Source organism: Mycolicibacter sp. MU0083, from assembly GCF_963378075.1.
Lineage (GTDB): Bacteria > Actinomycetota > Actinomycetes > Mycobacteriales > Mycobacteriaceae > Mycobacterium > Mycobacterium kokjensenii.
This window is the reverse complement of sequence record NZ_OY726394.1, coordinates 1950459-2176679: the sequence shown is the minus strand read 5'-3', so window position 1 is coordinate 2176679 and position 226221 is coordinate 1950459. Positions and strand designations below refer to the sequence as shown.

Below are 226221 nucleotides of genomic sequence, written 5' to 3'. Positions count from 1 at the left end.
GATCAGCCGCCGAGACACCACCTTGGCCGGGACCGGCTAAGAGCAGAGCCACGGTGGTCCCCGCCGGCAATATGCCGTCGAGCACGGTCTGCAGCCCCGACATCAGGTCTTTGAGCAGGCGAGACTGCGGCCGAGGCCCGATCGGTATGCGGTCGTAGATTTTGAGAAAGCACCGTTCGGGGCCGATGAAGCAGCACCAGAGCGCTCGTTCGCCGAATCCCAGTGGCCCCATCAATGCCCGCCATCGTTGCCGAAGATCAGAAAGCGAGTGAATCGGGTCGTTGGCGGTTTCGATCCTCGGGATCGCCTCGCAGTGTCGATGGTCCATGTCCAGCATCATCGCGGTGTTGTGCCGTCGCCGTATTCGACCATCCACAGGCTCGCCGATGCCCCTGCTGGCCGACGATCATGTCGTCCGCACGTTCCAGCAGCACCCCGGGCAGCTCGGCGAACAACTCCGCGGCAGCGGTGCCCCCCGACCAGCTCCGACCGGTCAATCGATCGGACCACTGCCCCTCGGGAAGGATGAGTTCGGTTGTACCCCAACCGGTTTGGCCCAACCGCACCGTCCAGCGGGCCACCGCCACCAGGACGTCGTCGCCACGCCGGAACGCCACCACGTGCTCGGCCGCCGGACCCGCCGCCCACACCGGCCGATAGTCACCGCGCAAGAACGTCTTTGGGCGGTCCCAGCGCAGTTGCAGTGCGGTGTGCACGATCCGCATCTTGGGGTGTCGCAGTGCGCTCAGCGCGGCACGGCGGGCGGCGAAGTCGACCGGTCGGCGGTTGTCGGGGTCGGTGAGGCTGTCCTCCCAAAATTCGGAGCCCTGATACACGTCGGGCACGCCGGGTACGGTCAGCGCCAGCAGCTTCTGGGCCAGCGCATCACTGCGGGCATGCGGTTCCGCGATGCCGGCCAAGTCGGTCAGCTCTTGGGCGATCGGGCCGTCGAACACAGCATCGAGCCAATCGGCGACGGCCTGTTCGAAGACCGTGTCGGGATCGTGCCAGGAGGTATGGCGGCCCGCCTCGCGGATCGCCTTGCGGGTGTAGGCGTGTAGCCGATGCCGCAGCGTCGCGGTGACGGGTCCGTCCGCGGGCCATATCCCGAAGATGTTCTGCCACAGGAATAATCCGGTAGCCGGATCGGGGCAGGGCAGCCGCTCCTGCCAGCTTCGCATGGCCTCGGACCACCGATCGGCGAGCTGCGAGAGCACTGCGATCCGGGCCCGGACATCCTCGCCGCGCAGGGTGTCGTGGGTGGACAGCGTGGTCATCGCATGCGGGTGATGTCGCACCCGGGTACCGGACCAGGCGTGGAATTCCGCGACCGTGCATCCAAAGCGGCCGGGCTCACCGCCGAACTCGTTCAACGACACCAGCCGGGGGTCCCGATGGAACAGCCGGGCTTCGGCGGCCCCGGCGACCACCGTCACGCACAGCTGCTGAAGCCGTATTGCGGCGTCGCCACCGTCGGCCACCGCCGCCCCGATGGCGTCCAGGGCGGTGGCGAGTTCCGGTTCGGCCGCCGCGGTCTCGACGATGGCCTGCGCCAGGATCGGCTCGGTCGGGGTGTAGTCGCAGCGGTACACGCCGATCCGGCTCAACAGCGCGGCCAAAGCCTCGGCGAGGCGGGCATGTCCGGACCCGGTAGCCGCCGTGACGGCGCGCAGCACGCGGTCCATGTCGTTGTGCAGTGCCGCTGCGGTAGCCCTGCGCAGTGCGGAGATCGGCTCCACCGCGGCCGGGGCGGCGGACTCGGTCAGCGCCGACTGCCCGGCGGGATCGACGAACACCCCGCCGATCAACCGCAGCGCGTCGTAGCCGGTGGTTCCGGCGACCGGCAGCACCGGATCCAGGGCTTCACCGGCCGCCAGGTTCTTCTCGACCACGATCCAGGGCTCCGGCCCGACCAGCCGCCGAAGCCGACGCAGGTAGCCGACCGGGTCCGCCAAGCCGTCGAGGTGATCGATCCGGAGCCCGTCGACCAGGCCTTCGGTGCACCAGCGGGCCACCTCGCGGTGCGTCACCGCGAAGACCTCGGCGTCCTCCTGGCGCAACGCGGCCAGGGAGTTGATCGTCAGGAACCGACGGTAACCGCAGGCGCCACTGCGCCAGTCCACCAACCGGTAGTGCTGGCGGGCCAGCACCTCGGTGGGCGTTCCCGCCCCGGTCCCCGGAGCTATCGGCAGCACCAACCCGCCCAGTGCCAGGGTGTCGCCGTCGCACACCAGCGCAGCGAGATCCTGCCCGGAATCCAGGACCGGCAACACGATTCGCCCGGCATCGAAGTCCCAGTCGATGTCGAAGTAGTGCGCGAAAGGCGAGGAGGCGCCGTGCCGCAGCACATCCCACCACCAACGGTTCTGCGCGGGAACCTCGACACCGACATGGTTGGGCACGATGTCGACGATCAGGCCCATCCCTCGCGTGCGTGCCGCCGCCGCCAGCCGCGCCAGCCCCTCGGTCCCGCCCAGGTCGTCGGCGACCGTCGTCGGATCGGTGACGTCGTAGCCGTGACCGGATCCGGCGACCGCGGTCAGGATCGGGGACAGGTAGAGGTGTGAGATGCCCAGTGCGTCGAAGTAGCCCAGCAGTCTCTCGACGTCGTCGAACGTGCGTACGGCACCGCCGGGACCGCGCAACTGCAGCCGATAGGTCGACAACACCGGTGCCACGCTCGCAGCCATCAGCTCACCGACTCTTGCACAGCACGGTCAGCGAGCGCGGTGCCACGGTTACGGTCCGCCCGGCGTCGACCACCAGATCGGTGCCGCCGATGGGGTCGGCGGTATCGATCACCGCGGTCCAGACCTGCGCGTGGTCGCCGTCGGGCGTGACGAAGTCGACCGGGGTGTCGCCGGCGTTGAAGCACAGCAGGAAGGAATCGTCGACGATGCGCCGACCGCGGGCATCGGGTTCCGGCAGTGCGTCGCCGTTGAGGAAAACCATGATGCACCGGCCGAACTCACTGCCCCAGTCCTGTTGGGTCATCTCGTGACCGGCGGGGGTGAGCCAGGCGATGTCGTGGACCTCGTCGTCGCCGCAGATCGATCGGCCCTCGAAGAACCGGCGCCGTCGGAACACCGGGTGCGCGGCGCGCAGGGCGGTCATCCTCCGGGTGAATTCCAGTCGGTCGGCGTTGCGCTCGAGCAGCGACCAGTCCATCCAGGACAGCTCGGAGTCCTGGCAATAGACGTTGTTGTTGCCGTGTTGGGTACGGCCCATCTCGTCGCCGTGGGCGATCATCGGGGTGCCCTGGCTGATCAGCAGGGTGGCCATGATGTTGCGGATCTGGTGCTCACGCAAGGCCAGTACGGCGGGGTCGTCGGTGGGGCCTTCGACTCCACAGTTCCACGACCGGTTGTGCCGCTCGCCGTCGCGGTTGTCCTCGCCGTTGGCCTCGTTGTGTTTCTCGTTGTAGGACACCAGGTCCGCCAACGTGAACCCGTCGTGGCAGGTCACGAAGTTGATGCTCGCACTGGGCCGGCGTCCGGTCGCCTCGTACAGGTCCGAGGATCCGGTCAGCCGGGAGGCGAACTCCCCGAGGGTCTCCGGCTCGCCGCGCCAGTAATCGCGCACGGTGTCGCGGTACTTGCCGTTCCATTCGGTCCACAGGCCGGGGAAGTTGCCCACCTGGTAGCCGCCCTCGCCCACGTCCCAGGGTTCGGCGATCAGCTTCACCTGGCTGACCACCGGATCTTGTTGCACCAGGTCGAAGAACGCCGACAACCGGTCGACGTCGTGCAGTTCCCGGGCCAACGTGGCGGCCAGGTCGAAGCGGAACCCGTCGACGTGCATCTCGGTCACCCAGTAGCGCAGCGAATCCATGATCAGCTGCAGGGTGTGCGGATGCCGGGCGTTGAGACTGTTGCCGGTACCGGTGTAGTCGGTATAGCGGCGTCGATCGCCCTCGTCGAGACGGTAGTAGGCGGCGTTGTCGATACCCCGGAAGTTCAGTGTGGGACCGAGGTGGTCGCCTTCGGCGGTGTGGTTGTAGACCACGTCGAGGATCACTTCGATACCGGCCCGGTGAAACGCCTGCACCATGGACTTGAACTCGGCGACCGCCCCACCGGCCCGCCGGTCGGACGCGTACTCGTTGTGCGGGGCGAAGAATCCGAAGGTGTTGTACCCCCAGTAGTTTCGCAAACCCAGCTCCAGCAGGCGCTGATCGTGCAGGAACTGGTGGACCGGCATCAACTCGATCGCGGTCACGTTGAGCGACTGCAGGTGTTCGATGATCGCCGGGTGGGCCAAGCCGGCGTAGGTGCCGCGCAGGTCGGCCGGGATCCCCGGATGCGTCTGGGTCATGCCTTTGACGTGCGCCTCGTAGATGATCGTCTCGTGGTAGGGGGTCCGCGGTGACCGGTCGCCGGCCCAGTCGAAGCGGGGGTCGATCACCACGCTGGTCATGGTGTGCCCCAACGAATCGAGCGCCGGGGGAGCGGTTTCGCGATCCGGATCTGCCGGATCGAAGGAGAACAATTCCGGCCCGAAGTCGAAGTCGCCGTCGAAGGCCTTGCCGTAGGGATCCAGCAACAGCTTGCCGGGATCGCAGCGCCGGCCCGTCGCCGGGTCGAAGGGTCCGTGCACCCGGAATCCGTAGTGCTGTCCGGGCCCGACGCCGGGCAGATAGGCGTGCCAGACGTATCCGTCGACCTCGTCGAGGTCGATACGGGTCTCGGTTCGGCCGTCGTCGTCGATCAGGCAGAGTTCCACGTGCTCGGCGACTTCGGAGAAGACCGCGAAGTTCGTTCCGGCGTCGTCGTAGACCGCGCCGAGCGGGTAGGGGGTGCCGGGCCAGGCCCTGGGCGACTCAGCAGGCGACACCGCTCGACTTTAACCGCACCCGCAGCCTCGGCCGATGTGCGCGCCGCGGCTCACCACCAGCCGGTGGCCTGCCCCATCTGCCGGCCCAGCTCCCCGGTCATGGTGCGCATGTAGGTGGCCGACAGGTGGTGGGAATCGTGATAGACCAGCACGTTGCCCTCCACGGCCCGGCAGATCTCCTTGTCGCAGACGGCATCGGAGAGATCCAGCGGCTTGAGCAGCGGGAACCGCTCGGTGAAGTCCAGGGTGGGGTTGCGCTCGACCAGCGCCTGCGACCGCTTCATTCCGCACGAGTCGGCGTCGCCGCCCGAGGCCAGACAGTCGGCCGGCTTGAACGGGGTGCCGTCCTCACGGAGCAACCACGGGGTGTCACGCACTCCGAGGATCGGGATGTTGTTGTCCGACAGTTGCTTCCAGATCCCGATGTAGGTTCCCGGCATGACGTCGCCGGGTTTGATGTTCCAGGGCCGGGTGGCGGTGGTGAAGACATAGTCGGGGTGATCGGCGATCAGGGTCTTCATGGTGTTCTCTACCCAGGTGCGGCATTGCGGGTAGGGGGCGTTGCTGCCCATGACGATCGGGGCCTCTTCGGTCGACAGCGGGCAGCCCATCTTGAGGTAGGTCACCACCTTGAAGTGGTGGCGTTGACCGAGGATGTCCAGGGCGGGCAGCCAGTGCTCGGCATGCGAGCCGCCGGCCAGCGCGACGGTCCGGGTCGCCTCTTTGTCGCCGTATTCGCAGTTGACCAGATCCGGGTTGGTGAAATTGGAGATGCAGCCGTCCCGGGTGGAGCGCGGCAGGTCCTTCTTGGCCTCCAAGATGGTGGGCCGCATCCGGAGCTTGGGCACCCGCTTGTGCTTGAGCAGCGCGCGGGCGCCCGGATAGTCGTCCTTGCTCAGCTTGACCAGTTCGGTGCCGCTGGCGCGCTGGACGGTGACGTGCTCGCGCCAGGAGAACGAAGTCGCGGTCAGCGCCACTCCCAGCAGCACCACCGTCGAGCCCGCCACCATGGTCGGCCGTCGCCACCAGCCGGGCGCGGGCCGGCGCCAGCGCGGCCGAACCGCCGTCGCCGCGGTTGCCGCCGGCGCGCGGTAGCGCAGCGGATCCTCGACGAACCGCAGGGTCAGGTAGGCCAGGACACCGGAGAGCAGCAGGATCACCGCGCCGGCGAGCACCCCGGCGTCACGGTGGCCGGTGTGCGACAGCCAGAAGATCAGCAACGGCCAGTGCCACAGGTACAGCGAGTAGGCCATCGAGCCCAGCGTCACCAGTGGGCGCGCCGCGAGCCAACGATTGGGCCACGGCAACCGGCCGCTGGTGCTCGGGCGCGCCTGGCGGTTGGCCCCGGCGAGGATGAACGCCACGGTGGCGCCGACCGGCACCAGCGCCCACGGGCCCGGGAACTCCCGCACGCCCTCGATCAGCGCGCCACAACTCAGGATCGCCGCCAGCGCCAGCGTGGCGACGGTGTTGCGCAGCCACATCGGCCAGCGGATATAGGGGATCAATGCGCCGGCCAGCGCACCGAGCAGCAGCTCCCACGCCCGGGCGAAACTGTTGTAGTAGGCCAGGGATTGGTTCTCCTGGTGCGCGACGATCGCATACCAGAAGGAGGCGGCCGTCAGCGCCACCAGCAGCACCACGAAGGCGGTCCGCAGGTGACTGCGCAGGGCCCGCCGGAACAAGTACGCGAAGCCGAAGATCAGCAGCAGGAAGCTGAGGTAGAACTGGCCCTGCACCGACATCGACCAGATGTGCTGGAGCGGACTGACCGCCTCACCGGCCTGGAGATAGTCGGCAGCGCTGCGGGCCAGCTCCCAGTTCTGGTAGTAGCCCAGGCTGGCCAGGCTTTGATCGGCGAAGGTCTCCCAGCGGGTCTGCGGCTGGATCAGCACGGTCAGCACTGCGCAGCCGGCCAGCACCACGACCAGCGCCGGCAGTAGTCGGCGGACCAGCCGGATCAGATCCGGGACCGGCGACAACGACGATCCCGGTTTCAGCGCGACCCGCAACAGTTTGCCGCCGAAGAAGAAACCCGACAGCGCCAGGAACACGTCCACTCCGCCGGATACCCGTCCGAACCAGACGTGGAACACCGCCACCAAGGCGATTGCGATGCCGCGCAGGCCATCGAGATCGTGGCGGTAGAAACCCTCTTTGCGGGTACCCATCACGGGGGCCGGCTGCAGGACCGCAGCGGGCCCCGAATCGGATCCCACAACAGGTGTTACCGCCCGTCGCGGCGGGGAGAGGGCAATCATGATCGCCCGACAATCTACCTAACCGGCCTGCAGAAACCGCATTCCAAGCGGTGTGATGTCGCCCGGGACGGCTACTAGCCGAGCACCCGGGTCAGATAGGGAACCATGTTCGAGGTACGGGCGGGCGAGACCGCGACCGCCGGGCTGGTGCCCTCGATCATCTGGTTGTTGCCCAGATACAGCGCGACGCTCTGGCTGCCACCGGGTCCGTAGCAGAGCAGATCGCCGGGGAGGGCCTGTGCGGGCGGCACCTTGCGTCCGACGCTGCACTGTTCGCCGGAGGTCCGGGGCATCTTGATGCCGGCACCGGCGAACGCGTACTGGATCAGGCCGGACGCGTCGAAGCCGACGGTGGTGGTATCGGGGAACTCGTCGGTCGACCCGGTGGCGACGCCCGGCAGGCCCGCGGCGGTGTTGCCGGCGGCCGGGGGAACGCCCGGGACGACGCTGCGGCCCGCCAGATCGGTGAGCGAACTGCGGGTGGTCGCGGCGCGGGCCCGCGCACTGTTGGTGGGCCCGTTGACGTCGCCGCCGCCGTAGACGAACGGCACCCCGCGCTGCGACAGCGCACGCTGCAGCACCCGCTCGATCAGCTGGTTCTGGCTGGTGGTCTGGGACAGCGGGTCGGCGTGCACGGGGGTGGCGCCGAGCACGGGGGCCAAAGCCGCCGCTACGGCGATCGCGGTAGCGCTTACGCGTTTCATGGGTTCAGCCCCTTTCTCCACCGATAGTCACGGCGGCATCACTGGTCACTTCTGTCACAGAGCGTACCGGCGCTTACGCGCCCCGGACCGCCTCGCGCAGAGAAATTGGGCAACCTGTGACCCAACGGTTACGGCGCCGGCCATTACTGTCGTCAGGCATGTCCGCGTTGAGCCCCGAGCAGATCAGCGCCATCGACACCGCACACCTGTGGCACCCCTACAGCACCATCGGCGCCGAGAACCCGGTGCCGACGGTGGCGCTGGCCGCCGACGGCGCATACCTGACCCTGTCGGTGGGCGGTGCCCCGGTCGACGTGTTGGACGCGATGAGCTCGTGGTGGACCGCGATCCACGGCCACGGGCACCCCGAACTCGATGCCGCGGTCACCGCCCAGCTGGCCACCATGAGCCACGTGATGTTCGGCGGTCTCACCCACGAACCCGCCGCCCGGCTGGCGCAGTTACTGGTCGACATCACCCCGGTCGGGCTGGACACCGTCTTCTTCTCCGATTCGGGGTCGGTGTCGGTCGAGGTCGCGGTGAAGATGGCGCTGCAGTACTGGCGGGCCCGCGGCCGGCCCGCCAAACACCGGTTGATGACCTGGCGCGGCGGCTACCACGGTGACACCTTCACGCCGATGAGCATCTGCGATCCCGGCGGCGGCATGCACTCGTTGTGGCGGGACGTGCTGGTGGCACAGCTGTTCGCCCCGCAGGTGCCCCGCGACTACGACCCCGCCTACAGCGCGGCGTTCGAGGCGCAGCTGGAGCAGCACCGTGACGAGGTGGCGGCGGTGATCGTCGAGCCGGTGGTCCAGGGCGCCGGGGGGATGCGCTTCCACGACCCGCGCTACCTGGCCGACCTGCGCGACGCCTGCACCCGGCACGGGGTACTGCTGATCTTCGATGAGATCGCCACCGGATTCGGCCGCACCGGCGAGCTGTTCGCCGCCGACCACGCCCGCGTCAGCCCCGACATCATGTGCGTCGGAAAGGCCCTCACCGGCGGATACCTCAGCCTCGCGGCGACGCTGTGCAGTACCGAGATCGCCCACACCATCAGCGGGGGCGAAGCCGGCGCCCTGATGCACGGCCCCACCTTCATGGCCAACCCGCTGGCCTGCGCGGTCTCGGTGGCCAGCACCGAACTGCTGCTGGGCCAGGACTGGCGGACGGCGGTGTCCGGGATCGCGAGCGGCCTGACGGCGGCACTGGAACCCGCCCGCGACCTGCCCGGCGTCGCCGAGGTGCGGGTCTGCGGTGCGATCGGGGTCATCGAGTGCCGGGAGCCGGTGGATCTGGCGTTGGCCACCCCGGTCGCCGTGGCCAACGGGGTGTGGCTGCGCCCGTTCCGGAACCTGGTGTATGCGATGCCGCCCTACATCTGCACCCCCGGGGAGGTGGCCCGGATCGGTGCCGCGATGGTCGACGTGGTCCATGCCTTAACCTGAACGGTGTTCAAGTCGTCGCGAGACAGCACAGGGAGCGCCGCGTGACCCGCACGGATCTGTCGCCACTGGCCTGGTTGGCCGAGGTGGAACAGCAGCGCCGGCGAGACGGCCTGCGGCGGTCGCTGCGGGTCCGGCCCGCGGTGGCGCCCGAACTGGACCTGGCCTCCAACGACTATCTCGGTCTGGCGACCCATCCGGCCGTCATCGCCGGCGGCATCGACGCATTGCAGACCTGGGGTGGCGGAGCCGGGGGTTCGCGACTGGTGACCGGCAACACCGAACTGCACCAGCGGTTCGAACAGCGGTTGGCCGATTTCGTCGGCGCACCGGCCGGCCTGGTGTTCTCGTCGGGCTACACCGCCAATATCGGCGCGGTGGTCGCACTGTCCGGGCCGGGGTCGCTGGTGGTCTCCGACGCCTACTGTCACGCATCGCTGGTGGACGCCTGCCGACTGTCCCGAGCCAGGGTGGTGGTCACCGGGCATCGCGACGTGGCTGCGGTGGCCGCCGCGCTGGCCGCCCGCACCGAGGAACGCGCGGTGGTACTGACCGAGTCGGTGTACAGCACCGACGGGGCCCTGGCGCCGTTGCGGGCACTGCACGAGGTCTGCGGCCGCTACGGCGCCGTGCTGATCGTCGACGAGGCGCACGCCCTGGGTGTGCGCGGCGACGGCGGCCGGGGACTGGTCCACGAGGTCGGGCTGGCCGGGGCACCCGACATCGTGCTGACGACCACGTTGTCCAAGGCACTGGGCAGTCAGGGTGGCGCGGTGCTGGGCCCGGTCGCGGTCCGCGATCACCTGATCGACGCCGCCCGCACGTTCATCTTCGACACCGGACTGGCACCGGCGGCGCTCGGCGCCGCGTCGGCCGCCCTCGACGTGCTGATCGCCGAACCGTCCCGCGCCACCGACGTGCTGCGGCATGCCGGTGTGCTCGCCGAGATCTGCGGGGTGGCCGAGACACCGGAATCCGCGGTGGTGTCGGTGATCATCGGTGCCGCGGAACCGGCGGTGGCCGCGGCGGCCGCCTGTTCCGACGCCGGTGTGCGGGTGGGCTGTTTCCGGCCGCCCACCGTCCCGGCCGGTACGTCGCGGTTGCGGTTGACGGCCCGGGCCTCCCTGACCGACGAGGACCTGGCGTTGGCGCGCCGGGTGCTGACGTCGGTGCTGCGCGAACACACCACGCCGTCGTCATGACCGTCCTGGTCGTCACCGGCACCGGGACCGGGGTGGGTAAGACCATCGCCACCGCCGCACTGGCCGCCGCCGCGCGACAGTCGGGTCTGGAAGTCACGGTGTGCAAACCGGTGCAGACCGGTACCGCCGACGGCGACGACGATCTGGCCGAAGTCGGCCGACTCTCCGGCGTGCGGGCACTGATCGGCGGGGCCCGCTACCCGGAGCCGCTGGCACCGGTCGCCGCCGCGGAGCGGGCCGGGAGCCCGTTGCCCACCCGGGCGGAGCTGGTGGCGGCGATCCGGGCCGCCGATCATCCGGACCGACTGACCCTGGTGGAGGGTGCGGGGGGCCTGCTGGTGGAACTGGCCGCCGACGGCGTGACCCTGCGTGATCTGGCCGTCGACCTCGGTGCCGCCGTGCTGGTTGTGGTCGGGGCCGGTCTGGGCACCCTCAACCACACCGCATTGACTCTGGAAGCCCTTGCCGGACAGGGATTGTCGTGTGCCGGTCTGGTGATCGGGAGCTGGCCCGCACAGCCCGACGCAGCCGCCGCGGACAACCGCGGGGCATTGGCACGGCTGGCACCGGTGCGCGCCGCACTGCCGGAGGGGGCGGCGGGGCTGGACGCCGGGGCCTTCGCCGCGATGAGTGCCGACGCATTCGACTCCGGCTGGGTGCGCACCCTGGCGGGCTGAGGCATGGTCCACTCGATCGAGCTGGTCTTCGACGACGAGACCGAGACCACCGTCCGGCGGATCTGGTCGGACCTGGCCGCCGCCGGGCTACCCGGCCAGGCGGCCGCAGCCCGGCCGCACGTCACCCTCGCGGTAGCCCAGCGCATCGATCCTCGGGTCGACGACGTGCTGGCCGAGTTCGCCGATCGGCTTCCCCTCGCCTGCACACTGGGCGCGACTCTGATCTTCGGCCGTTCCCACGGTGTCCTCGCGCGCCTGGTGGTGCCGAATCTGGCGCTGCTGGAACTGCACCGGGAGACCTACCGACGCGGTCTGCCGTATCTCGCCCCGGCACCGCTGGCCCACGTGGCGCCCGGCCAGTGGACCGCACACGTCACGCTGGCCCGTCGGATGGGGACGGACCTGTTGGGACGGGCTCAACGCATCGCCGGCAGCGCGGATATCGCGGGCCGATTCGCCGGGCTGCGGCGGTGGGACGGTGACACCCGTACCCAATACCCGATCACCGGGGCTTAGCCGACGCCGGCTGCCGCCCGCAACGCCAGCCCGTCGATCAGCAGCCCGAGCCCGAAGGTGAATGCGCTACCGGGATCCGCCTCGGGGGTGATCTCGGCGGCCCCGGCCGCATCCCACTGCAGCCGGGACTGCTCATCGGCGGTGAACCCCAGGACGTAGTACACGACGGTTCGGGCGACCTGACCGGCCTGATCGGGGTGTACTCCGGCGGCCGTCGCCGCATCGGCCAGGAGTGCCACGATGCGGATCGCCGCCTCGGATTGGCCGGCGGCCAGGCTCGCCGAGACCAGTTCCGCGCCGTCGGTGTAGGACAGCAGCGCATCCCGCAGACGCCTGCCCACCGTCTGGATCCGCCACTGCCAGCTTCCCGGTCCGGGATCCTCGCAGGCGGGCCTCAGCACGCGGTCGGCCACCGCACCGAGCAACTGCTGCTTGTTCTCGAAGTGCCAATACAGCGCGCTGGGGCTGACGTTGAGTTCGCGCGCCAGCCGGCGCATCGACAGATCGGCGATGCCGTAGTCGTCCAGGATGGTGGCCGCCGCGGCGACCACGTCAGGTTTGTGCAGCTGCACCCCGCTAGCCTAACCTGAACACCGTTCAAGTTCTTGAGGGGAGCACGCGTGACCGACGACATCCTGGCACTGGCCCGGGAACAGGTGCTGGAGCGCGGTGAGGCGTTGCGGCGGGAGCAGGTTCTCGAAGTACTGCAACTGCCCGACGACCGGCTCGAGGAGCTGCTGGCCCTGGCCCACGAGGTGCGGATGCGCTGGTGCGGTCCCGAGGTCGAGGTCGAGGGCATCATCAGCCTCAAGACCGGCGGATGCCCCGAAGACTGTCACTTCTGCTCGCAGTCCGGATTGTTCTCCTCGCCGGTGCGCAGCGCGTGGCTGGACATTCCCAGCCTGGTCGAGGCCGCCAAGCAGACCGCCAAATCCGGCGCCACCGAGTTCTGCATCGTGGCCGCCGTGCGCGGACCCGATGAGCGACTGCTGGCGCAGGTCGCGGCCGGCATCGAGGCCATCCGCAACGAGGTCGACATCCAGATCGCCTGCTCGCTGGGCATGCTGACCCAGGAACAGGTGGACCAGCTGGCCGCCATGGGCGTGCACCGCTACAACCACAACCTGGAGACCGCCCGCTCGCATTTCACCAACGTCGTCACCACGCACACCTGGGAAGAGCGCTGGGAGACGCTGCGCATGGTCGGCGAAGCCGGCATGGAGGTGTGCTGCGGCGGCATCCTGGGCATGGGGGAGACGCTGGAGCAGCGTGCCGAATTCGCCGCCGACCTGGCCGAACTGGACCCCGACGAGGTACCGCTGAACTTCCTCAACCCGCGCCCGGGTACCCCGTTCGGGGACCTGGAGGTGCTGCCCGCCGCCGACGCGCTGCGTGCCGTCGCAGCCTTCCGGCTCGCGCTGCCGCGCACCATGCTGCGGTTCGCCGGCGGACGGGAGATCACCCTGGGTGACCTCGGCGCCAAACAGGGCATCCTGGGCGGCATCAACGCCGTCATCGTCGGCAACTACCTGACCACGCTGGGTCGGCCGGCCGAATCGGATCTGGAACTGCTCAACGATCTGCAGATGCCGATCAAGGCACTCAACGCGACCCTGTGATGGTGCGTGATCTGCCCGCTCCGCTGGGTGCGGGGGGTTACAACGTCTATACCGGCGTGCAGGTCGACGATCCCGCCGGCGCCGCCGTGCCCACGGCCGCCCAGCTGGGCCTGGAGCCACCCCGGTTCTGCGCCGCCTGCGGCCGCCGGATGATGGTCCAGGTACGCCCGGACGGCTGGTGGGCCAAGTGCTCTCGGCACGGGCTGGTGGACTCCACCGACCTGGAATCCCAGCGGTAACCGGGGCGCCCGATCAGGCTGCTTCGGGGGCGGTCCGCTCCGATCGGCCCGGTAGGGTTGGACGACCGTTGCAGCGGAAGGTGGGTGCAGGTGGTGCAGGAGTCACCGGTCGGCGAGGTCGCCCCGCGAATGTCTCGGCTGCGCGCCTGCTTACTGCTCGCTCTCGGCCTGGCTTTGACCGGCGGGCCGATCGGTGCGTTCTGGGCGTCGTTCGCGCCACCCGTCCACGGCGTGGTCGCGCTGGCGCGCAACGGGGAACGGGTGCAGGCCGCGCTGGGTAGCGAGGCCGAAAACCTTTTCATCGCACCGATTCTGCTGCTCGGATTGTTGACCATGTTGGCGGTGGTGGCGGGCACGGCCGCCTGGCAGTGGCGGGCCCACCGCGGCCCGGCGATGGTCGTCGGCCTGTCGGCCGGACTGACCGCCGCGGCCGTGTCGGCCGCGCTGGCCGGCCGCGCGCTGGTGCACCGTCGCTACGGTGTGATCGATGTCGAGGGCGCGCCGGTGAGCCCCGAACACCGGGTGCACTACGTGGTCGACGGCCCGCCGGTGTTCCTCGGGAACACCCCGGCACAGTTGGCCATCACACTGTTGTTGCCGGCGGCGACCGCGGTGCTGTTGTACGGCTTTTGCACACTGTGGTGTGCCCGCGACGACCTCGGGGCCTATCCGGCTCAGCCGGTGCCGCGCCGAGTGCCGCCGCCGCCCGCGGTCAGAGCCGAAGACGGCGTAGCACCCCTCCGGTGACCACCCGGACGGTCACCGCGCCCAGACTCGCCAATCCGAGGTAGGTCTTGGGGTTCAGCAGCACCGGCAGCCCGGTGTGCACCGCCGCCGGCGGCAGCGGCCGGTCGGCGAAGCGGTCGCGCAGCCACCCCAGCACCATCGGCGCCGACAACGGATGCAGTGTCACGTGCTCGCTGAGCAGGTCGCGGTAGTAGGTCACCCGGGAGCCGCCGGCGGTGTACGCCTTCGCGAGGGTGTCGATGTCGTCGACGGAGATGACCTGGTCGTGGATCGCCTGCAGCATCAGCACCGGCGGTACCGGCGCCGCGCCACCCAACCGGGTGTCGTCGAACACATGCTGGACCACGGGGGTCGCCAGCAGTTGTTCCAGCGGCTGGTCGATGTAGGAGTCCAGCGACCGGTGATGCAGCCGCAGCACCGCCGCGGCGGTGGTGGTCGACTCCAGGGAACGAAGCAGTGCCCGTCCCTCGGTGGTCGTGTGTTCCTCGATGAGGTCGTCGAGGTCGGGGTAGACCCGGGCCAGCGCCGCGATCATCAAGGCGGGCAGGCCGGACCAGAACGAGCCGTTCAGTCGTTGCAGCGTGTTGCCGAGGTCGCCGACCGGCGAGCCGAGCGCGATACCGGCGATGTCGAGTTCGGGCGCGTAGTCGTTGCCGACCTGGGCCGCCCATGCGGTGGACAGTCCGCCCCCGGAGTAGCCCCACAATCCGACCCTGGTTTGCGGCGGCAGGCCCACCCGCTCGGTGGACAGCGCGGCCCGTACCCCGTCGAGGATGTAGTAGCCGGGCGTGTACGGCGCACCCCAGTGGCCGTCGCGGCCTTCGTGATCGGGGACCGACACCGCCCAGCCCTGGGCGAGCAGGGCGGCGATCAGCACGAATTCCAGTTGAGTGAACGACCCGTGGCCTTTGGCGTGCCGGCGCAGCGCGTAGGAGGGGAAGCAGCGGCCGTCGACCGCGTCGATCGCGCACTGGTAGGACACGATCGGGCAGGGGCGGGACCGCTCACGATCGGCGGGCAGCAGCACCGTCGTCACGGCGGCCTGCGCGACGTCGTTGCGGTCGGTGGTCCGGTACAGCAACTGGACGGCGTGGATGCGCTGGGGAATCAGGCCGAAAAACGCCAGCTCGACATCACGGGAGCGCAGCACGGTGCCCGGTGCCGCGTGCTGGAAGCCCGCCGGTGGCTCGTAGAACGGATCTTCACCGGCCAGCAGGGGCCGCGCACCGGGGCTTAACGCCTGGTGCGGGGCCTGCCCGATCCACTCGACAGAATTTTCGCGGGCCAAGCTGTCGAAATCCACCCGGACATTGTCCCTTAAGAAGGCATTAAGAATCCAGTCCGACTCACGCCGGGGGTCGCAGCGCCGCGAATTCGTCGGTGACCCGCAGTTCGGAGTCGGCGAACCGATAGCGGGCCGCGGGCCGACCGCCGCTGCGGCCGGACCGGGCGGTGGTGCCGGTGCGGGTGATCACGCCGCGACGCACCAGCACCCGCTGCAGGTTGGTGGCGTCGACTTGGTAGCCCAATACGACGCCGTAGATGTCCCGCAACGTCGATAAAATGAATTCCGTTGGGGCCAAGCCGAACCCGATGTTCGTGTAGGACATCTTGGCGACCAGACGGCTGTGCGCGTGCGCCACCATCGGGGCGTGGTCGAAGGCCATCGGCGGGAGATCGTCGACCGGATGCCAATGGGTGTCGGCGGGTAGTTCGGGGTCGGCGGGGGAGGGCACCAGCCCCAAGAACGTCGAGGCGATGGTGCGCGGTCCGGGCACCCGGTGCGGATCGGAGAACACCGCCAACTGCTCGAGGTGGGCGATCTCACGTAGATCGACCTTTTCGGCCAGTTGTCGGCGCGCCGAGGCGGTCACGTCCTCGTCGTTGCGCAGCAGGCCACCGGGCAGCGACCACCTGCCCACCTGCGGTTCCAGTGCGCGTTGCCACAGCAGCACGTTGAGCCGCGGCCGACGGTCGTCGAGGCCGCCAACCTGGAAGACCACGGTGAGCACTTCATGCGCGGTGTTAGTATGAACCATGTTTTCGATTGTAAGTCGAAAACCCGTTTTGAGAAGGAGTCACCCATGACCACCCTCACCGGCGCCGGCGTCCGGGCGAGCAGCCTGGCCGACCGCATTGTTGATTCGCCCGCCGGCTACAGCGGTATCGAGGCTGATGAGGAGTGGATCGCCGAGATCCAGCGGCTGAAAAAAGAGCGCAACGCGACGATCCTCGCGCACAACTACCAACTGCCGGCGATCCAGGACATCGCCGACCACGTGGGGGACTCGCTGGCACTCGCCCGGATCGCGGCGACCGCGGACGAAGACACCATCGTCTTCTGCGGCGTGCACTTCATGGCCGAGACGGCCAAGATTCTGTCCCCGGACAAGACGGTGTTGCTGCCGGATGTGCGGGCGGGGTGCTCGCTGGCGGATTCCATCACCGCCGAGGAACTGCAGGCCTGGAAGGACGAGTATCCCGACGCGGTGGTGGTCTCCTACGTCAACACCACGGCGGCGGTCAAAGCGCTGACCGACTACTGCTGCACCTCGTCGAACGCCGTCGACGTGGTCAACGCGATCGATCCCGACCGCGAGGTGCTGTTCCTTCCCGATCAGTTCCTGGGGCAGCACGTCAAACGGGTCACCGGGCGTCAGAATCTGCACATCTGGGCCGGTGAATGCCATGTGCACGCCGCCATCAACGGCGACGAACTCGAGGAGAAGGCGCGGGCCAACCCGGACGCAGAATTGTTCGTGCACCCCGAATGTGGTTGTGCGACATCGTCGTTGTACTTGGTCGGCGAAGGGCATTTCCCCGAGGACCAGGTCAAGATCCTCTCCACCGGAGGCATGCTCGAGGAGGCCGGGCGCACCGGGGCACGCAAGGTGCTGGTCGCCACCGAGGTCGGCATGATCTACCAGTTGCGCAAAGCCGCGCCGCAGGTCGATTTCGAAGCGGTCAACCGAAAAGCCGCCTGCAAGTTCATGAAGATGATCACCCCGGCGGCCCTGCTGCGGTGCCTGACCGTGGGCGCCGACGAGATCCACGTCGACCCCGAGACCGCGCAGCGGGCCGCGCGCAGCGTGCAGCGGATGATCTCGATCGGACACTCCGTGCCGGTCAGCCAGTGAGCTCTGCTCCCGGCTGGCAACAGCGGGCGGACGTCGTCGTCATCGGAACCGGTGTCGGAGGACTGGCCGCGGCCTTGGCCGCACAGCGTGCCGGACGCGATGCGCTGGTACTGAGCAAATCGGCTGCCGGTTCGGCCTCGACCGCGACGCACTTCGCCCAGGGCGGCATCGCGGTGGTCCTGCCCGGCACCGGTGATTCGGTCGAGGCGCACGTCGCCGACACCATGGCCGCCGGCGGTGGGCTGTGTGACCGCGCCGCGGTGACCTCGATCGTGGCCGACGGCTATCGGGCCGTCCGAGATCTCGCCGACGCCGGGGCACGATTCGATCTGGGCCCGGACGGGAACTGGGCGCTGACCCGTGAGGGTGGGCACGCACGGCGCCGCATCATTCACGCCGGGGGCGATGCCACCGGAGCCGAGGTGCAACGCGCGTTGAACCGTGCCGCGAGCGCACTCGATGTCCGGGGCGGCCACGCGGTGCTGCAGATCCTGCACGACGGCGGTGGCGTCACCGGTGTACTGGTGGCCAACGCCGACGGGATCGGGGTGATCCACACCCCGACGGTGGTGCTGGCCACCGGCGGGCTGGGGCACCTCTACCGGGCCACCACCAACCCCGGCGGCGCCACCGCCGACGGGGTGGCCCTGGCGTTGTGGGCGGGCGTCGAGGTGAGCGACCTGGAATTCATCCAATTCCACCCGACCATGCTGTTCGGCGGTGCCGCCGGCGGGCGCCGGCCGTTGATCACCGAGGCGGTCCGCGGGGAGGGCGCCAAACTGATCGACGCCCGCGGGGCATCGATCACCGACGGGGTACACCCGATGGGGGACCTGGCGCCGCGTGATGTGGTGGCCGGCGCCATCGACGCCCGATTACGCGAAAGCGGCGACGACTGCGCATTTCTCGACGCGCGGGGGATCGACGCCTTCGCCGACCGTTTCCCGACCGTCACCGCGGCCTGTCGAGAAGCCGGCATCGACCCGGTCTCCCAACCGATTCCGGTGGTTCCGGGCGCGCATTACAGCTGCGGGGGAGTCGTCACCGACGTCACCGGGCGTACCGCACTGCCCGGACTGTTCGCCGCCGGTGAGGTGGCGCGCACCGGCATGCACGGAGCGAACCGACTCGCCTCCAACAGTCTGCTGGAGGGCTTGGTGGTCGGCGGCCGAGCCGGGACCGCAGCAGCCGCGCACGCCGCAGCGGCGGGCCGCACCCGAGCCGCGCTGCCGGAGGCGGTCACCCGACCCGCGCTGGACCGGTCGATCCTGCAGGCGGCGATGTCCCGCGATGCTTCCGTCGTGCGCGATGCATCGGGGCTGGCACGGCTGAGCGAGCTGCTGTCGGGCGCCGGCAGGCGACCCGTCGACGATCGGGCGGGGGCCGAGGCCGCCGCGCTGACCCTGGCCGCCGGGGTGGTCGCCGCCGCCGCCACCGCACGTACCGAGAGCCGCGGCTGTCACCACCGGGCCGAGTACCCGGCGGCCGCCGCCCGGCAGGCCAGCAGTTCGACAGTTCGGTTACGCGACGGGGCCGTCGCGCTGGAGACACCCGCGGAGGTCGCATCGTGAAGCTTTCCCCGACCGAGCTCGACGAGGCGCGTCGGGTCGTCGCTCGCGCCCTGGACGAGGATCTGCGGTACGGGCCCGACGTCACCACCGCCGCCACGGTTCCCGCCGATGCGGTCGCCGAGGCCGCCATGGTGCCCCGGGTACCGGGAGTGCTCGCCGGGATGGACATCGCGCGGCTGGTGCTCGACGAGGTACTGGGTGCCGACGGGTACCGGGTGCTCGAGCAGGTGGCCGACGGTACCCGGGTGGCGGCCGGTCAGCCGGTGCTGCGGCTGCAGGCCGACACCCGCGGTCTGCTCACCGCCGAACGCACCATGCTCAACCTGGTCTGCCATCTGTCGGGGATCGCCACCGCCACCGCGGCCTGGGTGGACGCCGTGGACGGTACCTCGGCACGTATCCGGGACACCCGCAAAACCCTTCCGGGCCTTCGGGTATTGCAGAAGTACGCGGTGCGGGTCGGCGGCGGGGTGAATCACCGGATGGGGCTCGGTGACGCCGCCCTGATCAAGGACAACCACGTCGCCGCGGCGGGCTCGGTGGCCGCCGCACTGCGGGCGGTCCGGGCCGCCGCGCCCGAGGTGCCCTGCGAGGTGGAGGTGGACTCACTCGAGCAGTTCGACGAGGTGCTCGCCGAGAACCCCGAACTGGTGCTGCTGGACAACTTCGAGGTCTGGCAGACCCAGATGGCGGTGCAGCGCCGCGATTCCCGGGCTCCGGAAGTGCTGCTGGAGTCCTCCGGCGGCTTGACGCTGGACAGCGCGGGCGCCTATGCCGCCACCGGAGTCGACTACCTCGCGGTGGGAGCACTCACGCATTCGGTGCGGGTGCTCGACATCGGCCTGGATATGTAGGACGGGCGGCGGGCTCAGCCGATATCGGTGACCAGCACCGCGACCTTGCGGTTCTGCAGCCGTAGTGCGAACGGCAGCGAACGGTCATCGGAACCGGCCGGCACGATGCGCGGATTGGTCAGGTGCAGTTCGCGGCGGAACAACCGGATGTCGGCCTCCCCGGCGGCCAGCACGTTCTTGACCCAGTCGGTTCTGCCGTGGCCGAGCGCGATCGCCAGCATGTCGCCCTTGCGGTAGCTGGTCACCACGGTCGAATAGACCTTGCCGGACTTACGCCCCCGGTGGCTGATCACCGACGCCCCGGGAATGAACTTCGACAGCGGCTTGACCACCGGATTCATGTACTTGATCTGCAGCCGGTCCATCCAAGCGGGGAACACCGCAGGCAGGGTGGACGAGTTCTCGGCGCCTTTGTCACTGGCCATGGCTCCAGGCTAGTCCCGGCGGGTCATCCCGGCGCTGCGAAATCGACTTGAAGCTCTCTGGGAGAATGGACGACGTGAGCAACCCCCCGCTGCTGTCGCGCATCGATCTGCGCGGCGCGAACCACTCCAGCGCCCGACTGCGCGCCGTCCTGCCGCGTGGCGGGGTGGACGTGGAGTCGGTGCTGCCGAAGGTGCGCCCGATCGTCGAAGCGGTGGCCGGGCGCGGGGCCGCGGCGGCCCTGGAATACGGGGAGTCCTTCGACGGTGTCCGGCCGGCCGCGGTGCGGGTGCCGGGCACGGCGCTGGAGTCCGCGCTGGCCGACTTGGACCCCGCGGTACGCGCCGCACTGGAGGTGGCCATCGCCCGGGCGCGCGCGGTGCACACCGACCAACGCCGCACCGACACCACCACCACACTGGCACCGGGCGCCACCGTCACCGAACGCTGGCTTCCGGTCGAGCGGGTGGGCCTCTATGTTCCCGGCGGCAACGCGGTTTATCCGTCCAGCGTGGTGATGAACGTCGTACCGGCCCAGATCGCCGGAGTCGATTCCCTGGTCATCGCCAGCCCGCCGCAGGCCGCCTTCGACGGCCTGCCGCACCCGACGATCCTGGCCGCGGCCCGGTTGCTGGGGGTGACCGAGGTCTGGGCGGTCGGCGGCGCGCAGGCGGTGGCGCTGCTGGCTTATGGCGGCACCGATACCGACGGCGCCGAGTTGGCTCCGGTGGACATGATCACCGGGCCCGGCAACATCTATGTGACCGCCGCCAAACGACTGTGCCGTTCGCAGGTGGGCATCGACGCCGAAGCCGGCCCCACCGAGATCGCCATCCTGGCCGACCACACCGCGCACCCCGCCCACGTGGCCGCCGACCTGATCAGTCAGGCCGAGCACGACGAGATGGCGGCCAGCGTGCTGGTCACCACCAGCCCGGAACTGGCCGATGCCACCGACCGGCAGGTGGCGGCCCAATTGGAGACCACGGTGCACCGGGAGCGGGTGGAGACCGCGCTGGCGGGTCCGCAGTCGGCGATCGTACTGGTCGACGACATCGAGGCCGGCATCCGGGTCGTCAATGCCTACGCGGCCGAACACCTGGAGATCCAGACCGCCGACGCCGCCACCGTGGCGGGACGAATCCGTTCCGCGGGAGCGATTTTCGTCGGCTCCTACGCACCGGTCAGCCTGGGCGACTATTGCGCGGGTTCCAACCACGTGCTCCCGACCGCCGGCAGCGCCCGATACTCCAGCGGCCTGTCGGTGCAGACCTTCCTGCGCGGCGTCCACGTCGTCGACTACAGCGAGGCCGCACTCAAAGACGTCAGCGGGCACGTGATCGCACTGGCCCAAGCCGAGGACCTGCCCTCACACGGCGAGGCGGTCCGGAGGAGGTTCGAACAGTGACCGGTACCGACACCCGGCCGGGCGCTGAGATCAGCTTGGCGGATCTTCCGCTGCGCGATGACCTCCGCGGCAAATCACCTTATGGCGCACCGCAACTGGAGGTTCCGGTGCGGTTGAACACCAACGAGAATCCACATCCGCCCAGTGCTGCACTCATCGACGACGTGGCTCATTCGGTACGCGAGGTCGCCGCGGAGTTGCACCGCTACCCCGATCGCGACGCGGTGGCGCTGCGCGCCGATCTGGCCCGCTATCTGACGGGGCAGACCGGGGTCGAGGTGAGCACCGACAACGTGTGGGCGGCCAACGGGTCCAACGAGATCCTTCAGCAACTGCTGCAGGCGTTCGGCGGACCGGGCCGCAGCGCCCTCGGATTCGTCCCGTCGTACTCGATGCACCCGATCATCTCCGACGGCACCCAGACCCGCTGGCTGGCGGCCAACCGGGCCACCGACTTCGGCCTCGACGTCGAGGTGGCCGGCGCCGCCATCGCCGAGCACCACCCCGATGTGGTGTTCGTGGCGTCCCCGAACAACCCGTCCGGGCAGAGCATCGCGTTGGCCGAACTGCGCCGCCTACTCGACGTGGCGCCCGGGATCGTGATCGTCGACGAGGCCTACGGGGAATTCTCCTCGCAGCCCAGCGCGATCGCCCTGATCGCCGACTACCCGACGAAGCTGATCGTCACCCGCACCATGAGCAAGGCGTTCGCGTTCGCCGGTGGCCGACTCGGCTACCTGATCGCCGCGCCCGCGGTGATCGACGCGATGCTGCTGGTGCGCCTGCCCTATCACCTGTCGGTGGTGACCCAGGCCGCCGCTCGAGCGGCGCTGCGCCACGCCGACGACACCCTCGGCAGTGTCGCGCAGTTGATCGCCGAACGCGACCGGGTCTCGGCGGCGTTGTCGGGGATGGGTTTTCACGTCATCCCCAGCGACGCCAATTTCGTGCTGTTCGGCCGGTTCGCCGACGCGCCGACAACCTGGCAGCGTTACCTCGACGCCGGCATCCTGATCCGCGATGTCGGCATCCCCGGATATTTACGGGCCACCACCGGGCTGCCGGAGGAGAACGACGCGCTGTTGACCGCCAGTCGACGACTCGCGGCCACCGAACTGGCCGACCAGAAGCAACAAGGAGCCTCATGACTCGCCGTGCCCGGGTGCAACGCGCCACCCGTGAATCCGACATCACCGTCGAGCTCGACCTGGACGGCACCGGGATCGTCGACATCGATACCGGGGTGCCGTTCTTCGATCACATGCTGACCGCCCTGGGCAGCCACGCCAGCTTCGACCTGACGGTGCGCGCCAAAGGCGACGTCGAGATCGAAGCCCACCACACCGTCGAGGACACCGCGATCGTGCTCGGCCAGGCACTCGGCGAGGCCCTCGGCGACAAGAAGGGCATCCGTCGTTTCGGCGATGCCTTCATCCCGATGGACGAGACGCTGGCGCACGCCGCGGTGGATGTGTCCGGGCGACCCTACTGCGTACACACCGGCGAACCGGACCACCTGGTGCACACCACGATCGCCGGGTCCCAGGTGCCCTATCACACCGTCATCAACCGGCACGTGTTCGAGACGCTGGCATCGAACGCGCGCATCGCCCTGCACGTGCGGGTGCTCTACGGGCGCGACCCGCACCACATCACCGAGGCCCAGTACAAGGCGGTGGCCCGGGCGTTGCGGCAGGCCGTCGAACCCGATCCCCGCGTCTCCGGGGTGCCGTCCACCAAGGGCGCCCTGTGAGCGGTGCGGCCAAGCGTCGGGTGGTGATCCTGGACTACGGCTCCGGGAACCTGCGCTCCGCTCAGCGGGCACTGCAGCGGGTGGGCGCCCAGGTCGAGGTGACCTCCGACGCCGAAGCCGCTGTGGCCGCCGACGGCCTGCTGGTTCCCGGCGTCGGGGCCTATGCGGCGTGCATGGCCGGTCTGCGCCGGGTCGACGGCGACCAGATCATCGCCGAGCGGGTGCGGGCCGGTGCGCCGGTGCTCGGGGTCTGCGTGGGTATGCAGATCCTGTTCGCCCACGGGGTCGAGTTCGGGGTGGACACCGCCGGCTGCGCCCAGTGGCCGGGCGCGGTCACCCGGTTGGACGCCCCGGTGATCCCGCACATGGGCTGGAACGTCGTGGACGCCGCGGCCGGCAGCACCCTGTTCGCCGGCCTCGACGCCGACACCCGGTTCTACTTCGTGCACTCCTACGCCGCGCAGAGCTGGGAGGGCAGCCCGCAGGCTTTGGTGACTTGGGCGACCCATCGGGTACCGTTCCTGGCGGCTGTCGAGGATGGGCCGTTGGCCGCCACCCAGTTTCACCCCGAAAAGAGTGGGGATGCCGGGGCGACACTGTTGAGTAACTGGGTGGAGGCACTGTGAGTACGTCCGTGAACAAGGCACTGGTTCTGTTGCCCGCCGTCGATGTGGTCGACGGGCGTGCGGTACGTCTGGTCCAGGGCAAGGCCGGCAGCGAGACCGAGTACGGCTCGGCGCTGGACGCCGCACTGGGCTGGCAGCGGGACGGCGCGGAATGGATCCACCTGGTGGACCTCGACGCCGCCTTCGGTCGCGGCTCGAACCGGGAACTGCTGGCCGACGTGGTCGGGCGTCTCGACGTGAAGGTGGAGCTGTCCGGCGGTATCCGCGACGACGAGTCGCTGGCGGCGGCGCTGGCCACCGGTTGCGCGCGGGTGAATCTGGGCACGGCCGCGCTGGAGAACCCGCAGTGGTGTGCGCGCGCGATCGCCGAACACGGCGAGAAGGTCGCCGTCGGCCTGGACGTCCAGATCGACCCGAACCACCCGGACGGCATCCACCGGCTGCGCGGCCGCGGCTGGGAGACCGACGGCGGTGACCTGTGGCCGGTGCTGGAACGCCTGGACCGCGAGGGCTGCTCGCGCTACGTGGTCACCGACGTCACCAAGGACGGGACGCTGGGCGGCCCCAACCTGGAGTTGCTCGGTGCGGTCGCCGATCGCACCGACGCACCGGTGATCGCCTCCGGCGGGGTGTCCAGCCTCGACGACCTGCGCGCGATCGCCACCCTGGTGGGTCGCGGCGTGGAAGGTGCGATCGTCGGCAAGGCGCTGTACGCCGGCCGGTTCACCCTGCCCGAGGCGCTGTCGTCGGTGCGGAAGTAGGCCGACATGGCACTGGACACCGCGGATCTGGACGCCCTGGTCACCACGGCGTCCAAGGTCCTCGATGTCGCGGCCGAGCCCTTCCTGGCCGGTCACCGTGCGGACTCGGCGGTTCGTAAGGGCAACAACGATTTCGCCACCGAGGTGGATCTGGCCCTGGAGCGCCAGATCACCGAAGCCCTGGTGGCCGAGACCGGGATCGGCGTGCACGGCGAGGAATTCGGCGGTCCGCCCATCGATTCACCGTTGGTGTGGGTGTTGGACCCCATCGACGGAACCTTCAACTACGCCGCCGGATCGCCCATGGCGGCCATGTTGTTGGGTCTGCTGCGCGACGGCGAGCCGGTTGCGGGACTGACCTGGCTGCCGTTCGCCGACCAGCGTTACACCGCGGTGGCGGGCGGCCCGCTGCTCCGCAACGGGGTGGCACAGCCGCAGTTGAAGCCGGCTGATCTGGCCGATTCCCTGGTCGGCATCGGCACGTTCAACGTCGACTGGCGGGGTCGGTTCCCCGGGCGCTATCGGATGGCGGTGCTCGATCGGCTCAGCCGAGTGACCTCACGGCCCAGGATGCACGGCGCCACCGGAATCGATCTGGCCTACGTCGCGGACGGGACGCTGGGCGGCGCAATCAGTTTCGGACACCACATCTGGGACCACGCCGCCGGTGTCGCGATGATCCGCGCGGCGGGTGGCATCGTCACCGATCTGGCCGGTGCGGCCTGGACGGCGCACTCGGATTCGGCGATGGCCGCCGCGCCCGGGGTGCACGCGCAGATCCTCGACATCCTCGAACAAGCCGGCCCACCGGGAGACTACTGAGATGGATCGACACAGCGGTTCAGCGAGGCTCGACGCAGGAGAGGCGAAGCCGGGACCGATGCATGAGCACAGCGGTTCAGCGAGTCTCGACGCAGGAGAGGCGAAGCTGGGACCGATGCATAAGCGCAATGACGTGGCCGTACGGGTCATTCCCTGTCTCGACGTCGACGGCGGCCGGGTCGTCAAGGGCGTCAACTTCGCCAATCTGCGCGACGCCGGCGACCCGGTCGAGTTGGCGGCGGCCTACGACGCCGAAGGCGCCGATGAACTGACCTTCCTCGATGTCACCGCATCCTCGTCGGGCCGGGCAACCATGCTCGAGGTCGTCGAGCGCACCGCGGAACAGGTGTTCATCCCGCTGACCGTCGGCGGCGGCGTGCGCACCGTTGCCGACGTCGACGTGCTGCTACGCGCCGGGGCGGACAAGGTCTCGGTCAACACCGCCGCCATCGCCCGCCCGGAACTGCTGGCCGAACTGTCCCGCCAATTCGGCTCGCAGTGCATCGTGCTGTCGGTCGATGCCCGCACCGTCCCGGCGGATTCCGCACCCACGGCGTCCGGTTGGGAGGTCACCACCCACGGTGGACGCCGGGGTACCGGGATCGACGCCGTCGAGTGGGCCGTCCGCGGGGTGGAACTCGGGGTCGGTGAGATCCTGCTGAACTCGATGGACGCCGACGGGACCAAAGCCGGTTTCGACTTGGCGATGCTGCGGGCGGTGCGGGCGGCGGTGAACGTCCCGGTGATCGCCAGCGGGGGAGCGGGTGCGGTCGAGCATTTCGCGCCCGCGGTCGCGGCGGGCGCCGATGCGGTGCTGGCCGCCAGCGTGTTCCACTTCGGCGAATTGACCATCGGACAGGTCAAGGCGGCGATGGCCGCCGAAGGGATCGTGGTCCGATGACGGCCGGCCTGGATCCCGCGATCGCGGCCCGGCTCAAGCGCAACGCCGAGGGACTGATCGCCGCGGTGGTCCAGGAACGCGGCAGCGGCGATCTGCTGATGGTCGCCTGGATGGACGACGCCGCACTGGCACGCACCCTGGCGACCCGCGAGGCGACCTACTTCTCGCGTTCCCGCAACGAACAGTGGATCAAGGGCGCGACGTCGGGCAACACCCAGTACGTCCATTCGGTGCGGTTGGACTGTGACGGCGATGCCGTGCTGCTTCAGGTGGATCAGACCGGCGGAGCCTGCCACACCGGCGATCACAGTTGTTTCGATGCCGACGTGTTGCTCGGTCCCGCAGATTGATTCGTCGTCTTCGGCTGAGCGGTATGCTGGCCGACTGTGAACTCCGACGAGCCTGAGGACTGGTCCGGGTTGGAACACGACCGACCGGCCAAAGGCGTGCAGTTGGAGCGCCTGTCGCGGGGGATCGACTCCCACTACGCCCAGGGCACGGTCAGCGACATCGAAGCGCATATGCCCCGAGATGGATCGCGGATCGTCGCACTGACCAACCAATTGAGTCAGTCGCAGGCGAATCTGGAGTCGGCGTCGGCTCAGTTCAACGAGTTGGCGTCGGCGATCCCGGGAGACATCGTCGATCTAAGTGATCGGCTGTCCGGAATCCTCAACGGCGCGGTCGCCGAGGCGGACGATAGCCGTGCGGCGGCGCATCGCTTCGCCGACGAACTGCGCACCACCGCCCAGCACGAGGCCGCGGCGATTCTCGCCGACGCCGAGGCGCAGCGCCGCGAGGCCGCCGAGTTGCGGGCCGAGTTGGAGACCGAGCACAAGAATCTGCGGGCTCAGGCGTCGCACCTGCGTCGACAGGCGGTGCTCAGCGCGGCGGAGATCATGCGCGAAGCCGAGGACCATGCCTCGGCGATCCTGACCGAGATGAACCATGCGATCTCCACGCACGTCACCGACGCACAGCGGCGACTTGCGGAGCTGATCGATGCGCGCGCAAAAATCGTCGACCAGATCGAGCGTTCGACGTCGGAAGTTAATCGCCAAAAACATGTTAATGACGGCGATTCGGCCAAGGATTCACTACAGGTCGCTCGTGAATCGGCATTGTCGGCCAGGGAAAGCTGGTTTCGCGAAAATCATCCGCGCTGAACCGCGCGGCGGCCATTCCGATTGGCCGGTGACACCTGCTGGTGCATCTGCTACGCTTCCACGCGCAGCGGCGGCTTCTATAGGCTGACTTGCTTTTAATGGCAATATTTTTCGGCCGGGAGCTCCCTGTCGGCCGGCCGGCGGCCAATGCCTTTTCGGGAGAAGGGATCGGTAGTCGATGCTGAATATTCCTGAATTCGAAACGCAGCTACGCGGTTTCGATCGCGACGAGGTCGCGGATTATGTTGACCGCCTGCAACGCAAATTCGAATTTCTGCAGCAGCGCACGAAATCACTCGACGCGACCGAGCGGCAGGCCCGATCCGACTGCGAACGACTCGCCGCCGAGGTGGCCAGACTGAAGAACGACATCGCGGTGCGGGCCGCCGACGCCGAGGCGCAGCGCCGGGAACTGATCGCCGAGATGACGTATCTGCACAGTCAGGTCGAACAGGTCTCGGAACCGGCCGAATCCGTCGAGGGGATGTCCGATCGCATTGCGAGGATGATGCGTATCGCCTCCGAAGAGGCCCGGCGTACCAAGGAATTGGCCCGCCAGGAGGCGGAGGCACTGACCGGCGAGCTGCGCGAGAAGTTGACGGCGGCCAGGTACGACCGTGCGGCCGCCAACCGGGAGCTGTCCGAATTGCAGGCCTCCGCCGAGGCGCGGCGGGCGAAAATTCTGGAGATCGCGACTGCGGAGGCGGACGAGATTCTGCGCCTGGCGCAGGAGGAGCGCGACCGCATCGTGCAGGAGGCCGAAGCGGGCGCGGCGAGTCGTCGCGCGGTGTATCAGCGGCTGGCCGAGGAGGAAGAGCGCAATCGTCTGGCCGCGCAAGAAGTGCTCGATGAACAGATGAAGGCCGCTTGGGAGGAGGACGAGCGTCATCGCGGGGAAGCGCAACGGCGGCTGGATCAGCGGCTGAAGGCGGCTTGGGAGCAGGCCGACGCCGCCATCGTCGAGCTGGACAAACGGGCGCATTGGGAGGCCGCGACGTTGGTCGCCAACGCCCAGCATGAGGCCAGAGCGCTCGACGAGCGTGCGCAGTCCGAGGTGGCGGTGTTGGAGCAGGAGCGGGCGGAGTTGGTGGCCGACCTCAAACTGATCAAGAACTGGATCAACACCGCCGGTTAAGTGGCCCGATTCGGCGACCGAAGCCCGGAGTCTTCGATAATCGGATTCGTCGGTAAAAGAGTCCTCGTTCGGCGAAAATCGTCCGTGTTATAACGGTGTTTTCCCACGTAGCGGGCGGTGACAGGCCTTGCCGGGGTCTGATACGCTCCGTCGCACGGTGGGTATGCATGCCCATTTGGCCTCGCGCACAAGCCAACTCGCTTGGACGCCGGTTGCCCATCGAACCGAAGACCGAATCCGTCAGGTGCTTAGGAGTACACCGGTGGCCCTAGAGATTCCCGAATTCGAAACGCAGATGCGCGGTTTCGATCGCCATGAGGTCTCTGACTACATCACGCGTCTTCACCACGAGATCGAAATGCTGCAGGACCGCAGCAAATCCCTCGAAGCGGCGAAGTCACAGACCATCGTCGACCGCGACCAACTCGTCGCCGAGGTCAACCGACTGCAGAACGACCTCGTGCGGATGACTGCCGATGCGGACTCGGAGCGCCAGCGCTTGGTCGCCGAGTTGACCCAACTGCGTTCCCAGTTCGAACAGGTCAGTGGACCGGTCGACTCCGTCGAAGGCATGTCGGATCGGATCGCGCGGATGATGCGGATCGCCTCCGAGGAGGCCCGGCGCACCAAGGAGCTTGCCCGTCAGGACGCCGAGGCGCTGACCGCCGAATTGCGTGAGCAGTTGGAGGCCGCCACCCACGACCGTGCGGCCGCCGGTGAAGCGCTGGCCGAGTTTCAGGAATCCACGAACGCACGACGCGCGAAGATCCTGGAGGCGGCGACCCAGGAGGCCGAGGAGATCCTGCGGATCGCGCATGAAGAGCGCAGCCGGATCTCGCGGGAGATCGAGGAGGCCGAGCGTGCGCGCCGCGAGCTGTATCAGCGTCTGGCCGAGGAGGACGAGCGCAACCGTCGCGCGGCGCAGGAATCGCTCGACGAACAGATCAAGCTGGCCTGGGAAGAGGACGAGCGCAATCGTCGGGAAGCCCAGCACCGGCTGGATCAGAAGATGAAGGCGGCCTGGGAGCAGGCCGAGGCGACGATCGCCCAGCTGGACAAGGAAGCCCGGCTCGAAGCGTCGGCGCTGATCTCCACCACCAAGCGGGAAGCCAAAGTGCTCACCGAACGCACGCAGGCCGAAGTGGACCTGTTGAAGCGGGAGCGCGCCGGGATCATCACCCATCTCGGCGAGATCAGGAACTGGATCGACTCCTCGGTGGGGGACCGGCTGGGCCCGCCCGGCCCCGGAGAGTTCGGCGATGACGCCCCTGCCGACGGCCGCGAACCCGCGGAGGCCGCAGCGGGCGGACAGGATCCGGCCCGCGACGGCGAGCAGGCCGGCTGACCTGCTGACCGGCTAGGCCGAACCCCGCGCCCGCAAGACCTCCAGCGCCTTGTCGGCGTGGGTGTCCATGGAGAATTCGCTGGCGATCACGTCCAGCACTCTCCGATCGGTGTCGATGACGAACGTGGTCCGCTTGACCGGGATCAACCGGCCCAGCATGCCGCGCTTGACGCCGAACTGAGCGGCCACCGTTCCCGCGGTGTCGGACAGCAACGGGTAGTCGAAGCCCTGCTGGTCGGCGAACTTGGCCTGCTTGTCCACCGCGTCGGCACTGATGCCCACCCGGGTGGCTCCGACGGCGGCGAATTCCCCGGCCAGATCACGGAAATGACAGGCTTCCTTGGTGCAGCCGGGCGTCATGGCCGCGGGATAGAAGAACAGCACCACCGGGCCGTCGGCCAGGAGTGCACTGAGTTTGCGCGGCGCCCCGGTCTGGTCGGGGAGCTCGAAATCGGCCACGATGTCACCAGGTTTCATGGCCGCCAGGCTACGCCGGGGTCCGGCGACCCGATACCGGTATCGACCCTATGCGCCGGGCATCGCGGCGCCTACGGGAAGATGGGCGGGTGCAAACCACGAGCACTCCCAGTGCGGGCGACATGTCCCGAGCGGACTTCCGGGCGCTGGCAGCCGAGCACCGCGTGGTCCCGGTGACCCGCAAGTTGTTGGCCGACGCCGAAACACCGCTGTCGGCCTACCGCAAGCTGGCCGCCAACCGCCCGGGCACCTTCCTGCTGGAGTCGGCGGAGAACGGTCGGTCGTGGTCGCGCTGGTCGTTCATCGGCGCCGGATCGGCGTCGGCTCTGACCGTGCGCGACGGCGACGCGGTGTGGCTGGGTAGCGCGCCGCAGGGAGCGCCCACCGGCGGCGACCCGCTGCAGGCGCTGCGCGAGACGCTGGCGCTGCTGGAGACCGCCGCCATCCCCGGGCTTCCGCCGCTGTCGAGCGGACTGGTGGGCTTCTTCGCCTACGACATGGTGCGCCGGCTCGAGCGGCTGCCCGAACTGGCCGTCGACGATCTGCGGTTGCCCGACATGCTGCTGCTGCTGGCCACCGACATGGCCGCGGTCGACCACCACGAGGGCACCATCACGTTGATCGCCAACGCGGTGAACTGGAACGGCACCGACGAGCGAGTCGACGAGGCCTACGACGACGCCGTGGCCCGCCTCGACGTGATGACCGCGGCACTGCGGCAGCCCCTGGAGTCCAGCGTCGCGGCCTTCCAGCGGCCCGATCCGGTCTACCGTCGGCAGCGCACCCCCGAGGAGTACGGGGCGATCGTCGACCGGTTGGTCGGCGAGATCGAGGCCGGCGAAGCCTTCCAGGTAGTCCCGTCGCAGCGTTTCGAGATGGACACCGATGTGGCCGCCATCGACGTCTACCGGATGCTGCGGGTGTCCAACCCGAGCCCCTACATGTATCTGCTGCAGGTGCCCGACGAGAACGGGGGACTGGCGTTCTCCATCGTCGGCTCCAGCCCGGAGGCTTTGGTGACCGTTCAGGAGGGCCGGGCCACCACACACCCGATCGCCGGAACCCGGTGGCGCGGGGCGACCGAGGAGGAAGACCAGCTGCTGGCCAAGGAGTTGTTGGCCGACGACAAGGAACGCGCCGAACATCTGATGCTGGTCGACCTCGGCCGCAATGATCTCGGCCGGGTCTGTGTTCCCGGCACGGTGCGGGTGTCCGACTACAGCCACATCGAGCGCTACAGCCACGTCATGCACCTGGTGTCCACCGTGACCGGGATCCTGGCCGAGGACCGGACCGCGCTGGATGCGGTGACCGCATGCTTCCCGGCGGGAACCCTCTCCGGCGCCCCGAAGGTGCGCGCGATGGAGCTGATCGAGGAGGTCGAGAAGACCCGGCGCGGCCTCTACGGCGGCGTGGTCGGCTACCTGGACTTCGCCGGCAATGCCGATTTCGCCATCGCGATCCGTACCGCCCTGCTCTCCGGCGGCACCGCCTATGTGCAGGCCGGCGGCGGCGTGGTCGCAGACTCCAACGGCCCCTATGAGTACACCGAGGCCTCGAACAAGGCCAGAGCGGTGCTGGCGGCGATCGCGGCCGCCGAAACACTGGCGGTGCCGAGCGCCGATGGCTGAGGAACCCGCCCGCGGCGGTGCCCGTGTGCTGCGCGCCGCACAACTGCTGCTGGTGCTGGCGGCCGGAGCGCTGTGGGGCGCGTCGCGGCTGCCCTGGGTGGTGCTCGGCCTGGCCGACGGTCTCGGGCAACCTCGGGAGCTCACCGTGACCGGGGCAGCCTGGTCGAAGGCACTCGTGCCGCTGGCGTTGCTGTGCTTGGCCGCCGCGGCCGCGGGGGCGGCCATGCGCGGGTGGCAACTGCGCCTGCTGGCTCTGGTGGCGGGCACGGTGAGCCTGGCTTGCGGCTACCTGGCCGCCGGGATGTGGGCGGCTCGTGACATCACGCTGCGGGCCCTGAGCATCGCCGAGGTGCCGCTGACCGCGCTGCGCAGTACCGATCGCCGGTACGCCGGCGCCGTGCTGTGTCTGATCGCCGCGGTCTGCGTGCTGACCGCGGCCGCGCTGCTGATGCGCGCGGCGGTGCGCAGCAGCGGAAGTCGCGACACGAAGTACGCCGCACCGGCGGTCCGTCGCGCCGTTGCCCGGGACGCCGGCACCGGTGCATCGACCGGGCCCGGCGCACCGGAGATCTCCGAACGCGTGCTGTGGGATGCGCTCGACGAGGGCCGCGACCCCACCGACGATCGCGGCGGACCGGGGCCCGGCGGCGCCGGTGAGGGCCGGTGACACAGCGGGCGGTGACGGTGGATAGGCTTCGCACAAGGTCTTCGAAGGAAGAACTATCGGACGCGGGAGGGAAGCGGCAGCCATGAGTTCGGCATCCGTGCTCGACTCCATCATCGAGGGAGTCTGTGCTGACCTTGCCGCCCGGGAAGCCGCAGTGCCCCTGGCGGAAGTCAAGGCGGCAGCCGAGGCCATGCCCCCGCCGCGGGACGTGATGGCCGCGCTCCGCGAGCCCGGTATCGCGGTCATCGCCGAGGTGAAGCGGGCGAGCCCGTCCAAGGGGCAACTGGCACCCATCGCCGACCCGGCGGAGCTGGCCCGGATCTACGCCGACGGCGGTGCTCGGGCGGTCAGCGTGCTGACCGAAGAGCGCCGGTTCAACGGTTCGTTGGCGGATCTGGACGCGGTGCGTGCCGCGGTATCCATTCCGGTGCTGCGCAAAGATTTCATCGTCCGGCCCTACCAGATCCACGAGGCCCGGGCGCACGGCGCGGACATGCTGTTGCTGATCGTGGCCGCGCTCGAACAGCAGGCCCTGGTCTCGCTGCTCGACCGCACCGAGTCACTGGGCATGACCGCCCTGGTCGAGGTGCACACCGAGGAGGAGGCCGACCGCGCGCTGACCGCGGGCGCGAAGGTGATCGGCGTCAACGCACGCGACCTGACCACCTTGGAGGTCGACCGCGACTGTTTCGCGCGGATCGCGCCGGGACTGCCCACCGAGGTGGTCAAGATCGCCGAATCCGGCGTGCGCGGTACCGCCGACCTGCTGGCCTACGCCGGTGCCGGCGCGGACGCGGTACTGGTCGGCGAGGGATTGGTCACCAGCGGTGACCCGCGAGCCGCAGTCGCCGATTTGGTCAGTGCGGGTAAGCATCCGTCCTGCCCGAAGCCGGCCCGCTAGATGTCAGACAACCCGACGGTGAACTTTCCGCGCGCCAGCGCCGGAATCGCCGAATCCACTCGCCACGACCCGGACGCCCGCGGACACTTCGGTGTCTACGGCGGCCGCTACGTCGCCGAGGCGCTGATGGCCGTGATCGAAGAGGTCACCGCCGCCTACGACAAGGTGCGCAACGATCGCGAGTTCCTCGACACCCTCGATGATCTTCAGACGCACTACACCGGTCGGCCCTCGCCGTTGTACGAAGCCGAACGCCTGACCGCGCATGTCGGCGGTGCCCGCATCTTCTTGAAGCGGGAAGACTTGAACCACACCGGTTCCCACAAGATCAACAATGTGCTCGGCCAGGCACTGCTGGCCCGCTACATGGGGAAGACCCGGGTGATCGCCGAGACCGGGGCCGGCCAGCACGGGGTGGCCACCGCCACCGCCTGCGCGCTGCTGGGCCTGGAATGTGTGATCTACATGGGCGCGGTCGACACCCGTCGTCAGGCCCTCAACGTGGCCCGGATGCGTCTGCTCGGGGCGAAGGTGGTCTCGGTCGAAACGGGTTCGCAGACCCTCAAGGACGCGATCAACGAGGCGTTCCGGGACTGGGTCACCAACGCCGACCGCACCTACTACTGCTTCGGTACGGCCGCCGGTCCGCACCCCTTCCCGACCATGGTGCGCGACTTCCAGCGGATCGTCGGCATGGAAGCGCGCGTGCAGATTCAGCAGATGGCCGGCCGGCTGCCCGATGCCGTGGCCGCATGCGTGGGCGGCGGATCGAACGCCATCGGCATCTTCCACGCCTTCCTCGACGACCCGGCGGTCCGCCTGGTCGGGTTCGAAGCCGGCGGCGACGGAGTGGAAACCGGTCGCCATGCCGCGACGTTCACCGGGGGAACGCCGGGGGCCTTCCAGGGCTCGTACTCCTACCTGCTGCAGGACGACGACGGCCAGACCATCGAGTCGCATTCGATCTCCGCGGGCCTCGACTACCCGGGTGTTGGTCCCGAGCACGCCTGGCTGCGCGAGACCGGCCGTGCCGAGTATCGGCCCATCACCGACACCGAGGCGATGGATGCTTTCGGAATCCTTTGCCGTACTGAAGGAATCATCCCGGCCATCGAGTCCGCGCACGCGATCGCCGGTGCGCTCAAGCTGGCCGCCGAGCTCGGGCCCGGCAAGGTGGTGGTGGTCAACGTCTCCGGTCGCGGCGACAAGGATGTGGAGACCGCAGCGAAGTGGTTCGGGCTGCTCGACGAGACGGGGAGCGATTCGTGAGCGACCACAGCGGTGATCGGCTGGCCGCGATGTTCGCCGCGTGCCGGGCCGAGGAACGCGCCGCACTGATCGGCTATCTGCCCACCGGCTATCCCGACGTGCCGGGATCCATCGCCGCGATGACGGCGTTGGTCGAATCCGGTTGTGATCTGGTCGAAGTCGGGGTTCCGTACTCCGATCCCGGAATGGACGGCCCGACGATCGCCCGGGCCACCGAGACGGCGTTGCAGGGCGGCGTACGGGTGCGCGACACCTTGACCGCGGTCGAGGCGATCGCCGGTGCCGGTGGACGTGCGGTAGTGATGACCTACTGGAATCCGGTGTTGCGTTATGGCGTCGACGCGTTCGCGCGCGATCTCGCCGCGGCCGGCGGACTCGGGCTGATCACCCCCGATCTGATCGTCGATGAAGCCGACGACTGGATGGCGGCGTCCGAGCAGCACGGCCTGGACCGGATCTTCCTGGTGGCGCCCTCTTCGACTCCGCAGCGCCTCGCCGAGACCGTCGCCGCGACTCGTGGATTCGTCTACGCGGCCTCCACCATGGGTGTCACGGGCGTGCGTAACACGGTGTCCAACGCCGCTCCGGAACTGGTGGCCCGGGTGCGCGAGGTCTCCGATATCCCGGTGGGCGTCGGCCTGGGTGTGCGTTCGGGTGCTCAGGCCGCCGAGATCGGCGCCTACACCGATGGGGTGATCGTGGGGTCGGCATTGGTCACCGCGCTGACGGACGGTCTCGACGCATTGCGGACGCTGACGCGCGAACTGGTTTCCGGAGTGCGTCAAGGGGTTGCCCAGCGATGACGTTGGATTGGCTCACGTACTTCCCGAGCCCTGCGCGCGGGGTATGGCATCTTGGGCCGATTCCGATCCGGGCCTATGCGCTGTGCATCATCGTCGGCATCGTCAGCGCATTGTTGATCGGTGACCGCAGGTGGCGCGCCCGTGGCGGCGAACCGGGTGTCATCTATGACATCGCGTTGTGGGCGGTGCCGTTCGGCCTGATCGGCGGGCGGCTGTATCACCTGTTGACCGACTGGCGCACGTACTTCGGCGAGGGCGGCGTCGGATGGGAAGCGACACCACGGATCTGGGACGGCGGACTGGGCATCTGGGGCGCGGTGGCGCTCGGCGGGGTCGGCGCGTGGATCGGCTGTCGCCGGCGGGGGATTCCGTTGCCCGCTTTCGGCGATGCCGTGGCGCCCGGCATCGTGTTGGCGCAGGCCCTCGGGCGTATCGGTAACTACTTCAACCAGGAGCTATACGGCAGGGAGACGACGCTGCCGTGGGGTCTGGAGATCTTCTGGCGGGAAGACGCTGCGGGCGTGCGTGATCCGCACCTGCTCGACGGCGTTTCCACCGGTGAGCTGTACAAGATCGTTCAGCCGACGTTCCTGTACGAGTTGTTGTGGAACCTCGTGGTGTTCGCGGTGTTGATCTATGCCGACCGCCGGTTCCGGATGGGGCACGGCCGACTGTTCGCGCTCTACATCGCGGGGTACTGCATCGGCCGGTTCGGTATCGAACTGCTGCGGGATGATGCGGCGACCCACATCGCCGGGATCCGGGTCAATTCGTTCACGTCGACGTTCGTGTTGATCGGCGCGGTGGTCTACATCCTGGTCGCGACCAAGGGCCGGGAGGATCCCGAGGCCATCCGGCGGGTCTGGCAGCCCCCGGAGGTCGAACCGGCCGACGCCACACCCGAAGCGGAGGTGGAACCCGAAGCCGGACCGGATGTCGAGCAGGAGCCGGAATTGGTGGCGGCCGCGACCGCCAACGGCGTGGGCTCGGTGGTCCGGATACCGAAAAGACTTTCCGGTGAGTCGGATTCGGACATCGGTGACAGTGCGGACGGCCCCGCTGGCGAGGACGGCGGGGACGACGGGGTCGCTGAAGAAGACGTGGCGGCCGAAGATCCCGACGAGGACGGTGTCGCAGCCGATCTCGCCGAATCCACGGACGCGGTATCCGAGGACGTGGAACCCGAAATCGCGGTATCCGAGGACGTGGAACCCGAGGCCGCGGTGTCCGAGGGCGACGAGACCGCCGATGCCGATGTGGCGGAGGCCGTCGACGCGGCTGACGAGGCCGACGAATCCGATACGGCCGACGCGGTGGAAGAGGACATCGCCGAAGATGCCGTGAGCGAACCGGACGAGGACCTCGACGCGGCATCGGACGAGTCGGGCGACACCGACGAGGCCGCCGACGAGGCCGCCGACGAGGTCGCAGACGAAGTCGAAGCCGATGACGCCGAACCGGACGGCGCCGAGCCCGATGAGGCCGAACCGGGGGAAGTCGAAGCCGACGACGCGGAAGCCTCCGACCAGCCCGAAGAGTAGCCACGGCGGCGTTTTCGGAAATTCTGGCATGCTGCAGTCATGTCCGATCCGCAGTGGCACCACCGGCCGCAAGTCCCCGGTCCGCTGCCGCCGTACCCGTACCTGTGGGCGCCCTACGGCCGGGATCCGGTGTCCGGACGGCCCTACTCGGACAAGTCGAAGGTCATCGCGGCCCTGCTGCAATTGCTCGGTCTTTTCGGATTGCTCGGGTTCGGGCGGATATATCTGGGCCACGTCGGGCTGGGCATCGCGCAATTGGTGATCGGCTTGCTGGCGACCGTCGCGACGTACGGGTTCGGCATCTTCGTTCCCTTCACCTGGGGCCTGGTCGAAGCGATTCTGATCATGAGTGGTCGGGTGTACGACAAGCAGTACCGGCCGCTACGCGGAATCGCCTGAGCGGTGCGGCTCGACGGGTTTTCCGTTGGCGCCGAACGTTCCCGACGAGCCGGGTGAAGCGGTTCCGACTATGCTGGCCTTGTGAATAGACGCGGGAAGATCGTCTGCACTCTTGGTCCGGCGACCCACTCCGCGGAGATGGTCCGGGCATTGGTCGATGCGGGTATGGATGTGGCCCGCCTGAACTTCAGCCACGGTGCTCATGCCGATCACCAGGCCTCCTACGAGTGGGTCCGCGCCGCATCCGATGCGACCGGGCGAGCGGTCGGTGTCCTCGCCGATCTGCAGGGGCCCAAGATCCGGCTCGGGCGTTTCGCCGACGGCCCCACCTACTGGGGGGCCGGGGAAACGGTGCGCATCACCGTCGACGACTGTCCCGGCGATCACGACCGGGTGTCCACCACCTACAAGCAGCTGGCCGCGGATGCGGCGCCCGGAGACCGTGTGCTCGTCGACGACGGCAAGGTGGGGCTGATCGTCGAACACATCGACGGCAACGATGTGGTGTGCACCGTGACCGACGGTGGACCGGTCAGCAACCACAAGGGCATGTCGTTGCCCGGTATGAACGTGTCCGCGCCGGCGCTGTCCACCAAGGACGTCGCCGATCTCGAGTTCGCACTCGAGCTGGGCGTCGACATCGTCGCGCTGTCGTTCGTACGCTCGCCGTCCGATGTGGAACTGGTGCACGAGGTGATGGACCGGGTCGGACGGCGGGTCCCGGTTGTCGCGAAACTGGAGAAGCCGGAAGCCATCGAGAATCTCGAAGCCGTGGTGCTGGCGTTCGACGCGGTCATGGTGGCGCGCGGTGACCTCGGAGTGGAGCTGGCACTCGAAGAGGTGCCGCTGGTGCAGAAGCGTGCCATTCAGGTGGCCCGCGAGAACGCCCGTCCGGTGATCGTGGCGACCCAGATGCTGGAGTCGATGATCGAGAACTTCCGGCCCACCCGGGCGGAGGCCTCCGACGTCGCCAACGCGGTACTCGACGGGGCGGACGCGGTGATGCTGTCCGGGGAGACCGCGGTGGGTAAGCACGCGCTGGAGGCGGTGCGGACCATGAGCCGCATCGTGTGTGCGGTGGAGCAGAACTCTACGGCCGCACCGCCGTTGACGCATGTTCCGCGCACCAAGCGGGGCGTGATCTCCTACGCGGCCCGCGAGATCGGTGAGCGCCTCGACGCCAAGGCGCTGGTCGCCTTCACCCAGTCCGGTGATACCGTGCGCCGGCTGGCGCGGCTGCACACTCCGTTGCCGCTGTTGGCGTTCACCGCGTTGCCCGAGATTCGCAGTCAGTTGGCGATGACTTGGGGCACAGAGACATTCATCGTCGCGCAGGAGCACTCGACCGACGGGATGATCCGTCAGGTGGACAAGGCGCTGCTCGATCTGGGCCGCTACCAGCGTGGCGACCAGGTGGTGATCGTCGCGGGTGCGCCGCCGGGAACCTCGGGGTCGACCAACATGATCCACGTGCACCGGATCGGGGAGGACGACGTCTAGTGCCGGCCGAGTCGAACAACGACCTCGCGGAGCTACTGGCCGTACTGGATCTCAAGGTCGCCGGCGACGACGTCTTCGTCGGGTCGCATCCCAGCAAGACTCCGTTGCGGACCTTCGGCGGGCAGTTGATGGCGCAGTCGTTCGTGGCGGCGGGCCGGACCGTGGCCGACCACCTGCCGCCCGGCGCACTGTCGGTGCATTTCATCAACGGCGGCGACCCGGCCCGCGATATCGAATTCCGGGTGCATCGACTGCGTGACGAGCGCCGGTTCGCCAATCGCCGGGTGGATGCCGTGCAGGGCGACACGCTGGTCGCCACCTCGATGGTCTCCTACATGTCGGGCGGCAGCGGGCTGGAGCACCATGTCGAGGCGCCCACGGTCGCCGAACCGGAATCGGTTCCGCCGTTGCAGGAGTATCTCAAGGGCTATGAGACCGTCGTTCCGGGTTTCGTGAACGCACCGCATCCGATCGAGTGGCGCTACACCAACGATCCCGCCTGGGTGATGCGTGACAAGGGCGAGCGACTCGGACACAACCGGGTGTGGCTCAAGACCGATGGGGATCTGCCCGAGGATCCGATCCTGCACACCGCGATGTTGGTCTATTCATCGGACACCACCGTTTTGGACTCGATCATCACCACCCACGGGTTGTCGTGGGGTTTCGACCGGATCTTCGCGGCCAGCGCCAACCACACCGTCTGGTTTCACCGGCCCGTGCGGTTCGACGACTGGGTGTTGTATGCGACGTCGTCGCCGGTGGCCGCGGACTCGCGGGGGCTGGGTACCGGGCACTTCTTCGACCGGTCCGGGCAGGTCATCGCCAGCGTCACCCAGGAGGGTGTGCTGAAGTACTTCCCGAGCGCTAAAGGCCGGTCACCGAACTAGGCGGGCAGCAGGTCCGAGTCGGACTCTTCTTGGACCATGGGGGCGTCGCCGCCGAAGCTGTTCTCCAGGTGTTTGCGGATCCGGTCGTTGCACTCCTGCTGGGCACCGGTGTCGGATCCGGCTTTGGCCATGCAGTTCACGAAGTCCTCGCCGCCGGCCGAGCGCCAGATGCCGATGTAGATGGCGATGCAGCCGATACCCGCGACCATCGCCAGGGCACCCAGCACGATCCCGGCCAGCGCGACGCCGCCGTTGTCGGCTTCCCCACGCTTTACCCGTCCCCGGCCGATGATGCCGAGCACCACCGCGGTCAGCCCCAGAACCACGCCGCCGATCACCGACAGTGCCGTCACGATACCGGCGATCGCGACCACCAGAGCCGCGATGCTCACCCCGTTCTTCGGCGCATTGCGCGGGCTCAGCGGGGTGTAACCGGGGTAGTGGCCGGGGGCCGGGTACGGGTACTCCGCGGGGCCGGGCGTAGGCCAGAACTGAGACTCAGGCGCCAAGGATGACGTACCGGACTCGGGCATTGCGCAGACTCCACATCAGAGGATCAGACAGGTGTCAAGACGGATCGGGGACCAGCCTACCCGGGATGGGGCCGAAACGGCGGTCGACCGCCAAGCCCGGCCGATCCGCGCTAGCCGTGCGAGACCGCGCCGGCGATCGCCCGCGACGCCGAGCGGACTTTGAGCGCGGTCACGATCTCGACGATGCCGATCACGATCAGCCAGCTGCCGACCACCAGCGCCAGCACCACCAGTGAGGCGAACGGCGAGGCCAGCGTCACCAGACCGGCCAGCAGGCTCACCGCACCCATGAAGATCTGCCAGCCGCGGCCCGGCAGCGCGGGATCGCTGATGCCCGCCACGGCGGTGGCCACACCGCGGAAGATGAACCCGATCGCGATCCAGACCGCGAGCAGGAGTACGCCCAGGGCTTCCTCGTCGGAGTTGAAGTGGCGGAAACACAGTACGGCCAGAATCACCGACGCCGTGCCGCTGAGGAAGAGCAGCACCCGTCCGCCGGCGGACATGACCGGGAGGCTGAACGCGAAGATCAGCTGGGTGATCCCGGTGATCACCAGGTAGACACCGAACAGCACCGCGGCGACCAGGATGGACTCGCCCGGGCGGGCCAACACCACCGCACCCAGGACGAGGGCCAGGACGCCGGAGACCAGCGTCGTCTTCCACAGATTCGGCAGCAAGCTCGATACGGGGGTTTCCATGGCCGCAGTGTGACACAGCTGAGAGATTTCGGCCGGGTTATCAGCAACCGGTCGGCGCGTTCACGCTGCCGGTCGGGACCGCTTCGCGTAGATCTCGGCGAGGAACTGCTCGACGGCCGTCGCGGTGTGCGCGGCGCGGGCCGAACCGAAGATGTCGAAGGCGTGTTGCGCCAGGGGCATCTCGGCGTAGACCACCGGATTCGCGCTGACCGCTTGTAGGGCGGCGGCGAACGCGCGGCCCTGTTCGACCGGCACCAGGGTGTCGTTGTTGCCGTGCAGCACGAAAAACGGCGGGGCGTCTTCGGTGATGTAGGTCATCGGTGAGGCGTCGCGGTAGACGTCGGGGGAGCGACGTCGGCTCTGCTTGAACACATAGGCGCCCAGCATGGGGGTCTGCAACGGGTGCAACGCGGTCTCACCGGTGAAGTCGTAGACCCCGTAGAAGGGCACGGCCGCCTGGACGCTGGTGTCGGCGCCGGTGAATCCCGGCTGGAAACGCGAGTCGCCGGCGGTCAGGGCGGTCAGTGCGGTCAGGTGACCACCCGCCGAGCCTCCGGTGATCGCAACCCAATCCGGGTCGCCGCCGTAGTCGGCGATGTGCGCCTTGGTCCAGGCCAGCGCGCGCTTGACGTCGATGATGTGGTCCGGCCAGGTCGACCGGGGACTGAGACGGTAGTTGATCGAGACGCATACCCAGCCCCGTTCCACCAGGTGAGCCATCAGCGGGTGCGCCTGGCCGCGCTTGCTGCCCGTCATCCACGCACCGCCGGGCACCTGCAGTAGGACCGGTGCGCGGCCGTCCCGGGGCAGGTCCCGGTGCCGCCACACGTCGAGGGTGTTGCGGCTGCCGTACTCGCCGTAGGGGATGTCGGAATCGGTGGCGTAGTCGCGGTAGGCCAACAGGGTGCGCACCACGCCTGGGGCTTTGGCGATGTTCTCCACCAGCGGGTCCGGCCGCTTCCACAGGTCGTTGCCGTCGGTACGCCGGCCGGTACCGAACTCGGCGTCCAGTGCGGCGTTGAGCGGCTTGTCCGCGGTGCGTCCGGCATATTCGAGCCCCGCCAGCCCCAGCCACGAGAGCCCCGAGATCAGCCAACTCAGTCGACGGGCGCGCGGCGACAGCCACCGGGAGACGGCCGCCAGTACCGTCGCCTGGCCCGCGATGAGCGGCAGCGGCAACTCCGAGGCGAAGACCCCGAACGCGAACGCCCCCAGCGACGGATAGCCGCGTTTGGTCAGCGGCCGATAGCCGTTGGTGGTGTTCGCGAGTCCGGCCAGCGAGCCGAGCACGGCGAAAAGCCTTGTCATCGCACTCCTCAATCACTGTGAGACGGGCTGATTCGCCGAAAACCCTACGGCACCCGATCACTGTGGGCGGGAGGCCGGTAGCGGCCGCATCTCCTTGTTGTGCGCCGTTCGCGGATGTTCACCCACCAGGAACCAGGTGGGCATGGGGCCCTTGCCCTTGACGTCGACCTCGCCGCGTTCTTCGAAGACGAAATCGTCTTTGAGCCGCTCGTAGACCGATTGGGGCACCTGGATGCGGTCCTGGCATCCGGTGGACTCCATCCGGGCCGCGAGGTTGACCGCGTCGCCCCATACGTCGTAGAAGAACCGGAGCTTGCCGACCACCCCGGCCACCACCGGCCCGGCCGCCATTCCGATGCGCAGCGACACCGGCCGGCCTCGAGGGTCACGCAGTTCGGCGACGTTCTTGGCGATGTCGAGCGCCAGACGGGCCAGGGCCTGCAGATGGTCCGGGTTGGGATCGGGCACTCCGCTGACCACCATATAGGAATCGCCGCTGGTTTTGATCTTCTCCAACCCGTGTTTGTCGACGAGCCGGTCCAGTCCGGTGTAGAGCTGGTTGAGGAAACCGACCAGACGTCGCGGGTCGACTTGGCTGGCACGTCGCGTGAAACCGCCGATGTCGGCGAACAGCACCGAGGCATCCGGATAGCTGTCGGCGATCACGTCTACCGCCGGATCCTTCAACCGCGCGGCGATGGCCGCGGGCAGGATGTTGGCCAGCAACGCCTCGGACCGGTCGTACTCGGCTTCCATCGCCACCTCGGCGCGGCGCATCTCATGCAGCGCGAACCACACGGTCGCCACCACCATGGCGCATGCCGAGACCACCACCATCGCGAACATCAGGTGGTGCAGCCAGACCGGCTGGTCCAGTTTGTCGCCCGGCGATAGGAAGCTCAGGGCGATGGCCAGTGCCGCACCGAGCCCGGCGACCGCCGAGGCCAGCACGATCCGGTCCGCGCCCAGGATCAGCACGCTGATCGATGCCGCGGCCAGGAAGTAGAACTGGGCACCCGAACCGGTGCCCGCCACCCAGCACACGACGGCGGTGATGAAGTAGGCGATCCCGATGAACGTCAGCGGAGCGACCAGTTCTCCGTAGCGGTAAAGCCGAGGCGTCAACGTCCACGAGGCGGCTACCGCCAGGTTGAGTACACCGATCCACCAATAGTTGGGCGCGGCCCAGATCTCGAGGAGCCCGAAGCAGACACAGATGGGCACCGCGAGTGCCACCGACATCTTGAGGATGCGCAGTCGTTGCGTCGACTGGGCGGCACGGTGCTGCGTCCGGGCCGGCACACGGTGTGAGTGCAGGTAGGGCGCTTTCGCCGCGGATGCGCTGAACCGATCGACTGGCACCGGACCAGCCTAATCGGGCAAACAGTAAGGCCGGCGGTTTCGCCGAGTCCGCCCCTGCGCCTAAGGTCGGCCGGCATGGTGATGCGTTCGATAGCGCTGTTCGTGCTGGCTGCCATCGCGGAGATCGGTGGGGCGTGGCTGGTCTGGCAGGGGGTGCGCGAGCATCGCGGGCTGCTGTGGGCCGGTGCCGGAGTGATTGCGCTGGGGTTGTACGGCTTCGCGGCGACACTGCAGCCCGACGCCGCGTTCGGTCGCATCCTGGCCGCCTACGGCGGGGTGTTCGTCGCCGGATCGCTGGCCTGGGGGATGGCGTTCGACGGATTCCGGCCGGACCGCGCCGATGTCATCGGCGCGCTGATCTGCCTGGCCGGGGTGGGCGTGATCATGTATGCGCCGCGCTGACCTGCACCAGGGGTGGCCGCATAGGCCCCGGCAAGACCGCCGGAACCGCTGTGTGTCGGCGCGGTCTGATAGTCAACTGCCCATGAGAATCACCGCCATAGTGGCCACGCTGGGCGTCATCGCTGCAGTACCCGCGCTGTGCCTCACGACCGCGGCTCCCGCCGGTGCAGGCTGCCAGGCCACTTACTTCGGTTGGAACAACGGACGCACCATCTGCGACGACCCCAAGAACCCCGATGGCAGTTGGGGCCGATGCCTGTATGCGGGCGGGGGTGATTCCGGTGGCGGCTTCACCAATTGCTATGTCGTGTTGCCGGACGCCATCCCGCTCAATCAGCCGGACTGGATCCCGGGCCCGAACATGGCCCCACTCGGTCCCGGCCCAGCACCTCGCTATGGCGGGTTCTGACGCCTAGCGCCGGTGGGGACCTTCTGACCTGCGTGGATAGTGGTGGTACCTGTGGTGCCCTCGGTGAGATTCGAACTCACACTGTACGGGTTTTGAATCCGTTTCCTCTGCCAGTTGGGATACGAGGGCCCGACGCTGGCGCGCGGAGTCCTACCTTAGACGATGCCCCTCGCGGTTGATCCAGGCGGCGGCCACGACACAATGGGGAGCATGACCGAGCCGACATCCGACAGCAGCCCACGCCCGGCCCGGCGGGTCCTGATCGCCGAGGATGAGGCGCTGATCCGGCTGGACCTCGCCGAAATGCTGCGCGAAGAGGGCTACGAGGTGGTGGGTGAGGCGGGCGACGGCCAGGAAGCCGTCGAACTGGCCGAATCGCTGCGCCCGGACCTGGTCATTCTCGACGTGAAGATGCCGCGCCGCGACGGGATCGACGCAGCATCGGAGATCGCCGGCAAGCGCATCGCGCCGGTGGTCATCCTCACCGCGTTCAGCCAGCGGGAACTGGTCGAACGCGCCCGTGACGCCGGGGCGATGGCCTATCTGGTCAAACCCTTCACCTCCGGCGACCTGGTACCGGCGATCGAGTTGGCGCTGAGCCGCTCCGAGGAGATCAGCGCGCTGGAGCGTGAAGTCGGTTCACTGTCGGAGCAACTGGCCACCCGCAAGCTCGTCGAGCGCGCCAAGGGCGTGCTGCAGAGCACCCAGGGACTCAGTGAGCCCGAGGCGTTCAAATGGATCCAGCGGGCGGCGATGGACAAGCGCACCACCATGCGTCAGGTGGCCGAAGTCGTGCTGGACAACCTCGACACCGCGGCCGATCCGCCGGCCTGATCGCCACGCCAGCGGCCCGGCAGAGCCCCGCCGCGCTGGTCCAGCCAGTACGCTCGATCACGTGCAGCGCAGAATCATGGGTATCGAGACCGAGTTCGGTGTCACCTGCACCTTCCACGGTCATCGGCGGTTGTCGCCCGACGAGGTGGCCCGCTACCTGTTCCGTCGGGTGGTGTCGTGGGGGCGCAGCTCGAACGTGTTCCTGCGCAACGGTGCTCGCCTGTACCTGGATGTCGGCAGTCATCCGGAGTATGCAACCGCCGAATGCGACGACCTGATTCAGCTGGTCACCCATGACCGGGCCGGCGAACGGGTGCTCGAGGATCTGCTCATCGACGCCGAGCAGCGGCTCGCCGACGAGGGGATCGGCGGCGACATCTACCTGTTCAAGAACAACACCGATTCGGCGGGCAACTCCTACGGCTGCCACGAGAACTACCTGATCGTGCGGGCCGGCGAGTTCTCCCGGATCTCCGATGTGTTGCTGCCCTTCCTGGTGACCCGGCAACTGATCTGCGGTGCCGGAAAGATCCTGCAGACCCCCAAAGCCGCCACGTTCTGCCTGTCGCAGCGTGCCGAGCACATCTGGGAGGGCGTCTCCAGCGCCACCACGCGGTCTCGGCCCATCATCAACACCCGCGACGAACCCCACGCCGACGCCGAGAAGTACCGGCGCCTGCACGTGATCGTCGGCGACTCCAACATGTCCGAGACCACCACCCTGCTCAAGGTGGGCAGCGCCGCGCTGGTCCTGGAGATGATCGAGGCCGGGGTGTCCTTCCGGGACTTCTCGCTGGACAACCCGATCCGGGCGATCCGCGAGGTCAGCCACGACGTGACGGGCCGGCGCCCGGTGCGGTTGGCCGGTGGACGCCAGGCCGGTGCTCTGGACATCCAGCGCGAGTACTACGCCCGTGCGGTGGAGTACGTGCAGACCCGCGCGGCGCGCACGCCGCAACTCGATCAGGTCATCGACCTGTGGGGGCGCCAGCTCGACGCCGTCGAGAGCCAGGATTTCGCCAAGGTCGACACCGAGATCGACTGGGTGATCAAGCGAAAGCTGTTCCAGCGCTACCAGGATCGCTACGACATGGAACTGTCGGATCCGAAGATCGCCCAACTGGATCTGGCGTATCACGACATCAAGCGAGGTCGGGGAGTCTTCGATCTGCTGCAGCGCAAGGGGCTGGCCGCCCGGGTCACCACCGACGACGAGGTCGACGCCGCCGTCGACACCCCGCCGCAGACCACCCGGGCCAAGCTGCGCGGCGAATTCATCAGTGCCGCACAGGCGGCCGGTCGCGACTTCACCGTCGACTGGGTGCACCTCAAGCTCAACGACCAGGCGCAACGCACCGTGCTGTGCAAGGACCCGTTCCGGTCGGTCGACGAGCGGGTCAATCGCTTGATCGCCAGCATGTAGTACACGGAAGCGCACCACTTGTCGCCTATCCTCTTCTCTCATGGCGACCGCCAAAGTCGAACGACTCCTCAATCTGGTCATCGCGTTGCTGGCCACCCGCAGCTACCTCACCGCCGAGAAGATCCGGGCGACCGTGATCGGCTACGGCGACAGCTCCAGCGATGAAGCGTTCTCGCGGATGTTCGAGCGGGACAAGAGCGAACTGCGCGATCTGGGCATTCCGCTGGAGACCGGGAAGAACTCGGGGTTCGACACCGTCGAGGGGTACCGGATCAACCCGGAGACCTACGCGCTGCCGCCCATCGACCTAACCCGTGACGAGGCGGCCGCGGTTGCGGTCGCCGTCCAGTTGTGGCAGTCACCGGAGCTGCGTGCCAACGCCGCGGGCGCGATGGCCAAACTGCAGGCCGCCGGCGTCGACGTGGATCCCGATCGTGCTGATGTGCTGGTGGCACCGCCCGCAGCGCTGCCGGGGATTCACCGGGCCGAACCGGCGCTGCATGCTCTGATGCTGGCGGCAGAGGCCGGTCAGGCCGTGCAGTTCGACCACCGCCCATCGCCACTGGAGCCCGATGTGACACGCACCGTCGAGCCCTGGGGCATCGTTACCCACGCCGGGCGTTGGTATCTGGTGGGCCATGACCGCGACCGTGACGCGGTGCGCACCTTCCGGATATCACGGATCGCACCCGACGTTCGCACCATCGGGCCCACCGGAGCCGTCCGCCGCCCCGAGGACGCCGATCTGCGCCAGATCGTCGCCAAGGCCGTCGGCGAGGCACCCACCGGTCAGGTGGCCCGCATCTGGGTCGCCGACGGGCGTGCCGTGGCGCTGCGCCGGGTCGGCACGGTGCTGGAGCGCCAGACCCGGGCCGGACGTGACGGTGACATCATCGGCGTCGATATCGGCACCCACGACCGCCTGGCTCGAGAGATCGCCGGATGCGGTGCCGACGCGGTCGTGCTGGATCCGCCGGCACTGCGCAACGACGTGCTGACCCGTTTGCGGGCCTGTGCCGGGGAGGTATCGGCGTGAACCAGCTGTCGACGCGTCTCGCGCGCCTGTTGAACATGGTGCCGTACCTGAAGACTCGTCCGGGCATCACCAAGGTGCAGGCGGCCGCCGAGCTCGGTGTGACGCCCAAGCAACTGCACGCCGACCTGGTGCAGTTGGCGATGTGCGGCCTGCCCGGCTACGGGCCCGGCGACCTGATCGATGTGACGTTCTATGACGACCGGCTCGACGTCCACGAGGACGCCGGCGTCACACGGCCACTACGCTTGCGGTCGCGTGAGGCAGCGGCATTGCTGATGGCGTTGCGAGCCCTGGCCGAGATGCCCGGCATCGTCGATCCGCGGGCGGCTCTCAGCGCGATCGCCAAGATCGAGAATGCGGCAGGCACCGCGGCACATCCGGTTCCGGCGTCCACCGGTACCGAGAACGCGACCGCCGAGGTCGTCCGCGATGCGGTGCACCGCCAACGGGCGCTGGCCATCGACTACTACGCCGCCTCCCGCGACAGCATGTCGCATCGCGTCGTCGACCCGATCCGGGTGGTGTTGATCTCCGCACACACCTACCTGGAGGGGTGGTGCCGCGAATCCGAAGGCGTTCGCCTGTTCAGGTTCGACCGCATCGACGCCGCACAGTTGCTCGACGAGCCGGCATCGCCGCCCGCGCCGGCCCGGCGGGCCGAAACCGACACCTCCCTGTTCGATGCCGATCCGTCGTTGCCGACCGCGATCGTGCGGGTAGAGCCGAGCGCGGCATGGATGTTCGAGTATTACCCGATGCGACTGCTCCGAGAGCTGCCCGGCGGGGGATATGAGGCGGAGATGACCTACGCCTCGGATGAGTGGTTGACCCGGCTGCTGTTGGGCATGGGCGACGAGGTTCAGATCGTGGAGCCCACTTCGCTGGCCGCCGGGCTGCGCGATGCCGCGGCGGCGGCATTGGCGGCATACCGGGCCCAATGACGACGTAGGGTCAGGCCCGACCCGGCAGCTGAACCGCGGGCACCCATCCGCGGGGTGCACCGCGGCACCGGTGAGCTGCGGTAGCATCGTGGCGACGTCTGGAGGTATCCGAAGTGGGCAGTCTCAGTCCGTGGCACTGGGCGATCCTGTTGGTCGTGTTCGTGGTGCTGTTCGGCGCCAAGCGGCTTCCCGACGCGGCGCGCTCGCTCGGCAAGTCACTGCGAATCTTCAAATCCGAGGTTCGCGAGTTGCAGAACGACACCCAGCAGGCGCCGTCGAACACCACGGTGCAGTCCGAACGCGTCGAGCCGCCGGCTGACCCGCGGTCGAGCTAGCCCGCCGTCACAGCAGCGCCCGAACGCCTTGTAATGGTGCGTGCCACCAGCTTCCTCAAGCGGCTTGATCCACGTCAGCGGCGTAGCCGTACCAATCCCGACGGGACGATGTCGCTGGTCGACCACATCCGGGAACTCCGTACCCGGCTGTTGCTGTCGCTGGCCGCGATCGCGCTGACCACCGCCCTGGGCTTCGCCTGGTACGGCCACGGCGTCCTGGGGCTGGAAAGCCTCGGGGAGTGGTTGCGCCAGCCGTACTGTTCGCTGCCCGAGTCGGCGCGGGCGCAGCTCGCCGCCAACGGCGACTGCCGGCTGTTGGCCACCGGCCCGTTCGATCAGTTCATGCTGCGGCTCAAGGTGGGCTTGGCGGCCGGGGTGGTGCTGGCCTGCCCGGTCTGGTTCTACCAACTATGGGCTTTCATCACCCCCGGGCTCTACCGGAAGGAACGTCGCTTCGCGGTGGTGTTCGTGGTGTCGGCGGCGGTGCTGTTCGTCGCGGGGGCGGTATTGGCCTATGTGGTGCTGTCCAAGGCGTTGGGGTTCCTGCTGACCGTGGGCAGCGACGTGCAGGTGACGGCGCTCTCCGGTGACCGCTACTTCGGATTTCTGATCAACCTGCTGCTGGTCTTCGGGATCAGCTTCGAATTCCCGCTGCTGATCGTGATGCTCAACCAGGTCGGCGTCCTCAGTTATGCGCGGTTGGCGGCGTGGCGCCGGGGATTGATCTTCGCCGTCTTCGCGTTCGCCGCGGTGGCCACGCCGGGCTCGGATCCGTTCTCGATGACCGCCCTCGGGCTGGCGTTGACCCTGTTGTTGGAGTTCGCCATTCAAGTCGCTCGCCTGCACGACAAGCGCAAGGCCAAACGGGAGTCCGCCGCCGACCTCGCCGACCACGAGGCCTCGCCCATCGAGTCGCCCGCACCCGTCAGCGCACCGCCGGACTAGCGCCCCGATATGACTGAGCTGAGCCGCTTCGCCGCGGATCTACCCTTCGGGCTCGACGGTTTCCAGCGCCGGGCGTGCGAGGCGCTGCAGGACGGACGCGGAGTGCTGGTGTGTGCCCCCACCGGCGCGGGCAAGACCGTCGTCGGCGAGTTCGCGGTGCACCTTGCGCTGGCCGGCGGTGGGAAGTGCTTCTACACCACACCGATCAAGGCGCTGAGCAATCAGAAGCACACCGATCTGGTGGCCCGCTACGGTAAAGACCGCGTCGGTCTGCTGACCGGGGATCTGTCGATCAATGCGAGTGCGCCCGTGGTGGTGATGACCACCGAAGTGCTGCGCAACATGCTGTACGCGAATTCTCCGGCCCTGCAAGGGCTTTCTCATGTCGTGATGGACGAGGTTCATTTCCTGGCGGACCGGATGCGCGGCGCGGTCTGGGAGGAGGTGATCCTGCACCTGGCCGAGGAGGTGCGGCTGGTCAGCCTGTCGGCCACGGTCAGCAACGCCGAGGAATTCGGCGGGTGGATCCAGACGGTGCGCGGCGACACCACCGTCGTGGTCGACGAGCACCGCCCGGTGCCGTTGTGGCAGCACATGCTGGTCGGCAAGCGACTGTTCGATCTGTTCGAATCGCGCCCCGAGGGGCAGGGGCCGGCGCGCAGCCGCCCGCGGGTCGACCCCCAACTGCTGCGCCACATCGCGCACCGCCGGGAAGCCGACCGTCTCACCGCGGATTGGGGTGGCCCGCGCCGTCCCCGCCACGGCGGCCACGACCGGGGCGGCCGGCCCAGCTATCGGCCGCCGATGCGCCCCGATGTGATCGCGGTGCTGAATTCGGCGGGTCTGCTGCCGGTCATCACCTTCGTGTTCTCCCGGGTCGGCTGTGACGCCGCCGTCAAGCAATGTCTGCGCTCGCCGCTGCGGCTGACCACCGAAGAGGAGCGGGCCCGCATCGCCGAGGTGATCGACCACCGTTGCGGCGACCTCGCCGACGACGACCTGGAGGTGCTCGGCTACTACGAATGGCGGGAGGGACTGCTGCGGGGTCTGGCCGGTCACCACGCCGGGCTGTTGCCGGTGTTCCGCCACACCGTGGAGGAGTTGTTCGCCGCGGGCCTGGTCAAAGCGGTGTTCGCCACCGAGACCCTGGCGTTGGGCATCAACATGCCGGCCCGCACCGTGGTGCTCGAGCGGCTAGTCAAGTACAACGGCGAGCAGCATGCCGCGCTGACACCGGGCGAGTACACCCAGTTGACCGGGCGGGCCGGCCGGCGCGGCATCGACGTCGAGGGCCACGCCGTGGTGTTGTGGCATCCCGGCGAGGCCACCGCCGACCCCGAGCAGGTCGCCGGCCTGGCGTCGACGCGTACCTTCCCGCTGCGCAGCTCGTTCGCGCCGTCGTACAACATGACGATCAACCTGGTTCAGCACATGGGGCCCGAGCAGGCCCACCGGTTGCTGGAGCAGTCGTTCGCCCAGTTCCAGGCGGACCGGTCCGTCGTCGGGCTGGTCCGCGGCGCAGAGCGCGGTGAACGCACCCTCGACGAGATTGCAGCGGAGTTCGGCGGCCGCGAATCAGCGGTGCTGGACTACACCCGGCTGCGCGCCAAGATCTCCGAACGCGAACGCGCCCGGGCCAGGGCATCCCGGTTGCAGCGTCGCCGGGCAGCCGGTGATGCGCTGTCGGCATTGCGCCGCGGGGACATCATCACCCTCAACCGCGGCCGTCGCGGTGGTCTGGCGGTGGTGTTGCAGGCCGACCGCGAGTCCGACGAACCCCGGCCGCTGGTGCTGACCGAACATCGCTGGGCCGGCCGGATCTCCGCTGCGGACTACTCCGGCGCCACCCCGCCGCTCGGCACCATGAGCCTGCCCAAACGGGTGGAGCACCGTCAGCCGCGGGTCCGCCGCGACCTCGCCTCGGCGCTGCGATCGGCGGCCGCCGGCCTGGTGGCGCCGGAGGCGGGTAGGCGTCGCGGTGCTTCCGATGACGCCCCGGTCGATCCGGAACTGGCGGCGCTGCGCCAACGCTTGCAGGACCATCCCGTCCACCACGAGCCGGATCGCGAGGTGCGGGTGCGGATCGCCGAACGTTACCTGCGGGTGGAGGCCGACAACGCCCAGCTGCGCAAGAAGGTCGAAGCCGCCACCAACTCGTTGGCCCGCACCTTCGATCGGATCGTCGGCCTACTGTCCGAGCGTGGCTTCATCCAAGCCGGTGACGCGTCGTCCGATCGGGATCCGCAGGTGACCGACGACGGCCGGATGCTGGCCCGGATCTACAGCGAAAGCGATCTGCTGGTCGCCGAATGTCTGCGGACCGGGGCCTGGAACGGTCTCAAACCCGCCGAACTGGCCGCGGTGGTCTCCGCGGTGCTCTACGAGACGCGCGGTGCGGACGGGTCCGGCGGCGCGTCCGCCCTGCAGGCGCCCACCGAATCGGTGCGCCGCGCCCTGCAGCAGACCCGCAAGCTGTCGGCGTCGTTGCGGGCCGACGAACGCCGGCACGGGATCACCACCACCCGCGAGCCCGACGACGGGTTCGTCGCCGCGGTCTACCGCTGGGCGCGCACCGGTGATCTGGCCTCGGCGCTGGCGGCCGCGGATGAGGCCGGCGGCGGCACACAGCTATCGGCGGGGGACTTCGTGCGCTGGTGCCGGCAGGTCCTTGATCTGTTGGATCAGCTGCGCAATGCCGCACCCGAGCCGGAACTGCGGGCCACCGCAAAACAGGCGATCGACACGGTTTTGCGCGGCGTCGTCGCCGTTGACGCCGGGTAGGCTGATCCGAGCGCTACGGTGGAGAGCCGGCGGTGATCAGCACCCGCTAGGGGAGAGGACTCGAGGAACAACGATGACCGGACCGCAGGGATACGACCCGACGCAGCCGTGGCAGCCTCAGCAGCCCACTCAGTCGGATGACCAGTCGGGCGCCGGGCAGGGTCCCGCAACGGGTGGCGACCAGGCTTGGCAGCCGCCCGCCTACACGCCGTCGCAGTATCCGCCGCAGACGTCGTACCCGCCGGTGGGGCAGCAGTACCCCGCCTATCCGCAGGCCGAGCAGTACGGCCAGACCGGGCAGTACGGCCAGACCGGGCAGTACGGGCAGCCCGAGCCGTATGGACAGACCGCCCCGTACGGGCAGGCGGCCCCCTATGGGCAGACCGCGCCCTACGGCCAGCCCGGTCAGTACGGCCAGACCGCGCCCTATGGGCAGCCCGGCCAGTACGGTCAACCCGGTCAGTACGGGCAGTACCCGCCGCAGCCCGGTCAGTTCCCCCAGCCCGGCACCGCCGGCAAGCGGCCGTCGGGGATGGTCAGCACCGTGCTGGCCGCATGCGCCGGCATCGCGGTCCTGGTGGTCTTGGTGTTGGGCTTCTGGAAGCCCGGGTTCTTCGTCACCACCAAGCTCGACGTGGAGAAGGCGCAGGAAGGCGTCCAGCAGATCCTGGCCGACCAGACCAATGGGTACGGCGCCAAGAACGTCAAGGACGTCCGCTGCAACAACGGGCAGAGCCCGGTGGTCAAGCAGGGCGACACCTTCAACTGCGAGGTCAGCATCGACGGGACCAAGCGCCAGGTGACCGTCACCTTCCAGGACAACTCCGGCACCTACGAGGTCGGCCGGCCCAAGTAGTCGTCGGGGCCGCCGGCTAATCCGGTAGTGCGTCCAGCGCCCGCTGCAACCGGGCGATCGAGGATCCGACCCCGAAGCGTTCCGCCAGCTCGGCGACGCGTGCGGGGTCGATGGCCGTGCGCGGCAACACATCCGACGGCCTGGACAGCACCACCGGTGCGTCGGTGACCACCCGTACCACCGGTTCGGCGGCCGCGATGTAGTCCTGTGTGGCCAGCAGTTTCGCGCGCACCCCTTTGGCCATCCCGGAGTCGGGGTCGGCGGCGGCGGCCAACACCGCCGCCAGCGAGCCGTGCTGCGTCAGCAGCGCCGCCGCGGTCTTCTCCCCGATGCCGGCCACCCCCGGCAACCCGTCGGAGGGGTCACCGCGCAGCAACGCCATCTCGGCGTAGGCGGCACCGGCCCGCTCGGTGGGCAGGCCGTATTGGCCGGCCACCTCGGTCGGGCCGAAGAGTGTCGCCTTCGCCAGGCCGCGGCCCAGGTAGAGCACGGACACCTCGACGGGCCCATCGGTGACCACCTGCAGCAGATCGCGGTCACCGCTGACCACGATCACCGGGTCACGGCGTTCGGTAGCGGCCAGCGTGCCCAGCACGTCGTCGGCTTCGAAGTCGGGAGCACCGCCGGTGACGATCCCGAACGCATCGAGTAGCTCGGCGATCATCTCCACCTGGGGGCTCAGATCGTCGGGTATCTCTTCGAGGTCGGGCCCGGAGTCTTCGCCGCCGGGGTCGGCCGGGGCGGGCTCGATGACCCGATGCGCCTTGTAGGAGGGCACCAGATCCACCCGCCATTGCGGTCGCCAGTCCAGATCCAGGCAGACCACCAATCGAGCCGGCTGATACCGGGTGATGAGGGTGGCGACCGAATCGAGGAAACCGCGGACCGCGTTCACCGGTCGGCCGTCCGGCCCGGTGATCGAGGACGGCACACCGAAGTAGGACCGGAACCACATACTGGCACCGTCGAGCAACAGCACGGGAGCGGGCGCGGGAGCGGGCATGGGTGCCAGCCTATTTGCCGGCCGTTAGCCTGATGTGCGTGACTTCCCGGTTCGACAGCAGTGTCTATGCCCACCGCCTGGCTGCCGCGGCCGGCGCCGCCGAAGCCGCCGGCCTAGCCGGCCTGGTGATCACGCCCGGCTATGACCTTCGGTACCTGATCGGGTCGCGCGCCCAGACGTTCGAGCGGCTCACCGCCCTGGTTCTGCCCGCCTCGGGTACGCCCACCATGGTGGTGCCCCGACTGGAACTCGCCGCGCTGCGCGAGTCGGCGGTGGACGACCTGGGCGTGCAGGTGCGGGACTGGGTCGATGGCGAGAACCCCTATCAGATGGTCGGCGATGCACTGGGAACGGCGGCGTCGGCGAAGACGGCGGTCACCGACTCGATGCCCGCACTGCATCTGCTACCGCTGGCCGACGTGCTGGGCACCACCCCGGTCCTGGCCACCGAGGTGCTCCGTGATCTCCGAATGATCAAGGATGCCAGCGAGATCGATGCCCTCCGCCGGGCCGGTGCGGCGATCGACCGGGTGCACGCTCGGGTGCCGGAGTTTCTGGTGCCCGGACGCACCGAGGCCGAAGTCGCCGCCGATATCGCCGACGCCATCGTGGCCGAGGGTCATTCCGGCGTGGCGTTCATCATCGTGGGTTCCGGCCCGCATGGCGCCGATCCCCACCACGAGTGCTCCGACCGGGTCTTGCAGGCCGGTGACATCGTGGTCGTCGACATCGGTGGGCCGGTGGAACCCGGATACCATTCGGACTGCACCCGGACGTACAGCATCGGCGAGCCCGATGTCGAGGTGGCGCAACGGTATTCGATACTGCAGCAGGCGCAACGGGCGGCCGTTGCCGGCGTTCGCCCGGGTGTCACCGCCCAGCAGGTCGACGCGGCCGCGCGCGACGTGCTGGCCGACGCCGGCCTGGCGGAGTTCTTCGTCCACCGCACCGGGCACGGGATCGGCCTTTCGGTGCATGAAGAGCCCTACATCGTGGCCGGCAACGACATCCCGCTTCGCCCGGGAATGGCCTTCTCAGTCGAACCCGGGATCTATTTCCCGGGTAAGTGGGGCGCCCGAATCGAAGACATCGTGATCGTCACCGCTCACGGGTGTGAATCGCTCAACCAGCGACCACACGAGTTGGTCGTGGTGCCGGTCGACCGCAACGACTGACTAGCGGGTACCGCGGTCGAGCAGGTCGGCCGAACCGAGTACCCGCTCCACCTGAACCTCGATGACCACGCGCTGCGGGTTGACCCGCGGCGTGCGGTACCGCTGGGCGTAACGCAACTCGGCGTCGCGTACCGCCGCACCGGCATCGTTGACGGTGGCACTGCCTTCCAGCGACAGCCAGCGAGCACCGTCGACTTGGCTGAGCACCGCGACGCCGGCCCGTTCGGCGTTGACCGCCTTCTGGGAACCGCCGGTGGTGATCACCCGTGCGATGTGGGTCTTGGGATCGAAGGTGAATCCCACCGCGACCACGTGCGGCGAGTTATCCGCCCGCAGGGTGGTCAGCATTGCCAGGTGACGTTCGGTGAGGAACGCCAACGCGTCACTGTTGAGTCGAGTCGTCGCGTTCGCCATCACCGCTCACGCTAGCGCAGGCGATAATCTTCACCGTGAACGACACGGTTGAGGGACCGGTGGTGATTTTCGGTGGGCGCAGCGAGATAGGTCTTGAACTCGCGTTGCGACTGGCGCCGGGAGCAACGGTGGTGTTGGCCGCGCGATCCGCCGATCGGTTGACGGCCGAGGCGGACGCCGTCCGCGCAGCGGGTGCCTCGGCCGTGCATACGGTCGAGTTCGATGCCGACGATCTGACCGGACATGCTCCACTGGTGGCGACGCTCATCGCTGAACACGGTCCGATCGGGACCGCCGTACTGGCGTTCGGCGTGCTGGGCGATCAGGCCCGGGCCGAGTCGGATGCCGCACACGCCGTGGGCATCGTGCACACCGACTTCGTCGCACAGGTCAATCTGCTCACGATCCTGGCCGCCGCGATGCGTGCCGCCGGGCGCGGCCGGATGGTGGTGTTCTCCTCAGTCGCCGGGATCCGGGTACGGCGGGCCAACTACGTCTACGGTTCGGCCAAGGCCGGCCTCGAGGGGTTCGCCGGGGGACTCGCCGACGCGCTGCACGGCACCGGTGTGCGCCTGTTGATCGTGCGGCCCGGGTTCGTGGTGGGCCGGATGACGGCCGGAATGTCTCCGGCGCCGCTGTCGAGCACCCCGCCACAGGTGGCGGCGGCCGCCGCCCGGGCGTTGAAGAAGGGCCGCCGCTCGGTGTGGGTGCCCTGGGCGCTGCGCCCGCTGTTCGCCGGGTTGCGACTTCTGCCGCAGGCGGTCTGGCGCCGGATGCCGCGGTGAGTCGCGCTTTCGCGGCGTGACCTGGCACGTCGTAACTTACGGGTGATAGCACGCGGCGCGACATGTGCCGGTTATGGGAAAAATCGGAGATTTTCGGTATGGTTTTCTGGCTGATTCCCTATTGACAGGACTAGAGTGTAAAAGTATGGACGATCGGAAGAAGGATCCATCGGTCGTACTGCCTTATCTCGTCGGCAGACCGCTTCCCGCGACCGAAGTCTACGAAGCCTTCGGCTACCGCAAGTCTGCCTACTACAAGGCGGCACACGAAGGACGTTTGATCACCGCCGACAACCTGATCCGGGTTGCCAAGCACTTCGGCTTGAATGCTGTGGATCTGCTGGTCCGCTATGGCCTGATCACGCTCGACGCGGTCACCGACTACGTGGATGCCGAGCAGCCCAAGGCGGCCCTGCCCAAGCTCGCCGACTTGCACCCCATCGCGAGTCGCCCGCCTTTGTAGTTCTTCCCCGTTTCACCCGCAGCGGTGTCGGCCCCTCGGCCGGGCCGCGGTTTCGCTGTGCCTACAGGAACCGACGTCCGGAAGGGTAGGTTCGCGGTCATGGCCCCAACCTTCGCCGAGATCGCCAAGTCCGATTACCTGTTGCTGACCACGTTCACCAAAGATGGTCGGCCCAAGCCGACTCCGGTGTGGGCCGCAGCCGATGGGGACAGACTGTTGGTGATCACCCAGGAGTCGTCGTGGAAGGTCAAACGGATCCGTAACACGCCGCGGGTCACGCTGGCGGTCTGCGATATGCGGGGGCGCCCGAAGGGTGAAGCGATCGAAGCCGTCGCGACCGTGTTGGACAAGTCCGAGAACGGCGCCGTGTATGCGGCGATCGGCAAGCGCTACAAGTTGATGGGCTCGGTGTTCAACTTCTTCAGCAAACTGCGTGGCGGCATGCGCACCAACGTCGGGTTGGCGTTGACGCCGGCCGGCCGATAGTCGCCGACTGCGTCACATATAGTGGATTATGTTCATTTAAATAATCATTGTTGGATCGGTACCCCGACACACTAGGAGTCGTCATGGCCGCCTTCTCGTCCGATCAGATTCTCGGTGACATCGTCACAATCGATCCAGCCACCACTCGCATCCTCAGCCGGTTCGGGATCGATTTCTGCTGCCACGGACAACGGTCCCTCGCGCAGGCCTGCGCCGCCGACGGCGTGGACCCGCAGGAGGTGGTGGCAGCACTCAACGCCGCCGAACCGGGAGGACCGGCGGACTGGGCGGACTACGACGACGTCGCTCTGATCGCCCACATCGTCAGCACCCACCACCGTTTCCTGTGGGACGAGTTCCCCCGGTTGGCCGAACTGGTCGACAAGGTGGCGCGGGTGCACGGCCCCAACCACGCCGAATTGGTCCGGGTCCGCGACGTCTTCCATCAACTGCGGGCCGGGATGGAACCGCATCTGCGCACCGAGGAGACCCTGCTGTTCCCGGAGATCAGCCTGCACGCCGGACGGCCGGATCGTGCACTGCCGGAGCAGATGCACGCCCAACTGGCCGAGAACCAGCAGGAGCACGACCGGGCCGGCCATCTGCTGGCCGAACTGCGTGACCTCACCGACGGTTACCGGGTTCCCCAAGACGCCTGTGCGAGCTACACCGCGATGTTGGCCGGCCTGGCGGATCTCGAGTCCGACATTCACCTGCATGTGCACAAGGAGAACAACGTGCTCTTCCCGCGGGTCTTGGCCGCGGCCGGCCAGACCGCCTGACCCCGGATCAGCCGGTCGGGCCGAGGTGCTCGCCGAAGAACCCGAAGACCCGCTCCCACGCGTCGGCGCTGGCCGCTTCGTCATAGCCGAATCCGGCCACCCGCAGCAGTGGCTGGCCCGGCAGTCGGTTGGCGAAGCTGTGCCCCACGCCCGGGTAGACCTTGATGTCGTGCGGGATCCGTCGATCCTCGGCAAGCCCGCGCAGCCGATCGGCGGCGCCGCGCCCGATCGGATCACGGGCCCCGAAGCTGGCGACGATCGGGCAGTTCGCGTCGAGGGTCTGTTCCAGGTGGCGGGGCAGCGGTACCCCGTAGAACGGGGCGGCAGCACCGAATCCCTTGGGCCCCAACAATAAAGCGAACTGGCCGCCCATGCAGAATCCGGCGATCGCTACCGCGCCCGAGCACTCGGGCATGCCCAGCAGATGTTCGCGGGCGGCCATGATGTCATCGAGGGCGCGGCCGCGCTGGGTGAGCAGCTCGCGGAACACGCGGGTGATGCAGCGGGCCCGGCCGCCCCGGGAATACAGATTCGGCGACAGCGCCAGATATCCGGCGCCGGCGACCCGTTCGGAGATCGCCCGCATGTCCCGCGCGGCACCGATCGCGTCGTGAACGATCACCACCGCGGGCCACGGCCCGGGCCCGTCCGGAACGTCCAGCAGTGCGTCGATGGGGCCTGCGGCGGTACCGACTTCGATGGTGGCCATTGCATCAGTATCACCGCCCGGGGGACAGTGGTCCCGATCCGGTGGAACCAGAACACCGCGCAGAACGTTGGGATGACATGGCGAGTGCTGTGCTACGAGTCTTCGGGCTCTACGTCGTGGTCGAGTTGGCGGCTGTTGCGACGCTGATCTGGGCGATCGGGTTCGGCTGGACGACACTGCTGGTGTTGGGCATCTTCCTGGCGGGAGTGTTGCTGGCGAGCGGCCAGATCAAGCGCCAGTTCCGTCGGGTCCGCACCCGCGCCGGCGGTGGTGCACTGGCCGACGGCGGACTGGTGGCGGCGGGGACCGTGTTGGTGTTGGTGCCGGGCCCGGTGACCACGCTGGCCGGTCTTCTGCTGTTGGCGCCGCCGACCCGCGCGGCCGCCCGGCCGGTGTTGGCCGCCCTCGCAGCCACCACGCTGGGCAGGCACACACCGCTGGTCGCTGCGGCGACCATCGGTCACCAGTGGTACAACTCCCGCCGCGGAGCCGGGCACCGTGCCGACTACATCGACGCCGAATGGCTCGACGTCACCGACGTGACCGGCCACCCGCAGCGGGCGCTGTCGGTCGGGCGCTCCGCCGCCGGCGGCAACCCGTAAGTTTCTACGTCGTGACCGTTGTGACCGGCAGCCCCACGTCCCTGCTGCTCGGCGGGCGAATCCACAGTCCGAGCCATCCGGATGCCACCGCGATGGCCGTCCGCGACGGTGTGGTCGCCTGGCTGGGCAGTGACTCCGTCGGTGTCGAACAGTTCCCGCACGCCGAGGTGCTGGACCTCGACGGCGCCCTGGTGACGCCCGCCTTCGTGGACAGTCACGTCCACCTCACCGAGACCGGCCTGTGCCATACCGGCTTGGACCTGCGGCCCGCCACTTCAGCGCGGCATTGCCTGCAGCTGATCGCCGACTACGCAGCGGCCCATCCCAGCGGCCCGCTGCGGGGCCACGGTTGGGACGACTCCGGGTGGCTCGACGGCTCGGCGCTGGCCACCGCGGCGATCGACGCCATCGTGGGGGACCGGCCGGTGTATCTGTCCCGTGCCGATGTGCACTCGGCAGTGGCCTCCACCGCGCTGCGGAAACTGGTGCCCGGCCTTCCGGCCGGACCGGATGCCGATGCGCCCCTGACCGGCGACGCCCACCACCTGGTTCGTGCCGCGGCCGGGTCTCTGCTGACCGCCGAGGAACGGTCTCGGGCCCGTACCGCGGCCCTGGACGCCGCCGCGGCGGCGGGCATCGTCGCGGTGCACGAATGCGCCGGCGCCGAGATCGGTGGCCTCGACGACTGGCTGGAACTACGGGCGCTGGGCCGGGACGGCGCCGGTGTGGAGGTCGTCGGCTATTGGGGTGAAGCCGTCACCAGTGCCGCCCGGGCCCGCGACCTGATCGCCGAGACCGGCGCCCACGGACTCGGCGGCGACCTGTTCGTCGACGGAGCCCTGGGTTCGCACACCGCATGGCTGCACCGGCCCTACGCCGATGAGCCCGCCTGCACCGGCGTCTGCCACCTCGACCTCGATGCGGTCACCGCTCATCTGGCGGCCTGTACCGAGGCGGGGGTGACCGCGGGCTTCCACGTCATCGGTGACGCCGCGGTGACCACCGTGGTGACCGCGCTGGAACGCGTCGTCGAGAAGTTCGGAGTACCGGCGGTGGCACGGTGCGGGCACCGCCTCGAGCACCTGGAGATGGTGGATGCCCAGCAGGCCGCGAAGCTCGGCGCCTGGGGGGTGATCGCCAGCATGCAGCCGGTTTTCGACGCCCTGTGGGGCGGCGACGACGGCATGTACGCCCGACGATTGGGTGCCGAGCGAGCCGCCGGGATGAACCCGTTCGCGCTGTTAGCATCGCAAGGCGTGCCCCTCGCGTTCGGTTCCGACAGCCCGGTGACCGCGCTGGATCCGTGGGCCGGTGTCCGGGCGGCCGCACACCACCGCACACCGGGCAGCGCTATCTCCATGCGTGCCGCGTTCGCGGCGGCGACTCGGGGCGGCTGGCGGGCTGCGGGTATCAACGACGGCATCACCGGAACCCTGGTGGCCGGCGCACCGGCGTCCTATGCGGTGTGGGAGACCGACCGGCTGGCCGTGGAGGCGCCCCGCGACACCGTTCAGCGGTGGTCGACCGATCCGCGGGCCCGGGTGCCCGCGCTGCCGGTCCTGGATTCCGGTGTCAGCCCCCGATGCCGTCGCACCGTGCACCGCGGCGTGGTCCTGCATGGCTGAGACCACCACCCCCACCGACCCGGCGGATGACGTCGCCGGCGACTCGGCGCGGGTCGGTCCGAATCGGTGGGAGCGGTTGGGTGTCGCCGCGGCGGATCGCTGGGCTCAGTTGGCCGCGACGGTCACCGCTGGAATGCTGTTGCGCAGTAGCTTCGCCCCCCTGAACTGGTGGTGGGCGGCGATCATCGCCTTTGCCCTGCTGAGTTCGGTGTTGGTGTACCGGCGGACGACCGTCGTCGGTGGATTCGGCTACGGTCTGCTTTTCGGCCTCGCGTTCTATCTGCCGCTGCTGCCCTGGGTGGGGGGACTGGTCGGTCCGGTGCCCTGGCTGATGCTCGCCCTGATGTGCGCGCTGTTTCCCGCGCTGTTCGGATCCGCTGCGGTCGTGGTGCGCGCGGTGCCCGGCTGGCCGGTCTGGTTCGCCGTGTTGTGGGCGGCGCAGGAGTGGGCGAAATCGGTTTTTCCGTTCGGCGGATTCCCTTGGGGCATCGTGGGATACGGGCAGACCTCCGGGCCGCTGCTGCCGCTGGTCGCCCTCGGCGGGGTACCGCTGCTGTCGACGGCCGTGGTGCTGCTGGGCTGCTCCGGCACCGCACTGGCCCTGGAGATCGTGCGCTGGATGCGGGACACCCCAGGGCCCGCAGCGGATTCGCGACCGCCTGCGGTGCTGATTCCGGGATTGTGCATCTGTCTGGTGCTGCTCTCCGCGGTCGTGGTGTGGCCCGGAGTTCGCCGCTCCGGTGTCGGCGCCGGCGACGACCCGTCCATCACGGTGGCCGCCGTGCAGGGCAACGTGCCGCGCCTCGGCTTGGATTTCAATGCGCAGCGCCGTGAGGTGCTCGACAACCACGTCCGCGAAACGCTGCGGTTGGCCGACGACGTCACGGCCGGGCGGGCACCGCAGCCCCGGTTCGTGATCTGGCCGGAGAACGCCTCGGACATCGACCCGATGATGAACGCCGATGCCGCGCAACAGATCACCACCGCGGCGCAGGCGATCGACGCACCGATCCTGGTGGGCACCGTGCAGGCCGCGCCGGGTTGGACCCGGGAGAACCCGGCGGCATCCAATTCGGTGCTGGTGTGGGATCCGCATACCGGACCGGGGGAGAGTCACGACAAACGGATCGTGCAACCGTTCGGTGAGTACCTGCCCTGGCGCGGGTTCTTCCGCCACCTCTCCGGCTACGCCGACCGCGCGGGGTATTTCGTCCCGGGTCACGGCGACGGTGTGCTGCACGTCGCCGGTGTTCCGGTCGGCGTGACCACCTGCTGGGAGGTGATCTTCGACCGGGCACCCCGTGAATCGGTGCTCGCCGGCGCCCAGATCCTGGCCGTGCCCACGAACAACGCCACGTTCGACGAGACGATGAGCGAGCAGCAGTTGGCGTTCGCCAAGGTGCGCGCCGTCGAGCACGACCGCTACGTCGTCGTCGCCGGGACCACCGGGATCAGCGCGATGATCGCCCCCGACGGTCGCGTACTTGCCCGCACCGGGTTCTTCGAGCCCGCCCACCTCGATGGGAACCTGCGGTTGAAGACGTCGTTGACGGCGGCGACCCGGTGGGCGCCGATGCTGCAATGGGTGCTGCTGGGTGCGGCCGTTGCGGCTTTGATCGCCGGCATACGGCAAAATGGAAACTTCATGCGCGGTCGGTTCAAGGGGCGCGATTTCAAACGGCGCCGCACCGGCGTCGAAGCGGAGAACGGGAGGAACGGCGCCGATGAGTGAGCGTCCCAGCCTGCACACGCTGGTGGTCATACCCACCTACAACGAGTTGGAGAACCTGCCGCTCATCCTCGATCGGCTGCAGCAGTCCCGCCCGGACGTCCACGTCCTGGTCGTCGACGACGGTAGCCCCGACGGCACCGGGAAACTCGCCGACGAACGCGCCGCCGCCGACCCCGCCCGCATCCACGTGATGCACCGGACCTCTAAAGCCGGGTTGGGTGCGGCCTATTTGGCCGGGTTCGCATGGGGCCTGGAACGCGATTACGAGGTGATCGTGGAGATGGACGCCGACGGCAGCCACGCGCCCGAACAGCTCTACCGCCTGTTGGACGCCATCGACTCCGGTGCTGATCTGGCGATCGGCTCCCGGTACGTCGACGGGGGGACGGTCCGTAACTGGCCGCTGCGCCGCCTGGTGCTGTCCAAGACCGCGAACACCTACGCCCGCCTGCTGCTCGGGGTCGGAATTCACGACATCACCGCCGGTTACCGCGCCTACCGCCGCGGTGTGCTGGAGAAGATCGGACTCGATGCGGTCGAGTCCAAGGGGTACTGCTTCCAGGTGGATCTCACCTGGCGGGCCGTCAACGAGGGCTTCACCATCACCGAGGTGCCCATCACCTTCACCGAGCGTGAGCTGGGGGTATCGAAGATGAGCGGGTCCAATATCCGCGAGGCGATGGTGAAGGTCGCCCGGTGGGGGATCGGCGGCCGGGTGAATCGCCTCCGGGGCGCTCGTACCTGAAAACAAAACACCGCGGCGTCTCCGGTGAGACGCCGCGGTGCGGTACGGCCCGCGCTGCTAGCCGCGCCGCTTGGTCTTGATCAGGTCGAGGCGCTCTTTGAGTAGTTCTTCGAGTTCCTCGATCGAGCGGCGCTCCAGCAGCATGTCCCAGTGGGTGCGCGGCGGCTTGACCTTCTTGGGCTCGGGCAGGTCGCCTTCGAGCAGGGTGCCTTCCAAACCGTTGCGGCACATCCAGGTGCCGGGGATCTCCGCATCGTCGGCGAAGGGCACCTCGAACTCTTCGCCGTTGTCCGTGCGATACCGGGCCATGCGGCGCGGCGCCAGGTCATGGTTACGGTCGGTCTCGTAGCTCACGGCTCCCAGCCGACTGCCCCGCAGAACACGATCAGCCATCGACCCACTCTCCTTAAACCTGTATGTCGTGAAAACTTCTACCGCATTGACAACGCGAACGGACCCCGTGGAGTTCCCGGCGCGCGCGGCACGAACCTCCATGATACCGGGATCATCGGGGTCACGAGACTAAGGTGTTCAGGCGTGCCTCGCAGCCCCCGCCCGCAACCCTGCCGTTGGTGCGGCCGTGATGTGGGCGATGCCGGTATCGGACGGCGCCGACAATACTGCCGGCAGTCCTGTCGCCAGCGCGCCTACGAACAGCGGGCCCTGATCAGCAGTGGTAAAGCCACCGCACTGGCACCCGACGCCGTGGTGCTCTCCGCGGAGGAGGCCACCGCCCTGTCCGACCGGGTGTATCAGGTGCGGTGTGCGGCGGAGGACATCGCGACCGCACTGGCCGAGGACGCCCCTCGCGATGAGCTGCGGCAACTCTGCGACACCCTGCTCCAGGCGGTGGAGACCGCCGACCGCTGGCGCTGACGCCGTTCAGCAGCTGAAGCGCTCACCGGCTCCCTCTGCCTGCGGTACGGGGTGCAGGCAGCCGAACGTCGCGATGCCCGCAGTGCTCAACCGCACCGCCGTACGGTGCGCATAGTTCACACAGAACACCTCGGATCCCTGCGCACGACACCGGAAATCGCCGAACGACAGGGTGCTGCCGGTGGCCAGGTCGGGGCCGTCCCCGTTATGGAACGGGCCGGGGTCGCCGTGTGCGGAACCGACCTGCACGGTTTCGCCGTCGAAGTCGACCCACCCGCCCTTCCATTGCCCGTAGATCTCCGTCGGCGCGGCAGGCGGCTTGGCCAGGTCGACCAAACAACTCAGTGCATCGGAACGACGTGCGCGATCGGTCATACACACGGTGGCGCGACGATCGGTGCCGGGCACCCGGAAGGCGACGTCCTCGCCGAGACCGGTGGTGGTCCCGTCCCGAGTCGCGACGTGGTAGCCGGCCGCATCGGCCGGCCGGCCGGCCTCGATCCAGGAGATGACCTCGGAGATCGGCGCGCCGTCGGCCGGAACACCGGCCGGCTTGGTCGTCGACGGCGCCGTAGTCCGAGCCGACGACGACGGTGCAGTCGAGGTGATCGACGTCAGCGGCCCGGCGGACGTCGACTCCGGCTCACTGACCGTGGCCCGTGCACAGCCGGACATCAACAGCAGTACGACGATCAGCCCGGTGAGACGCATGCCGTTAGGCTAACCGCAGGGCTCATACGGCGGTCCAGCATCACCTCTCCTCCGTCGAGGTTCGCTAACCTCCGGGCTCATACGGCGGTCCAGCATCACCTCTCCTCCGTCGAGGTTCGCTAACCTCCGGGCTATTCGCTACCGTTCGCATCATGCATAAACACCCTGTGCAGGCCCGTATCTCCACCGGCGTGGTGGAGGGTTTCGCACGGGACGGGGTACGCCGATGGCGGTCGATTCCGTACGCCCGTCCGCCGGTGGGCACTTTGCGGTTTCGGGCACCCCAACCGCCCGAGCCCTGGTCGGGGGTGCGCCACTGCCATGGCTTCACCAATTGCGCCCCGCAGGAGAAGTCCTACACGCTCCTGGGCCCCGGCCGATTCCAGCCGACCGGCGAGGACTGCCTGACCCTCAACGTGACCGCTCCTCGGGACACCGCAGCGGGCGACCTCCCGGTGATGGTGTTCATCCACGGCGGCGGTTACATCATGGGTAGCTCGGCGACCCCGATCTACGACGGCGCGGCGCTGGCACGCCGCGGCTGCATCTACGTCTCGGTCAACTATCGGCTGGGCGCTCTCGGGTGCCTGGATCTGTCCTCGCTGTCGACCTCCGAGGTGAGGTTGGACAGCAATCTGTACCTGCGCGACCTGGTGCTGGCCCTGCGGTGGGTGCGCGAGAACATCGCGGTGTTCGGCGGCGACCCGGACAACGTGACGATCTTCGGGGAGAGCGCGGGGGCGCACGCCGTCGCCACCCTATTGGCGGTTCCCGAGGCGGAGGGCCTGTTCGCCCGGGCGATCGCCGAGAGCCCCGCCGCCGGACTGGTGCGGGACACCGAGATCGCCGCAGAATTCGCGGTCCGGTTCGCGGCGTTGCTGGGGGTGCGTCCCTCCGACGCCGCGCAGGCCCTGCTGCGGGTGTCGCCGGCCGAGCTGCTGGCCGCCCAGGACCGTTTGATCGCCGACGGCAACCGCGACATGCTGGGGGCGTTCCCCATCGGCCCGGTCTCCGGGGACGATCTGCTGCCGGTGGATCCACTCGAAGCGATGCGGCAGGGCACCGCGCACCGGGTGCCGCTGATCGTCGGCAGCAACGCCGACGAGGGCCGACTGTTCACCCGCTTCCTAAAGCTGCTGCCGGTGGACGAGGAGATGGTCGAGGCGGTGCTGGCCGGGACCGACGCCGGGGTACGCGATCGCATCGTCTCGGCCTACCCGGACTATCCGAATCGTGCGGCCTGTGTGCGCCTCGGCGGTGACTTCGCGTTCAACGTCGCGGTGTGGGAGATCGCCGAGGCCCACGGCGCGCATGCCCCCACCTACGTCTACCGCTACGACTACGCGCCGCGGATGCTGCGCTGGGCGGGGATGGGCGCCACCCATGCCACCGAACTGTTCGCGGTGTTCGACGTCTATCGCAGCGGCGGCTTCGGCAGGCTGCTGACCGCCGGTGCCGACCGGCGAACCGCCCTGCAGGTCAGCCGGCAGGTGCAGGGCCGGTGGAGCGCGTTCGGTCGGACGGGCACCCCTGGCGAGGGGTGGCCGGTCTACACAGCCGATGAGCGGGCGGTGCTGGTGATCGACCGCACGTCACGGCTGGAATACGATCCGGCCGCCGAACGCCGAAAGGCTTGGCGCGGCTTCACATTGGTGCGCTGATAGCCCCACGCCCCCGTGCGCTGCCGCGCGGCGAATCAGGAACGCGTCACCCGGGTTCCGCCGGCCAGCTCGTCGTGTTTGCCCTGCTTGCTCGGGCTGCCGCTGATGGTCACCGCGATCACCACGTAGGCCACGAAGGCCAGCAACGGTCCGAGATAGGGCACCACGGCCAGCAACGTGAACGCGTTGCGCATGGCCGACTGACCCGCGGTCGGATTCGACACCCCGTCGGGCCCGTACACCCGTAGACCAAGCAGTCGCTTGGCCGGGGTGGCTCCCTGCGCCACCTCGAACAGCACGAAATAGCCGAAGGTCAGCACACCGGAGAACAGTCCGGTCACCAGGAACGGGTAGTCGTCGGAGAAGACCAGCAACGACAGCAGCCCCGAGACCAGTCCGACCAGCAGCCCGTCGATCACGCGGGCCCAGAAACGCCGTCCCAAACCACCCGGCTTCTGCCCCCAGCCGGGCTGCGGGCCCCAACCCTGCGGCGGCGGGTAACCGCCGGGCTGACCGTATCCGGGGCCATACCCGGGACCGTTCGGGCCGAAATCACCGGTTGTCATCAGCTCTGCTCCTGACCACGTTGGATGCTCGCCAATCTACCGCCGCGGTGACGGTCCCGACGGGATTCCGCGGGCGGCGAAACGGCGGACCGATTTGCCAGGTCGCGGCGGTGCTCATCGTCACAGCGCACCGTGCATCCGTCGGCCGCGCGCTTCATCGGCCAGCAATCGGCCAGATGCCCTGCGCCGCAGCCGATACTGTGGGCGAATGCGGGCCTTGATCATCGTCGACGTGCAGAACGATTTCTGCGACGGCGGTGCGTTGCCGGTGCCCGGCGCGGTGGCGATCGCCCACGACATCAGCCGATACGTCGACAGTCCGGACGGGCGCGCCCGCTACGCCCATGTGGTGGCGACCCGGGACAGCCACGTCGATCCCGGACCGCACTTCTCCGAAGATCCGGACTTCGGCACATCCTGGCCGCGGCATTGCCTCGCCGGAACCCCCGGGGCGAAACTGCATCCCGCGCTCGACACCGACCGCATCGAGGCCGTCTTCCGCAAGGGTGCCTACGACGCCGGCTACAGCGGTTTCGACGGCGTCGACGACGACGGCACCCGGCTGGGGGACTGGCTGCGCCGACACGCTGTCGACAATGTCGAGTTGGTCGGCGTCGCAACCGACTACTGCGTCCGACGCACTGCCGAAGACGCCGTCCGCGAAGGCTTTTCGACCGCGGTCCTGCTGCCGCTGACCGCCGGGGTGGCGGCCGATTCCACCGCCGCCGCGCTGGCGGCGATGCGAGCCGCCGGCGTCACGGTGGTGGAGGCCGCCTGACGACCGGCCCCACGGGGCCGCACTTTCGGAGGCGGTGCACCGCTCGACGCCATCCGGAATTCCCGGGGGGCTGAATCGGCGCGACGGCGAGGATAAGCTCACAGGCGTGCCGAGTTTTCGAATCGCCGAGGTCGCCGAGCTACTCGGAGTCAGTGACGACACCGTCAGACGGTGGATCGATTCCGGTCGACTGTCGGTGGTGTCCGGCAGCGGCCCCCGCATGGTCGACGGCGCCGAGCTGGCACAGTTCGCTCAGGAACGTGCCGCGGTGGAACCGGTGTCACGGAATCCGGTGGTCGGCCAGTCCGCCCGCAATCGGATGGTCGGTCTGGTCACCAAGATCACCCGCGACACCGTGATGGCGCAGGTGGAAATCCAGGCCGGACCGTTCCGGCTGGTGTCGCTGGTCAGCCGGGAGGCTGCCGACGAACTGCAGCTACAACCCGGCAGCCTGGTCGTCGCCTCGGTCAAGGCCACCAATGTGGTCGTCGAGCTGCCGAGGCGGGCCGGTTCCGCCAGCCATGCCGACCCCGGTGCCGAATTCGGCTGACTTCAGGCCAGCAGCATCGACAGCGATGCCGCCGACGCCAGCAGATACAACCCCGGAAACCCGATGTTGTAGAACACCTTGGCCCGGATATGCGTCACGATCGCCCCGATGAAGAAGGCCACCAGACCGGCGGCGGCGGCTACACCGAGTACCCGGAAGCCCGCCAACCCGGCGAGCAGCCCGATACCCCCGGCCAGCTTCAGCGCGCCCAACACCGGCAGCCACGACCGCGGCACCCCCACCTGCGCGGAGTTGGCGAGTACGAAGCGCGCCGGAATGAAATCGGCGATGGCGATGGCGATGGTGATGGCCGCGGTCAGCGCCACCGTGATCAGGGAACCGGTCGCAAGGTTCACGATTGTTTCCTTTCTGCAGTAGACGGCTGTGCCGCTACCTCCGAGACGACGCACCGACGCAGAACGTGACACCGGACACCGCGTTGCGCGGCGGCGATACCCGCCGCTTACGGCGGCACCGTGTTTTGATGGGTCACGCGAACCGATGGATGAAAGGGTTGTCCCCGTGCCAGAGGAAACCACGACCGCGAGCACGCCACCGATGGCGGTGACGGCGCGCGGTATCACGATGACCGGGCCGTGGGGGCGGGTCTTCGGGCCCCTGGACCTCGACGTTCCGGCCGGCGGGACCTCGGTGCTGATCGGGCCGCCCGGCTCGGGGCGCACCGCGTTGATGATGAACCTGGCGGGCCGGATGCAGCCGTCGACGGGCACGCTCACCGTGCTCGGCCACACCAAGGCCCGCGCCATCTTCGGTGTCGCCGCCCTGGCCGGTATCGAACAACTCGACGAGATCTTCGAATCCGTCACCGTCCGGGATCTGATCACCGAACAGATCCGCTGGGATGCACCCTGGTACCGGCTGGTGCGCCGCGCCGGCGAGGCCGAGCGGGACGCGGTGTGCCGCCCGGTCTTCGGCGACCTACCGCTGCCGCGACTGGACGACTACGTCGAGCATCTCGACGAGCTGACCGGGCTGCTGCTGCGGATCGCGCTGGCCAACACCAAACGACCTCCGCTGCTGGTGGTCGGCAGCGTCGACGAGGTCGCCGACGACGACGAACGGGCCACCCTGATCGAGCGGTTGGTCGCGTTGGGGGAGCAGCAGACGGTCATCACCGCGTCGGCCAACGAACTGCCCGAACAGCCCGGAATCACCGCGCAGCTTCATGTCGAGCATCTGCGGCGCGCCGAACTGCTCCACGGTCGACACGAGAAGAGGGACGACTGATCATGCTCGCCGGAATGTCGCTGGGCACCGACCTCAAGCGTTACTCGCGTGGCACGATGCCGCGCCTGGCCCTGGTCACGATCATCGTGTTGCCGCTGCTGTACGGCGCGATGTACCTGTGGGCGTTCTGGAATCCGTTCGCGGCCATCGACAAGATTCCGGTCGCGATCGTCAACCAGGACACCGGGGCTTCGGTCTCCGGTGATCAGTTGCATGCCGGCGACGAGGTGACCCGCGCTTTGGTGGACTCCGGCCAGCTGGATCTGCACCAGGTATCGGAGAGCGAAGCCGCCAAGGGCGTTTCCGACGGTACCTACTATTTCTCGATCACCTTGCCGTCCGATTTCAGCGAGGCGGTGGTCTCGCCTGCGGGTCCGCATCCGCAGAAGGCGCAGATCCAGTTCCGCTTCAACGACGCCAACAACTACCTGGCCTCGGTGATGGGACAGAACGCGGCCCGCGAGGTGCTCAACGAAGTCAGCGCCAAGGTCGGCCAGCAGGTGATCGGCACCGCGCTGACCCAGGTGACCGACGAGGTCAGCAAGGCCGCCGACGGTGCGGGGCAACTCTCCGACGGCTCCAAACTGTTGGCCGACAACCTGGCCACCGCGCGGGACGGTTCGGCAGCACTGGCCGACGGCAGTCGACGGCTCTCCTCCGGTGTCCAGCAGGCCACCGACCCACTGCTGAAGCTGACCGACGATCTCGCCGGGATGGGCTTCGACCCGAACGCCGCCGGTGACGCGGCCGGCCGGCTCAGCGGCGATCTGAAGACGGTGTCCGATCGGATCGCGTCGCTCAACGTCAACTATCAGCAGGCGGCGGGCATCGTCAATCAGGTGATCGACGGCCTGCGCGCCAACCCCGACCCCGCGGTGCGTGGCCTCGCCGACACGTTGGCCGGCGCCCAGCGCCTGCTCGGCGTCAAGGGCATCGACCCGGCCACCGACGAGGGCCTGGCGCAGCTGCGCGCCAACACCCAGCGGTTGGAGAACGATCTGGCCGACCCCGACAGCGGACTGCGCACGTTCCTGGCCCACGCCCTGGACGGCGGACTGAAGTCCGATCTGGTCGCCCTGCGCGACGGAGCCACCGAACTCGACGCCGGCGCGCACAAGCTCAGCGACGGACTGGTTCAGTTGACCGACGGCAGCAACCAGCTCAAAGACGGTGCCGCGCAACTGGCGTCGGGCCTCGGCGAAGCCGATCAGCGTGCCTCGACGATCACCGACCAGCAGCGGGTCCAGGTGGCCCAGATTCTGGCCAGCCCGGTCGGCGTGGATATGGACTTCACCCATCATGCCGCCACTTTCGGCACCGGGTTCGCGCCGTTCTTCCTACCGCTGGCACTGTTCATCGGTTCGCTGATCGTGTGGATGCTGTTGACGCCACTGCAGACCCGCGCCATCGTCAACGGTCTGGGTGCCCTGCGGGTGGTGCTGGCCTCCTACTGGCCGGCACTGCTGCTGGGGGCCTGCCAGGTGCTGCTGATGTATTCGGTCGTGCACTTCGGCGTGGGATTGCAGGCCCGCTACGCGGTGGGAACGGTCGCGTTCCTGGTGTTGATCGCCGCGTCGTTCCTGGCCATGATCCAGGCGTTCAACGCCGTCCTCGGGGTGGCGGTGGGGCGCGTCTTCGCACTGGCCTTCCTGATGTTCCAGCTGGTGTCCTCCGGTGGGGTCTATCCGGTGGAGACCACCGCCAAGCCGTTCCAGATCCTGCACCCCTACGATCCGATGACCTACGCCGTCAACGGGTTGCGGCAACTGACCGTCGGCGGCATCGATGCCCGGCTGTGGACGTCGGTGGCGGTACTGGGCGGCATTCTGGTGGTGTCGCTGGCCGCCAGCGCATGGGCAGCCCGCCGGGATCGGGTCTACACCCTCGAACGTCTCTACCCGCCGATCGAGGTGTGACGGTTTTCCGGGTGCGGCCCCCAACCGGGCAACACCTGCCGCGCCGCACCGTGCTGCGCGGGGCCGCGGCGATCGGCGCGGCGGGGCTGCTCACCGGCGTGCCGTCGTGCACTTCCCGCGACGACGCCCTGACCTTCTTCTTCGCGGCGAATCCCGAAGAGGCCGACGCCCGGATGCGGATCATCGACGCGTTCCACCGCGCGCATCCCGACATCCGGGTGCGCACGGTGCTGGCCGGCGGCGATCCGACCCAGCAGATGTCGACCTTCTGCGCCGGGGGCAGGTGCCCGGACGTGCTGATGGCCTGGGAGTTCAACTACGCCGGGCTGGCCGACCGCGGCGTGCTGCTGGACCTCAACACCCTGCTGGACCGGGACCGCGCCTTCGCCGAGGCGTTGCGCGCCGACAGCGTCCCGGCACTGTATGAGACGTTCGGCTTCAACGGTGGGCAGTACGCGTTCCCCGAGCAGTGGTCCGGGGCGTTCCTGTTCTACAACACCCGGTTGTTCGCCGAGGCCGGCGTGGCACCGCCGCCGGGCCGCTGGGACGAGCCCTGGACCTTCCAGCAGTTCCTCGACACCGCAACCGCGCTCACCCGGCGATCGGCCGGCGGCCGGATCACGCAGTGGGGCTTCGTCGACACCTGGTCGCCGCCGTACTCCGCGGCGCTGTTCGCGATGAACAACGGCACACCGTGGGCGGTGCCGCGGATGAATCCCCGGCACCTGAACTTCGACGACGACGATTTTCTCGCCGGCATCCAGTTCTACGCCGATCTGGCCAATGTGCACCGGGTGGCGCCCGCGGCCGCCGACACCCAATCGATCTCGACGATGAGCCTGTTCACCGCGGGCAGGGCGGCGATGGCGCTCGGTGGACACTGGCGCTACCAGACGTTCGCCCAAGCCGACGGACTCGACTTCGACATCGCGGTGCTGCCGACCGGACCGGCAGCGGCCGCCAAGGGGATGGCGGCCCGATCCGCGATCGGCAGCACCGGGCTGGCGATCGCAGCGTCCAGTCCGCGCCGGGAACAGGCGTGGGAATTCGTGAAGTTCGCGGCCGGGCCGGTCGGGCAGTCGTTGATCGGTGCCTCCGGATTGTTCGTCCCGGTGCTGCGTTCCGCCGTCGGTGCGCCGGGCTTCACCGCGGCGCATGAGCGCATCGGCAATCTCGCGGTGCTCACCGGTGGGCCGGCGCATTCCGAAGGGCTGCCGATCTCGCCGGATTGGCAACGCGTGCACGCCCTGATGGACCGGGCCATCGGTCCGGTGTTGCGGGGCAAGCGTCCGGCGACGAGCCTGAAACGCGGTCTCACTCCGGCGATCGACGAAGTGCTGGCCGCCGGATGAACCCCACCCGTAGCCGTGCCCGCGCCGGTCGCTGGTTCATCGCCCCGAATCTGGTCGCGGTGGCGGTGTTCATGGCGTTTCCGCTGGCTTTCTCCCTCTACATGAGTGTGCAGCGCTGGGATCTGTTCACTGCGCCGGAGTTCGTCGGCATCGCCAATTACCGCCAGTTGTTCACCGCCGACCCGCTGTTCGGCATCGCGGTCCGCAACACCGCGGTGTTCACCGTCGGCACCGTGCTACCGACGGTGTTGATCAGCCTGGCGGTCGCCGGGTTGCTGAATCGAAAGATCAAGGGCATCGGCCTGTTCCGGGCGATCGCCTTCCTTCCGCTGGCGGTGTCGTCGGTGGTGATCGCGGTGGTGTGGCAGTTCGTGTTCAACACCGACAGCGGCCTACTCAACACCATGCTCGGCTGGCTCGGCATCGCCCCGGTGCCCTGGCTCACCGAGCCGCACTGGGCGATGGCGTCACTGTGCCTGGTCAGTGTGTGGAAGAGCGTGCCGTTCGCCACGGTGATCCTGTTGGCCGCCATGCAGGGCGTGCCCGAATCCCTGCACGAGGCCGCACGCATCGACGGTGCCGGCGAAGTACGGCGATTCGTGTCCATCACGGTGCCGATGATCCGCGGCGCGCTTGGATTCGTGGTGGTGATCTCGATCATCAACGCATTCCAGGCATTCGACCTGGTCTACGTGTTGACCGGAAGCAGCGGCGGACCCGAGACCGGCACCTATGTCTTGGCCATCATGCTGTTCCAGCAGGCGTTCGCCTTCCTGGACTTCGGCTATGCCGCGGCGCTGGCCTGGGTGATGTTCGCCGTGCTGTTGGTCTTGACCGTTGTCCAGCTTCGGCTGTCGCGCCGGAACGCGGTCGACCGGTGACGGCCCGACGCCCCGGCCCGCCGGCCAAGCAACGGATCGCCGGCCTGCTCGGCGTCTACGCCGGGTTGGCCGGTGTTGCGGCGTGTGCGTTGTTCCCGATCCTGTGGGCGCTGTCGGGATCGCTGAAGCGGCAGTCGGAGATCGCGGCGCCGACGCTGTTGCCCGCCGATCCGCAGTGGTCGAACTACGTCGAGGTGTTCAGCCGGATGCCGTTCTGGCGGATGCTGTTGAACACGGTCTGCTATGCCGGCTGCGTGACGGCCGGGCAGGTGTTCTTCTGTTCGCTGGCTGGCTACGCCTTCGCCCGGTTGCCGTTCACCGGACGCAACACCCTGTTCGTGCTGTACCTGGCGACGCTGATGGTGCCGCTGACGGTCACGGTCATTCCGCAGTTCATCTTGATGAGGGTGTTCGGGTGGACCGACACCGTGTGGGCGATGATCATCCCCGGGTTGTTCGGCAGTGCGTTCGGCACCTACCTGATGCGGCAGTTCTTCGCCGCCATGCCGATCGACCTGGAAGAGGCGGCCATCCTGGACGGGTGTTCGCCGTGGACCATCTATTGGCGGATCCTGTTGCCGCATGCCAAACCTGCGGTGATGGTGCTCGCGGTGCTGACCTGGATCAACGTCTGGAACGATTTCCTGTGGCCGCTGTTGATGATCCAGCATCGCGACATCGCCACCCTGACCCTCGGGTTGGTGTGGATGCAGGGGGAGTACGTCGCCGAGTGGCCGGTGCTGATGGCGGCGTCCATGCTGATGTTGGCGCCGCTGGTGCTGATCTACTCCATCGCCCAGCGGGCTTTTGTCAGCGGCATCGCGACGACCGGACTCGGCGGACGGTAGGCGGGAGAGCGCAGTGGCTTCGGTGACCTTCGACGCGGTGACCCGGCGCTATCCGGGTGCTGAGCGTCCCGCGGTGGACGCTTTGGATCTGGTCGTCGACGACGGCGAGTTCATGGTGCTGGTCGGTCCGTCCGGCTGCGGGAAGACGACGACGCTGCGGATGCTCGCCGGCTTGGAGGCCGTCGACGGCGGGCATATCCATATCGGCGATCGCGACGTGACCGCGATCGACCCCGGCAGGCGCGACATCGCGATGGTGTTTCAGAACTATGCCCTGTATCCGCATATGACCGTGGCGCAGAACATGGGGTTCGCCCTCAAGGTTGCCGGGACCCCGAAGGCGGAGATCCGTGCCCGGGTGTCCGAAGCCGCGCAACTGCTGGGCCTGGCCGCACTCCTGCACCGCAAGCCCAAGGATCTCTCCGGTGGTGAGCGTCAGCGCGTCGCGATGGGCCGGGCGATCGTACGGCGCCCGCAGGTGTTCCTGATGGACGAGCCGCTGTCGAATCTCGACGCCATGCTGCGGGTGCAGACCCGTAACCAGATCGCCGATCTGCAACGGCGGCTGGGCATCACCACCGTCTACGTCACCCACGATCAGGTCGAGGCGATGACCATGGGGGACCGGGTGGCGGTGCTGCGCGACGGCGTGTTGCAGCAGTGCGCCCAGCCGCGTGACCTCTACCGCAGACCGGCCAACGTCTTCGTCGCCCGTTTCATCGGGTCGCCCGCGATGAATCTGTTCCCGGCCCGGGTGACCGACGACCGGCTGTCGCTGGGCGGCTACGACGTCGAGATCGATCGCGCAATCGCTTCCGCGGCAACCGAGTTGATTGTGGGCATCCGCCCGGAGCATCTGCAGGTCGTCGACTCCGGCGTGCCGGTGCAGGTCGATTTCGCCGAAGAACTCGGTGCCGACACCTACCTGTACGGCCGGGTCGTGGACGCAGCGGACCAATCGGTGGTCGCGCGGGTTCCCGGCACCACGGTGGTCCGGCGCGGCGACCGGCTTTCACTCGGTTTCGACCGATCCGATCTGCATTTCTTCGGCGCCGACGGCATCCGGCTGGGCTGATCGGGCTCGCGTCGCCCGGTCACCGTTTCGCGGCCCCAGCGTGACCGTCAGGTGGTGCAGCATCATCACGAACGCGATACACCACGCGCCCAACGCGATCCAGCTCTGGATCGAGCCGATGTAGTAGACGATCGGCAGATGGTCGGCCTGTCCCAGATAGTGGCTGCCCACCCCGTACATACCGAGCGGGAAGATCACACTCCACCACGGGGCCTCATACCGCAGCGAAATGCGGTGGACGACATGTCGCCACACCCCGGCGGCGATCAACGGCGGGATCAGCCAGGTCCCGAACGCCCAGAACAACACCGAGGTGCCGGCGATCAGGCCGCGGGTGGCGTTGACCATCGGGGCCTCGGCCATCTCGACGATGCGGGCGCCGGCGAGCACGGTGATCGCGGTGGCCCCCATCGCCACCCAGTACTGGGGGATCAGATCCTGCGGTCGCAACGGGTAGAGCAGGAGCCGCAGTGCGACGAAGATTCCGGCGGCGCCGTAGAGGAAAACGCCCACCGACCAGGAGCCGACCGCCAGCAATGCCAGGCCCTGCCGCCAGGGTTCGGCCATCTCCACTTCCAGTACGGCCGCGAGTACCGCGATGGATTGACTGGCCACCACCCAGATGAACCAGGTGCCGTTGGCACGGCGCACCACCGGCCGTTCCGTGGTGCCCAGCACCGCGGTCCAGGGAATGAGATAGCCCAACACCAGCCAGGCCAGCGTGCTGGTCAGCAGCAGGCCCGCCGCGACGCCGTTGTGGCCGTCGATGACCAGTCGGGTGCCCAGCACGTTGGTGGCCGAGACGAAGGTGAACAGGCCGAATGCGCGACCGGAATCGTAGAGGTCGGCCAGGAATTCGTGCCGGAAGACGACGAACCGAACCGCCGAGATCGCGATCAGGGTCAGGTAGGACGCCACGGTGACCCACAGCAGTGCCGCCGACAGTCGGGGGGCGTGCTGGTGGTACATGGCGGTGGACACCATGCCGCTGGCCATCACCAGTGCGAAATAGCCCGGGTTGAGGGTGCGCACCGCCTCGCGGGTGCCGGTTACCGGCGCCTGCCCGCGACCGCCCATCAGTCCAGCAACTGCCGCAGCACGTACTGCATGATGCCGCCGTGCCGGTAGTAGTCGGCCTCTCCGGGGGTGTCGATCCGTACGGTCGCCTCGAACTCGACATCGCCCGCCCGCACGTGCACGGTGTCGGGGATACCGTCGTCGAGTGCGGTCACCCCGGTGATGTCGAAGGTCTCCGCGCCGGACAGGCCCAGCGAGTCCGCGTCGGCGCCGTCGGGGAACTGCAGCGGTAACACGCCCATGCCGATCAGGTTGGAGCGGTGAATGCGTTCGTAGGACACCGCCAGTACCGCCCGTACACCGAGCAGCGCGGTGCCTTTGGCGGCCCAGTCCCGCGAGGATCCGGACCCGTATTCCCTGCCGGCCAGGATCACCAGTGGGGTACCGGCCGCCAGGTAGTTCACCGACGCGTCGTAGATGGTCGTGACCGGCGCGTCGGCGGCTGCGCCGGCCTGGCTGAAGTCGCGGGTGAAGCCGCCTTCGGTGCCGGGCGCCAGTTGGTTCCGCAGTCTGATGTTGGCGAAGGTGCCGCGGATCATCACCTCGTGGTTGCCCCGCCGGGATCCGTAGGAGTTGAAGTCCTTGCGTTCGATTCCCTTGGCCGACAGGTATTTTCCGGCCGGCGAGTCGTAGCGGATGGAACCGGCCGGGCTGATGTGGTCGGTGGTGACCGAATCGCCGAGTTTGGCCAGTACCCGTGCGCCGGTGATGTCGGCGACCGGCGTGGGCTCGCGGGTCATGCCGTCGAAGTAGGGCGGTCGCCGGACATAGGTGGACTCCGGCGCCCAGGCGAAGGTGTCGCCTTCGGGCACGTCGAGGGCACGCCAGCGGTCGTCCCCGGTGAAGACGTCCGCGTAACTGTGGGTGAACATCTCGGCCTGCAGGTTGTCGTCCACCACCGCGGCGATCTCCTCGGCGGTGGGCCAGATGTCACGCAGGTACACCGGGTCGCCGTCGCTGCCGATGCCGAGCGGGTCGGTCAGCAGATTGATGCGAAGTGTTCCGGTGAGCGCGTAGGCCACGACCAGTGGCGGGGAGGCCAGGAAGTTCATCCGGACCTCCGGGTGGATGCGTCCCTCGAAGTTGCGGTTGCCGGACAGCACCGCGCACACGGTCAGGTCGTTGTCGACGACGGCCTTGCTCACCTCGGGGATCAGTGGCCCGGAGTTGCCGATGCAGGTGGTGCAGCCGTAGCCCACCAGGTTGAAGCCCAGCTGGTCCAGGTACGGGGTCAGGCCCGCCCGCTCGTAGTAGTCGGTCACCACCCGCGAGCCCGGCGCCAGCGTGGTCTTGACCCACGGCTTGCGGGACAGTCCCTTGGCCACCGCGTTGCGGGCCAACAGCGCCGCACCGACCATCACCGACGGGTTGGAGGTGTTGGTGCACGAGGTGATCGCCGCGATCACCACGTCACCGTCGCCGATCACGGTGTCGGTTCCGTCGGCGAGTGACACGGCGACCGTCACGGTCGGCCAGGGGTGGTCCTGGGCGTCGCAGCACGGGGTTCGGGGCCGGTCGCCGGCCCGGTCGCTGCTGACGGCGACCGGGTCGCTGGCCGGGAAGGATTCTGCGGACGCCTCGTCCAGGCCGGCCAGTGCCTCGGCAGTGCTCGGCGCCCCGGCGAGCAGTTCGGCGACGGCGTGCGGGGCGGCTCGCAGGGGGATGCGGTCCTGCGGCCGTTTGGGGCCGGCGATCGACGGTTCCACGCTGTCCAGGTCGAGTTCGAGGATCTGTGAGTACACCGGTTCATGTGCCGGGTCGTGCCACATGCCCTGTTCTTTGGCGTAGGCCTCCACCAGCTTGATCTGATGTTCGGAGCGGCCGGTCAACCGCAGGTAGTCGCAGGTGACGGCGTCGATGGGGAAGATCGCGCAGGTGGCCCCGTATTCGGGGCTCATGTTGCCGATGGTGGCCCGGTTGGCCAGTGGCACGTTGGCCACTCCCGGGCCGAAGAACTCGACGAACTTGCCCACCACTCCGGTGGCGCGCAGCAACTCGGCGACGGTCAGGACCAGGTCGGTGGCGGTGGTTCCGGGTTGCAACTGCCCGCTGAGCTTGAGTCCGACCACCGGGGGGATCAGCATGCTCATGGGCTGGCCGAGCATGGCCGCTTCGGCTTCGATCCCGCCGACGCCCCAGCCCAGCACCCCGAGGCCGTTGACCATCGGGGTGTGCGAATCGGTGCCCACCAGGGTGTCGGGGTAGGCCAGCGGTCCGTCGGCGCCGGCGCGGGTGAAGACGACCCTCGACAGGTATTCCAGGTTCACCTGATGGCAGATGCCGGTGTCGGGTGGCACCACGGAGAAGTCGTCGAAGGCCTGTTGGCCCCAGCGCAGTAGTTGATAGCGCTCGGAGTTGCGCTGGAATTCGAGTTCGGCGTTGATCGCGAAGGCGTCGGCGCGCCCGAACACGTCGGCGATCACCGAGTGGTCGATCACCAATTCGGTCGGGCACAGCGGGTTGATGCGGGTGGTCTGCCCGCCCAGAGCGGCGATCGCGTCGCGCATCGCCACCAGGTCGACGACGCACGGCACCCCGGTGAAGTCCTGCATCAGCACCCGCGCGGGGGTGTAGGCGATCTCCCGCCCGTGCGCGGCCGCCGGATCCCAGTTCGCCATGGCGCTGACCTGTTCGGCGGTCACCAGGCGGCCGTCTTCGTTGCGCAGCAGGTTCTCCAGCAGAACCTTCAGGCTGTAGGGCAACCGGGCCGAACCCTCGACGCGATCCAATCGCCGGATGCGGTACGCGGTGTCGTCGACCGTCAGCCGGTCGTGCGTTCCGAAACTGTCCAGGTTGCGATCTACGGCCATGGTCGGCCCCTCTCACCGGTCGGATCGGGATACCACCGACCCTAGGGCGGCGAGACCGTCCTAACCAGGGGGAGAAGGACCCTGAATCAGCCCTGCCGGGCGGCCTGCTCGTAGACCGGGCGCTTGTCCGGGCAGTAGGTGTTGATCGACGCGCCGAGGAACTGCCAGGCCTGCGCCTGGGTCGAGCCCTTCTGCAGGTTGAGGCCGATGAAGCGCACCGACTTTGCCGCGTCGCCGTCGACGCCCTTGTCCAGACGTTCGCAGACGATCTTGCCCAGCCACGCGTTGTAGTCGCGGGCACCGTAGATGCCGTAGGTGTGCAGTTCGTTGGCGAAATCGGTGTCCGGGTCGGCCTGCGCGGGCGCTGCCAGCGCCACTGCCAGGCCCAGGACCGCCGCGGCGAGGGTCGTCGACTTCATGAGATGCAGTGTAGACCCATCTGCTTAGGTGATCTTCCTTTGCCGGGGGTGACGGTCACCGGCCTTGCCGTGTTCACCTGCGCGAACGGCCCGAAATCGGCAATAGCCACAAGGCGTGGAATGTGACGAGGCAGACATAAGGAATTTATGAGGTTTATAAATTTGTGACTATTAGCCGAATTTCTCGTATTCTGTCTTCCCGTGGGCCGACATGAGTTTGCCAGCAAGCGCCAAAAGTCATCGGTATTGATGGCCGCGGTCGTCGCACCAGCAGCGTTGTTCTTTGCTGTGGGCGGCAGCACCAATCCCGTGGTTCCGAAAGACGCCGTAACGGTGGTTGCTGAAGACAATTCACCGGGCGGTTTGCAGCTGGTCACGGCACCGGCCGATTACCTGCGGCAGGGCACTCCCGCCGGTATTGCGGCGGCATCGCGAATGCGCACCGTATCCAGGTTCCTGCCCGCCGGGGTAGCCCCGGAAAGCGGCTTGCAGGTCAGGACGATCCAGACCGCCCGCAGCATCAGTGACGCCTTTCCGCAGATCCACCAGATCGGTGGCGTGCGAGCCGACGCGTTGCGGTGGCACCCCAACGGACTCGCCCTCGACGTGATGATCCCCAATCCCGGCAGTGCCGAGGGCATCGCGCTCGGCGACGCGATCGTCGCCTACGTGATGGAGAACGCCGGCCGGTTCGGCCTGCAGGACGCCATCTGGCGTGGGACGTACTACACGCCGGGCGGCGGAGCGCAGCGCGGCGGCTACGGCCACTACGACCACGTCCACGTCACCACCACCGGTGGTGGCTATCCCAGCGGTAACGAGGTCTACCTGCGCTGAGCGCGGGCGATTCGCCTCTACCGGTCCAAGAAGAAATCGATCAGCGGCTCGGGGCCGCCGCCGTACGCGGAGAAGTCCGTCACGCCGTCCTCGGCCAGCACGTCGGCGTCGATGTAGCACTGCCCGGTCGCCTCGGCCGCCGAACGCCGCAGGATCGCGACCGCGGCGTCGGCCATGATCCGAGGACTGCGTGCCTTCTCCAGCAACTCGCCGCCGTCGGGGGTGTTGGCCACCGCCGAGGTCGCGATGTAGGTCTCCGGCCACAGGCAGTTGAAAGCGATTCCGGCGTCGGCGTATTCGGCCGCCCAGCCCAGTGACAGCAGGCTCATCCCGTACTTGGACAGCGTGTAGGACGGGTGGATGCCGAGCCAGTACGGATTCATGTTGAGCGGGGGAGCGATGGTCAACACGTGCGCCGCCGGCGACCGGCGCAGGTGCGGCAGGCACGCCTTGGTCAGCAGGAAGGTTCCGCGCACGTTGATGTCCTGCATCAGGTCGAACTTCTTGGCGGAAAGCTGCTCGGTGGGCTCGGTGGCGATGGAGCTGGCGTTGTTCACGCAGATGTCCACGCCGCCGAAGGCGTCCACCGCCGCATCGATGGCCCGTTGCACATCGTCTTCGTTGCGGACGTCGCCGACGACGGCCAGCGCCTTGCCGCCGGCTTCCTCGATCTCGGCGGCGGCGGTGTGCACGGTGCCGGGCAGGCGCGGGTGCGGCTCGGCGGTCTTGGCCAGCAGCACCACGTTGGCGCCCAGCCTCGCCGCGCCCAGGCCGATGGCCAATCCGATGCCGCGACTGCCGCCCGAGACCACCATGGTGCGCCCGGAGAATTCAGTGCCTGCCACCTGCTGACTCCTCGTCGTCGATGTGCCGCTGCAGCGGCTCGTCCAAACGGTTTCACCCCGCCTCACGCTCGGCCGCAAGCGTGACAGTCAAGGCCAATTTTGTAAAGTCCCTGGTGGTGTGCCGAGGGGCCGACGCAGCGGAATAACTGGACACACTATGGTTCTCGCTGTGAGCACAGTCACCTCCCCGCCGCCGCTGGTCAATCGTCGAGACATGAACGCAGAGTGGTTCACCCACGTCCTGCGCAGCACCGGGGTGCTGACCGATGGCGCGGTTACCGAGGTGACGTCCGCTCCCATCGGCACCGGTCAGGTCGCCGACACCTTGGTGTTCACCCTCACCTACGACCGACCCGTTCCGGGCGCGCCGACGGGCGTGGTCGCCAAGCTGCCGGCCGAGGATCCCAACAGCCTGCAGGCCGCCATCATGCAGCGCCTCTACGAGCGGGAGGTGCGGTTCTATCAGCATCTGAGCAGCCAGAGCGCGGTGGCCACCCCCGGCTACATCTACAGCGACATCGATACCGCCACCGGCCAGTTCGTGCTTCTGCTCGAGGACATGCGGCCGATCGCCGCGGTGGACCAGCTCAGCGGGTTCACCGTTGACCATGCCCGGGCCGCCCTGGCGCAGGCCGCGGCGCTGCACGCCCCGTTCTGGGGCCGCGATGAGTTCGCCGACTACGACTGGCTCAACCACACCCGTAACACCGCCGACATGCTGGCCCAGATCGTTCCGGTGCTCGTCGCGCAGTTCTGTGAGCGTTATGCCACCGAGCTGGGACCCGAGATCGCGCAACTGATGCGGCGGCTCGGCGACCGTGCCGCCACGCCCGCCGAGCCGCGGGGGCCGCTGACCGTCATTCACGGCGACTTCCGCACCGACAACATGCTTTTCGACGCCAAGGGTGGCGATGTCCCGGTCGCGGTGGTCGATTGGCAGACCATCGATCGCAGCAACGGTCTGATCGACGTCGCGTTCCTGCTCGGCACGGCGCTGGACCCGCAGGTACGCGCGGCCCACGAGCAGGAGTTGGTCCGCGGCTATTACGACGCGCTGTGTGCCGCCGGGGTGTCCGACTACACCTGGGAGCAGTGCTGGACCGATTACCGCCGGGAAGCCTTCTACGCGGTGATCTTCCTGGCGCCGGCGGCGATGCTGGTCGAGCGGACCGACCGTGGCGACGAGATGTTCCTGACCATGCTTCGTCGGGCGTGCGCGCAGATCATCGATCTGGGCACCGAGAGCCTGCTGGACGACTAGGGATCATCGTGCTGACACCGTTTGACGACTACCCGATCCACCAGACCCCGGCGACGCTCGCGCACGCCGGCAACGGCAACCCCGACCACTACGACCGATTCTGGTTCAACGGCTACACCGAGGACTTCTATTTCGCGGTCGCGATGGGCCTCTACCCGAATCGCGGCGTCATCGATGCGGCGTTCAGCGTGGTCAGCGACGGCGTGCAGAGTTCGGTGTTCGCCTCCGGTCGCGCTCCGCTGGACCGCACCCAGACCGAGATCGGTCCGATCCGTATCGAGATCGTCGAGCCGCTGCGGATCAACCGCGTCGTGGTCGACGCCCCCGAACACGGCCTCACCGCCGACCTGACCTTTCGTGCCCGCACCGCCGGATACGAGGAACCGCGCCAGACCCGGTATGCCGGTTCACGTCTGAGTATCGACATGACCCGGGCCTCGATGTTGGGGCAGTGGTCAGGAACGGTGACCGTCCACGGGGTGACGCACACCTTCGACGGGCAGAACGTCTACGGGACCAAGGACCGTTCCTGGGGTCTGCGTCCGGTCGGTGTCCCGGCGCCGGCGGCTCCCGAACCGTCCGCGGGTCAGCTGTTCTTCCTCTGGGCGCCACTGAATTTCGACGATGTCGCAGTGCACTACCTGACGTTCGAGGACGCAGAAGGGGAGTCCTGGGCACAGAGCGGGGTGGCGCTGCCCGTCCTGGGACCCGACGATCCGGTCTACGGGCCGGGGAACGACGTCGAGCATCTCGACATCACGCACCGCATCGACTGGGCGCCGGGGCTGCGGCGGTCTCGCGGTGCGCGCCTGGAGTTCAAGCGCGGCGACGGCACGGAAACCATTGAGCTGGAGCCGTTGTTGACGTTCCGGATGAAAGGCGCCGGGTACTTCCACCCGCAGTGGTCACACGGTGTCTGGCGTGACGAACTGGTGGTCGGGGGCGAGCAGACTCCGGTCGCCGACCTGGATAACCTGTCGCCGGACAACATTCACGTCCAGCAGGTCATGCGGGCACGCTGGGGCGACCGGACCGGGATCGGGGTGCTCGAACAGTTGGCCCTCGGGCCGCACGCTCCCAGCGGGTTCACCGGGCTGGTGGACGTGCCCACTTCGCGCGAGAGCTGATGTCGGCTGTCCCCAACGCCGAGTCGGCGATCGCCCGTTACGGCCAGGCGGGACGCGACTGGGTCGCCGGTACCCGCATGGCCGATCCGGTGGCCGACGCGGTGGTCGCCGATTTCGGCGCGCTGCCGCGCGGCGCCGGGATGACGATGCTGCGAACGGCTCTGCGCGACGGTATCGATGCTGTCGAGGCGCCGCCGGATTCGTTGCGCGCCCTGTTCGCCGAGATCGACGATGAGCCCGAGTGGCTCGATCACGCTCGGCTGGACCGGGCGGCCGGTCACCTCGTGCGGCACACCGCGTCCTACGGGATCGTGTTGGGCGCCGCCTCTCTGACCGCAGGTGCGATGAACGCCGTCGCCGGGATGCCGCTGGTGCTCACCGGTCGCTACACCAGCCAGGCGGCGGTGCGCTCGATCGAGGTCGGCGCGTGGCTGCAGGAGATCCTGACCCCCGGTGGGCTGCGCCGCTCCGGTGCCGGGCTCGCCACCACCGTTCGGGTGCGGATGATCCATGCCTTCGTGCGACGGCACCTGCTCACCGAGGCCGAATGGGACTATCAAGCGTGGGGCGCCCCGATCCCGCAGAGCTACATGGCCTTCACCATCGTCGAATTCGGGCAGATCGCGTTGGCCGCCATGCACCGGCTCGGCGTGCGCTATACCCGTGCCGAACTCGACGACATCTATCACTTCTGGCGCTACGTCGGCCGGCTCAACGGTGTCGGCGAGGAGCTGAATCCGGCGACCGAGGCCGATCAGATCCGCCTCGCCGAACTGTATGCCCTGACCGCGGTGGAGCCCGATGACGGCGACCGGGACTTCGTCCGGGCATTGACGCACGATTACCTGGCCCGCGAGATCGCCGATCTGCTCCCGTTCGACGGCGCGTGGAAGCACGCGCTGGGTGTCCATGTCATCAACGGCCTGACCCGAGCGTTCCGCGGCGACACCGATGCCGAGCGGTTGGGTGTGCCCGACACCCGGATCAAGCACCTACCCAAGGTGTTCGGTCCCGCCGTCGGCGCCGTCAACTCCGTGCTGGCCCGGATTCCCGGTGTCAACGGTTGGCGGACCCGCCGGGCGTTGGCGAACTATCCCCGGCTGATGGCCGAGCAACGACTGCGCTACGCGGTCCACCACGACCTGGTCGATGCCGCACCGGACAACACCGGCCATCCCGCGGCGGTGCCGTCGACCTAGGTCCGGTGCGTGTTCACCAGATCAGGCCCTTGACCATGGCCGTCTGCGGAATGTCTTCGACGGCGATCAGTCCTGCCGGGGCGTCGCAGACCCAGTCGATGACGTTGACGATGCGGGCCGCGGTGGAGATGCAGCCGGCGTCGGTCGGGTCGAAGTCGGGGTGCGAGAGTTGGGTGTTGATCTCGATGCGCGGTTCGCCCTCGACGACGACGCGGTGCACGCCGACCTGGCCTTCGGGCGGGTATTCCCAGTCCGGCGCGGAGGCCGGGGTGAGTCGGTTGATGTGCTCCATGGTGATCACCGTCTCGCCGTTGTAGACCCCCTCCACGGCGAATCGGACGGCGGCCATCTGGCCGGGTTCGACGGTGGTCATGGCGCATTCGATGCGGTCGTCTGTGTACCAGGGTTCGGCGCGCTGGCGTACCTCGTCGAGTTCGATGCCCAGGTGGCGGGCCAGGTTCCGCACCGGGCCGCCCCACATGGAGGTGATGACGCCGGGCAGGTACAGCACCGGGGTGGACTCGGCGTCGCGGGGGAGTCCGAAACCCATGGTGGTGCCGGTGAATTCAAAATCGTCGTAGTTGCCGTAGTCGAAGATCTCCTGCACGGTCACCGAACTGATCCGGGTGGCCAGACTCATCGCCGCCAGGGCTTCGGTGTCGCCGGAGTATCCCGGGTCCACGCCGTTGACATACAGCGAGGCGTTGCCGGCCTGGCACGCTTTGAGCAGCGGTTCGCGTAGCCAGTCGTCGGCCAGGTGCGGCGTGACCATCCAGACCATCGACGAGGCCACCACGTTGATGCCGGCGGCCAGGAACTTCGCCATCTGTTCGATCGCTTCGACGGGCCGGGTCTCGGCTTGCGCGGTGTAGACCACGCAATCGGCGCCGAGTGCGATCAACGCATCGATGTCGTCGGTGGCGATCACTCCGGTGGGTTCGCTGCGGCCGCAGAGTTCGGCGGCGTCACGCCCGATCTTGTCCGGGCTTGCAGCGTGCAGGCCCACCAGTTCCAGGTCCGGCCTGCCGATGATGGCCCACAGTGAGTGGCGTCCGACATTGCCGGTGGAGAACTGGATGACTCTGCGCATTCATCGGTCCGTTCAGATCGGAGCAGTAGGCCTCGTTTCGCGGACAGTATCCAGTTGACTGACTTCAGTCAACACTGTGGGCGGGTGTCGCTAGCGCCGGCGTTGCCGCCGCAGCAGCTTGACGAACTCCACGGTCGATCGGCGCACCGACTCCCATTCCAGCGATACCAGCAGGGTGTCGACCATCGCGAACGGCAGGGTGGTGGCGACGGCGCCGCGCCCGTATTCGATATGCCAGGACCCCGGTGCGATGGTCAGGCCGCGAGCCCGGCCCTTCTCCAGGCAGGTCTGCTCGCCCGGTAGCAGCGTCATCGTCTGCGAGTCGTCGGATTCCAGGTCGTAGGAGTCGATCCGGCCGGCGAGCAGGAATTTGTGGATGTCGACGTGCTTGTATCGTCCGGAGAAACCCTGGGTTCCGGTGGGGGAGCCGAAGATCACCACGTACTCCCGCGGACTGAAGTACAGGAAACGGACCTTGCCCAGGATGCCCCCGGCCTTGCTGCCCACCCAGCGGCCGGGCGTCGCATCGATCAGGTCGGGATAGGCCTCGGCGAGCAGTTCGATGGCACGGGGGATCGGATCGGTGCCGGTCGGTGTTTCCTCGACGACCTGTCGGGCGATCTTGTGCAGGGCTTCGGGGTCGATCTTGTGCGGCATCACCGCACTGTAGCCACAAACACCTCGGCTCCGCGGCGACTCCGGCGGCTCTGCCGGGTAAGCCGAATGGCCCCGACCTCGACCGAACAATGCTATACACATGTATAGCGCGTTACGTGGGATCGACTCGACTGGGAGGCAGGCCGCCGTGACCACCTTCGACTACATCATCGCGGGCGCGGGTTCCGCCGGATGTGTGCTGGCCAATCGACTCTCGACCGATCCGCGCAATCGCGTGTTGTTGCTCGAAGCAGGTGGCCGTGACCGCAATCCGCTGTTCAGCATTCCCAAGGGGTCGGGAATGCTCTTCGAGAACCCGAAGTACATGTGGCACTACACAACCGATCCGTTCGGGCCCAACCCCCACGCGGAGACGTGGATGCGGGGACGAGTACTGGGGGGTTCCAGTTCGATCAACGGCATGATCTACAACCGGGGAAATCGTGCCGACTACGACGGCCTGGTGCAGTTGGGCAACGATGGCTGGGGCTGGGACGAAATCCTGCCGATCTTCATGTCGTTCGAGGACAACGAACTGGGTCCCTCACCGACTCGTGGTGTCGGCGGGCCGCTGCACATCTCGACGCCTCGCGACCCCGACGGGCTCTGCGAGGAGATCATCACCGCTGCCACGCGAATCGGGCTGGAACGGGTCGACGACATCAATGAATCCGACGGTCCGCGCGTGGGATACGCAACCGCGACGATCAAGAACGGACGCCGGGTCAGCGCGGCCCGCGCCTTTCTGAAGCCGGCACTGCAACGGCCCAATCTCACCGTCCGCACCGGATGCCTGGTCGAACGGATCGTTTTCGACAGGGGACGCGCGACCGGGCTGCAGATCAACACCGGACGCGGCAGCGATCGCGTCTACGCGGCCCGCGAGGTGATCGTCTCGCTCGGCAGCCTGCAAACCCCCAAACTTCTGCAACTCTCCGGAATCGGGCCACGAGACGTGCTCGAAGATGCCGGGATCCCGCGCTACCTCGACCGTGACCGGGTCGGCGGTGGACTGCGCGAACACCGCTGCGCGACCATGCGATTCGAACTCAACGACGATCTCGGCTACAACCGGCAGCTCGCCGGCGGCGCCGCCCAGGCGCTGACCGGATTGCGTTATCTGGCCACCCGCAAGGGGCCGCTGGCCGCCCCGTCGTTCGACATCATCGCGTTCGTCAAGTCCAGCCCGGATGCCGACCGCGTCGACGGCCAACTGTTGCTCGGGCCGTGGACCATCCCGCCCTACAACACCGGTGCGCCCGTCGCCATCGAACGCCAGGCCGGCGCGTCGTGCCTGGCGATGGCACTTCGGCCCACCTCCATCGGCCGTTGCGCCATCAGCGCCGCAGACCCCGACGCGCCGCTGCGCATCGATCCGAATTACCTGGCCAGCGCCCATGACCGGACGATCACGGCCAACCTCTATCGCCGGATGCGGGCGATATTCGACCAGTCACCGCTAGCCGACCGGATCCGGCGCGAGACTTACCCGGGTCCGGACGTCCGGACCGATGACGAGTTGATCGATGCGGCGCTCGACGGCGGCTACTGCGGGTATCACGCCGTCGGAAGTTGTGCGATGGGCCCCGAGGACGACGCCGTGGTCGACAGCCGGCTGCGGGTGCGCGGGATCGAGGCGCTTCGGGTCGTGGACTGTTCGGTGCTGCCGACGATGGTCGCGGGCAACCTCAACGGCCCGATGATGGCGATGGCTTGGCGAGCAGCCGATTTCATCCTCGATGACCGCTAAGCCCGGAGCGGATAGTCGGGTCAGCCGATGATCGCCGGCATGGTGTCCCATCCGCGCACGGTCGACGTGCGGGATCGGCGTGCGCCGTCGTAGTCGATCTCCCATGTCGGGAACCGGGCCAGGACTTCCTCGAGTGCGACCCGTCCTTCCAGGCGAGCCAGCGGTGCGCCCAGGCAGAAATGGGCGCCGCGTCCGAATGTGAGGTGGCCGCCGGGTTTGCGGTGAATGTCGAAGACGTCGGGATCGGGGAAGTGCCGCTCATCGCGATTGGCCGACGCGAGCATCAGCAGCACCGCACTGCCTGCCGGGATGTCGGTGTCGTGGACGCGGAGGTCGTCGGTGGCGACGAACCGCGCGACGTGCGGTCCCGGCGGCTCGTAGCGCAACAGTTCCTCGATCGCGGCGGGAATTCCGGTGGGATCGTCGACGAGTTCCCGGCGCTGATCGGGGTGTTCGGCCAGCACTTTGCCCATCCAGCCGAACAGTCGCCCGGTGGTCTCGACGCCGGCCCCGGCGATGACGGCGAGAAAGATCAGCAACTCCTGGGTCCGCAGCCGCCGGACGGTGCCCGTCTCGTCTTCGAACTCCACGGTCAGCAACTCGGTGATCAAGTCGTCGGAAGGATTCTTGGCCCGCCAGGCCACATAGTCGGCGAACATGTCCCCGTCGAAGTAGTGGTCCTTGTTCACCGGCAGCGGTTCGCCTGGTTTGTTGCGCAGCACTGCATGGGCGCGGGCTCGCACCGACGGCTGGTCGGAGTCGGGGATGCCGACCAGCATCCCGATGGTCTTCATGGGCAGTTCGGCGCCGAGATCGGTGACGAAGTCGAATCGGTCGCCGCCGGTCCGGGGGTCGAGGCACGCGATGCAGAACGCGCGCACCTTGTCCTCGAGTTCGCGTATCCGCCTGGGTGTGAACATCCGGCCCACCAGGGACCGGTGGATGGTGTGCAGGGGCGGATCCTCGTTGATGAAGACTCCGGGTGGCATGACCGGATCGGCCAAGACGACGTCGAGGATGTCGCCTTTGGCCGAGCTGAGCCGGCCGCAGTCCCGCAGTGCGGCATCCACGTCGTCGTAACGGCTGAGCCCGAAGAAACCGTAGCGGTCGTTGCGGTAGACGGGTTGTTCGTTACGCAGTCGACGATAGGTGGGGTAGGGATCGGCGTCGATCTCCACCGCCCACGGGTCGTAGTACAGCACGTCCACGGCTCCTCCATCGCTCGAATCCATACGACCGTACAACACATGCTGTACGGTCGTATAGTGTCGACGGGTGTCGGACCGAGCCGAACAGGAATGGGTATTCGATATGTCTGACCGCTTCAACCTCGAGGGGCGGGTGGCCCTCATCACCGGAGGCGGCACCGGCATCGGCCGTGGCGCGGCACTGGTTCTCGCCGAACACGGGGCCGATGTCGTGCTGGCCGGCCGGCGCGAAGAGCCACTGCGTTCCACTGCTGCGGAGGCCGTCGCACTGGGGCGCAGAGCGCTGGCAGCACCTGCCGATGTCACCGATGCCGAGCAATGCCGCGGTCTGGTCGAACGCACCGTGGCAGAGTTCGGTCGGCTCGACATCCTGGTGAACTGTGCCGGTGGCGCGCAGACCCAGTCGATATTCAGTTGGTCCGACGAGGATTTCGACCGTGCGATCGATCTGAACTTCAAAGCCGCGTGGCATCTGTCCCGAGCCGCAGCCAAGCCGATGATGGCCGCGGGCAAAGGGGCCATCGTCAACATCTCATCGGGGGCCGGTTTGCTGGCCATGCCGCAGGCGGCCCCCTACGGCGCGGCCAAAGCGGCACTGAACAATCTGACCGGCTCCATGGCAGCGGGCTGGGCACGCAAGGGCATCCGGGTCAATGCCATTGCGGTCGGCGCCGTGCGGGCGGCAACCCTGACCGATGACGCAGCCCGGTACGGCATGGATCCGGAGCTGATCGCCAAGTCCAACGGATTGGGACGATTGGGAGAACCCGACGAGATCGGCTACGGCGTCCTGTTCTTCGCCTCCGACGCGTCGAGTTTCTGCTCCGGCCAGACCCTCTACATGCACGGCGCACCGGGGCCTGCAGGCATATGAGCACCAATCAAGGAGAACCCATGAGTCGAGTGGCGGTGGTGACCGGCGGCGGTTCCGGGCTAGGACGGTCCATCTCGACCAGACTGGCCGGCGACGGTCACCGAGTGGCGATCCTCGACGTCGACCTATCGGCGGCCGAAGAGACCGCGAACGCAGTGCGGCAGGCCGGGGGTGCAGCGCTGGCGGTGCACTGCGATGTAGCGGAGGAATCCTCGGTATCGGCTGCCTTCAGCGCGGTACGCGACCACTTCGGAGCGGTCGGACTGCTCGTGACCAGCGCAGCCATTTCGGGATTCACCCGATTCGACAAGATCACCGTCGAGGAGTTCAACCGCTACCTGGCCGTCAACCTGACCGGCACCTTCCTGTGTGCGCGGTCCGCGCTGGCCGACATGGTGCCGGCCAAGTGGGGGCGCATCGTGACGATCTCGTCGGCCGCCGGCCAGCAGGGCGCACCCCTGCAGGGGCACTACGCGGCGAGCAAGGGTGGCGTCATCGCGATGACGAAATCGCTGGCCCGCGACTACGCGAGAAAGGGCATCACCGCCAACACCGTGCCGCCGTTCGTGATCGACACGCCGATGCTGCGCGAACAACAGCAGGCCGGAATGCTGCCATCCACCGACCATCTGATCCAGGCCATACCGGCCGCGCGACTCGGGTCACCCGACGATGTCGCGAGTCTGTGCTCCTACCTGTGTTCTGACGCTGCCGGCTACGTGACAGGGCAGGTCATCGGTGTCAACGGTGGGGCCGTGCTCTGAGGTGGCGTCGCCGTCGATCCGCTCCAACCACTACGCGTCGAGGAGGACCCTGAAGATGAGTGTCGATGCCGCCCGCTATCACTTCGATCGACACACCACCGAATACCGGGAGAAGTTTCTCGCCATCACCCACGAGATGCATCGCCGGTGCCCGCTGGCCTGGACCGACACCTACGACGGTCACTGGGTTGCGGCTGGCAGCCGGCAGGTCTTCGAATTGGCCCGCTGCCCGCACGTCTCCAACGACCACGATGTGCACCACGAGCGCCGCGGATACCAGGGGATCTCACTGCCGTTGACGATGGATGCCGAGAATTTTCGCGGCGGCATGTTGGAGATGGACGATCCCGAACACCGCTACTACCGCGACGCCCTGAACCCCTATCTGTCCCCGGCCGCGGTGCGACGCTGGCAACCCTTCGTCGACGAGATCGTCCGCGCCTGCCTCGACGACCACATCGAATCGGGACAGATCGATTTCGTCGACGACCTGGCGAATGTGGTTCCGGCGGTACTGACCCTGGCAATGCTCGGCGTCCCTTTGCAGAGGTGGAGCGTCTACAACGAGCCGGCGCACGCCTTGGTGTACACGCCACCGGATTCTCCGGACGCCGCACGGGTCCGGGACTTGTACCTGGCGATGGGTATGGATCTGTTCACCAATCTGGCCGAGATCCGCGACCGACCCCGGCCGGGGATCATCGACGCGCTGGCCCGACTGCGCATCGACGGGCAGGCGCCACCGGACATCGAACTGATCGGGATGCTCAACCTGCTGATCGGGGGTGGGTTCGACACCACCACCGCGCTGACCGCACACGCCCTGGAATGGCTCTCACAGCACCCGGAACAGCGCACCCGCCTGAGCGCGGAACTGCCCACCCTGCTCAATCCGGCCACCGAGGAGTTTCTGCGTTACTTCACCCCGGCCGCCGGTGACGCCCGCACCATCGCCGCAGACATGGCTGTCGATGGCGTACAACTCCGGGAAGGGGAGCGGCTGTGGCTGTCGTGGGCGATGGCCAACCGCGACCCTGCGGTGTTCACCGACCCCGACGAGGTGGTTCTGGATCGAAAGGGCAATCGGCACTTCAGCTTCGGTCTGGGTATCCATCGCTGCATCGGTTCCAACGTGGCCCGCACCGTCTTCAAGTCCATGCTGACCGCGGTGTTGGAGCGGATGCCCGACTATGAGTGCCTGGCAGAAGGCACCGTTCATTACGAAACGATCGGCATCATTCAGGGCATGCGGCATCTACCCGCGCGATTCAGTCCGGGGAAACGTCGCGGTCCCGGAGTCGAGGAGACGGTGGATCGGTTGCAGATCGCCTGCGAAGAGCAGGGGTTGGCCCGGCCGATCACCGAACGCAAAGAGTCCGCCGACCTCTGATCAGGAGAAGATGTCATGTCGTCTACGCGGCCCAGGTGGCGCGATGAGGTGGTACCGCCGTGCACATCGGACTGACCGGCGGTGGTTCGACCGTCGACAAGATCGTCGAGCAAGCCCGACAGGCGGAAGAAGACGGCTTCTCGTCGCTGTGGTACGCCAGCGCGGTAGCCGGTGACCCGTTGGTCGCCATGGCGATCGCCGGGCGAGCCACCGACACGATCGAACTGGGTACAGCGGTGCTGCAGACCTATCCGTGTCATCCGCTGCTGCAGGCCAACCGGGCGGTCTCCGCGGCGAATGCGATGGGCCGGCCCGGCCTGACGTTGGGGCTGGGCGCCTCCCACGCGCCGATCGTCGAAGACGTGCTCGGGTTGTCCTACGCCCATCCGGGACGCAGTACCGAAGAGTATCTGCGCATCGTGACCGGGCTACTGCGCGATGGCGACGTCGATTTCGACGGTGCGGACTGGAGTGTGCACAGCACCGGTCGAATGGCCCGCCCGGAGCACCCGGTGCCGGTCCTGCTCGCGGCACTCTCGCCGCGCATGCTGACTATCGCCGGGACGTTCGCCGATGGTGTGGTGCTGTGGATGGCCTCGCGCAGTGTCGTCGAGTCGACCATCAACCCGCATCTGCAACATGCTGCGGCCGCGGCGGGCCGTCCGAAACCGCGGGTGGTCGCCGGTCTTCCGGTCGCCGTCCATGACGACCCGGCGGCCGCTCGCGATGCGGTCGCGGCCGGCGCCGTCGAGTACGCGGGCATGGCGAACTACCGTCGGATCATCGACGCGGGCGGCGCGAACGGCCCGCAGGATCTGGCGGTGATCGGTGACGAGAGCTCTGTGAAGCGGCAGCTCGAGGATCTCGTCGCCGCCGGCGTCACCGACGTCTGGGCGCAGCCGGTGGCCGTGGGTTCTGATCGGAACCAACGCCGAGAATCCTTGCAGCGCACTCGGTCCTTGTTGAGCGACCTTGCGCGTGCCAAGGACTGATATGCCGTGGCCGACCGCGGCGTTTCAGTTCGAACGCCGTTGCGTGGTTTTCCGTTTCGCGACCGGAGGCGGGTCGATCGAATCCAGATACTGCTCGAAGGCGGTGGTCACTTCCTTGTGCGCGGTCTTGACCCCGATGCCGGCCTCCAGGTTGAGGAATTTCGGCAGCCCCGAGATCAACAGTTGCAGGGCGGGAAGTGAGAAATGCCCACCGAGGCGTGCGTTCTTACCGAACTTGGCGATCAGGGCATCGAGTTGGACCTTGCGGACCCGTTCCGTCACGGCGGCGATCTCGATCGCGATCGACTTGCGATGGTTTCCCAGGGCCATGAATTCGGTCATCAGGGCGCCGGTGGCCTCGGCACGGCTGAACTCCCACAGTGCACGCAATGGATCGTCGGCGCTCGCTTCCAGTGCCTTGCCGAGCAGGGCCAGATTGCGTTCGGCGTAGCGGCGAATGGCCGCCAGGAAGATCTCGTCAAGAGTGGGGAAGTAGTACTGCACCAGGCTCGGAGTGACGCCGGCCTCGCTGGCCAGTGCGCGATACGACACCGAGGAGTACCCCTGGTCGAGCATCATCTTTTCAACGGAGTCCAAGAGGGCATCCCGGGTCTTGGAGCTGGCGGCGCCCACTCGCCGCGGCGCTGCTGCCATGGTCTACCTCGCTTCGTCGACTACTCGGTATTGTGACACTCGTTTTTCGCTATACAGTCGTATAGTCTGAATTCTGGTCGATTAATCCGCAGGAGAACGATGCCTTCCGATACAGCCTTAGCAGGCTTGCAGCGCGATGTCCGGTACCTGTTGGACCGCACGCAGATTCTCGACTGCGTCGCACGCCATGCGCGAGGCTGCGATCGTCACGACATCGACCTGATCACCTCGGCGTACCACGACGACGGCGTCGATGAGCACGGCAACGACGTCAATACCGGCCCGCAGTACGGCGCCTGGGCCAATGCGACGCACGCCCAGACCTCCCTGGTGCACACCCACAACATCACCACGCATACCTGCGAGATCGACGGTGACACCGCACACGCGGAGAGCTACGTTTTAGTCATCCTGATCGGAATCGACGGCAAGACAGCACAGTTCATCACAGGCCGTTACATCGATCGCTTGGAACGCCGCGAAGGGCAGTGGCGCATCGCGGTGCGTCGCTCCACCGTGGAGGGCATGTTCACCGCCGACGCCCGCGTCTTGGGCTCTGAGTTCTTCACCCAGAAGGGCTATCTGGTGGGCACGCGTGACCGCGAGGATCTGTCTTATGCGCGCCCGCTGAGGATGGATCAGCCCGCACCGGCGCGGTGGGCTACCCAGATCCGCCGCTAGGAGCGGATACGCCGGGTGATCGCTCAGTCGACGATCAAACTCCACAGTCCGTCGCCACCGGCACCCAGCGCGGCGCGGGTGACCTCGTCGTCCCAGTGCCGGACGGATCCGAACTCCGAGCGCCACGCCAGCGCGGCCCGGGTGTATTCATGCAGGCGGTGTTCGGCGGTGGTGCCGATCGCACCGAATGCCTGGTGGCCGTTGCGGACCGCCACCGAGGCGGCGTGCCCGGCGCAGGAGCGGGCCACCGCGACGACGAATCGCAGGTTGGGTGCCGACCAGTCGCTGTCGACTGCGGTCATCAGGGCGGATTCGGTAGCGGCGCGGGCCAGCGCGGCCTCGGTGGCAATGTCGGAGATCAGATGTTGGATCGCTTGGAACTTCGACAGCGGCCGGCCGAACTGGACCCGCGCCGAGGTGTGTTCGACGGCCAGTTCCACAATGCTGTCCAGGGCCGCGCAGACTTGAATCGCGCGCACCAGGGCGGACTTCACACGCAACTGTTCGACGAGTTCCGCCGCAACCGTCGTACCGGTGAGTGACCCGATATCGACCGAGAGGCCATCTCGTGGTTCACCGATCAGGTTGGTGCCCGGCGTGATTCGTAGATCCGTGGCGGGCACGTCGGCCAGCAGCTGGTTCGGACCGTCCGGCCACGTCACCACGACCCGCTCCGCTGTCGAGGCCCAGGGCACCGCGGTGGCCGTACCGTCCGCGTCGAGCAGGGCGACGGTGCGCGCAGCGTCGCCGACGGGGGCGCCGACGGCTTCCAACAGCCAGCACGCCAACAGGTCGTGCTCGGCCAGCGGGATGCGGACTCCGTGGCGAACTGCGGCGGTGATGAGTTCCGCGGCTTCGTACCATCCGGCGCCGCTGCCGCCGGAATCTTCTGATCCGGTCAATCGCACCACACCCAATTGCTCGGCTTTCACCCATAATTCGGTGTCCCGCGTGCTGGAGTCGGCGTGCGGATGAGTCGCGCGGTAGTCCGCGAACACCTCGTCGAACAGGGCGATCAGGCCAGGGTCGACGTCGGCGGCGTTACCTGCTGAGTTGGTCACCGTAGCCCCAATCCGCGCGCGATCACGCCGCGCAACACTTCGTTGGTTCCGCCGCGCAGGGTGAATCCGGGCCGCTGATCGACGGCTGCTGTGAGGAGGTCCCGATACCCGGATTGGATAGCGGAGTCATCACCGGTATGCAGGTCGGCGAAGTCCGCGATATCGCCTTCGGTGGCGGTGCCGAGCACCTTCACCACGGCGGCGGGGACGTCGGCCGGTTGGTGGCGTTCCAGTGCGCCCGCGACCGCGGTGGACATCCGGTGCAGGCCGGCGACCCTCGCCACCAGCCGGCCCAGGGTGGGATCCCGGGGGATCTCGTTGCCGGCCATGGCTTCTGTCGATGCAACCAGCAGCGTGAAGGTGGACAGCAGCCGTTCGGGTCCGCTTCGTTCGAAGCTGAGTTCGGAGGTGACCTGGCGCCAGCCCTCGCCGATCTGTCCGAACACCATGGCATCGGGCACGAACGTGTCGTCGAGGATGACTTCGTTGAAGTGCTGGCCGCCGTTCATCGAGACGATCGGCCGGACCTCGACGCCGGGGGCGTCGAGGCGCACGATGAACTGGCTCAGTCCCGCATGGCGATGCGCCGGGTCGACCGGTGCGGTGCGGGCGAGCACGATGAAGGCGTGTGCGCGGTGCGCGCCCGAGGTCCACACCTTGGTTCCGGTCAGCCGCCAGCCATCCTGGGTGGCCACCGCGCGGGTCCGCACGCTGGCCAAATCGGAGCCGGAGTCCGGCTCGCTCATCCCGATGCCGAAGAAGCACCGGCCGGCGGCGATCTCGGGCAGGAATTCGCGTTTCTGTGCCTCGGTTCCGTACTTCAGCAGGGACGGCACGATCTGCCGGTCGGCGATCCAGTGCGCGGCGACCGGTGCGCCGGCCGCCAGGAGTTCCTCGGTGACGACGAAGCGCTCCAGAAAAGAACGGCCGTGTCCGCCGTATTCCGTCGGGACCGTCATCCCCAGCCAGCCTCGGGCGGCCAGCGCGGCGGTGAACGTCTCATCCCACCCGCACAGCCAGGAATCCACGGCCGGTACAAAAGCACCCTCGGCGAGTTGTTCGGCGAGGAAGGCACGGACTTCTGCTCGTAGAGCCGCGGTTTCGGTGGTCTCGGCCGCCGCCGCGGGGACCAGGCGGGGCAGGGGCATCAGGCGCTTTCCTGCTCGACGGCGGCACGCGGTGCGGCGGGCATGCTCATGCGGATCAGCCTATCGGGCCGCAATCAGGCCCGATCACCGATTTCCCGGAGCCGCCCGAGACGGTGTGCGGCCGCTCGGACCGTGCCGTCGGGACGCACCAGTGCCGCCGTGGCTCGACCCCGCGCCAGCCACCGGCCCAGATCGCTATCGGTGCCGACCTGGAGCACCGTCGCCGGAAATGCGGCCCAGTAGCGCTCATCGGCGGTGTCGGGCCGCGCGGTCGTGACGACGACATATCCGGTGCCGGCCTGATCCAGGCGTTGACCGGAGTCCAGCAGCGCGTTCGGGCAGAGCCGACCGGGGAGGCCGACGGGGATGCGGCGGGCGTGGATCAGCGTGGAGGGGCGCAGGCGTGGAGTCTCGCTGGTCACGACGCGTCGGCCGAATCCGGGGATGTGTTTCACCCGGGGTAGGGCCAGGCGGCGGAAGATGTCGCCGGCAAGACCACCGCCGGTCATGGCGAAGCCGATCAGGATCGCGTTGCGGATCATCGCCCTGGCGTGCGGTTTACGCTCCCGCTGATAGGAGTCCAAGTCGGCGTCGGTCAGGCCGTGGCGGTGGATGACGTTCGCCAGTTTCCAGGCGAGGTTGTAGGCATCGCGTAGTCCGGCACCCATGCCCTGTCCGACGAACGGCGGGGTGAGATGCGCGGCGTCTCCGAGCAGGAATACCGGGCCGCACCGCCACCGGTCGGCGATCTGAGCGCGAAAGGTGTAGTCGGCGCAGCGAACCAGTCGCAGATCCCCAGCTGTCACGCCGCGGGTCCAGGGGCTGATCAAGGGCCCTAGGGCCTCGATGGTGGCGAACTGCGAGGAGTCCTCACCGGGCAGCAGCCGAAACTCCCAGCGGTGCCGGGTGCGCCCGATCCGCATGTAGGTGCCGGCGCGATGGCGGTCGGCGATCTGGTGGACGCCATCCCAGTGCCCGAGTTCGGTGTCGGTGTCGACGTCGACGACGAGCCAGCGCTGCTCAAAGCCCAGGTCTTGCATACGCGATCCGATCGCCCGGCGCACCAGGCTGTTGGCCCCGTCGCAGCCCAGCACGTAGCGGCCCCTCAGCTGGGTGATCGTTCCGGTGCCGGTCTCCCGGACCGCCAGACTGACGGGTCCGTCGGGCGTGGTTGCCGGTGTCAGGCCGACGACTTCGACGCCCGAGCGCAGCGTCACCGCGGGAAAGTCTGCGACTCGGTTACGCAGGATGCGTTCGAGTTCCGGTTGATCGAAGAGGTTTGCCTGCGGGTAGCCGTTGGTCTTGCTGTCCGGGTTGCGTTCGAACCGTGCGAGGACCTGCTGGCCGGCGTCGATCACTTGGAGGCCCCGCGCCGGGCGTGAGATCGCGGCAAAGTCCTCCGCGACACCGACTTTGCCGAGGATTCGGTAGACCTCGTCATCGAGGTGTACCGCGCGGGGCTGCGGATAGATGTCCGGCCACCGCTCCAGCACGACGCTGGCGACGCCGTGTACGGCAAGCAGTAGTGCTGCGCAGATTCCGGTGGGGCCGCCGCCGACGATGAGTACCGGCGCGGTGGTGTCGGTGCTCACCGGTAGCGCACGGTGTTGACCTGGGTGCCGAGGTCTATCGCGCCGTCGTCGGTGGCGATGCCGGCCTGCACCACGTCGCCGGCGGCGAGGTATTTCGGGTTGCCGGCTTGACGTTTGAAGAATGCCTTCCATTTCAGCTCCGGCGGCAACAGGGAGCCGATGATCTCGATGAGCTTCGGCGGGGCGCTGAGCGCGGTGCCGACCGGGGTGCCGGTCAAGATGAGGTCGCCGGCGGAGAGGGCCTGGAATCGGGTCAACGACTGCAGGGCCTGCACGGGGGAGTAGAGCATGTCACCGGCGACGTGCATGTCTTGGCGCAGTTGGCCGTTGACCCGCAACTGTAGGCGGAGATCGCCGAAGCGTTTCAGTTCCTCGGCACTGAGCAGCACCAGCTGTGGCCCGACCGGCGTGAAGGTCGGGTAGGACTTGCCTTCGTAGAACTGGGTCTGGGGGAGTTGGATGTCGCGGGCCGAAACGTCGTTGGTGACGACCAGCCCGGCGATGACGTCTGCGAGGTCGGCCTCGGTGATCGCGGTCCCGACGGGAATGTCTCGCCCGATCACCAGGCCGATCTCGACCTCGTAGTCCAGTAGACGGACGTGGGAGGGTTTGACGATGTCGGCGAACGGCCCGGTGATCGATGCCGAGGATTTGCGGAAGAAGGTCAGCGGGACGGTGGCCGGGTTCATGCCGGCGTCGCTGACGTGCGAGGCGTAGTTGGTCATCTGCGCCACCACCCGGCAGGGGGCGGTTACCGGTGAGAGCAGGTCGAGGGACTCGACGGGCACGGTATCTGTGTCGGACGCGGCGGCGGCGATGGGGTCGCGGTCGGCGAGCAGTTGTCCCGTGGTGGTCGCCGTGGTTTCGATTCTGGCGGCGCCGGTAGGGGTTTTGACCCACCAATGGTCGGTGGTGCGCAGGATTGCGGTCGTCATCTTCGGGCTACTTTCATCAGGCCGACCAGGCGGCGCAGGTCGAATTCGTTGTCCCGGGTCAATGCGGTGAGCGCGGCGCGCATCTCGCCGCTGAGATGCTGTGGTCCGATACCCAGGAAGTCGGCGGTCGCCGGTGGGCCCCACTGCGCCAGCCCGGAGGCGGTGAACGGCGCCCAGCCGGGTTCGACGGTGTTGTCGAACATGTCTCCGTCGGTGAAGTGTTCGACCATGAATCCGTCGGGGTCGCGCCAGTAGTCGAAGATCTGACTGCCCTGGATGTGTCGTCCGATTCCCCAGGAGCGTTGATATCCCAGGGTTTTGAGGTGTTCGCCGCCGACGGCCAACGCGTCGAGATCACATACCTGGTAGGCCGAGTGCACGTAACGGTTGGCAGGCCCCAACGCCATCGCCAGCGTGTGGTGGTCGGCCGGCGTACCGCCGCGGTCGCAGCGAATGAAGCTCATGGTCGGTCCACGGTCGCGCTGCCCGGGAAAGTAGAGGAAATCGCTGACGATCATGCCCAGGGTGTCCAGATACCAGTCCAGCGCCGCGATGTAGGTGTTGCTCTGTACGACGACGTGCCCGAGCCGCTGTATCGTGGCCGGGCCCGGTGGCGGGCGTTGCGCGACGTTGACACGACGTAGTTCAGCGGCCACGTTGAGTTGTTGCGGCTGCTGCTCGGCCAGTGCCGGCAGCCGATGAGCCCCGGCCACCACCCGCACCGGGAATCCGCTGGGATCACAGAGATCGACGGCCATCCCGCCGAGGGCGTCGGGCAGTCGACGGACTCGGGAGCCCGTAGCGGCCGCCAGGCGAGGCAGGTCGGATTCTTCCCTGGCTACAAATGCCATGGCACGAAACCTGGTTCGTGCTCCACGGCGGACGATCACGCACGGAGCAGCAGAAGACGATCCACGCAGGTGTAGTTCCGAGTCGCTGCGAGCGGCGGTGGTGAAACCGAAGGCATGGGCGAAGGCTTCGGCGCGGACCAGGTCGGGCTTCTCGAACTCCAACCAAGCAAGGTCATCGACTTTGATCACCGGGTTGGCCGACCTGCCGCGATGCTCACCTTTGCGGCTGCCCTGCTCGCTGTGCAGGCCGCGGTGATCACCACCGGGGACGTCAGCCATCGGACACCTTCACCTCGTTGTCGATACGCGGGAGCCGCAACACCAAGATTGAACAATAGTGTTCAATTAAAGTCAATGTTGTTCTACCATCGGAGGGGCGGACGCGGCAATCGTCCGGTAGCTCGATGGGAGGATCGGCAGTCATGACGTCCACCGATGACCGAATCATCGACGCCGCCATACGCCTGTTCGTCACGAAGGGGAGCCAGCAGGTCACCATCAGCGAGTTGGCTCAAGAAGCCAACGTTGCGCGCGGCACCCTCTACCGCAATGTGGCCTCGATGGACGACTTGTTCGACCGCGTCGTCACCGAACTCAGCACCGACCTTCACCGCAAGGTCTCGACCACGTTCGCCGATATCGACGACCCGGCCGAGCGGTTGGCGACCGGCGTCCGGTTGTGGATTCGCTACGCCCACGAGAACCCGCTCATGGGCAGATTCGCCGTCAGGTTCGGCTTGAGCGAAGCGGCCCTGCGGACGTTGATGACCGGACCACCCATGCACGACATCCAGGCCGGTCTGATGTCGGCACGCTACGCCGAGATCAACGTCGATAGCGTCGCATCCCTGGTGTTGGGCGCGACGATCAGCGCAATGTGGATGGTGCTCGACGGACACCAGACCTGGCGTACGGCCGGATCGAGCACCGCCGAGCTGATCCTGCGCGCCCTCGGCGTTGAGGCCGCCGAGGCCAAGCGGATCAGCGAACGCGAGCTACCGATGCTACCGCCGGACAGAAGTACGGCACGAGAAGATGATTCGGCCCGCCACGACTAAGACCGTCAGGCAATCAGCGATTCCGCCGCTTCTCGCACCAACTTTTCGATCTCACGACCATCCTTGGGCGCCATGGCGAATCCGGCATTCCAGCCGTCGCGGCGCCGGACACCGACCTGTCGGGCGGAGAGCTTGTAGACGCCGAACGCGCACGCCCGGTTGAGGTCGTGTTCGATGACCAGCGCGCTCAATGCGGTGTTCGCCAGCGTCGACAGGGTGATCAGATGGCCACGGTAGTCCGGCGAGCTGACCACCTCCGGCCCATGAGCGTCCAACAGGGCGCGATGGGCGAAAGTGACACCGGCTAGCAGCGGGTCGATGATCTCACGCAGCGGCCCGTCGGTGGCGATGTCCAGATAATTCTCCGGACGCAGCATCGCGTCGACGGCCGCGGTGGTGGCACCGCATCGTGAATGGCCGATCACCGCGAAGATCTGCACGCTCGGCAGGTGTTGGGCCGCGTAATGCAGCGAGCCCCGGCACTCCGATCCGGGGGCGTTACCGGCCACCCGCACCACGAAAAGCTCGTTGGCGGCTTGCCCGAGCGCGAATTCGATGGGTACCCGCGCATCCGAGCAACTGAGCACCGCGGCGAAAGGCTCCTGGACCAGGATTCCGCCATTGTCCTCGGGACCGATGCCGAGCGCCTCGGGCGAAAGCCGCAGATCGATCGCTTTGGTCCCGAGTTCGGCGAACGCCCGCGATCCGGCGTCGAGGTAGGCCAAAGCTTCCTCGGGGGTCTCGGGTTGCCGGACAGGACCGCCGGAGGCGTTGTCCGCCCGGTCCAGCCGCAGCATCGCTCCGTCGACGGCTGGTCGCCGTTCGTGGTTGCCAGTCATGCCGGGAGCTTAAAGGACATCACGTGGGGTGAGGAAGGGCGTTGCCGGATAGCAATTCGCCACAGTGACGAATTGGGATCACCGGCGATCCGCCCCTGGGGGACGACTCTTTCAAAGTCGCTAACCGTCACCGGCCATGCGACCGGAATACGCAGGCATACTGGTCAATATGCCGACAATCACCGTGGTGCACGGCGACATTACCGAGCAGCAGGTCGACGCCATAGTCAATCCGGCGAACACCGGAATGCGCGGCGGCGGTGGCGCCGATGGCGCGATTCACCGCGCCGGCGGTTCAGCGATCCTGCACGACTGCATCAAACGTTTTCCCAACGGCTTGGCTACCGGCGACGCCGGATGGACCACCGCGGGCGATCTGCCGGCCCGGTGGGTTATCCACACCGTGGGGCCCAATTACCGCGCCGGCCAGCGGGATCGTTCGCTTCTGGAGTCGTGCTATCGGCGCGCCCTGGAGGTTGCCGACGAACTCGGTGCACGCGTCGTCGCGTTCCCGCTCATCAGTACCGGCGCTTACGGGTGGCCGCAGCACGATGCTGTTGCCGCCGCGATCGAAAGCATTGCGGCAACCGAAACTCGCGTTACCGAGGTACGACTGGTGGCTTTTGATTCCGATATGTACGAGCGGCTGCGCTCAAAATTGGCCTGAGCCAGCGTGATCCGACGAGGGAGCGCCAACCCGCCATTTCGTCACTGTGACGTATATGCCGTTGCGGGCATTGCGAAACGGGGTCGAACGGGGAGGTCCTGTCGTCCCGTTTCCGCATCACGCCCAGCCAGGCGGGGCGGGCCCGCCACTCCAGAAAGCACGGGCCGCCCGCGAGACGGCATCGCTATACACATACCCGAAGGATGTTCCATCAACGCCGAAATCACGCCGACGCCAAGCCAATTCGTCACAGTGACGGAATGCAGGATGGAGCCGGCCGGGCGGGGAGGCGCCTCCACATCGGTTCAACTGGACCGAACGACGGCGATGGCGCCCAACGTGCCGACAGCTGACCGACTTGCGTCAGAACCTTGACGGACACGCTCGGCGTGTGACGCCCGGAACCGTCACACGCCGCCGCGATGCGTCGAACACATCGAGGGCGGCATCCGAGTGCCGGCCCCAGAAAGACGCAGCGTTCGGTGACGCAAACCCGCGCCGGCCAGGTCCGCGCTATATCATCCTAACGCCGATAACGTACATTATGTCAAGTAAACTACTGCATAATGTGTTGCTTTTCAACGTTTTTCAGCGTTGCCCCTATCGGTGATGCGGGTGAGTAACTGACCGTAGTTCCAGTCGCGGGATTCCAGTGAAGTCCGCGGGGTTGCACGTATACAGTGGCACTCCATGTGCGATTGCACTGGCTGCAATAAGCGCGTCGTACGCGCGCGCAGCCGGCTTGCGACCCGACGCGCGCAGCGCCGCCGCTACGGCTCCAAACGCCCGGGCGCAATCGCCATCGAACGGTAGGGCGTCGAAATCCGCTTCAGCCTGCTGCAGGTGCTGCTGCCGCGCACTGCGCTCTGCGTCGTCGTTGGCGACGTGTGGACCTACGGACAGCTCAGCCAGCGTGATCGCGCTGATCACCGATTCATCGGGAAGCTCGGCTGGGTCGGACAGCTGACCCAAAAGAATCACCGTCGAGGTATCCAGCATCCCCCGGCTCCGGGTTTGCGTCACAGCGACGGGTCCATGAGATTGTCGATATCGCGCCGGAAGGCGTCCGGGTTCACCGGCGGAAGATTCTTGCGGCGGCGAATCAGTTCCGCAGGCCCTGCGCTCGAACGAGGCAACGGCCGTAGCTCAGCAACAGGTGTCCCGTCCCGGGTTATGACGACGCGCTCGCCATGCTCGACACGGCGCAGAACGTCTCCTCCACTGTTGCGCAGTTCGCGCACCGTAACTGCATCCACGTACGTAGCGTATCACCGGTGAGACACCAACGCAGCGTCCTAGGAGTGCGCCGTTGCGCACGTAAGAATATGCAGGAATTAAATATGCAGGGTTACCAGTAACTGTCGCCATGTTCATCCGATGAAACCCCCGCCGACCCAGACACCTGTTGCGCTGCACCCCAATTGTTTTCGTCCGACGATGCGATGCCGATAGCTGAGCATCACAAATCCAGGACAAAGCGTAGAGCTTGGTCAATGGCCTGCATCCGATCTGAGTCGATCATTCCCTGGCGCGATGACAGCCGTTCGACCGAGACGACTCGCAGTTGGTCGCAGCGCGCGTACGAGGTGTGGTCCAACCCGCTGGCCTCAGGCTCCAGTTCGACATGGCTTCGCAGGCCGTAACCAGCGGTCGTGATCGGAACGACGACCACCAGACCACCCGGTCCGTTGTTGAGAATGTCGACCGACACCACCACCGCCGGGCGGCGAAAGGCCGGCTCGTGCCCGACCGGCCTGCCGAGATCGACGTTGTAGACCTCCCCTCGCCAGATCAAGCCAGTGCGTCCCACTCGCGACGCTCAGCCAGGTATCGCTCCCACAGTTCGGGGTCGTTGCGCAGGCGCTGGTAATCCCCGTTGAGCCCCCGCAGGAATTCCTGCCGCTCCAGGGCGTCGATTGCAGCGTGCACGACGTCGATGACGGCGGATTGACGAGCCTTGGCCAGCGATTGCAGCCGCTCAGAATCGGGACGGCGGACTCGGACAGTTGTGGTTTCTGCTGCCATAGAGCCATGGTAGACGAAATGTAGACACGGGGTATTGCGGATCGTCGCGCGTGTTCGGCAAACGAACGCCGGGCAAGATTCGGGCACTACCGGCCCCTGCTCTCCTGCTCTGCGCAGGTCGCGAACAGTAACTACCTCAGCCAGATGAGTCGTGAATCATGCGGGATCCTTCCGACCTGACCACATTCGAGCTGCTTCCGTTCTCCCCGTAGGCTCACCGCATGCACGAAGTGACCCTGGCCAGCGCGGGCGAGGCGGCGGTGCTGACAGTCGGACTGTCGGTCTATACCGCGTTGATCCTCGTCAGCATCGCTGTGGCGATCGACAACGCCCGGCGACACCGCCGGCGCCCCGCAATCTATGCCTCGGTCATGGTCGGCGTGCTGGTCCTGGCCGGGCTGATTGCGGGGGTCTACAGCAGCATCGCGTGAACCCGGCGGCGCCGGCTAGCCCGCCCGCCTGGGAGGCACTACCCGGGTGGACACTAGGGACGTGGCCCTTTCCGCAACGGTATTCAAAGTCGAACTCGGCATCTCCGACATCGATCGTGGTTACTACGCCGATCACACACTGACCGTGGCCCGTCATCCCAGCGAGAACGATGAGCGGATGATCGTGCGATTGTTGGCTTTTGGGCTCCGCGCGCACCGACTCAGCGACATCGACGGCGAGTTGGCGTTCGGGCCGGGCCTGTCCTCCCCCGGCGTACCGGACTTGGCGCTCACCGACTACACCGGCCGAATCGTGGAATGGATCACCGTCGGCCAACCCGACGAACGTGCCTTGGGCAAGGCGGCCGGCCAAGCCGACCAGGTGTTGGTCTTCCCGTTCGCCGCCGGGGCGGCCACCTGGTGGCGCACCGTCGGCCCCAAAGTGGCCGGGCTGCCGAACCTGTCGGTGGTACAGATACCGCACGAATCGGTACAGCAACTGGCCCGGACCGTCGACCGACGGGTCTCGGCACAGGTGATGGTCATCGAAGGTCAGGTGACGATGACCGTAGGCGGAGTCGACGTAACCTTCACCCCCGAACTATTGAAGTGAACGCCTGAACCCGGGGCGCTGGTAGCGAAAGGGCATCGCGCAGAATGGGACAACGCATCCGACACTCTGGAGGAACGTTGCCGGACATGGCCCCCGTCGCCGAATTCGACTACATCATCGTGGGCGCCGGCAGTGCGGGCTGCCTGCTCGCCAATCGGCTCAGTGCCGATCCCGCCCATCGGGTGCTGCTGATCGAGGCCGGCGGCAAAGACGACTGGTTCTGGATCAAGGTGCCGGTGGGCTATCTGTACACCATCGCCAACCCGCGCACCGACTGGTGTTTTGCCACCGAAGCCGATCCCGGTCTGGCCGGGCGCAGCATCCACTACGCGCGGGGACGCGTCATCGGCGGCTGCTCGTCGATCAACGCGATGATCCACATGCGCGGCCAGGCCAGCGATTACGAACTGTGGGCGCAGGCCACCGGCGACGATCGTTGGCTGTGGGGCGGCGCGGACGGTCCCGGCCAGACTCTGGCGATCTACAAGGATCTGGAGAGTTACTTCGGCGGGGCCGACGAGTGGCACGGCGATTCGGGTGAGATCCGTGTCGAGCGGCCGCGGGTGCGCTGGAGAATCTTGGATGCCTGGCAGGACGCCGCAAAACAGTTGGGGATCACTCCGATCGAGGAGTTCAACCGGGGCGACAACGCCGGTAGCGCCTACTTCCACGTCAATCAGCGGCGCGGACGACGCTGGTCGATGGCCGACGCCTTCCTGCATCCGGTAGCCCACCGCCCCAACCTCACCGTCTACACCGACACCCACGCGCTGCGACTGCTGCTCGACGATCAGGTCCGCGACGGCCAGCGTCGCGGTGCCTGGACCACCGCACGACACCGTGCCACCGGGGTACGCCTGCGCAAGGACGGCCGGATCGTCGACGTCCGTGCCCGCCGCGAGGTGATCCTGAGTGCGGGTTCGATCGGGTCGCCGCATCTGATGCAGGTCTCCGGCCTGGGACCGGCCGGATTACTCAGCCGATACCGGGTGCCGGTGGTCGTCGACCTGCCCGGTGTCGGTGAAAACCTGCAGGACCACCTGCAGTTGCGCACGGTCTACCGGATCAAGGGCGCCCCGACCGTCAATACGCTGTACCGCAACTGGATCACCCGCGCGGGCATGGGGCTGCAGTATCTGCTGCAGCGATCGGGACCGCTGACCATGCCGCCGTCGACGTTGGGCGCCTTCGCCAGAAGCGATCCCGCCCTGGCCAGCCCCGACCTGGAATGGCACGTCCAGCCGTTGTCGCTGCCGAAGTTCGGTGACCCCCTGCACCCCTTCGGCGCGATCACTCCCTCGGTGTGCAACCTGCGTCCGAGTTCGCGCGGCCATGTGCGCATCGCCGATGCGGATCCGCTGGCCGCCCCTAAGATCACCTGCAACTACCTGTCCACCGATGCCGATCGCCGCGTTGCCGTGACCGGCCTGCGAATGACCCGGCAGATCATGGCGGCCCCGGCCCTGGCCCGCTACCGACCCGAAGAACTACTCCCCGGCCCGCAACTGGCCGCCGATGAAGAACTCCAGCAGGCGGCCCGAGAGCTCGGTACCACCATCTTCCATCCGGTGGGCACCTGTGCGATGGGATCCTTTGGCCCCCATGGTGTTCCGCGCTCCAATTCCACCGTACTGGACACCGACTGCCGGGTATGCGGTGTCGCGGGGCTACGTGTGGTCGATGCCTCGGCGATGCCCACCATCACCTCGGGGAACACCAACGCGCCGGTCATGCTCATCGCCGAACGCGCGGCGCGAGCGATCCTGGCCCCGGGCTGACCCGCCGTTCAGGGCAGTTTGATGGCCGAGACGTACATGTCGATGATCGGCCGGTAGAGATCGACGTCGTCGAGTTCGCTGCCCAAGACGACGGCGTCACTGGTGGCGATGAGCACCTGGGCGAATGTCGACGCGGGAATGGTCAGTGTTGCGCCGAGTCGCTCCATGCCGGTGGCGATGAATGCGGCGAGCGCCTCGACCACTTCGGCGCGTTTGTCCGCCACCCGTTGTCGTGCTTCCGGATTACGACGGAGGTAGAGCGTGAACTCGTGCCCGAGTGCGGCGTGCTCGGCGCCGCGGTCCTGACTCAGCGTGCGCCATCGTTGCGCGATCTCGTCGAGTTGAGCGGGCCCGATCTGTTCGGATGCGGCCATCACCTCGGCGAAGTTGTCGAAGTAGCGCCGCCAGTACCGATCGCTGACCGCCAGGAACAGTTCCTCTTTGGTGGCGAAGTGCTTGTAGATGGCGCCCTTGGTGTAGCCGGCCGCGTAGGCGATGTCATCGAGAGTCGCCGCGATAAAGCCCTTTTCGGCGAAGACGCCTTCGGCGGCGTCGAGCAACAGCGAGCGGGTGTGTTCGAGTCTCCGCTCCCGGGTCCATCGCTCGACCATGCCGAAGATTATTCCATAGAATCTCAGCGACCTATTGGCTACTCAGATACCAATGGGTATATTTCGGGCTTGTGAGCCAACCGTCGCAGCACAGTTCTGCCGTCACCGAGTCGATCAGCGCAGTCACGGGCCTAGAGCGACGCGGACCGTCGTCCTCGGGTGCGTTCAAGGTCTGGGCGACCGTCGGCGCCGTGTTCCTGGCGCTGACGCTCTACCTGATCACCCGATGGGTGACCGGCCCCTACTTCGAATCGGTACCGGGCGGCCCCACCGATCCCCCGATGTACATGAAGATCCCGCTGCTCGCCAACGCGATCGTGCTCTGGGTCGGCGCGCCGTTCGCCCTGTGGTACTTCATCATTCGCCCCTGGCTGCGCGAACGTCGGATCACCCTCGACGGCATGCTGCTGGTGTCGATGGGCCTGATGATGTTCCAGGACCCGATGCTGAACTACTACAGCACCTGGTGCACCTACAACGCGTGGCTGTTCAACCAGGGTTCCTGGGCGCCACACTTCCCGGGCTGGTCGGCGCACGAGGAACCGGGGCATACCGTGCCCGAACCCCTGCTGACCAACGTCCCCGGCTACGCCTACGGTGTACTGCTGCTGACCATCGTCGGGTGCGCGATCATGCGCAAGATCAAGAGCCGCCGGCCCGACATCAGCAACCTGCGCCTGGTGCTGTCGACCTATGCGATCGCGATCGTCTTCGACGTCATCATGGAGGGCTGCATCCTGCTGCCGATCGGCTTCTACTCCTACCCCGGTGCGATACAAGGCTTGTCGGTCAACGCGGGCACCTACTACCAGTACCCGATCTACGAGGCGTTCATGTGGGGCGGTGTCCAGACGGCGTTGTGCTGCCTGCGGTTCTTCACCGATGACCGCGGGCGCACCGTCGTCGAACGCGGCCTGGACAGTGTCCGCGGCGGCGTCGTCAAACAACAGTTCGTCCGGTTCCTGGCGATCTTCGGCGGCGTCAGCGCGTGCTTCTTCCTGTGCTACAACGTTCCGGCGACCTGGCTGGGCATGCATGCCGACGCATGGCCTGCCGATGTCCAGCAGCGCTCGTACTTCAATCCCGGCATCTGCGGCGAGGGAACCGACCGGCCGTGCCCGAATCCTGATCTGCCACTGCCGACCAAGCACTCGGGATACGTCGACCACGACGGTCAACTGGTGCTACCGGAAGGGGTGACCATCCCGCCCGTCGTGCCGATCCAACGGGGCGAATAGCGATGACGGTCGGGGAATTCCCGGCAGTGACCCGGACCGGTCGGCCCGCACCGTTCTACCGGCCGGTCGGCGACGAGACGGCGGTGTTCGCCGCCGCCGCGCGCCGCGGCCTGCCGGTCCTGCTCAAAGGCCCCACCGGATGCGGCAAGACCCGGTTCGTCGAGGCGATGGCGGATCAGCTGGGACGCGAACTGATCACCGTCGCCGGCCACGAGGACCTGACCTCGGCGGATCTGGTGGGCCGCTATTTGCTCAAGGGCGGCGAAACCGTCTGGGCCGACGGTCCGTTGACCCGGGCGGTGCGCGAGGGTGCCATCTTCTACCTGGATGAGGTGGTCGAGGCGCGCCAGGACACCACCGTGGTCATCCATCCGATCGCCGATCACCGCCGCGAGCTCCCCATCGATCGGTTGGGGATCACGTTGACGGCGGCGCCGGGCTTTCAGTTGGTGATCTCCTACAACCCCGGCTATCAGAGCGTGCTGAAGAACCTCAAAGAGTCGACGCGCCAGCGTTTCATCGCGATCGAACTCGGGTTCCCACCCGCCGATACCGAAACCGAGATCGTCGCCCACGAAGCCGGGATCGACCGCGGCACCGCGAAGATCCTTGTGGCGGTGGGCAACGCGATCCGAAGCCTGGACGGCTCCCCGCTGCGCGAGGTGTCCTCCACCCGGATGTTGGTCCTCGCCGGCGGCTTGGTGGCCGAAGGCCTCGGTTTGCGCAGCGCCGTGCACGCGGCGATCGTGCAGGTCCTCTCCGACGACCCGGATGTGGTGCGCGCCCTCGGCGAACTCGTCGACGCCCTGCTACCGCCGACGTGAACACCGAGTCCCCGGAACCACAACGGTTCCGGTTGCTCGCGACCCACCTCGCCGGCCGCGCCGTCGACGTCGCGCTGGCTCCCGACGGCGAACCGGCCCACACCGACGGCGCGGTCGTCTTCGTCTCGGCGAGCCGAACGGTGCCACAGCAACGCCGTGAAGTCTGTGTGCAGAGCGCATTGCTGGGAGCCGGCAGCCTGGATCACGACGTGGTCTCCCGGTTGCGGGGACGCCCGTCGATTGCGCGCCGCTACCTGGCCCTTGAAGGCGCCCGGGTTCTGGCCGACCTGTCCCCCGCGATTCCGTGGGCCGCGATCGAGATGCCGCCCCGGACTTCCAGCCCGCAGCAATCTTTGGAGCTGGCCCGCAGCCGGACTCCGGTCGCCGAACCACCGGACTGGTTCGGGGTGATCAAACCGGCCCGGCTCTCATCGACCGCCGTGGCGAGCGGGCGCGGCGCCACCGCCGCCGATCTGCGACTGCACCTCGTCGCCGCTGATGCGGCCGATCCCGACGAGGATCCCGACGAAGACGGCGGTGAAGGCAGCAAGCTGCTGAAGCTGTTCACCGCTCCCGCCTTCTCCTCGCGTGCGCTCTCGGATTTCCTGCGCAAGCTGATGGGCGGCTCGCGTGGCAGCGCAGACGACACCGGCGGCGGTGAACTCCGGGCCGGAGTCGCGCGCCGCACCGATCGGGCCGGAGCGCAGGCCCGGCCGCTGGCGACCCGCATCGAGTTCGTCGACGACGGCAGGTCCGCCGCGACCATCGGTGTCGGTGGCGCGCTGTACCCCGAGTGGGACGTCCACCGCAGGCAGTACCGGCCGGACTGGTGCCGGGTCGTGCACTTTCCGGTGGATGCCGAACCCGAGACCGCCGCGGGTGCCGGTGGCGCCGTCGCCCGCGATGACACGCTGCGCCGCCGACTGTCGCGGGTCGGGCTGGGCCCGAAGGTCTTGCGGCGCCGCCCCGACGGCGACGATCTGGACATCGAAGCCCTGACCGACCTGGTCGTCGACCTGCACTGCGGGCACAGTCCGCCCGAACATGTCTATCTGGAACGCCGCAGACTCGCCCGCAACCTGGGCGTGCTCATTCTGGTCGACGCCACCGGATCGGCCATCGACACCGATACCGGGGGACTCAGCGTCCACGACCACCAGTGCCGGGCCGCGGCGACGCTGGCCGCCACGCTGGAGGAACTCGGCGACCGGGTGGCGGTGTACGCGTTCCGGTCCCACGGACGCGGCGCGGTGCACCTGCCGGCGATCAAGACCTTCGATGAGGGTTTCGGCGCCGCCGGACGCTCGCGTCTGGGGCGGCTTCAGCCCTCGGGCTATACCCGGCTCGGGGCGGCCATCCGCGGTGCCGGAGACATCCTGAAGGCCGAGGCGGGCACACCCAATCGATTACTGCTGGTGCTGTCCGACGGATATCCCTACGACCACGGCTACGAGGGCAGCTACGCCCGAGCCGACACCCGCAAGGCGCTGGAGGAACTGCGGTCGGACGGGATGGCCTGCCTGTGTCTGTCCATCGGGAACGACGCCGCGCTGGACGCGCTCGAACCCGTCTTCGGTTCCGCCGGATTCGCCGCGGCCGCGACGCTGGCCGAGCTCAGTCCCCGGATGGATGAGTTGTTCCTCGCGGCGTTGCGGGAGCTCGCCGCACCGAAACTCTGACCGCCGGAATCGCCGATCACGCACCCGAGACGTTACGGTTGCCAGACGTCGCGAACACCGTCGGTAATAAAAGGAGCGCCGCATGCTGAAATACGAGGTCCACGGCACCGGTGAGCCGCTGGTCTTGGTACACGGCATCACCCACCGCCGGCAGGCCTGGTACCCGCTGCTCGAACACCTGACCGAGCACCGCACCGTAGTGCTCTTCGACCTGCCCGGGCACGGCGAATCGCATGACCTGGTGGTTCGCGACGGTGACGTGCAGGGCACCTTCCGCGCCGAATTGGTCGAGCTGTTCGACCAGTTGGGCCTGCATCGGCCGCACATCGGCGGTAACTCGCTCGGCGGGCGGATCGCGATGGAAGCCGCCGCCGACGACCTGGTCGCCAGCGCGACCGTGCTCTCGCCGGCGGCCTACTGGCACAACGCGCTGGACTTCGCCTACATCAGGCTGCTGTTCCGCTGCATGACCACCAGTGCCCGACTGTTGGCACCGGCAGTGCCGCGGCTGGCCCGCTCGCCTCGGGGCCGGCGGATGATGGGCTCGGTGGTCTCGGCGCACCCCGAGCGGATTCCGGCCGAGGAGTTCGTGGCCGACCTCAACGCAATGAAGCGCGCCATTCCCGCGATGAAGAAGATCTTCCCGGCCGCCGAGGTATTCGACCGCGAGATCCCCGCGCATGTCCCGGTCACCGTGGCCTGGGCCGAACACGACCGAATCCTATTGCCCTACCAGGCACGTATCGCCGAGCAGCGACTCCCCCAGGCACGTCACCTCCGACTGCACGGCTGCGGTCACGTGCCGATGGCAGACGACCCGGAACTGGTGGCCCGCACCCTGCTCGAAGGCAGCGCACCGCGCGCGCAGGCCGAAGCCTCCTGACCGGTCGCGCGGGTGTTTGAATAGGCCCGTGACCAACCGCATCCAGTCCCTGCTCGGGGTCGACTATCCCGTCGTCCAGGCCCCGATGACCTACATCGCCCGTGCCGAACTGGCCGCGGCGGTCTCCGAGGCCGGCGGGCTGGGCGTGATCGAGACCCTCACCCCCGAGGGACTCGCCGACCTCAAACGGGTGCGTGAGCTCACCGACAAGCCGGTCGCGGCGAACCTGATGATCCAGGGCTGGAAGAACGACGCGTCGATCGTCGACGCGTTGGCCGAGACCGGAGTACGCCACGTCTTCACCTCGGCCGGCGACCCGGCCTTGTTCACCAAACCGTTGCACGACGCCGGCATGACGGTGGTGCACGTGGTGGGATCGCTCAAAGGGGCGCAGAAGGCCGCCGATGCCGGGGTCGACGCGCTGGTGGTCGAGGGCGTGGAGGGCGGCGGCTTCAAATCTGTGCTCGGCGCCTCGACGATGGTGCTGCTTCCCCTGATCGCGGAGAACACCGACCTACCGATCATCGCCGCCGGTGGCATCTGCGATGCACGGTCGGCCGCTGCAGCACTGGCGTTGGGTGCCGAAGGGGTGCAGATGGGCACCCGGATGCTCGCCAGCCAGGAAGCCGCCGTACACGCGAACTTCAAGGACGCGATCGTCGCGGCAAACGATTCCGGCACAGTGCTTCTCGACATCCCCGGTAATCCGACCATGCGGGTACTGCGGACCGGGCTGGCTGCCCGGGTTGCGGCGAACGACCCCGATGCCCGCCTGCTGGCGAAGATCACCGATCTGTATTTCGGCGGTGACATGGAGGCCAGCGTGGCCAACACCGGTCAGGTCGCATCCCGGATCGGTGAGCTACTGCCGGTTGCCGAGATCATTCGCCGGACCTGGGGCGAGATCGAAGCCGTGTTGGACGGGGCACGTTCACGGATATGACCCTCCGGTGACATCACCGCATCCGGAGTCCGATCCGCCGCCCGACCCGCGGCGTAGCGCAGAGTTTTCTGTGCTGCATCTGTTCGCCGTGCTCGGGGTGATCGCCGTCCCGGCCTTCGGCTGGTTCGGGCAACATTGGTCGGGCGCGACAACCGTGGTGGTGTACTGGTTCGAGAACGTCGCGACGTGCCTGTTGCTGATCGCCCGGATCGCCCTGCATCAGCGCCTGAATCCGAGAAGCGGGCATTTCCGGTACCGGGGGCCGGGGTCCGCCGGACCGGCGAACTCGTCGTTCCTGGCCGGTTTTGCCCGGATCAGCTTGGTGTTCTGCGTCGCCCACGGAATCTTCCTCGGCGCAGTTCTCGCCATACTGATCCAGAATGACGCACCGCAGCTTGCCCTCATCGACCTGGATTGGCGCGCCGTCTGGTGGGGGTGCCTGGGCGTGTTGTGTTTTCTGGGGATCGATTTCGTCGGCGATCTGGTGAATCTGCGCAGGTGGACCTTCCGCGATCTGGAGCAGTCCGCCGACGCCGGGCTCGGCCGGGTGATGGTCGTGCATCTGACGTTGTTACTCGGGTTCGCAGGGATCGCCGCCACCGATTCTCCGACCGCGTTCTTCGCGGTGTTCATCGTGCTCAAGAGCCTCGCCGCACTCAGTACCGTAGTCCCGCAGTGGGAACCCGAAACAGCTCCGCGTGGCCTGAGCAACGTGATGAACAGGTTGCCGAATGTGCACCCGGGAGAACGTTTCGAGGACGTCTGGGCCAAAGACCGAGCCGCCGAACGCGACCGCCGGCGGCGTAACGAGCAGCCCTGGCATCCCGCTCGCTAGCCTCGCCTAGCCGGCCGAGATCTGTCGGGCGACCTCGCCGTAGCGCCCGAAACGTTCGGTGTCTCCGAGCGCGTTGTACAGGACCAGCCGGGTCGCTACCGGCCCGTACTTGTCGATCAGCTTGCCCGCCAAGTCATCCCACGTCGACTCGGTCGCGAAATGCGCGAGGTGCTCGTCGGTGATCTGGGCCGCCATACCGGCGATGTCGCCCGCCTTCTGCTTCTCCCGGATGCGGGCGGTGGTGCCCTCGAATCCCGCCTCGTCCCAGATGAACGCGTAGTTCGGGGTGCTTCCGTAGAAGCTCAAGCTGGCCCGCACCAGGTCTCGCTCCCGGTCCCGTTCCTCGTCGCTGTCCCCGACGATCGTCATCGCCGGCACGATGATCGCGATCTCCGACGGTGCGCGGCCTGCCGCGGCAGCACCTTCGGCCACCTTGGGCACCACGTGCCGGGCGAGATAGCCGGGTTCGCCGAGCGGGTGGACGTGCACCCCGTCGGCGACTTCACCGGCCATCCGCAGCATCCACGGATTGACCGCCGCGACATCGACTTTGGGGTCGGGTACATCGATCGGTCCGGGACTCCACTGCGGCGTGATGAAATCCAGGTCGTAGAACGGGCCGTGATGGTCGAGGGCTCCGGTCCGGAAGGCGGCGAAACACGCCTTGACCGCCAGCACGTAGTCGCGCAGTCGCGGACCGGGGTGCTCGAAGGCCACGCCGTAGCGCCGAACCACGTGGGTGCGTACCTGGGTGCCGAGCCCGAGGCGGAACCTGCCGCCGCTGGCCTCTTGCAGTTCCCACGCCGTCGCCGCGGTCACGAACGGGCTCCGGGGAAACGCCACCGCGACCCCGGTCGACAGCTCGAGTCCGGGCGCGGCCTGCGATGCGACGGCGGCACTGAGATACGCGGTACGGCCGGCCTCGGTGAACAGCAATCCCGAAAACCCGGCGTCCTGCGTGCTGCGGGCGAGTTCGCCGGTCTTGCCCAACTGCTGCGGTAAGGCCATCACATCTACCTGCACCCGGCGAGCCTACGCACCGGCGGCACCACCACGGAGCCGTTTGCGGCTAACGTGGCGGGCGTGAAATCGACTCGGATGCCTTCCTTCCTCGCCGCCACCGTCGCCGCCGCGGCCATCGTGCTGCCCTTCGCCGCGGCAGGACCGGCCTCGGCCGCCGACACCTGCCCCACCGCCGCCGCACCGGCCGGGGGTACGCCGGAGTGGACGCTCAGCGGTGCCACCGGCAGCGTTGCGGTCACCGGATCCACCGACACCACCGCACCGCGGGTGGATGTCTCGACGCCGTTCAGCGTGACCGAGACCCAGGTGCACACCTTGCGTGCCGGCGACGGCCCGGTGGTCCCGGCCACCGCGAAGGTGTCGGTCTGCTACATGGGTGTCAACGGGCGTGACGGGTCGGTGTTCGACAGCAGCTACCAGCGTGGCGCCGCGGCCGACTTCCCGCTCGACGGTGTGGTGGCCGGCTTCCAGAAGGCGATCGCCGGGCAGAAGGTCGGCTCCACGGTTGCGGTCGCGATGACCTCCGCCGACGGCTATCCCGAAGGCCAGCCCCGTGCCGGAATCCGGGCGGGCGACACCTTGATCTTCGCGATCAAGATCCTGGGCGCCTCCGGCTGACCGGGTCCGGTAGCGTGCGGTCATGACCGCACGCAACCGCCGCTTCCTGCTTCGCGAACGCCCCACCGGCCGCATCCTGCCGGACACCTTCGAACTCGACGAACAGCCGGTGCCGACGATCCGGGACGGCGAGGCGTTGGTGCACATCGAGTGGATCTCGCTGGATCCGACGAACCGGATGTGGATCAACGAGACGCCGTCCTACCTGCCGCCGGTCGGAATCGGCGAGGTCATGCGGGCGGCCGGACTCGGCGTGGTGGTCGAATCGAAGAATCCGAACTATCCGGTCGGACAGTATGTGCAGGGCCTGACCGGGTGGCAGGAGTATCTGGTCGTCTCCGACGCCATGCCGCTGTTCCCGGTCCCGGTGGCCGAGGGCGTATCGCCGAGTGCCTATCTGGGCGCGCTCGGGATGACCGGGCTCACCGCGTGGGTCGGGATGCACGACATCGGTAAACCCAAGCCGGGTGAGACCGTCGTCGTGTCGGCCGCGGCGGGCGCGGTCGGCTCGGTCGCCGGCCAGCTGGCCAAGGCCGCCGGTGCTCGGGTGGTCGGGATCGCCGGCGGGCCGGAGAAGTGCGCGCTGCTGACCGATCGGCTCGGCTTCGATGCGGCGGTGGACTACCGCGCCGACGACTGGGTGCGGCAGCTGGCGGCGGCGACCCCCGACGGCATCGACGTCGATTTCGAGAACGTCGGCGGCGACATCATGGATGCCATCTTCGCCCGCATCAACATCGGCGCCCGCATCGCGCTCTGCGGGATGATCTCCGGGTACAACGAGGCCGACCCGCCGCCCGGGCCGCGAGCGTTCGGCAACCTGCTCATTCAGCGGGCCACCCTGCAGGGCTTCATCATTCTCGACCACTTCCATCGGGTCGCGGAGTCCAGCGCCGCGATCGCCGAGCTGATCGCCGCGGGCAAGCTCACCCCGCTGGAGACCGTCGTGGAGGGATTCGAACAACTCCCGACCGCGATCAACATGCTGTTCGACGGCAAGAACGTCGGCAAGCTCGTGGTCAAGACGTCCGGGTAGGGCCGGGCTGTAGCGTTACGAGGGTGATTTCGCCTATGCCCCGTCTCTTAGCACTGACCGCCTGCGCCGCCTCGCTGGCGCTGGGGCTCGCCGCCTGCGGTGGTTCCGACGACGCATCGTCGGCGACGACATCGTCGGTCACCGACCTGTTCATGCCCCCGGCCGGACAGAGCATCACCACCTGCCCGTCACTGCCGCCCACCGAGGGCGTCGCGGCCGAATGGACCCTCAAAGGCGCCAGCGGCGCCATCGCGGTGACCGGCTCCACCGACAACTCGGCCCCGAGTGTGGTGGTGACCAAGCCGTTCAAGGTGTCCCAGACCGAGGTGCACACCCTGCACGCCGGTGACGGCCGGGTCGTCGCCGACAACGCGACGGTGTCGGTCTGCTACATGGGCGTCAACGGCCGCGACGGCTCGGTCTTCGACAGCAGCTATGAGCGTGGCAAGCCCGTCAGTTTCAGCCTCGACCGCGTGGTGCCGGGTTTCCAGAAAGCCATCGCCGGTCAGAAGGTCGGCTCGACGGTCGCGGTGGCCATGGTCCCCGCCGACGGCTACCCGCAGGGCCAGCCCGACGCCGGAATCCAGCCGGGCGACACGCTGGTGTTCGCGATCAAGATCCTCAACGCCTCACGCTGACAGCCGCGGTCGCCGATGGAATCGTCTCGGGTGGACCGGTGGCTGTGGGCGGTGCGGATCACCAAGACCCGGCCGGATGCCGCGGCCGCGTGCCGCGGCGGACACGTGCGGGTCAACAACCGTCCCGCCAAACCGGCGACGCCGGTCGCCCCCGGTGACGTGATCATCGCCCGCGTGGGTGATCGGACCCGGACCGTCGAAGTGCTGCGCGTCATCGCGAAGAGAGTCGGTGCGGCCGACGCCATCACCTGTTATCTGGATCGGACACCGCCCGTCGCACCGGTTTCCGCGGCCCCGGTGGCCATCCGGGAACGGGGTGCGGGACGCCCGACCAAACGGGACCGTCGGGTACTGGACAAGTGGCGGGCCCAGCAGGGCTGAACCGCGATTACTGCGGGTGCGCGGCCAGATAGTCGGCGACCGGGATCCGGGTCGTGGAGACATAGCCGATCGGCAACAGGAGGTCTCCGGCGGTGGTGCGGTAGTAGGTGTCCCAGCGGTAGTAGCTCGCGAACCCCGCTGGATCGCCGCCGATGACCGCGGCGTAGTCGTTGACCGCCGCCACATAGTGGTCGGAATGGTTGTATCCCCAGATCGCTTTGTCGCGGTTGGTGGCAAAACCGTTGGCGGCCAACAGTCGACCGGCGGCCATGATGCTGTCCCGCGGGGAGTGGATGTCGCCGCCGTTGCCGTAGGCGGCGAACGTCGACGGCAGGAACTGCATCGGGCCCTGGGCCGCGTCGTCGCTGACTCCGTTGATGCGGCCGAAGCCGGTCTCGACGAAGTTGATCGCCGCCAGGTAGTTCCACGGCACCCCCGATGCCGCCTCGGACGCCCGGTAGCTGGCGATCAGTTCGTTGGCGGGCACCGGCGGCACCACCCGCCACGGCGGCATGGTGCTCTTCGGATCGGTCAGTGCCATCAGGTGACGGCGGGCATCGATATTGCGGTCGTAGACGGCCAGCAGTGCCGGCGGGATCTGCGGCCGGACGATCCCGTCCCACTCCGGGTGCGCACCCAGGGTGCGGTAGGCGACCTGCTGACGGCGGGCGGCCGCGGCCAGCACCTGCTCGGGTGCGGACGGATTGCGCAGTGTTTGATCCGCGGCGACCAGGTCGGCGACCAACGCCGTCGGGTCGACTCCCGGTGCGGCGCCGACCGGTGCCACCGCCCCCACGACGGCGAGCAGGACGAGGACGCAGGCGGCGACAGAGCGTCGTAGGCGAACAACCATGCCGTTCATCTTGGCCCCTCCCGCAGCGGATGCCCCGCAAGGCGGAGCGGACCGTGCGCCATCGGCGAACTAGAACACGTTCCGGTTTCCCCTCTGATGGGGATCATCATCGCTGGTCACCATGAATTAGCCGAAGCTATCGACTGTTAGATTGAGCGGATGAGCATCACCAGCGTGACCACCGACGTCGTCGTCGTCGGCTACGGGGCGGCCGGAACGTCGGCCGCCATCACCGCCCGCGAACTCGGCGCCGAGGTGATCGCCGTCGATCGCGCCAACGGCGGCGGTGCGACCGCGATCTCCGGCGGCATCATCTACGCCGGCGGCGGCACCTCGGTCCAGCGCGACGCCGGCGTCCACGACACCCCCGAGCAGATGCTCGACTACCTGCGACTGGAAGTCGGTGACGCCGTCGCGCCCGAGACGCTGCAACGCTTCGTCGACGGCAGTCCCGAGATGATCGACTGGCTGCAGGCGCACGGGGTGCCGTTCAACGCCGGACTCTGCCCGTACAAGACGTCGTTTCCCAACAACCGCTACTACCTGTACCACTCGGGAAGTGAGAACGCCGGAGAGTTCCGCGCGAACACCCCGCCGGTGCAGCGCGGTCACCGCGCCTACGGCAGGGGCACCTCCGGGAAGAAGATCTATGCGCCGCTTGCCGATTCGGCGGCTCGTCTCGGGGTGGACTTTCGCCCGCACACCACCGTCACCGAACTGCTGCGCGATCACGACGGCCGGGTGATCGGGGTGCGGGCCACCACCATGGGGCAGGCGCCGCGCCGGATCCAGCGCCGCTATGCCCGCCTGGCCGCGCTGTCGTCGAAGCCCGGCGTCTACTACCCGCCGTTGCGTGCCGCGATGGAGCGCCTTCTGGAGAAGCTGCAGCGGCGCTACGGGCGGCCGGTGGAGATCATCGCCCGGCGCGGGGTGATCCTGTGCGCCGGAGGTTTTATCGCCAACACCGAGTGGCGCAAGCGCTACGCCCCCGAGTTCGACGGCGGCCTGCCGTTGGGAACCAGCGGTGATGACGGCAGCGGCATCGCACTGGCCCAGCGCGCCGGCGCGGTGACCGACCGGATGGACAACGTCTCGGTCTGGAAATTCATCACACCGCCCAGCGCGTTCATCTCGGCGATCGTCGTCGACGCCGAAGGCCGGCGGGTGATCGACGAATCGCGCTACGGTGCCGCGATCGGCCAGGCAATGGTGAAAGACCATGGCAGCAAGGGCTGGATCCTGGCCGATGCCGCACTGATGGCCGAGGCACGCCGCCAGCTGCTCACCCAGACGCTGTGGTTTCAACGCGCCCAGGGGGCCGCGTTGATGTTCACCGGATCCGTCCGCGGCGCCACGCTGGCCGAGGTGGCCGACGCGGCCGGAATCGACGCCGCGGGGTTGCAGGCGACGGTGACCGCCCACAACGACGCGATCGACGCCGGCGCACCGGACCCGGTCGGTAAACCGGCGGATTTCTGCCGTCGGATCGACAAGGCCCCGTTCACGTTGATGGATATCTCGGTGCGGCCCAACGCATTGCTGCCCACGCCGATGCTGACCCTGGGTGGAGTGCGGGTCGACGAGGGCACCGGGGCGGTCGTCAACGCCGACGGCCGTGCCATCCCCGGGCTCTACAGTGCCGGCCGTACCGCGATCGGCATCGCCTCACGTTCCTATGTCAGCGGCCTGTCGATCGCCGACTGCGTCTTCGCCGGGCGACGTGCCGGGGCCGCGGTGGCGGCTCGGCAGCCGGGCTGATCGATCAGCCGGCCCCGCGGCCGTCCTCGATCAGCGACCGGAAGCCCCGGGCCGGATGGGTGGCGGCACCGGCCGCACGGACCCGGTCGACCAGTGCCAGGTCGGAGGTCACCACGGTGATGTCCTCGGGCCGCTCGGCGGCCCGAACCAGCCGGATGATCTCGTCGTCGGCGGAGTCAGCGTGCGCCCGCGGGGCCGCGGCGATCGTCACCCACTCCGATTCGATCGGTGGTGTCGGCGGCCGCTCGAACACCACCGTGACGTCATCGCGGTGCGTGCCCGCCCAGATCTCGAGCTGCCGGGTCAGCCGTTGCATGGCTGCGTGCCGGTCACGCCACCAGCCGTCCGGGCGCGACCCGATCACGTTCATCGCATCAACGATCCACCGCACGACTCCGACGGTACGGTGACGCCATGCCTCTGGTCACCTACGAATGCCACGACCACGTCGCGACCATCACCTTGAACCGCCCCGAGGCGCGCAACGCCATCAACGGGGCGATGCGCACCGACCTCAACGCGGCCTGGGACCGGTTCCGCGGTGACGACGACGCCTGGGTCGGGGTGTTGACCGCGACCGGTGACGTGTTCTGCGCCGGGGCCGACCTGAAAGATCCGGTCGGGGCGGTCGGCACCTTTCCCGGCACGTTCTGGGAGAAGCCCACGATCAACTCGTTCGAGAGCGGCATGGAGTTGTTCAAGCCGACGATCGCCGCCGTGCACGGCCCCTGCATCGGCTACGGCTTGACCGGATTACTGTTCTGCGACTTCGTGATCGCCAGCACCGACGCGGTCTTCCGCTTCCCCGAGGTGACGCTGGGGGTGCCCACGATCGTCGGCGCGATCCGGTTGCCTCAGCGGGTGGGCTGGGCCAACGCCATGGAACTGCTGTTGACCGGGGAGCCGATGAGCGCGCAACGCGCCAAAGAGATCGGCCTGGTGTGGAAACTGGTCGAACCCGGATCGCTGCAGCGCACGGCGCAGGACTGGGCTCGGACCCTCACCAAGGCGGCGCCGCTGGCCCAGCGTGCCACCAAAGAGGTGGCCTGGCGCAGCGCCGACATGAGCTGGATCGACGCCGTCCGGTTCGGCGAGACGATGCGCAAAGTGGCCGGGGCCACCGAGGACGTCGCCGAAGGACTGCAAGCACGCCGGGATCAGCGGCCACCGCATTGGCGGGGCCGCTGACCTCCCGAACGCGAGCCGGGGCTCAGGCCCCGGCGAGTGCCGCCAGCGCGGCGTCGTAGTTCGGCTCCTGGCCGATCTCGGGCACCAGCTCGGTGTAGGCGACGTTGCCGTCGGAACCGATCACCACGACCGCCCGGCCCAGCAGGCCCGCCAGCGGGCCGTCGGTCATGGTGATCCCGTAGTCGGCGCCGAAGCTGTCCCGGAAGCCCGAGGCACTGGTGACGTTCTCGATGCCTTCGGCACCGCAGAAGCGCTTCTGCGCGAACGGCAGGTCGTTGGAGACACACAGCACGGCTCCACCGGCCGCGGCAGCGCGCTCGTTGAAGGTCCGCACGCTGGTAGCGCAGACCGGGGTGTCGATCGACGGGAAGATGTTCAGCAGGACCGGCTTACCGGCGAAGCTACCGCTGTCCACCACGCTCAAGTCGGTTCCGGTCAGGGTGAACGCCGGTGCCGTCGAGCCGACGGCCGGCAACTCGCCTGCGGTATTGATCTGGTTTCCACGTAACGTGATCTGCGCCATGGCAACAGTCTGCCAAGCGCGCCGCCCGATGTCGACGGCGGGCTTCGGTCGGCGGACCGTCAGGCTCGGGCGGCCACCGGGTCGCCCGACTCGGTGTCGGACGCCAGGATCGGCGGAACCGTGGCCGCGGCGGCGACGCAGAGGTAGGCGATGGTGAAGCACAGCACCACGTACCACAGGCTCCCCACCGGGTCGCCGTTCGCGGTCCGCCCGGCGGTGGCCTCGAAATAGGCCGGCAGCGCGGTCAGCCACAGCACCGTCATCACCGACAGGTACACCGCGGCATAGCGGACCATCAGCGGATTGTCGTGACGGCCCCCGATGATGAGGTTCAGCCGCATCCGTCGCCACTGCATCACGAGTACCGGTATGGCCACCACTGTCATGATGAGAAGTTCCGCGGCATAGGCGATCCCGATCAGCTTCCCGTCGGTGAGCGCACCGAGGACGGTGGCCGGCAACGGCAGGATTCCGGTACCGAGGGACGCCAGGATCCCGATCACGACGGTCCGCCAGAGCACCTGCAGCCCGCCGAATCTCCTGCCGCCGTCGACCTGGCGACCCACGAAGAACTGCACGCAGAAGGCCAGCGACGCCGGCCACAGGGCGGCGAACACCACGATGCTGCCCGTCGGCACCGAGGTGAACATCGGCTGGTTCAACGGGTGGTCCACCGACCATTCCCACCAGCGCAGCTGCGGGCCGAGGTGGTCGAAGATCTCGTAGAAGGCGTGGTGCACGAAACCGACGCAGATCGCGCCGACGACCGTGCCGTAACGACGAAACACCCCGAGAATCCGGACGATCTCGAACGAGATCGTCGCCATCATCGGATAGATCGCGACGATGTAGAGCGGCAGCCGGCCCCACAGGAATTCGACGCTGAACACGTTGTGCGCGAACATCGTGTCGACGTGGTCCTCGATCCCGAACGCGCCCGGAAAATACAGCGGCGGTTCGATGATCAGCAGATAGGCGATCGCACCGAACCACAGCGCCAGATTGGTGGCGTCACCGCGCCGATAGCGCGCGATCGCATAGATCAGCGCCAGCACGGCGCCGGTGATGACGGTGATCTCCAGCACCGGCAGCGTCCAGTTCTCCAGCTGCAGCGGGTTGCGGAACTCGAGCAGTCCCCCGGCCTCGCCGCAGGAGAAGCCCAGCGATGCGGCGAGGCTTTCGAAAGTGGGAGTACACAAGTCGGGCATCAGGCGCTCTTCTCTTCCGCGGTGTACCACTTGGTCACGTCGTAGCCGTCGTCATAACGGGCGAACCACTCGTTGGCCAGAGACGGGATCTTCTCGTGGGCCGGTTTGTGATTCGGCAGTTGGCTGCGGATGATACCGGCAACCGCGGTGGCCATCTCCCGCTTTGGCAGATGTTCGAAGGCATCCACCACCGGTCCCTGGTCGGCCGGCCAGCCGAACGGAACCCGGCGCCGCCAGGCCTGCTTGCCCCGATAGGTGCCGAACAGCGACAGCGCGTCGACTTTGCGGTCCTCCAACGGAATGTGGCGGTTGAATCCCTCGCACGCCACCTTGATCACGCTCATCACGTGCTTGAAGATCGACGGCGCCATCCGCATCCGGTACCAGGGGTCGTCGATGACGTGGTCGTAGATGATCAGCGCGGAACTGCGGTGTTCGACCTCTTCGACGAAGTGCCACAGGAACAATGACGCCACCCGGTCATCGCCGGGAGCGAACAGGGTGTCGTCGTGGTCCAGCATGAGTTTGAAGACCGGCGTGAAGGTCGCCTCCAGGTCGGCGGTGTAGGCCAGGCGATACGCCAGCGATTTCTCGGCGCTCATCTTGTCGAACATGGCGTTGCACGCGTCGACGGTCTCCTTGAGCGCCGGGTAGGCCTTGATCAGCGCTTTGGCGTGGCCGCGGTGGGCCATCGAGTGCTGGCCCTCCTGCCGGACGAAGGCGTCGGCCTCCTCGGCGACCGCGGGGTCGGTGATCAGTGGCATGGCCTCGGTGATCATGCCGCCGATCATCTTTTCGAATCCGATCGCCAGCAGCGAGACCGCGTTGGCCATCGAGGAGAACGCCGGGTTTGCTTCGTTCCACAGGAAGGGCACCGGATGCTCGGCGAATGCGAAGCGCAATTTGCGCACGATCAGGTCAGTCATCGCCACCTCGACTCGAAACATACAACAGGACGCTGTCGCGTATGATTGTTCGATGCAGCACGATTGTCAAGCAGGCCACTGATGGCACGCCGACGAGGCTGGGGCGGTAATCCGCCGCACTCCGACGAAGAAGCCGGCCGCCGGATCATCGCCGCGGCCGTCGAACTGGTCACCCAGACCGGGGCGGCGGTCTCGCTGGCCGACGTCGCCGCATCACTGGGTGTCATCCGGCAGACCGTGTACCGCTACTTCCCCACCGCCGACGCGCTCATGCGAGCGGTGGCGATCGCCTCCGTCGACGAATTCCTCGACCGCCTGGCCGATCACGTACGCGGCATCCACGATCCCGCCGAGGCGCTCACCGAGGGCGTGCTCCACACCCTGGACGCGGTGGCCCGCTCCCCCCATCTGGGCGCCATGCTGTCACCGTCGTCGACACACAACCGCGAAATGGCATCCGCGGAGGCCCGCGCTTTCGGGTTGCGGATGATCGAGCGATTCGATGTCGACTGGACGCGGCACGGCTACAACGAAGCCGCGCTGCGCGAACTCGTCGAGTTCACCCTGCGGATCATGCTGTCGTTCGTCGTCGCCCCCAACGACCCGGACCGCTCCCCCGACGAACTGCGCGGATTCCTGCGCCGCTGGCTGGGCGATGCGGTGGCCGCCCAGGCGCGGCACTCCTCCGACTGATCCCCCGACCAGAGCGCGCGGCGTTCGCCGGGAATACTCCTGATACCCTACGGGGTATAGTATTCAACGGTTGGACCGGAGCGCGGAGTTCAGGAGGTGAGGGCGTGGGAACATTCGTCCGGCGAAGCTGGTTGCCCGTCGTGGTCGTCGCGGCGGCCGCCGCGGGAGCCCTGGCGGTGGTGAACCTGCGCGGCGCATTCGGATCCGACGAGATCTTCCGTTGGACCGGCAGCGGCTCCCAGGTCATCGAGTCCAGCAACGAAAAGCAGCTCCGCTACGAGGTTTTCGGACCCGGCGGCGCCAGCGGCGCGGTGAGTTTCCTCAACGATGAGACCCAGCCCGAGCAGGACGCGTTCGTCGGCCTGCCCTGGACACACACCATGACCACCACCAGTCCGTCGGTGATCGGGAACCTGGTCGCCCAGAGCGACGGCGAACAGATCGGATGCCGCATCACGGTCAACGGCGTCGTCAAGGATGAACAAGTCGCCACCGGGCACCACGCCCAGGTTTTCTGTCTGGTCAAGGGCGCATGAGCGGCCACGGCACCCTGCGCCCGGGCTACATGAGGGCGATTCACCGCCTGGCCTGGCCGCTGGTGATCTTCTGGCTGCTGTTGACCGCCGGACTCAACGTGCTGGTCCCGCCCATCGAGTCGGTGGCCCGCGAGCACGCGGTGACCATGTCCCCGCAAGACGCACCGTCGATGATCGCGGCCAAGCACATCGGCGCCACATTCGGCGAGTTCGACTCCGACTCCATGGTGATGCTCGTCCTCGAAGGCGAGACCGAACTGGGCCCAGAAGCACACCGCTACTACGACAGCGTGATCGCCGCACTGTCCGCCGACGATCGGCACGTCCAGCACATCGCAGACCTCTGGGGCGACCCCATCACGACCGCCGGAGTGCAGAGCACCGACGGACGTGCCGCCTACGCCCAGATCAACGTCGCCGGCGATCAGGGCAGCACCCTGGGTAACGAGTCCGTCGACGCGGTCCGCACCATCGTCGCCTCGGTCCCCGCACCGCCCGGCGTGCAGGCCTACGTCACCGGTCAGGCGGCGCTGACCACCGATATGACCGAGGCGGCCGATCACAGCATGCTCAAGATGATGGGCGTGACCGGCGTGGTCATCATCATCATGCTGGCGATCGTCTACCGCTCGGCAGCCACGGTGGCGCTCGCACTGGTCATGGTGGGCTTCGAGATGGGCACCGCACGCGGTGTCGTCGCGCTGCTGGGGCATCTCGGTCTGCTGGGCTTTTCGACGTTCGTCGTCGCGATGCTGTCCTCGCTGGCGATCGCAGCCGGGACCGACTATGCGATCTTCCTGATCGGGCGCTACCACGAGGCCCGCAACGCCGGGGAGGACCCCGAGACCGCCTGGTATTCGATGTTCCGCGGAACCTGGCACGTCATCTTGGGTTCCGGGCTGACCATCGCCGGGGCGTCGCTGTGTCTGCATTTCGCCCGGCTGTCCTACTTCAAGGCCCTCGGCATCCCGTCGGCGCTGGGCCTGCTGGTGGTGATCGCCGGCGCGCTCACCGTCGCCCCGGCGATCGTCGCGATCGCCGCACGACGCGGCCTGCTGGAGCCCCGGCGGGCCGAGGGACGCGGCTGGCGGCGGATCGGAACCGCCAACGTCCGCTGGCCCGGCGCGGTCTTCGTGGCCGCCCTGTTGGTCACGCTCGTCGGCATGCTGGCGGTGCCCAGCATGAAGATCAGCTTCAACGACCGCTATTACATCCCGGCGGACCTGCCCGCCAACGTCGGCTACGACGCCGCCGAACGGCATTTCAGCGCAGCGCGGATGAACCCGGACGTGTTGATGATCGAAGCCGATCACGACCTGCGCAACCCGGCCGACATGATCATCTTGGACCGGGTCGCCAAGAACATGTTCCGCACCCGCGGGGTCGAGCGCGTGCAGAGCATCACCCGGCCGCTGGGCAGCCCGATCGACCACACCTCGATCCCGTTCCAGATCAGCATGCAGTCCGTCCCCATCCAGCAGAATCTGCAATTCATGACCGACCGGCTCGCCGACATGGTCACGATGAGCGACGATCTGGGCGCCACCATCGACTCGATGGTCCGACTGCGCGACCTGGTCGCCCGGATGAACGGCACCACCGCCAAGATGACCGGCGATATGTCGGCCATCAGCCAGACGGTCGACGAGATCCGTGACCACATCGCCGATTTCGACGACGTCGTGCGACCGATCCGCAACTACTTCTACTGGGAGCAGCACTGTCTGAACATCCCGGCGTGTGATGCGATCCGTTCGGTCTTCGATGCCTACGACGGGATGGACGAGTTCAGTGAGAAGATGCGGCCGCTGCTGGCCGACGTGGCGGACCTGGACGCCGTGTTACCGCAGATGGTCGGTGAGTTCGACCCGATGATCGCCGTGGCGACCTCGATGCGGGCCACGCTGCTGTCGATGCACAGCAGCTTCTCCGGGCTGGTGACCCAGATGGCGCGGATGACCGATACCGCCGCTGCGATGGGTCAGGCCTTCGATGCCTCCAAGGCCGACGACTATTTCTATCTGCCTCCCGAGGCGTTCGATAATCCGGATTTCCAGAAGGGGCTGTCGTTGTTCTTGTCCCCGGACGGCAAGGCGGCACGTTTCATCGTCACCTACGACGCCGATCCGGCTACGCCCAAGGGCATCTCGTTCGTCGAGCCGATGCTGGCCGCCGCACACGACGCGGTGAAGGGAACACCGCTGACCGGCGCCGAGTTCTATCTCACCGGCACCGCGGCGGTCTACCACGACATCCAGTCCGGTTCCCGCTATGACCTGTTGATCGTCGGCGTGGCCGCGGTGACGCTGATCTTCATCGTGATGCTGTTGATCACCCGGGCCCTGGTGGCCTCCGCGGTGATCGTCGGCACGGTCCTGCTGTCGTTGAGTGCCGCGTTCGGGCTGACCGTCGTGGTGTGGCAGCACATCCTGGGGCTGCAATTGAACTGGATCGCACCGGTGTTCGGGGTGATCATCCTGCTGGCGGTCGGATCGGACTACAACCTGTTGCTGGTCTCCCGGTTCCAGGAGGAGATCGGCGCCGGAATCAAGACCGGGATCATCCGCTCGATCGGCGGAACGGGCTCGGTGGTGACCGCCGCGGGTCTGGTGTTCGCCTTCACGATGATGTCGATGGCGGCCAGCGACCTGTATTCGATCGGCCAGGCCGGCAGCACGATCGGTCTCGGCCTGCTGTTCGACACCCTGATCGTCCGGTCGTTCCTGACGCCCTCGATCGCGGCGCTGCTGGGCAACTGGTTCTGGTGGCCGCAACGGGTGCGTCGCGTGCCGTCACGCCCGACGGTTCCGGGACCCGAGCCAGGCGTGGATGCCGTGCCGGCTATCCCGCCGCCGGCGAACGCGGAATCACGGTAGGCCGGAAGTCGTAGCGGGCGGCGCCGGCACTGGCGCCGCCCCGCGACCCCAGACCGCCGAACGGGACCATCGGCGGCACCATCCCCGGATGGCCGGCCCCGCCTGCGGGGGCGGCGAACCCACCGGCCGACGACAACCCCGCGGCCCCCTGACCGGTCGCCACTCCCATCCCGGTCCAGGCCGGGGGCACGGACATCGCACCGATCGACGCGGCGCGGCCCAGACCGGCCGTCGCCGCCGGAGCGGTGGTGAGTCCGGTCAACGTCACGGTGTTGGACGCGCCACCGGCGGTGGTGAGCATGCCCGCGGCGGCACCACCGGCCGCCGCGGCCCCCTTCGCCCCGTTGGTGCCGGTCATCAGCATCCGCATGAGCATGCTCATCGGCATCATCGCCATGCGCATCGGCATCATGATCGAGTTCAGGCTCGACATCGACATGGAACTTCCGGTGGACGCCTCCTGGGTGGGCGCGGCCAGGGTCTGCAGCGCGGCGGGGGTATCGGTGAGCAGTTGCGGTCCTTGGGACATCAGCGTCTCGGTGTCGGTGCCGAGGGTGGCTGCCGCCGACCGGGCAACCGCACCCGACTGGCCGGTCTGCCGGGACGGATCGGTGGTCTGCGGCGGGATGGCGAAGGGGTTGACCCGGGTGGCCGCCGCCGACGACGCGGCGTAGCCGTACATGGCGGCGGCGTCCTGCGCCCACATCTCCAGGTATTCGGCTTCGGTGGCCGCGATCGCCGCGGTGTTCTGCCCCAGGATGTTGGTGGCGATCAGGCTTTCCTGCAGAGTGCGGTTGGCGGTGATCAACGGCGGCGGAACCGTGGCGGCGTGCGCGGTCTCGTATGCGGTGACCGCGGCGGTCAGCTGTGCGGCGGCGTGTTCCGCCTGCGCACCGGTCGCGGCCAGCCAGGTGATGTAGGGGCCGGCGGCGGCCGCCATCGTCACCGCGGAGGTCCCGGTCCACGCGCCGCTGATCAGGCCTTCGACCACCGAACCGTAGGCGGCCGCGGCGGAGTTCAGCTCCGCGGCGACCTCGTGCCAGGCCGTTGCCGAGGCCAGGAGTGAGCCGGCGCCGGCACCGGCGTACATCCGCGCCGAGTTGATCTCCGGCGGCAGGGCTCCGTAGTCCATTGCCTCCCCTTATGTGGTGGCCGGGGATCGATCCGGCGCAACGCTTTAGGAAGGCTAGCTAGCTGTTTTTGGTGCCCGGCAGGTCTCAGCTGTGTGCCCGCTGTGCCGGCCGTGGGGACCTTCAAGGCCCGCCGAGCCGGCCGCCGAGGTAGTGCGCGCGGGCAGCGGTCCGCCCGAGTTTGCCACTGGTGGTGCGCGGAATCGCGCCGGCGGGCACGAACCGGACATCGGCGACGGCGACGCCGTGTACCCGCTCGACTTCGGCGCGGACCGCAGCGATCGCCGGGGCGGGGTCGGCGCGGCCGGTACCGGTGGCCCGCTCAGCGATGATCACCAACCGGTCCACGGGTTCGCCCGGCACGGCGAACGCCACCGCAAAGCCGGCGCGCACCATCGGTGAGGCGTGCGCCACGGTCGCCTCGATGTCTTGCGGATAGTGGTGGTAGCCGCCCAGCGTGATCAGATCCGCCGTCCGGCCGGTCACATACAGTTCGCCGGCCAGATAGCAGCCCAGATCTCCGGTTCGCAGCCAATCGGCGTCGGTCGGGACCGGCCCCGCGTGGCTTCCCCGCGCCAGGCGGGAGCGCAGCCGGGCGCCGAACACCCGCCGGGTCTCCTCGGGCCGCCCCCAGTAGCCGGCGGTGACGTTGTCGCCGCGCAGCCAGATCTCACCGATCTGGCCGTCGGGCAGTTCTGCGTCGGTGCGGGTATCGACGATCACCGCTGCCAGACTGCGGGCGACGTGTCCGCAGGACACCTGTGCCACCGCGCGCGGATGGTCGGCGGCGACCGGGGTGGCCTGTCCGGCCCCGAGTTGCTCCCGGTCCAGGTAACACACGCTCGCTTCGGCGTCGGGGTCGATGGTCGCGACGAACAACGTCGCCTCGGCGATCCCGTAGGACGGCTTGATGGCCGTCGGCGGCAGGCCGTAGGGCGCGAACGCCTCGTTGAATGCGGTGATCGCGGCGATGCTCACCGGTTCGGATCCGATGATCATCACCACGTTGGACAGATCGATGTCGGCGCCCGGGGCGGGCAGTCCCCGCTGAGCGGTCAGTTCGTAGGCGAAGTTCGGTGCGGCGGTCACCACCCGGCCGCGCCGCGAGGCGTCCGACAGTGCGTTGATCCAGCGTTGCGGCCGGCGGATGAAGGCGGTCGGCGAGATCAGCGTGGAGTGTCCGCCGTAGACCGCCGGAAAACCGATCATCGATAGGCCCATGTCGTGGTAGAGCGGTAACCAGCTGAGGCCGTGCGTGTTTCGGTCCAGCATGTCGATCGACAGGATCATCTGCAGCAGGTTGGTGCCCACCGACCGGTGGGTCACCGCGATGCCGACCGGAGCTCGTGTGGTTCCCGACGTGTACTGCAGATGCGACACCCCGTCGACGTCGATGGGGACCGGAACGAATTCCGCGGCGGCCGCGTCGGGAATCTCGTCGATCGCGATGACCCGAGGCTGGAGGCCGTCCGGCATCCCGACCAGAAACTCGTCGACCTGTCGACGTACCGCGATGGTGGTCAACACCACCGTCGGGCTGGAGTCGTGCAGCGCGACCTCGAGTCGCTCGGCATGTCCGGGCAGTTCCGGGGCGAACAACGGCACCGCGATATTGCCGCACTTGACCGCGGCATAGAACCCGGCGACGTAGTCGAGTCCCTGCGGTGCCAGGATCGCCACCCGTTCGCCGGGGTCGGCGACCTGTTGCAGTCGGGCACCGATCGCACGCAATCGCTCGCCGAGTCGCGTCCAGGTCCACTCCACCGCCCGTCCCTCGTCCGGCCCCGCGTAGTCCAGGTACCGGAAGGCCACCGCGTCCCCGACGTTGGCGATATTGCGCTCGATGAGCGAGATCAGGGTGTCGCCGGGCGGCAGGACGATACCGCCGTCGGCATCGAGACACTCCTCGATCTGGACCAGCCCCTGGCGGGCCGTCGGGGGCTGGGACTGCTCCATGCCACGCAGTCTAAGTCGCCGGCCAGGCCAGATCCGATAGGACGACGTCAAACAGGTTTGACCACAACGGAGTTGACCCGGGCAACGATCACATGACCGGTTCGCGCAGCGCCAGGCTGATGAAGAGGTAGCCCATGCAGATCAGCACGTTGAGGGCGGCGAGCATCAGCCCCGTCACGATCAGCGCGTTGACCAGGCGGCGACGGTTTCGACGCGCCCGGGCCAGGCGCTGCTCCTGCTTGATCTCCGTGGCGGCCAGCGCGAACGCGAAATCGATCGACTCCGGCGAGGCCAGCGGTGCATCGACCGCCATCTGCCGCAGGCGCGCCGGTGGTATCCGAACGCCGACCCCGGCGAAACGGCGGCTCATCCGACGCGCCGCCCAGCGGCCGAGCACCATCTGCTGCGGCCACTGGTGCCCGTGCTGCCCCCACCCGCTCGACCGGGACGTCATAGACCTCGAGCTTAGTCATCCGGTCGCACGAATCCGATAGGTTCACGCGACTTCCCGGACCCGGGCGCGAACTCGACAAGTTGTCGGTCGAAAACGAACTATCGCTCAGGCTACGGCGGCACAATACGGGGAGGAAGCACGCTGGGCCCGCGCGAAAGGGAGCGACATTCCATGGCGACAACCGAGACGAATCCGACAGCGAGCGCAGCACCGGTACGTGATGTCGACGCCGACATCGCCGCCATCCAGAAGTACTTCGACAGTCCGCGTTTCGACGGCATCACCCGGCTCTACAGTGCCCGCCAGGTCGTCGAGCAGCGCGGCACCATCCCCACCGACTACCCGATCGCGCGCGAGGCGGCCACCGCGTTCTATGCGCGGTTGCGCGAACTGTTCGCCGCGAAGAAGAGCATCACCACGTTCGGCCCGTATTCGCCCGGCCAAGCGGTGGTGATGAAGCGGATCGGGATCGAGGGTATCTACCTGGGTGGCTGGGCCACCTCCGCGAAGGGCTCCATCAACGAAGACCCGGGCCCGGACCTGGCCAGTTACCCGCTGAGCCAGGTACCCGACGAGGCCGCCGGACTGGTGCGCGCCCTGCTGACCGCCGATCGCAATCAGCAGTACCTGAGACTGCAGATGACCGAGGAGCAGCGCGCCGCCACTCCCGCGGTGGACTACCGGCCGTTCATCATCGCCGATGCCGACACCGGGCACGGCGGTGATCCCCACGTTCGCAACCTGATTCGCAGATTCGTGGAGTCCGGTGTTCCCGGCTACCACATCGAGGACCAGCGCCCCGGCACCAAGAAATGCGGTCACCAGGGCGGCAAGGTGCTGGTGCCCTCCGACGAGCAGATCAAGCGGTTGAACACCGCCCGGTTCCAACTGGACCTGATGGGCGTGCCCGGGATCATCGTGGCGCGTACCGACGCCGAGGCCGCCAACCTGGTCGAGAGCCGCGGCGACGAGCGTGACCAACCGTTCATCTTGGGGACCACCAACCTGAAGATTCCGGCATACAAGGCGTGCTTCCTGGCGATGACCCGCCAGTTCTTCAACGCCGGGGTCACCGATATCAACGGTCACCTGCTCTACGCGCTGGCCGAGGGCGAGTACGCCGCCGCGGACGCCTGGCTGGAGCGCAACGGGATCACAGCGCTGATCACCGAGGCCGCTGCCGGGTGGCGTAACGATGGCCGGACGTCCGTCGACAGCATCTTCGACGAGGTCGAATCGAAGTTCGTCGAGGCGTGGCAGAACGATGCCGGGCTGATGACCTTCGGGGATGCGGTCGCCGAGATGCTGGACTTCGCCGAACGCGAAGGCGAGCCGAAAGAGATGACCGCGGCGCAGTGGCGCGAATTCGCCGCGCGGGCACCGCTGTACACCGCCCGGGAGAAGGCCGCCGAACTCAACGCCGACCCCGGTTGGGACTGCGAACGCGCCAAGACCCCGGAAGGGTACTTCCAGGTGCGCGGCGGCATCCCCTATGCGATCGCCAAGTCGCTGGCCGCCGCACCGTTCGCCGACCTGCTGTGGATGGAGACCAAGACCGCCGATCTGGCCGATGCGCGGGAGTTCGCCGAAGCGATCCATGCGGTGTACCCCGACCAGATGCTGGCCTACAACCTGTCCCCCTCGTTCAACTGGGACACCACCGGTATGACCGACGACGAGATGCGGGCGTTCCCGGCTGAACTCGGCAAGATGGGGTTCGTCTTCAACTTCATCACCTATGGCGGCCATCAGGTCGACGGCGTGGCGTCCGAAGAGTTCGCGGCCACCCTGTTGCAGGACGGCATGCTGGCGCTGGCCCGGTTGCAACGCAAGATGCGGTTGGTCGAATCTCCATACCGCACACCGCAGACCCTGGTCGGCGGCCCGCGCAGCGACGCCGCACTGGCTGCGTCGTCGGGCCGTACCGCCACCACAAAGGCGATGGGTGCCGGCTCCACCCAGCATCAGCACCTGGTACAGACCGAGGTGCCCAAGAAGCTGCTGGAGGACTGGCTGGCGCTGTGGGCCGAGCACTACCAACTCGGCGAGAAGCTGCGGGTGCAGCTGCGGCCGACGCGCCCGGGATCCGATGTGCTGGAGCTGGGCATCTACGGCGAAGGCGACGACAAGCTGGCCAACGTGATCGTGGACCCGATCAAGGACCGACACGGGCGCAGCATCTTGACGGTGCGCGACCAGAACACCTTCGCCGAGAAGTTCCGGCAGAAGCGGCTGATGACGTTGACGCATCTGTGGCTGGTACACCGGTTCAAGGCCGCGGCGGTGCATTACGTCACGCCCACTCAGGACAACCTGTACCAGACCGAGAAGATGAAGCAACAGGGCATTTTCAGCAGCGTCAACCAGGAAGTCGGCGAGATCATCGTCGCGGATGTGAACCAACCCCGCATCGACGAACTGCTGGCACCGGACCGGGTCGCGCTCGGCAAGCTGATCGGGAAACAGGACTGATCCGCTACCGCCGAAGGCGTCGTCAACCGCCCGCAGCGGTGCGGAAGCGGTCCCGGTACGCCTTCGGCGACAGACCGAAGTGCGCGGTGAACACCCGCCGCAGCGTTTCGGCGCTGCCGAATCCGGCCCGATGTGCGGTATCGGTGACGGTGTGGCCGGCGTCGAGGGCCGCCCGGGCCGCGTCGATGCGGATCGCTTCGACGTAGCGCGCCGGGGTGGTCCCGAGCTCGGCCACGAACAGCCGCGTCAGTTGGCGCTTGCTCACCGCGGCCCGCCGGGCAAGACTCTGCACGCTGTGGTCGGCGGCGGGGTCGGCCACGATGGCGTCGGTGACGTTGCGCAGTACCGATTGCGGCGGCGGGTCGGCCTCGACCAGCACCGAGAATTGCGATTGGCCGCCGGCGCGCTTGAGGTAGACGACCAGCCAGCGCGCGACCTCGCGCACCAGCTTGCTGCCGTAGTCGAGCTCGACAAGGGCCAGCGCCAGGTCGATACCGGAGGAGATCCCGGCCGATGTGAAGACGTCCCCGTCCCGGATGAACAGTGCGTCGGGCTCAACGGTGATGTCCGGGAACGCTCTGGCGAACAGTCGGGCGTCGTGCCAGTGCGTGGTGGCCCGTCTACCGCTGAGCAGGCCGGCCTGGGCGAGGATGAACGACCCCGTGCAGATCGACGCGGTGCGGCGGGATCGGCCCGCGATCGCGCGCACCGCGTCGACCAGCTCCGGATCGATCGGCCGGCGGGCAAGATGGTCACTGCCGGCGACCATCACCGTGTCGACGTGATCGACGGCCGCGATGCGGTCGGTGACGCCCAGCCGGGCTCCGATCGATGAGGTCACGTCGGCACCGTCGATCGAGGCGATCGTGACCCGGTAGTCCGCGCCGAATCTGTTGGCTTCCACGAACACCTCGGCGGCACCGGCCACGTCGAGCATGGTGACCTGGTCGAAGACGACGATGACCACGACCCGCGGATACGCCGTCGGTTCCGTCACCCGCTGATTATCGCGCCGGGGTGTCCCATTCCGTGGGAAAGACGGCACGATCACCGGCTGTGCATCCGGCCGGACACACCCAGGCTGGGAATGACCCCGACCAAGGAGATGCGACCATGACCAGCTCGATCGAGACTATCGCCGACATCGCGATTCCCGACACGGCGTTGACCCGCGAGATCACCGAGTTCATCCGAGACCGCGAAGACGACCTGTTGTTCAACCATTCCCGGCGGGTGTTCCTGTTCGGTGCCCTGCAAGGCCGACTGCGCGGACTGCAGCCGGATCCGGAACTGCTCTATGCGGGCGCGATGTTCCACGATCTGGGTCTCACGGAGCCCTACCGGACCTCGACCGTGCGTTTCGAAGTGGACGGCGCCGGCGCGGCCCGGGACTTCCTGTCACAGCGCGGCATCGAGAAGGCCCACGCCGACAAGGTGTGGCTCGCGATCGCCTTACACACCACCCCTGGGATCCCGGAATTCCTCGACCCCGAGATCGCCCTGGTCACCGCCGGGGTCGAGACCGACGTACTCGGTATCGGCCTGGATGATCTGGCCTCCGAAGAGATCTCGGCCGTCACCGCTGTTCACCCCCGCCCGAACTTCAAGAAGTGCATTCTGGCCGCGTTCAACGACGGTATGAAACATCGTCCGCACTCCACGTTCGGCACCATGAACGACGACGTTCTTGCGCATTTCGATCCGGCGTTCGTACGTGCCGACTTCGCGGACCTGATCCTCGGCAACGCTTGGCCCGAATAAGACCGCACGCCGGATACGCAGATTTGATCTCGGGGAAACCCAACTCCCGCGGGAGCACGGTAAGAAGGTGGTAGCCCCCGGCCCGAGACCGCTAAGGCAGCGATCCATCACATCGGCAACGAGACACGAGGATGGTGACCGCAGTGCGCAGGAGAATACGTCCCCGGGCCTTGATCCCCACGATCATCGTTGCGCGGCAGATCTTTTCGATTCCGAAGCTGTACCGCGAGACTCCCGTCCGTTACGTCACCAGCGACGGAGCGGGGGCGCACCCGTATCCGGGGTTCGATGAATCAGCTTATTCGCGAATATATTTCATGCAGCTGCTCATCCATTCGACGGTCACCCTGTTGTTGGTGGCGACAGTGATCGGGATCTGGCTGTACTAGCGGCTGCGCCGGTCAGGTCCGCTTGGGCAACTGTCCCGCGATCAGCGGCACGATCTTCTCTGCCATATAGGCGTGCCCGGAATCGGTGGGGTGCACGCCGTCCGGACCGATCAGATCCGGCCGGCCGACGAACCAACGCTCGGCGAGCGGATCGATGAAATCTGCGCCGACGACGCGGGCCTCGGCGCTGAGCACATCGCGGATCCGCCACACATTGGCCGGTACGTCGGCGGTGGGCCAGGGCGGCCCGATCACCAGGATCCGCGCCCCGGGGGTGGTCCGGCGGGCCAATCCCAAGGTGTCGGCGACCAGTCTGCTCAGCTGGCCGGGGTCGACGTCTTGGTCGTTACGGGACCCGAAGAACACCACCAGTGCGTCATCGGGTTGCACGGCGCGCGAGGTCAGGTCGCCGAACAGGTCGCCACGATTACCACGCACGCCGTACCCGGCGCCGCCCTCGGCCGCGACGTCGGCGCTGACGTAGACCCCGCGTCCGGCCAAGGTCTGCCACGCGCGCTCGGTCCAGTTCGCCGCGCCACGGCCGGTGTTCTCGTACCCGGAGGTGTAGGAGTCACCGATCACCGCGATCCGATTCGGTGAGGAACTCAACGGCACCGTGTCGTAGTGGCGCGTCGATTCCCGGTCGCGGCACAAGTACCCGGTCCCCGCCGCTGCAGTGACGGCCACGGCCACCAACGACACGGCAAACCTACTCACCCGACTCACGCTCACTTCCCCCTATCGACTCAGCGCACAGTAGCCGGAACGGTCGATGCTCGCTCGTCGTCGTCGACGTCGTCGCTCGGGTGATCGGGATTCTCCGATACCGGCGGGTCGACGGCCAGCGGATCGTCCGCCGGGGTGACTTGTGCCGAATCCGCCCGGGCGCCGATCATCCGGCGCATCCAGTGGCGGCCGGGTTCTTCGACGGTGTGGAACAGCAGCATGGACAACAGCGTTGCCGCCGCCAGCAGTCCACCCACCATCCACTTCGCCTGCGGTACCCCCTCGTCCCACCCGATCTCGAATTGCAGTGCCGCCCAATTCCAGGACGTATGCACCAGCTCATGCACCATATACAGGCAGAACGAGATCTGACCGCCGTAGACCATCACGCGAGTGGACAGCAGAGCGGGCAGGCTCCCGGTGCCGATCGCCAGAGCCATCACCAGCGGCACGAACAGCACGTCGACCAGGCCGCCGCTGTCGTAGAGCCCGGAGATGGGGTGGCCGTCGAAGTAGTAGAGGACGCCGCCGATCGCGGCGACGAGCAATACGGAGGCGTATCCCGCGGTACGGCGGACCCGGTCGCCCAGCTGCGCCGCGCCGTGGCCGAGTTCCAGTTTGCGTACCGCGGCGCAGGCCAGCGCCCCCGCGGTGAACTGCATGACGATGCGCGGCAACCAGCTCCACGGGGTGTAGAACTGGCCGGTCGCCAGCAACAACAGCAGCGGCGGCAATGAGGCGATGATGGCCAGGGCGGCCAGCCCGCGCGCCGAGGTGACCCGCATCATCCGGTAGACGGCCAGCACCATTACCGCGAACAACAGGTACGCCAGCCATTCGGCACTGATGGACCAGGCCGGCCCGTCCCAACTCGATCCGTCGAAGAACGGTTCGAACCACAACTGCACCAACAGCACCTGCCGTACGTAGCTGATCGCGTTGAACCGGCTCAGATCCTCGGTCGGGACATGCCCGACGTGCAGTGTGAAGATCACCCAGAGCAACGCCAAGTGCAGGGTGACCAGGTAGATCGGCCACACCCGGGCCAGCCGCAACCACAGGAAATGCACGGTGGCGCGCGCCGAGAAGGACTCCCCCATGCGTTCCAGGTAGTTCCAGGTCAGCACGAAGCCACTGAGGATGAAGAACAGGTCGACGCCCTGGGCGCCACGGTCCAGCACCGGCGCGAGTGCATCGCTGAGGTCGGGTGATGCCAGGCGCAGCAGTGGCCGGAAGTGGAACAACACGACCCACACCGCGGCGATGATGCGAAGCCCGGTCAGGGCCTTGATCTCTCCGCTGCGCACAACACTCTTTCGCCGGTGGGCTCCGCTGGTCCTGACTGCCATGGGGTGCGGCCCCGCCGAGACCATCCGGCAATCAGTGGACGCAACCCGGCGCCGGCAGCCATCGAAGACTAGCAGCGGGGCCGGGCGCGGTGAAGTTACCGGGCGGGTGCGTCGGCGACGGGATCTGTAAGACGGTTGTGAATACTGTACCGATGCCAGACGACTATCAGGTGGGCCGCGGAATCGCCGACATCACCGGCGAACCCGCCGAGTGCGGCATGCTCGGCTACGGCGTGGCCTCGCAACAAACCGATGGCCTGCACACCCGGTTGCGGGCGCGGGCGTTCGTCTTCGTCGACCCTGCCACCGACAACCGTCTGCTGTTGGTGGTCTGCGAGGTGCCACTGCTGTTGGAGAGCATTCACCGCGAGGTGCTGGCCCGCCTGGCCGCGACCTACGGCGAGCTGTACAGCTTCCGCAACGTGATGCTCACGGCGACACACACCCATTGCGGCCCGGGCGGCTACTCCGATCACCGGTTGTACAACTCCAATACCCACGGATTCCACCACCAGACGTTCGACGCGATCGTCGACGGCATCTGTGAGGCCGTCGACCGGGCGCACGCCGACCTGGCCCCGGCGAGCTTGAGCCTCGCCGTCGGGCGGTTGCACGACGCGAGCAGCAACCGCTCGCCGTCGTCTTTCGCCCGCAACCCCGAGTCCGACCGCGCCTTCTTCCCGGACAAGATCGATCCGCAGACCACGTTGCTGCGCATCGAACGCGACGGGCGACTGGTCGGTGCGGTGAACTGGTTCGCCACCCACGGCACCTCCATGACCAACCGCAACACGTTGATCAGCGGCGACAACAAGGGCTATGCCTCCTACCGGTGCGAGCGCCTCGACCGCGGTATCGACTATCTGGCCACTACCCCACCGGATTTCATCGCCGCCTTCGCGCAGACGAACTCCGGGGACATGTCGCCGAATCTCAACCACCGTCCGGGCAGCGGCCCCACCGAGGACGAGTTCGAGAACACCCGGATCATCGGCGACCGGCAGGCGACCGCGGCCACCGAGTTGACGCTGGGCCACGGCAGCCCGATCACCGGGGGCCTCGACGCCGTCGCCACCTATGTCGACCTGACCGATTTCGAGGTGCGGCCGGAGTTCACCGGCGACGGCCGAACCCACCGCACCGGGCCGGCGATGGCCGGAGCGGCCGCCCTGGCCGGCACCGACGAAGGCCCCGGCCCGTTCCACCCGCTGTTCAAGCAGGGCCGCAACCGATTCTTCGACGGGCTGATCGCCAACACGGTCTACCGGCTCTCGCGGCGACTGCGCGACGCACAGGCTCCGAAAGGTGCAGTGGGCCCGGGAATCCGGCTCAACCGGGCGTTGGCGCTGCTGATGCCCGAGGGTGGACCGGTGCAGCTGCTACGTATCGGGCAGCTGTACCTGATCGGGATTCCCGCCGAAGTGACCATCGTGGCCGGGCTGCGGTTGCGCCGCACGGTGGCCGACATCGTCGGCGCCGAACTGCGTGACGTCCTGGTGGCCGGCTACAGCAACGGCTACCTGCACTACGTCACCACGCCGGAGGAATACGACGAACAACGCTACGAAGGCGGCAGCACCATCTTCGGCCGCTGGGAGCTACCGGCCCTGCAGCAGGTGGCGGCCGAATTGGCCACCGCGCTCCGCGACCGCCGGCCGGTGCCCGAGGGCAGTCGTCCCGCCGAACCCAGCCGCCGGCGTCGGCCACACCGCGGGCCGGTGGCCGACGAACCGGCCGCCGGCCACCGATTCGGAGACGTCCTGCAGGCGCCGCAGCCGCTGTATCACCCCGGTGCGACGGTGCAGGCGGTGTTCGCCGGCGCCTATCCCAACAACGACCTGCACCGGGGTGGCACCTATCTGCGGGTGGAGCGACAGTCCGGGGACGGCTGGCAGACGGTTGCCGACGACGGTGACTGGTCGACGACGTTTCGCTGGCGGCGTTCCGGCCGCCGCGGATCTACCGTCACCTTGACCTGGGCCGTTCCCGAAGATGCCCCCTCCGGGCGCTATCGGTTGCGCTACGACGGCGATGCGCGGGACCACGACGGACGGATCAGTGCCTTCTCCGGGACCACCGAACCGTTCGATATCTCACGAAAGCGTTAATCGGCCGCACAAGGCGCCTTAACTTCACCGCATAACGTCGGGAAACATCGAGGTCGGCTCGTCCGCCGGCAACGAACACGATCGGAAGCGGGGGCTGGCATGGCAATCGAGATCACCACACGCAGCGCGGCTCGGATCACCCGGCAGGGCAATTCCGTCACCGAGTGCGACGGCGCACAGGTTCGGGCGCACTACCGGCATCTCGCGACGGTCATCACGATCCGGGGTCGGATCGACGCCACCAACGTGGACCAGCTCAGTGAACACGTCCGACGTTTCGTGTTGGCCAAGGAACCGCTGGTACTCGACTTGAGTGGGGTCACCTCGTTCGCCCCCGCCGGTATCTGGCTGCTCTGCGTGCTCGACGGGGACTGCGTCGCCGCCGGCGTGGAATGGACCCTGATCGAGGGCCCGGCGGTAGCGGAGCTGCTGGGTGATTTCGACGAGGACGCCAAGTTCCCGACCGCGCTCTCGGTCGACCAGGCACTGCACGCCTTGGCGGACGGTAACGACCAGCGCCGTCAGGCGCTGCTGCCGCTGTTCCAGAAATCGGCCTGACATAGGTCGGGGTCTCGCCGCCATCCTGCGCTGGTGGCCGCCAATCGGATTGTTGGCCACGCTGGCGCTGGGTTGGGCGGTGGGCCGCGGCTCCACGGTTGTCGACAGCTGGTTCGGCCACCACACCCGAACGGTCCTCGGTGACCAGCCGCGTTGGCTGTTGGCCTTCACCAGTGACGGACTGGTGCTGGCGGTGTCGTTGGCCTGTCTGGCGGTCGCACTCTACCGGCGGCAGTGGGCCTTGGCCGTCGCGGTGCTGGCCTGTCCGGTCGCCGTCACCATGGTCAATGCGGGGCTCAAGCAGGTCTTCGATCGCCGCAACGGGCCTTACCTGGAATATCCCAGCGGTCATACCGCGCTCGTGGTGGCCGTGCTCGGCATGATGGTCGTGGTGACCGTGGGCGAAGTGGCCCGACGTTGGGCGTTGACCGTGGCCGCCGGGATGAGTCTGCTGGGCATGCTCGGGCTGGTGGCCTGCGGTTACCACTTCGTCACCGATACCGTCGGAGCGGCAATGCTTGCCAGCGCAATGGTGTGCGGAACGGCTCGGTTAACGTCTGCGCTGTGATCGTGCTGCTGCCCCCATCGGAGACCAAACGTGCCGACGGCGACGGCCCGCCGTTGCGCCTCGATGCGCTGGCCTCGCCCCAGCTGACCGATCTGCGTGCCGAGCTGATCGACGAGTTGATCACCCTGGCCGCGGATCCGGAGGCCAGCCGACGCGCCCTGGGGCTGTCCGCCAAACAGGGCGCTGAGATCGAGCGCAACGCCGCACTGCGGACCGCACCCACCGCGCCGGCCATCAACCGCTACACCGGCGTGTTGTATGAGGCCCTGGACGTCGAATCCTTGCGCGGCGCCGAAGCCGTCCGCGCCGGCGCCCGACTCGCGGTCGGCTCCGCACTCTTCGGGCTGCTGCGGGCCACCGACCCGGTGCCCGCCTACCGGCTCTCGGCGACGTCGAAGTTGCCCGGCCGGCCCGGACTGTCCCGGCGCTGGCGGCCCGTGCTGGAACCGCTGCTGGCGGAGATCGCCCAGAACGAGCTGGTCGTCGATCTCAGATCGGGGTCGTACGCGGCATTGGCGACCGTCCCGGGCGCGGTGCGCGTGGACGTGGTCGCCGAGCATCCCGACGGCCGCCGGGTGTCGGTGAGCCACTTCAACAAAGCCCACAAGGGACGCTTGGCCAGGGCCCTGGCCACCACCAGGTCCGAGCCCGACGACGCCGCCGCCGTGGCGGCCACCGCTCGTCGGGCCGGGATGCGGGTGGAACGGGACGACACCAAGCTGACGATCGTGGTCGCGGCCTGAGGCCGCACAATGAGCAGATGTCGACACTGCGGATCATGATCGTTATCGGCGTCCTACTGGCCGGATCGACCGGTAGCGCCGAGGCCGCGCCGGGGGCCGACGTACCGGCGGTGTCGGAGCAGGCCCGCGCGGCCGGTTTCGTCGACGTGCGAACCGCGGTGCCCGACGCCTTCATCGACCTGCGATATGCCACCGCGAACAACTTCGTCGGCCGGCAGCTCTACCCCGCCGATGCCCGATGCCTGGTGCACGAGTCGCTGGCGCCGGGCCTGGCGACCGCGGCCGCCGTCCTGCGTCGCCGTGGCCGGATCCTGGTGTTCTGGGACTGCTACCGCCCGCACGCCGTGCAGGTCCGGATGTTCGAGGTGGTGCCCGACCCGAGCTGGGTGGCCCGGCCCGGTTCGCTGGCCCGCAGCCACGAAACCGGAAGGTCGGTCGACGTGACCACCGCGGATCCGCAGGGGCGCCTGGCCGAGATGGGCACCGACTTCGACGATTTCTCGCCGACCGCGATGGCTTTCGCCGACGGGATCAGTGCGCGGGCCGCAGCCGAACGCGCCGCACTGCGCGACGCGATGACGGCCGGCGGGCTGACCGTGTACTCCGGGGAGTGGTGGCATTTCAACGGTCCGGGTGCCGACGTGGGACGTCCCATCCTGGACGTCCCGGTCAACTGATCGGCGGTGGTGCCAGGTGATGTTCGATCGACGCCACCTTGGCGTTCATCGCGTCGACCGCACCGTCGCGCCAGTCCGCTTTGATCACGGTGCTGACGCGCGGTGACCGGGCCGCCACGGCTTCCACCGCCCGCTGCACCACCGACATCGCCTCGGCCCAGCTATCGCTTTCGATCACGGTGAACATCGCGTCGGTGCGGTTGGGCAGGCCCGATTCCCGAACGACGCGCACGGCTTCGGCGACGATCTCCCCGACGCCCTCCCCCACGCCGAGCGGAGTCACCGAGAACGCCACCAGTACCGACACCTGACTCACCCCTCCCGATCGGCATCAGGGCGAGCCTACCTAGCATCGAGGCCGTGCGAGTTCTGGTTCAACGTGTTTCGTCGGCCCGGGTCAGTGTCGACGGCGAGATCGTCGGCGCCATCGAACCGGACGGCCAGGGACTGCTCGCGCTGGTCGGCGTGACCCACACCGACGATCCCGCTACCGCACGGCGACTGGCCGAAAAGCTTTGGCAGTTGCGAATTCTCGACGATCAGCGGTCTGCCGCCGAGGTGGGCGCGCCGGTTCTGGTGGTCAGCCAGTTCACCCTGTACGCCGATACCGCCAAGGGCCGGCGCCCTTCGTGGAACGCCGCGGCCCCGGGACCGGTCGCGCAACCGTTGGTCGATGAGTTCGCCGCGGCGCTACGCGATCTGGGTGCGCGGGTGGCGACCGGCAGGTTCGGGGCACATATGCAGGTGGAACTGGTCAACGACGGGCCGGTGACGGTGTTGCTGGAGCTCTGAGGAGAAACCGCGATCGACCCGGGGCCGCGGGCGTTAGCGTGATCGGATGAATACTGCCGCCAAGGTCCGTTGCGGTGTCTACGCCGCTATCGCCGTCGTCGCGTTGGCCGCCACCTGGAGCCAGAATCTGGCCTATGACGCCTCCCACCTGTCCCAGTTCTTGCCCGATACCGCGGTGACGGCGGCGTCGCGCTCGATCACCGTCGACATCGTGCTGTTGTTCCTGGCCGCGGCGGTCCTGATGGTTCTGGAGGCCCGAAGGCACCGGGTACGTTTCGTGTGGGCCTATATTGCGGGCGGACTCCTCATCGCGATCAGCGTGACCTTTCCGCTGTTCCTGATCGCCCGCGAGCGCCGGTTGGCGGCCGAAGGGGTGGAGACCCCGCGCCTCGGCGGTCTCGATATCGCCTTGCTGGCGGTCCTGACGGTCGCGTCGGTGGCCACCACCGTCTGGGTCGGCACGCGGTAACCCGCCCCCGATTTTTCTCATTGATCTCTTAACTTCCGGGGCTGTCCGGGCGGGTTTTCTGTCGGTGGTTCGCACTAGCGTTCGAATCATGACAGGGAGTGCCGTCACCGACCGAGACACCGTCCTGCGGTGCCTGGAAACGATCGAGACCGCCTCGGCCCAGTTGGCGGGGTGCTGCTTCGACGGCTTCGACGCCGAGGAACTGCTGACGATCCTGGCCCGCCGGGAAAAACTCACCTGGCAGGCCCCGACCGTCGACCACCGGATCCTGGCCCGACTGACCACCGAAGCCCACCCCGGCCCCCTGGGCGCCTGCTCACTGAGCCGCGACCTGACCGAACGCCTGCGCATCAGTCGCACCGACGCCCGCCGACGCATCGCCGAAGCCGCCGACCTCGGACCCCGCACCGCGATGACCGGCGAACCCCTGCCACCCGTCCTGCCCGCCCTGGCCGCCGCCCAAGCCGCCGGCCACATCAGCCCCGAACACATCACCATCGCCCGCAAAGCCCACCACAAGATCCCGGCCACCACCCCCGCCACCAAACGCGACCAGGCCGACGCCTACCTGGCCACCCTCGCCGCCGACTACGACCCCGAAACCTTCACCCGCTTCGCCAACCACCTCATCGCCGTCCTGACCGACGACACCGACTACAGCGACCACCACCGCCACACCCACCGCGGCCTGCGCCTGGGCCGCCAAGGCCCCGACGGCCTGAGCACCCTGACCGGCAAACTCACCCCCGAACTACGCGCACACCTCGAACCCATCCTGGCCAAACTCGCCGCCCCCGGCATGGCCAACAGCGACGACGAACACCCCTGCGTGCACGGCACCCCCACCGAAGAACAGATCCACAACGATCACCGCCGACCCGACCAACGCAACCACGACGCCCTCCTGGCCGCCGTCCGCGCCCTGCTGGCCTCCAAAGACCTCGGCCAACTCAACGGCCTGCCCGTCACCGTCATCGTCACCACCACACTCGCCGAAATCGAAGCGGCCACCGGCCACCCCACGCCTGAAACCACACCCATCACCGGCAAAGCCCACACCGCCGGCGACACCGTGCTACCCATGCGCGACCTGCTGCGCATGGCCGAACACGCCTACCACTACCTCGCCATCTTCGACGGCAACGGCCGCGCCCTATGGCTCGGCCGCACCAAACGCCTGGCCACCGCCGACCAACGCATCGTCCTGCACGCCCGCGACCGCGGCTGCACCAAACCCGGCTGCCCCGCCACCGGCTACCGCTGCCAAGCCCACCACCTCGACAACGACTGGGCCCACGGCGGACACACCGAAATCGACTCCCTCGCCCTAGCCTGCGGCCCCGACAACCGCACCGCCACCGACCAACACTGGACCACCCGACTCGGACCCACCGGCAAAGTCGAATGGATCCCCCCACCCCACCAAGACCACGGCCAACCCCGCACCAACCCCTACCACTTCATCGAAAACACCCAACCACCCGACAACTGGGGACTAGCGCAATAGCTCCGCCGCGGTAGGCGGCACATAGACACCCACCAGGGTGCGATGCCACCATGCGCCGTCGCGACGCCGTTCGGCGCGTGTGGTGAAGCGGTAGTCGTAGACCAGGATTCGGACGAAGTGCGGTGGAGTATCCGGAAAAGGGTTGTGCCGCAGCAGTCGCACGGTGTCACGGTCGTTGCGCAGGAGTCGCTGCAACAAGGCGTCCCGCCAGGGCAGTCCATAGCGCGGGGACAGGGCGGCGAACCACATCAGCCAGTCCAGTCGCAGATGATAGGGCGCCCACTGACGCGGGCGTCGTTTGACCGCACCCGGTTTCCCCTTGAATTCGTATTCCCGCCATACGGTCTGCGCGGTGACGCACGCCGCTGAGGTCCCCTCGATCACCAGCTCTCGACGCGAGCGGCCGACGGTGCCGAAGGCACCGTAACTGTTGACCAGATGAAACGGATTGAAGGTGACGTTCATCCGTTGATCGCGGGACGCGAGATTGCGTATCGGCCAGTAGCTGAGCACCAGAACCGTCGCGGCGAACACCGTCACCAGGACCGCGAACCAGATGGGCGCGTCGGGCGGCACCCGGGTCGATGCGCCCGAAAACGTTGCGGCGGGGAATGATCCGGCGGCGACACCGGCTGCCAGGATGATCGTCAGCCAGTTCAGCCAGGCGAAGTTGCCGGACGCGACCAGCCACAACTGGGTGACGACGATGACCCCGGCCGCGGCTCCGGCGATCGGCTGTGGGGCGAACAGTCCGAACGGCACCACAAGTTGCACGACATGGTTGCCGGCTGCCTCCACCCGGTGCAGCGGCTTGGGCAGCTGGTGGAAGAACCAACTCAGCGGCCCCGGCATCGGCTGGGTCTCGTGGTGGTAGTACAGGCAGGTCAGGTCACGCCAGCAGGAATCGCCGCGCAACTTGATCAGGCCTGCACCGAACTCGATGCGGAACAGCAGCCAGCGTGCCAGCCACATCACCAGAACCGGCGGCGCCACCCGGTCGTTGCCCAAGAAGACCGCCAGCAGACCGCATTCCAGCAGAATCGATTCCCAGCCGAACGAGTACCAGGTCTGACCGACGTTGACGATCGACAGATATAGCGCCCACACCAGCAACCAGCTGCCCATCGCCGCCCACAGCGGCACCGATCCCGCGGCACCCAGCATCAACGCCGCGGCCACGCCGGCACCCAGCCAGCTCACCGCGGCGAAGAATCGGTCCGAATAGTGCAGGTGAAAAATGCTGGGCGTCAGCCAGAACCGTCGTCGTCGCAGGTACTGCGGAACCGGCAGCATGCCCTGCTCTCCGATCAGGGCACGGAACTGGCGGGCGGCGGCGACGAATGCGACCAGGTAGACGGCCGCGATTCCGCGTTCGAGCACCAACCGGCCCAGCCAGTCCCCGGAACCCGTCGACCACAGCCACTGTGTACTCACACCCGCAACTCCTCGGTGTGATGTTCATACCACCGGCCGCGGCGCGAATCAGTCGGTTGACAATGCTCGATACAGCAGGTGCATGGCCACCGTCGTCGAGCGTTCCCGCACGTCGGCCCGGTCCCCCGGCAGCCGCGTGGTGCGGGTGATCTTCCGGCCGTCGTCGAGCGCGACGCAGAAGCACACCGTGCCGACCGGTTTGTCCGGTGTCGCGCCGCCGGGCCCGGCGATCCCGGTGATCGAAACCGCCGTATCGGCCCCGAAGCGGCGCAGTGCGCCGGCCGCCATGGCCTCGGCCACCGGCTCGGAGACCGCACCGTGCTCGGCGATCAGCGCGGCATCCACTCCGAGCAGTTCCACCTTCGCCTCGTTGGAGTAGGACACCACCCCGCCGGCCAGGTAATCCGAGGCGCCCGGTGGATCGGCCAGCCGCCCCGCCAACATGCCGGCGGTACATGATTCGGCGGTCGCGATCGTGCGGCCCTGAAGCGCCGCGGCAACCAGGTCGTCGATGTGGGAGCCGTCCTCGGAGAAGATCGCGCGTGCGTGTCGGTCGCGCAGCAGCGTGAGCAACCGCTCGTAGGAACCGGCAACCTCCGGCTCGTAGCGGGTCACGATCTCCAGTTCGCCCCGGCGCAGGCACGTGGTGATCTCCAGGCGGTGGAAATCTTCAACGGCGCCCTCGGCGTGCCGCAGCGTATCGGCCAGACCCGACTCGGGCAGGCCGAACATCCGGACCATCTGCTGCTCGTAATGCGTGCGCCCGGCCAGCGCCTCCTGCACCGCGGTGGTTGCTATTGCCTTGTGCCACATGGGTTGCAGCTCGCGAGGAGGTCCGGGCAGCACCACCACAGTCGGCGTCCCGGGCACCACCACCCCGGGTGCGGTGCCCACCGGGTCCAGGATCGTCGCGCCGACCGGCACCAGGGCCTGCTTGCGATTGGCCGCCCGGACCGTCGCGAAATCCGGCGCTCCCGGACCGGTGTAGCGCGCCATCATGGGTTTGAGGATCTCGGCGATCCGGGCTTCGAGCTCGGTGTCCAAGACGATGTCACGGCCGCAGAACCTGGCGACCGTGTCGACCGTCAGGTCGTCGGCCGTCGGCCCCAGGCCGCCGCTGGTGATGATCAGATCCACACCCTCGGCGGCCAGGAACCGCAGCTGAGCCTCGATATCCCTCGGCCGGTCGCCACAGATCGTGATGTGCGCCAACTCGACTCCCAGTTCCAGGAGTCGGTCGGCCAACCACGGTCCATTGCGATCGGCCACCCTGCCGGTGAGTACCTCGGTACCGGTGACGACGATTCCTGCGCGTGCGCTCACCGGTCCGAGACTACGCAGTCACGGCCTACGGCAGCGCAGGGATCAGCATGACCTCGAGGGGAGACACCGTGGACACCGGCGCCGCCGGGATCGACGGCAGGAAGCCGGTGGGCGCGTAGGCGGTCGGCGCGGCGGTCGCCGGCGCGGTGCCGCCGAAGTTCGGCAGCGGGAACGGCAGCATCGAACCCAGGCTCGCCGGCAGGTTCGACAAGCCGGACAGGCCCGTCGCGGAGCTCTGCTGCGTCATCGGGCTCGCCGCGGGCGGCACGTTGATGGTGGCGGTCGCCAGCGGGGCCTGGCCGGGTGCGGCGGCGGGGGCCATCGTGGTGCCGCCCAGCGCTGAGGCGGTGGTCTGCAACAACTGCTGCGGGAGGGTCGTCGAGGACGCGACCATCTGCTCGACCACGCCGGGCAGACCGGGATTGATCGGCACCGTGTCGGCGTTGGCGGTCGCACTGGTGCCCAGCGCAGCCAGGAACAGTCCGGCGGCGGCGCCGGCCGCGACGGTGAAGTACTTGCGAATTCGTGACATGGCGTCATCCCATCCCGTTTAGCTACAAGGTCGGGACCGAAGTTAGCCGTGTGAAAATTGATGCCTGTGTGACACGAGGGACGTTTATGCAACCGTTGCGAACCGGAGCCGCCCCGGTTACCGCGGAGCCGTCAGCGCCCCAACCAGCTCTGGAGCTTGGCGAGATCGGTCGTGTACGTCAGGAGAATGGAGTCCTCGTAGTGGGCCCCACCGTTGAGCGTGTTGTCGTCCTGCCAAATCGCGTGTACGTGGTAGATCCCGCGGGAGTAAACGTCGACACGCTCGCGCCGGGTGCGCGTCCAGCCGGATCCTTCAGCCTTCTCCGAAAGGCCTTCCCGCGCGTCGGTCGCGCTGGTCTCACTGCTCATCAAGCCGACCCTCTTTCATATCGTCCAAATCACGCTATCAGCCGCCCGGCCCGCCCCCGGTCGTGCAACACGTGGCGGCTCCTGCGGCGGGGTGCCGCCGACGTAACATCGACGCCGATGGCTGCCGCACCGCGCGATCTGATCGCCGACGTCGCCCGCGCCGCACCGGGCGCCCGGGTGGGCGCCTTCTTCGATCTGGACGGCACCCTGGTGGCCGGTTTCACCGCTACCGCCCACGCCGGGGATCGGATCCGGCGGCGGCAGGCCCGGGCCGGCGAGGTACTCGGAGTCGTCGAAGCCGCCGTGCGCTACCGGCTGGGCCGGATGGAATTCGAGCGACTGCTGGTACGGGCGGCGGGGTATCTGCGCGGCGAATCCCTGCGCGAACTCGACGGCGTCGGCGCCCGCCTGTTCGCCGACCACATCACGGCCCGGATCTACCCGCATATGCACGAGATCGTCCGAGCACACCAGCAACGCGGCCATACCGTGGTGATGAGCTCGTCGGCGCTGACCATCCATGCCGAGCCGGTCGCCCGTTTCCTGGGGATCGCCGAGGTGCTCTGCAATCGGTTCGAGGTCGACGACCGGGGCATCCTCACCGGCGACATCGTCAAACCCGTGGTGTGGGGCGCGCAGAAGGCGGCCACGGTGCAGCGGTTCTGCTCGAGTAATGACATCGATCTGGGGCAGAGTTACTTCTACGCCGACGGCGATGAGGACGCGGCCCTGATGTCGCTGGTGGGTCGGCCCCGCCCGGTCAATCCGCGCCCCCGACTTGCTGCGCTGGCCGCCGAACACGACTGGCCGGTGCTGCGCATCGCCGATCCGGTCCGCACCACCCGGAGATCATTGCGACACGCGGCCGGTTTCGGCGTGGCGCTGCTGCGCGCCTGTACCACTCGCTGAGGCAATTGCTGACCGAATACACGATTGCCGGTAGTGTTACGTTTCGCCAGCGCACCGAGGCCCGACTGGTCTCGTGATGCCGAGTCTGGTACTTAATTAGAACACGTTCCACTTCAATCTTCCGCCCTCTGAAGGAGTAGGTCATGCACACTCCCCTCTGCGATGAACTCGGGATCGAGTTCCCGATCTTCGCGTTTACGCACTGCCGCGACGTGGTCGTCGCGGTCAGCAAAGCCGGTGGTTTCGGCGTACTCGGGGCGGTGGGCTTCACTCCCGAGCAGTTGGAGATCGAACTGAAGTGGATCGACGAGAACATCGGCGACCACCCCTACGGCGTCGACATCGTCATCCCGAACAAGTACGAGGGCATGGACTCCGGCCAGTCCGCCGACGACCTGGCCGAGTCGCTGCGCAAACTGGTTCCCCAGGAGCACCTGGACTTCGGCAAGAAGTTGCTCGCCGACCACGGTGTGCCGGTCGAGAACGCCGACGAAGACAGCCTGCAGCTGCTCGGTTGGACCGAGGCGACCGCCACCCCGCAGGTCGAGGTCGCGCTGCAGCACCCGAAGGTGACGATGATCGCCAACGCGCTCGGCACGCCCCCGGCGGACATGATCAAGCACATCCACGAGGCCGGCCGCAAGGTCGCCGCGCTCTGCGGCTCCGCTCGGCAGGCGCAGAAGCACGCCGCGGCCGGGGTGGACATCATCATCGCCCAGGGTGGCGAAGCCGGCGGCCACTGCGGTGACGTGGGTTCGATCGTGCTGTGGCCCGAGGTCGTCAAGGCGGTGGCACCGGTGCCGGTGCTGGCGGCCGGCGGTATCGGCAGCGGCCAGCAGATCGCGGCGGCGCTGGCGCTGGGCGCCCAGGGCGCATGGACCGGTTCGCAGTGGCTGATGGTCGAGGAGTCCTCGAACACCGAAGCGCAGCACGCCGCCTACATCAAGGCGGGCAGCCGCGACACCGTCCGGAGCCGTTCTTTCACCGGCAAACCGGCTCGGATGCTGCGCAACGACTGGACCGAGGCCTGGGAGGCCCCGGAGAACCCCAAGCCGCTGGGCATGCCGCTGCAGTACATGGTCTCGGGTATGGCGGTGCGGGCCACCAACAAGTACCCGAACGAGAGCGTCGACGTGGCCTTCAACCCGGTGGGTCAGGTCGTGGGCCAGTTCACCAAGGTGGAGAAGACCTCGGCGGTCATCGAGCGGTGGATCCAGGAGTACCTGGAGGCGACCAACACCCTGGACGCTCTCAACGAGGCCTCCGGAGTCTGATCGGCTGCCACACGGCACCGGGAACGCTTCAATCGAACGGGTCCATCGTCGCGACCGACGTCGCGGCGGTGGACCCGTTCGTGTCGGGCCACCGTGCGGCCTCAGCCCGACCGCTCGTCGTGGCCGCCGAACTGCTTGCGCATCGCCGAGAGCACCTTGGCACCGAACTCGAACAGGTGGCGTGAGGCGAATCGCGCGTACAGGGCCGTGGTCAACACCGGGGCCGGCACACCTTCGTCGATCGCGGCGATGACCGTCCAACGGCCCTCCCCGGAATCGGAGACCCGACCGGCGAATTCCTCCAGGTCCGGCGACTTCGCCAGAGCGCCGGCAGTGAGATCGAGCAGCCAGGAACCGATGACGCTGCCCCGCCGCCATACCTCGGCGACCTGCTCGATGTCGATGTCGTAGCGGTAGAACTCGGGATGGCTCAGCGGTGCGGTCTCGGCGTCCGACTGCTGCTCCCGATTGCCGATGTCGGCGTGATGCAAGATGTTGAGGCCTTCGGCGATGGAGGCCATCATCCCGTACTCGATGCCGTTGTGGACCATCTTCACGAAGTGCCCGGCACCCGAGGGTCCGCAATGCAGATAGCCGTTCTCGGCCTGCGTCACCTCGCCGTCCCGGCCCGGTGTGCGCGGGGCGGCGGCAACGCCGGGCGCCAGTGTCGCGAATATCGGTTCGGCCCGGTCGAATGCGGCACGATCACCGCCGACCATCAGGCAGTAGCCGCGCTCACGCCCCCACACCCCACCGCTGGTGCCGCAGTCCAGTAACTGGATTCCGTTGTCCGCCAGCAGTTTCGCGTGGGCGATGTCGTCACGGTAGTAGGAATTGCCGCCGTCGATCACGATATCGCCGGCACTGAGCGCGTCCGCGAGTTCTTCGATGACGCCGGTGGTGACGGCGCCCGCCGGCACCATCACCCACACCACGCGCGGGACCGGCAGTCGCTGCACCAGCTCGGCCACCGAGGACACCCCGGTGACGTCGATGTCGGCGGTCAACGCCGTGACCGCACCGGCATCGGCGTCGTAGACGACGCAATCGTGGCCGCCGTCGTGCAGCCTCCGGACGAGGTTGGCGCCCATTCGGCCCAAGCCGATCATGCCCAGTCGCATAGCCGTCACGCTCCTGTCCCCCACCCCGGTACGGGCGGGCAAGCCTCGCTCGGTGTTAGGAGGCTACTGCGACAGGCTGGACGAACGCTGTCTGCCGGAGCTCGGGAATGAGCTCAGGCCACGATCAGCCGACCTGCGCGATTCCCGGCGGGAAGTAGGGGCCGATGCCGCCGGTGTAGATGCCGGGTTGCCAGCCCCGTGCGCCCAGGCACAGCAGCGGCAGGCCGTCGGGTGATTGCGCCGCCGACTGCGGATTCGGGCACGGCGAACCGATCTCCTGCACGCCGTAGAGCGGATAGGAGATCTGCCAGAATCCGGTGTCCTTGGGCGGCCACTGGTTGGCGATGAAGTGGCACGCCAGCGCCTGCCCGTTGGGCCCGTGGCCGTAGATGAAGCGCTCCCAGCTGAAGCACGCATCACCCTGCCGCTGCCCCTCGGCCATGCCCGGCACATCGCCGGGGTAGGCGTCTGCCGCCGGTGCGACGCTGACGGCGCCTGCGCCCGCGGCGCCCGCGATCAATGCGGCTGCAGCTAGTTCACGAATCATTCTTGGCCCTTAGTCTGTCGATCCGAACCACCAGTCGGTCCCGCGACAGAGCCTAACGGGTGGTCGCCGCGAGCCATCGCGAATCTGCCGAAAGCCGGCAAGTCCGGCCCGCTAGAGTGCCGCGGGTGACCGGAACACAGTGGCAATTCGACGCATCCCACGGCCGACTGCTGGTGAGGACCGGCGTGGCGGGTCGAGCTGCGAAGATGGGCCACCGGCTCACCCTGGCGATGGAGCGCTGGCAGGCGACCGTGACATGGGCGGACGGCCGACCCACCGCGGTGCATCTGGACACCGAAGTCGATTCATTACGGGTGCTGCAGGGCGACGGTGGGCTCACGCCGCTGACCCCGCCGGAGAAGTCCCTCATCCGGAGCAATGCCCTCAAGTGCCTGGGCGGCGACAAGCATCCGCTGATCAGGTTTGCCTGCACCCGCATCGAACCGACCGACGACGGCTATCGCCTGACCGGCGAGTTGGAGATCCGGGGCCGAAAGAGGCCCCACGTCCTGGCGGTACAGGCGGCGCAAACCGACGATTGCTGGCAGGTGGACGGCAGCACCGAGGTGCGGCACAGCGATTTCGGGGTGCGGCGATACTCGATGATGATGGGCGCGATGCAGGTCGCGGACGAGGTGGTGGTGTCGTTGTCCGCGACCACCGGCTCAGGCGCCGGCCGGACCGAAAAGATGTAGCCGAACTCGATCCGACAGCGACGGCACCGACGCCGGCGCCTCCACCTCGATGGCCGGCGCGTCCCACAGCGAACCCAACTCCGCAAGCCCCTCGTCGGCGTCCTGGCCCGCGATCTCCTCGGCGACCTCTTCCACGTGCTCCTCGGCGAACACCGACGCCGGGGCCTCGGGCGATTCCGGGGCGGCCGCCGGAGGACCGGCGGGCACGGCGACCCGTGCGACGGTAGCGTGCTGCGGCTCCACGGCCGGAACGTCGCGACCGGCGCCCAGATGCAGGCTCAGTACGGCGGCGACCGACCCGACGAATGCCAACGCGCCCAGCGTCAGCATCGATATCGCCCCGATGAGGGAACGCGATCGGGTTCGGCCCGACCCGGCCCGGGCGGGCGCCTCGGTGGGTGCCCCGGCCGCAGCCGGGTACCCGGCGAGTTCGGTGTGTGGCATGGCCGTCAGCGCCGCGATACGCGCCAAGGCCGACCCCGATACCGCCTGTTGGTATCGCACCGGGACGACATGGTCGAAGTCCGCGTCGGTCAGCCATTCCAGCAGCATCGCCGCCCCGGCGGAGGCCTCGTCGCTCCAGCTGACCGCCACGCCGTGCAACCGCTCCCCACCGGCGGACAGCATGGTGCGGGCCCGCTCGGCCACCGCCGAAGCGGCATCGGCCAGCTCGGCCGGCTCGGGCCCGGCAGCACCGTCGGCGACGGTCACCTGCCCCTCGGTGACGGTCGGGCAGCCCGAGTCGCCGCCGTCGAGCATGACCCAGTCGATGGTCGACGAAGTGATCGCCAGCCCCAGCACCGTGTCCAAAATCGCGCGCCCCAATCGTCCCGATCGGCGCTGTCACCGCACCCGCAAGCGGTCCGTCGGCTCGCCCGCGAACGCAATGGGCGGAGACCGCAACGGGCCGGCGACAGCTCAGGACTGTGTGGTCTTGTCGGCTTACGGGAGGGCAGCCTACGCGTGTCTTCCGGTAAGTCCTAACCGGGTAGCGGAGGAAAATCAGGTATGGTATAGCGCAGTCGGACCCCTAGACGGCCGCTGGACTCGCAGGTTGCGGCCGTTGCTGCATGTAAGGACCGATTCCGGAGTGGTGGCGCGCACGACGCCGCGATCAGCAGATTGCGCGTTGCACAGCAAGACGACAAGGGGCAGGAATGACAGACGTGACCAAGGGATTGCGCTGGATGCGCCGACTTCTCGTCGGCGCGATAGCTGCCGCAGCATTGCCGGGCCTGGTCGGCCTGACAGGTGGCGAGACGACCGCATCGGCGTTCTCCCGGCCGGGTCTACCGGTTGAGTACCTGCAGGTGCCGTCAGCCGGCATGGGCCGCGACATCAAGGTGCAGTTCCAGAGCGGCGGCTCGGGTTCCCCCGGGTTGTACCTGCTCGACGGTATGCGCGCCCAGGACGACTTCAACGGCTGGGACATCAACACCCCGGCGTTCGAGTGGTACCTGGATTCCGGCATCTCGGTGATCATGCCCGTCGGCGGCCAGTCCAGCTTCTACAGCGACTGGTACAAGCCGGCGTGCGGCAAGGCGGGTTGCTCCACCTACAAGTGGGAGACCTTCCTGACCAAAGAACTGCCGGCCTACCTGGCCTCGGAATACGGCGTGAGCCAAAGCCGCAACGCCGCGGTCGGCCTGTCCATGGCGGGTGCCTCGGCCCTGACCCTGGCCATCTACCACCCCAACCAGTTCACCTACGCCGGTTCACTGTCGGGTTACATCAACCCCTCCGACGGCAAGAGCTGGATCGGCCTGGCGATGGGTGACGCCGGCGGCTACAAGAAAGAAGACATGTGGGGTCCCGACGAAGACCCGGCGTGGCTGCGCAACGACCCGACCGTCAACGTCGACAAGCTGGTAGCCAACAACACCCGCCTGTGGGTGTACTGCGGCAACGGGCGCCCGAACGAGCTCGGCGGCGACAACATCCCCGCCACGTTCCTCGAGACCAACTTCATGATCGGGCAGAACAAGCGGTTCCAGGAGCTCTACACCGCGGCCGGTGGCAACAACGCCGTCTTCAACTTCCCGGATTACGGCACCCACAGCTGGGAATACTGGGGCCAGCAGCTGCAGGCCATGAAGGGCGACCTGCAGAGCCACCTGGGAGCCAGTGCGGGCTGATCGCCCGACCCGAGTAGCCATCACCGGGCCCCATCCGACTTCCGGATGGGGCCCGGTGCTTTGTCGCGACGGGGTTACCGTGGCGTCGCCGACGTGATTGGATAGCGGGCATGCAGGGATCGGCGACAGTTCACATGGCAGCACCGGCCGAGCGGATCTGGGATCTGGTCGCCGACGTCCGCAACATCGGGAAGTTCTCGCCGGAGACCTTCGAGGCCGAATGGCTCGACGGCGCCACCGGCCCCGAGCTCGGCGCCCGATTCCGTGGCCACGTCCGGCGCAACGGCATCGGTCCGGTGTACTGGACCACCTGCCGGGTCACCGAATGCGAACCGAACCGGGTATTCGGGTTCGCGGTGATGGCCGGGGACCGCGCGGTGAACAACTGGCGTTACGAACTGACCCCGACCGCGGACGGCACCGACGTCACCGAGTCGTTCCGGCTGACGCAGTCCTTTCTCACCAGCGTCTACTACTGGGTTTTCGGCGGTTTCCTGCGCCAGCGCAACAACATTCGCGACATGCGACGCACCCTGGAGCGGGTCCGCGACCTCGCCGAGCAGCCGCAGCAGGCCGGTTAGTCCAGGCTGTCCGGATCGGCCAGCGGTAGCAGCAGGAACGACGGCGCCGCCCCGCCCTGGTGCACCCGGTACAGGCCGCCGGCCAGTGCCTGACGTGCCGGGGCGGCCGGAACCAGGTGCGGGAAGTCGTAGGTGGTCACCGTGAGCCGCAGGCGGTGTCCCGGGGCGATCAGCGCCGCCGTCGGGAAGATCTCGATGTCGTAGCCGGTCGACTCCCCCGGCACCACCGGCGTCACCGCCGACCGGGTGCTGATGTGGTGCGGACGCAGCACCGTGCCGTCGGGCAGGTACCAGGTGCGGTCCGGGTCGAGTTCACGATGCGAACCCAGCAGCGCGCCCTGGCTCAGCGGACGGCTGACGCCCTCCGGCGCGACGTCGTCGAGATGGGCGACCCACAGGGTCTCGGAGGTATCGGCGGTGGCCCGAATGTGCAGCGCGACCGGCCCGGCCAGCAGCATCGGTGATTCGAACGGCTCGGTGGTGTAGGTCAACGCGCCGTGCTGGATACGGCGATTGTCCTGATCGTGGCGGATACGTCCGCCGGCAGCGCTGGTGACGAAGCTGTTCAGGCCCAATGACCACTGCTCCAGACTGCGTCCCGACATCGGCCCCCGCGCGCGGTAGGGCAACGAGGCGAAGCTGGGTTCCACCGCGGCCTCGGCGTCGAGGCGACCGCCCTCCGACAGGTAGAACCGAGTCGCCGCCGCCTGAGGCAGCGGATATTCACCGGTGTGGTACCACCGGCGGTCACCGATCGCCTGGAAGGTGAACGGTGAACCCGAGATCGCCGCGGACTCATCATCTTTGAGCCAGTAGTCGAACCAGCGCAGTTGCAGGTCCTGCATGTGCAGACCATCGAAATCGGACACGTGGTACCAAGGCCCGATCAGCAGCCTGATCCGGTCGGCCAGTGGTTGGCCCGGCTGCATCGGCCGGCCCGGCGGGCGCCCGGCGCAGGCGTTCTGCAGCCCCACGTAATTCAGCGGGGCGCCGCGCTGGAACGCGTCGTGCCAGCCGCCGACCAGGAAGACCGCCACCTTGTTGTCCGCGATCTGCGACAGCACCGCATCGGGGCGCATGCTGTCCCACAGCGGCCCGTCGTAGGCGGCGTCTCCGCCGGTGCGCACTTCCGCGGTCAGCGGGCCGAAATAGCCGCGCTGGTCTTTGCCGCGTTGCCGTACCGCGGCCAGCCCGCCGGCCCGCGGGCGGGGATGCCCGCCGGGGTTGAGAAATTCCAGGGTCGGGTTGAGGACGTTGAGCAGCGAATACACCGCCCCGTAGCCACGCACCGCCGGGAGATGCGGCGCGCCGCCCATCGCGGCCACGTCTCGGTAGAAGTCGTTGGCGGCCATCACCGGGAAGATCGCCTTCAACGGCGAGTCCGGGCCGACGGCCGCCGCGGTGAACAGTTGGTTGATCGCGAGGTAGGAGATGCCGAACATGCCGACCCGGCCGTTGGAGTTGGGCAGCGCCGCGGCCCAGTTGACCAACTCGGCGCCGTCCCTGGCCTGGTCGGCGCCGAGCATCTCGAAGGAACCGCCGGACACCCCGGTGCCGCGGACGTCGACCATCACCTCGATGTATCCGCGGCGGATCAGGTGCGGCGTGGGGCCGCCGCCGATCTGCGCCGCCGGCGGTGGGGCCAGCTTGCCGTAGGGAGTCAACGACAGCAGCACCGGGAAGGGGCCGTCGGCCGGCCGACCGGTGTCGGGATCGGTCGGGAAATGGACGTCGGCGCGCAGTACCACACCGTCGCTCATCGGTACCGCGACGTTGCGGTGCACGCCGACGCCATACCGCGCCGGCGGGGTGGCCCACGGCGGGTTCAGTGGTGTGGTGCCCCGCGCACGGCTGCGGGCCTTACCGGCCCGCCGGGTGCTCCGGCTGCGTGCCGCGATAGCGACGGATCCTGCCGCGACGACCGCGGCCAGCGCCCAGCCGGCCCGGCGCCCCCGGCTCATCGAGGTCAAGCGCGGCTGGGGATGGTCAGCGAACAGGACTGCCCGAGGTCGAGGGTGCGCAGCACCCGCCCCATCCCAAGCCATAGCGCGCATGACAGCGCCAGGTCGGTGAGCAGCTCGTCACTGAAGTGCTCGGCGCACCGCGACCAGAAGTCTTCGTCGTCGCGCAGGTCGGTGTGTTCGGTGGCGAATCGGTGGGCGAATTCGGCCGCCAGTCGTTCCTGCTCGCTGTAGCCCTCCCAGGTGCGCCACTCCGCTACATGGTCGTAGAGGTCTTCACCGACGTCGGCGGCCGGGCCGTCGGCGTCACGGGTGTTGACGCACACCGCGCATTCGTTGTCGTAGGCGATCACCATCCGGGCCAGTTCACGGGTGCGCATCGGCAGGCGCCCCTTGTTGTAGACCGCCGTGCTGAATCCGCCTATTCCGGCGGCGAGTTCAGGCGATTTGGCCATCCAGCCAACGAGGTCATCCGCGGCGAAGTTCCCGATTCGGCTCATATCGCCGATGCTAGCGGGCCTCGGTGTCAGCCGTGGGCGGTCCCGCTCAGCTCCGCCGACTCCCCCGCGTCGTCGGGGTCGATGATGGCCCGGCGTGCGATCCGCTGCAGCGCGGCTTCGACCTCGGCGCGATCCGGGCGCCCTTCGTACCCGGGTGTGCGGCCGAGCTTGTCCACCACCCAGTCCTGCAGCAGCGAGGACACGAACCCGACCTGCCGCAGCCCCGCCCGGGTGAGGCCGAGGTGATCCCCGTCGCGCAAGACGTAGCCCTGGTCGACCAGTCGGTCGACGGTCGGCTCGAGGATCTCGTAGGGCACTCGAAGTCGTTTGCCGATGTCGCTGAGCCGCGCGGTCCGGAAAACCTGCGTGTAGCGGTGGATACGCAGCACCGTCCACAATCCGGCGACGTCGAGCCGGCAGTCGGGCCGCATCGCGATCGAACGCAGGCGCATCCCGGGTTCGTTACGCAGCAGCCGCCCGATCGCGGACTCCAACAGGTCATCCGACGACGCGGTGGTGGGCATGCCGAATCCGTCGCCGAGGTCCACCGAGCTGTCGTGCAGTTCCTTGAGCGGCACCTCGCGCAGAAACAGCGACAGGACGAACCCCAGCGCGGCGACCGGCGCAGCGCACAGGAACACCTGGCCGAGCGAATCGGCGTAGGCGGCCACGATCGGTGCCGCCTGCTCCGGTGCCAGCCGGTGCAGCGCCTCGGGCGAGTCGGCCGCCCCGGCGGACAATCCGGCGGCCTGCAGGGCCGGTGTGAGCCGGTGGCCGAGGAAGTTCACGAACAGCGAGCCGAACACCGCCGCTCCGAACGAGCTGCCGATCGTCCGGAAGAAGGTGACCCCCGAGGTGGCCACGCCCAGATCGGCGAAGCTCGAGGTGTTCTGCACCACCAGCACCAACACCTGCATCGACAGCCCGATGCCTGCTCCGAGGATGAGCAGGTACAGCGACTGCAGCAGCGCCGGTGTGCCGTTGTCCATCTGGGACATCAATGCGAAGGCGACGGTCATCAGGGCCGTGCCGACTACCGGAAAGACCTTGTAGCGTCCGGTCCGTCCCACCAGCGCGCCGCTTCCGGTGGAGGTCACCAGCATGCCGGCCACCATCGGCAGGGTCCGCAGGCCCGAAGTGGTGGCCGAGACACCGTCGACGTACTGCATGAAGGTGGGCAGGAAGGTGAGCGCGCCCAGCATCGCGAAGCCGACCATGAATGCCAGCACGCAGCAGACCGAGAAGACCGGGTCGGCGAAGAGCCGGGGCGGCAGGATGGGCGCCTCGGCCCGGCTCTCCACTAAGACGAACGCCGCCAGGGCCAGCACCGACCCGGCGAACAGTCCGATGATCGTCGCGGATCCCCAACCGTAGCGGCTGCCGCCCCAACTGGTGGCCAGGGTCAGGCCGGTGGCGCCCAGGCCGACCAGCACGATCCCGGCGTAGTCGATGACGGGTCTGGCCCGGCCCGCCAAGGCCGGGATCGCCGTCCCGGCCACGATCAGCACGACGACCGAGATCGGCAGGTTGATCCAGAACGCCCACCGCCAGGTCAGGTAGTCGGTGACGTAGCCGCCCATCAGCGGGCCGATCACGGTGGTGACACCGAAGACCGCCCCCAGCATCCCCTGGTAGCGGCCTCGGTCGCGCAGCGGTATGACCTCCCCGATCAGCGCCGCCGCGGTCACGGTGATCGCACCGCCGCCGATGCCCTGCAACGCCCGGGATGCCACCAGCATCCCCATCGTCGCCGACATGCCGCACAGCACCGAACCGGCCACGAAGCACACCACCGCGGCCTGGAACACCCGTTTGCGGCCGAACAGATCCCCGAGCTTGCCGGCCAGGATCGTGGCGATGGTCGACGTCAGCAGGTAGCTGGTGACGACCCAGGACTGATGCCCGGGATTGCCCAGATCCGACACGATCGTCGGCAGGGCGGTGGCGACGATGGTCTGGTCGAGCGCGGCCATCAACATGCCGAGCACGATCGCCAGGAAGATCAGGTTGCGTCGATGCGGGCTGACCGGTGCGGGTCGCAGGTCCTCGGCAGCCGACATCGCTTCGCTCATACGCGGCTCAGGACGGCGGGCGGGAAACGCATTGCGCCGCGTAGAGCGCCTCGCCGAGCTTGTCCATCAACTCCAGTTGCGTTTCCAGGTGGTCGATGTGGGATTCCTCGTCGACGAGGATGTCTTCGAGGATCTTCGCGGTGGTGCTGTCATGCTTTTCGCGACACATCACGATGCCCGGTCGCAGCCGGTTGAGCACGTCGATCTCCACCGCCAGGTCACTCTCGAACTGTTCGCGGATCGTCTGCCCGATCCGCAGCGATCCGATGCGCTGATAGTTCGGCAGGCCACCGAGCACCAGAATGCGGTCGGTGACCGTCTCGGCGTGCCGCATCTCTTCCATCGACTCTTCACGCGTGTGGGCGGCCAGCTCGGTGAAGCCCCAGTTCTCCTGCATCTTGGAGTGCAGAAAATACTGGTTGATCGCGGTGAGTTCGCTGGTCAGCTGCTCGTTGAGAAGTTTGAGAACCTCGGGATCGCCTTGCATGATCTCTCCTCTGATGTGAAGAACCTCGCATGCCTGCCGCGACGGACGGGGTCGGATCATCGCCGTTACGCGTCGAGTTCAATCTAGTGCAGGCCACCGGCCGCAGGGGCATGTTTACCCGTGTCTCGGCGCGTCGAAACGACGCACCGCGTCGGGGCCTTCCGGGCGACTTCCAGATCGCCGTCGTTCACCTGGCCCGTGCAAGGTGCGCCTTACTTAGGTTAGACTCTACTAATATACGACGCACTTCGCACGGCAATCGTGCCGGCATTTCGGACATGAGGTGATGACGCTGCTAGACATCGACCGGGCGGCACACGCACAGCGACGGACGGACCGCCCCCGCACCGCCATCGATCCGACGACGCCCACCGGCGCCGGTCGATAGGGGTAGCGCGATGTACGTATGCCTGTGCGTCGGCGCCACCAATCAGATGGTGTCCGATGCCGTCGCGGCCGGCGCCTCGACCTCCAAGGAAGTCGCCGCGATGTGCGGCGCGGGCGGCGACTGCGGGCGGTGCCGATGCACCGTGCGCGGCATCATCGAGGCCACCCTGGCCGCGGCACCGGTCGGCCCCGAGGACGGGGCGCTACGCCGCCTCTCGCTGGAGATCAGCCCGGTCGGGTCACACTGATCAGTTGCCGCGCCGGCCGGTGAATTCGGCCAGCGCGTCGGCGTTGGCCTGGGCGCCCAGAAGTTCGGCGAAAAACGCGTTCTCCCGCTCCACCGCGGCCAGCGTCTCGGCGCGCGTCGGCTCGACCATCGCGCTCTTGACCGCCATCAGGCTCGAAATCGGCCGGGACGCAAGGACGTCGGCGTGCCGGCGGGTTTCGGCCAGCAATGCCTCGGGTTCGCAGACCGCGAACACCAAACCCATCCGCAACGCCTCCTCGGCGGTGATCCACTCCGAGGACATCAACAGCCACGCGGCGTTCTGCCGCCCCATCAGGCGCGGCAGCAGGTAGGACGACGCCGCCTCCGGCGCCACACCCAGGCTGGTGAACGGGCACTTCAGCCGTGCCGTCGTCGACATGAACGCCAGGTCGGCGAAGCCCAGAATGGTTGTTCCGATCCCCAGTCCGAGCCCGTTGACGGCGCAGATCAGCGGCTTCGGGAACTGCCCCAGCGCGGCGACCAGCCCCCGGAAGCCGTGCTTGCCCGGCACGAAGTCCGGGTCGGTCACCATGGCCTGCATCTCGGCGAGGTCGGTCCCCGCACTGAACGCCCGACCGGTACCGGTGATCACCACGACCGCGACCTCGGGATCCTCGGCTGCGGCCAGCAACGCCTCGGCGGTGGCGTCGTAGAGCGCCTCGTTGAAGGCGTTGAGCGCATCGGGGCGATTCAGTGTCAGCGTCCGAACCCGGTTGTCGTCTTCGATCGTCAGGATCACGACTGCAGCCTAAACGCCCGCACGGGACCGTGACCGGGCCGCTACCCGATCCGGTCGACGCGGTGACCCGCAGCGATCAGGTCACCGATGATTCCGGCCAGCCGTCGATAGGACTCGTCTCGCCCGCTGGAAGTGCGGAACACCAGGCCGATCCGCCGGCCCGGCCGGGGCGGGGCGAAGTAGGCCAGCGCCAGACCATTGCGCTCGGCTTCCACGGCCACCGCGGTCTGCGGGATCAGCGTCACCCCCAGGCCGCCGTTGACACATTGGACCGCTGTCGACAGCGATGCCGCCCGGGTGGTCGCCAACTCCGCCCGGACGCCGGCGTTGCGACAGATCTCCAGGGCCTGGTCCCGTAGGCAGTGCCCCTCGTCGAGCAGCAGTAGCGGCAGGTCGGCCAGCGCGGTCGGCGACAATCGGCGTTTGCCCGCCAGCGCGTGCCCGGGCGGCAGCGCCAGCACGAAGTCTTCGTCATAGAGGGGGATTTCGGTTACGCCGGCCACTTCGGTCGGCAATGCCATCAGCGCCGCATCGACCGCCCCCTCCCGCAAACCGGTGAGCAGGCGTTCGGTCTGGTCCTCGACGACCCGCAGGTGGAGTTCGGGCAACTGCGCCGACAGGCCGGCCAGCACCGCGGGCAGGACGTAGGGCGCCACCGTCGGGATCAGCCCGAGCCGCATCGAGCCCTGCAGCGGGTCGACGACGCCGGCGGCCGCGGCGGAGAACTGCGCCGCGGCATCGAGCACGGCATGGGCGTGCGGCAGCAACTGCTGGCCTTCGGCGGTGAGGAAGACCCGCCGGGTGGAACGTTCGATCAATTGGATTCCCAGACCGGTCTCCAGGGAGGACAGTGCCTGCGACAGGGTGGACTGACTCAAGCCCAGGCCCGCCGCCGCCAGGCTGAAGTGGTGCTTCTCAGCGACGGCCGCGAACGCCCGCAGACCGGCGAGCGTCGGTTGATAGCTTGTATCGGTCATGCCGATAATTGTAGTGCAAAGCATCACCTTTCGTTTTTAATCAGAATGGGGCAGGATGGAGCCTGCGGGCGCGTCACGCGTCCCGAATGCGGAAAACTCACACCACAAGGAGCGTCATGCCACTGCTGACTATCGGCGACCAGTTCCCGTCCTACAAGCTGACCGCCCTGATCCCGGGCGACCTGTCGAACGTGAACGGCCCCGACGAACTGTTCACCACCAACACCAGCGACGACTACGCCGGCAAGTGGCGCGTGGTGTTCTTCTGGCCCAAGGACTTCACCTTCATCTGCCCCACCGAGATCGCCGCGTTCGGCAAGCTCAACGGTGACTTCGCCGACCGCGACGCGCAGGTGCTCGGCGTCTCAACCGACAACGAATTCGTGCACTACAACTGGCGGGTCAGCCACGAGGACCTCAAGACCCTGCCGTTCCCGATGCTGTCGGACCTCAACCGCGAGCTGGTCACCGCGACCGGCGTGCTCAACGCCGACGGCGTCGCCGACCGGGCCACCTTCATCATCGACCCGAACAACGAGATCCAGTTCGTCTCGGTGACCGCGGGCTCGGTGGGCCGCAACGTCGACGAGGTGCTCCGGGTGCTCGACGCACTGCAGTCCGACGAGCTGTGTGCCTGCAACTGGAAGAAGGGCGAGGCGACCCTGAACGTCACCGAGCTGCTGAAGGAATCCCTGTAACCACAGGCGCATGAGTCGCTTTCGCGACCAGGCACAACGACGTGAGGAGGAGCAGCGCTGATGAGCATTGACAACCTGAAGGACGCGGTCCCGGAGTTCGCCAAGGACCTGAAGCTCAACCTGGGTTCGATCGCCCGGACCACGGTCCTGAACGAGGAACAGCTCTGGGGCAGCCTGCTGGCCTGCGCCGCGGCGACTCGCAACGCCACGGTGCTCGCCGAGATCAGCTCCGAAGCCGCCGACAACCTGTCGGCCGAGGCCTACCAGGCGGCCCTGGGGGCGGCGTCGATCATGGGGATGAACAACGTGTTCTACCGCGGTCGACACTTCCTCGAAGGCGCCTACGACGACCTGCGGCCCGGACTGCGGATGAACATCATCGGCAACCCGGGGGTCGACAAGGCCAACTTCGAGCTGTGGGCGTTCGCGGTGTCGTCGATCAACGGCTGCTCGGCCTGCATGGTCTCGCACGAGCATGTGGTGCGGGAGGCCGGTGTCGGCCGCGAGCAGATCTTGGAGGCCCTCAAGGTCGCCTCGATCGTGGCCGGGGTGGCGCAGGCGATCTTCGCCGCCGCCGCACTGCCGGCCGCTTCGTCCTGACGTCGTGAATCGATCGGGCGCCCCGGGCTTCGGCCCGGGGCGCCTTTTCGTGTCGGCGCCCCGGGCGTCCGGTCGCGATACCGGCCGTGGCACAGTTCGACGTGCCGCAGTGAAGGAGGCACAGATGTCGGCGATGCAACGGCGATTGCCGCGAATCCGCGATTTCGCGCCCCTGATCCGCTTCCAGCGACCGCAGTTCGATCGCACCGCAAGGCGTCTGACCGCCGCCCTGACCGTCGAGGATCTCCGCGACCTGGCGGCGCGCCGCACCCCGCGAGCCGCCTTCGACTACACCGACGGTGCCGCCGAGGACGAGATCTCGCTGGGACGGGCCCGGCAGGCGTTCCGCGACATCGAGTTTCATCCGGCCATCCTGCGCGACGTGACCGATGTCGACACCAGCCGCGACGTGCTGGGTGCTTCGACGTCATTGCCGTTCGCGATCGCGCCGACCGGGTTCACCCGGTTGATGCACACCGCCGGCGAGCAGGCCGGTGTGCGGGCCGCTGCGGCAGCCGGGATTCCGTTCTCGCTGTCCACCCTGGGGACCGCCTCCATCGAAGAGGTCGCCGCGGCCGCGCCACAAGCCCGCCGGTGGTTTCAGCTCTACATGTGGCGGGACCGGGATCGGTCGATGGCGCTGCTGCGCCGTGCCGCCGACGCCGGCTACGACACCCTGCTGGCGACCGTGGACGCCCCGGTTCCGGGGGCTCGCCGCCGCGACAGCCGCAACGGCATGACGATCCCGCCGGCGCTGACGTTGCGCACCGCGATCGACGCGGCCCGGCACCCGGCCTGGTGGTTCGATCTGTTCACCACCGAACCGCTGGCGTTCGCCTCGCTCGATCGCTGGTCGGGCACGGTCGCGCAGTACATGGACACCATGTTCGATCCCAGCCTGACCTTCGACGACCTGGCCTGGGTCAAATCGCAGTGGCCGGGCCGGTTCGTGGTCAAAGGCATCCAGACCGTCGCCGATGCCCGCGCCGTCGTCGATCTCGGCGTCGACGGCATCGTGTTGTCGAATCACGGTGGCCGCCAACTGGACCGGGCGCCGGTCCCGTTCCTGCTGCTGCCCGACGTGGTCCGGGAGGTCGGCCGAGACACCGAGATCCTGTTGGACACCGGAATCATGTCCGGCGCGGACATCGTCGCGGCGATCGCCCTGGGTGCCCGCTCCACGCTGATCGGCCGGGCCTACCTGTACGGGCTGATGGCCGGCGGCGAAGCCGGCGTGCACCGGGTGATCGAGATCCTGGCCGAACAGATCCGCCGTACCATGCGGCTGCTCGGGGTCGCCGAGCTCGGCGAGCTGGCGCCGCAGCATGTCACGCAGTTGCAGCGGTTGATACCGCGCACCTAGTCCGCCGATTACGGGACGCCGGGTTTGCGACGCGACCGGCCCGGGTATGCAGCACCGCGTGTATAGCCACAAGGAACTGGTACATCGGCTGCTTCGGCGTGCCGGTACCACCTATGCCCAGGAAGCGGGTATCCGACTGCGCAACCAACCGATGCCGCTGTTCCAACTCCTGATGCTGTGCCTGTTGGCGGCCAAACCGATCGACGCGGCCGTCGCCGCCCGCGCAGCGCAAGAGTTGTTCGTCCGCGGCCTGCGCACCTCGCACAAAGTCCTCGCGGCCGATCACCAGAGCATCGTCGACGCCCTGGACCACGCCCACTACCGGCGCTACGACGAGAGTGCGGCCACGATGCTGACCGACCTCGCCGAGGCGGTACAGACGACCTACGGCGGCGACCTTCGGATGCTGGCCGAACGCAGCGGCCGCGAAATCGCGTCGACGCGAGCGCTGCTCATGGAGTTCCGCGGCATCGGTGACACCGGTGCCGACATCTTTCTTCGCGAGGTACAAGACGTCTGGCCCTGGGCCCGCGCCACATTCGGTCAGCAAGCCCTGGCGGCGGCCCGCGATCTCGGGCTCCCCGGTAGCGCACCCGAACTCGGTGCACTGTCCCGAGGACGCAATGCCGAACTGGCGGCCGCCCTGGTGCGGTACTCCACCGACGCCGACATCCGCGATCGCTTCGCCGATTGACGCCGCGCCCCGACCACCGGCGCTACCGCAACGTCGCCGTCCCGTCGTCGTGCACATCGACCGCCGCACCGGCGATGTCGTCGCGCACCGTGGCTTCGGCCGCATCGGGGTCGCGGATCACCGCGAGGGTCCGCGCCCCGTCGGGGGTGCGGACCGCCAGGAACGCCTGCAGCGGGCGCCCGTCCCGGTCGAACGGTGTGGTCCACGACTCCACCTCGCCGGTCCCCCGCCACTGCACCGCCGCCGACCGCACCGGTTGCGCGTCCACCTCGGGTTGAACGTCCTCCCACCGGAATCCGGACGGCGGCGGTTCGGTGCCGTACACGCCGAAACTGTGCTTGGTCAGGTAACCGCCGTTGGCGGTGATCAGTCCGCGCCGCCCGGGTTCGGCGACCAGCAGTTCGGCCATGGTGGCGATCGAATGCATCACGTAGTTGTTCCACGGGCCGCCGGCGAAGGTCAGCCCGCCGGTCACGGTCAGCGGCCGGGCGGGGTCGTCGGACGGCAGCCCCAGTTCTGCCGCGGCGACCTGCACCGCGGACGGGAAGCACGAATACAGGTCGACGTGATCGATCCCGGCGATGTCACCGGCGCCGGCCAGTTCCAGGGCACGGGCGCCGGCGATCCGGATTGCCGGGGATCGGTGCAGTTCGGCACGGTTGGCGATGGCGTAGGTGTCGTGGGCGTCCGCGCCGGCCTGTGGGAACACCCAGGTGTCGGTGGGGATCCGCAGGTCGGTGGCGGTCTGCACCGAGGTCAGCACCAGCGCCGCGGCCTGATCGACCATGTTGTTGGAGTTCATCAGCTTGGTGTAGGGCCAGCTGATCATCCGGTTCTTCGGTCCCGGCTGCCAGATCTCTTCGGCGGCAACGGGTTGCCGGATCCAGGCGTGCGGGTTGTCCACGGCGACCGCGTTGAACCGCGACCACAGTGCGCCGATGCGCCGGCGGTGGTCGTCGACGGTCTCCCCCGCGGCAATCCGCAGCGCCTGTTCGAACAGCGGGTAGACGTACGCCGGCCGATCCAGGCCGATGCGTTCCTCGGCCGGGCCGACCATGGGCACGTCTTCACCGTCGCACTCGGCCATCGGGACCGTGTCGTCTTGCCGGGTCCAGGCCAGCTTCCCGCCGGCGCGGCGCAACTTGGTCCGGGTGCGCCACGTCTCGCCGCCGGCCACCAGCACCACCCCGGCGCGCCCGTCGCGGATATCCAGGCAGGCCTGATTGACCAGGGACTGTGGCACGTTGCCCCCGACCGGGCTGTACCGGGTGGCGAAGCGCTGCGCCCCGATCCGTTGCCCGAGTAGGGCTCCCGGATCGCGGTACCGCGCCGAGAGCAGGTTCACCACGCGGATCGAGTCGACCGCACGTAGCACCCGATCGGGGGCCGCGTGACGTGCGGCCGCGGCCATCAGGTCGACGGGTTCGACGGGATCGGTGTCGTCGCGGTGGTTGATCTGGCCGTAGCCGATCAGCACCGGTGTCCGGGGGTCGACGGGCATGGGCGTAAGACTAATCCGCGGCGAACAGCACGCTGTCCGCGATCAACCGGTCGATCTGCTCGGCGTCGAGTCCGAGCACATCGCGGCAGATCTGCCGGGTGTGCTGACCGGGCAGCGGGGCCGGGCGCTGCGGGGCCGCCGGGATGTTGCGGAACGGCGCCGGACCGGTTTCGGCGGGCAGCGGGTGCTCGATGAGCGGATGGACCATGGCGGCGTACCGGGCGCGGTACGCCAGCTGTGGGTCGTCTGCGACATCCGGTGGGCGGTTCATCGGTGCGGCTGCCACCCCGTTGGCCTGCAGCAGTTCGCTCACCTCGGTCGGGGTGCGTTCGCCGGTGTGCCGGCCCAACGCCGCGGCCAGTTCGGTCCGCTGCGCACCGCGAGCCGGTCCGGTACCGAAACGCGGATCCGCCGCCAGTTCCCGATCACCGAAAGCCGTTGCGACAGCACGCATATCGTGGTCGGTACGAATCGAGATCACACACCACTCGTCGTCGCCCGCGCAGGGGCAGACCAGGTCCACCGCGGTGTCGGGCCGGATGGCCGATCCCGCGGCCCGGGCGACATAGCTGGTGTCGAGTTGGTTGACCGCGGCCTCGGCCTGTGAGACGTGCACGTGGCGGCCGGTCGCGGTCCGCCGACCGGCGATCAGCGCGGCGAGCGCGCCGATCGCGACGATCCGGCCCACCACGTGATCGGGGAAGACGGTGGTCGCGTCGTAGAACGGGTGCCGGTCGGGATCCTCGGTCTCGCCGGGGGCCGTCCACAGTCTGGTGACGCCGGTTCCGGCGCGCACCAGCGGGCCGTACCCCATCCGATCGCTCCACGGCCCGGTCTCACCGAAGGCACTGCTCTCGGCGAGAACGATGCGTGGATTGAGATCACGCAGTACGTCGTAGGGGAAGCCGAGCGCACCCAGTGTTCCCGGTTTGAAGTTGGCGAACGTCGCGTCCGCGGTACCGACCAGGCGAGCGAAGATCTCCTTACCCTCCGGGCTGCGAAGGTCCAGCCCGAACCCCAGGTTGTTGCGGTGGGTCCAGGCGAACGACTCGCTCATCGCCGATCCGGGTCGGGCCTGCCGTAGGCCGTCTGGATAGTCGGGGCTCTCCACCTTGATGATCTCGGCGCCCAGGTCGCCGAAGAGCCGGCTCGCCTCCCCGCCCGCCACGATCACGCCGAGGTCGATGATCCGCAGGCCCTCGAAGGGCAACACACCGGCCGTGCCGTCCGCGCCGGAGGCGGGCAGCGCGTCGGCGAGCCAGCCGGTGTCGGCGCTCCCCGGCCCGGGTGCCGGTGTCCGGAACCCGACCCGCTGCTCGTCGACCACGTAGTAGCCGGTCGGGATCACCGCGGGCAGCCCCTGGGCCACCTCGACGGTCGCGACCGCACCGGCCGCCGCGAAATGCTCTTCCGTCAGCACCTTCGCGGGGTCACCCACCGCGGCGATCGGCACGCCGCGGGACTGGCCGGCGTCGACGAGATCGGCCATGTCGTGACCGGCGAACAGTTCCCGGACCAGGACGCTGATCTGCGGCCAGACCGCGAAACGCTCACCGATCACACCGAACTTGGGGTCGGCGTACTCCGCCGGCTCCCCCAGCCAGCTCCACAGCGCCCGCCACTGGCGCGGGGACATCACGCACAACCGGACATAGCCGTCCCGGCACGCATAGATCGGGTAGGCGTCCTGGTTACGCGGCCGACCGCGCCAGCGACTCGACACGCGCTGGGCAGCGGCGACCTGTCCGTGCGCACCGAATATCGGGTCGAGTGCGGAGGCCACCGCGTCGAACCGGGCGAAGTCGATGTAATCGCCCACGCCGCAACGCAGCCGGTTGTAATAGGCCACCAGCACCGCCCAACACGCCTGCACGGCGGCGGTGGCCGAGGCGATCCCCTCCGGCGGCAGCACCGGGGTTCCCGTGGTGGGGCCCGACCGCGACAGCGCACCCGAGAGTGCGTAGAGGACCGAATCGGTGGCACGCCAGTGCGAACGCGGTCCGTCCACCCCGAAGTCGGTGACCGACATGGTGACCAGGTGGGCGAACCGGTCGGCCAACTGTGCGCACGTGGTCCCGAAGTCGGCGGCCCGGCCGGGCCGGCCACCGTCCACCACGATGTCGGCGGTGCTCACCAGTTCCTCGAACCGGCGGCGATCCCGGTCCACCGCGGGATCCAGTACGACGCTGCGTTTGTTGGCGTTGTGCAGTGCGAACGGGACACTCACCTCGGCCAGCAGCGGGGCGCTGCCGCGGGCCGGGCTGCCGCCGGGCGGTTCCACCTTGAGCACGTCGGCTCCCAGGTCGGCAAGCAACCGGGTAACCGCATCGGCGTCGCCGTCGGCCAGATCGAGTACGCGGACCGCTTCCAATAGCACGCTGTCAGGGTAGTGAACCGGTTGCCGCCGGCCCGGTTCGGCGCAGCCATCCGCGCGGGGACGTGGCCCGAACCGGGGTGACCGGAATCGCAGGCGAGATAAGGTGACGGCCATGACTGTTCACCCGTCACCGGTCCGGATGCCCCGCAGGGCGATGTCGTTGCTGTTCGGTGCCCTCGCCGCGTCGGCCGTTGTGGCCGGTGTCCCGTCGGCCGGCGCGACTCCGGACCACACCAAGGTGCCGGTCCGCTACGACCTCACCGGCACCGGCGTCGCGAGCTACGTCACTTACCAGGGCCAGAACGGTCAAGCACACGCCACCAACGTCGCGCTGCCGTGGTCGATCCAGCTGACCGGCTCGATGACGAACGCCACCAGCCCCGCCTCGTATTCGCTGAGCGCGCAGACCGCCGGTCCCGGCTCGCTGACCTGCACGGTCACCGTCAACGGCAAGGTCGTAGCCCAGAACACCGCGTCCGGCGCCCCGGCGCGGGTGCTGTGCGAGACGCACGGACCCAAGTTCGCCGACGAAAGCTGACGCCGGGCGACGCACCACCGCCGATCGCCGGCCGCGCGTAGAATTCGCTCCAATGTCTGGCCACGAATTCGCGGTGCCCGGGGGGCGGCATCCACTGGTAGCGCAACTGTCCGCGCTACACCGGTTCGGCGCCCTGCTCGACGTCGCCATCGTCGTGGTGGTACTCGCGCTGGCCAACCTGGTTGCGCACTTCACCACATCGTGGGCGGCCATCGCCACCGTTCCGGTCACCGCGGTGGGCCTGGTCGTCCTGGTCCGCAGCAGCGGCCTGAGCTGGACCGAGCTCGGTTTGGGTCGCGCGCACTGGAAGTCCGGGCTCGGTTACGCCCTGGCCGCAGTGCTGGTGGTGGTGTCGGTGATCGCGGTGGGCGTGCTGCTGCCCTGGACCCGGCCGATGTTCTTGAACAACCGGTACGCCACGCTGTCGGGCGCCCTGGTGGCCTCGCTGCTGGTCATCCCGCTGCAGACCGTGATCCCCGAAGAACTGGCGTTCCGCGGTGCCCTACACGGTGCACTGCACCGGGCGTGGGGTTTCCGCGGGGTGGCGGCGGCCGGTTCCCTGTTGTTCGGGCTGTGGCACGTGGCCACCTCGCTGGGACTGACCAGCAGCAACGTCGGCCTCAATCATGTTTTCGGCGGCGGGTTCCTCGGCATGCTGGCCGGGGTGACGCTCGCGGTCCTGGCTACCGGGGCGGCCGGTTTCGTCTTCAGCTGGTTGCGGCGGCGCAGTGGCAGCCTGCTCGCGCCCATCGCGCTGCACTGGTCGTTGAACGGGGTCGGCGCGTTGGCCGCGGCCCTGGTCTGGCACGTCTCGGCCTGAACCGATCCGGGTCCGGCCTGCGCCGGTTCCGTCAGACCAACAGCACCGCCGCGCCCGCGATCCGGCCGGCGGCCAGGTCGGCCAGTGCACGGTCGGCTTCACCGAGCGAATACTCCGGTGTGGTCACGGTGATGCGGTGGGTGGCCGCGAATTCGAGGAAGGCGCGGGCATCCTCGCGGGTGTTGGACGTCACCGACCGGATCTGGCGTTCGCGGAACAGGTGACGCTGGTAGTTCAGTGCGGGGATGTCGCTGAGGTGGATGCCCGCGATCGCCAGCGTCCCCCCGGCGTCCAGCGCCGCGCAGGCCGGCGGTACCAGGTCCCCCACCGGGGCGAACAGGATCGCCGAGTCCAATGGCACCGGCGGCGGATCGGCGGCACCCTGAGCCGAGGCCGCACCCAGCTCCAGCGCCAACTCCCGCCCCCGCAGGTCCCGGGTCATCACATGGACCTCGGCACCGCGCGCACGTGCGACCTGCGCGGTGATGTGCGCACTGCCCCCGAATCCGTAGATGCCCAACCGTCCGCCGGGTGGCAGGTTCGCCCGTTGCAGCGAGCGGTAGCCGATGATGCCCGCGCACAGCAGCGGCGCCAATTCGGCATCGCTGTAGCCCACGGGCAGGTGGTGCGCGAATTCGGCGGGGACGGTGGCGAATTCGGCATAGCCGCCGTCGTCGTCCCAGCCGGTGTAGCGCGACTGCGGGCAGAGGTTCTCATCCCCGCGGCGACAGTGGCGACAGGTTCCGCAGGTGTGCCGCAGCCAGGCTATGCCGACCCGGTCACCGACCGCGAAGCCCGCACCGGCCTCGGCGCCCATGGCGATGACCTCCCCCACCACCTCGTGGCCGGGAATCACGCCGGGACGGTGCACCGCGAGGTCGCCCTCGGCGACGTGCAGATCGGTGCGGCAGACCCCGCAGACATGGACCGCCACCAGTAGTTCGTCCGGTTGTGGCTGCGGAACCGCGGTGCTGACCCGCTCGAGGGGGTGATCCCGGATGGGTCCCGGACGGCGTACCCGCCACCCGGACATGACCGCACCGTCGGACTGCGACGCCATGAATCCATGGTGCGCGTTCTCGACCGTTACGGCTACCGGCGGCGAATCAGCCCGACGATGCCCAGTAGGACGATGGCACCGCCCAGCGAGACGAAGAAGGTGAACCACCGGCGACCGTGTTCGACATCCAGGCCCAACCAGCCGAGCAGCGATCCGCCGACGAAACCGCCGATCACACCGATCACGATGTTGAGCAGGATGCCCGAGTCAGCACGGTTCATGACGCGGTTCGCCAACCAGCCGGCGATACCGCCGATCACGAGGTAGGCCAGCCAGCTGACCGATGTCGGAGTGGACAGTCCCGCGGCGAGATCGAGATGGCTTGCGCCCATGGGCGTCGGCGACCCGAAGCGGGGCTAGGCGGCCGGCGCGGGTGCCGGGGCGGGTGCCGGGGCGGCGGGTGCCGGGGCGGCGGGTGCCGGTGCCGGGGCGGGTGCCGGGGCGGCGGGTGCCGGTGCCGGGGCGGGTGCCGGAGCCGGAGCCGGTCCGGGGATGGTGCCCGGAACCTGCTCGACGGGGGCCGGCGGCAGCGGCCGGATGGACTCCGCCAGGGCGATCGCCGCATCGGTGTCGACCGGGTTGTTGGCCGTTCCCAACCACACCACGAACCAGCGCTCGGCCTGCGGGCCGGTGCCGCCGTCGGCGGGCGGAACGCCGATCACGCCGCTCCAGATCTGACCGACCGGCTTGGCCGGGTCGGTGAACTTGACCTCGTAGTACGACGCGCTGCCGGTCAGTCCGCCGCCGTTGAGCGGAGCGGTCACCTGGTTGGCGCGGGTACCGGGGTAGGGCAGGAAGAACTCGCCCATGTCGGATCCGAGCCGGGTGGCCGCCTTGGCGTTGTCGGTCTCAGCGCTGGCGTAGAGCCGCTGGTCGAGCTTGCCGAGCACGATCCGGGTGTCGTTGGCCACCGGCGCCGGCTGCCCGGGCAACACCGGTTCGCCGTTCTTCTTGCTCAGCAGCGACGACCCGTACTCCAGGTGACTGGTGTCGGACTGCACCCAGCCGGCCGGCAGCACGAAGCTGAAGCCGCCGGCCACGTCGTCGACCCGGCCCAACTCGGGAGCCGCGGGCTCGGCGGCCGGGGGGTGCTCGTTGGGGTCGGTGGGTTCGGGCGCGTTCGGCGGCGCCGGCGGGGCATCCGCACCGGCCGACGGCGCGGGAGGCGGCGGTACCGGGTCCGCGTAAGCCGGTGATGTGGCGCCGAACGCCAGCACGCCGGCGAGCGCTGCGGCCCATGTCGTCGCGGCCAGCGCCCGAACGCCCCTTGAAGTCACGTCCACCTGTTTCATGGCAGAAAAACCTACCGCGTTGCCACCCGTACGCAAGTTACATCGCCGCGGGGTGTGTCGCGCGAAGCATCACCGCGCCCGCTTTGATCCCGAACCACACCGTCTCACCGGGTACCAACCGCAGTTCGGCCGCGGCATCGGCGGTGACATCGGCGGCCGGCCCGGGGGCGCCATCCGGTTGCCGGAGACCACGCACCCGGACCGAGCTGCCGCGGACCTCCAGTTCGGCGACCGTCACTTCGGTGAGATTGCGTTGGCTCCCCGATTGCGGCGGATCCCGATACACGGTCACCGCCTGCGGCGCGCAGACCGCGACGGCCGGTTGTCCGATCTTCAGACCCGGCTCCGCGGTGCCGTACCACCGGGCACCCCACGGCGTCCGCAGGACATCCTCGTCGTCGAGGACACCGGCGATCAGATTCACGCCGGCCAGTTGCGCCGCGAATCGACTGCGCGGCGCACCCAGCACGTCGACGACCCGCCCGGTCTCGACCACGCGGCCCGATTCGAGCACCAGCACGCGATCTGCCAGTGCGAAGACGTCCAACAGGTCGTGGGTGACCAGCACCGTGGTGCGGCCCGCCGCACCGAGGACGTCGCGCAGCACGGTGCGCACGTCGGTCGCCGCCCCCACGTCCAGGCCGGCCAACGGCTCGTCGAGCAGCATCACCTCCGGTTCGGCGGCCAGTGCCCGGGCGATCGCGACCCGCTGCGCCTGCCCACCGGAGAGCCGGCCCGGCCGGCGGTGCGCGAACTGCTCGGCCGCCACCGCACGCAACCACCGGGCCGCGGCCTGCCGGGCGGGCCTTCGACCGAATGCCGGGCGGCGCTCCCGTCCGCGCACCCCGAACGCCACGTTGGCCGCGACACTCAGATGCGGGAACAGCAGGGGGTCCTGCATCAGCAGTCCGATTCTGCGGTCGCAGGTGGGCACCTGCACACCGGCGGCGACATCGGTCAAGACGCGATCACCCACCCGGACGGTGCCCTCGTCGGGCACCAGCAGGCCCGCGATGACGTGCAGCAGGGTGGATTTGCCGGCGCCGTTGGGGCCCAGTACGGCCAGCACCTGCCCCGCCTCGACGTGCAACCGGACATCCATTCCGCGTTCGGCGACGACGGCGCGCAGCGTGAGATCGCCGGGCCCGCCGCTCACCCGATGCCGCCCAACCGCCGGGCGCCCAGGACCATCACCACCACGGCGGCGACCGCCACCAGCAGCAGTGACATCGCCGCGGCGGCATCGGCGTCGGACACCCGCTGCAGGTAGATGGCCAGCGGCAGGGTCCGGGTCACGCCCTCCCGCGAGCCGGCAAAGGTCAAGGTGGCGCCGAACTCCCCCAGCGACCGCGCGAACGCCAACACGGCACCGGAGATGAGGCCCGGGGTGAGCAGCGGCAGCGTCACCCGCCACCACACCGCACTGGGCCGAGCCCCCAGCGTGGCCGCCACCACCTCGTAGTCGGCGCCCGCGCTGCGCGCGGCACCCTCCAACGCGATGACCAGGAACGGCAGCGACACGAACGTCTGGGCGAGCACCACCGCCGCGGTGGTGAACGCCAGGTGGATCCCGGCGGCATCCAGATAGCGCCCCACCAGGCCGAGCCGTCCGAACACATACAGCAGCGCGATACCGCCGACGACCGGCGGCAGGACCAGGGGCAGGAGCACCAGGGGCCGCAGCAGTCGCACCACGCGCGCCCGACTGCGCGCCAGGACCAGGGCCATCGGCACGCCGAACAGCACGCACAGCACCGTGCTGGCCGCGGCGGTTCGCAGGCTGAGCTGCAGGGCGGTCAACGCGGACGGGCTGCTGACCAGCGCCCAGAAATGCGGCCAATCGACCCTGGCCGCGATCCCCACCAGCGGCAGCACCACGAATGCGGCGCCGATCGCGGCGGGGACATAGACCCAGCCCGGCAGGTCGGGACGCCGGCGGACCATGGGGTCAGGGCTTGCCGAAGCCGGCGCTGTGCAGGATCTGCTGTCCCGCGTCGGCGGTCACCAGGTCGACGAAGGATCGGGCCGCGGCGGTCTGCGGTGCGTCGCGCAGCAAGGCGATCGGGTAGGTGTTGACAGCGCCGGCCGCCTCGGGGAACTCCACGGTGGCCACCTTGTCCCCGGCGTGCAGTGCATCGGTGCGGTACACTACCCCGGCATCGGCCTGGCCGGTGGCGACCTTGTTGAGCACGTCGGTTACGTCGGGTTCCTCGCTGACCGGGTCCAGGGTGACCTGCGCGGTCTTCTGCACCTGCTGGGTCGCGGCACCGCAGGGCACCGGTACCTGGCACACCACCACGTCCAATCCGTCGTCGGCCAGGTCGGCGAACGAGCGCACCCGGTGCGGGTTTCCGGGGGCGGTGACGATCACCAGGGTGTTGGCGGCGAAAGGCACCGCGGCACCGTCGAGCAACCCGGCCTGGGCGACCTTGTCCATTTGGACGGTGTTGGCCGAGGCGAAGACGTCGGCGATCGCGCCCTGGGTCAACTGGGTGGCGAGATCGGAGGATCCCGCGAAGTTGAAGGCGACGGCCACATCGGGGTACTCGGTTTTGAATCGCGCGGCGATCTGGGTGAATGCCGGTTCCAGCGAGGCCGCTGCGAACACCGTCAGCGTCGGCTCAGCCGGACCGGAGCCGCAGGCCGACACCGTCGCCGCGGCCAGGATCACCACCGCGCCGCCGACCGCCCGGGTTCGCCCCATGGCTGGGAGCCTAGCGCGGGCCGCACCACTTGCCCTACGACGCGGTGACCAAAATCTCGGCGTGGCCGGATCGTGTCTGTGTCGAGTTCCGGGTGGCCCCGCAATACGGCTACCGTCCAGTAACATAGCTGCGAACACGAGGAGGTTCTTCCGATGGATGTGCTGGTCACCGGTGGTGACACCGAATTGGGTCGCGCTGTTGCCGAAGGGTTCAAGGACGCCGGTCACACGGTGACGCTGGCGGGTCTGCGCGGCCCGGAGCTCGAGGTCGCCGCCAAAGAGCTCGATGCCGAGGCCGTCATCTGCGACAACACCGACCCGGCCAGCCTGGCGCAGGCGCGGGGGCTGTTTCCGCACCACCTCGACACCATCGTCAATGTGCCGGCACCGCGGTGGCAGGGCGGCGACCCGCGCACCTACACCCTCGCCGACCAGGCCACCGCCTGGCGCAGCGCCCTGGACGCCACGGTTCTCTCGGCCGTGTTGACCGTGGGAACGGTCGGCGATCACCTGCGTTCCGGCGGATCGATCATCTCGGTGCTGCCGGAGAACCCCCGCGCGGGCGGTGCCGACGCGGCGATCAAGGCCGCGCTGTCGAACTGGACCGCCGGGCAGGCTGCGACGTTCGGCACCCGTGGGATCACCGTGAATGTGGTCGCCGCCGGCGACGGGGTCCGGCCGGGCTACGACGGACTCACCCGCGTACCGCCGAGCGGTTCAGCCGAAATCGCCCGCCTGGCAGTGTTTTTGACGTCTCCGGCCGCCCGTCACATCACCGGTGAGACCCTGCACGTCGGCCAGGGCGCGTTGGCCTGTTTCGGTTGATTGTGACGGGAGTGGCTAATCCCACAACCGGTGGATGAGGTGAGCGGCAATTAGGTCGACTAGCGTATCGGGGGAACGCAGTCACCGTCGAGGAGCAACCGGATTCCCATGAGCGCCCAGCCTGAAGTCACTGCGCCGCAGCCCCGACGCCACCAGGTAGTCATCATCGGGTCGGGATTCGGTGGGCTGACCGCCGCTAAGAAACTCAAGCGCGCAGACGTCGACATCAAACTGATCGCCCGCACCACCCATCACCTGTTCCAGCCGTTGCTGTACCAGGTGGCGACCGGCATCCTCTCCGAAGGCGAGATCGCCCCGTCCACCCGCGTGGTGCTGCGCAAACAGCGCAACGCCCAGGTGCTGCTCGGCGACGTCACCGGGATCAACCTGGCCGAGAAGTACGTCACCTCCGAGGTCCTCGGCCACACCTACAACACCCCCTACGACAGCCTGATCATCGCGGCCGGTGCCGGCCAGTCCTACTTCGGCAACGACCAGTTCGCCGAGTTCGCCCCCGGCATGAAGACCATCGACGACGCCTTGGAGTTGCGCGGCCGCATCCTGAGCGCGTTCGAGCAGGCCGAGCGGTCCAGCGACCCCGATCGCCGCGCCAAGCTGCTGACCTTCACCGTGGTGGGCGCCGGGCCGACGGGGGTGGAGATGGCCGGCCAGATCGCCGAACTGGCCAACTACACGCTCAAGGGCGCCTTCCGGCACATCGATTCCACCAAGGCCCGGGTGATCCTGCTCGACGCCGCCCCGGCGGTGTTGCCGCCGATGGGCGAGAAGCTGGGCCGCAAGGCCGCCGAACGGCTGAAGAAGATGGGCGTCGAGATCCAGCTCGACGCGATGGTCACCGACGTCGACCGCAACGGCCTGACCGTCAAGGACCCCGACGGCACCGTCCGGCGGATCGAATCCCAGTGCAAGGTGTGGTCCGCCGGCGTATCGGCCAGCCCGCTGGGCCGTGACCTCGCCGAGCAGTCCGATGTCGAACTCGACCGCGCCGGCCGCGTCAAGGTGTTGCCGGACCTGTCGGTACCGGGTCACCCGAATGTGTTCGTCGTCGGCGACATGGCCGCCGTCGACGGAGTCCCCGGAATGGCCCAGGGCGCCATCCAGGGCGCCAAGCACGTCGCGAGCACCATCAAGGCGGAGCTCGGCGGCGCCGACCCGGCCGACCGCGAACCCTTCCAGTACCTCGACAAGGGCTCGATGGCCACGGTGTCCCGGTTCTCCGCGGTCACCAAGATCGGGCCGCTGGAGTTCAGCGGGTTCCTGGCCTGGCTGGCCTGGCTCGGACTGCACCTGATCTACCTGGTCGGGTTCAAGAACAAGGTCAGCACCCTGCTGTCGTGGAACGTGACGTTCCTGAGCACCCGGCGGGGTCAGCTCACCATCACCGAGCAGCAGGCCTTCGCCCGGACCCGGCTCGAACAGCTCGAGGTGCTGGCCGCCGAGGCGCAGCGCGGCAGCGAGCGCGCGGTCAGTTAGCCGCCGGTTGCCGGCGCATCCGGTCAGCCGGGCAGGTTCTGCAACCGGACCTGACCGCGGGCGACCACGCGGTCGTCGGAATCGGTGATCGTCACCAACCACAGCTGCTGGCGGCGGCCGCGGTGGATCGGCGTGGACGCCGCGTGAACGCTCCCCGAGGAGACCGCGCGCAGGAAGTCGGTGTTGTTGTTGACCCCGACGACCGTGCCGTTCGCGTCACCGCCGTCCCGGTTGAGCCAGCTGTGCGCCGAGACACTGGCCACGCTTTCGATGATCGAGCAGTACACGCCGCCGTGCACGATGCCCGCCGGCTGGCAGAGTTTCGGCTGCAGCTCCAGCGTGGCCTTGGCGCCGTCCGGGCCGACGTCGGTGTAGACCAGCCCAATCTCGTTGTCGAAGGGCGCGGAGAACTCGGACGGAATCGTGGTGACGGCCATCTGCTTTTTGTACACGATCGCCGAGCCCGGACACGATCGGCGGCCTCGGCACCCGACCCGGTCACAGCAGGATCGCAGCAGACGCTCAGGCACTGATACGACACACCGTAGTAAACAAGGGTAGGCTAACTCCCATTGCCCGGGGAGTTGATGACAGACATGGCGAAACAGACCCACCTAGGGGACTTGGAGCGAGCGGTGATGGACCACTTGTGGTCGTCGCCGGAATCGCAGACGGTCCGCGAGGTCCACGAGGCGTTGTCGGCGCAGCGCGACCTGGCGTACACGACCGTGATGACGGTCCTGCAGCGGTTGGCGAAGAAGAACCTGGTATCGCAGATCCGCGACGACCGTGCGCACCGCTACACCCCGGTCCGCGGCCGCGACGAACTGGTCGCCGGACTGATGGTGGAAGCACTCGACCAGGCCGCCGACTCCGGCGACCGCCGCGCGGCGTTGGTGCACTTCGTCGAACGGGTCGGTGTCGATGAGGCCGCGGCGCTGCGGCGTGCGCTCGACGAACTCGAAGCCAAACATCGCATCGGCCTGCCAGGTAGCGGCCGACCCGCGTCCTAGGGAAGACTGACAGCGTGTCCGCGCTGGCGTTCTCCGTCGTCGCGCTGCTCCTGGTAGGGCCGGTCCCGGCTCTGCTGGCGCGCGCGAACTGGCCGCTACGCGCGCCTCGGGCCGCGGTCGTGCTCTGGCAGGCCATCGCGATCGCCGCGGTGTTGTCGGCGTTCAGCGCCGGCCTGGCCACCGCCACGCACCTGCTGCTGCCCGGGCCGGACGGTCGGCCCACGTCGACGATCATCGGCTCCCTGGAGCGCCTCGGGTGGGCGCGCTGGCTGTTCTGCGTCGCCGTGCTGGCGTTGACGCTGATCCTCGGGCTGCGGCTGACCTGGACGGTACTGCGGGTCGCGATCGGCACCCGGCAGCGCCGGGCGCACCACCGGATGGTGGTGGACCTGGTGGGGATGACCGACAGCGCACCCGCGGTCCGCACCAGTGGCCTGCGGATCCTGCAGGTGATGCAGCCGTTGGCCTACTGCCTGCCCGGGGTACGCAGCCGTGTGGTGCTCAGTTCGGGCACCCTCGACGCCCTCGGCGACACCGAACTGGCGGCGCTGCTGTCTCACGAGCGGGCCCATCTGCGGGCGCGGCATGACCTGGTGTTGGAAGCGTTCACCGCAGTCCACACCGCTTTCCCCCGGTTTGTGCGCAGCGCCAGCGCCCTGGACGCGGTACGTCTGCTGGTCGAGTTGCTCGCCGACGACGCGGCCGTTCGGGTTGCCGGCGCTCCTCCCCTGGCCCGCGCCCTGGTGACCTGTGCGTCGACCAAGGCGCCCGCCGGTGCGCTGGCCGCCGGCGGCGCCAACACGGTGTTGCGGGTGCAGCGGTTGTCCGGCCGGGGTAACAGTTCGACGCTGGCCGCGGCCGCCTATACCGCCGCCGCCGGGGTGCTCGCGGTACCCACGGTGGCGGTGGCGGTACCGTGGCTGACCGAGCTGCACCGACTGATCGCGGGGTAATCCCCGTCGCCCGGTCCGCCGGGCAGCGCAACCACCTACCACCGAAAGGCGAATACATGAGCGCGTCGGAAGTCGTCGGCACCGCCCAGATCGGCGTGACCGGACTCGCGGTGATGGGATCCAACATCGCGCGCAACTTCGCCCGACACGGCTACACCGTCGCGCTGCACAACCGTTCGGTCGCCAAAACCGACGCGCTACTGGAGACCTACGGCTCCGAAGGCAACTTCGTTCGCAGCGAGTCGATTCCGGAATTCCTTGCCGCGCTGGAGAAGCCGCGCCGAGTGCTGATCATGGTCAAGGCCGGTGACCCCACCGATGCCGTGATCGACGAGCTCGCCGACGCGATGGAGCCCGGCGACATCATCATCGACGGCGGCAACGCGCTCTACACCGACACCATCCGCCGGGAGAAGGCGATGGCCGCCCGCGGTCTGCACTTCGTCGGCGCCGGGATCTCCGGCGGCGAGGAGGGCGCGCTGAACGGGCCCTCGATCATGCCGGGCGGCCCGGCCGAGTCCTACAAGTCGCTGGGTCCGCTGCTCGAGGAGATCTCCGCCCACGTCGACGGCGTTCCGTGCTGCACCCACATCGGCCCGGACGGCGCCGGGCACTTCGTGAAGATGGTGCACAACGGCATCGAGTACTCCGACATGCAACTAATCGGCGAGGCCTACCAACTGCTGCGGGACGGGCTGGGACTGGATGCGCCGCAGATCGCGGAGGTGTTCACCGAATGGAACGCCGGTGACCTGGACAGCTACCTGGTCGAGATCACCGCCGAAGTGCTGCGGCAGGTCGACGCCAAGACCGGCAAGCCGCTGGTGGACGTCATCGTCGACGAGGCCGAGCAGAAGGGCACCGGACGCTGGACGGTGAAGTCCGCACTGGACCTGGGGGTGCCGGTCACCGGTATCGCCGAGGCCGTGTTCGCCCGGGCGCTGTCGGGCTCGGTGCCGCAGCGGCGCGCCGCGGCCGGTCTGGCCGCCGGCACCCTCGGCGACCGGCCCGGCGATGCGGCCCGGTTCACCGAGGACGTCCGCCAGGCGCTGTACGCCTCCAAGATCGTCGCCTACGCACAGGGCTTCAACCAGATCCAGGCCGGCAGCGCCGAATACGGCTGGCAGGTGACGCCCGGGGATCTCGCGACGATCTGGCGCGGTGGCTGCATCATCCGGGCGAAGTTCCTCAACCGGATCAAAGAGGCCTTCGACACCGAACCGGAATTGGTCAGTCTGCTGGCCGCCCCGTATTTCCGCAGTGCCGTGGAGGCGGCCATCGATTCCTGGCGTCGAGTGGTGACCACCGCCGTGAGCCTGGGCATCCCCGCCCCCGGGTTCTCGTCCGCGCTGGCCTACTACGACGGGCTGCGCACCGAGCGCCTGCCGGCGGCGCTGACCCAGGCGCAGCGCGACTACTTCGGCGCGCACAGCTACGGCCGGGTGGATGCGACCGGCAAGTACCACACCCTGTGGAGCGCCGACCGCACCGAAGTGCAGGTCTGAGCGGCTACCCCAGCAGGCCCAGCACGCCGTCGGTGAAGGCCTGCGGGTCCTCGATCTGCGGATAGTGGCCCAGCCCGGGCAGTTCGACGACGTCGGCGGCCGGGCGCAGTTCCCGCAACCCGTCGAGTACGTCGGTGGTGGCGACCGGATCGTCGAGCCCCCACACGAAGCCCAGCGGCTTGGGCCAGTCGCGCACCGCGCCGTGCCAACGCTGCGCGTACTGCACCCGTTCGTCGAGGTAGGCGCAGATCAGGTGCGCGATCCTGTTGCCGCCGTGGTGCCTGAGCAGGGCCCACTGCGCCTCGGCCTCCTCAGCGGTCAGCGGATGGTCGGCGCCGAACAACCGGCCGAACCCCCGCTCGAAACTGCGCCGGTTGGTCAACCGTGCGGCGAGCCCGCCGAACGGGCCGCGCAGGATTTTCTGGATCGGACGCAGACTGGCCCGCTCGAGGATCACACTGCCGTTGGTCAGCACCGCGCGCTGTAGGTCGAAGGAGAGCGTGCCGTCGATGTCGCGGGCCAGCAGTTCGGTGGCCACCGAGGTGCCCATGTCATGGGCGGCCAGCACCACCGGCCCGCCGGTGGTCGCCGCCACCACCTGCTCCACCAGGTCGGCCTGCTCGAACAGGCTGTAGCGATGCGGATTGGGTTTGTCGGACAAACCGAAACCCAGGAAGTCCATCGTCAACCACGACCGGCCGCCCAGCCGGTCCACCACCGCCCGGAAATCGTAGGAACACGACGGGAATCCGTGCAGCAGGACGACGGTGGGGCCGTCCCCGTCGGCCGAGCGCAGGAAGACACGGCCCGCCGAGGTCGTCAGCCACCGTCCGCCGTCGCGCCACTGCCGTACGCCGGCCGGCAAACCGTTCACCGTGTTGGAGGTCATCGACGCATTGTGCGCCGTGCCTCGTCCGGGCGTCGCACGGCCCGTCGGCTGGTATCGCCGAGCGGGCTGGCGGTACCGTGGCTGACCGGGCCGAAACGGTGTCGTCCGGGGGGCCGGACCCCGGCCCACGACGGGTGGAGGCGTCGCCGATGAGATTCGCCAGCGGATACGACCCCGCACACGATCTGACCTACAACGATGTGTTCATCGTCCCGAACCGCTCGGCGGTCGATTCGCGCCTGGACGTGGACCTGTCCACCCGCGACGGTTCCGGAACGACCATCCCGGTGGTGGTCGCCAACATGACCGCGGTGGCGGGCCGGCGGATGGCCGAGACGGTGGCGCGCCGCGGCGGCCTCGTGGTGCTGCCGCAGGACCTGCCGATCGAAGCCGCCCGGCACACCATCGCCTTCGTCAAGAGCCGCGACCTGGTGGCCGACACCCCGGTCGTGCTCTCGCCGGAGGACTCGGTGTCCGACGCGATGGCGTTGATCACCAAACGCGCCCACGGCATCGCGGTGGTGGCGGTCGACGGACGGCCGACCGGCCTGGTCACCCGATCCTGCTGCGAGGGGGTGGACCGGTTCACCCGGGTGCGTGACGTCGCTGTCCCCGAACTGATCAGCGCGCCGGTCGGTACCGATGCCCGCACGGTGTTCGAACTGCTGGAGCATGCGCCCGTCGCGGTGGCCGTGTTGACCAATCCCGACGGCACCCTGGCCGGTGTCCTGACCCGCACCGGTGCGATCCGGTCCGGGATCTACACGCCGGCCACCGATGCGGCCGGCCGGCTGCGGGTCGCGGCCGCGGTGGGGATCACCGGTGACGTCACGTCGCGGGCCGCCGCGCTGCTGTCGGCGGGGGTGGACGTGCTGGTCATCGACACCGCGCACGGGCACCAGGAGAAGGCCCTGCAGGCGATCCGCGCGGTCGCCGCCCTGGATCCCGGGGTCCCCCTGGTGGCCGGCAACGTGGTGTCGGCCGACGGCACCCGCGATCTGATCGCGGCGGGCGCCGACATCGTCAAGGTCGGGGTCGGCCCGGGCGCGATGTGCACCACCCGCATGATGACCGGGGTGGGCCGCCCGCAGTTCTCGGCCGTGCTGGAATGCGCGGCCGCGGCACGCGAACTCGGCGCGCACGTCTGGGCCGACGGCGGGGTGCGTCATCCCCGCGATGTGGCGCTGGCACTGGCCGCCGGCGCGTCGAACGTGATGATCGGCTCCTGGTTCGCCGGCACCTACGAGTCCCCCGGCGACCTGATGTTCGACCGGGACGGCAAGCCGTACAAGGAAAGCTACGGAATGGCGTCCAAGCGTGCGGTGGCCGCGCGTACCGCCGCCGACAGTGCCTTCGACCGGGCCCGCAAGGCCCTGTTCGAGGAGGGGATCTCGACCTCGCGAATGGCTCTGGACCCCGAACGCGGCGGCGTGGAGGACCTGCTGGACCACATCACGGCCGGCCTGCGCAGCACCTGCACCTACGTCGGTGCGACCGATCTGGTCGCGTTGCACGACCGGGTGGTGCTGGGAGTGCAGTCGGCAGCCGGATTCGCCGAGGGCCATCCGCTACCGTTCGGCTGGTGAGACGATGTCAGGTCGCATCGCGCGTGCGGTGTCGTACGCGACACGCCGAGGCGGACGGATGAAATCGCACATCGGACGGGGCCTGGTCCGGCCATGACCATCGCCGTCACCGTCGCCAGCCTGCTGGCCTTCGTGATCCTGACCCTGGGGACCGCGGTCTTCGTGGCCGCCGAGTTCTCGCTGACCACCCTGGAACGCAGCACGGTGGAGGCCAACGCCCGCCAGGGCGGACGGCGTGACGCCTACATCCGGGAAGCCCACCGGTCGCTGTCGTTCCAACTGTCCGGCGCGCAATTGGGCATCTCGATCACCACGCTGGCCACCGGGTATCTGGCCGAGCCGGTGCTGGCCCGGTGGCTGCGACCGCCGCTGGAACTGCTGGGCCTGCCCGACGGTACCGCGGCCGGCGTGGCACTGCTGCTCGCCCTGGTCGTCGCCACCTCCCTGTCGATGGTCTTCGGGGAACTGGTGCCCAAGAACCTGGCGGTGGCGCGGCCGCTACCGACGGCCCGGGCGGCGGCCGGCCCGCAGCTGATGTTCTCCCGGCTGTTCACCGTCGCGATCAAGGCGACCAACGGAACGGCGAACCTCATCCTCAAGCGGCTCGGCATCGAGCCGGCCGAACGCCTGGCCTCGGCGCGTTCGCCGCGGGAGCTGGCCTCGCTGGTGCGTAATTCCGCGCGCAGCGGCGCACTGGATCCGACGACCGCGACGTTGGTGGAGGGTTCGCTGCGGTTCGGTGCGCTGACCGCCGAGGAACTGATGACCCCGCGATCGAAGATCGTGAGCCTGCAAGCCGACGACACCGTCGCGCAGCTGGCCGCCACCGCCATCGTCACCGGTTTCTCGAAGTTCCCGGTCGTCGACGGCGATCTGGACGCGACCGTCGGCATCGTCCACGTCAAGCAGGTATTCGCGGTCGCCGTCGCGGACCGGGCCGCCACCCCGGTGACCGCGGTGGCCCGACCGGTGGCGGTGGTTCCCTCGACCCTGGACGGCGACGCGCTGATGGAACAGATCCGGGCAAACGGGCAGCAGGCGGCCATGGTCGTCGACGAGTACGGCGGCACCGCGGGCATGGTGACCATGGAAGACCTGATCGAGGAGATCGTCGGCGACGTCCGCGACGAGCACGACGACGCCACCCCGGATGTGGTGGCGTTCGGCGGCGGATGGCGGGTATCGGGCCTGCTGCGCATCGACGAGGTGGCCGCCGCCACCGGATACCGCGCCCCGGAGGGCCCTTACGAGACCATCGGCGGACTGGTATTGCGGGAACTCGGCCACATCCCGGCCGCCGGCGAGACGGTCGAACTGACCGCGTTCGAACCCGACGAACTGTCCGCCCGCGCGCCGCGCTGGCTGGCCCGGGTGGTGCGGATGGACGGCCGGCGTATCGACCTGCTGGTGCTCACCCGAGTGGGGCACGCCGATGACTGATCTGTTCAACGTCGCGTTGACCGTGCTGCTGATCGCGGCGAACGCCTTCTTCGTCGCCGCGGAGTTCGCGTTGATATCGGCACGACGCGATCGATTGGAGGCGCTGGCCGAACAGGGCCGGCAGAGCGCATTCACGGTGATCCGGGCCGGCGAGCAACTGTCGAAGATGCTGGCCGGGGCGCAATTGGGCGTCACGGTGTGCTCGATCCTGCTCGGCCGCATCGGTGAACCCGCGGTGGCCGATCTGCTGGAGTACCCGTTCCGGCTGCTGGGGATCCCCGACCCGCTGCTGCACACCGTGGCGTTCGTCATCGCATTGACGATCGTGGTGACGCTGCACGTGTTGTTCGGCGAGATGGTGCCCAAGAACATCGCGCTGGCGGGCCCGGAGACCGCGGCGATGCTGCTGATCCCGCCGTACCTGGTCTACCTGGCGGCGGCGCGCCCGTTCATCGACTTCTACAACTGGTGCGCCAACGTCACGCTGCGCGCGATGCGGGTCGAGCCCAAAGACGAACTCGAGATCACGGTGTCCACCGTCGAGTTGAGCGAGATGATCGCCGAATCGGTGTCGGCGGGCCTGCTCGACCACGAGGAGTACACCCGACTGACCCGCGCCCTGCAGATCCGCTCACGCGTGGTGGCCGACGTGGCGCTGCCCATCGGAGAGGTCCGCGCCGTACCGGTGGCGGGTGTCGGTCGCGGGCCGACCGTGGCCGCCATCGAAGCGGCCTTCGCCGCGACCGGCTACTCCCGGTTCCCGGTCATCGAGGGCGACGAATTCGTCGGCTACCTGCACATCAAGGACGTGCTGCTCAGCGAGACCGCGACCGCGGAGGACTCGGCGGACGCCGTGACCGATATCGCCGTCGTCCGGCCGCTCCCGCGGATTCCGGCGTCGCTGCCGTTGGCCGACGCGTTGTCGCGGCTGCGACGCAACAACAGCCACCTGGCGCTGGCCGTCGCCGCCGACGGCACCGCGGTGGCACTGGTGACCCTCGAAGATCTGGTTCAGGACCTCGTCGGCACCGTCCGCGACGGGACGCACCGTGTCTGACCCGGCCGAACCCGCGTTGCCGCCCGAGCAGTGGCGAGCCCGCGCCGAGTCCTATCGCCGCCGACTCGATGGGTTCCTCACCCCGCATCTGCGCCGGATCGACGCCGGCGACCCGGTCCCGAAGTTCCTGTTCAGCTACTACAGCCTGCGCCCCCGCCAGTTGCGGGTCTGGAATCCCGGTTTCGGAGTGGCCCTCACCGGACCGCCGGCACAACGCGAATACGCTCAGCGGCGCGGTTACCGGGTCCGCGACGGGCGGGTGACGGTAGCCGCGGAGTACCTCCGTGAGCGAGCCGACACCGTGACGTTCATCGCACGCCTGTTGCGTGCCACCGGGGACCGTCCGGCGCAACTGAACTGCTTCGGACTGCACGAGTGGGCGATGGTCTATCGCCGCCCGGAGCACGAATCCGTACGGCACGGCCATGTCCCGCTGCGCCTCAGCGCCGCCGAGGTCGATGCGGTCGTCGACGCAACCCCGCTGCGCTGCACACACTTCGACGCCTTCCGGTTCTTCACCGCAGCCGCCGCCCCGCGTAACGCCGGCACGCCCACCCGGGCCACCCAAATCGCTTGGGAGCAGCCGGGATGCCTGCACGCCAACATGGACCTCTACAAGTGGTGTTACAAGCTGGGGCCGCTGATCGACTCCGAACTGTTGATGGACTGCCTGGAACTGGCCGCCGCGGCACGAGAAGTCGACATGCGGGCCAGCCCCTATGACCTGAGCGGCTACGGGTATGCGCCGATCGCCATCGAAACCGCGGCGGGCCGTGCAGAATACGTCCGCAGGCAAAGCGAAATCGCCCAACGCGGCGCACCGCTGCGGGCGGCGCTGTCCGACCGGTGTGACCGGCTTTCGGCACTCGCCGGATGCGGTTAGCCGCGCTACCAGCCGGTAGGGTGGTAGGTCGGCTACGAGGAGGCAATCATGACGGACCGCGTGTCGGTTGGCGGCTTGCAGGTCGCTCGCGTGCTCTACGACTTCATCACCGACGAGGCTCTGCCGGGCACCGGAGTGGACCCCGACAGCTTCTGGGCCGGCGTGGACAAGGTGGTCACCGACCTGACCCCCAAGAACCAGGAATTGCTGGCCCGCCGCGACGAACTGCAGGCGCAGATCGACAAGTGGCACCGCCACCGCGTCATCGAGCCGCTGGACACCGAGGCCTACCGCGCCTTCCTGACCGAGATCGGTTACCTGCAGCCCGAGCCCGCCGACTTCGCCGTCACCACCGCCGGTGTCGACGATGAGATCGCCGTGCAGGCCGGACCGCAACTGGTGGTGCCGGTGCTCAACGCCCGGTTCGCGCTGAACGCCGCCAACGCCCGGTGGGGCTCGCTGTACGACGCGCTGTACGGCACCGATGTCATCAGTGAGGACGACGGGGCGACGAAGACGCCTGCCGGAGCGAGCAGCGGCTACAACCCCGTTCGCGGCGACAAGGTGATCGCCTACGCCCGCAAATTCCTCAACGACGCGGTGCCGCTGGCCGAGGGCAACTGGACCCGGGTCAAGGGCTTCGCGGTCGACGGCGGCGCGCTGGTGGTCACCCTCGACGACGGTCAGACGACCGGTGTGGCCGCGCCCACCCAGTTCGTCGGCTACCTCGGCGACGCGGCATCGCCGTCGTCGGTGCTGCTGTCGCACCACGGCCTGCACGTGGAGATCCTGATCGATCCGACCTCGCCGATCGGGTCCACCGACGCCGCGGGCATCAAAGATGTGGTGCTCGAGTCCGCCGTCACCACGATCATGGACTTCGAGGACTCCGTCGCCGCGGTCGACGCCGAAGACAAGGTCCTCGGTTACCGCAACTGGCTGGGTCTCAACCGCGGCGACCTCGCCGAGGAGGTCAGCAAGGGCGACAAGACCTTTACCCGCACGCTGGCCGCCGACCGCGAGTTCACCCGGCCGGAGGGGCCCGATGCCGGTCCGCTGACCCTGCCGGGCCGCAGCCTGATGTTCGTCCGCAACGTGGGCCACCTGATGACCAACGACGCGATCGTGTTCGCCTCCGGCGCCGAGGTGCCCGAGGGCATCCAGGACGCGCTGTTCACCGGCCTGATCGCCATGCACGGACTGACCGCCTCCGAGGGCAACGGGCCGCTGGTCAACAGCCGGACCGGTTCGATCTACATCGTCAAGCCCAAGATGCACGGCCCGGATGAGGTGGCGTTCACCGCTGAACTGTTCAGCCGCGTCGAAGACGTGCTGGGGCTGCCGCAGGCCACCCTCAAGGTCGGCATCATGGACGAGGAGCGCCGCACCACGGTCAACCTCCGGGCCTGCATCAAGGCCGTCGCCGACCGGGTGGTGTTCATCAACACCGGCTTCCTGGACCGCACCGGCGACGAGATCCACACCTCCATGGAGGCCGGGCCGATGGTGCGCAAGGCCAGCATGAAGTCGCAGCCGTGGATCCTCGCCTACGAGGACAACAACGTCGACGCGGGCCTGTCGACCGGCCTGACCGGTCACGCTCAGATCGGCAAGGGCATGTGGGCGATGACCGACCTGATGGCCGACATGGTCACCCAGAAGATCGGTCACCCGCGCTCGGGTGCCAGCACCGCGTGGGTTCCCTCCCCCACCGCCGCCACCCTGCACGCCATGCACTACCACCAGGTGGACGTGTTCGCCGTGCAACAGGAACTGGCCGGAAAGCGGCGCGCCACAATCGATCAGCTGTTGACCATCCCGCTCTCCGAAGGTCTGGCCTGGGCTCCCGACGAGATCCGCGAGGAGGTCGACAACAACTGCCAGTCGATCCTCGGCTACGTGGTGCGCTGGATCGACCAGGGCGTCGGCTGCTCGAAGGTGCCCGACATCCACGACGTGGCCCTGATGGAAGACCGTGCCACGCTGCGGATCTCGTCTCAGCTGCTGGCGAACTGGCTGCGGCACGGGGTGATCACCGCCGACGACGTGCAGTCCAGTCTGGAGCGAATGGCGCCGGCGGTGGACCGCCAGAACGCGGGCGACGCCGGTTACCGGCCGATGGCACCCGACTTCGAGTCGAACATCGCCTTTGCGGCCGCCCGGGAGCTGATTCTGTCCGGGGCCGCCCAGCCCAACGGCTACACCGAGCCGATCCTGCATCGGCGCCGGCGCGAGTTCAAGGCGCAGGCCGGCATCTGACCGTAGCCAGCACCGCGTGGCCATCATTGAATCCGGACGGCTGAGCAGCCGGAGAGGACGTACCCGCCGTGGGTAGGCACAGTTTTCCCGGATCGGACGAGGACGACGACGGCTTCGCGTCCGGCGAGTCGAGCTATCCGGACGACGCCGACTACTCGGATCCCCTCGGTAGCTTCGGTTTCGGCGACGCCGAAGACGACGAGTACGTCGACGACTACTACGACTATTCGGACGACGACTACGGCACCGGCACCAGCACCGGATACGCCGACGCCGACCCGGCCCAATACATGCGCCAGGGCGGACATGACGAGGAATCGCGTTACCAGACCGGCCCGTTCGGTGCGGTGGCGCGCTCGGCGGCCGGCCCGGATGCGGAACCGGACGAACCGACCGGCGGTCACCGCGATCTGGACCGCTGGCGCCGGCATCGCAACGATTCGGGCACCCGGGGCGTCAGTGTCGGTGTGATCGGCGCACTGATCACGGTGATCGTCGTGGTGGGCGCGGTGATCCTCTGGCGGTTCTTCGGCAACTCGCTGTCGCATCGGTCCGCCGATGCCGCCGGTACCTGCGCCGACGGGGATCTGACCGTGGCCGTCGTGGCCGATCCGTCGATCGCCGATCACCTGCAGGGCTTCGCCGACACGTTCAACAAGACCGCCAAGCCCGTCGGCGATCGGTGCGTGTCGGTGCAGATCAAACCGGCGGATTCCGATGCCGTCGTCAGTGGTTTCATCGGCGAATGGCCCGCCCAGTTGGGCCAGCGTCCGGCGCTGTGGATCCCCGGCAGCTCGGTTTCGGCCGCCCGACTCCAGGCTTCCGCCGGCTCCGAGACCGTCAGCGACAGTCGTTCCCTGGTCACCTCACCGGTGTTGCTGGCGGTACGGCCCGAACTCAAACCTGCTCTGCAGAAGCAGAGTTGGGCGAGCCTGCCGGATCTGCAGACCGAACCCGACAGTCTCGACCGGCTCGGTTCCGCCGGTTGGGGATCGTTGCGGCTGGCCTTGCCGATCGGCGGTAACGGCGACGCCTCCTTCTTGGCCGCCGAGGCGGTAGCCGCCGGCTCGGTACCCAAGGATGCCCCGGTCACCGACGGGATCGGCGCGGTGCACCGGCTCGTCGGCGGACAACCCCAGCTGGTCGACTCCTCGCTGGCCGAAGCGCTGAACGTCCTGCTGCGCCAAGGCGATCTCGCCGCATCACCCGTGCACGCGGTCATCACCACCGAACAGCAACTGTTCACCCGCGGCCAGGCACTGTCGAATCCGGCCGGCGAGCTCACCTCCTGGCTACCGCCGGGACCGGCGCCGGTCGCCGACTACCCCACCGTCCTGCTCGCCGGTTCGTGGCTGTCGCAGGAGCAGATCAGCGCCGCCAGCGAGTTCGCCCGCTTCACCCACAAGCCCGACCAGCTCGCCGAACTGGCCCGCGCCGGGTTCCGGGTCGAGGGTGTCCAGCCCCCCAGCAGTGAGGTCACCGGATTCCCCACCGTTTCGGACACCCTGTCGGTGGGCGACGAAGCGACGCGGGCCACTCTCGCCAACGCGCTGACCACATTGCCGGGCAGTGCGGCGGTAACCCTCATGCTCGACCAGTCCATGACGACCGACGAGGGCGGCAGGAGCCGGCTGAGTCATGTGATCGGCGCACTGGATCGGCAGATCAAGACCCTGCCTCCGACCGCGTCGATGGGCCTGTGGACCTTCGACGGCGTGGAGGGACGCAACGTGGTCGCCCCCGGTCCGCTGGACGAGCCGCTGAACGGCCGCTCCCGAGCCGAGGCGTTGACCGGTGAACTCAACGAATTGAGTTCGGTCTCCGGCGGCGCGGTGTCGTTCACCACGCTGCGGTTGGTCTACAACCAGGCGTTGTCCGATTACCGTGCCGGACAGAACAACTCGATTCTGGTCATCACGGCCGGACCGCACACCGACCGGACGTTGGACGGCGCCGGCCTCCAAGAGTTCATCCGGGCCAACACCGATCCGGAACGGCCCGTCGCGGTGAACGTGATCGACTTCGGCCCGGACCCCGACCAGTCGGTGTGGCAGGCGGTGGCTCAGCTCTCCGGCGGGACCTACCAGAGCCTTCCCGGCGCCAACACCCCCGAGCTGGTCACCGCGTTGCAGACGCTGCTGAGCTGACCGCCCGCCGGTGACGGCCCAGCCGCCGTCACCGGCCCCCGCGGGGCGGCGATCAGCCCAGCGCGTCGAGGATCTGCTGCGGCACGACCTCGAACAGCTGGGAGACCATCCCGCCGAACGAACCGACGCTGACCGCGGCCAGGTCGAAGTTGCCCAGGCCGAGGTCGTCGAGGAGTTCGCCCAGGTTCAGATCCGTCAGGTCGCCGAGCACGTCGCCGAGGTTCAGCAACAGGTCGTCCAGGCCCAGCGCGGAGATCACGTCGCTGAGGTCCAGGCCGTTCAGCAGCCCGGTGACGTCCAGGCCGAGCAGGCCGCCCCCCAGCCCGCCGAGCAGACCGCCCAGGGTCAGATCACCGGTGGAGTCGGCGAAGCCCAGGCCTGTCAGGATGCCGCCGATGGTCAGGTCGTCGGTGGGCAGTGCCACTCCCAGCGCCGCCAGCAGCGAGCCGACCGTCTCGTCGATGCTCTGTCCGCCCAGCAGGTCGCCGATGGTCACCACATTGAGCGCATCGATGAGGTTCTGCGGCGTGAGTACGACCGTGCCGAGGACGTCCGACAAGAGCGGGCCCACCAAGGGCAGGCTGTTGATGAGTCCGCCGAGGACGGAATTCAGGGCACCGGTGATTCCGGTCAGCACGCCGCCCGACAGTCCGCCCAGCAGTGATCCCAGCGAGGTATCGAGTAGGCCGCCGAAGCCCAAGGCCTCCAGGAACGGCCCCAGGCCGAGGTTGATGTCGGTGTTGATGCCGAAGGCGTTGAGCACGTCGTCGAGTCCCAGGCTGTTCAGATCGACGTCGAGGTCCAGGCCCAAACCGCTGAGGATCCCGGTCAAGCTGAAGCTGCCCAGGCCCAGATCGCCTAAGCCGAGGAAGCCCAGCAGCCCACCCAGGTCGGTGATCCCGCTGCCTAAGCCCAGCAGGTCACCCAGCCCGTCGTCGCCGACGCCCAGCCCGTCGAGCAGATTGCCCAGCGTCAGGTTCTCCAGGCCGATCTGATCGATCAGGTCCTGCAGGTTCAGATCGCCCAGGTCCAGATTGCCCAGCCCCAGCGCGTCCAGTAGCTGGAGCAGGTTGAGATTGACCTCGAAGTTCTGAACGGGGGCCAGGATGCCGTTGAGGATCGGGATATTGATGATGCCGTCGAGCAGGCTGACGTTCTGCGCCCCGTTGAGGTAGGCGTCGGCGATGGTGGCCGGCGCATTGAACAGCCCGGCGAAGTCCCCGGCGGCCAGGTCGGCAGCGGCGTCGCTGAACGCCTGCGATGCCAGGGCTTGCGCACCCATGCCCGCGATCGCCAACTCCAAGCCGGGCGGTAGCTGCACCGTCAGGCTCAGCGGCAGATCTGCGGTAATGGTCGGGGTGATGCTGGTGAACGCCGCGAGTACCCCGAACGGATCGGTGAACATCTTGCCGAACACATCGGTGATGGCCGACCAGTCGGTGTTGTCGGCGATGCTCTGCACGTTGGCCCAGGTGTTGGTGAACAGGTCCCCGTACGACGTCGCCAATGCGACGCCGGGTCCGTCCGCGTTCCACTGCGGTGGCGCCACCGGCGCCACCGGCGTCACCGCGATGACCGCGGACCCCACCACGGCGATACCTACGCTGATGTACGGCGAAATTGTGTACTGCCTCATGATCCCTCCTGATTGTGACGTTCATCACGATCTAGTGAGATCAGCCTAAACCAGCGGGCTTATTTACATGAGATTTACCTGATTTTCGACGGCGTTAATTTCCCGTACGTCAAATAACGCCGGTTCGGGACCCGTGACGGCCCCGAGCATGGTCGTCATCTGCGCGGGCCCGCCGGATCAGGCGAAGGCGTCGACCGGCGGGCAGGAGCAGACCAGGTTGCGGTCGCCGAACGCACCGTCGATCCGGCGCACCGGCGGCCACACCTTCGGCCGGAAGTTCCGGCCCAGCGGGTAGGCGGCCTGCTCCCGGGTGTAGGGATGTTCCCACTTGTCGGCCACCAGGCACTCCGCGGTGTGCGGGGCCCCGCGCAGCGGGTTGTCGTCGACCGGCCACTGCCCCGCCGCCACTTTGTCGATCTCGCCGCGGATGGCGATCATCGCGTCGATGAAGGCGTCGAGTTCTGCCAGGCTCTCACTTTCGGTGGGCTCCACCATCAGGGTCCCCGCCACCGGGAAACTCATGGTGGGGGCGTGGAAACCGTAGTCGGCCAACCGTTTTGCGACATCGTCGACGGTCACTCCGGTGGCCTTGGTGATGCCGCGAAGGTCCAGGATGCACTCGTGGGCGACCATGCCGTTCTCGCCGGTGTAGAGCACCGGGAAGTGCTCGTTCAGCCGGCGGGCGATGTAGTTGGCCGAGGCGATCGCGGTCAGCGACGCCGCGCGCAGCCCGTCGGCGCCCATCAACCGGATGTAGGACCAGGTGATCGGCAGGATCGATGCGGAGCCGTAGGGCGCCGCCGACACCGGCGCAGCGCCGGGCAATTCGTCGGCCAGCGGATGCCCGGGCAGGAACTCGGCCAGGTGGGCGCGCACCGCCACCGGGCCGACGCCGGGGCCGCCGCCGCCGTGCGGGATGCAGAAGGTCTTGTGCAGGTTCAGGTGGCTGACGTCACCGCCGAACTTGCCGGGCCGCGCCAGGCCCACCAGCGCGTTCAGGTTCGCCCCGTCGACGTAGACCTGCCCGCCGGCGTCGTGCACGGCCGCACAGATCTCGGCGATGTCGTGTTCGTAGACACCGTGCGTGGACGGGTAGGTGATCATCAGCGTCGACAACGCCGCGGCGTGTTCGGCGACCTTGGCCCGCAGGTCGTCGAGGTCGACGTCGCCGTTCTCACGGCAGGCCACCACCACCACCCGCATGCCGGCCAGCGCCGCGGACGCCGCGTTGGTCCCGTGTGCGCTGGACGGGATCAGGCAGATGTCGCGGTGCGACTCGCCGCGGCCGGCGTGATAGGCGTGGATCGCCAGCAGACCGGCGTACTCGCCCTGCGAGCCCGCGTTGGGTTGCAGCGAGACCGCGTCGTATCCGGTGATCGCCGCCAGCCAGGTCTCCAACTGCCCGATGAGCCTGCGCAGGCCCGCGGCGTCGCCGGCCGGGGCGAACGGGTGCTGACGGGCGAACTCCGGCCAGGTGATGGACTCCATCTCCGTGGCGGCATTGAGCTTCATCGTGCAGGAGCCCAGCGGGATCATGCTGCGGTCCAACGCGATGTCCTTGTCCGACAGCGCGCGCAGGTACCGCATCATCTCGGTTTCGGTCCGGTAGCGCCGGAACGCCGGGTGCGTCAGGAACTGCGACGTGCGCGTGGCGATCGGCGCACCGGCGGGCTCGACCGCGGCCACCCCGAAAGCGTCGAGCACCGCGGCGACGTGGTCGTCCGTGGTGGCCTCGTCGCAGGCCACCGAGACGTGATCGGCGTCGACCCGCCACAGGTTGATGCCGCCGGCCTTGGCCGCGGCCACGATCGCATCGGCACGACCGGGGACCCGCGCCAGCACGGTGTCGAAGTACCGGTCGTGCACCAGCGCCGCGCCGAGTGCGGCGGCGATCTTCTCCGCCTGGCCGTGCACCCGCCGCGCGATGGCCCGCAGGCCGTCGGCGCCGTGGTAGCAGGCATACATCGCGGCCATCACCGCCAACAGCACCTGCGCGGTGCAGATGTTCGACGTCGCCTTGTCCCGGCGGATGTGCTGCTCGCGGGTCTGCAACGCCAACCGGTAGGCCTCGGCGCCGTCGGCGTCGCGGGACACGCCGACCAGCCGGCCGGGCAGTTGCCGGGCGTGCCCGGCGTGCACCGCCAGGTAGCCGGCGTGCGGGCCGCCGAATCCCATCGGCACCCCGAACCGCTGGGCACTGCCGAACGCCACGTCCGCGCCGATCTCGCCGGGCGGGGTGATCAGCGTCAACGCCAGCAGATCGGCGCCGACGGCCACCAGCGCACCGCGTTCGTGGGCGGCCGCGATCAGATCCGACCAGTCGGTGACCCGGCCCGACGCCCCGGGCAGTTGCACGATCACCCCGAAGAAATCACCGTCGGGCATGCCGTCGCGCAGATCGGCGGTGACTATCTCGATCCGCAACGGCTCGGCCCGGGTCGCCAGCACCGCCGCGGTCTGGGTGAACAAGTCCGCATCGACCAGCAGTCGGCGTGAGCCGCCCCGCGTCGCGCGATGCATCAGGGTCATCGCCTCGGCGGCCGCGGTGCCCTCGTCGAGCATGGAGGCGTTGGCGATCTCGAGGCCGGTGAGGTCACCGATCATGGTCTGGAAGTTCAGCAGCGCCTCCAGCCGGCCCTGGCTGATCTCGGGCTGGTACGGCGTGTACGCGGTGTACCAGGCGGGATTCTGCATGATGTTGCGCAGCAGCACCTGCGGGGTGAGCGTGTCGTAGTAACCCTGGCCGATCATCGACACCGCGACGGTGCCGGCATCGGCCAGTTCGCGCAGTTCGGTCAGCGTCTGGGACTCGGTGGCCGCGGCCGGCAGCGCGTCGAGACCCGGCGCGAGCCCGTGCTCGCCGAGGCTGTCGCGGATTGCGGCGGGCACCGCCTTGGCAGCCAGTTCTTCCAGTGAATCCACCCCGATGGTGGCGAGCATCGTGGCGATCGCGGCGCTGTCGGGGCCGATGTGCCGGTCGGCGAAACGGAATTCGGTGTGGTCGGACACGGGGCCTCCTCGGCTCTAGACGACTGCGTGTCCTCCCCCTCTGTCGTCTGCCCGAACCGGGCGCCTGAGAGATTCGGCGCCCGCCGCCACGGCTGGCACGCCTTTCCCCATGGGCGGGTGCGACCCGACCGGGTGTCACCGCTTTCCAGAGGCATCGATACCTGCGCGGTCCGGGGGCCTGAGAGGTTGATGGAGAGGTATTGCTCCTTCGGCGTCCATGGCTGGCTGCCACGGAACTCTCCCGCGCGACGCTGATGCGCGGACCATTTTACCCTGGCGCCTCGCCGCCGGGCGAACAGGCGAGGCCGCGACTAGCTAGCCGGTTTTGCGGTCCCGGAACTTGCGGCGGCTGGCCAGCTCGTCCTCCGGCGCCGGAATCGCCTCGCCGCCGTCGGCACGCTCGCCGGGGAACTCCGAGATGACACCGGTCAGTTCCCGCATCGCGCCGGACACCGCGATGCCGAAGACACCCTGTCCGCCCTGCAGCAGGTCGACGACCTCTTCGGCGGAGGTGCACTCGTAGACCGTGGTGCCGTCGGAGAACAGGGTGATGTTGGCCAGGTCGTGGACTCCGCGCTCACGCAGGTGGTCGACGGCGATCCGGATGTTGTGCAGGGAGATACCGGTGTCGAGCAGTCGCTTGACGATCTTGAGCACCAGGATGTCTTTGAACGAGTACAGCCGTTGGCTGCCGGAGCCGGCCGCACCCCGGATCGAGGGCACCACCAGCGAAGTACGCGCCCAGTAGTCGAGTTGCCGGTAGGTGATCCCGGCGATCTGGCAGGCGCTGGGCCCGCGGTAGCCGACGAGCTCGTCGGGAACCGAGTCGTCCGGGAACAAGCCGGCCTGCACGGGTTGGCCGGTGCCGACGGGGGGCGAGGGAACCTCGCGGTCGCCCGAATCGGACTGACCCGTGAAATCGAGTTGTTCCTGCCCCGGTTGGTCGCCCACGCTGCTTCCTCTCGCCGATCGCGCTCGTTGCCACTGGCTGGCCGGTGGCCGCGTTTGCTCTTGCCCGAGTTGGTGGTGAGCATACGCCGTCCGACGAGCTGCCGTGCAGTTGTTCCCGCCGTGGTTCAAGTATGGGGGCCGTGTTTTGCGTGCAACGCGTCCGGATGGGCGTGTCGTCACAAGGGCGGAGAGATGAGACTTATCTGTGACGGTGCTGAGTCCGCCGCGCCGGGTCAGGTTGCTTTGAAATCGTCCGGCGACACGCTATCGAGGAACTCCTTGAACTTCTCCACCTCGTCTTCGCGCACCGCGCCGGCGGTCTCCTCGTCGTTCTCGTCGGGAATCAACAGACCCGCTTCGGCCAGCACCGCCTCTTCGACGTAGATCGGTACCCCGACACGCAATGCGATCGCCACCGAATCCGACGGGCGAGCCGACACCGTGATGTCGCGATCGAAGATCAGATCCGCGTAGAACGTGCCTTCCTGCAGATCGACGATGCGTACCTCTTTGAGGGAGTGTCCGAGCGCGCCGATCAGATCGCGGATCAAGTCATGGGTCAGCGGCCTGGCCGGTTCCACACCCTGCTGCTCCAGTGCGATCGCCGCGGCTTCGGCCTGCCCGATCCAGATCGGCAGGTAGCGGTCTCCGTTGGCTTCCTGCAGCAGCAGCACCGGCTGGTTCTGCGGCTGCTCGACCCGGATACCGACCACGCGTACTTCACCCATCTCCAGTCAGCCCTCCGCGTTCGCCGATCTTCAAGTACCCGGGTTCCAAGTCCCTGTCTCCCACCGTGACTCGCTGCGAAACCGGCGGTCGGACAACCGCAATGCCGCGCAACAAGCCGCCGAGGTGAAGTCTAGTCCTCAGCCGTGCAGTACGTCGTGTACCGACGACTTGAGTAACGCGGTGTGCAAGGCGATCGCCAGCGCGGCGACTTCGCGCGCCAAGTCGTCGGCGCGGTCGCGTCCCCCGGCCTTGCCGCCCTTGACCAGTGGGCCGGCGATCTGGGCGATCAGGTCCGACTGCCGGTCGGCCGCCGAGCGGAAAGCCCGCAGGTGTCGCGGCTCCACGCCGTAATCGGCCAGGCCCCGCGCGCACTGCACGATGACCACCGAGTGTTCGTCGAACAGACCACCGGGTCCGGCGCTGATCACCCCGGATCTGACCAGCGCCGTCAGCAGTGTGTCGTCGGCACCGGACCGCTCCAGCAGATCTTCCCGGCTCAACCGGATCTGTCGGGGCACCACCGGCGCCGACGTCGCATCCTGCCCGGCGATGCCGATGACCGGAACCAATCGTGGTGTGGGGTACGGCGAATCGGACGACGGCAGCGCGCCGCTCTCCTCGGCGTCCAGACGTGCCTTGATGACCTTCAGCGGCAGGTAGTGGTCGCGTTGCGCGGTCAACACGTATCGCAGCCGCGCGTAGTCGTAGGCACTGTAGCGGCGATAGCCCGATGCCGCGCGTTGCGGCGTGACCAGCCCCTCGGTCTCCAAGAAGCGAATCTTGGAGTGCGAGACCTCGGGAAATTCCGGTCGGAGCAGATCCAGGACGGCCCCGATCGACATCCCGGCCGGTTCAGGGCTGTCGGGCGCGCCCATTAGCTGCCCGGCCCGGCCTCGGAGTCACCCGTCTTCGGGCCGGTCAGGAACACCAGGCGGAACTTCCCGACCTGGACTTCGTCGCCGTTGACCAGGACCGCCGAATCGACCGGTTCCCGATTGACGTAGGTGCCGTTGAGACTGCCGACGTCGACGACCTGGAACTCGTCGCCCTCGAGCCGGAACTCCGCGTGACGGCGGCTGACGGTGACGTCGTCCAGGAAGATGTCGCTGTCCGGGTGCCGACCGGCCGCGGTAACCGGCTGGTCCAGCAGGAAACGCGACCCGGCGTTGGGACCACGCTTGACGACCAGCAGCGCCGAGCCCGCGGGCAGCCCTTCCACACCGGAGGTGATGCCCTCGCCGCCCGCCTGTGCGGGGGCGTCGAGTTCGTTCAGGAAGTCGGCACGGAATACCGATGTGGTCTCCACGGTGACCTCGTCACCTGACTGGTCTTGTCCCATTGCCGGGTCCTTCTCCGTCACCCGCTACTCCTCACTGGCCGCTGTGCTGCTACCTGGTTGCGTCCGCCGGACATCTTTGACTTTGACACCCAACCTCGAATCGTTGAGTCGACCGTACCGCGCAGCGGCCGATCATGTCCCCCGCACCGCGGGATCGTGTCGGGCGGACACCCGCGGATCCCGGCAGGCACGCTAGCAATCGTCATTCCGACAGCGTCGCCCGGTAGGCATCGGCCGTCAGAAGTTCCGACAGGCTCTCGTCCAGAATCGCCGAATCCGCGTTCGCCACCTGAAGTTCCACCAGCCAACCCGCCCCGTAGGGGTCGGAGTTCACCAGGCCCGGATTGGCGTCCAGATCGGGGTTGACCGCGCTGACCGAGCCGGTGAGCGGGGCGTAGAGGTCCGAGACCGACTTGGTCGATTCCACCTCGCCGAACGGCTCCCCCGCCGTGACGCCGGTACCCGCGTCCGGCAACTGCACGTAAACCACATCGCCCAGTGCCGCCTGGGCGAAATCGGTGATGCCCACCCGGACGGTGCCGTCGCCGGTCCGGCGAACCCACTCGTGTTCAGCGGTGTAGTACAGGTCGGACGGAAGGTTGCTTTCCGAACTCACGGTGATCGTGCTCCTTGCGCTGTCGGGGCTCACTTGACTGGCTGAGCGTATTGGCGTGGTTTCGGTTGCCGCAACACGGTCACCTCGACGCGGTCGGACTGTTGCACTCCCATGGCGCCGCCGAGCCGCTTGACGCTGTCCACCGCACCGCCGGGAATGTTCATCGCCGCGGCCAACGTCGGGGGATCTCCGATCGCCAGAACGGTATACGGCGGCGCCAGCGCGGTCCCGTCGAACTCCAGGGCGCCCGGTGTGCCCGCAACCCACGAATCCACCCCGATCCGCACCGCCCGGCTAGCGTCGCGGACCTCCAGCGCCTCGGCGCCGGCCGCCCGCAACTCGTTGATCACGTCGAGCATGGTGTCGGGCTCGACGCCGCCGGCCGTATCGTCGACGGTCACCACGACACCGGGGCCGAGCGCCCCGACGGTGCCGATCATGATCGCCAGCGCGGCCAGCCGGGCCTGGGCGTTCTCGATCGCGATCTGGTCGCTGCTCCCCGATTCCTGTAGAGCGTCGAGGGTCTGCTGTAATTCGGCGACCTCGGTGTTGAGCGTGGCCTCCCGCTGGCGCAGGGAGTCCAACAACACCAGCAGGTCGGCCGGCCGCGCGGTCTCGAGCGCGTCCGCGGAGTCGTTCTGACGCACCTGGGTGACGATCGCCACCCCCAGCAGCAGGCACAGCAACATCGCCAGCACGGTGAACAGCGGTCCCGACCGGCCACGCGGGCCCCGCTCGTCGTCGTGCTGCGCCGGATCGGGCAACTCGTGGCGGCCGTGCGGCGCCGGATCGGTACCAGTCATGTGGGTCAGGCTCCGAACAGCCGCCGCCGCAACGCGGCCGCGTTGCCGAAGATGCGGATGCCGAGCACCACGATGATCGCGGTCGACAGCTGGGTGCCGACGCCCAACTGGTCCCCCACGTAGACGATCAGCGCGGCCACGAGCACGTTGAACACGAAGGAGACGACGAAGACCTTGGCGTCGAAGATCCGCTCCAGATAGGCCCGCAGGCCGCCGAACACGGCGTCCAGTGCCGCCACCACCGCGATCGGCAGATACGGCTGAACCACCTCCGGCACGCTGGGATGAAAAATCAGCCCGAGCACGATGCCGACGATCAGCGCGGCGATACCGATCATCTAGAAATCACCCCAGTCTCCCGAAACTCGGACGCCGCGGTCTCGCCACCGCGACGTGGCGTGGTCCGCAGCGCTAGCTTGCGTCACGCCGGCCCTATCTGTTTGGCAAATCGAACATCTCGCGTCGAACCCGCCGGCAGTGTCAGGTCCGCGGTGGTGCGGCCGTCGACCCGGACCACCACGCCGTAGGACATCTCCAGCAGCCGTAGCCGGTACAGCCCGGGGCTGCGGTCGAAGGCGTCGCGCAATTCCCGTGGCGACCCGACGGCCTGCACCGTGTAGGGGCTGCTGATCGGCTTGTTGTCCACCAGGATCGCGCCGCCGGCCTGCCGGATGGTGACGTTGGGCCCGATGCGCACGTCGCCGACGGCGATCGCCTCGGCGCCACTGGCCCACAACGAGTTGACGACCAGTTGCAGGTCACGGTCCAAGATGATCTGCTGGCTGCCCGACACCCGCTGTTTGGAGGCATCGGAGAGGTTGCGCCCGACACCGGGGTCGGTCACGGTGACCAGCAGTCCGGGGCCGGTCACCCGGGTGCTGGCGGCTTCCAGGCTCAGCGCGTCGAGACCGGTCAGCACCCGCTGTCCCTCGGCGTCGTCGGCGAGCCGGTGCCGGCGCAACTCGTCGACGCGCCCGGAGTACCGGTCACGTTTGTCGGCGAGCTTTGCAGCGGCGGTCTCGGCGGCCCGCACGTTGGCGGCCAGCACCTGCTGGGCGTCGCGGACCCCGGGGGCCACCGATCGGGCCTGGGCGACGGCGACGGCGAACACCGTCGCCACCAGCAGTGCGGCCACCGCCTCCCACACCCATCCCGCGATCCGGACCCGACCGGCCGATCCGGCCGCCCGCTGCGCACGTCGGGCCGCGGCGGCGGCGTAGCCGGGGTCGAGGTGCTCCGACAGCAGTGAACGCAGCAGCGACGGCACCTCGAACTTCTGCGGCCGTCCGGGCCGCTGCGAACTCCGGGAGTCGTAGCCGCTGAGTGCGAAGAAGGGTTCAGACACCGGCGGCCCTCGGCATCGTGCGGACCACCAGCACGACATGGATCAGGTAGAGCACGAACGCCCACAGGTACATGCCCAGGCCCCAGATCAGAAACGCCCAACCGGTGGAGAACACCACCCTGCTCCAGAGCTCATCCCACTGCCCCAGCAGGATCAACGGGAACGCCGACATCAGCGCGAAGGTTCCGGCCTTGCCGATGTAGGTCACCGGCAGCGCCGTCAATCCCCTGCTTCGCAGGGCCGGCAAGGTCGCGGCCAGCAGCAGGTCCCGGGCCAGCAGGATTCCGATGATCCACCAGGGCACCAGCCCGCGGACCCCGAACGCGACCGGGATGGCCAGCATGTAGAGCCGGTCGATCGCCGGGTCGAGTAGCTCTCCCAGTCGCGAGTACTGATTCAGCAGCCGCGCCAGTTTCCCGTCGGCCCAATCGGAGGCGCCGCTGAGCATCAGCACCGCCACCGCCGGCCCGTCGGCGCGGGCGATCAGCAGCAGGTAGAGGAAGACACCGATCAGCCCGAGACGGGCCACGCTGATCACGTTGGGCACCGTCAGAACCCGGTCTTGGGTTCGATCGGAACCGGACCCGGCAGCCATCCCGCGCCCCCTAGCGGAAGATCCCGGGCAGGCTCAGCGCGTCCATGCTGTCGTCGCTCAGCGGGTTGTCCCGGACCATGTAGGTCCACGTCGACGTCGGCCGCGCCAACTTGGACAGGTCGATCCCGGGTTCGGATTCGATGGCGTCCGAGGTCTCCAGGGTCTGCTGCGACGCCTCGATGGCGTCGGCGGCCAGCGAGGCGAACGCGTCGAGGGCCAGCCGGTGGAATTCGTCGAGCGGGTTCTGCCGGCCCAGCGCGCGCAGGTGGATGCTCTCCCGGATGTCGGCCAGGAACGCCAGGTGGTCGGCCCAGCCGCGGTCCAGGTGATAGAGCATGATCTGCCGGCAGATCTTCTCCAGTTTGGTGTCCGCGTCCGCGCCGAGTTGCTCCTTGAGTTCGGCGTAGCGCTTGGGGGTCAGCTCGGCCAGTTCGTCGCGGGCCGCCGGGGTGGACAGCAGCGTGTTGCGCCGTTCCACGATGATCGCGCGCTGCTGGGCGATCAGCTGGTTGTACCGCCAGGTGTTGGCGTGGATGTCGAGCAGTTTGCCCTCGGCGATGCGCTGTGCGTGGTCGAGCAGCCCCGAGGCCTTGGGGCTGAGGATCCGGCCGTCCTCGTCGGTTTCGGTGGGAAGCTTGTTGGCCTCCAGATTGGTCGCGGCGACGTCGTCCTCCCAGCTGGAGAAGAACACCGACGACCCCGGGTCGCCCTGGCGGCCGGCCCGGCCCCGCAACTGGTTGTCCAGACGCTGGGTGTGCTGGCGGCCGGTGCCGATCACGTGCAGACCACCCAGTTCCACGACCCGGTCGTGGTCGGCGGCATCGGTCTCCGAGGATCCGCCGAGCCGGATGTCGGTGCCGCGTCCGGCCATCTGGGTGGAGACGGTGACGACGCCCAGGTTGCCCGCCTCGGCGATGACGGTGGCCTCCTCGGCGTCGTTCTTGGCGTTGAGGACCACCGCCGGGACACCGCGCTTGCGCAGTCGTTCGCAGAGCTCTTCGGATTCGGCGACGTCGTGGGTGCCGACCAGGACCGGCTGACCGGTGGCGTGCACCTCGACGATGTGGGCGACGATGGCGTCGTTCTTCGCCGCGGCGGTGATGTAGACGCGGTCCGCCTCGTCTTCGCGGATGTTGGGCATGTTCGACGGGATCGGCGAGACGCCCAACTGGTAGAACTGGCGCAACTGCTCACCGGCCGCCAACGCCGTACCGGTCATGCCGCACACGGTCGGATACCGGTTGACCAGTGCCTGCACCGTGATGGTGTCGAGCACCTCACCGGTCTCGGTCGTCTCGATGCCCTCCTTGGCCTCGACTGCGGCCTGCAGACCGTCGGGCCAGCGCTGCAGGGCGGCGATCCGGCCGCGCGAGGCGTTGATCAATTGCACCTTGCCGTCGCGGACGATGTAGTGCACGTCGCGCTGCAGCAGCACGTGCGCGTGCAGGGCGACGTTGACCTCGGTCAACGTGGAGACCACGTGCTCCTCGGAGTACAGGTCGATGCCGCCGAGCGCCTTCTCGACCTTGCGCGCGCCGGCCTCGGTGAGGTGGATGTTGCGGCGGTCTTCGTCGGAGTCGTAGTCGACTCCCGGGGTGAGCCGTCCGACCAACTCGACGATCTCCAGCCGCGGGGTCTCCCGGTGGGTGGTGCCGGCCAGCACCAGCGGCACCAGCGCTTCATCGACGAGCACGGAGTCCGCCTCGTCGATCAGGGCCACGTCCGGGTTGGGCGAGACCAGATCGGCGACATCGGTGACCAGTTGGTCGCGCAGCACGTCGAAACCGATCTCGTTGATCGAGGCGTAGGTGACGTCGCACTGGTAGGCGGCGCGGCGTTCGGCCGGGGTGGAGTCCTCGGTGATCCAGCCGACGCTGACCCCGAGCGCGGTCAGCAACGGCCCCATCCATTCGGCGTCGCGGCGGGCCAGGTAGTCGTTGATCGTCACCACGTGCACGTGCCGGCCGCCGATGGCGTAGCCGGCGGCGGCGATCGCACCGGAGAGTGTCTTGCCCTCGCCGGTGGCCATCTCGACCACGTCCCCGGCCAGCATCCGCAGTGCACCCTGCAGCTGGACGTCGAATGGCCGCATCCCGATGCTGCGTTCGGCGGCCTCCCGGGCGATCGCCAGGAATTGCGGGATGTCGGAGGATTCGGCGAGATCCTTGAGCTTGAGCAGGCGCGCGGCCTTCTTCAGCTGTTCGTCGTCGAGGTCGGCGGCCTTCTTGGCGTACTGGGCGGCCGCGGTGACCTCGGCCATCGAACGGCTCTGGTTCTTCTCGGTGCTGGCGCCCAGCAGTTTCCAGAATTTGCCGCTCAGTCGACCCGACTTGGTACGCGTTCCGGAGACGGTTTTCGAGGTGTTAGCCACAGCACAACGGTACGCGGTGGCCCCCACATGCGAGCCGGGGGCACCACCGCGTCACGGGCTTTCCGCGGCAACGGTTGTCCGGCACGACACCGGTCGACTGCGGTAGGTTTCGCAGGGATTTTCTCGATTCGGGTACCGACCGTGGCCCGCCGATGGCGGTACGGGCGGTTATGGGAGGTAGGCCGTGGAGTCCAAGGTGTTCGAGCCGTCCATCGACTGGGCGCAGGCACTGCCGGAATCGCTGGTGTGGATCGCGATGGCCTGGACCATCAGCGCCGTCGGGATCGTCGCGGTGGGTGCGGTGCTGCGGGTCAGCACCCGCTGGGGCCGGCAGTTCTGGGAGATCAGCGGTGACTACTTCACCGGGCGCGCCAGCGTCCGGGTCTGGTTGTGGCTGGGTGTGCTGCTGCTGTCGGTGATCACCGCGGTCCGGCTGACCGTGCTGTTCAGCTTCCAGGGCAACGACATGTACTCGTCGCTGCAGACCGCCTTCCAGGGGGCGGCCAGCGGCAACGAGGCCGTCCGGCAGTCCGGCATGCACGGATTCTGGGTGTCGATCGGGATCTTCAGCCTGATGGCGGTGCTGCACGTGGCGCGGGTGATGCTCGACATCTATCTGACCCAGCACTTCATGGTGAACTGGCGCACCTGGCTCACCGAGCGGCTTACCGGGGATTGGCTGGACGGCCGCGCCTACTACCGGGCCCGCTTCGTCAAGACCCCGCTCGACCCCTCCGTCGGCGAGGCCCTGGAGGGCGCGGTCGACAACCCCGACCAGCGCATCCAGCAGGACATCGACATCTTCACCGCGGCCAAGGGCGCCTACCCCAACGCGCCGGAGGCCGGCACCGGCAGCACCCTGTTGTTCGGCGCCGTGCAGTCGATGGTCACGGTGGTGTCGTTCACCGCCATTCTGTGGAACCTGTCCGGCACCCTGACGGTCTTCAACGTCGACATCCCCCGCGCGATGTTCCTGATCGTGCTGCTCTACGTGGCGGTTGCGACCCTCGTCGCGTTCTGGATCGGGCGGCCGCTGATCCGGTTGAACTTCCGCAACGAGCAGACCAACGCCGCATTCCGGTATGCCCTGGTGCGGGTGCGCGACGCCGCGGAGTCCGTGGCGTTCTATCGGGGCGAGATCGCCGAGCGGATCCAGTTGCGGACCCGGTTCCGCGCCATCATCGACAACTACCTGAAGTTCGTGAACCGAACCATCGGTTTCAACGGCTGGAACCTGTCGATGAGCCAGGCGATCGTGCCGTTGCCCTGGATCATCCAGGCGCCCCGGCTGTTCTCCGGGCAGATCATGTTCGGCGGGGTCACCCAGACGGCGACGGCGTTCGGCGCCATCTCCGATTCCCTGTCGTTCTTCCGCAACGCCTACGACAACTTCGCCGGGTACCGGGCGGCGATCATCCGTCTGCACGGCCTGCTGGAGGCTAACCGCGAAGCGCGTGAGCTGCCGGAACTGTTGGTCAAGCCCAGCACGGACGACACCGTGACGCTCGAGGGCGTCGAGGTGCGCAGCCCGGCCGGTGACCCGCTGATCGAGGCGCTCGATCTTGAGCTGGGCCGCGGTGACGCGGTGATGATCGCCGGGCCGTCCGGCAGCGGGAAGACCACCCTGCTGCGCAGCCTGGCCCAGTTGTGGCCGTACGCATCGGGCAGCCTCACCCGCCCGCAGGACGACGCCGACGCGATGTTCATCTCGCAGCTGCCCTATATCCCGCTCGGTGACCTGCGCGCCGTGGTGGCCTATCCGCTGGCGCCGGAGGAGATCTCCGACATCGCGTTCGCCGACGTCCTGAACAAGGTCATGCTGCCGCATCTGATCGGCGAGCTCGACAACGTCGAAGACTGGGCCAAGGTGCTCTCCCCGGGTGAGCAGCAGCGGGTGGCGTTCGCCCGAATCCTGTTGGCCCGCCCCAAGGTCGTGTTCCTCGACGAGTCGACGTCGGCGCTCGACGAGGGCCTCGAGCTGACGATCTACGGCCTGTTGCGCGCCGAACTGCCGGACACCATCGTGGTCAGCGTCAGCCACCGCCACACGGTCCGCCGGCACCACAATCAGTTGCTGGAGTTGCTCGGCGGGGGCCGCTGGAACCTCGCGCCGCTCTAGCGCACCGCGAGCGGTCAGCGGGCCGCCGCGTGTACGCCGGCGCGCCGACCGAAGAACGAGCCCTCGCCCAGCTGGGTGCCGCTGGCGTAGCCCTTGCCGTCCTGGGCGATGTTCGACGCGCAGGCCCCGACCGCGTACAGCCCCGGGATCACCGCCCCGCCGTCGTTCAGCACCTCGCCGTCCACCGAGGTCGCCAGCCCGCCGATGGTGAAGCCGGCGTACATCGCCTTGCCCAGTGACAGGTCGAACGCGCCCCACGGGCCGGTGTCCTGAGCCGCCAGAAACGGCGGCTGCTTGTGGAAGTCGGGGTCCTCGCCCTGCGCCGCGTAGGTGTTGTACCGATCGAGGGTCGCCACCAGGTTTCCCTCCGGGATACCCAGTGCGGCCTCCATTTCCGGCACCGTCTCCCAGCCGTCGATCAGCGGCACCAGCGGCACCTGCGGCTTGCGCATGTGGGCCTCGTCGACGATCAGGAACGCCGCACTGTCCGGTTGGTCCATCACGTACCCGGACGTGCGGGAGTGGTAGGAGTCCTCGGCGACGAAGCGTTTCCCCTCTTTGTTGACGATGATCCCGGTGAGCAGGATCGACGGCGGATAGACCGGGGCGGTGATGAACACCTGGTCCATGTGCTTGGTGGCACCCCCCACCGACATGCCCATCCGGATGCCCAGTCCGTCGTCGTAGGTGTTTCCCAGGACGAACGGCTTCTCCGCCAGCTTCGGCGTGTACTGGGCGACCATCTCGGGGTTCATCACGAACCCGCCGGCGGCGATCACCACCGACTTCGCTTTGATGACACCGGTTTCGGTGAAGCGCTTCCACGTCGCGCCCACGACCGCGCCGGACTCGTCGGTGACCAGGCCGGTGGCGCCGGTTTCGTAGCGGATCTCCACCTTGAGGTTCTCGGCCCGCTTGAGCAGCAGGTCGATCGCCATCTTGGCGCCCTGCGTATCGCCGGGTACCGGGACCTTGTGGCCGCGCGGCGCGGGGACGGCCTCGTTGAGGTAGGGCCACACCTTCTCGTTGCCGGTGAACATCAGCCCCTCGGTGTTGGGCTGGATCACCGCCTTCTCCGGGTAGTAGCTGCGCTCGAACTCGATGCCGAGGTCTTCGAGCCAGTTGAAGTGCTCGACGCTGCCGTCGCAGTACGCACGGATCTTGTCGTGTTCGGGGTCGCGCGACACCGCGACGAGGTACTTGTACATCTCCTCGGCGGAGTCGGCGTGGCCGGTGGCCTGTTGGACGGCGGTGCCACCGCCGAGGTAGAAGTGCCCGCCGGCCATGGCGGTGGTGCCACCGGCCTCGGCGGCACGCTCCAACACCAGTACCCGGGCACCGGCTGCCGCGGCCGAGACCGCCGCACACCCTCCGCCGATACCGAAGCCGATCACCAGGACGTCGACATCATCCGACCACGACACGACGTCGCCGGCACTGGTGGTTTCGGGGATCTGGGTGCTCACCGCTGCTCCTGTTTGATGTAGTCGAAGACGGATCGGATCTCGGCCGGCACGTAGGCGATCTCCAGGTAGGGGATGCCGGCGTCGGGGGCCGAGACGTAGGCGAAGTACATGCCGCCGGGCATCACACCACGGGCGACGACCCGGGCGCCCCGCTCGGCGGCGTCGTTCAGCATAGCTTCGAAGGTTTCGGGGTCCTCGGCCTCGATGCAGACGTGGTGCAGGCCCGGCCCGTGTTCGCGGAGAAAGTCGTCGTAGAGGCTGCGACCGCTCACCGGTGCGATCACTTCCAGCTGCATGTCACCGGCGTAGCTCAGTGCGATGTCGGCGACGAAGTCGGCGGGCTCCCCCAGGTAGCTGCAGGTTTCGGGGGCGAAGTGCACGCCGGGCATCCGAATCCATCTGCGCGCCCCCAGCAACGCGGTGAGCATTGTCTCGGTGGCGTCCAGATCACGGGTGACCCAGGCGATCTGGACGGGCGGGCGGGATGTCGGGGTCATGGCAGCGGCACCGGCATTCCGACGTCTTCGCGGACCTGTCGGGCGATCGCCGACCACGACACCGCCGCGGGGAACTCCCCCCACACACTGTTGAACAGGCCGACTATCTGCGCCGGACCGCCGTCGCGCACCACATACACCGGACCGCCGGAGTCGCCCTGGGAGCTGCGCACACCGTTATCCATGGTGAACCAGCCGTTGTTCACGCGTTGCACCGTCCCGCAGGTCTGACCGGTGACGATGCCGAAGTGGCACACCGCGTCACCGGGCGCCAACTCCACGTCGGGACCGCTTTCCAGGTGCAGACCGCCGGGCAGCACGTCGTTCACCTCGACGTCGTCGGCCAGCACTATCGCCTCGTAGTCGTCTATCACCTGGTCGGTGTTGACCGTCGAACCGTTGGGGGTGTTGTCGCGGAAGGTCGCCAGCGTCCCGATGAAACGCCCGTCCCGGTTGGTGACGGCACCGCTTCCCCGGCAATGGCCCGCGGTGAAGGCGACCCGGGTGGCCGGGTCGACGAAGCCGAGAGTGCACACGTGGGTGTCCTGGCGGACCTCCATCCCCGGATACACCAGCACGTCATCGGCCCGAGCGGGGCCGCCGGCCGGGCTGACCACCGCGGCCCCTGCCGCCACCACCCCCGCAAGCACCCGCGCAACGAGCCTGCGCAACCGTCGACTCCTATCGTTGAAGGCCGATGTCAACCCGACCGGATCCGGGCCCACGGCGCAGCGCGGCGGCCCGGCTCCAGGGGATCCGGGCCGCCGCATCAGCCGTGCGCGGCGATCAGGGGATCGTCAACTCCTGACCGGGGTGGATCAGGTCGGGGTTGGAGATGCCACTGGCCACGGCGATCTGCGGGTACTTGTTGCCGTCGCCGTAGAACCGCTCCGCGATGGCGAACAGGGTGTCGCCGGCGACCACGGTGTAGGTACGCGCTGCCGGGGCGGCCTCTTCAACCGGAGCCGGAGCCTCTTCGGCCTTGGGCTCCTCCGGCGGCGGGGCGTCGGTCTCGGTCTTGGTGGACCAGGCCGCACCGTCTGCTGCGTAGAGCACCAGGTTGCGGTCATCCTGCATGACGAGCTTGACGTCCTTCTTGCCCTTGGTGTCGGTGTGCCAGATCGGCTTGTCCGCGGTGTACAGCACGAAGTTGCCGTCCGTCTGCACCTCGGCGCGCACCACATCGTTTCCGTTGGTGCCCGAGGCCCACACAGCCTTCCCCCGCGCCGCCAGCACCAGGTTGCCGTCCTCCTGCAACGTCAGGGTGTATGCCCCGTTGTTGGAGGTCAGCGACTCGCCCTTGACGAGCTTCTTACCTGCGGTGAGCGTGTCTCCCAAGCTCTGTGCCACGTTGTCCCCTTCTAATCTTCACGCCGCGACCCCATGCGTCGGAGCGTCGTCGCTTGGATGCGACCCCCGCCAGCCTATGCGAACGTCCGCCGGTGCGCCCTCGATACGTCAGGACAGTTCCGCGGTGGGCACAGCACGCCGGTTCGTGGCCGCGGGGCGCCATCCCGGCGGCCCGAACACGTAACCGAGCCGGTCACGCCAGTTCTCCGCCCGCCGTACGTCGGCGATGATCGCGAGGTATTCGTGGAACTGCAGGGCCGCGATGTTGAAGGTGTCGACCTGCTTGGTCAGCCCGTAGTGCGGCCGGAACCGTTCGGGGGCGAAGGTACCGAACAGCCGGTCCCAGATGATCAGAATCCCGCCGTAGTTCTTGTCCAGGTACTCGGGATCCATGCCGTGGTGCACACGGTGGTGCGACGGGGTGTTGAAGACGAACTCGACGGGGCGCGGCAGCCTGTCGATCCGTTCGGTGTGGACCCAGAACTGGTAGACCAGGCTCACCGAGAAGCTTGCGAACACCATCCACGGTGGAATGCCCAACAGCGGCAAGGGAATCCACATCAATATCTCGCCACTGTTGTTCCATTTCTGGCGCAGCGCCGTGGCGAAGTTGAAGTAGCGGCTGGAGTGGTGCGCCTGGTGGGTGGCCCAGATCAACCGGATCCGGTGCGCGACACGGTGATAGCAGTAATAGAGCAGGTCCACCCCGACGATCGCGATCACCCAGGTGTACCAGTGCGCCGGAGACAGGTGCCACGGCGCCAGATACGTGTAGATCGCCGCGTAGCCCAGCAGCGCAACGAATTTCCACACCGCCGTGGTGGCCATCGAGACCAGGCCCATCGAGATGCTCGCCCAGGCGTCCGCGGTCCGGTAGGCCCCGGCGGGCGGCTGCCCGGATTCGGAGTGCTCGAGTTTGCGTGCGGCGAACCATTCCAGCGACAGCAGGATCAGGAAGAACGGGACGGCGAACACCACCGGGTCACGCATCGGCGCCGGCAACCCCGTCCACAGCTGCGCGAGCACATTCACGCCGGCCACCTCCGCGACATCGGGATCACTCCGCCGACAACGACGACGGGTTCTCGGCGTGCCACTGCACCGCGTAGACGCCCGGCTGCAGAGACAGTTCGCCGACCAGTCGCTCGAGCCGGTCCGGGGCCCGGCTGTCCGACAGCATGGACGCGGTGAGCGCAATGTTGTCCTCACCGGACCGGACGGTGTGAATCCCCCGCAGAATCAGGTCGTTGCTGGCGGTGTGTTGCACGATCTGGGCGCGCAGGTACTTCTCGGACTTCGGCCGGCAGATCACCTGCACCTCATACGGCGACTGCGGTTCGTCTTCCTCCACGTACTGATCACGGTCGATGAGCCGCCCCAGCGGCCGGAGCAGCAGATGGGTGCCGACGATCGCACCGGTCCCGATCAGGGCGAACACCAGGTCTCCGGCCGCCGCCAGCACGCCCACGGCAGCCGAGCACCACAGTGTGGCCGCGGTGTTCAGACCGCGGACGTTGAACCCCTCGCGCAGGATCACCCCACCGCCGAGGAAACCCACCCCCGACACCACGTACGAGGCGACGCGGGTGGAGTTGGGTTCCACGCCGACGGCGTACAGCACGAACAGCGTCGCACCGGCGGCGACCAGCGCGTTGGTCCGCAGACCCGCCATCCGCGCACGCCACTGCCGCTCCAGCCCGATCAGGGCACCGCAGCCCAGCCCGACGGCCAGTCGCAGCGTGAACTCGGCGACGCTCAGCGTCTGCATGAGCTAACCCTGTCACACGCCCTAACCGGCGACCACCGGTCGCGCCATCACCGTGGGCTTGAATCCGTATCGCGGCGCGGCGAATCCGTAGTTGCGGCCCTGCCCGGCGCCGGCCAGCGGCACGCCCGGCATCCCGGCCGCCCCGGGCTGGGGGGCGTGAGCGGCCACGGTCCAGCCGGTGGCCGCGACCGACGTGCCCGGGGTTGCGGTAGCCGGGATGGCGGCGGCCCACGACTGCGGCACCGACATCGCGCCGACCAAGGTTCCGCGGCCCACCCCGGCTGCGACTGTTCCGGTGCCAGCGGCTCCTCCCAGACCCGCGCCTGCGCTCGACGAGACCAACGACGTCGATGCCAGCGCCGGCAGGTCTCCGCCTTCTGCGACGGCACCGGCAAGGGCTTGTACGACCGCGAGATCGGAGATTATATTGGTGAATCCGGCGGCACCCATGGGACTGAACGAGCTGCTCATGAGGTTGGTCATCGCGTTGCTCATATCACCTGTGCTGATCCCTTCGACTCCGGTCACCGGGGGTTGTACCGGCGTCGAAAGTGCCTGCAGTGCTTGGGGTGTGTTGGTAAGCGCCTGAGACACCGTGGACTGCGCCTGCGAGGTGGCCGCCGTACCGGTGGCCTGGGCGACTGCGCCCTGCTGGGCGCCCTCGCCCGCCGGGTTGACGACCTCACGCGGCGCGCTGAACGGCGTCACCTTGGTGGCCGTCGCCGACGACGCCGCATAGCCGTACATGGCTGCCGCGTCCTGCGCCCACATCTGACCGTAGTGAGCTTCGGTGGCGGCGATCGCGGCGGCGTTCTGCCCCAGGATGTTGGTGGCCACCAGAGTCGCGAGCTGGGTGCGGTTGGCGACGATCAGCGGCGGTGCCACGGTCATGGCATAGGCGGCGTCGAATGCGGCCGCCGCCGCCTTGGCCTGCATCGCGGCCTGCTCCGCCCGGGCGGCGGTGGCGCCCATCCATACCACGTACGGCGCAGCCGCGGCGGCCATGGCGTTGGACGCCGGGCCCATCCAGCCCTCACCGACGAGGCCGTTGATGACGGCCTGGTAGCCCGCCTCGGCCGAGCTCAGTTCGGCGGCCATCTTGTCCCAGGCCGCCGCGGCGGCCATCATCGGGCCCGACCCGGGGCCGGTGTAGATACGAGCCGAGTTGATTTCCGGCGGGAATGCTCCGAAGTCCATGGCGTTGCTCCTTGCATGTTCGGTGGTGGTCGCCACGAGCGACTGGTCTGTGGTGGGGTGTGCAGGCACGGCTGAGACCCGATGCGTGCTGCATCGGTGCGAGGTGATCGGGTCAGCCGGTCATGGCGACGTACCGGAGCCGCGCATGCCGCGCCCACCGCCGGCTCGACGAATACATCGAGCTTCCAAGCGATTTCAGGACATGCCGAAGCCTGGCGCATTCCACTGGGAACACGCGCCAGTCGACGGGTTCAGCGCCGGTGCGAATCAGATGGTGAAAGCGGTACCGAGATCGAGGGAAACGAACATCGATCTCGGATAAGAACTATCACTCGGACTCAATGTCGCTCTCACCTCCTCTCGGCCTGGGCACGCGCGGGTGCCTGCTTCAGCGCACAGTGAGGTGGATCGGTCCGACACAGTCGAACCCTGCACCCCTCTCGTCAGAGCTTCGGCACTGCAGGGCGTGTCCCTTGCGGGAAGCCACTTGGGCTCAACCCTTAATCCGGGAAGAGCTGTCCTGACCCGGGGCGTCTTTCGACGTTCGGGGTCAGTGGCCTATGTCCATGCAGACGCCTCACCTAACGAGGTGCTTGTCTCACCATAGTGCATCAGGCGCGCGGCAGGGTCAATCCGAACCGCCGGGCGACTCGCGACATAACGGCCCCTACGGCCGCACGCGGCCCCAAAACACTTGACTCGGGCCGCAAATCGGAAACTTCCTCCACAAAACAACGCGGCAGCACACCCACCGATCGGGTGTGCTGCCGCGCTGCGCGATATACGGGCGCTCAGGCCCAGCTGGAACCCACCGAGGCGTCGGTGTTGGCCATGTTGTTGCCGGCGGTCTGCACCTTCTGACCGTGGGCATTGGCCTGCTCGTAGATCAGCGCGAAGTTGCGACCCAACTGCGTCACAAACTCCTGGCACGCCACCGAACCCGAACCACCCCAGAAATCACCGGCAGCCATCACATCGTGCACGATCGCCTGATGCTCGGCCTCCAACGACGCCGCCTGCGCACGAATCAACGCACCATGAGCATTGACATCACCGAACTGGTAATTGATCGACATCTCTGGACTCCCTCTCGCCTCTAGCTGCCCGACAGGATCTGCTGCGACGCAGCTTCCTGCTGCTCGTAGTGATTCGCATCCCGAATCAACCCATCACGCACGCTGTGCAACATCGTCACAATGTTGCGAAACGCCGTCTGCATCGTCCCCATGGTGTCCATCGAGGTCCGCTCCGCCAGACCACCCCAGCCCGCACCGGAGATGTTCGTCGACGACGCCCACATCCGACGCGCCTCATCCTCCACCGTCTGCGCATGCACATCGAAACGACCCGCCATCGCGCGCATCGCATCCGGATCCGTCATAAAACGTGCCACGGTATTCTCCTTCTATTCGTGAAAGTTGTTGGAAATAAAGATTTTTCAGACGTTATCCGGCCGACGCGGCGTTCGCGGCCTCGGTCGCTTCGTAGGTGTTGGCGCTGGTGTTCAGCGTGGCCACAAACGCCTGGTGGATGGCCTCGGCCTGCGCGCTGATCGCCTGGTACATGCTGGCGTGCGCAGCGAACTGCGCGGCGGTCAGCGCCGAGACCTCGTCCGCGGCGGCCGGGACCACCCCCGTCGTAGGTGCCGCGGCGGCCGCGTTCTGAGCGCTGAGCGCCGAGCCGATGGCGGCCAGGTTGCTCGCCGCCGCGGTCAGCGCCTCCGGTTGGGTGTGGACATAAGTCATAGGGGTCCTCCTCCGAGAACGCCGGTCATCGGCCGACTGCGAAGCCCGCAGCCCGTCCCCACTGCGCAGCGGGGCGTGGCCGACGCCGGATTGATCACATAACGAATACGGTGCCGATGCCGAACCGGGCCGAAGCCGCCGATTCAGGTCGAGTGAAATCACCGGTACACAAGTTGCGCCCTCACCTCCTGACACCGACAGAAATCAACGGGATCGGGCACCAGCGCCGACCCCCTTACCTGCGCCATGGTGGCATCGGTGTCAGCGACCGTCAACCCGGACAGGCGGTCACGTGGCTGTGAATCACCTGTTCGAAGACTGGCAGCTCAGGAGGTTTTCTTTTCGGCAACCGCCGCACTGAGACCTTCGGCAAGATCTTCGCGGGTCAGCTCCTTGAACTTGTGCAGCCATGCCTCGCTGAAATCGGTGACTTCACCGGACAACACTGCATCGAGTTCAGAATCATCGAGACGGAAACTCCGGTGATCGCGGGCTTTCTCCACCACGTTGCGGACGAATCCGGCGTTGCCCAGGACGTCGATACCGCGAATCAGGTCCCCGTCTTCGGAGTAGTTCTCGTCGGCGTAGAACCGGGTGTAGGACGGGAGCAGGCCCTCGACCGCCTCGTCGGTGACCACGTCCTCGTTCTCGGCACCCATCATCTTGGTCAGTTCCAGCAATTCCGGCGGCGTGTAGCTGTAGAACTCGATCACCGTGGAGAACCGGCGGCGCAGCCCCTGGTTCACCTCAAGCATCTTCTCCATCGCGTTGGCGTAGCCGGCGCCGAACACCACCAGTTCGTCGCGATGGTTCTCCATGTACAGCAGCAGGGTGTTGATGATGGCGTTGCCGTAGGCGTCACCCTGGCTGTAGCCGCTCTCGTGCAGGGTGTGCATCTCGTCGAAGAACACCGCGCCGCCGAGCGCACCTTCGAGCAGTTCCTCGGTGTTCTTCTCCGCATCGGCCATGTAGCGGCCCAGCAACTTCGAGCGATTGGTCTCCACCACCAGCGGTTTGCGCAGCACCGTCAGGCCGCACAACTGCTTGGTGAACGCGCGGGCCACCGATGTCTTTCCGGTGCCGGGCGGACCGAGCAGCAGGGTGTGACGCGAGGTGACCGGCACCGGCAGGCCCATCTTGGCGCGCGCCAGATTGACTTTGGTGGTCGCCTTGATCAGCTTGATCTCGCGCTTGGCCTGTTCCATGCCGAGCATGGCCGCCAACTCCGCATCGCCTTCGGCCAGGTATCGGGCGGCCTCTTCGGCGTGCCGGTCGGCCTCGGCCTGCTCCCGGGTCGGAGCACTGTCGGGATCCCAGGGGTCGGTGCGAGCCTCGATCGTCTCCGGATCGGTCAGCACCAGGCGGAAGTCGGGATTGTCCAGCGCTTCGCGTGCCGGCGAGAACTTGGAGTCCCGCGAGTAGACCCGTCGCAGCAGCTCCGCGGCTTCATCCTCACGCCCCAGATGCCGTAGGCACATCCCCTGGGTGTAGAGCGCGACGTTCGCCGCACCCGGTACCCGGTCGCCTTCGATGGCCTCCTGTGCCCGCCGGGTGGCCTCCTCGAAAACGCCCAGCGACGCCAGCGCGGTGGTGGCCATCGCCGCCGCGGCGGCCTTGAGCTCGGGCTGACGCCAGGGTGCCGCCGCCGGGAACTGCTTGAGCACGTCTGGCCATCGTCCGGTCCGGAAATACAGCAGACCGCGGACGTAGTTGACCAGTTCGGTTTCGAAGGGATTCCGCGGCTCGATGCCGTCGAGCAGGTCGGCCGCTTCGGCGTAACGCTTGGCCTCGGCCAATGCGGCGGCATAGGCGGCGGCCAACGATTCCACGCTGGTGATCAGCAGCCGCAGGAACATCCCGTCGGAGACTTCGGGTCGAAACTCCAGATCGGACAAGCCCAGCCGGCGGATCTCCCACCCGAACGTGCGCACCGTGGCCCACGCGTTCGCCAGCACGTCGACGTCGTTGTCGCCGGCCAGGATCCGGGCCAGCCAGGCGTCGCACATGCTCGGGTCGATCGTGGTGGCGGTGGTGAACATCTGCCGCGCCACCTGCGGATTGCTGCTGGGTTGGAGTCCGTTGACCGAGATCCCGGATGCCAGCAGGCCCGCGACCATGGCATTGCGCGCGTCCGTCGACTGGGGTGCGGTCACTCGCGCACCCCGACCGACGCGGGCGTGTACTCGTCGACCACGTCCACCGACACCGGAAGATGCTCGCCGTCCAGCAGATTCCGGCCCGGAACCACCATTCGGCGCAGCGCCGACGGTGCCGGGAGACTGGCGCAGACGGCGTCCAGCTGCCGCCGGCCCACGAAGCGATTCAGCGCGGCGCGCACGTTTCGGCTCAACGGTTCGGCGCTGTGGTAGCGCACCAGCACGGAGATCTCCGCGGTGCGGCCCCCGCCCCGGGCGAGCCGCACGGTCACCACCGTCGCGTCAGTCTCCGGGTACCACAGATGCTCGAGGTTCTCCGGGGTGATGTCGGGGGGCGACACCCAGAAGTTGCCGATGTGGCCGGGCGGTCGGGCCCGGAACAACCGGTGCCGCAGCTGCGCGGCCTCCAGACCAGCCAACACGGCCTCGTCGATGTCGTCGAACTCGTCGGCGCGGACCACCTGGGCACTGAGCTGACGGCTGTCGATGTCCTCGGCCAGCCGCTCGGTCGCCGCCGCCATGGTGGCCGCCAAGGAGTCCCGGGTGGCCACCGCGTTGACGTTGTGCTGCGGATCCATCCGCAGCACGATCCAGGTGCGGCGGCTATCGGGCATCGACGGCTCTTCCTCGATGTCGACCTCGGCGGCGGCGCGGGGCTCGTCGCGGGTTCCGACCGAGACCACGTCGATGCTGTCGAGGCGAACGTCGAACTGCCGCAACCCGGCGGCCAGACGCTCGATCGGCAGGAGCGTGTCGGTGTCGCGCCGATGCCGCCCGCTCGCCGGTATCGGCCGGCCGGACACCGCGATGGCCGTCACCAGACGGCCTTCGTGCTCGCGGACACCGACCGGCTCGCGGCCGAAGCGACGGTGGTGATCGATCGCCGGAGTCCGGCCACGCTCGAGCGCGGCTTCGGGGTCGGTGAACTGATCGGCCACCCAGGCCGCCCACCTGGTGCTCAGCGGAACCCGGCGGTAGGTGACCAGCGCGATGATTCCGATCAGCGCCGCGACACCGACCCCCGACCACCACACGTAGTCGGCGATCTTGGGGTCACCGGGCCAGCGGCCGGCGAGGACCAGGATGCCCACGTCGATCAGAAAGACCGTGGTGACCCGCAGCCATGACAGGTTCAGACCTAGTGCGTACTGTGCCTTCATCGGTTCCTTGACGATCGTCGCAATGCTGCCACTCCCAGCGCCACACCGGCGGCCGCGAGTGCCGCCAACAGCCCCGCTCCGGCGACCCACGCGGGGGTCATGTCCCGCTCGGGCGGCATCGGCGGCACCTGCAGCGGTGCCGACAGCCGCTCCGGCATCTGCGCCGGCACGTCGGGGACGTCCCAGGTCAGTGCTGCGACCGGGTCGACGATGCCGTACCCGACCACGTTGTCGACGCCGCGTGCCGGCGGACGCGCCGTACGGATCAGCCGGTTGATCACCTGATGCGACGACAGCTCGGGATACTTGGCCCGCACCAGGGCCGCCACCCCGGAGACGATCGCGGTCGAGAAGCTCGTGCCGGACGGGACCAGCAGCGAATTCTCCGGGCCGTCGACGGCGTTCATCAGGCCGTCGTCGCGGGGTGAGAGCCCCTCGATGTTGGTGCCGGGGGCGGCGATCGACACCCACGGACCGGCGACGCTCGATTTGGACAGCGGCGCGCCGGCGGCGTCGACGGCGCCGACGGTCAGCACGTACTCGTCATACCAGGCGGGCGTCACCACGGTGTTGACCCCGTTCCAGTCGCGGGGGTCGTCCGGACGCATCGCGTTGTAGGTGGGGTTCTGCTTGCAGTCCCGCCAACTGGTGTCACCGGCGGCGGCGACGATCACCACGTTCTTCTCCACCGCCGCATAGCGCACCGCCGCGCCCAGGTCGGCCTGGTCGATCATCGTCCGCACGTTCATGCAGATGGCCGAGGAGATGTTGATCACCTGCGCACCCATGTTCGCGGCGTGGACGATCGCCCGCGCCATGGTCCGCAGCCCGTCGGTCTTCTCCCGCAACTGCGGGTCCATGCCGTCGCCGAACGGCTCCTTGGGGCCGAATGCCGCGCTGTATTGCCGAATGGAGATCAGCTGCACATCCGGAGCGACCCCGCTGAACGCATCCGGTGCTCCGCCCGGCGGTGGGGCGCTCGGTGCCCGGAAATCGACCGGAGCCGTGCGTGCTCGCCCGGAGAAGCCCGCCGATCGTGCTCCGGCGGTGCCGGTGCCCTCGGTGATGTATCCGGAAGCGGCCGCCCCCGCATCGGGACCCGGGGCGGGCCCGGGAGCCGGCGCCGGCGCCGGCGCCGGCGCGGGAGGGGGCGCCGGAGCAGGAGGGGGTGCCGGTGCCGGTCCGTTCGGCGGCTCCTCGCCCTCGGCGGGCGGCGCCGGTGCGGGCGGTGGCAGCACCATGATGGTGGTCTGCGGCGTCGGCACCGGCGGCGGCGGTTCGTTCGTGGGCACCGACGGGGGTCGACGCGTCTGACGCGGCGGGGGTAACGGTGTCACCCCGTTGTCCGGCAGCGCCGCGATCAGCGACGCCACCAGCGTGCCGTGCGCGTCACAGTCCGACAGGCCGTCGCCGCCGCTCATGACGTAGTCGCCGCCGCCGATCAGGTTGGGCATGCGTGGGTGCGGAGTCACCCCGGTGTCGAGAACGGCGACGGTTACGCCTGCCCCGCGGCCGAATTTCCAGGCCTCCTGCAGGTTGAGCATGTCCATGTACGCCGGTTGGATGCGGAAGTCGGTGTCCGGCAGCACGCCGACCTCGGTGCAGTAGGACGTCTGCCGCATGGTCTGCGGCGGTCCGGGCGTGCCGTCCGGCGGCAAGGCCGCGGGATCGATCCCCGGCGGATCGATGGCACCGGCGGCCGGCATACCGGCCAGCGATCCGCTGGCGACCATGATCATCGCGGCGCCGGCGGCCGCGGTGCGTTGCAGCCGACGCACGCCCCTACCGGTACCGGATCGCTTCATAGGTATTCATCAACCACAGTGCCAGCGGGAACAACGGCATCAAGCAGAGATATTCGATCCACTCGACGAACTTGCGGAACAGCGGGCTGTAGATGGTGTTCGGCACGATCACCGCGGACAGCAGCCCGAACATCGGGACCAGCACCACGACGGCGACCCCGACCACCAGTGCCGTGGGAGTCCACACCACCACCACGAAGCGCACTACCACCGCCGCCACGATCACCAGGCCGGTCAGCGTCACGGTGACGGCCTGCCAACGGTCCCGGAAGGACCGGCCCCGCAGGACCAGGAACCCGGCCGTCAGCCCCGCCAGCAGCACCGGCAGCCACGGCCGGTCCGTGTGGGGGTCGCACAGTCCGGCCATGCACACCGCGGTCAGCACACCCAATCCGGTCAGCAGGCCGGTGAGGAACGACCGTGCCCGCTCGGCCCGCAGCACCACTTCGCGGATCGACTCCGGACCCTCCAGGGTCGGCTGGCTGCCGGGGGTGCTCACCACGGTGGTGGGCAGGTCGGGACGCGCCTCGAACACCCAGCGACTGGTAGCCGACGGGAAGACCGGCAGGCGCAGGCCGGCAAACCACCGCGACAGCGACGGCGCCCACTGGTAGGCGAGAACGCTGGCCAGATAGACGCAGGTCATCAGGGTCACCGCTCCGGTCAGGAACAGCATTCGCAGCACCCCGGCGAACATCACCGCCACGCTGATGACGGCGACTGCCGAATACGCGGCCAGCTGTCGCCCGGTGAGCCGGATGACCGCCAGTGCGGCGATGCCGGCGACACCGAATCCCAGTGCGGCATGGGCGGCGCCCACTTCGCCGGGGACGGCCGCCGCAGCGGCGACCACCAGCGGCACCAATCCGCTGGCCAACATGACATCGCCGACCCAACGGTCGGAGGCGTTGCGCGCTTG

Annotated in this window: 224 protein-coding genes, 1 tRNA gene, 3 pseudogenes and 2 riboswitches (2 of these 230 running past the window's edge); of the genes and pseudogenes, 124 read left to right on the top strand and 104 right to left on the bottom strand. The window is 68.2% G+C overall.

Annotated elements, in window-relative coordinates; translation table 11 throughout:
• The 5 genes and pseudogenes from RCP38_RS10110 to ripD form a co-directional block, all read right to left on the bottom strand.
• A protein-coding gene (locus tag RCP38_RS10110) for a hypothetical protein (protein WP_308472854.1) crosses the window boundary here: on the bottom strand, positions 1 to 340 show its 5' portion. It extends 113 nt beyond the left edge of the window; 340 of the gene's 453 nt are visible here — the first part of the coding sequence; the start codon lies at positions 338 to 340; the stop codon falls past the left edge of the window.
• Between the two features lie 70 nt (positions 341 to 410).
• Positions 411 to 2690, bottom strand: a pseudogene (gene treY, locus RCP38_RS10105) (malto-oligosyltrehalose synthase); the annotation flags it as partial.
• A gap of 4 nt (positions 2691 to 2694) precedes the next feature.
• A complete protein-coding gene (glgX, locus tag RCP38_RS10100) occupies positions 2695 to 4833 on the bottom strand; it encodes a glycogen debranching protein GlgX (protein ID WP_308472852.1) in 2139 nt (712 codons plus the stop codon).
• A gap of 50 nt (positions 4834 to 4883) precedes the next feature.
• Positions 4884 to 7094: an acyltransferase family protein gene (locus tag RCP38_RS10095; RefSeq protein WP_308477015.1), complete on the bottom strand. Its 2211-nt coding sequence runs from the start codon at positions 7092 to 7094 to the stop codon at positions 4884 to 4886.
• Positions 7095 to 7168: 74 nt separating this feature from the next.
• Positions 7169 to 7798: an NlpC/P60 family peptidoglycan-binding protein RipD gene (gene ripD / locus RCP38_RS10090; RefSeq protein ID WP_308477014.1), complete on the bottom strand. Its 630-nt coding sequence runs from the start codon at positions 7796 to 7798 to the stop codon at positions 7169 to 7171.
• A gap of 158 nt (positions 7799 to 7956) precedes the next feature.
• Between ripD and RCP38_RS10085 the strand changes: the two genes are divergently transcribed.
• The 4 genes from RCP38_RS10085 to RCP38_RS10070 are packed head-to-tail and all read left to right on the top strand — an operon-like array spanning position 7957 to position 11641.
• Entirely contained in the window at positions 7957 to 9249 is a 1293-nt protein-coding gene (locus RCP38_RS10085; protein WP_308477013.1) for an adenosylmethionine--8-amino-7-oxononanoate transaminase, read from the top strand.
• Positions 9250 to 9290: 41 nt separating this feature from the next.
• Positions 9291 to 10448 (top strand): 8-amino-7-oxononanoate synthase, encoded by a 1158-nt coding sequence (locus RCP38_RS10080; RefSeq protein ID WP_308477012.1) that lies wholly within the window; start codon positions 9291 to 9293, stop codon positions 10446 to 10448.
• Positions 10445 to 11125 (top strand): dethiobiotin synthase, encoded by a 681-nt coding sequence (gene bioD / locus RCP38_RS10075; RefSeq protein WP_308477011.1) that lies wholly within the window; start codon positions 10445 to 10447, stop codon positions 11123 to 11125. Before RCP38_RS10080 ends, bioD begins: the two co-directional genes overlap by 4 nt.
• Positions 11126 to 11128: 3 nt before the next feature.
• Positions 11129 to 11641 carry a 2'-5' RNA ligase family protein gene (locus RCP38_RS10070; RefSeq protein WP_308477010.1) on the top strand — a complete coding sequence of 171 codons (513 nt, stop codon included), beginning with the start codon at positions 11129 to 11131 and terminating at the stop codon, positions 11639 to 11641.
• On the opposite strand, the gene RCP38_RS10065 is transcribed toward RCP38_RS10070, so the two are convergent.
• On the bottom strand, positions 11638 to 12213 hold the full coding sequence (locus tag RCP38_RS10065) for a TetR/AcrR family transcriptional regulator C-terminal domain-containing protein (protein WP_308477009.1): 576 nt from the start codon (positions 12211 to 12213) through the stop codon (positions 11638 to 11640). The two genes, RCP38_RS10070 and RCP38_RS10065, sit on opposite strands and share 4 nt — an antisense overlap.
• Before the next feature lie 33 nt (positions 12214 to 12246).
• Here RCP38_RS10065 and bioB point away from each other — a divergent pair, with 33 nt between their 5' ends.
• From bioB to RCP38_RS10050, 3 genes are all read left to right on the top strand, one after another.
• A complete protein-coding gene (gene bioB / locus RCP38_RS10060) occupies positions 12247 to 13260 on the top strand; it encodes a biotin synthase BioB (RefSeq protein WP_373692489.1) in 1014 nt (337 codons plus the stop codon).
• A complete protein-coding gene (bsaP, locus tag RCP38_RS10055) occupies positions 13260 to 13499 on the top strand; it encodes a biotin synthase auxiliary protein BsaP (RefSeq protein WP_308477007.1) in 240 nt (79 codons plus the stop codon). Before bioB ends, bsaP begins: the two co-directional genes overlap by 1 nt.
• Positions 13500 to 13589: 90 nt before the next feature.
• Positions 13590 to 14246 (top strand): DUF2567 domain-containing protein, encoded by a 657-nt coding sequence (locus RCP38_RS10050; protein WP_308477006.1) that lies wholly within the window; start codon positions 13590 to 13592, stop codon positions 14244 to 14246.
• Here RCP38_RS10050 and RCP38_RS10045 read toward each other — a convergent pair.
• Together RCP38_RS10045 and RCP38_RS10040 are read right to left on the bottom strand one after the other, a co-directional pair.
• On the bottom strand, positions 14212 to 15549 hold the full coding sequence (locus RCP38_RS10045) for a lipase family protein (RefSeq protein WP_308477005.1): 1338 nt from the start codon (positions 15547 to 15549) through the stop codon (positions 14212 to 14214). The genes RCP38_RS10050 and RCP38_RS10045 overlap by 35 nt on opposite strands.
• A 43-nt stretch (positions 15550 to 15592) precedes the next feature.
• Positions 15593 to 16285: an NUDIX hydrolase gene (locus tag RCP38_RS10040; protein WP_308477004.1), complete on the bottom strand. Its 693-nt coding sequence runs from the start codon at positions 16283 to 16285 to the stop codon at positions 15593 to 15595.
• A 45-nt stretch (positions 16286 to 16330) separates the two neighbouring features.
• Here RCP38_RS10040 and nadA point away from each other — a divergent pair, with 45 nt between their 5' ends.
• Genes nadA through nadC form a run of 3 tightly spaced genes read left to right on the top strand, consistent with a single transcriptional unit; the run spans position 16331 to position 19808 of the window.
• Positions 16331 to 17383 (top strand): quinolinate synthase NadA, encoded by a 1053-nt coding sequence (nadA, locus tag RCP38_RS10035; protein WP_308477003.1) that lies wholly within the window; start codon positions 16331 to 16333, stop codon positions 17381 to 17383.
• Positions 17380 to 18954, top strand: coding sequence for an L-aspartate oxidase (locus tag RCP38_RS10030; protein ID WP_308477002.1), 1575 nt, complete (start codon positions 17380 to 17382; stop codon positions 18952 to 18954). The genes nadA and RCP38_RS10030 overlap by 4 nt, the downstream gene beginning before the upstream one ends.
• The gene (nadC, locus tag RCP38_RS10025; protein WP_308477001.1) at positions 18951 to 19808 is read left to right on the top strand and encodes a carboxylating nicotinate-nucleotide diphosphorylase; all 858 of its coding nucleotides are present in this window, start codon (positions 18951 to 18953) and stop codon (positions 19806 to 19808) included. Before RCP38_RS10030 ends, nadC begins: the two co-directional genes overlap by 4 nt.
• Positions 19809 to 19822: 14 nt before the next feature.
• On the opposite strand, the gene RCP38_RS10020 is transcribed toward nadC, so the two are convergent.
• Positions 19823 to 20233: a nitroreductase family deazaflavin-dependent oxidoreductase gene (locus tag RCP38_RS10020; protein ID WP_308477000.1), complete on the bottom strand. Its 411-nt coding sequence runs from the start codon at positions 20231 to 20233 to the stop codon at positions 19823 to 19825.
• 65 nt (positions 20234 to 20298) lie between these two features.
• On the opposite strand from RCP38_RS10020, the gene hisD reads away from it, so the two are divergent.
• The 11 genes from hisD to RCP38_RS09965 all read left to right on the top strand — a co-directional run bounded on the left by hisD (position 20299) and on the right by RCP38_RS09965 (position 30148).
• A complete protein-coding gene (gene hisD / locus RCP38_RS10015) occupies positions 20299 to 21639 on the top strand; it encodes a histidinol dehydrogenase (protein WP_308476999.1) in 1341 nt (446 codons plus the stop codon).
• Positions 21636 to 22787, top strand: coding sequence for a histidinol-phosphate transaminase (locus tag RCP38_RS10010; protein ID WP_308476998.1), 1152 nt, complete (start codon positions 21636 to 21638; stop codon positions 22785 to 22787). Before hisD ends, RCP38_RS10010 begins: the two co-directional genes overlap by 4 nt.
• Complete coding sequence (hisB, locus tag RCP38_RS10005) at positions 22784 to 23392, top strand: imidazoleglycerol-phosphate dehydratase HisB (protein ID WP_308476997.1); 609 nt, start codon at positions 22784 to 22786, stop codon at positions 23390 to 23392. Before RCP38_RS10010 ends, hisB begins: the two co-directional genes overlap by 4 nt.
• Positions 23389 to 24018, top strand: a complete 630-nt coding sequence (hisH, locus tag RCP38_RS10000) for an imidazole glycerol phosphate synthase subunit HisH (protein ID WP_308476996.1) — start codon at positions 23389 to 23391, stop codon at positions 24016 to 24018. The genes hisB and hisH overlap by 4 nt, the downstream gene beginning before the upstream one ends.
• Before the next feature lie 20 nt (positions 24019 to 24038).
• Entirely contained in the window at positions 24039 to 24779 is a 741-nt protein-coding gene (gene priA / locus RCP38_RS09995; RefSeq protein WP_373692507.1) for a bifunctional 1-(5-phosphoribosyl)-5-((5-phosphoribosylamino)methylideneamino)imidazole-4-carboxamide isomerase/phosphoribosylanthranilate isomerase PriA, read from the top strand.
• Positions 24780 to 24785: 6 nt separating this feature from the next.
• Positions 24786 to 25601, top strand: coding sequence for an inositol monophosphatase family protein (locus tag RCP38_RS09990; RefSeq protein ID WP_308476995.1), 816 nt, complete (start codon positions 24786 to 24788; stop codon positions 25599 to 25601).
• Between the two features lie 115 nt (positions 25602 to 25716).
• Complete coding sequence (hisF, locus tag RCP38_RS09985; protein WP_308476994.1) at positions 25717 to 26502, top strand: imidazole glycerol phosphate synthase subunit HisF; 786 nt, start codon at positions 25717 to 25719, stop codon at positions 26500 to 26502.
• Positions 26499 to 26852, top strand: a complete 354-nt coding sequence (gene hisI / locus RCP38_RS09980) for a phosphoribosyl-AMP cyclohydrolase (protein ID WP_308476993.1) — start codon at positions 26499 to 26501, stop codon at positions 26850 to 26852. Before hisF ends, hisI begins: the two co-directional genes overlap by 4 nt.
• 36 nt (positions 26853 to 26888) lie before the next feature.
• Entirely contained in the window at positions 26889 to 27668 is a 780-nt protein-coding gene (locus tag RCP38_RS09975; protein WP_308476992.1) for a M protein, read from the top strand.
• Between the two features lie 178 nt (positions 27669 to 27846).
• Complete coding sequence (locus RCP38_RS09970; protein ID WP_308476991.1) at positions 27847 to 28803, top strand: coiled-coil domain-containing protein; 957 nt, start codon at positions 27847 to 27849, stop codon at positions 28801 to 28803.
• Between the two features lie 262 nt (positions 28804 to 29065).
• A complete protein-coding gene (locus tag RCP38_RS09965) occupies positions 29066 to 30148 on the top strand; it encodes a coiled-coil domain-containing protein (RefSeq protein ID WP_308476990.1) in 1083 nt (360 codons plus the stop codon).
• 12 nt (positions 30149 to 30160) lie between these two features.
• Here the strand turns inward: RCP38_RS09965 and RCP38_RS09960 are convergent, their stop codons facing one another.
• The gene (locus tag RCP38_RS09960) at positions 30161 to 30625 is read right to left on the bottom strand and encodes a peroxiredoxin (RefSeq protein ID WP_308476989.1); all 465 of its coding nucleotides are present in this window, start codon (positions 30623 to 30625) and stop codon (positions 30161 to 30163) included.
• Between the two features lie 89 nt (positions 30626 to 30714).
• Between RCP38_RS09960 and RCP38_RS09955 the strand changes: the two genes are divergently transcribed.
• The 9 genes from RCP38_RS09955 (at position 30715) to RCP38_RS09915 (ending at position 40226) form a co-directional block, all read left to right on the top strand.
• The gene (locus tag RCP38_RS09955) at positions 30715 to 32256 is read left to right on the top strand and encodes an anthranilate synthase component I (protein WP_373692488.1); all 1542 of its coding nucleotides are present in this window, start codon (positions 30715 to 30717) and stop codon (positions 32254 to 32256) included.
• Positions 32249 to 32923: a TIGR02234 family membrane protein gene (locus RCP38_RS09950; RefSeq protein ID WP_308476988.1), complete on the top strand. Its 675-nt coding sequence runs from the start codon at positions 32249 to 32251 to the stop codon at positions 32921 to 32923. The genes RCP38_RS09955 and RCP38_RS09950 overlap by 8 nt, the downstream gene beginning before the upstream one ends.
• Before the next feature lie 82 nt (positions 32924 to 33005).
• Positions 33006 to 33824 (top strand): indole-3-glycerol phosphate synthase TrpC, encoded by an 819-nt coding sequence (trpC, locus tag RCP38_RS09945; RefSeq protein ID WP_308476987.1) that lies wholly within the window; start codon positions 33006 to 33008, stop codon positions 33822 to 33824.
• Positions 33825 to 35093: a tryptophan synthase subunit beta gene (gene trpB, locus RCP38_RS09940; protein WP_308476986.1), complete on the top strand. Its 1269-nt coding sequence runs from the start codon at positions 33825 to 33827 to the stop codon at positions 35091 to 35093.
• Positions 35094 to 35122: 29 nt separating this feature from the next.
• Entirely contained in the window at positions 35123 to 35896 is a 774-nt protein-coding gene (gene trpA, locus RCP38_RS09935; protein ID WP_308477169.1) for a tryptophan synthase subunit alpha, read from the top strand.
• On the top strand, positions 35893 to 37437 hold the full coding sequence (lgt, locus tag RCP38_RS09930) for a prolipoprotein diacylglyceryl transferase (protein WP_308476985.1): 1545 nt from the start codon (positions 35893 to 35895) through the stop codon (positions 37435 to 37437). The genes trpA and lgt overlap by 4 nt, the downstream gene beginning before the upstream one ends.
• Positions 37438 to 37476: 39 nt before the next feature.
• Positions 37477 to 37836 carry an NINE protein gene (locus tag RCP38_RS09925; protein WP_308476984.1) on the top strand — a complete coding sequence of 120 codons (360 nt, stop codon included), beginning with the start codon at positions 37477 to 37479 and terminating at the stop codon, positions 37834 to 37836.
• 81 nt (positions 37837 to 37917) lie between these two features.
• Complete coding sequence (gene pyk / locus RCP38_RS09920; protein ID WP_308476983.1) at positions 37918 to 39336, top strand: pyruvate kinase; 1419 nt, start codon at positions 37918 to 37920, stop codon at positions 39334 to 39336.
• Complete coding sequence (locus tag RCP38_RS09915; RefSeq protein WP_308476982.1) at positions 39336 to 40226, top strand: acyl-CoA thioesterase II; 891 nt, start codon at positions 39336 to 39338, stop codon at positions 40224 to 40226. Before pyk ends, RCP38_RS09915 begins: the two co-directional genes overlap by 1 nt.
• Here the strand turns inward: RCP38_RS09915 and RCP38_RS09910 are convergent.
• The 4 genes from RCP38_RS09910 to RCP38_RS09895 all read right to left on the bottom strand — a co-directional run bounded on the left by RCP38_RS09910 (position 40223) and on the right by RCP38_RS09895 (position 44130).
• Positions 40223 to 40735 carry a DUF4190 domain-containing protein gene (locus RCP38_RS09910; RefSeq protein WP_308476981.1) on the bottom strand — a complete coding sequence of 171 codons (513 nt, stop codon included), beginning with the start codon at positions 40733 to 40735 and terminating at the stop codon, positions 40223 to 40225. The genes RCP38_RS09915 and RCP38_RS09910 overlap by 4 nt on opposite strands.
• Before the next feature lie 134 nt (positions 40736 to 40869).
• Positions 40870 to 41478, bottom strand: a complete 609-nt coding sequence (locus tag RCP38_RS09905) for an HdeD family acid-resistance protein (RefSeq protein ID WP_308477168.1) — start codon at positions 41476 to 41478, stop codon at positions 40870 to 40872.
• Positions 41479 to 41520: 42 nt separating this feature from the next.
• A complete protein-coding gene (locus tag RCP38_RS09900) occupies positions 41521 to 42768 on the bottom strand; it encodes an alpha/beta hydrolase (protein ID WP_308476980.1) in 1248 nt (415 codons plus the stop codon).
• Positions 42769 to 42825: 57 nt separating this feature from the next.
• Complete coding sequence (locus RCP38_RS09895) at positions 42826 to 44130, bottom strand: adenylate/guanylate cyclase domain-containing protein (RefSeq protein WP_308476979.1); 1305 nt, start codon at positions 44128 to 44130, stop codon at positions 42826 to 42828.
• A 75-nt stretch (positions 44131 to 44205) separates the two neighbouring features.
• Here RCP38_RS09895 and RCP38_RS09890 point away from each other — a divergent pair, with 75 nt between their 5' ends.
• Together RCP38_RS09890 and RCP38_RS09885 are read left to right on the top strand one after the other, a co-directional pair.
• Entirely contained in the window at positions 44206 to 44532 is a 327-nt protein-coding gene (locus tag RCP38_RS09890; RefSeq protein WP_308476978.1) for a YnfA family protein, read from the top strand.
• An 82-nt stretch (positions 44533 to 44614) separates the two neighbouring features.
• Positions 44615 to 44941 (top strand): CDGP domain-containing protein, encoded by a 327-nt coding sequence (locus tag RCP38_RS09885; RefSeq protein WP_308476977.1) that lies wholly within the window; start codon positions 44615 to 44617, stop codon positions 44939 to 44941.
• Positions 44942 to 44993: 52 nt separating this feature from the next.
• Here the strand turns inward: RCP38_RS09885 and RCP38_RS09880 are convergent.
• A tRNA-Leu gene (locus RCP38_RS09880) sits at positions 44994 to 45070 on the bottom strand.
• Between the two features lie 81 nt (positions 45071 to 45151).
• On the opposite strand from RCP38_RS09880, the gene RCP38_RS09875 reads away from it, so the two are divergent.
• The 8 genes from RCP38_RS09875 (at position 45152) to RCP38_RS09840 (ending at position 54092) form a co-directional block, all read left to right on the top strand.
• On the top strand, positions 45152 to 45775 hold the full coding sequence (locus tag RCP38_RS09875; RefSeq protein ID WP_308476976.1) for an ANTAR domain-containing response regulator: 624 nt from the start codon (positions 45152 to 45154) through the stop codon (positions 45773 to 45775).
• A 61-nt stretch (positions 45776 to 45836) separates the two neighbouring features.
• Positions 45837 to 47198, top strand: a complete 1362-nt coding sequence (pafA, locus tag RCP38_RS09870; RefSeq protein ID WP_308476975.1) for a Pup--protein ligase — start codon at positions 45837 to 45839, stop codon at positions 47196 to 47198.
• A gap of 40 nt (positions 47199 to 47238) precedes the next feature.
• Positions 47239 to 48234 (top strand): helix-turn-helix transcriptional regulator, encoded by a 996-nt coding sequence (locus RCP38_RS09865; protein ID WP_308476974.1) that lies wholly within the window; start codon positions 47239 to 47241, stop codon positions 48232 to 48234.
• Positions 48231 to 49175 carry a helix-turn-helix transcriptional regulator gene (locus tag RCP38_RS09860; protein WP_308476973.1) on the top strand — a complete coding sequence of 315 codons (945 nt, stop codon included), beginning with the start codon at positions 48231 to 48233 and terminating at the stop codon, positions 49173 to 49175. The genes RCP38_RS09865 and RCP38_RS09860 overlap by 4 nt, the downstream gene beginning before the upstream one ends.
• 113 nt (positions 49176 to 49288) lie before the next feature.
• A complete protein-coding gene (gene tatA / locus RCP38_RS09855) occupies positions 49289 to 49510 on the top strand; it encodes a Sec-independent protein translocase subunit TatA (RefSeq protein ID WP_308476972.1) in 222 nt (73 codons plus the stop codon).
• A gap of 36 nt (positions 49511 to 49546) precedes the next feature.
• Positions 49547 to 50455: a twin-arginine translocase subunit TatC gene (tatC, locus tag RCP38_RS09850; RefSeq protein WP_308477167.1), complete on the top strand. Its 909-nt coding sequence runs from the start codon at positions 49547 to 49549 to the stop codon at positions 50453 to 50455.
• Between the two features lie 9 nt (positions 50456 to 50464).
• Positions 50465 to 53236 (top strand): DEAD/DEAH box helicase, encoded by a 2772-nt coding sequence (locus tag RCP38_RS09845; protein WP_308476971.1) that lies wholly within the window; start codon positions 50465 to 50467, stop codon positions 53234 to 53236.
• Between the two features lie 73 nt (positions 53237 to 53309).
• Positions 53310 to 54092: a DUF4333 domain-containing protein gene (locus RCP38_RS09840; protein WP_308476970.1), complete on the top strand. Its 783-nt coding sequence runs from the start codon at positions 53310 to 53312 to the stop codon at positions 54090 to 54092.
• A 16-nt stretch (positions 54093 to 54108) separates the two neighbouring features.
• On the opposite strand, the gene RCP38_RS09835 is transcribed toward RCP38_RS09840, so the two are convergent.
• Positions 54109 to 55095, bottom strand: coding sequence for a 5'-3' exonuclease (locus RCP38_RS09835; RefSeq protein ID WP_308476969.1), 987 nt, complete (start codon positions 55093 to 55095; stop codon positions 54109 to 54111).
• A 32-nt stretch (positions 55096 to 55127) separates the two neighbouring features.
• Between RCP38_RS09835 and RCP38_RS09830 the strand changes: the two genes are divergently transcribed.
• The gene (locus RCP38_RS09830; RefSeq protein ID WP_308476968.1) at positions 55128 to 56270 is read left to right on the top strand and encodes a M24 family metallopeptidase; all 1143 of its coding nucleotides are present in this window, start codon (positions 55128 to 55130) and stop codon (positions 56268 to 56270) included.
• Here the strand turns inward: RCP38_RS09830 and RCP38_RS09825 are convergent, their stop codons facing one another.
• On the bottom strand, positions 56271 to 56684 hold the full coding sequence (locus RCP38_RS09825) for a F420-dependent biliverdin reductase (RefSeq protein ID WP_308476967.1): 414 nt from the start codon (positions 56682 to 56684) through the stop codon (positions 56271 to 56273). It lies immediately after the preceding gene.
• 35 nt (positions 56685 to 56719) lie between these two features.
• On the opposite strand from RCP38_RS09825, the gene RCP38_RS09820 reads away from it, so the two are divergent.
• From RCP38_RS09820 to ric, 4 genes are all read left to right on the top strand, one after another.
• A complete protein-coding gene (locus RCP38_RS09820) occupies positions 56720 to 57469 on the top strand; it encodes an SDR family NAD(P)-dependent oxidoreductase (protein ID WP_308476966.1) in 750 nt (249 codons plus the stop codon).
• A 145-nt stretch (positions 57470 to 57614) separates the two neighbouring features.
• Positions 57615 to 57932 carry a hypothetical protein gene (locus RCP38_RS09815; protein ID WP_308476965.1) on the top strand — a complete coding sequence of 106 codons (318 nt, stop codon included), beginning with the start codon at positions 57615 to 57617 and terminating at the stop codon, positions 57930 to 57932.
• Positions 57933 to 58031: 99 nt separating this feature from the next.
• The gene (locus tag RCP38_RS09810; protein ID WP_308476964.1) at positions 58032 to 58418 is read left to right on the top strand and encodes a PPOX class F420-dependent oxidoreductase; all 387 of its coding nucleotides are present in this window, start codon (positions 58032 to 58034) and stop codon (positions 58416 to 58418) included.
• 83 nt (positions 58419 to 58501) lie between these two features.
• Entirely contained in the window at positions 58502 to 59200 is a 699-nt protein-coding gene (gene ric, locus RCP38_RS09805; RefSeq protein WP_308476963.1) for an iron-sulfur cluster repair di-iron protein, read from the top strand.
• 7 nt (positions 59201 to 59207) lie between these two features.
• Here the strand turns inward: ric and RCP38_RS09800 are convergent, their stop codons facing one another.
• Positions 59208 to 59909, bottom strand: a complete 702-nt coding sequence (locus RCP38_RS09800) for a dienelactone hydrolase family protein (RefSeq protein WP_308476962.1) — start codon at positions 59907 to 59909, stop codon at positions 59208 to 59210.
• Positions 59910 to 59986: 77 nt separating this feature from the next.
• Here RCP38_RS09800 and RCP38_RS09795 point away from each other — a divergent pair, with 77 nt between their 5' ends.
• The 4 genes from RCP38_RS09795 to RCP38_RS09780 all read left to right on the top strand — a co-directional run bounded on the left by RCP38_RS09795 (position 59987) and on the right by RCP38_RS09780 (position 64613).
• On the top strand, positions 59987 to 60511 hold the full coding sequence (locus RCP38_RS09795) for an FxsA family protein (RefSeq protein WP_308476961.1): 525 nt from the start codon (positions 59987 to 59989) through the stop codon (positions 60509 to 60511).
• A gap of 92 nt (positions 60512 to 60603) precedes the next feature.
• Positions 60604 to 62136 (top strand): amidohydrolase, encoded by a 1533-nt coding sequence (locus RCP38_RS09790; protein WP_308477165.1) that lies wholly within the window; start codon positions 60604 to 60606, stop codon positions 62134 to 62136.
• Positions 62129 to 63868: an apolipoprotein N-acyltransferase gene (gene lnt / locus RCP38_RS09785; protein ID WP_308476960.1), complete on the top strand. Its 1740-nt coding sequence runs from the start codon at positions 62129 to 62131 to the stop codon at positions 63866 to 63868. The genes RCP38_RS09790 and lnt overlap by 8 nt, the downstream gene beginning before the upstream one ends.
• Entirely contained in the window at positions 63861 to 64613 is a 753-nt protein-coding gene (locus tag RCP38_RS09780; protein ID WP_308476959.1) for a polyprenol monophosphomannose synthase, read from the top strand. Before lnt ends, RCP38_RS09780 begins: the two co-directional genes overlap by 8 nt.
• 57 nt (positions 64614 to 64670) lie before the next feature.
• Here RCP38_RS09780 and RCP38_RS09775 read toward each other — a convergent pair whose 3' ends face one another.
• The gene (locus RCP38_RS09775; protein ID WP_308476958.1) at positions 64671 to 65006 is read right to left on the bottom strand and encodes an RNA polymerase-binding protein RbpA; all 336 of its coding nucleotides are present in this window, start codon (positions 65004 to 65006) and stop codon (positions 64671 to 64673) included.
• A 144-nt stretch (positions 65007 to 65150) separates the two neighbouring features.
• On the opposite strand from RCP38_RS09775, the gene RCP38_RS09770 reads away from it, so the two are divergent.
• A complete protein-coding gene (locus tag RCP38_RS09770; protein ID WP_308476957.1) occupies positions 65151 to 65489 on the top strand; it encodes a hypothetical protein in 339 nt (112 codons plus the stop codon).
• Positions 65490 to 65495: 6 nt separating this feature from the next.
• Here the strand turns inward: RCP38_RS09770 and RCP38_RS09765 are convergent, their stop codons facing one another.
• The gene (locus tag RCP38_RS09765; protein ID WP_308476956.1) at positions 65496 to 66200 is read right to left on the bottom strand and encodes a hypothetical protein; all 705 of its coding nucleotides are present in this window, start codon (positions 66198 to 66200) and stop codon (positions 65496 to 65498) included.
• Positions 66201 to 66352: 152 nt separating this feature from the next.
• Between RCP38_RS09765 and RCP38_RS09760 the strand changes: the two genes are divergently transcribed.
• Complete coding sequence (locus RCP38_RS09760; RefSeq protein WP_308476955.1) at positions 66353 to 67861, top strand: carboxylesterase/lipase family protein; 1509 nt, start codon at positions 66353 to 66355, stop codon at positions 67859 to 67861.
• A gap of 35 nt (positions 67862 to 67896) precedes the next feature.
• Here RCP38_RS09760 and RCP38_RS09755 read toward each other — a convergent pair whose 3' ends face one another.
• Positions 67897 to 68427 carry an RDD family protein gene (locus RCP38_RS09755; RefSeq protein ID WP_308476954.1) on the bottom strand — a complete coding sequence of 177 codons (531 nt, stop codon included), beginning with the start codon at positions 68425 to 68427 and terminating at the stop codon, positions 67897 to 67899.
• A gap of 208 nt (positions 68428 to 68635) precedes the next feature.
• On the opposite strand from RCP38_RS09755, the gene RCP38_RS09750 reads away from it, so the two are divergent.
• Both RCP38_RS09750 and RCP38_RS09745 read left to right on the top strand, forming a co-directional pair.
• Positions 68636 to 69205 (top strand): isochorismatase family protein, encoded by a 570-nt coding sequence (locus tag RCP38_RS09750; protein WP_308476953.1) that lies wholly within the window; start codon positions 68636 to 68638, stop codon positions 69203 to 69205.
• A 106-nt stretch (positions 69206 to 69311) separates the two neighbouring features.
• Complete coding sequence (locus tag RCP38_RS09745; RefSeq protein ID WP_308476952.1) at positions 69312 to 69755, top strand: TOBE domain-containing protein; 444 nt, start codon at positions 69312 to 69314, stop codon at positions 69753 to 69755.
• 2 nt (positions 69756 to 69757) lie between these two features.
• Here RCP38_RS09745 and RCP38_RS09740 read toward each other — a convergent pair whose 3' ends face one another.
• Positions 69758 to 70111 carry a DoxX family protein gene (locus tag RCP38_RS09740; RefSeq protein ID WP_308476951.1) on the bottom strand — a complete coding sequence of 118 codons (354 nt, stop codon included), beginning with the start codon at positions 70109 to 70111 and terminating at the stop codon, positions 69758 to 69760.
• A gap of 202 nt (positions 70112 to 70313) precedes the next feature.
• Between RCP38_RS09740 and RCP38_RS09735 the strand changes: the two genes are divergently transcribed.
• The 6 genes from RCP38_RS09735 to RCP38_RS09710 are packed head-to-tail and all read left to right on the top strand — an operon-like array spanning position 70314 to position 77075.
• Positions 70314 to 71003, top strand: coding sequence for an ATP-binding cassette domain-containing protein (locus RCP38_RS09735; protein ID WP_308477163.1), 690 nt, complete (start codon positions 70314 to 70316; stop codon positions 71001 to 71003).
• Between the two features lie 2 nt (positions 71004 to 71005).
• Positions 71006 to 72919, top strand: a complete 1914-nt coding sequence (locus tag RCP38_RS09730) for a YhgE/Pip domain-containing protein (RefSeq protein WP_308476950.1) — start codon at positions 71006 to 71008, stop codon at positions 72917 to 72919.
• Positions 72920 to 72930: 11 nt separating this feature from the next.
• Positions 72931 to 74271 (top strand): ABC transporter substrate-binding protein, encoded by a 1341-nt coding sequence (locus RCP38_RS09725; protein ID WP_308476949.1) that lies wholly within the window; start codon positions 72931 to 72933, stop codon positions 74269 to 74271.
• The gene (locus tag RCP38_RS09720) at positions 74268 to 75152 is read left to right on the top strand and encodes a carbohydrate ABC transporter permease (protein WP_308476948.1); all 885 of its coding nucleotides are present in this window, start codon (positions 74268 to 74270) and stop codon (positions 75150 to 75152) included. Before RCP38_RS09725 ends, RCP38_RS09720 begins: the two co-directional genes overlap by 4 nt.
• A 35-nt stretch (positions 75153 to 75187) precedes the next feature.
• Positions 75188 to 76000 (top strand): carbohydrate ABC transporter permease, encoded by an 813-nt coding sequence (locus RCP38_RS09715; RefSeq protein WP_308477162.1) that lies wholly within the window; start codon positions 75188 to 75190, stop codon positions 75998 to 76000.
• 13 nt (positions 76001 to 76013) lie between these two features.
• The gene (locus tag RCP38_RS09710) at positions 76014 to 77075 is read left to right on the top strand and encodes an ABC transporter ATP-binding protein (RefSeq protein ID WP_308476947.1); all 1062 of its coding nucleotides are present in this window, start codon (positions 76014 to 76016) and stop codon (positions 77073 to 77075) included.
• On the opposite strand, the gene RCP38_RS09705 is transcribed toward RCP38_RS09710, so the two are convergent.
• From RCP38_RS09705 to RCP38_RS09695, 3 genes are all read right to left on the bottom strand, one after another.
• Positions 77013 to 78152, bottom strand: coding sequence for a tellurite resistance/C4-dicarboxylate transporter family protein (locus RCP38_RS09705; protein WP_308476946.1), 1140 nt, complete (start codon positions 78150 to 78152; stop codon positions 77013 to 77015). The two genes, RCP38_RS09710 and RCP38_RS09705, sit on opposite strands and share 63 nt — an antisense overlap.
• Positions 78152 to 80962, bottom strand: a complete 2811-nt coding sequence (gene acnA, locus RCP38_RS09700) for an aconitate hydratase (RefSeq protein ID WP_308476945.1) — start codon at positions 80960 to 80962, stop codon at positions 78152 to 78154. Before acnA ends, RCP38_RS09705 begins: the two co-directional genes overlap by 1 nt.
• An 86-nt stretch (positions 80963 to 81048) precedes the next feature.
• Complete coding sequence (locus RCP38_RS09695; RefSeq protein WP_308476944.1) at positions 81049 to 81381, bottom strand: DUF732 domain-containing protein; 333 nt, start codon at positions 81379 to 81381, stop codon at positions 81049 to 81051.
• A gap of 201 nt (positions 81382 to 81582) precedes the next feature.
• Here RCP38_RS09695 and RCP38_RS09690 point away from each other — a divergent pair, with 201 nt between their 5' ends.
• A complete protein-coding gene (locus RCP38_RS09690) occupies positions 81583 to 82218 on the top strand; it encodes a VldE C-terminal domain-containing protein (protein WP_308476943.1) in 636 nt (211 codons plus the stop codon).
• Between the two features lie 17 nt (positions 82219 to 82235).
• On the opposite strand, the gene RCP38_RS09685 is transcribed toward RCP38_RS09690, so the two are convergent.
• Complete coding sequence (locus tag RCP38_RS09685; protein ID WP_308476942.1) at positions 82236 to 83063, bottom strand: SDR family oxidoreductase; 828 nt, start codon at positions 83061 to 83063, stop codon at positions 82236 to 82238.
• Positions 83064 to 83232: 169 nt separating this feature from the next.
• Here RCP38_RS09685 and RCP38_RS09680 point away from each other — a divergent pair, with 169 nt between their 5' ends.
• From RCP38_RS09680 to RCP38_RS09670, 3 genes are read left to right on the top strand one after another with little or no spacing between them, the layout of a single operon-like run.
• Positions 83233 to 84324: an aminoglycoside phosphotransferase family protein gene (locus RCP38_RS09680; protein WP_308476941.1), complete on the top strand. Its 1092-nt coding sequence runs from the start codon at positions 83233 to 83235 to the stop codon at positions 84322 to 84324.
• A gap of 8 nt (positions 84325 to 84332) precedes the next feature.
• Positions 84333 to 85451: an Rv3169 family protein gene (locus RCP38_RS09675; RefSeq protein ID WP_308476940.1), complete on the top strand. Its 1119-nt coding sequence runs from the start codon at positions 84333 to 84335 to the stop codon at positions 85449 to 85451.
• A complete protein-coding gene (locus RCP38_RS09670; protein ID WP_308476939.1) occupies positions 85451 to 86650 on the top strand; it encodes an oxygenase MpaB family protein in 1200 nt (399 codons plus the stop codon). The genes RCP38_RS09675 and RCP38_RS09670 overlap by 1 nt, the downstream gene beginning before the upstream one ends.
• 13 nt (positions 86651 to 86663) lie before the next feature.
• On the opposite strand, the gene RCP38_RS09665 is transcribed toward RCP38_RS09670, so the two are convergent.
• Together RCP38_RS09665 and RCP38_RS09660 are read right to left on the bottom strand one after the other, a co-directional pair.
• Positions 86664 to 87740: an NAD(P)H-dependent amine dehydrogenase family protein gene (locus RCP38_RS09665; protein WP_308476938.1), complete on the bottom strand. Its 1077-nt coding sequence runs from the start codon at positions 87738 to 87740 to the stop codon at positions 86664 to 86666.
• Between the two features lie 90 nt (positions 87741 to 87830).
• A complete protein-coding gene (locus tag RCP38_RS09660; protein WP_308476937.1) occupies positions 87831 to 88397 on the bottom strand; it encodes an isomerase in 567 nt (188 codons plus the stop codon).
• Between the two features lie 148 nt (positions 88398 to 88545).
• On the opposite strand from RCP38_RS09660, the gene RCP38_RS09655 reads away from it, so the two are divergent.
• Positions 88546 to 90147, top strand: coding sequence for a GMC family oxidoreductase (locus RCP38_RS09655; RefSeq protein WP_308476936.1), 1602 nt, complete (start codon positions 88546 to 88548; stop codon positions 90145 to 90147).
• A 20-nt stretch (positions 90148 to 90167) separates the two neighbouring features.
• Here the strand turns inward: RCP38_RS09655 and RCP38_RS09650 are convergent, their stop codons facing one another.
• Entirely contained in the window at positions 90168 to 91355 is a 1188-nt protein-coding gene (locus RCP38_RS09650) for a cytochrome P450 (protein WP_308477161.1), read from the bottom strand.
• Positions 91356 to 91458: 103 nt separating this feature from the next.
• On the opposite strand from RCP38_RS09650, the gene RCP38_RS09645 reads away from it, so the two are divergent.
• From RCP38_RS09645 to RCP38_RS09630, 4 genes are read left to right on the top strand one after another with little or no spacing between them, the layout of a single operon-like run.
• Complete coding sequence (locus RCP38_RS09645) at positions 91459 to 92229, top strand: SDR family NAD(P)-dependent oxidoreductase (RefSeq protein ID WP_308476935.1); 771 nt, start codon at positions 91459 to 91461, stop codon at positions 92227 to 92229.
• 20 nt (positions 92230 to 92249) lie between these two features.
• Positions 92250 to 92993 carry an SDR family NAD(P)-dependent oxidoreductase gene (locus RCP38_RS09640; protein WP_308476934.1) on the top strand — a complete coding sequence of 248 codons (744 nt, stop codon included), beginning with the start codon at positions 92250 to 92252 and terminating at the stop codon, positions 92991 to 92993.
• Between the two features lie 55 nt (positions 92994 to 93048).
• Complete coding sequence (locus tag RCP38_RS09635; RefSeq protein ID WP_308476933.1) at positions 93049 to 94383, top strand: cytochrome P450; 1335 nt, start codon at positions 93049 to 93051, stop codon at positions 94381 to 94383.
• Between the two features lie 59 nt (positions 94384 to 94442).
• Positions 94443 to 95375: a TIGR03564 family F420-dependent LLM class oxidoreductase gene (locus RCP38_RS09630; protein WP_308476932.1), complete on the top strand. Its 933-nt coding sequence runs from the start codon at positions 94443 to 94445 to the stop codon at positions 95373 to 95375.
• A 24-nt stretch (positions 95376 to 95399) separates the two neighbouring features.
• On the opposite strand, the gene RCP38_RS09625 is transcribed toward RCP38_RS09630, so the two are convergent.
• Positions 95400 to 96029: a TetR/AcrR family transcriptional regulator gene (locus RCP38_RS09625; RefSeq protein WP_308476931.1), complete on the bottom strand. Its 630-nt coding sequence runs from the start codon at positions 96027 to 96029 to the stop codon at positions 95400 to 95402.
• A 99-nt stretch (positions 96030 to 96128) separates the two neighbouring features.
• Here RCP38_RS09625 and RCP38_RS09620 point away from each other — a divergent pair, with 99 nt between their 5' ends.
• A complete protein-coding gene (locus tag RCP38_RS09620; RefSeq protein WP_308476930.1) occupies positions 96129 to 96710 on the top strand; it encodes a nuclear transport factor 2 family protein in 582 nt (193 codons plus the stop codon).
• A gap of 23 nt (positions 96711 to 96733) precedes the next feature.
• Here the strand turns inward: RCP38_RS09620 and RCP38_RS09615 are convergent, their stop codons facing one another.
• From RCP38_RS09615 to RCP38_RS09595, 5 genes are all read right to left on the bottom strand, one after another.
• Positions 96734 to 97771: an acyl-CoA dehydrogenase family protein gene (locus tag RCP38_RS09615; RefSeq protein WP_308476929.1), complete on the bottom strand. Its 1038-nt coding sequence runs from the start codon at positions 97769 to 97771 to the stop codon at positions 96734 to 96736.
• Positions 97768 to 98919: an acyl-CoA dehydrogenase family protein gene (locus tag RCP38_RS09610; protein ID WP_308476928.1), complete on the bottom strand. Its 1152-nt coding sequence runs from the start codon at positions 98917 to 98919 to the stop codon at positions 97768 to 97770. Before RCP38_RS09610 ends, RCP38_RS09615 begins: the two co-directional genes overlap by 4 nt.
• A gap of 74 nt (positions 98920 to 98993) precedes the next feature.
• A complete protein-coding gene (gene mhpA, locus RCP38_RS09605; RefSeq protein WP_308476927.1) occupies positions 98994 to 100511 on the bottom strand; it encodes a bifunctional 3-(3-hydroxy-phenyl)propionate/3-hydroxycinnamic acid hydroxylase MhpA in 1518 nt (505 codons plus the stop codon).
• The gene (locus RCP38_RS09600) at positions 100508 to 101446 is read right to left on the bottom strand and encodes a fumarylacetoacetate hydrolase family protein (RefSeq protein WP_308476926.1); all 939 of its coding nucleotides are present in this window, start codon (positions 101444 to 101446) and stop codon (positions 100508 to 100510) included. The genes mhpA and RCP38_RS09600 overlap by 4 nt, the downstream gene beginning before the upstream one ends.
• Positions 101443 to 102576, bottom strand: a complete 1134-nt coding sequence (locus tag RCP38_RS09595; protein WP_308476925.1) for a VOC family protein — start codon at positions 102574 to 102576, stop codon at positions 101443 to 101445. The genes RCP38_RS09600 and RCP38_RS09595 overlap by 4 nt, the downstream gene beginning before the upstream one ends.
• Before the next feature lie 143 nt (positions 102577 to 102719).
• Between RCP38_RS09595 and RCP38_RS09590 the strand changes: the two genes are divergently transcribed.
• Entirely contained in the window at positions 102720 to 103355 is a 636-nt protein-coding gene (locus RCP38_RS09590; RefSeq protein ID WP_308476924.1) for a TetR/AcrR family transcriptional regulator, read from the top strand.
• A gap of 5 nt (positions 103356 to 103360) precedes the next feature.
• On the opposite strand, the gene RCP38_RS09585 is transcribed toward RCP38_RS09590, so the two are convergent.
• On the bottom strand, positions 103361 to 104194 hold the full coding sequence (locus tag RCP38_RS09585) for a carbonic anhydrase (RefSeq protein ID WP_308476923.1): 834 nt from the start codon (positions 104192 to 104194) through the stop codon (positions 103361 to 103363).
• A 169-nt stretch (positions 104195 to 104363) separates the two neighbouring features.
• On the opposite strand from RCP38_RS09585, the gene RCP38_RS09580 reads away from it, so the two are divergent.
• Complete coding sequence (locus RCP38_RS09580; protein ID WP_308476922.1) at positions 104364 to 104861, top strand: O-acetyl-ADP-ribose deacetylase; 498 nt, start codon at positions 104364 to 104366, stop codon at positions 104859 to 104861.
• 600 nt (positions 104862 to 105461) lie between these two features.
• Here the strand turns inward: RCP38_RS09580 and RCP38_RS09575 are convergent.
• The 4 genes from RCP38_RS09575 to RCP38_RS09560 all read right to left on the bottom strand — a co-directional run bounded on the left by RCP38_RS09575 (position 105462) and on the right by RCP38_RS09560 (position 106886).
• A complete protein-coding gene (locus RCP38_RS09575) occupies positions 105462 to 105860 on the bottom strand; it encodes a type II toxin-antitoxin system VapC family toxin (RefSeq protein ID WP_308476921.1) in 399 nt (132 codons plus the stop codon).
• 20 nt (positions 105861 to 105880) lie between these two features.
• Positions 105881 to 106117, bottom strand: coding sequence for a type II toxin-antitoxin system Phd/YefM family antitoxin (locus RCP38_RS09570; protein ID WP_308476920.1), 237 nt, complete (start codon positions 106115 to 106117; stop codon positions 105881 to 105883).
• Positions 106118 to 106320: 203 nt separating this feature from the next.
• Entirely contained in the window at positions 106321 to 106671 is a 351-nt protein-coding gene (locus tag RCP38_RS09565; RefSeq protein ID WP_308476919.1) for a type II toxin-antitoxin system PemK/MazF family toxin, read from the bottom strand.
• Positions 106653 to 106886, bottom strand: coding sequence for a hypothetical protein (locus RCP38_RS09560; protein ID WP_308476918.1), 234 nt, complete (start codon positions 106884 to 106886; stop codon positions 106653 to 106655). The genes RCP38_RS09565 and RCP38_RS09560 overlap by 19 nt, the downstream gene beginning before the upstream one ends.
• A 221-nt stretch (positions 106887 to 107107) precedes the next feature.
• Between RCP38_RS09560 and RCP38_RS09555 the strand changes: the two genes are divergently transcribed.
• From RCP38_RS09555 to RCP38_RS09545, 3 genes are all read left to right on the top strand, one after another.
• Positions 107108 to 107317, top strand: a complete 210-nt coding sequence (locus RCP38_RS09555; protein WP_308476917.1) for a hypothetical protein — start codon at positions 107108 to 107110, stop codon at positions 107315 to 107317.
• Between the two features lie 61 nt (positions 107318 to 107378).
• Positions 107379 to 107930 carry a YaeQ family protein gene (locus RCP38_RS09550; protein WP_308476916.1) on the top strand — a complete coding sequence of 184 codons (552 nt, stop codon included), beginning with the start codon at positions 107379 to 107381 and terminating at the stop codon, positions 107928 to 107930.
• A gap of 86 nt (positions 107931 to 108016) precedes the next feature.
• Positions 108017 to 109708, top strand: a complete 1692-nt coding sequence (locus RCP38_RS09545) for a GMC family oxidoreductase (RefSeq protein WP_308476915.1) — start codon at positions 108017 to 108019, stop codon at positions 109706 to 109708.
• 8 nt (positions 109709 to 109716) lie between these two features.
• Here RCP38_RS09545 and RCP38_RS09540 read toward each other — a convergent pair whose 3' ends face one another.
• Positions 109717 to 110319, bottom strand: coding sequence for a TetR/AcrR family transcriptional regulator (locus tag RCP38_RS09540; protein ID WP_308476914.1), 603 nt, complete (start codon positions 110317 to 110319; stop codon positions 109717 to 109719).
• 71 nt (positions 110320 to 110390) lie between these two features.
• Here RCP38_RS09540 and RCP38_RS09535 point away from each other — a divergent pair, with 71 nt between their 5' ends.
• The 6 genes from RCP38_RS09535 (at position 110391) to RCP38_RS09510 (ending at position 116721) form a co-directional block, all read left to right on the top strand.
• On the top strand, positions 110391 to 111557 hold the full coding sequence (locus RCP38_RS09535; RefSeq protein WP_373692484.1) for a spirocyclase AveC family protein: 1167 nt from the start codon (positions 110391 to 110393) through the stop codon (positions 111555 to 111557).
• Between the two features lie 2 nt (positions 111558 to 111559).
• The gene (locus tag RCP38_RS09530; RefSeq protein WP_308476913.1) at positions 111560 to 112381 is read left to right on the top strand and encodes a CbbQ/NirQ/NorQ/GpvN family protein; all 822 of its coding nucleotides are present in this window, start codon (positions 111560 to 111562) and stop codon (positions 112379 to 112381) included.
• Positions 112378 to 114060: a nitric oxide reductase activation protein NorD gene (locus RCP38_RS09525; RefSeq protein WP_308476912.1), complete on the top strand. Its 1683-nt coding sequence runs from the start codon at positions 112378 to 112380 to the stop codon at positions 114058 to 114060. Before RCP38_RS09530 ends, RCP38_RS09525 begins: the two co-directional genes overlap by 4 nt.
• A gap of 82 nt (positions 114061 to 114142) precedes the next feature.
• Positions 114143 to 114943 carry an alpha/beta fold hydrolase gene (locus RCP38_RS09520; protein WP_308476911.1) on the top strand — a complete coding sequence of 267 codons (801 nt, stop codon included), beginning with the start codon at positions 114143 to 114145 and terminating at the stop codon, positions 114941 to 114943.
• 28 nt (positions 114944 to 114971) lie between these two features.
• A complete protein-coding gene (locus RCP38_RS09515; RefSeq protein ID WP_308476910.1) occupies positions 114972 to 115886 on the top strand; it encodes an NAD(P)H-dependent flavin oxidoreductase in 915 nt (304 codons plus the stop codon).
• 70 nt (positions 115887 to 115956) lie between these two features.
• A complete protein-coding gene (locus RCP38_RS09510; RefSeq protein ID WP_308477159.1) occupies positions 115957 to 116721 on the top strand; it encodes a DUF6498-containing protein in 765 nt (254 codons plus the stop codon).
• A gap of 6 nt (positions 116722 to 116727) precedes the next feature.
• Here RCP38_RS09510 and RCP38_RS09505 read toward each other — a convergent pair whose 3' ends face one another.
• Positions 116728 to 117744 (bottom strand): TIGR03617 family F420-dependent LLM class oxidoreductase, encoded by a 1017-nt coding sequence (locus tag RCP38_RS09505; RefSeq protein ID WP_308476909.1) that lies wholly within the window; start codon positions 117742 to 117744, stop codon positions 116728 to 116730.
• Between the two features lie 75 nt (positions 117745 to 117819).
• On the opposite strand from RCP38_RS09505, the gene RCP38_RS09500 reads away from it, so the two are divergent.
• The 4 genes from RCP38_RS09500 to RCP38_RS09485 are packed head-to-tail and all read left to right on the top strand — an operon-like array spanning position 117820 to position 120417.
• Positions 117820 to 118362 (top strand): FKBP-type peptidyl-prolyl cis-trans isomerase, encoded by a 543-nt coding sequence (locus RCP38_RS09500; RefSeq protein WP_308477158.1) that lies wholly within the window; start codon positions 117820 to 117822, stop codon positions 118360 to 118362.
• A gap of 22 nt (positions 118363 to 118384) precedes the next feature.
• Positions 118385 to 119398 (top strand): NADP-dependent oxidoreductase, encoded by a 1014-nt coding sequence (locus tag RCP38_RS09495; RefSeq protein ID WP_308476908.1) that lies wholly within the window; start codon positions 118385 to 118387, stop codon positions 119396 to 119398.
• Between the two features lie 35 nt (positions 119399 to 119433).
• Entirely contained in the window at positions 119434 to 120036 is a 603-nt protein-coding gene (locus RCP38_RS09490) for an FKBP-type peptidyl-prolyl cis-trans isomerase (RefSeq protein WP_308476907.1), read from the top strand.
• Between the two features lie 15 nt (positions 120037 to 120051).
• Positions 120052 to 120417 (top strand): RNA-binding S4 domain-containing protein, encoded by a 366-nt coding sequence (locus RCP38_RS09485; RefSeq protein ID WP_308476906.1) that lies wholly within the window; start codon positions 120052 to 120054, stop codon positions 120415 to 120417.
• 7 nt (positions 120418 to 120424) lie between these two features.
• Here the strand turns inward: RCP38_RS09485 and RCP38_RS09480 are convergent, their stop codons facing one another.
• Positions 120425 to 121270, bottom strand: coding sequence for a lytic transglycosylase domain-containing protein (locus RCP38_RS09480; protein WP_308477156.1), 846 nt, complete (start codon positions 121268 to 121270; stop codon positions 120425 to 120427).
• Between the two features lie 159 nt (positions 121271 to 121429).
• On the opposite strand from RCP38_RS09480, the gene RCP38_RS09475 reads away from it, so the two are divergent.
• On the top strand, positions 121430 to 123028 hold the full coding sequence (locus RCP38_RS09475) for an FAD-binding protein (protein ID WP_308476905.1): 1599 nt from the start codon (positions 121430 to 121432) through the stop codon (positions 123026 to 123028).
• 4 nt (positions 123029 to 123032) lie between these two features.
• On the opposite strand, the gene RCP38_RS09470 is transcribed toward RCP38_RS09475, so the two are convergent.
• The gene (locus RCP38_RS09470; RefSeq protein WP_308476904.1) at positions 123033 to 123419 is read right to left on the bottom strand and encodes an NYN domain-containing protein; all 387 of its coding nucleotides are present in this window, start codon (positions 123417 to 123419) and stop codon (positions 123033 to 123035) included.
• Between the two features lie 23 nt (positions 123420 to 123442).
• Between RCP38_RS09470 and RCP38_RS09465 the strand changes: the two genes are divergently transcribed.
• The gene (locus tag RCP38_RS09465) at positions 123443 to 124216 is read left to right on the top strand and encodes an enoyl-CoA hydratase/isomerase family protein (protein WP_308476903.1); all 774 of its coding nucleotides are present in this window, start codon (positions 123443 to 123445) and stop codon (positions 124214 to 124216) included.
• A gap of 22 nt (positions 124217 to 124238) precedes the next feature.
• Here RCP38_RS09465 and tpx read toward each other — a convergent pair whose 3' ends face one another.
• The 3 genes from tpx to RCP38_RS09450 are packed head-to-tail and all read right to left on the bottom strand — an operon-like array spanning position 124239 to position 126873.
• Complete coding sequence (gene tpx, locus RCP38_RS09460) at positions 124239 to 124739, bottom strand: thiol peroxidase (RefSeq protein WP_308476902.1); 501 nt, start codon at positions 124737 to 124739, stop codon at positions 124239 to 124241.
• A gap of 59 nt (positions 124740 to 124798) precedes the next feature.
• Positions 124799 to 125947 (bottom strand): hypothetical protein, encoded by a 1149-nt coding sequence (locus RCP38_RS09455; protein ID WP_308476901.1) that lies wholly within the window; start codon positions 125945 to 125947, stop codon positions 124799 to 124801.
• A complete protein-coding gene (locus tag RCP38_RS09450; RefSeq protein WP_308476900.1) occupies positions 125947 to 126873 on the bottom strand; it encodes a metal-dependent hydrolase in 927 nt (308 codons plus the stop codon). Before RCP38_RS09450 ends, RCP38_RS09455 begins: the two co-directional genes overlap by 1 nt.
• Positions 126874 to 126954: 81 nt before the next feature.
• Between RCP38_RS09450 and RCP38_RS09445 the strand changes: the two genes are divergently transcribed.
• From RCP38_RS09445 to RCP38_RS09435, 3 genes are all read left to right on the top strand, one after another.
• Positions 126955 to 127566, top strand: a complete 612-nt coding sequence (locus tag RCP38_RS09445) for a TetR/AcrR family transcriptional regulator (protein WP_308476899.1) — start codon at positions 126955 to 126957, stop codon at positions 127564 to 127566.
• Between the two features lie 104 nt (positions 127567 to 127670).
• Positions 127671 to 128102, top strand: a complete 432-nt coding sequence (locus tag RCP38_RS09440; protein WP_308476898.1) for an MmpS family transport accessory protein — start codon at positions 127671 to 127673, stop codon at positions 128100 to 128102.
• Complete coding sequence (locus tag RCP38_RS09435; RefSeq protein ID WP_308476897.1) at positions 128099 to 130978, top strand: MMPL/RND family transporter; 2880 nt, start codon at positions 128099 to 128101, stop codon at positions 130976 to 130978. Before RCP38_RS09440 ends, RCP38_RS09435 begins: the two co-directional genes overlap by 4 nt.
• Here the strand turns inward: RCP38_RS09435 and RCP38_RS09430 are convergent.
• The 3 genes from RCP38_RS09430 to RCP38_RS09420 form a co-directional block, all read right to left on the bottom strand.
• On the bottom strand, positions 130944 to 132110 hold the full coding sequence (locus RCP38_RS09430) for a PPE family protein (RefSeq protein WP_308476896.1): 1167 nt from the start codon (positions 132108 to 132110) through the stop codon (positions 130944 to 130946). The two genes, RCP38_RS09435 and RCP38_RS09430, sit on opposite strands and share 35 nt — an antisense overlap.
• Before the next feature lie 121 nt (positions 132111 to 132231).
• Positions 132232 to 134064 carry a fatty acyl-AMP ligase gene (locus RCP38_RS09425; protein ID WP_308476895.1) on the bottom strand — a complete coding sequence of 611 codons (1833 nt, stop codon included), beginning with the start codon at positions 134062 to 134064 and terminating at the stop codon, positions 132232 to 132234.
• 88 nt (positions 134065 to 134152) lie between these two features.
• The gene (locus RCP38_RS09420; protein ID WP_308476894.1) at positions 134153 to 134518 is read right to left on the bottom strand and encodes a hypothetical protein; all 366 of its coding nucleotides are present in this window, start codon (positions 134516 to 134518) and stop codon (positions 134153 to 134155) included.
• Positions 134519 to 134689: 171 nt separating this feature from the next.
• Here RCP38_RS09420 and aceA point away from each other — a divergent pair, with 171 nt between their 5' ends.
• The gene (aceA, locus tag RCP38_RS09415) at positions 134690 to 136990 is read left to right on the top strand and encodes an isocitrate lyase ICL2 (protein ID WP_308476893.1); all 2301 of its coding nucleotides are present in this window, start codon (positions 134690 to 134692) and stop codon (positions 136988 to 136990) included.
• 22 nt (positions 136991 to 137012) lie between these two features.
• On the opposite strand, the gene RCP38_RS09410 is transcribed toward aceA, so the two are convergent.
• Complete coding sequence (locus RCP38_RS09410; protein WP_308476892.1) at positions 137013 to 137987, bottom strand: GlxA family transcriptional regulator; 975 nt, start codon at positions 137985 to 137987, stop codon at positions 137013 to 137015.
• A 116-nt stretch (positions 137988 to 138103) separates the two neighbouring features.
• Here RCP38_RS09410 and RCP38_RS09405 point away from each other — a divergent pair, with 116 nt between their 5' ends.
• Together RCP38_RS09405 and RCP38_RS09400 are read left to right on the top strand one after the other, a co-directional pair.
• Positions 138104 to 138751, top strand: coding sequence for an HD domain-containing protein (locus tag RCP38_RS09405; protein ID WP_308476891.1), 648 nt, complete (start codon positions 138104 to 138106; stop codon positions 138749 to 138751).
• Positions 138752 to 138882: 131 nt separating this feature from the next.
• Positions 138883 to 139140, top strand: coding sequence for a hypothetical protein (locus tag RCP38_RS09400; protein ID WP_308476890.1), 258 nt, complete (start codon positions 138883 to 138885; stop codon positions 139138 to 139140).
• Between the two features lie 12 nt (positions 139141 to 139152).
• Here the strand turns inward: RCP38_RS09400 and RCP38_RS09395 are convergent, their stop codons facing one another.
• Positions 139153 to 139857 (bottom strand): Rv0518 family GDSL lipase, encoded by a 705-nt coding sequence (locus RCP38_RS09395; RefSeq protein ID WP_373692482.1) that lies wholly within the window; start codon positions 139855 to 139857, stop codon positions 139153 to 139155.
• A 29-nt stretch (positions 139858 to 139886) separates the two neighbouring features.
• Positions 139887 to 141215: an acyltransferase family protein gene (locus RCP38_RS09390; protein WP_308476889.1), complete on the bottom strand. Its 1329-nt coding sequence runs from the start codon at positions 141213 to 141215 to the stop codon at positions 139887 to 139889.
• 152 nt (positions 141216 to 141367) lie between these two features.
• Here RCP38_RS09390 and RCP38_RS09385 point away from each other — a divergent pair, with 152 nt between their 5' ends.
• The 5 genes from RCP38_RS09385 to RCP38_RS09365 all read left to right on the top strand — a co-directional run bounded on the left by RCP38_RS09385 (position 141368) and on the right by RCP38_RS09365 (position 145869).
• Positions 141368 to 143323, top strand: a complete 1956-nt coding sequence (locus tag RCP38_RS09385) for a neutral/alkaline non-lysosomal ceramidase N-terminal domain-containing protein (RefSeq protein WP_308476888.1) — start codon at positions 141368 to 141370, stop codon at positions 143321 to 143323.
• A gap of 99 nt (positions 143324 to 143422) precedes the next feature.
• Positions 143423 to 143881, top strand: coding sequence for an STAS domain-containing protein (locus tag RCP38_RS09380; RefSeq protein ID WP_308476887.1), 459 nt, complete (start codon positions 143423 to 143425; stop codon positions 143879 to 143881).
• A gap of 52 nt (positions 143882 to 143933) precedes the next feature.
• Complete coding sequence (locus RCP38_RS09375) at positions 143934 to 144449, top strand: phosphatase PAP2 family protein (protein WP_308476886.1); 516 nt, start codon at positions 143934 to 143936, stop codon at positions 144447 to 144449.
• Entirely contained in the window at positions 144446 to 145192 is a 747-nt protein-coding gene (yaaA, locus tag RCP38_RS09370) for a peroxide stress protein YaaA (RefSeq protein WP_308476885.1), read from the top strand. Before RCP38_RS09375 ends, yaaA begins: the two co-directional genes overlap by 4 nt.
• A gap of 17 nt (positions 145193 to 145209) precedes the next feature.
• A complete protein-coding gene (locus tag RCP38_RS09365) occupies positions 145210 to 145869 on the top strand; it encodes a M15 family metallopeptidase (protein ID WP_308476884.1) in 660 nt (219 codons plus the stop codon).
• Here the strand turns inward: RCP38_RS09365 and RCP38_RS09360 are convergent.
• On the bottom strand, positions 145862 to 146176 hold the full coding sequence (locus tag RCP38_RS09360) for an MTH1187 family thiamine-binding protein (RefSeq protein WP_308476883.1): 315 nt from the start codon (positions 146174 to 146176) through the stop codon (positions 145862 to 145864). The genes RCP38_RS09365 and RCP38_RS09360 overlap by 8 nt on opposite strands.
• Positions 146177 to 146229: 53 nt before the next feature.
• Here RCP38_RS09360 and dtd point away from each other — a divergent pair, with 53 nt between their 5' ends.
• The 3 genes from dtd to RCP38_RS09345 all read left to right on the top strand — a co-directional run bounded on the left by dtd (position 146230) and on the right by RCP38_RS09345 (position 148637).
• Entirely contained in the window at positions 146230 to 146661 is a 432-nt protein-coding gene (gene dtd, locus RCP38_RS09355) for a D-aminoacyl-tRNA deacylase (protein WP_308476882.1), read from the top strand.
• A 46-nt stretch (positions 146662 to 146707) separates the two neighbouring features.
• Positions 146708 to 147130: a DUF2834 domain-containing protein gene (locus RCP38_RS09350; protein ID WP_308476881.1), complete on the top strand. Its 423-nt coding sequence runs from the start codon at positions 146708 to 146710 to the stop codon at positions 147128 to 147130.
• An 88-nt stretch (positions 147131 to 147218) separates the two neighbouring features.
• Positions 147219 to 148637, top strand: coding sequence for an HNH endonuclease signature motif containing protein (locus RCP38_RS09345; protein ID WP_308476880.1), 1419 nt, complete (start codon positions 147219 to 147221; stop codon positions 148635 to 148637).
• Here the strand turns inward: RCP38_RS09345 and RCP38_RS09340 are convergent.
• The 4 genes from RCP38_RS09340 to RCP38_RS09325 form a co-directional block, all read right to left on the bottom strand.
• On the bottom strand, positions 148626 to 150056 hold the full coding sequence (locus RCP38_RS09340) for a lipase maturation factor family protein (RefSeq protein WP_373692506.1): 1431 nt from the start codon (positions 150054 to 150056) through the stop codon (positions 148626 to 148628). The genes RCP38_RS09345 and RCP38_RS09340 overlap by 12 nt on opposite strands.
• A gap of 63 nt (positions 150057 to 150119) precedes the next feature.
• The gene (locus RCP38_RS09335) at positions 150120 to 151394 is read right to left on the bottom strand and encodes a competence/damage-inducible protein A (protein ID WP_308476878.1); all 1275 of its coding nucleotides are present in this window, start codon (positions 151392 to 151394) and stop codon (positions 150120 to 150122) included.
• A 25-nt stretch (positions 151395 to 151419) separates the two neighbouring features.
• Complete coding sequence (locus tag RCP38_RS09330; protein WP_308476877.1) at positions 151420 to 151926, bottom strand: hypothetical protein; 507 nt, start codon at positions 151924 to 151926, stop codon at positions 151420 to 151422.
• Between the two features lie 131 nt (positions 151927 to 152057).
• A complete protein-coding gene (locus RCP38_RS09325) occupies positions 152058 to 152294 on the bottom strand; it encodes a hypothetical protein (RefSeq protein WP_308476876.1) in 237 nt (78 codons plus the stop codon).
• A gap of 117 nt (positions 152295 to 152411) precedes the next feature.
• On the opposite strand from RCP38_RS09325, the gene RCP38_RS09320 reads away from it, so the two are divergent.
• Together RCP38_RS09320 and RCP38_RS09315 are read left to right on the top strand one after the other, a co-directional pair.
• The gene (locus RCP38_RS09320) at positions 152412 to 153203 is read left to right on the top strand and encodes an HAD family hydrolase (RefSeq protein ID WP_308476875.1); all 792 of its coding nucleotides are present in this window, start codon (positions 152412 to 152414) and stop codon (positions 153201 to 153203) included.
• 143 nt (positions 153204 to 153346) lie between these two features.
• On the top strand, positions 153347 to 154477 hold the full coding sequence (locus RCP38_RS09315) for a nitronate monooxygenase (RefSeq protein WP_308476874.1): 1131 nt from the start codon (positions 153347 to 153349) through the stop codon (positions 154475 to 154477).
• Between the two features lie 101 nt (positions 154478 to 154578).
• Here the strand turns inward: RCP38_RS09315 and gnd are convergent, their stop codons facing one another.
• Together gnd and RCP38_RS09305 are read right to left on the bottom strand one after the other, a co-directional pair.
• Complete coding sequence (gnd, locus tag RCP38_RS09310; protein ID WP_308477152.1) at positions 154579 to 155598, bottom strand: phosphogluconate dehydrogenase (NAD(+)-dependent, decarboxylating); 1020 nt, start codon at positions 155596 to 155598, stop codon at positions 154579 to 154581.
• Between the two features lie 124 nt (positions 155599 to 155722).
• Positions 155723 to 156145 carry a hypothetical protein gene (locus RCP38_RS09305; RefSeq protein ID WP_308476873.1) on the bottom strand — a complete coding sequence of 141 codons (423 nt, stop codon included), beginning with the start codon at positions 156143 to 156145 and terminating at the stop codon, positions 155723 to 155725.
• A 125-nt stretch (positions 156146 to 156270) separates the two neighbouring features.
• Here RCP38_RS09305 and RCP38_RS09300 point away from each other — a divergent pair, with 125 nt between their 5' ends.
• Positions 156271 to 156840, top strand: coding sequence for a YceI family protein (locus tag RCP38_RS09300; RefSeq protein WP_373692480.1), 570 nt, complete (start codon positions 156271 to 156273; stop codon positions 156838 to 156840).
• On the opposite strand, the gene RCP38_RS09295 is transcribed toward RCP38_RS09300, so the two are convergent.
• Positions 156811 to 157641 (bottom strand): DUF7159 family protein, encoded by an 831-nt coding sequence (locus RCP38_RS09295; protein WP_465270698.1) that lies wholly within the window; start codon positions 157639 to 157641, stop codon positions 156811 to 156813. The genes RCP38_RS09300 and RCP38_RS09295 overlap by 30 nt on opposite strands.
• A gap of 356 nt (positions 157642 to 157997) precedes the next feature.
• On the opposite strand from RCP38_RS09295, the gene RCP38_RS09290 reads away from it, so the two are divergent.
• Both RCP38_RS09290 and RCP38_RS09285 read left to right on the top strand, forming a co-directional pair.
• Positions 157998 to 158975 carry an esterase family protein gene (locus tag RCP38_RS09290; protein ID WP_308476871.1) on the top strand — a complete coding sequence of 326 codons (978 nt, stop codon included), beginning with the start codon at positions 157998 to 158000 and terminating at the stop codon, positions 158973 to 158975.
• 110 nt (positions 158976 to 159085) lie between these two features.
• Positions 159086 to 159556 (top strand): SRPBCC family protein, encoded by a 471-nt coding sequence (locus tag RCP38_RS09285; RefSeq protein ID WP_308476870.1) that lies wholly within the window; start codon positions 159086 to 159088, stop codon positions 159554 to 159556.
• Here the strand turns inward: RCP38_RS09285 and RCP38_RS09280 are convergent.
• From RCP38_RS09280 to bfr, 4 genes are all read right to left on the bottom strand, one after another.
• Positions 159553 to 161316 (bottom strand): CocE/NonD family hydrolase, encoded by a 1764-nt coding sequence (locus tag RCP38_RS09280; protein ID WP_308477149.1) that lies wholly within the window; start codon positions 161314 to 161316, stop codon positions 159553 to 159555. The genes RCP38_RS09285 and RCP38_RS09280 overlap by 4 nt on opposite strands.
• A gap of 206 nt (positions 161317 to 161522) precedes the next feature.
• Positions 161523 to 162017: a carboxymuconolactone decarboxylase family protein gene (locus RCP38_RS09275; RefSeq protein ID WP_308476869.1), complete on the bottom strand. Its 495-nt coding sequence runs from the start codon at positions 162015 to 162017 to the stop codon at positions 161523 to 161525.
• Between the two features lie 26 nt (positions 162018 to 162043).
• Positions 162044 to 164089, bottom strand: coding sequence for an MDR family MFS transporter (locus RCP38_RS09270; protein WP_308476868.1), 2046 nt, complete (start codon positions 164087 to 164089; stop codon positions 162044 to 162046).
• A gap of 7 nt (positions 164090 to 164096) precedes the next feature.
• Positions 164097 to 164576: a bacterioferritin gene (gene bfr / locus RCP38_RS09265; RefSeq protein ID WP_308476867.1), complete on the bottom strand. Its 480-nt coding sequence runs from the start codon at positions 164574 to 164576 to the stop codon at positions 164097 to 164099.
• Positions 164577 to 164974: 398 nt separating this feature from the next.
• Between bfr and RCP38_RS09260 the strand changes: the two genes are divergently transcribed.
• Positions 164975 to 165211, top strand: coding sequence for a (2Fe-2S)-binding protein (locus RCP38_RS09260; RefSeq protein WP_308476866.1), 237 nt, complete (start codon positions 164975 to 164977; stop codon positions 165209 to 165211).
• Here the strand turns inward: RCP38_RS09260 and RCP38_RS09255 are convergent, their stop codons facing one another.
• Positions 165212 to 165970, bottom strand: coding sequence for an enoyl-CoA hydratase/isomerase family protein (locus RCP38_RS09255; protein WP_308476865.1), 759 nt, complete (start codon positions 165968 to 165970; stop codon positions 165212 to 165214).
• A gap of 41 nt (positions 165971 to 166011) precedes the next feature.
• Positions 166012 to 166947, bottom strand: coding sequence for a hydrogen peroxide-inducible genes activator (locus RCP38_RS09250; protein WP_308476864.1), 936 nt, complete (start codon positions 166945 to 166947; stop codon positions 166012 to 166014).
• A gap of 116 nt (positions 166948 to 167063) precedes the next feature.
• Here RCP38_RS09250 and RCP38_RS09245 point away from each other — a divergent pair, with 116 nt between their 5' ends.
• The 4 genes from RCP38_RS09245 to RCP38_RS09230 all read left to right on the top strand — a co-directional run bounded on the left by RCP38_RS09245 (position 167064) and on the right by RCP38_RS09230 (position 170302).
• Positions 167064 to 167645 (top strand): peroxiredoxin, encoded by a 582-nt coding sequence (locus RCP38_RS09245; RefSeq protein ID WP_308476863.1) that lies wholly within the window; start codon positions 167064 to 167066, stop codon positions 167643 to 167645.
• 60 nt (positions 167646 to 167705) lie between these two features.
• Positions 167706 to 168245 (top strand): alkyl hydroperoxide reductase, encoded by a 540-nt coding sequence (locus tag RCP38_RS09240; protein ID WP_308476862.1) that lies wholly within the window; start codon positions 167706 to 167708, stop codon positions 168243 to 168245.
• A 124-nt stretch (positions 168246 to 168369) separates the two neighbouring features.
• Positions 168370 to 169608, top strand: a complete 1239-nt coding sequence (locus tag RCP38_RS09235; RefSeq protein ID WP_308476861.1) for an alpha-hydroxy acid oxidase — start codon at positions 168370 to 168372, stop codon at positions 169606 to 169608.
• A gap of 46 nt (positions 169609 to 169654) precedes the next feature.
• On the top strand, positions 169655 to 170302 hold the full coding sequence (locus RCP38_RS09230) for an endonuclease (RefSeq protein ID WP_373692479.1): 648 nt from the start codon (positions 169655 to 169657) through the stop codon (positions 170300 to 170302).
• Between the two features lie 22 nt (positions 170303 to 170324).
• Here the strand turns inward: RCP38_RS09230 and RCP38_RS09225 are convergent, their stop codons facing one another.
• Together RCP38_RS09225 and RCP38_RS09220 are read right to left on the bottom strand one after the other, a co-directional pair.
• The gene (locus RCP38_RS09225; RefSeq protein ID WP_308476859.1) at positions 170325 to 171803 is read right to left on the bottom strand and encodes an acetyl-CoA acetyltransferase; all 1479 of its coding nucleotides are present in this window, start codon (positions 171801 to 171803) and stop codon (positions 170325 to 170327) included.
• A gap of 10 nt (positions 171804 to 171813) precedes the next feature.
• On the bottom strand, positions 171814 to 174180 hold the full coding sequence (locus RCP38_RS09220; protein WP_308476858.1) for a CaiB/BaiF CoA transferase family protein: 2367 nt from the start codon (positions 174178 to 174180) through the stop codon (positions 171814 to 171816).
• A gap of 112 nt (positions 174181 to 174292) precedes the next feature.
• Between RCP38_RS09220 and RCP38_RS09215 the strand changes: the two genes are divergently transcribed.
• Together RCP38_RS09215 and RCP38_RS09210 are read left to right on the top strand one after the other, a co-directional pair.
• Positions 174293 to 174718 (top strand): MmpS family transport accessory protein, encoded by a 426-nt coding sequence (locus tag RCP38_RS09215; RefSeq protein ID WP_308476857.1) that lies wholly within the window; start codon positions 174293 to 174295, stop codon positions 174716 to 174718.
• A gap of 52 nt (positions 174719 to 174770) precedes the next feature.
• On the top strand, positions 174771 to 175538 hold the full coding sequence (locus RCP38_RS09210) for a CPBP family intramembrane glutamic endopeptidase (protein ID WP_308476856.1): 768 nt from the start codon (positions 174771 to 174773) through the stop codon (positions 175536 to 175538).
• 31 nt (positions 175539 to 175569) lie between these two features.
• Here RCP38_RS09210 and RCP38_RS09205 read toward each other — a convergent pair whose 3' ends face one another.
• From RCP38_RS09205 to modA, 7 genes and pseudogenes are all read right to left on the bottom strand, one after another.
• A complete protein-coding gene (locus RCP38_RS09205; protein WP_308476855.1) occupies positions 175570 to 176598 on the bottom strand; it encodes a zinc-binding alcohol dehydrogenase family protein in 1029 nt (342 codons plus the stop codon).
• A gap of 32 nt (positions 176599 to 176630) precedes the next feature.
• Positions 176631 to 176930 carry a GlsB/YeaQ/YmgE family stress response membrane protein gene (locus tag RCP38_RS09200; protein ID WP_308476854.1) on the bottom strand — a complete coding sequence of 100 codons (300 nt, stop codon included), beginning with the start codon at positions 176928 to 176930 and terminating at the stop codon, positions 176631 to 176633.
• A 24-nt stretch (positions 176931 to 176954) separates the two neighbouring features.
• Positions 176955 to 177890: an APA family fibronectin-binding glycoprotein gene (locus RCP38_RS09195; RefSeq protein WP_308476853.1), complete on the bottom strand. Its 936-nt coding sequence runs from the start codon at positions 177888 to 177890 to the stop codon at positions 176955 to 176957.
• A gap of 37 nt (positions 177891 to 177927) precedes the next feature.
• Entirely contained in the window at positions 177928 to 178557 is a 630-nt protein-coding gene (locus RCP38_RS20020; protein WP_416223211.1) for a TOBE domain-containing protein, read from the bottom strand.
• Positions 178546 to 179046 (bottom strand): annotated as a pseudogene (locus tag RCP38_RS20015) (ATP-binding cassette domain-containing protein); the annotation flags it as partial. The pseudogene RCP38_RS20015 and the gene RCP38_RS20020, both read right to left, overlap by 12 nt.
• The gene (locus RCP38_RS09185) at positions 179043 to 179834 is read right to left on the bottom strand and encodes an ABC transporter permease (RefSeq protein WP_308476852.1); all 792 of its coding nucleotides are present in this window, start codon (positions 179832 to 179834) and stop codon (positions 179043 to 179045) included. The pseudogene RCP38_RS20015 and the gene RCP38_RS09185, both read right to left, overlap by 4 nt.
• Before the next feature lie 4 nt (positions 179835 to 179838).
• Positions 179839 to 180594 (bottom strand): molybdate ABC transporter substrate-binding protein, encoded by a 756-nt coding sequence (gene modA / locus RCP38_RS09180; RefSeq protein ID WP_308476851.1) that lies wholly within the window; start codon positions 180592 to 180594, stop codon positions 179839 to 179841.
• A gap of 153 nt (positions 180595 to 180747) precedes the next feature.
• Here modA and RCP38_RS09175 point away from each other — a divergent pair, with 153 nt between their 5' ends.
• Positions 180748 to 181419, top strand: coding sequence for an SDR family oxidoreductase (locus RCP38_RS09175; protein ID WP_308476850.1), 672 nt, complete (start codon positions 180748 to 180750; stop codon positions 181417 to 181419).
• A gap of 108 nt (positions 181420 to 181527) precedes the next feature.
• Positions 181528 to 182914, top strand: a pseudogene (locus tag RCP38_RS09170) (NAD(P)/FAD-dependent oxidoreductase); the annotation flags it as partial.
• A gap of 22 nt (positions 182915 to 182936) precedes the next feature.
• Here the strand turns inward: RCP38_RS09170 and RCP38_RS09165 are convergent.
• Entirely contained in the window at positions 182937 to 183350 is a 414-nt protein-coding gene (locus tag RCP38_RS09165) for a PaaI family thioesterase (RefSeq protein ID WP_373692477.1), read from the bottom strand.
• Positions 183351 to 183509: 159 nt separating this feature from the next.
• Here RCP38_RS09165 and RCP38_RS09160 point away from each other — a divergent pair, with 159 nt between their 5' ends.
• The 3 genes from RCP38_RS09160 to gndA are packed head-to-tail and all read left to right on the top strand — an operon-like array spanning position 183510 to position 186384.
• The gene (locus RCP38_RS09160; RefSeq protein ID WP_308476847.1) at positions 183510 to 183926 is read left to right on the top strand and encodes a BlaI/MecI/CopY family transcriptional regulator; all 417 of its coding nucleotides are present in this window, start codon (positions 183510 to 183512) and stop codon (positions 183924 to 183926) included.
• Positions 183927 to 183940: 14 nt separating this feature from the next.
• A complete protein-coding gene (locus RCP38_RS09155) occupies positions 183941 to 184879 on the top strand; it encodes a M56 family metallopeptidase (protein ID WP_308476846.1) in 939 nt (312 codons plus the stop codon).
• 56 nt (positions 184880 to 184935) lie between these two features.
• Entirely contained in the window at positions 184936 to 186384 is a 1449-nt protein-coding gene (gene gndA, locus RCP38_RS09150; RefSeq protein ID WP_308476845.1) for an NADP-dependent phosphogluconate dehydrogenase, read from the top strand.
• 4 nt (positions 186385 to 186388) lie between these two features.
• On the opposite strand, the gene RCP38_RS09145 is transcribed toward gndA, so the two are convergent.
• The gene (locus tag RCP38_RS09145; RefSeq protein ID WP_308476844.1) at positions 186389 to 187273 is read right to left on the bottom strand and encodes an alpha/beta fold hydrolase; all 885 of its coding nucleotides are present in this window, start codon (positions 187271 to 187273) and stop codon (positions 186389 to 186391) included.
• 149 nt (positions 187274 to 187422) lie between these two features.
• Between RCP38_RS09145 and RCP38_RS09140 the strand changes: the two genes are divergently transcribed.
• The 6 genes from RCP38_RS09140 (at position 187423) to RCP38_RS09115 (ending at position 196645) form a co-directional block, all read left to right on the top strand.
• Entirely contained in the window at positions 187423 to 188859 is a 1437-nt protein-coding gene (locus RCP38_RS09140; RefSeq protein WP_308476843.1) for a GuaB1 family IMP dehydrogenase-related protein, read from the top strand.
• Between the two features lie 93 nt (positions 188860 to 188952).
• The gene (locus tag RCP38_RS09135) at positions 188953 to 190299 is read left to right on the top strand and encodes a hemolysin family protein (RefSeq protein ID WP_308476842.1); all 1347 of its coding nucleotides are present in this window, start codon (positions 188953 to 188955) and stop codon (positions 190297 to 190299) included.
• Positions 190292 to 191356, top strand: coding sequence for a hemolysin family protein (locus RCP38_RS09130; protein ID WP_308476841.1), 1065 nt, complete (start codon positions 190292 to 190294; stop codon positions 191354 to 191356). The genes RCP38_RS09135 and RCP38_RS09130 overlap by 8 nt, the downstream gene beginning before the upstream one ends.
• Positions 191349 to 192239: a 3-methyladenine DNA glycosylase gene (locus RCP38_RS09125; protein ID WP_308476840.1), complete on the top strand. Its 891-nt coding sequence runs from the start codon at positions 191349 to 191351 to the stop codon at positions 192237 to 192239. Before RCP38_RS09130 ends, RCP38_RS09125 begins: the two co-directional genes overlap by 8 nt.
• A gap of 48 nt (positions 192240 to 192287) precedes the next feature.
• On the top strand, positions 192288 to 194498 hold the full coding sequence (locus RCP38_RS09120) for a malate synthase G (RefSeq protein ID WP_308476839.1): 2211 nt from the start codon (positions 192288 to 192290) through the stop codon (positions 194496 to 194498).
• 68 nt (positions 194499 to 194566) lie between these two features.
• Complete coding sequence (locus RCP38_RS09115; protein WP_308476838.1) at positions 194567 to 196645, top strand: substrate-binding domain-containing protein; 2079 nt, start codon at positions 194567 to 194569, stop codon at positions 196643 to 196645.
• Between the two features lie 52 nt (positions 196646 to 196697).
• Here RCP38_RS09115 and RCP38_RS09110 read toward each other — a convergent pair whose 3' ends face one another.
• The 12 genes from RCP38_RS09110 to secA2 all read right to left on the bottom strand — a co-directional run bounded on the left by RCP38_RS09110 (position 196698) and on the right by secA2 (position 210039).
• On the bottom strand, positions 196698 to 198281 hold the full coding sequence (locus tag RCP38_RS09110) for a hypothetical protein (protein WP_308476837.1): 1584 nt from the start codon (positions 198279 to 198281) through the stop codon (positions 196698 to 196700).
• Positions 198282 to 198458: 177 nt separating this feature from the next.
• On the bottom strand, positions 198459 to 201290 hold the full coding sequence (gene gcvP, locus RCP38_RS09105) for an aminomethyl-transferring glycine dehydrogenase (RefSeq protein WP_308476836.1): 2832 nt from the start codon (positions 201288 to 201290) through the stop codon (positions 198459 to 198461).
• A 156-nt stretch (positions 201291 to 201446) separates the two neighbouring features.
• Positions 201447 to 201544: riboswitch (glycine riboswitch) on the bottom strand.
• Positions 201545 to 201605: 61 nt separating this feature from the next.
• Positions 201606 to 202241, bottom strand: coding sequence for a MerR family transcriptional regulator (locus tag RCP38_RS09100; protein ID WP_308476835.1), 636 nt, complete (start codon positions 202239 to 202241; stop codon positions 201606 to 201608).
• 233 nt (positions 202242 to 202474) lie between these two features.
• The gene (locus RCP38_RS09095; protein WP_308476834.1) at positions 202475 to 202969 is read right to left on the bottom strand and encodes a bifunctional nuclease family protein; all 495 of its coding nucleotides are present in this window, start codon (positions 202967 to 202969) and stop codon (positions 202475 to 202477) included.
• Positions 202970 to 203107: 138 nt separating this feature from the next.
• Positions 203108 to 203845 (bottom strand): transcriptional regulator FtsR, encoded by a 738-nt coding sequence (gene ftsR / locus RCP38_RS09090; protein ID WP_308476833.1) that lies wholly within the window; start codon positions 203843 to 203845, stop codon positions 203108 to 203110.
• A complete protein-coding gene (garA, locus tag RCP38_RS09085) occupies positions 203845 to 204330 on the bottom strand; it encodes a glycogen accumulation regulator GarA (protein ID WP_308476832.1) in 486 nt (161 codons plus the stop codon). Before garA ends, ftsR begins: the two co-directional genes overlap by 1 nt.
• Positions 204331 to 204511: 181 nt before the next feature.
• On the bottom strand, positions 204512 to 204925 hold the full coding sequence (gene gcvH / locus RCP38_RS09080) for a glycine cleavage system protein GcvH (RefSeq protein ID WP_308476831.1): 414 nt from the start codon (positions 204923 to 204925) through the stop codon (positions 204512 to 204514).
• A 29-nt stretch (positions 204926 to 204954) separates the two neighbouring features.
• Entirely contained in the window at positions 204955 to 205728 is a 774-nt protein-coding gene (locus RCP38_RS09075) for a DUF881 domain-containing protein (protein WP_308476830.1), read from the bottom strand.
• A gap of 5 nt (positions 205729 to 205733) precedes the next feature.
• Complete coding sequence (locus tag RCP38_RS09070) at positions 205734 to 206066, bottom strand: small basic family protein (RefSeq protein ID WP_308476829.1); 333 nt, start codon at positions 206064 to 206066, stop codon at positions 205734 to 205736.
• Positions 206067 to 206149: 83 nt separating this feature from the next.
• Positions 206150 to 207073: a DUF881 domain-containing protein gene (locus RCP38_RS09065; RefSeq protein WP_308476828.1), complete on the bottom strand. Its 924-nt coding sequence runs from the start codon at positions 207071 to 207073 to the stop codon at positions 206150 to 206152.
• A complete protein-coding gene (locus tag RCP38_RS09060; RefSeq protein WP_308476827.1) occupies positions 207066 to 207668 on the bottom strand; it encodes a CDP-alcohol phosphatidyltransferase family protein in 603 nt (200 codons plus the stop codon). The genes RCP38_RS09065 and RCP38_RS09060 overlap by 8 nt, the downstream gene beginning before the upstream one ends.
• A gap of 10 nt (positions 207669 to 207678) precedes the next feature.
• Positions 207679 to 210039: an accessory Sec system translocase SecA2 gene (secA2, locus tag RCP38_RS09055; protein WP_308476826.1), complete on the bottom strand. Its 2361-nt coding sequence runs from the start codon at positions 210037 to 210039 to the stop codon at positions 207679 to 207681.
• A gap of 184 nt (positions 210040 to 210223) precedes the next feature.
• Between secA2 and RCP38_RS09050 the strand changes: the two genes are divergently transcribed.
• The gene (locus RCP38_RS09050; protein WP_308476825.1) at positions 210224 to 212158 is read left to right on the top strand and encodes an ABC transporter ATP-binding protein/permease; all 1935 of its coding nucleotides are present in this window, start codon (positions 210224 to 210226) and stop codon (positions 212156 to 212158) included.
• 14 nt (positions 212159 to 212172) lie between these two features.
• On the opposite strand, the gene RCP38_RS09045 is transcribed toward RCP38_RS09050, so the two are convergent.
• The 14 genes from RCP38_RS09045 to eccD form a co-directional block, all read right to left on the bottom strand.
• Positions 212173 to 213624: an FAD-binding protein gene (locus RCP38_RS09045; protein ID WP_308476824.1), complete on the bottom strand. Its 1452-nt coding sequence runs from the start codon at positions 213622 to 213624 to the stop codon at positions 212173 to 212175.
• Entirely contained in the window at positions 213621 to 214121 is a 501-nt protein-coding gene (locus tag RCP38_RS09040; RefSeq protein ID WP_308476823.1) for a VOC family protein, read from the bottom strand. Before RCP38_RS09040 ends, RCP38_RS09045 begins: the two co-directional genes overlap by 4 nt.
• On the bottom strand, positions 214118 to 214792 hold the full coding sequence (locus tag RCP38_RS09035) for an Rv1815 family serine proteinase (RefSeq protein ID WP_308476822.1): 675 nt from the start codon (positions 214790 to 214792) through the stop codon (positions 214118 to 214120). Before RCP38_RS09035 ends, RCP38_RS09040 begins: the two co-directional genes overlap by 4 nt.
• A gap of 115 nt (positions 214793 to 214907) precedes the next feature.
• Entirely contained in the window at positions 214908 to 215459 is a 552-nt protein-coding gene (locus RCP38_RS09030) for a LysM peptidoglycan-binding domain-containing protein (protein WP_308477145.1), read from the bottom strand.
• Between the two features lie 120 nt (positions 215460 to 215579).
• Positions 215580 to 216461 carry a sterol desaturase family protein gene (locus RCP38_RS09025; protein WP_373692505.1) on the bottom strand — a complete coding sequence of 294 codons (882 nt, stop codon included), beginning with the start codon at positions 216459 to 216461 and terminating at the stop codon, positions 215580 to 215582.
• Between the two features lie 67 nt (positions 216462 to 216528).
• Positions 216529 to 217239, bottom strand: a complete 711-nt coding sequence (locus RCP38_RS09020) for an MgtC/SapB family protein (protein ID WP_308476820.1) — start codon at positions 217237 to 217239, stop codon at positions 216529 to 216531.
• Between the two features lie 21 nt (positions 217240 to 217260).
• Positions 217261 to 218436, bottom strand: a complete 1176-nt coding sequence (locus RCP38_RS09015; protein WP_308476819.1) for a PPE family protein — start codon at positions 218434 to 218436, stop codon at positions 217261 to 217263.
• Positions 218437 to 218864: 428 nt separating this feature from the next.
• Positions 218865 to 219032, bottom strand: a riboswitch (M-box (ykoK) riboswitch).
• Positions 219033 to 219227: 195 nt separating this feature from the next.
• On the bottom strand, positions 219228 to 219512 hold the full coding sequence (locus RCP38_RS09010) for a WXG100 family type VII secretion target (RefSeq protein WP_308473006.1): 285 nt from the start codon (positions 219510 to 219512) through the stop codon (positions 219228 to 219230).
• 20 nt (positions 219513 to 219532) lie between these two features.
• On the bottom strand, positions 219533 to 219817 hold the full coding sequence (locus RCP38_RS09005; protein WP_308477142.1) for a WXG100 family type VII secretion target: 285 nt from the start codon (positions 219815 to 219817) through the stop codon (positions 219533 to 219535).
• 64 nt (positions 219818 to 219881) lie between these two features.
• Complete coding sequence (locus tag RCP38_RS09000; protein ID WP_308476818.1) at positions 219882 to 220181, bottom strand: PE family protein; 300 nt, start codon at positions 220179 to 220181, stop codon at positions 219882 to 219884.
• A gap of 326 nt (positions 220182 to 220507) precedes the next feature.
• Complete coding sequence (gene eccA, locus RCP38_RS08995) at positions 220508 to 222298, bottom strand: type VII secretion AAA-ATPase EccA (protein ID WP_373692504.1); 1791 nt, start codon at positions 222296 to 222298, stop codon at positions 220508 to 220510.
• A 32-nt stretch (positions 222299 to 222330) separates the two neighbouring features.
• Positions 222331 to 223497, bottom strand: coding sequence for a type VII secretion protein EccE (gene eccE, locus RCP38_RS08990; RefSeq protein ID WP_308476816.1), 1167 nt, complete (start codon positions 223495 to 223497; stop codon positions 222331 to 222333).
• Positions 223494 to 225302 (bottom strand): S8 family serine peptidase, encoded by a 1809-nt coding sequence (locus RCP38_RS08985; RefSeq protein WP_373692476.1) that lies wholly within the window; start codon positions 225300 to 225302, stop codon positions 223494 to 223496. The genes eccE and RCP38_RS08985 overlap by 4 nt, the downstream gene beginning before the upstream one ends.
• Positions 225280 to 226221, bottom strand: the 3' portion of a protein-coding gene (gene eccD, locus RCP38_RS08980; RefSeq protein WP_308476815.1) for a type VII secretion integral membrane protein EccD. The gene runs 573 nt beyond the window's last position; only the last 942 of its 1515 coding nucleotides appear in the window; its start codon lies off the right edge, out of view — the gene reads right to left on this strand; it ends in the stop codon at positions 225280 to 225282. The genes RCP38_RS08985 and eccD overlap by 23 nt, the downstream gene beginning before the upstream one ends.

Excerpts from the sequence above, each read along its gene's own strand:
- RCP38_RS09730 (WP_308476950.1), top strand. The coding sequence starts at position 71,006 with ATGCTCGCCGGAATGTCGCTGGGCACCGACCTCAAGCGTTACTCGCGT.
- RCP38_RS09260 (WP_308476866.1), top strand. The coding sequence starts at position 164,975 with ATGTACGTATGCCTGTGCGTCGGCGCCACCAATCAGATGGTGTCCGAT.
- RCP38_RS09025 (WP_373692505.1), bottom strand. The coding sequence starts at position 216,461 with ATGCGTGACCCGGTGGTGTTCGCCGTCCCGTTCTTCCTGATCCTGCTG.
- RCP38_RS09735 (WP_308477163.1), top strand. The coding sequence starts at position 70,314 with ATGGCGGTGACGGCGCGCGGTATCACGATGACCGGGCCGTGGGGGCGG.
- RCP38_RS09695 (WP_308476944.1), bottom strand. The coding sequence starts at position 81,381 with ATGAAGTCGACGACCCTCGCCGCGGCGGTCCTGGGCCTGGCAGTGGCG.
- RCP38_RS09075 (WP_308476830.1), bottom strand. The coding sequence starts at position 205,728 with ATGACTGGTACCGATCCGGCGCCGCACGGCCGCCACGAGTTGCCCGAT.
- RCP38_RS09245 (WP_308476863.1), top strand. The coding sequence starts at position 167,064 with ATGCCACTGCTGACTATCGGCGACCAGTTCCCGTCCTACAAGCTGACC.
- RCP38_RS09120 (WP_308476839.1), top strand. The coding sequence starts at position 192,288 with ATGACGGACCGCGTGTCGGTTGGCGGCTTGCAGGTCGCTCGCGTGCTC.
- RCP38_RS09645 (WP_308476935.1), top strand. The coding sequence starts at position 91,459 with ATGTCTGACCGCTTCAACCTCGAGGGGCGGGTGGCCCTCATCACCGGA.
- RCP38_RS09145 (WP_308476844.1), bottom strand. The coding sequence starts at position 187,273 with ATGACCTCCAACACGGTGAACGGTTTGCCGGCCGGCGTACGGCAGTGG.
- RCP38_RS09555 (WP_308476917.1), top strand. The coding sequence starts at position 107,108 with ATGCACGAAGTGACCCTGGCCAGCGCGGGCGAGGCGGCGGTGCTGACA.
- RCP38_RS09635 (WP_308476933.1), top strand. The coding sequence starts at position 93,049 with ATGAGTGTCGATGCCGCCCGCTATCACTTCGATCGACACACCACCGAA.
- acnA (WP_308476945.1), bottom strand. The coding sequence starts at position 80,962 with ATGGCCGTAGATCGCAACCTGGACAGTTTCGGAACGCACGACCGGCTG.
- RCP38_RS09990 (WP_308476995.1), top strand. The coding sequence starts at position 24,786 with ATGGCACTGGACACCGCGGATCTGGACGCCCTGGTCACCACGGCGTCC.
- RCP38_RS09760 (WP_308476955.1), top strand. The coding sequence starts at position 66,353 with ATGCATAAACACCCTGTGCAGGCCCGTATCTCCACCGGCGTGGTGGAG.
- RCP38_RS09485 (WP_308476906.1), top strand. The coding sequence starts at position 120,052 with ATGGAATCGTCTCGGGTGGACCGGTGGCTGTGGGCGGTGCGGATCACC.
- RCP38_RS09660 (WP_308476937.1), bottom strand. The coding sequence starts at position 88,397 with ATGCCGCACAAGATCGACCCCGAAGCCCTGCACAAGATCGCCCGACAG.
- RCP38_RS09140 (WP_308476843.1), top strand. The coding sequence starts at position 187,423 with ATGAGATTCGCCAGCGGATACGACCCCGCACACGATCTGACCTACAAC.
- RCP38_RS09070 (WP_308476829.1), bottom strand. The coding sequence starts at position 206,066 with ATGATCGGTATCGCCGCGCTGATCGTCGGCATCGTGCTCGGGCTGATT.
- RCP38_RS09020 (WP_308476820.1), bottom strand. The coding sequence starts at position 217,239 with ATGCAGACGCTGAGCGTCGCCGAGTTCACGCTGCGACTGGCCGTCGGG.
- RCP38_RS09095 (WP_308476834.1), bottom strand. The coding sequence starts at position 202,969 with ATGGGTGAAGTACGCGTGGTCGGTATCCGGGTCGAGCAGCCGCAGAAC.
- RCP38_RS09970 (WP_308476991.1), top strand. The coding sequence starts at position 27,847 with ATGCTGAATATTCCTGAATTCGAAACGCAGCTACGCGGTTTCGATCGC.
- RCP38_RS09500 (WP_308477158.1), top strand. The coding sequence starts at position 117,820 with ATGCCTTCCTTCCTCGCCGCCACCGTCGCCGCCGCGGCCATCGTGCTG.
- ftsR (WP_308476833.1), bottom strand. The coding sequence starts at position 203,845 with ATGGGCGCGCCCGACAGCCCTGAACCGGCCGGGATGTCGATCGGGGCC.
- RCP38_RS09130 (WP_308476841.1), top strand. The coding sequence starts at position 190,292 with ATGACTGATCTGTTCAACGTCGCGTTGACCGTGCTGCTGATCGCGGCG.
- tpx (WP_308476902.1), bottom strand. The coding sequence starts at position 124,739 with ATGGCGCAGATCACGTTACGTGGAAACCAGATCAATACCGCAGGCGAG.
- RCP38_RS09315 (WP_308476874.1), top strand. The coding sequence starts at position 153,347 with ATGCACACTCCCCTCTGCGATGAACTCGGGATCGAGTTCCCGATCTTC.
- RCP38_RS09665 (WP_308476938.1), bottom strand. The coding sequence starts at position 87,740 with ATGCGCAGAGTCATCCAGTTCTCCACCGGCAATGTCGGACGCCACTCA.
- RCP38_RS09720 (WP_308476948.1), top strand. The coding sequence starts at position 74,268 with ATGAACCCCACCCGTAGCCGTGCCCGCGCCGGTCGCTGGTTCATCGCC.
- RCP38_RS09010 (WP_308473006.1), bottom strand. The coding sequence starts at position 219,512 with ATGTCGATCAATTACCAGTTCGGTGATGTCAATGCTCATGGTGCGTTG.
- RCP38_RS09800 (WP_308476962.1), bottom strand. The coding sequence starts at position 59,909 with ATGGCCACCATCGAAGTCGGTACCGCCGCAGGCCCCATCGACGCACTG.
- RCP38_RS08985 (WP_373692476.1), bottom strand. The coding sequence starts at position 225,302 with ATGAAGCGATCCGGTACCGGTAGGGGCGTGCGTCGGCTGCAACGCACC.
- RCP38_RS09640 (WP_308476934.1), top strand. The coding sequence starts at position 92,250 with ATGAGTCGAGTGGCGGTGGTGACCGGCGGCGGTTCCGGGCTAGGACGG.
- RCP38_RS09400 (WP_308476890.1), top strand. The coding sequence starts at position 138,883 with ATGGTGACCGCAGTGCGCAGGAGAATACGTCCCCGGGCCTTGATCCCC.
- eccE (WP_308476816.1), bottom strand. The coding sequence starts at position 223,497 with ATGAAGGCACAGTACGCACTAGGTCTGAACCTGTCATGGCTGCGGGTC.
- RCP38_RS09215 (WP_308476857.1), top strand. The coding sequence starts at position 174,293 with ATGACTGTTCACCCGTCACCGGTCCGGATGCCCCGCAGGGCGATGTCG.
- RCP38_RS09795 (WP_308476961.1), top strand. The coding sequence starts at position 59,987 with ATGGCGAGTGCTGTGCTACGAGTCTTCGGGCTCTACGTCGTGGTCGAG.
- RCP38_RS09430 (WP_308476896.1), bottom strand. The coding sequence starts at position 132,110 with ATGGACTACGGAGCCCTGCCGCCGGAGATCAACTCGGCGCGGATGTAC.
- RCP38_RS09490 (WP_308476907.1), top strand. The coding sequence starts at position 119,434 with ATGCCCCGTCTCTTAGCACTGACCGCCTGCGCCGCCTCGCTGGCGCTG.
- RCP38_RS09625 (WP_308476931.1), bottom strand. The coding sequence starts at position 96,029 with ATGGCAGCAGCGCCGCGGCGAGTGGGCGCCGCCAGCTCCAAGACCCGG.
- RCP38_RS09530 (WP_308476913.1), top strand. The coding sequence starts at position 111,560 with ATGACGGTCGGGGAATTCCCGGCAGTGACCCGGACCGGTCGGCCCGCA.
- RCP38_RS09545 (WP_308476915.1), top strand. The coding sequence starts at position 108,017 with ATGGCCCCCGTCGCCGAATTCGACTACATCATCGTGGGCGCCGGCAGT.
- RCP38_RS09280 (WP_308477149.1), bottom strand. The coding sequence starts at position 161,316 with ATGAGCGACGGTGTGGTACTGCGCGCCGACGTCCATTTCCCGACCGAT.
- RCP38_RS09230 (WP_373692479.1), top strand. The coding sequence starts at position 169,655 with ATGCAGCACCGCGTGTATAGCCACAAGGAACTGGTACATCGGCTGCTT.
- RCP38_RS09815 (WP_308476965.1), top strand. The coding sequence starts at position 57,615 with ATGGACGATCGGAAGAAGGATCCATCGGTCGTACTGCCTTATCTCGTC.
- nadA (WP_308477003.1), top strand. The coding sequence starts at position 16,331 with ATGACCACCCTCACCGGCGCCGGCGTCCGGGCGAGCAGCCTGGCCGAC.
- RCP38_RS09240 (WP_308476862.1), top strand. The coding sequence starts at position 167,706 with ATGAGCATTGACAACCTGAAGGACGCGGTCCCGGAGTTCGCCAAGGAC.
- RCP38_RS09185 (WP_308476852.1), bottom strand. The coding sequence starts at position 179,834 with ATGGTCCGCCGGCGTCCCGACCTGCCGGGCTGGGTCTATGTCCCCGCC.
- RCP38_RS09175 (WP_308476850.1), top strand. The coding sequence starts at position 180,748 with ATGGATGTGCTGGTCACCGGTGGTGACACCGAATTGGGTCGCGCTGTT.
- RCP38_RS09465 (WP_308476903.1), top strand. The coding sequence starts at position 123,443 with ATGCCTCTGGTCACCTACGAATGCCACGACCACGTCGCGACCATCACC.
- RCP38_RS09830 (WP_308476968.1), top strand. The coding sequence starts at position 55,128 with ATGTGCGTGACTTCCCGGTTCGACAGCAGTGTCTATGCCCACCGCCTG.
- RCP38_RS10095 (WP_308477015.1), bottom strand. The coding sequence starts at position 7,094 with ATGATTGCCCTCTCCCCGCCGCGACGGGCGGTAACACCTGTTGTGGGA.
- RCP38_RS09165 (WP_373692477.1), bottom strand. The coding sequence starts at position 183,350 with ATGGCCGTCACCACGATTCCGTCCGAGTTCTCCGCGCCCTTCGACAAC.
- RCP38_RS09345 (WP_308476880.1), top strand. The coding sequence starts at position 147,219 with ATGACAGGGAGTGCCGTCACCGACCGAGACACCGTCCTGCGGTGCCTG.
- RCP38_RS10040 (WP_308477004.1), bottom strand. The coding sequence starts at position 16,285 with ATGGTTCATACTAACACCGCGCATGAAGTGCTCACCGTGGTCTTCCAG.
- RCP38_RS09290 (WP_308476871.1), top strand. The coding sequence starts at position 157,998 with ATGACAGACGTGACCAAGGGATTGCGCTGGATGCGCCGACTTCTCGTC.
- RCP38_RS09540 (WP_308476914.1), bottom strand. The coding sequence starts at position 110,319 with ATGGTCGAGCGATGGACCCGGGAGCGGAGACTCGAACACACCCGCTCG.
- RCP38_RS09040 (WP_308476823.1), bottom strand. The coding sequence starts at position 214,121 with ATGACCCCGACATCCCGCCCGCCCGTCCAGATCGCCTGGGTCACCCGT.
- RCP38_RS09110 (WP_308476837.1), bottom strand. The coding sequence starts at position 198,281 with ATGAGGCAGTACACAATTTCGCCGTACATCAGCGTAGGTATCGCCGTG.
- RCP38_RS09160 (WP_308476847.1), top strand. The coding sequence starts at position 183,510 with ATGGCGAAACAGACCCACCTAGGGGACTTGGAGCGAGCGGTGATGGAC.
- RCP38_RS09845 (WP_308476971.1), top strand. The coding sequence starts at position 50,465 with ATGACTGAGCTGAGCCGCTTCGCCGCGGATCTACCCTTCGGGCTCGAC.
- RCP38_RS09595 (WP_308476925.1), bottom strand. The coding sequence starts at position 102,576 with ATGGCTGACGTCCCCGGTGGTGATCACCGCGGCCTGCACAGCGAGCAG.
- lgt (WP_308476985.1), top strand. The coding sequence starts at position 35,893 with ATGACGTTGGATTGGCTCACGTACTTCCCGAGCCCTGCGCGCGGGGTA.
- RCP38_RS09285 (WP_308476870.1), top strand. The coding sequence starts at position 159,086 with ATGCAGGGATCGGCGACAGTTCACATGGCAGCACCGGCCGAGCGGATC.
- trpC (WP_308476987.1), top strand. The coding sequence starts at position 33,006 with ATGAGTTCGGCATCCGTGCTCGACTCCATCATCGAGGGAGTCTGTGCT.
- RCP38_RS09580 (WP_308476922.1), top strand. The coding sequence starts at position 104,364 with ATGCCGACAATCACCGTGGTGCACGGCGACATTACCGAGCAGCAGGTC.
- RCP38_RS09670 (WP_308476939.1), top strand. The coding sequence starts at position 85,451 with ATGTCGGCTGTCCCCAACGCCGAGTCGGCGATCGCCCGTTACGGCCAG.
- RCP38_RS09350 (WP_308476881.1), top strand. The coding sequence starts at position 146,708 with ATGAATACTGCCGCCAAGGTCCGTTGCGGTGTCTACGCCGCTATCGCC.
- aceA (WP_308476893.1), top strand. The coding sequence starts at position 134,690 with ATGGCGACAACCGAGACGAATCCGACAGCGAGCGCAGCACCGGTACGT.
- eccA (WP_373692504.1), bottom strand. The coding sequence starts at position 222,298 with ATGGTCGCGGGCCTGCTGGCATCCGGGATCTCGGTCAACGGACTCCAA.
- bioD (WP_308477011.1), top strand. The coding sequence starts at position 10,445 with ATGACCGTCCTGGTCGTCACCGGCACCGGGACCGGGGTGGGTAAGACC.
- RCP38_RS20020 (WP_416223211.1), bottom strand. The coding sequence starts at position 178,557 with ATGCTGCTCGACGAGCCGTTGGCCGGCCTGGACGTGGGGGCGGCGACC.
- RCP38_RS09405 (WP_308476891.1), top strand. The coding sequence starts at position 138,104 with ATGACCAGCTCGATCGAGACTATCGCCGACATCGCGATTCCCGACACG.
- RCP38_RS09755 (WP_308476954.1), bottom strand. The coding sequence starts at position 68,427 with ATGACAACCGGTGATTTCGGCCCGAACGGTCCCGGGTATGGCCCCGGA.
- RCP38_RS09475 (WP_308476905.1), top strand. The coding sequence starts at position 121,430 with ATGAGCATCACCAGCGTGACCACCGACGTCGTCGTCGTCGGCTACGGG.
- RCP38_RS09765 (WP_308476956.1), bottom strand. The coding sequence starts at position 66,200 with ATGCGTCTCACCGGGCTGATCGTCGTACTGCTGTTGATGTCCGGCTGT.
- trpA (WP_308477169.1), top strand. The coding sequence starts at position 35,123 with ATGTTCGCCGCGTGCCGGGCCGAGGAACGCGCCGCACTGATCGGCTAT.
- bsaP (WP_308477007.1), top strand. The coding sequence starts at position 13,260 with ATGGTGCGTGATCTGCCCGCTCCGCTGGGTGCGGGGGGTTACAACGTC.
- RCP38_RS09835 (WP_308476969.1), bottom strand. The coding sequence starts at position 55,095 with ATGCCCGCTCCCGCGCCCGCTCCCGTGCTGTTGCTCGACGGTGCCAGT.
- RCP38_RS09480 (WP_308477156.1), bottom strand. The coding sequence starts at position 121,270 with ATGGTTGTTCGCCTACGACGCTCTGTCGCCGCCTGCGTCCTCGTCCTG.
- RCP38_RS09520 (WP_308476911.1), top strand. The coding sequence starts at position 114,143 with ATGCTGAAATACGAGGTCCACGGCACCGGTGAGCCGCTGGTCTTGGTA.
- RCP38_RS09445 (WP_308476899.1), top strand. The coding sequence starts at position 126,955 with ATGGCACGCCGACGAGGCTGGGGCGGTAATCCGCCGCACTCCGACGAA.
- RCP38_RS09495 (WP_308476908.1), top strand. The coding sequence starts at position 118,385 with ATGACCGCACGCAACCGCCGCTTCCTGCTTCGCGAACGCCCCACCGGC.
- RCP38_RS09590 (WP_308476924.1), top strand. The coding sequence starts at position 102,720 with ATGACGTCCACCGATGACCGAATCATCGACGCCGCCATACGCCTGTTC.
- lnt (WP_308476960.1), top strand. The coding sequence starts at position 62,129 with ATGGCTGAGACCACCACCCCCACCGACCCGGCGGATGACGTCGCCGGC.
- RCP38_RS09575 (WP_308476921.1), bottom strand. The coding sequence starts at position 105,860 with ATGCTGGATACCTCGACGGTGATTCTTTTGGGTCAGCTGTCCGACCCA.
- hisB (WP_308476997.1), top strand. The coding sequence starts at position 22,784 with ATGACTCGCCGTGCCCGGGTGCAACGCGCCACCCGTGAATCCGACATC.
- RCP38_RS09320 (WP_308476875.1), top strand. The coding sequence starts at position 152,412 with ATGGCTGCCGCACCGCGCGATCTGATCGCCGACGTCGCCCGCGCCGCA.
- RCP38_RS09875 (WP_308476976.1), top strand. The coding sequence starts at position 45,152 with ATGACCGAGCCGACATCCGACAGCAGCCCACGCCCGGCCCGGCGGGTC.
- RCP38_RS09420 (WP_308476894.1), bottom strand. The coding sequence starts at position 134,518 with ATGACGTCCCGGTCGAGCGGGTGGGGGCAGCACGGGCACCAGTGGCCG.
- RCP38_RS09270 (WP_308476868.1), bottom strand. The coding sequence starts at position 164,089 with ATGAGCGAAGCGATGTCGGCTGCCGAGGACCTGCGACCCGCACCGGTC.
- RCP38_RS09325 (WP_308476876.1), bottom strand. The coding sequence starts at position 152,294 with ATGAGCAGTGAGACCAGCGCGACCGACGCGCGGGAAGGCCTTTCGGAG.
- RCP38_RS09385 (WP_308476888.1), top strand. The coding sequence starts at position 141,368 with ATGCCAGACGACTATCAGGTGGGCCGCGGAATCGCCGACATCACCGGC.
- RCP38_RS09330 (WP_308476877.1), bottom strand. The coding sequence starts at position 151,926 with ATGTCACGAATTCGCAAGTACTTCACCGTCGCGGCCGGCGCCGCCGCC.
- RCP38_RS09450 (WP_308476900.1), bottom strand. The coding sequence starts at position 126,873 with ATGACTGACCTGATCGTGCGCAAATTGCGCTTCGCATTCGCCGAGCAT.
- gndA (WP_308476845.1), top strand. The coding sequence starts at position 184,936 with ATGAGCGCGTCGGAAGTCGTCGGCACCGCCCAGATCGGCGTGACCGGA.
- RCP38_RS09960 (WP_308476989.1), bottom strand. The coding sequence starts at position 30,625 with ATGAAACCTGGTGACATCGTGGCCGATTTCGAGCTCCCCGACCAGACC.
- RCP38_RS09600 (WP_308476926.1), bottom strand. The coding sequence starts at position 101,446 with ATGACGACCGCAATCCTGCGCACCACCGACCATTGGTGGGTCAAAACC.
- RCP38_RS09210 (WP_308476856.1), top strand. The coding sequence starts at position 174,771 with ATGTCTGGCCACGAATTCGCGGTGCCCGGGGGGCGGCATCCACTGGTA.
- RCP38_RS09890 (WP_308476978.1), top strand. The coding sequence starts at position 44,206 with ATGGTGATGCGTTCGATAGCGCTGTTCGTGCTGGCTGCCATCGCGGAG.
- hisD (WP_308476999.1), top strand. The coding sequence starts at position 20,299 with ATGGACGACGTGAGCAACCCCCCGCTGCTGTCGCGCATCGATCTGCGC.
- RCP38_RS09780 (WP_308476959.1), top strand. The coding sequence starts at position 63,861 with ATGAGTGAGCGTCCCAGCCTGCACACGCTGGTGGTCATACCCACCTAC.
- RCP38_RS09235 (WP_308476861.1), top strand. The coding sequence starts at position 168,370 with ATGTCGGCGATGCAACGGCGATTGCCGCGAATCCGCGATTTCGCGCCC.
- RCP38_RS09900 (WP_308476980.1), bottom strand. The coding sequence starts at position 42,768 with ATGACAAGGCTTTTCGCCGTGCTCGGCTCGCTGGCCGGACTCGCGAAC.
- RCP38_RS09205 (WP_308476855.1), bottom strand. The coding sequence starts at position 176,598 with ATGGCGTCGCAGTCCGACGGTGCGGTCATGTCCGGGTGGCGGGTACGC.
- RCP38_RS09390 (WP_308476889.1), bottom strand. The coding sequence starts at position 141,215 with ATGGCAGTCAGGACCAGCGGAGCCCACCGGCGAAAGAGTGTTGTGCGC.
- hisF (WP_308476994.1), top strand. The coding sequence starts at position 25,717 with ATGCATAAGCGCAATGACGTGGCCGTACGGGTCATTCCCTGTCTCGAC.
- RCP38_RS09840 (WP_308476970.1), top strand. The coding sequence starts at position 53,310 with ATGACCGGACCGCAGGGATACGACCCGACGCAGCCGTGGCAGCCTCAG.
- bfr (WP_308476867.1), bottom strand. The coding sequence starts at position 164,576 with ATGCAAGGCGATCCCGAGGTTCTCAAACTTCTCAACGAGCAGCTGACC.
- RCP38_RS09200 (WP_308476854.1), bottom strand. The coding sequence starts at position 176,930 with ATGGGCGCAAGCCATCTCGATCTCGCCGCGGGACTGTCCACTCCGACA.
- RCP38_RS09705 (WP_308476946.1), bottom strand. The coding sequence starts at position 78,152 with ATGGGCGGTCGCGGGCAGGCGCCGGTAACCGGCACCCGCGAGGCGGTG.
- RCP38_RS09750 (WP_308476953.1), top strand. The coding sequence starts at position 68,636 with ATGCGGGCCTTGATCATCGTCGACGTGCAGAACGATTTCTGCGACGGC.
- gnd (WP_308477152.1), bottom strand. The coding sequence starts at position 155,598 with ATGCGACTGGGCATGATCGGCTTGGGCCGAATGGGCGCCAACCTCGTC.
- RCP38_RS09790 (WP_308477165.1), top strand. The coding sequence starts at position 60,604 with ATGGCCGTCCGCGACGGTGTGGTCGCCTGGCTGGGCAGTGACTCCGTC.
- RCP38_RS09305 (WP_308476873.1), bottom strand. The coding sequence starts at position 156,145 with ATGATTCGTGAACTAGCTGCAGCCGCATTGATCGCGGGCGCCGCGGGC.
- RCP38_RS09135 (WP_308476842.1), top strand. The coding sequence starts at position 188,953 with ATGACCATCGCCGTCACCGTCGCCAGCCTGCTGGCCTTCGTGATCCTG.
- RCP38_RS09925 (WP_308476984.1), top strand. The coding sequence starts at position 37,477 with ATGTCCGATCCGCAGTGGCACCACCGGCCGCAAGTCCCCGGTCCGCTG.
- hisI (WP_308476993.1), top strand. The coding sequence starts at position 26,499 with ATGACGGCCGGCCTGGATCCCGCGATCGCGGCCCGGCTCAAGCGCAAC.
- RCP38_RS09015 (WP_308476819.1), bottom strand. The coding sequence starts at position 218,436 with ATGGACTTCGGAGCATTCCCGCCGGAAATCAACTCGGCTCGTATCTAC.
- RCP38_RS09000 (WP_308476818.1), bottom strand. The coding sequence starts at position 220,181 with ATGACTTATGTCCACACCCAACCGGAGGCGCTGACCGCGGCGGCGAGC.
- ric (WP_308476963.1), top strand. The coding sequence starts at position 58,502 with ATGGCCGCCTTCTCGTCCGATCAGATTCTCGGTGACATCGTCACAATC.
- RCP38_RS09610 (WP_308476928.1), bottom strand. The coding sequence starts at position 98,919 with ATGCCCCTGCCCCGCCTGGTCCCCGCGGCGGCGGCCGAGACCACCGAA.
- RCP38_RS09225 (WP_308476859.1), bottom strand. The coding sequence starts at position 171,803 with ATGCCCGTCGACCCCCGGACACCGGTGCTGATCGGCTACGGCCAGATC.
- RCP38_RS09585 (WP_308476923.1), bottom strand. The coding sequence starts at position 104,194 with ATGACTGGCAACCACGAACGGCGACCAGCCGTCGACGGAGCGATGCTG.
- RCP38_RS10085 (WP_308477013.1), top strand. The coding sequence starts at position 7,957 with ATGTCCGCGTTGAGCCCCGAGCAGATCAGCGCCATCGACACCGCACAC.
- RCP38_RS09275 (WP_308476869.1), bottom strand. The coding sequence starts at position 162,017 with ATGAGCCGAATCGGGAACTTCGCCGCGGATGACCTCGTTGGCTGGATG.
- RCP38_RS09620 (WP_308476930.1), top strand. The coding sequence starts at position 96,129 with ATGCCTTCCGATACAGCCTTAGCAGGCTTGCAGCGCGATGTCCGGTAC.
- RCP38_RS09865 (WP_308476974.1), top strand. The coding sequence starts at position 47,239 with ATGGCGACCGCCAAAGTCGAACGACTCCTCAATCTGGTCATCGCGTTG.
- RCP38_RS09950 (WP_308476988.1), top strand. The coding sequence starts at position 32,249 with ATGGCTGAGGAACCCGCCCGCGGCGGTGCCCGTGTGCTGCGCGCCGCA.
- RCP38_RS09005 (WP_308477142.1), bottom strand. The coding sequence starts at position 219,817 with ATGACGGATCCGGATGCGATGCGCGCGATGGCGGGTCGTTTCGATGTG.
- modA (WP_308476851.1), bottom strand. The coding sequence starts at position 180,594 with ATGGGGCGAACCCGGGCGGTCGGCGGCGCGGTGGTGATCCTGGCCGCG.
- RCP38_RS10020 (WP_308477000.1), bottom strand. The coding sequence starts at position 20,233 with ATGGCCAGTGACAAAGGCGCCGAGAACTCGTCCACCCTGCCTGCGGTG.
- RCP38_RS09560 (WP_308476918.1), bottom strand. The coding sequence starts at position 106,886 with ATGGCAGCAGAAACCACAACTGTCCGAGTCCGCCGTCCCGATTCTGAG.
- RCP38_RS09825 (WP_308476967.1), bottom strand. The coding sequence starts at position 56,684 with ATGGCGAACGCGACGACTCGACTCAACAGTGACGCGTTGGCGTTCCTC.
- RCP38_RS09455 (WP_308476901.1), bottom strand. The coding sequence starts at position 125,947 with ATGCCCGACTTGTGTACTCCCACTTTCGAAAGCCTCGCCGCATCGCTG.
- RCP38_RS09810 (WP_308476964.1), top strand. The coding sequence starts at position 58,032 with ATGGCCCCAACCTTCGCCGAGATCGCCAAGTCCGATTACCTGTTGCTG.
- RCP38_RS09250 (WP_308476864.1), bottom strand. The coding sequence starts at position 166,947 with ATGACCGATACAAGCTATCAACCGACGCTCGCCGGTCTGCGGGCGTTC.
- RCP38_RS09380 (WP_308476887.1), top strand. The coding sequence starts at position 143,423 with ATGGCAATCGAGATCACCACACGCAGCGCGGCTCGGATCACCCGGCAG.
- RCP38_RS09365 (WP_308476884.1), top strand. The coding sequence starts at position 145,210 with ATGTCGACACTGCGGATCATGATCGTTATCGGCGTCCTACTGGCCGGA.
- ripD (WP_308477014.1), bottom strand. The coding sequence starts at position 7,798 with ATGAAACGCGTAAGCGCTACCGCGATCGCCGTAGCGGCGGCTTTGGCC.
- RCP38_RS10070 (WP_308477010.1), top strand. The coding sequence starts at position 11,129 with ATGGTCCACTCGATCGAGCTGGTCTTCGACGACGAGACCGAGACCACC.
- RCP38_RS09060 (WP_308476827.1), bottom strand. The coding sequence starts at position 207,668 with ATGGCTGCCGGGTCCGGTTCCGATCGAACCCAAGACCGGGTTCTGACG.
- RCP38_RS09775 (WP_308476958.1), bottom strand. The coding sequence starts at position 65,006 with ATGGCTGATCGTGTTCTGCGGGGCAGTCGGCTGGGAGCCGTGAGCTAC.
- RCP38_RS09885 (WP_308476977.1), top strand. The coding sequence starts at position 44,615 with ATGAGAATCACCGCCATAGTGGCCACGCTGGGCGTCATCGCTGCAGTA.
- trpB (WP_308476986.1), top strand. The coding sequence starts at position 33,825 with ATGTCAGACAACCCGACGGTGAACTTTCCGCGCGCCAGCGCCGGAATC.
- RCP38_RS09195 (WP_308476853.1), bottom strand. The coding sequence starts at position 177,890 with ATGAAACAGGTGGACGTGACTTCAAGGGGCGTTCGGGCGCTGGCCGCG.
- RCP38_RS09425 (WP_308476895.1), bottom strand. The coding sequence starts at position 134,064 with ATGGAGCAGTCCCAGCCCCCGACGGCCCGCCAGGGGCTGGTCCAGATC.
- RCP38_RS09435 (WP_308476897.1), top strand. The coding sequence starts at position 128,099 with ATGAGCGGCCACGGCACCCTGCGCCCGGGCTACATGAGGGCGATTCAC.